This window comes from Nautilia lithotrophica, assembly GCF_054656815.1.
Map to the genome: position 1 here is coordinate 57,672 of NZ_BAAHXN010000001.1, position 230,686 is coordinate 288,357.

231 protein-coding genes, 1 tRNA gene and 4 pseudogenes (2 of these 236 only partly in view) are annotated in these 230,686 nt (G+C 32.3%); 146 read left to right on the forward strand and 90 right to left on the reverse strand.

What is annotated here, in order from left to right:
• Positions 1–336, forward strand: partial view of a polyprenyl synthetase family protein gene (locus ACYQ19_RS00275; protein WP_459977210.1) — the final stretch only. 528 nt of this gene lie to the left of the window's left edge; only the last 336 of its 864 coding nucleotides appear in the window; its start codon lies beyond the left edge, outside the window; the stop codon is at positions 334–336.
• On the forward strand, positions 336–797 hold the full coding sequence (locus ACYQ19_RS00280; RefSeq protein WP_459977211.1) for a nucleoside deaminase: 462 nt from the start codon (positions 336–338) through the stop codon (positions 795–797). The genes ACYQ19_RS00275 and ACYQ19_RS00280 overlap by 1 nt, the downstream gene beginning before the upstream one ends.
• On the opposite strand, the gene ACYQ19_RS00285 is transcribed toward ACYQ19_RS00280, so the two are convergent.
• Positions 794–1,456, reverse strand: a complete 663-nt coding sequence (locus tag ACYQ19_RS00285; protein ID WP_459977213.1) for a ParA family protein — start codon at positions 1,454–1,456, stop codon at positions 794–796. The two genes, ACYQ19_RS00280 and ACYQ19_RS00285, sit on opposite strands and share 4 nt — an antisense overlap.
• A 63-nt stretch (positions 1,457–1,519) precedes the next feature.
• Between ACYQ19_RS00285 and ppk2 (ACYQ19_RS00290) the strand changes: the two genes are divergently transcribed.
• Genes ppk2 (ACYQ19_RS00290) through ACYQ19_RS00310 form a run of 5 tightly spaced genes read left to right on the forward strand, consistent with a single transcriptional unit; the run spans position 1,520 to position 5,778 of the window.
• Positions 1,520–2,425, forward strand: a complete 906-nt coding sequence (ppk2, locus tag ACYQ19_RS00290; RefSeq protein WP_459977215.1) for a polyphosphate kinase 2 — start codon at positions 1,520–1,522, stop codon at positions 2,423–2,425.
• Positions 2,426–2,435: 10 nt separating this feature from the next.
• Positions 2,436–3,425 carry an anthranilate phosphoribosyltransferase gene (trpD, locus tag ACYQ19_RS00295; RefSeq protein WP_459977217.1) on the forward strand — a complete coding sequence of 330 codons (990 nt, stop codon included), beginning with the start codon at positions 2,436–2,438 and terminating at the stop codon, positions 3,423–3,425.
• A 3-nt stretch (positions 3,426–3,428) separates the two neighbouring features.
• Positions 3,429–3,839: a tRNA (adenosine(37)-N6)-threonylcarbamoyltransferase complex ATPase subunit type 1 TsaE gene (tsaE, locus tag ACYQ19_RS00300; RefSeq protein ID WP_459977219.1), complete on the forward strand. Its 411-nt coding sequence runs from the start codon at positions 3,429–3,431 to the stop codon at positions 3,837–3,839.
• A complete protein-coding gene (gene lptB / locus ACYQ19_RS00305; RefSeq protein WP_459977221.1) occupies positions 3,827–4,546 on the forward strand; it encodes an LPS export ABC transporter ATP-binding protein in 720 nt (239 codons plus the stop codon). The genes tsaE and lptB overlap by 13 nt, the downstream gene beginning before the upstream one ends.
• Positions 4,543–5,778 carry an RNA polymerase factor sigma-54 gene (locus ACYQ19_RS00310; RefSeq protein WP_459977223.1) on the forward strand — a complete coding sequence of 412 codons (1,236 nt, stop codon included), beginning with the start codon at positions 4,543–4,545 and terminating at the stop codon, positions 5,776–5,778. The genes lptB and ACYQ19_RS00310 overlap by 4 nt, the downstream gene beginning before the upstream one ends.
• Here the strand turns inward: ACYQ19_RS00310 and ACYQ19_RS00315 are convergent.
• Positions 5,765–6,091 carry a hypothetical protein gene (locus tag ACYQ19_RS00315; protein WP_459977225.1) on the reverse strand — a complete coding sequence of 109 codons (327 nt, stop codon included), beginning with the start codon at positions 6,089–6,091 and terminating at the stop codon, positions 5,765–5,767. The two genes, ACYQ19_RS00310 and ACYQ19_RS00315, sit on opposite strands and share 14 nt — an antisense overlap.
• Before the next feature lie 28 nt (positions 6,092–6,119).
• Positions 6,120–6,536 (reverse strand): rRNA maturation RNase YbeY, encoded by a 417-nt coding sequence (ybeY, locus tag ACYQ19_RS00320; protein ID WP_459977227.1) that lies wholly within the window; start codon positions 6,534–6,536, stop codon positions 6,120–6,122.
• A gap of 87 nt (positions 6,537–6,623) precedes the next feature.
• Between ybeY and queC the strand changes: the two genes are divergently transcribed.
• The 7 genes from queC (at position 6,624) to ACYQ19_RS00355 (ending at position 13,826) form a co-directional block, all read left to right on the forward strand.
• Positions 6,624–7,292, forward strand: a complete 669-nt coding sequence (queC, locus tag ACYQ19_RS00325; RefSeq protein WP_459977228.1) for a 7-cyano-7-deazaguanine synthase QueC — start codon at positions 6,624–6,626, stop codon at positions 7,290–7,292.
• A gap of 150 nt (positions 7,293–7,442) precedes the next feature.
• Complete coding sequence (argB, locus tag ACYQ19_RS00330) at positions 7,443–8,285, forward strand: acetylglutamate kinase (RefSeq protein WP_459977229.1); 843 nt, start codon at positions 7,443–7,445, stop codon at positions 8,283–8,285.
• A complete protein-coding gene (locus tag ACYQ19_RS00335; protein ID WP_459977231.1) occupies positions 8,285–9,490 on the forward strand; it encodes a cation:proton antiporter in 1,206 nt (401 codons plus the stop codon). Before argB ends, ACYQ19_RS00335 begins: the two co-directional genes overlap by 1 nt.
• Before the next feature lie 36 nt (positions 9,491–9,526).
• On the forward strand, positions 9,527–9,889 hold the full coding sequence (fliW, locus tag ACYQ19_RS00340; protein ID WP_459977233.1) for a flagellar assembly protein FliW: 363 nt from the start codon (positions 9,527–9,529) through the stop codon (positions 9,887–9,889).
• Positions 9,890–9,950: 61 nt separating this feature from the next.
• A complete protein-coding gene (locus ACYQ19_RS00345; protein WP_459977235.1) occupies positions 9,951–11,978 on the forward strand; it encodes an ATP-dependent helicase in 2,028 nt (675 codons plus the stop codon).
• 55 nt (positions 11,979–12,033) lie between these two features.
• Positions 12,034–13,242, forward strand: coding sequence for an MFS transporter (locus ACYQ19_RS00350; RefSeq protein ID WP_459977237.1), 1,209 nt, complete (start codon positions 12,034–12,036; stop codon positions 13,240–13,242).
• Positions 13,242–13,826: a DedA family protein gene (locus tag ACYQ19_RS00355; RefSeq protein WP_459977238.1), complete on the forward strand. Its 585-nt coding sequence runs from the start codon at positions 13,242–13,244 to the stop codon at positions 13,824–13,826. The genes ACYQ19_RS00350 and ACYQ19_RS00355 overlap by 1 nt, the downstream gene beginning before the upstream one ends.
• On the opposite strand, the gene ACYQ19_RS00360 is transcribed toward ACYQ19_RS00355, so the two are convergent.
• Positions 13,819–14,163, reverse strand: coding sequence for a NifB/NifX family molybdenum-iron cluster-binding protein (locus ACYQ19_RS00360; RefSeq protein ID WP_459977240.1), 345 nt, complete (start codon positions 14,161–14,163; stop codon positions 13,819–13,821). The genes ACYQ19_RS00355 and ACYQ19_RS00360 overlap by 8 nt on opposite strands.
• A gap of 169 nt (positions 14,164–14,332) precedes the next feature.
• On the opposite strand from ACYQ19_RS00360, the gene ACYQ19_RS00365 reads away from it, so the two are divergent.
• Positions 14,333–15,379, forward strand: a complete 1,047-nt coding sequence (locus ACYQ19_RS00365) for an SLAC1 anion channel family protein (RefSeq protein WP_459977242.1) — start codon at positions 14,333–14,335, stop codon at positions 15,377–15,379.
• Between the two features lie 88 nt (positions 15,380–15,467).
• Here ACYQ19_RS00365 and ACYQ19_RS00370 read toward each other — a convergent pair whose 3' ends face one another.
• The 5 genes from ACYQ19_RS00370 to ACYQ19_RS00390 all read right to left on the reverse strand — a co-directional run bounded on the left by ACYQ19_RS00370 (position 15,468) and on the right by ACYQ19_RS00390 (position 18,736).
• Positions 15,468–16,037 (reverse strand): NifB/NifX family molybdenum-iron cluster-binding protein, encoded by a 570-nt coding sequence (locus tag ACYQ19_RS00370; RefSeq protein WP_459977244.1) that lies wholly within the window; start codon positions 16,035–16,037, stop codon positions 15,468–15,470.
• A gap of 20 nt (positions 16,038–16,057) precedes the next feature.
• Positions 16,058–16,327: a DUF134 domain-containing protein gene (locus ACYQ19_RS00375; protein WP_459977246.1), complete on the reverse strand. Its 270-nt coding sequence runs from the start codon at positions 16,325–16,327 to the stop codon at positions 16,058–16,060.
• Positions 16,328–16,533: 206 nt separating this feature from the next.
• Positions 16,534–16,863, reverse strand: a complete 330-nt coding sequence (locus ACYQ19_RS00380; protein WP_459977247.1) for a NifB/NifX family molybdenum-iron cluster-binding protein — start codon at positions 16,861–16,863, stop codon at positions 16,534–16,536.
• The gene (locus ACYQ19_RS00385; protein WP_459977249.1) at positions 16,860–17,606 is read right to left on the reverse strand and encodes an NAD-dependent protein deacylase; all 747 of its coding nucleotides are present in this window, start codon (positions 17,604–17,606) and stop codon (positions 16,860–16,862) included. Before ACYQ19_RS00385 ends, ACYQ19_RS00380 begins: the two co-directional genes overlap by 4 nt.
• Positions 17,607–17,734: 128 nt before the next feature.
• The gene (locus ACYQ19_RS00390) at positions 17,735–18,736 is read right to left on the reverse strand and encodes an NAD(P)-binding domain-containing protein (RefSeq protein WP_459977251.1); all 1,002 of its coding nucleotides are present in this window, start codon (positions 18,734–18,736) and stop codon (positions 17,735–17,737) included.
• Positions 18,737–18,956: 220 nt separating this feature from the next.
• On the opposite strand from ACYQ19_RS00390, the gene ACYQ19_RS00395 reads away from it, so the two are divergent.
• The 10 genes from ACYQ19_RS00395 to ACYQ19_RS00440 all read left to right on the forward strand — a co-directional run bounded on the left by ACYQ19_RS00395 (position 18,957) and on the right by ACYQ19_RS00440 (position 32,402).
• Entirely contained in the window at positions 18,957–20,192 is a 1,236-nt protein-coding gene (locus tag ACYQ19_RS00395; RefSeq protein WP_459977253.1) for a glutamate-5-semialdehyde dehydrogenase, read from the forward strand.
• Positions 20,193–20,268: 76 nt separating this feature from the next.
• On the forward strand, positions 20,269–21,186 hold the full coding sequence (locus ACYQ19_RS00400; RefSeq protein ID WP_459977255.1) for a Ppx/GppA phosphatase family protein: 918 nt from the start codon (positions 20,269–20,271) through the stop codon (positions 21,184–21,186).
• An 81-nt stretch (positions 21,187–21,267) separates the two neighbouring features.
• Entirely contained in the window at positions 21,268–22,965 is a 1,698-nt protein-coding gene (locus ACYQ19_RS00405; protein ID WP_459977257.1) for an acetolactate synthase large subunit, read from the forward strand.
• Positions 22,962–23,423, forward strand: a complete 462-nt coding sequence (gene ilvN / locus ACYQ19_RS00410) for an acetolactate synthase small subunit (protein WP_015902265.1) — start codon at positions 22,962–22,964, stop codon at positions 23,421–23,423. The genes ACYQ19_RS00405 and ilvN overlap by 4 nt, the downstream gene beginning before the upstream one ends.
• A gap of 479 nt (positions 23,424–23,902) precedes the next feature.
• Positions 23,903–24,877, forward strand: a complete 975-nt coding sequence (gene lpxD, locus ACYQ19_RS00415) for a UDP-3-O-(3-hydroxymyristoyl)glucosamine N-acyltransferase (protein ID WP_459977259.1) — start codon at positions 23,903–23,905, stop codon at positions 24,875–24,877.
• A gap of 64 nt (positions 24,878–24,941) precedes the next feature.
• Positions 24,942–26,111, forward strand: a complete 1,170-nt coding sequence (locus ACYQ19_RS00420; protein WP_459977261.1) for a cysteine desulfurase family protein — start codon at positions 24,942–24,944, stop codon at positions 26,109–26,111.
• A gap of 103 nt (positions 26,112–26,214) precedes the next feature.
• A complete protein-coding gene (locus ACYQ19_RS00425) occupies positions 26,215–27,180 on the forward strand; it encodes an iron-sulfur cluster assembly scaffold protein (RefSeq protein ID WP_459977263.1) in 966 nt (321 codons plus the stop codon).
• A gap of 68 nt (positions 27,181–27,248) precedes the next feature.
• Positions 27,249–29,171 carry an EAL domain-containing protein gene (locus ACYQ19_RS00430; RefSeq protein WP_459977265.1) on the forward strand — a complete coding sequence of 641 codons (1,923 nt, stop codon included), beginning with the start codon at positions 27,249–27,251 and terminating at the stop codon, positions 29,169–29,171.
• 469 nt (positions 29,172–29,640) lie between these two features.
• Entirely contained in the window at positions 29,641–30,399 is a 759-nt protein-coding gene (locus tag ACYQ19_RS00435; RefSeq protein WP_459978225.1) for a methyl-accepting chemotaxis protein, read from the forward strand.
• Between the two features lie 8 nt (positions 30,400–30,407).
• Positions 30,408–32,402, forward strand: coding sequence for an EAL domain-containing protein (locus ACYQ19_RS00440; protein ID WP_459977267.1), 1,995 nt, complete (start codon positions 30,408–30,410; stop codon positions 32,400–32,402).
• On the opposite strand, the gene ACYQ19_RS00445 is transcribed toward ACYQ19_RS00440, so the two are convergent.
• A complete protein-coding gene (locus ACYQ19_RS00445; protein ID WP_459977268.1) occupies positions 32,399–33,946 on the reverse strand; it encodes an L-aspartate oxidase in 1,548 nt (515 codons plus the stop codon). The two genes, ACYQ19_RS00440 and ACYQ19_RS00445, sit on opposite strands and share 4 nt — an antisense overlap.
• A gap of 44 nt (positions 33,947–33,990) precedes the next feature.
• Here ACYQ19_RS00445 and ACYQ19_RS00450 point away from each other — a divergent pair, with 44 nt between their 5' ends.
• The 4 genes from ACYQ19_RS00450 to ACYQ19_RS00465 are packed head-to-tail and all read left to right on the forward strand — an operon-like array spanning position 33,991 to position 37,383.
• Complete coding sequence (locus tag ACYQ19_RS00450; RefSeq protein ID WP_459977270.1) at positions 33,991–34,614, forward strand: plasminogen-binding N-terminal domain-containing protein; 624 nt, start codon at positions 33,991–33,993, stop codon at positions 34,612–34,614.
• Position 34,615: 1 nt separating this feature from the next.
• Positions 34,616–35,998 (forward strand): FAD-binding oxidoreductase, encoded by a 1,383-nt coding sequence (locus ACYQ19_RS00455; RefSeq protein WP_459977272.1) that lies wholly within the window; start codon positions 34,616–34,618, stop codon positions 35,996–35,998.
• Positions 35,999–36,029: 31 nt separating this feature from the next.
• The gene (gene xth, locus ACYQ19_RS00460) at positions 36,030–36,782 is read left to right on the forward strand and encodes an exodeoxyribonuclease III (RefSeq protein ID WP_459977273.1); all 753 of its coding nucleotides are present in this window, start codon (positions 36,030–36,032) and stop codon (positions 36,780–36,782) included.
• A gap of 7 nt (positions 36,783–36,789) precedes the next feature.
• Entirely contained in the window at positions 36,790–37,383 is a 594-nt protein-coding gene (locus ACYQ19_RS00465) for a DedA family protein (protein WP_459977275.1), read from the forward strand.
• On the opposite strand, the gene ACYQ19_RS00470 is transcribed toward ACYQ19_RS00465, so the two are convergent.
• From ACYQ19_RS00470 to ACYQ19_RS00480, 3 genes are read right to left on the reverse strand one after another with little or no spacing between them, the layout of a single operon-like run.
• Positions 37,367–38,407, reverse strand: a complete 1,041-nt coding sequence (locus ACYQ19_RS00470) for a GGDEF domain-containing protein (protein ID WP_459977277.1) — start codon at positions 38,405–38,407, stop codon at positions 37,367–37,369. The two genes, ACYQ19_RS00465 and ACYQ19_RS00470, sit on opposite strands and share 17 nt — an antisense overlap.
• Before the next feature lie 3 nt (positions 38,408–38,410).
• A complete protein-coding gene (locus ACYQ19_RS00475) occupies positions 38,411–38,692 on the reverse strand; it encodes a Dabb family protein (RefSeq protein ID WP_459977279.1) in 282 nt (93 codons plus the stop codon).
• Complete coding sequence (locus tag ACYQ19_RS00480; RefSeq protein ID WP_459977281.1) at positions 38,689–39,855, reverse strand: pyridoxal phosphate-dependent aminotransferase; 1,167 nt, start codon at positions 39,853–39,855, stop codon at positions 38,689–38,691. The genes ACYQ19_RS00475 and ACYQ19_RS00480 overlap by 4 nt, the downstream gene beginning before the upstream one ends.
• Positions 39,856–39,940: 85 nt before the next feature.
• Between ACYQ19_RS00480 and ppk2 (ACYQ19_RS00485) the strand changes: the two genes are divergently transcribed.
• From ppk2 (ACYQ19_RS00485) to ACYQ19_RS00495, 3 genes and pseudogenes are all read left to right on the forward strand, one after another.
• Positions 39,941–40,849 (forward strand): polyphosphate kinase 2, encoded by a 909-nt coding sequence (gene ppk2 / locus ACYQ19_RS00485; protein ID WP_459977283.1) that lies wholly within the window; start codon positions 39,941–39,943, stop codon positions 40,847–40,849.
• Between the two features lie 206 nt (positions 40,850–41,055).
• A pseudogene (locus ACYQ19_RS00490) lies at positions 41,056–41,577 on the forward strand (nitrate- and nitrite sensing domain-containing protein); the annotation flags it as partial.
• Between the two features lie 1,266 nt (positions 41,578–42,843).
• A pseudogene (locus ACYQ19_RS00495) lies at positions 42,844–43,254 on the forward strand (methyl-accepting chemotaxis protein); the annotation flags it as partial.
• 2 nt (positions 43,255–43,256) lie between these two features.
• On the opposite strand, the gene cysE reads toward ACYQ19_RS00495, so the two are convergent.
• From cysE to ACYQ19_RS00535, 8 genes and pseudogenes are all read right to left on the reverse strand, one after another.
• Complete coding sequence (gene cysE / locus ACYQ19_RS00500) at positions 43,257–43,958, reverse strand: serine O-acetyltransferase (protein WP_459977285.1); 702 nt, start codon at positions 43,956–43,958, stop codon at positions 43,257–43,259.
• Positions 43,936–44,517: a dTMP kinase gene (tmk, locus tag ACYQ19_RS00505; RefSeq protein ID WP_459977287.1), complete on the reverse strand. Its 582-nt coding sequence runs from the start codon at positions 44,515–44,517 to the stop codon at positions 43,936–43,938. Before tmk ends, cysE begins: the two co-directional genes overlap by 23 nt.
• On the reverse strand, positions 44,517–44,981 hold the full coding sequence (coaD, locus tag ACYQ19_RS00510) for a pantetheine-phosphate adenylyltransferase (protein WP_459977288.1): 465 nt from the start codon (positions 44,979–44,981) through the stop codon (positions 44,517–44,519). The genes tmk and coaD overlap by 1 nt, the downstream gene beginning before the upstream one ends.
• A pseudogene (locus ACYQ19_RS00515) lies at positions 44,981–45,499 on the reverse strand (UbiX family flavin prenyltransferase); the annotation flags it as partial. The gene coaD and the pseudogene ACYQ19_RS00515, both read right to left, overlap by 1 nt.
• 10 nt (positions 45,500–45,509) lie before the next feature.
• Positions 45,510–46,106 carry a flagellar basal body P-ring formation chaperone FlgA gene (gene flgA, locus ACYQ19_RS00520; RefSeq protein ID WP_459977291.1) on the reverse strand — a complete coding sequence of 199 codons (597 nt, stop codon included), beginning with the start codon at positions 46,104–46,106 and terminating at the stop codon, positions 45,510–45,512.
• Positions 46,107–46,118: 12 nt separating this feature from the next.
• Complete coding sequence (lon, locus tag ACYQ19_RS00525) at positions 46,119–48,443, reverse strand: endopeptidase La (RefSeq protein ID WP_459977293.1); 2,325 nt, start codon at positions 48,441–48,443, stop codon at positions 46,119–46,121.
• A 9-nt stretch (positions 48,444–48,452) separates the two neighbouring features.
• Complete coding sequence (gene bamD / locus ACYQ19_RS00530; protein ID WP_459977295.1) at positions 48,453–49,079, reverse strand: outer membrane protein assembly factor BamD; 627 nt, start codon at positions 49,077–49,079, stop codon at positions 48,453–48,455.
• On the reverse strand, positions 49,072–51,648 hold the full coding sequence (locus ACYQ19_RS00535) for a valine--tRNA ligase (protein ID WP_459977297.1): 2,577 nt from the start codon (positions 51,646–51,648) through the stop codon (positions 49,072–49,074). Before ACYQ19_RS00535 ends, bamD begins: the two co-directional genes overlap by 8 nt.
• A gap of 149 nt (positions 51,649–51,797) precedes the next feature.
• Here ACYQ19_RS00535 and fliW (ACYQ19_RS00540) point away from each other — a divergent pair, with 149 nt between their 5' ends.
• From fliW (ACYQ19_RS00540) to ACYQ19_RS00600, 13 genes are all read left to right on the forward strand, one after another.
• Entirely contained in the window at positions 51,798–52,175 is a 378-nt protein-coding gene (gene fliW / locus ACYQ19_RS00540) for a flagellar assembly protein FliW (protein WP_459977299.1), read from the forward strand.
• The gene (gene proC, locus ACYQ19_RS00545; protein WP_459977301.1) at positions 52,172–52,909 is read left to right on the forward strand and encodes a pyrroline-5-carboxylate reductase; all 738 of its coding nucleotides are present in this window, start codon (positions 52,172–52,174) and stop codon (positions 52,907–52,909) included. Before fliW (ACYQ19_RS00540) ends, proC begins: the two co-directional genes overlap by 4 nt.
• Positions 52,887–53,561, forward strand: coding sequence for a prepilin-type N-terminal cleavage/methylation domain-containing protein (locus tag ACYQ19_RS00550; protein WP_459977303.1), 675 nt, complete (start codon positions 52,887–52,889; stop codon positions 53,559–53,561). Before proC ends, ACYQ19_RS00550 begins: the two co-directional genes overlap by 23 nt.
• The gene (locus tag ACYQ19_RS00555; RefSeq protein ID WP_459977305.1) at positions 53,558–54,559 is read left to right on the forward strand and encodes a type II secretion system protein; all 1,002 of its coding nucleotides are present in this window, start codon (positions 53,558–53,560) and stop codon (positions 54,557–54,559) included. The genes ACYQ19_RS00550 and ACYQ19_RS00555 overlap by 4 nt, the downstream gene beginning before the upstream one ends.
• Positions 54,556–54,978: a hypothetical protein gene (locus ACYQ19_RS00560; RefSeq protein WP_459977306.1), complete on the forward strand. Its 423-nt coding sequence runs from the start codon at positions 54,556–54,558 to the stop codon at positions 54,976–54,978. The genes ACYQ19_RS00555 and ACYQ19_RS00560 overlap by 4 nt, the downstream gene beginning before the upstream one ends.
• Positions 54,979–55,046: 68 nt before the next feature.
• Positions 55,047–55,547 (forward strand): ribosome hibernation-promoting factor, HPF/YfiA family, encoded by a 501-nt coding sequence (gene hpf, locus ACYQ19_RS00565; RefSeq protein ID WP_459977308.1) that lies wholly within the window; start codon positions 55,047–55,049, stop codon positions 55,545–55,547.
• 37 nt (positions 55,548–55,584) lie between these two features.
• Positions 55,585–55,719, forward strand: coding sequence for a 50S ribosomal protein L34 (rpmH, locus tag ACYQ19_RS00570; protein ID WP_015901741.1), 135 nt, complete (start codon positions 55,585–55,587; stop codon positions 55,717–55,719).
• A 17-nt stretch (positions 55,720–55,736) separates the two neighbouring features.
• Positions 55,737–56,006 carry a ribonuclease P protein component gene (gene rnpA / locus ACYQ19_RS00575; RefSeq protein WP_459978226.1) on the forward strand — a complete coding sequence of 90 codons (270 nt, stop codon included), beginning with the start codon at positions 55,737–55,739 and terminating at the stop codon, positions 56,004–56,006.
• Positions 55,987–56,301 carry a membrane protein insertion efficiency factor YidD gene (gene yidD, locus ACYQ19_RS00580; protein ID WP_459977310.1) on the forward strand — a complete coding sequence of 105 codons (315 nt, stop codon included), beginning with the start codon at positions 55,987–55,989 and terminating at the stop codon, positions 56,299–56,301. Before rnpA ends, yidD begins: the two co-directional genes overlap by 20 nt.
• A complete protein-coding gene (yidC, locus tag ACYQ19_RS00585; RefSeq protein ID WP_459977312.1) occupies positions 56,291–57,829 on the forward strand; it encodes a membrane protein insertase YidC in 1,539 nt (512 codons plus the stop codon). The genes yidD and yidC overlap by 11 nt, the downstream gene beginning before the upstream one ends.
• On the forward strand, positions 57,826–58,476 hold the full coding sequence (locus ACYQ19_RS00590) for a Jag N-terminal domain-containing protein (protein ID WP_459977314.1): 651 nt from the start codon (positions 57,826–57,828) through the stop codon (positions 58,474–58,476). Before yidC ends, ACYQ19_RS00590 begins: the two co-directional genes overlap by 4 nt.
• Positions 58,436–59,773, forward strand: coding sequence for a tRNA uridine-5-carboxymethylaminomethyl(34) synthesis GTPase MnmE (gene mnmE, locus ACYQ19_RS00595; RefSeq protein ID WP_459977316.1), 1,338 nt, complete (start codon positions 58,436–58,438; stop codon positions 59,771–59,773). Before ACYQ19_RS00590 ends, mnmE begins: the two co-directional genes overlap by 41 nt.
• An 18-nt stretch (positions 59,774–59,791) precedes the next feature.
• Entirely contained in the window at positions 59,792–60,184 is a 393-nt protein-coding gene (locus ACYQ19_RS00600) for a GatB/YqeY domain-containing protein (protein ID WP_459977318.1), read from the forward strand.
• On the opposite strand, the gene ACYQ19_RS00605 is transcribed toward ACYQ19_RS00600, so the two are convergent.
• The 4 genes from ACYQ19_RS00605 to ACYQ19_RS00620 all read right to left on the reverse strand — a co-directional run bounded on the left by ACYQ19_RS00605 (position 60,176) and on the right by ACYQ19_RS00620 (position 66,198).
• Positions 60,176–63,196: an NAD-glutamate dehydrogenase domain-containing protein gene (locus ACYQ19_RS00605; RefSeq protein WP_459977320.1), complete on the reverse strand. Its 3,021-nt coding sequence runs from the start codon at positions 63,194–63,196 to the stop codon at positions 60,176–60,178. The two genes, ACYQ19_RS00600 and ACYQ19_RS00605, sit on opposite strands and share 9 nt — an antisense overlap.
• Before the next feature lie 141 nt (positions 63,197–63,337).
• A complete protein-coding gene (amrB, locus tag ACYQ19_RS00610) occupies positions 63,338–64,129 on the reverse strand; it encodes an AmmeMemoRadiSam system protein B (RefSeq protein WP_459977322.1) in 792 nt (263 codons plus the stop codon).
• Entirely contained in the window at positions 64,126–65,127 is a 1,002-nt protein-coding gene (gene amrS, locus ACYQ19_RS00615; protein WP_459977324.1) for an AmmeMemoRadiSam system radical SAM enzyme, read from the reverse strand. Before amrS ends, amrB begins: the two co-directional genes overlap by 4 nt.
• Positions 65,128–65,211: 84 nt before the next feature.
• Entirely contained in the window at positions 65,212–66,198 is a 987-nt protein-coding gene (locus ACYQ19_RS00620; RefSeq protein ID WP_459977326.1) for an amidohydrolase family protein, read from the reverse strand.
• Between the two features lie 52 nt (positions 66,199–66,250).
• Here ACYQ19_RS00620 and ACYQ19_RS00625 point away from each other — a divergent pair, with 52 nt between their 5' ends.
• From ACYQ19_RS00625 to ACYQ19_RS00685, 13 genes are all read left to right on the forward strand, one after another.
• Positions 66,251–66,433, forward strand: a complete 183-nt coding sequence (locus ACYQ19_RS00625) for a hypothetical protein (RefSeq protein WP_459977328.1) — start codon at positions 66,251–66,253, stop codon at positions 66,431–66,433.
• A complete protein-coding gene (locus ACYQ19_RS00630; RefSeq protein WP_459977330.1) occupies positions 66,430–66,909 on the forward strand; it encodes a DUF2628 domain-containing protein in 480 nt (159 codons plus the stop codon). Before ACYQ19_RS00625 ends, ACYQ19_RS00630 begins: the two co-directional genes overlap by 4 nt.
• Before the next feature lie 33 nt (positions 66,910–66,942).
• Positions 66,943–68,199: a phosphoribosylamine--glycine ligase gene (purD, locus tag ACYQ19_RS00635; RefSeq protein ID WP_459977332.1), complete on the forward strand. Its 1,257-nt coding sequence runs from the start codon at positions 66,943–66,945 to the stop codon at positions 68,197–68,199.
• A gap of 70 nt (positions 68,200–68,269) precedes the next feature.
• Entirely contained in the window at positions 68,270–68,716 is a 447-nt protein-coding gene (locus ACYQ19_RS00640) for an RDD family protein (RefSeq protein ID WP_459977334.1), read from the forward strand.
• The gene (locus tag ACYQ19_RS00645) at positions 68,706–70,691 is read left to right on the forward strand and encodes an LPS-assembly protein LptD (protein ID WP_459977336.1); all 1,986 of its coding nucleotides are present in this window, start codon (positions 68,706–68,708) and stop codon (positions 70,689–70,691) included. Before ACYQ19_RS00640 ends, ACYQ19_RS00645 begins: the two co-directional genes overlap by 11 nt.
• Positions 70,688–72,091 (forward strand): MlaD family protein, encoded by a 1,404-nt coding sequence (locus ACYQ19_RS00650; RefSeq protein ID WP_459977338.1) that lies wholly within the window; start codon positions 70,688–70,690, stop codon positions 72,089–72,091. Before ACYQ19_RS00645 ends, ACYQ19_RS00650 begins: the two co-directional genes overlap by 4 nt.
• 23 nt (positions 72,092–72,114) lie before the next feature.
• Complete coding sequence (locus ACYQ19_RS00655) at positions 72,115–72,348, forward strand: J domain-containing protein (protein WP_459978227.1); 234 nt, start codon at positions 72,115–72,117, stop codon at positions 72,346–72,348.
• Positions 72,345–72,944: a phosphoribosyltransferase family protein gene (locus ACYQ19_RS00660; RefSeq protein ID WP_459977340.1), complete on the forward strand. Its 600-nt coding sequence runs from the start codon at positions 72,345–72,347 to the stop codon at positions 72,942–72,944. The genes ACYQ19_RS00655 and ACYQ19_RS00660 overlap by 4 nt, the downstream gene beginning before the upstream one ends.
• A complete protein-coding gene (locus ACYQ19_RS00665; protein WP_459977342.1) occupies positions 72,944–75,112 on the forward strand; it encodes a polyribonucleotide nucleotidyltransferase in 2,169 nt (722 codons plus the stop codon). The genes ACYQ19_RS00660 and ACYQ19_RS00665 overlap by 1 nt, the downstream gene beginning before the upstream one ends.
• Positions 75,105–76,208 carry a succinyldiaminopimelate transaminase gene (locus ACYQ19_RS00670; protein WP_459977344.1) on the forward strand — a complete coding sequence of 368 codons (1,104 nt, stop codon included), beginning with the start codon at positions 75,105–75,107 and terminating at the stop codon, positions 76,206–76,208. Before ACYQ19_RS00665 ends, ACYQ19_RS00670 begins: the two co-directional genes overlap by 8 nt.
• Entirely contained in the window at positions 76,205–76,666 is a 462-nt protein-coding gene (locus ACYQ19_RS00675) for a hypothetical protein (RefSeq protein WP_459977345.1), read from the forward strand. Before ACYQ19_RS00670 ends, ACYQ19_RS00675 begins: the two co-directional genes overlap by 4 nt.
• Entirely contained in the window at positions 76,663–77,967 is a 1,305-nt protein-coding gene (murC, locus tag ACYQ19_RS00680; RefSeq protein WP_459977347.1) for a UDP-N-acetylmuramate--L-alanine ligase, read from the forward strand. Before ACYQ19_RS00675 ends, murC begins: the two co-directional genes overlap by 4 nt.
• Positions 77,964–78,647, forward strand: a complete 684-nt coding sequence (locus tag ACYQ19_RS00685; RefSeq protein ID WP_459977348.1) for an aspartate/glutamate racemase family protein — start codon at positions 77,964–77,966, stop codon at positions 78,645–78,647. Before murC ends, ACYQ19_RS00685 begins: the two co-directional genes overlap by 4 nt.
• Here the strand turns inward: ACYQ19_RS00685 and ACYQ19_RS00690 are convergent.
• Together ACYQ19_RS00690 and ACYQ19_RS00695 are read right to left on the reverse strand one after the other, a co-directional pair.
• The gene (locus tag ACYQ19_RS00690; protein ID WP_459977350.1) at positions 78,644–79,288 is read right to left on the reverse strand and encodes a bacterio-opsin activator; all 645 of its coding nucleotides are present in this window, start codon (positions 79,286–79,288) and stop codon (positions 78,644–78,646) included. The genes ACYQ19_RS00685 and ACYQ19_RS00690 overlap by 4 nt on opposite strands.
• Positions 79,285–80,136 (reverse strand): KaiC domain-containing protein, encoded by an 852-nt coding sequence (locus ACYQ19_RS00695; protein WP_459977352.1) that lies wholly within the window; start codon positions 80,134–80,136, stop codon positions 79,285–79,287. Before ACYQ19_RS00695 ends, ACYQ19_RS00690 begins: the two co-directional genes overlap by 4 nt.
• Before the next feature lie 136 nt (positions 80,137–80,272).
• Between ACYQ19_RS00695 and ACYQ19_RS00700 the strand changes: the two genes are divergently transcribed.
• Positions 80,273–82,765: an LVIVD repeat-containing protein gene (locus tag ACYQ19_RS00700; protein WP_459977354.1), complete on the forward strand. Its 2,493-nt coding sequence runs from the start codon at positions 80,273–80,275 to the stop codon at positions 82,763–82,765.
• Positions 82,766–82,767: 2 nt separating this feature from the next.
• Here the strand turns inward: ACYQ19_RS00700 and recG are convergent, their stop codons facing one another.
• From recG to ACYQ19_RS00715, 3 genes are read right to left on the reverse strand one after another with little or no spacing between them, the layout of a single operon-like run.
• Positions 82,768–84,549, reverse strand: a complete 1,782-nt coding sequence (gene recG / locus ACYQ19_RS00705) for an ATP-dependent DNA helicase RecG (protein WP_459977357.1) — start codon at positions 84,547–84,549, stop codon at positions 82,768–82,770.
• Between the two features lies 1 nt (position 84,550).
• Positions 84,551–85,702: a M16 family metallopeptidase gene (locus tag ACYQ19_RS00710; protein WP_459977360.1), complete on the reverse strand. Its 1,152-nt coding sequence runs from the start codon at positions 85,700–85,702 to the stop codon at positions 84,551–84,553.
• Positions 85,703–85,730: 28 nt separating this feature from the next.
• Entirely contained in the window at positions 85,731–86,291 is a 561-nt protein-coding gene (locus tag ACYQ19_RS00715) for a class II aldolase/adducin family protein (protein WP_459977362.1), read from the reverse strand.
• A 56-nt stretch (positions 86,292–86,347) separates the two neighbouring features.
• Between ACYQ19_RS00715 and rsmH the strand changes: the two genes are divergently transcribed.
• The 8 genes from rsmH to ACYQ19_RS00755 all read left to right on the forward strand — a co-directional run bounded on the left by rsmH (position 86,348) and on the right by ACYQ19_RS00755 (position 96,207).
• On the forward strand, positions 86,348–87,268 hold the full coding sequence (gene rsmH / locus ACYQ19_RS00720) for a 16S rRNA (cytosine(1402)-N(4))-methyltransferase RsmH (RefSeq protein ID WP_459977364.1): 921 nt from the start codon (positions 86,348–86,350) through the stop codon (positions 87,266–87,268).
• A gap of 2 nt (positions 87,269–87,270) precedes the next feature.
• Positions 87,271–87,564, forward strand: a complete 294-nt coding sequence (locus ACYQ19_RS00725; RefSeq protein ID WP_459977366.1) for a hypothetical protein — start codon at positions 87,271–87,273, stop codon at positions 87,562–87,564.
• Positions 87,565–87,616: 52 nt separating this feature from the next.
• Complete coding sequence (locus ACYQ19_RS00730; RefSeq protein ID WP_459977368.1) at positions 87,617–90,739, forward strand: efflux RND transporter permease subunit; 3,123 nt, start codon at positions 87,617–87,619, stop codon at positions 90,737–90,739.
• A complete protein-coding gene (gene mtaB / locus ACYQ19_RS00735; protein ID WP_459977370.1) occupies positions 90,740–91,960 on the forward strand; it encodes a tRNA (N(6)-L-threonylcarbamoyladenosine(37)-C(2))-methylthiotransferase MtaB in 1,221 nt (406 codons plus the stop codon). It begins immediately after the preceding gene.
• Positions 91,944–93,428: an AAA family ATPase gene (locus ACYQ19_RS00740; protein WP_459977372.1), complete on the forward strand. Its 1,485-nt coding sequence runs from the start codon at positions 91,944–91,946 to the stop codon at positions 93,426–93,428. The genes mtaB and ACYQ19_RS00740 overlap by 17 nt, the downstream gene beginning before the upstream one ends.
• A complete protein-coding gene (gene bioV / locus ACYQ19_RS00745) occupies positions 93,415–93,900 on the forward strand; it encodes a pimelyl-ACP methyl ester esterase BioV (RefSeq protein ID WP_459977374.1) in 486 nt (161 codons plus the stop codon). Before ACYQ19_RS00740 ends, bioV begins: the two co-directional genes overlap by 14 nt.
• Position 93,901: 1 nt before the next feature.
• Positions 93,902–95,017 (forward strand): calcium:cation antiporter, encoded by a 1,116-nt coding sequence (locus ACYQ19_RS00750; RefSeq protein ID WP_459977376.1) that lies wholly within the window; start codon positions 93,902–93,904, stop codon positions 95,015–95,017.
• A gap of 104 nt (positions 95,018–95,121) precedes the next feature.
• The gene (locus ACYQ19_RS00755; protein WP_459977378.1) at positions 95,122–96,207 is read left to right on the forward strand and encodes a TRAP transporter substrate-binding protein; all 1,086 of its coding nucleotides are present in this window, start codon (positions 95,122–95,124) and stop codon (positions 96,205–96,207) included.
• 12 nt (positions 96,208–96,219) lie between these two features.
• Here ACYQ19_RS00755 and ACYQ19_RS00760 read toward each other — a convergent pair whose 3' ends face one another.
• From ACYQ19_RS00760 to surE, 3 genes are read right to left on the reverse strand one after another with little or no spacing between them, the layout of a single operon-like run.
• Positions 96,220–96,846 (reverse strand): tRNA threonylcarbamoyladenosine dehydratase, encoded by a 627-nt coding sequence (locus tag ACYQ19_RS00760; protein WP_459977380.1) that lies wholly within the window; start codon positions 96,844–96,846, stop codon positions 96,220–96,222.
• Positions 96,836–98,080, reverse strand: coding sequence for a YcaO-like family protein (locus tag ACYQ19_RS00765; protein WP_459977382.1), 1,245 nt, complete (start codon positions 98,078–98,080; stop codon positions 96,836–96,838). Before ACYQ19_RS00765 ends, ACYQ19_RS00760 begins: the two co-directional genes overlap by 11 nt.
• Positions 98,073–98,843: a 5'/3'-nucleotidase SurE gene (gene surE, locus ACYQ19_RS00770; protein WP_459977384.1), complete on the reverse strand. Its 771-nt coding sequence runs from the start codon at positions 98,841–98,843 to the stop codon at positions 98,073–98,075. The genes ACYQ19_RS00765 and surE overlap by 8 nt, the downstream gene beginning before the upstream one ends.
• Before the next feature lie 23 nt (positions 98,844–98,866).
• Here surE and ACYQ19_RS00775 point away from each other — a divergent pair, with 23 nt between their 5' ends.
• Both ACYQ19_RS00775 and gpmA read left to right on the forward strand, forming a co-directional pair.
• Entirely contained in the window at positions 98,867–99,373 is a 507-nt protein-coding gene (locus tag ACYQ19_RS00775; protein WP_459977386.1) for a stationary phase survival protein SurE, read from the forward strand.
• 19 nt (positions 99,374–99,392) lie between these two features.
• A complete protein-coding gene (gpmA, locus tag ACYQ19_RS00780) occupies positions 99,393–100,082 on the forward strand; it encodes a 2,3-diphosphoglycerate-dependent phosphoglycerate mutase (protein WP_459977388.1) in 690 nt (229 codons plus the stop codon).
• Positions 100,083–100,092: 10 nt separating this feature from the next.
• Here the strand turns inward: gpmA and ACYQ19_RS00785 are convergent, their stop codons facing one another.
• The gene (locus ACYQ19_RS00785; RefSeq protein ID WP_459977390.1) at positions 100,093–100,809 is read right to left on the reverse strand and encodes an ABC transporter permease; all 717 of its coding nucleotides are present in this window, start codon (positions 100,807–100,809) and stop codon (positions 100,093–100,095) included.
• A gap of 70 nt (positions 100,810–100,879) precedes the next feature.
• Between ACYQ19_RS00785 and hisD the strand changes: the two genes are divergently transcribed.
• The gene (gene hisD / locus ACYQ19_RS00790; protein WP_459977392.1) at positions 100,880–102,169 is read left to right on the forward strand and encodes a histidinol dehydrogenase; all 1,290 of its coding nucleotides are present in this window, start codon (positions 100,880–100,882) and stop codon (positions 102,167–102,169) included.
• Between the two features lie 33 nt (positions 102,170–102,202).
• The gene (locus ACYQ19_RS00795) at positions 102,203–102,616 is read left to right on the forward strand and encodes a hypothetical protein (protein WP_459977394.1); all 414 of its coding nucleotides are present in this window, start codon (positions 102,203–102,205) and stop codon (positions 102,614–102,616) included.
• 96 nt (positions 102,617–102,712) lie between these two features.
• On the opposite strand, the gene rpsO is transcribed toward ACYQ19_RS00795, so the two are convergent.
• On the reverse strand, positions 102,713–102,988 hold the full coding sequence (gene rpsO / locus ACYQ19_RS00800) for a 30S ribosomal protein S15 (protein WP_459977396.1): 276 nt from the start codon (positions 102,986–102,988) through the stop codon (positions 102,713–102,715).
• Between the two features lie 121 nt (positions 102,989–103,109).
• Between rpsO and ACYQ19_RS00805 the strand changes: the two genes are divergently transcribed.
• From ACYQ19_RS00805 to flhA, 3 genes are read left to right on the forward strand one after another with little or no spacing between them, the layout of a single operon-like run.
• Positions 103,110–104,966: a sensor histidine kinase gene (locus ACYQ19_RS00805; RefSeq protein ID WP_459977398.1), complete on the forward strand. Its 1,857-nt coding sequence runs from the start codon at positions 103,110–103,112 to the stop codon at positions 104,964–104,966.
• A 40-nt stretch (positions 104,967–105,006) separates the two neighbouring features.
• On the forward strand, positions 105,007–105,423 hold the full coding sequence (locus ACYQ19_RS00810; RefSeq protein WP_459977400.1) for an RrF2 family transcriptional regulator: 417 nt from the start codon (positions 105,007–105,009) through the stop codon (positions 105,421–105,423).
• A gap of 19 nt (positions 105,424–105,442) precedes the next feature.
• Entirely contained in the window at positions 105,443–107,605 is a 2,163-nt protein-coding gene (gene flhA, locus ACYQ19_RS00815) for a flagellar biosynthesis protein FlhA (protein WP_459978228.1), read from the forward strand.
• Position 107,606: 1 nt separating this feature from the next.
• Here flhA and cmoA read toward each other — a convergent pair whose 3' ends face one another.
• Complete coding sequence (gene cmoA, locus ACYQ19_RS00820; protein WP_459977402.1) at positions 107,607–108,311, reverse strand: carboxy-S-adenosyl-L-methionine synthase CmoA; 705 nt, start codon at positions 108,309–108,311, stop codon at positions 107,607–107,609.
• Positions 108,312–108,360: 49 nt separating this feature from the next.
• Here cmoA and ACYQ19_RS00825 point away from each other — a divergent pair, with 49 nt between their 5' ends.
• The 5 genes from ACYQ19_RS00825 (at position 108,361) to ACYQ19_RS00845 (ending at position 114,002) form a co-directional block, all read left to right on the forward strand.
• On the forward strand, positions 108,361–109,623 hold the full coding sequence (locus ACYQ19_RS00825; protein ID WP_459977404.1) for an O-acetylhomoserine aminocarboxypropyltransferase/cysteine synthase family protein: 1,263 nt from the start codon (positions 108,361–108,363) through the stop codon (positions 109,621–109,623).
• Positions 109,607–111,835 carry an EAL domain-containing protein gene (locus ACYQ19_RS00830; RefSeq protein ID WP_459977406.1) on the forward strand — a complete coding sequence of 743 codons (2,229 nt, stop codon included), beginning with the start codon at positions 109,607–109,609 and terminating at the stop codon, positions 111,833–111,835. Before ACYQ19_RS00825 ends, ACYQ19_RS00830 begins: the two co-directional genes overlap by 17 nt.
• 4 nt (positions 111,836–111,839) lie before the next feature.
• Positions 111,840–112,967 (forward strand): homoserine O-acetyltransferase MetX, encoded by a 1,128-nt coding sequence (gene metX, locus ACYQ19_RS00835; protein ID WP_459978229.1) that lies wholly within the window; start codon positions 111,840–111,842, stop codon positions 112,965–112,967.
• A 91-nt stretch (positions 112,968–113,058) separates the two neighbouring features.
• Complete coding sequence (gene xseB, locus ACYQ19_RS00840; RefSeq protein ID WP_459977408.1) at positions 113,059–113,232, forward strand: exodeoxyribonuclease VII small subunit; 174 nt, start codon at positions 113,059–113,061, stop codon at positions 113,230–113,232.
• The gene (locus ACYQ19_RS00845; RefSeq protein WP_459977410.1) at positions 113,229–114,002 is read left to right on the forward strand and encodes a carbon-nitrogen hydrolase family protein; all 774 of its coding nucleotides are present in this window, start codon (positions 113,229–113,231) and stop codon (positions 114,000–114,002) included. The genes xseB and ACYQ19_RS00845 overlap by 4 nt, the downstream gene beginning before the upstream one ends.
• Here ACYQ19_RS00845 and ACYQ19_RS00850 read toward each other — a convergent pair.
• On the reverse strand, positions 113,999–115,045 hold the full coding sequence (locus ACYQ19_RS00850; RefSeq protein ID WP_459977412.1) for a dehypoxanthine futalosine cyclase: 1,047 nt from the start codon (positions 115,043–115,045) through the stop codon (positions 113,999–114,001). The two genes, ACYQ19_RS00845 and ACYQ19_RS00850, sit on opposite strands and share 4 nt — an antisense overlap.
• A gap of 79 nt (positions 115,046–115,124) precedes the next feature.
• On the opposite strand from ACYQ19_RS00850, the gene ACYQ19_RS00855 reads away from it, so the two are divergent.
• Genes ACYQ19_RS00855 through ACYQ19_RS00895 form a run of 9 tightly spaced genes read left to right on the forward strand, consistent with a single transcriptional unit; the run spans position 115,125 to position 124,162 of the window.
• The gene (locus ACYQ19_RS00855; RefSeq protein WP_459977413.1) at positions 115,125–116,006 is read left to right on the forward strand and encodes a GGDEF domain-containing protein; all 882 of its coding nucleotides are present in this window, start codon (positions 115,125–115,127) and stop codon (positions 116,004–116,006) included.
• 1 nt (position 116,007) lies between these two features.
• Positions 116,008–116,559 (forward strand): CvpA family protein, encoded by a 552-nt coding sequence (locus ACYQ19_RS00860; protein WP_459977415.1) that lies wholly within the window; start codon positions 116,008–116,010, stop codon positions 116,557–116,559.
• Positions 116,552–118,060: a lysine--tRNA ligase gene (lysS, locus tag ACYQ19_RS00865; RefSeq protein WP_459977417.1), complete on the forward strand. Its 1,509-nt coding sequence runs from the start codon at positions 116,552–116,554 to the stop codon at positions 118,058–118,060. Before ACYQ19_RS00860 ends, lysS begins: the two co-directional genes overlap by 8 nt.
• A 14-nt stretch (positions 118,061–118,074) precedes the next feature.
• Positions 118,075–119,322 (forward strand): serine hydroxymethyltransferase, encoded by a 1,248-nt coding sequence (locus tag ACYQ19_RS00870; protein WP_459977419.1) that lies wholly within the window; start codon positions 118,075–118,077, stop codon positions 119,320–119,322.
• A 41-nt stretch (positions 119,323–119,363) separates the two neighbouring features.
• A complete protein-coding gene (locus ACYQ19_RS00875) occupies positions 119,364–119,912 on the forward strand; it encodes a DUF1882 domain-containing protein (RefSeq protein WP_459977421.1) in 549 nt (182 codons plus the stop codon).
• Positions 119,913–119,927: 15 nt separating this feature from the next.
• Positions 119,928–120,602: an SPOR domain-containing protein gene (locus ACYQ19_RS00880; RefSeq protein WP_459977423.1), complete on the forward strand. Its 675-nt coding sequence runs from the start codon at positions 119,928–119,930 to the stop codon at positions 120,600–120,602.
• Positions 120,602–121,999 (forward strand): anthranilate synthase component I family protein, encoded by a 1,398-nt coding sequence (locus ACYQ19_RS00885; RefSeq protein ID WP_459977425.1) that lies wholly within the window; start codon positions 120,602–120,604, stop codon positions 121,997–121,999. Before ACYQ19_RS00880 ends, ACYQ19_RS00885 begins: the two co-directional genes overlap by 1 nt.
• A gap of 9 nt (positions 122,000–122,008) precedes the next feature.
• Positions 122,009–123,385 carry a chemotaxis protein CheX gene (locus ACYQ19_RS00890; RefSeq protein ID WP_459977427.1) on the forward strand — a complete coding sequence of 459 codons (1,377 nt, stop codon included), beginning with the start codon at positions 122,009–122,011 and terminating at the stop codon, positions 123,383–123,385.
• Between the two features lie 9 nt (positions 123,386–123,394).
• A complete protein-coding gene (locus ACYQ19_RS00895; RefSeq protein WP_459977429.1) occupies positions 123,395–124,162 on the forward strand; it encodes a shikimate dehydrogenase in 768 nt (255 codons plus the stop codon).
• Here the strand turns inward: ACYQ19_RS00895 and murA are convergent.
• From murA to ACYQ19_RS00910, 3 genes are read right to left on the reverse strand one after another with little or no spacing between them, the layout of a single operon-like run.
• A complete protein-coding gene (murA, locus tag ACYQ19_RS00900; protein ID WP_459977430.1) occupies positions 124,154–125,422 on the reverse strand; it encodes a UDP-N-acetylglucosamine 1-carboxyvinyltransferase in 1,269 nt (422 codons plus the stop codon). The genes ACYQ19_RS00895 and murA overlap by 9 nt on opposite strands.
• The gene (gene nfo, locus ACYQ19_RS00905) at positions 125,415–126,260 is read right to left on the reverse strand and encodes a deoxyribonuclease IV (protein WP_459977432.1); all 846 of its coding nucleotides are present in this window, start codon (positions 126,258–126,260) and stop codon (positions 125,415–125,417) included. The genes murA and nfo overlap by 8 nt, the downstream gene beginning before the upstream one ends.
• Before the next feature lie 44 nt (positions 126,261–126,304).
• Positions 126,305–126,640, reverse strand: coding sequence for a histidine triad nucleotide-binding protein (locus ACYQ19_RS00910; RefSeq protein WP_459977434.1), 336 nt, complete (start codon positions 126,638–126,640; stop codon positions 126,305–126,307).
• A gap of 54 nt (positions 126,641–126,694) precedes the next feature.
• Here ACYQ19_RS00910 and pheS point away from each other — a divergent pair, with 54 nt between their 5' ends.
• From pheS to ACYQ19_RS01030, 24 genes are all read left to right on the forward strand, one after another.
• Complete coding sequence (gene pheS, locus ACYQ19_RS00915) at positions 126,695–127,681, forward strand: phenylalanine--tRNA ligase subunit alpha (protein WP_459978230.1); 987 nt, start codon at positions 126,695–126,697, stop codon at positions 127,679–127,681.
• The gene (gene ytpR / locus ACYQ19_RS00920; protein WP_459977436.1) at positions 127,678–129,927 is read left to right on the forward strand and encodes a YtpR family tRNA-binding protein; all 2,250 of its coding nucleotides are present in this window, start codon (positions 127,678–127,680) and stop codon (positions 129,925–129,927) included. The genes pheS and ytpR overlap by 4 nt, the downstream gene beginning before the upstream one ends.
• A complete protein-coding gene (gene aroA / locus ACYQ19_RS00925) occupies positions 129,924–131,219 on the forward strand; it encodes a 3-phosphoshikimate 1-carboxyvinyltransferase (protein WP_459977438.1) in 1,296 nt (431 codons plus the stop codon). Before ytpR ends, aroA begins: the two co-directional genes overlap by 4 nt.
• Positions 131,209–132,039 (forward strand): 4-hydroxy-3-methylbut-2-enyl diphosphate reductase, encoded by an 831-nt coding sequence (locus tag ACYQ19_RS00930; protein ID WP_459977440.1) that lies wholly within the window; start codon positions 131,209–131,211, stop codon positions 132,037–132,039. Before aroA ends, ACYQ19_RS00930 begins: the two co-directional genes overlap by 11 nt.
• Positions 132,036–133,196: a S1 RNA-binding domain-containing protein gene (locus ACYQ19_RS00935; protein WP_459977442.1), complete on the forward strand. Its 1,161-nt coding sequence runs from the start codon at positions 132,036–132,038 to the stop codon at positions 133,194–133,196. Before ACYQ19_RS00930 ends, ACYQ19_RS00935 begins: the two co-directional genes overlap by 4 nt.
• Positions 133,193–133,633 (forward strand): hypothetical protein, encoded by a 441-nt coding sequence (locus tag ACYQ19_RS00940; protein ID WP_459977444.1) that lies wholly within the window; start codon positions 133,193–133,195, stop codon positions 133,631–133,633. Before ACYQ19_RS00935 ends, ACYQ19_RS00940 begins: the two co-directional genes overlap by 4 nt.
• The gene (gene serA, locus ACYQ19_RS00945) at positions 133,634–135,202 is read left to right on the forward strand and encodes a phosphoglycerate dehydrogenase (protein WP_459977446.1); all 1,569 of its coding nucleotides are present in this window, start codon (positions 133,634–133,636) and stop codon (positions 135,200–135,202) included. It abuts the gene before it with no gap.
• An 82-nt stretch (positions 135,203–135,284) separates the two neighbouring features.
• Positions 135,285–135,848 carry an elongation factor P gene (gene efp / locus ACYQ19_RS00950; protein ID WP_459977448.1) on the forward strand — a complete coding sequence of 188 codons (564 nt, stop codon included), beginning with the start codon at positions 135,285–135,287 and terminating at the stop codon, positions 135,846–135,848.
• A gap of 48 nt (positions 135,849–135,896) precedes the next feature.
• Positions 135,897–136,427, forward strand: a complete 531-nt coding sequence (locus tag ACYQ19_RS00955; protein WP_459977450.1) for an adenine phosphoribosyltransferase — start codon at positions 135,897–135,899, stop codon at positions 136,425–136,427.
• 9 nt (positions 136,428–136,436) lie between these two features.
• Positions 136,437–137,636 (forward strand): tryptophan synthase subunit beta, encoded by a 1,200-nt coding sequence (gene trpB, locus ACYQ19_RS00960; protein ID WP_459977452.1) that lies wholly within the window; start codon positions 136,437–136,439, stop codon positions 137,634–137,636.
• A 2-nt stretch (positions 137,637–137,638) separates the two neighbouring features.
• Positions 137,639–138,307 (forward strand): DedA family protein, encoded by a 669-nt coding sequence (locus ACYQ19_RS00965; RefSeq protein WP_459977454.1) that lies wholly within the window; start codon positions 137,639–137,641, stop codon positions 138,305–138,307.
• Entirely contained in the window at positions 138,300–138,692 is a 393-nt protein-coding gene (locus ACYQ19_RS00970; protein ID WP_459977456.1) for a GNAT family N-acetyltransferase, read from the forward strand. Before ACYQ19_RS00965 ends, ACYQ19_RS00970 begins: the two co-directional genes overlap by 8 nt.
• A 60-nt stretch (positions 138,693–138,752) precedes the next feature.
• Positions 138,753–140,123, forward strand: a complete 1,371-nt coding sequence (locus tag ACYQ19_RS00975; protein WP_459977458.1) for a leucyl aminopeptidase — start codon at positions 138,753–138,755, stop codon at positions 140,121–140,123.
• A gap of 153 nt (positions 140,124–140,276) precedes the next feature.
• Positions 140,277–141,371, forward strand: coding sequence for a redox-regulated ATPase YchF (gene ychF / locus ACYQ19_RS00980; protein ID WP_459977460.1), 1,095 nt, complete (start codon positions 140,277–140,279; stop codon positions 141,369–141,371).
• Positions 141,368–142,198 (forward strand): CvfB family protein, encoded by an 831-nt coding sequence (locus ACYQ19_RS00985; RefSeq protein WP_459977462.1) that lies wholly within the window; start codon positions 141,368–141,370, stop codon positions 142,196–142,198. Before ychF ends, ACYQ19_RS00985 begins: the two co-directional genes overlap by 4 nt.
• A gap of 30 nt (positions 142,199–142,228) precedes the next feature.
• Complete coding sequence (locus ACYQ19_RS00990; RefSeq protein ID WP_459977464.1) at positions 142,229–142,513, forward strand: nucleotidyltransferase family protein; 285 nt, start codon at positions 142,229–142,231, stop codon at positions 142,511–142,513.
• The gene (locus ACYQ19_RS00995; RefSeq protein WP_459977466.1) at positions 142,506–142,658 is read left to right on the forward strand and encodes a hypothetical protein; all 153 of its coding nucleotides are present in this window, start codon (positions 142,506–142,508) and stop codon (positions 142,656–142,658) included. Before ACYQ19_RS00990 ends, ACYQ19_RS00995 begins: the two co-directional genes overlap by 8 nt.
• Positions 142,642–144,342: a molybdopterin-dependent oxidoreductase gene (locus tag ACYQ19_RS01000; protein WP_459977468.1), complete on the forward strand. Its 1,701-nt coding sequence runs from the start codon at positions 142,642–142,644 to the stop codon at positions 144,340–144,342. Before ACYQ19_RS00995 ends, ACYQ19_RS01000 begins: the two co-directional genes overlap by 17 nt.
• Positions 144,329–144,727 carry a YchJ family protein gene (locus ACYQ19_RS01005; RefSeq protein WP_459977470.1) on the forward strand — a complete coding sequence of 133 codons (399 nt, stop codon included), beginning with the start codon at positions 144,329–144,331 and terminating at the stop codon, positions 144,725–144,727. Before ACYQ19_RS01000 ends, ACYQ19_RS01005 begins: the two co-directional genes overlap by 14 nt.
• A gap of 20 nt (positions 144,728–144,747) precedes the next feature.
• Entirely contained in the window at positions 144,748–145,200 is a 453-nt protein-coding gene (locus ACYQ19_RS01010) for a hypothetical protein (protein WP_459977472.1), read from the forward strand.
• Positions 145,197–145,694, forward strand: coding sequence for an LOG family protein (locus ACYQ19_RS01015; protein ID WP_459977474.1), 498 nt, complete (start codon positions 145,197–145,199; stop codon positions 145,692–145,694). Before ACYQ19_RS01010 ends, ACYQ19_RS01015 begins: the two co-directional genes overlap by 4 nt.
• A gap of 51 nt (positions 145,695–145,745) precedes the next feature.
• A complete protein-coding gene (locus ACYQ19_RS01020) occupies positions 145,746–147,230 on the forward strand; it encodes a response regulator (RefSeq protein WP_459977476.1) in 1,485 nt (494 codons plus the stop codon).
• 37 nt (positions 147,231–147,267) lie between these two features.
• Positions 147,268–147,900 (forward strand): phosphoglycolate phosphatase, encoded by a 633-nt coding sequence (locus tag ACYQ19_RS01025; protein ID WP_459977478.1) that lies wholly within the window; start codon positions 147,268–147,270, stop codon positions 147,898–147,900.
• Positions 147,897–149,264 (forward strand): FAD-dependent oxidoreductase, encoded by a 1,368-nt coding sequence (locus ACYQ19_RS01030; protein ID WP_459977480.1) that lies wholly within the window; start codon positions 147,897–147,899, stop codon positions 149,262–149,264. The genes ACYQ19_RS01025 and ACYQ19_RS01030 overlap by 4 nt, the downstream gene beginning before the upstream one ends.
• On the opposite strand, the gene recR is transcribed toward ACYQ19_RS01030, so the two are convergent.
• The gene (gene recR, locus ACYQ19_RS01035) at positions 149,254–149,817 is read right to left on the reverse strand and encodes a recombination mediator RecR (protein WP_459977482.1); all 564 of its coding nucleotides are present in this window, start codon (positions 149,815–149,817) and stop codon (positions 149,254–149,256) included. The genes ACYQ19_RS01030 and recR overlap by 11 nt on opposite strands.
• Before the next feature lie 49 nt (positions 149,818–149,866).
• Here recR and msrB point away from each other — a divergent pair, with 49 nt between their 5' ends.
• Genes msrB through ACYQ19_RS01050 form a run of 3 tightly spaced genes read left to right on the forward strand, consistent with a single transcriptional unit; the run spans position 149,867 to position 151,476 of the window.
• Complete coding sequence (msrB, locus tag ACYQ19_RS01040) at positions 149,867–150,253, forward strand: peptide-methionine (R)-S-oxide reductase MsrB (protein ID WP_459977484.1); 387 nt, start codon at positions 149,867–149,869, stop codon at positions 150,251–150,253.
• Positions 150,243–150,977, forward strand: coding sequence for an EstV family lipase (locus ACYQ19_RS01045; protein WP_459977486.1), 735 nt, complete (start codon positions 150,243–150,245; stop codon positions 150,975–150,977). The genes msrB and ACYQ19_RS01045 overlap by 11 nt, the downstream gene beginning before the upstream one ends.
• Positions 150,970–151,476 carry a macro domain-containing protein gene (locus tag ACYQ19_RS01050; protein WP_459977488.1) on the forward strand — a complete coding sequence of 169 codons (507 nt, stop codon included), beginning with the start codon at positions 150,970–150,972 and terminating at the stop codon, positions 151,474–151,476. The genes ACYQ19_RS01045 and ACYQ19_RS01050 overlap by 8 nt, the downstream gene beginning before the upstream one ends.
• Here ACYQ19_RS01050 and ade read toward each other — a convergent pair.
• Positions 151,454–153,043: an adenine deaminase gene (ade, locus tag ACYQ19_RS01055; RefSeq protein WP_459977490.1), complete on the reverse strand. Its 1,590-nt coding sequence runs from the start codon at positions 153,041–153,043 to the stop codon at positions 151,454–151,456. The two genes, ACYQ19_RS01050 and ade, sit on opposite strands and share 23 nt — an antisense overlap.
• 54 nt (positions 153,044–153,097) lie before the next feature.
• Between ade and ACYQ19_RS01060 the strand changes: the two genes are divergently transcribed.
• From ACYQ19_RS01060 to ACYQ19_RS01070, 3 genes are all read left to right on the forward strand, one after another.
• On the forward strand, positions 153,098–153,412 hold the full coding sequence (locus tag ACYQ19_RS01060; protein ID WP_459977492.1) for an MTH1187 family thiamine-binding protein: 315 nt from the start codon (positions 153,098–153,100) through the stop codon (positions 153,410–153,412).
• A 72-nt stretch (positions 153,413–153,484) separates the two neighbouring features.
• Positions 153,485–153,844 (forward strand): DUF2089 family protein, encoded by a 360-nt coding sequence (locus ACYQ19_RS01065; RefSeq protein ID WP_459977494.1) that lies wholly within the window; start codon positions 153,485–153,487, stop codon positions 153,842–153,844.
• Positions 153,845–153,936: 92 nt separating this feature from the next.
• Entirely contained in the window at positions 153,937–154,422 is a 486-nt protein-coding gene (locus tag ACYQ19_RS01070) for an HIT family protein (protein WP_459977496.1), read from the forward strand.
• Positions 154,423–154,434: 12 nt separating this feature from the next.
• Here ACYQ19_RS01070 and ACYQ19_RS01075 read toward each other — a convergent pair whose 3' ends face one another.
• Complete coding sequence (locus ACYQ19_RS01075) at positions 154,435–154,965, reverse strand: PhnA domain-containing protein (RefSeq protein ID WP_459977498.1); 531 nt, start codon at positions 154,963–154,965, stop codon at positions 154,435–154,437.
• Positions 154,966–155,082: 117 nt separating this feature from the next.
• Between ACYQ19_RS01075 and ACYQ19_RS01080 the strand changes: the two genes are divergently transcribed.
• Positions 155,083–155,244 (forward strand): hypothetical protein, encoded by a 162-nt coding sequence (locus ACYQ19_RS01080; RefSeq protein ID WP_459977500.1) that lies wholly within the window; start codon positions 155,083–155,085, stop codon positions 155,242–155,244.
• Positions 155,245–155,307: 63 nt separating this feature from the next.
• Positions 155,308–155,769 carry a hypothetical protein gene (locus ACYQ19_RS01085; protein ID WP_459977502.1) on the forward strand — a complete coding sequence of 154 codons (462 nt, stop codon included), beginning with the start codon at positions 155,308–155,310 and terminating at the stop codon, positions 155,767–155,769.
• A gap of 128 nt (positions 155,770–155,897) precedes the next feature.
• On the opposite strand, the gene ACYQ19_RS01090 is transcribed toward ACYQ19_RS01085, so the two are convergent.
• From ACYQ19_RS01090 to ACYQ19_RS01130, 9 genes are read right to left on the reverse strand one after another with little or no spacing between them, the layout of a single operon-like run.
• Positions 155,898–156,602 (reverse strand): DUF72 domain-containing protein, encoded by a 705-nt coding sequence (locus ACYQ19_RS01090; protein ID WP_459977504.1) that lies wholly within the window; start codon positions 156,600–156,602, stop codon positions 155,898–155,900.
• Positions 156,602–157,894: a TRAP transporter large permease gene (locus ACYQ19_RS01095; protein WP_459977506.1), complete on the reverse strand. Its 1,293-nt coding sequence runs from the start codon at positions 157,892–157,894 to the stop codon at positions 156,602–156,604. The genes ACYQ19_RS01090 and ACYQ19_RS01095 overlap by 1 nt, the downstream gene beginning before the upstream one ends.
• On the reverse strand, positions 157,894–158,505 hold the full coding sequence (locus ACYQ19_RS01100) for a TRAP transporter small permease subunit (protein WP_459977508.1): 612 nt from the start codon (positions 158,503–158,505) through the stop codon (positions 157,894–157,896). Before ACYQ19_RS01100 ends, ACYQ19_RS01095 begins: the two co-directional genes overlap by 1 nt.
• Before the next feature lie 11 nt (positions 158,506–158,516).
• A complete protein-coding gene (locus ACYQ19_RS01105) occupies positions 158,517–159,929 on the reverse strand; it encodes a Mur ligase family protein (RefSeq protein ID WP_459977510.1) in 1,413 nt (470 codons plus the stop codon).
• Positions 159,930–159,931: 2 nt separating this feature from the next.
• Entirely contained in the window at positions 159,932–160,201 is a 270-nt protein-coding gene (locus ACYQ19_RS01110) for an acylphosphatase (protein WP_459977512.1), read from the reverse strand.
• Positions 160,202–161,236 (reverse strand): D-alanine--D-alanine ligase, encoded by a 1,035-nt coding sequence (locus ACYQ19_RS01115; protein ID WP_459977514.1) that lies wholly within the window; start codon positions 161,234–161,236, stop codon positions 160,202–160,204. It abuts the gene before it with no gap.
• Entirely contained in the window at positions 161,233–161,787 is a 555-nt protein-coding gene (ruvA, locus tag ACYQ19_RS01120) for a Holliday junction branch migration protein RuvA (protein WP_459977516.1), read from the reverse strand. Before ruvA ends, ACYQ19_RS01115 begins: the two co-directional genes overlap by 4 nt.
• Positions 161,765–163,648 (reverse strand): flagellar assembly protein A, encoded by a 1,884-nt coding sequence (locus ACYQ19_RS01125; RefSeq protein ID WP_459977518.1) that lies wholly within the window; start codon positions 163,646–163,648, stop codon positions 161,765–161,767. The genes ruvA and ACYQ19_RS01125 overlap by 23 nt, the downstream gene beginning before the upstream one ends.
• Positions 163,635–163,805, reverse strand: a complete 171-nt coding sequence (locus ACYQ19_RS01130; protein ID WP_459978240.1) for a hypothetical protein — start codon at positions 163,803–163,805, stop codon at positions 163,635–163,637. Before ACYQ19_RS01130 ends, ACYQ19_RS01125 begins: the two co-directional genes overlap by 14 nt.
• On the opposite strand from ACYQ19_RS01130, the gene murJ reads away from it, so the two are divergent.
• A complete protein-coding gene (gene murJ / locus ACYQ19_RS01135) occupies positions 163,735–165,063 on the forward strand; it encodes a murein biosynthesis integral membrane protein MurJ (protein WP_459978231.1) in 1,329 nt (442 codons plus the stop codon). The genes ACYQ19_RS01130 and murJ overlap by 71 nt on opposite strands.
• A gap of 9 nt (positions 165,064–165,072) precedes the next feature.
• Positions 165,073–166,470, forward strand: coding sequence for a cysteine--tRNA ligase (gene cysS / locus ACYQ19_RS01140; protein ID WP_459977520.1), 1,398 nt, complete (start codon positions 165,073–165,075; stop codon positions 166,468–166,470).
• On the opposite strand, the gene ACYQ19_RS01145 is transcribed toward cysS, so the two are convergent.
• Genes ACYQ19_RS01145 through ACYQ19_RS01155 form a run of 3 tightly spaced genes read right to left on the reverse strand, consistent with a single transcriptional unit; the run spans position 166,467 to position 167,591 of the window.
• Positions 166,467–167,009 (reverse strand): DUF996 domain-containing protein, encoded by a 543-nt coding sequence (locus ACYQ19_RS01145; RefSeq protein WP_459977522.1) that lies wholly within the window; start codon positions 167,007–167,009, stop codon positions 166,467–166,469. The two genes, cysS and ACYQ19_RS01145, sit on opposite strands and share 4 nt — an antisense overlap.
• A 1-nt stretch (position 167,010) precedes the next feature.
• Positions 167,011–167,385, reverse strand: coding sequence for a PIN domain-containing protein (locus ACYQ19_RS01150; protein ID WP_459977524.1), 375 nt, complete (start codon positions 167,383–167,385; stop codon positions 167,011–167,013).
• On the reverse strand, positions 167,382–167,591 hold the full coding sequence (locus ACYQ19_RS01155; RefSeq protein WP_459977526.1) for a hypothetical protein: 210 nt from the start codon (positions 167,589–167,591) through the stop codon (positions 167,382–167,384). The genes ACYQ19_RS01150 and ACYQ19_RS01155 overlap by 4 nt, the downstream gene beginning before the upstream one ends.
• 185 nt (positions 167,592–167,776) lie before the next feature.
• On the opposite strand from ACYQ19_RS01155, the gene ACYQ19_RS01160 reads away from it, so the two are divergent.
• The 4 genes from ACYQ19_RS01160 to pyrD all read left to right on the forward strand — a co-directional run bounded on the left by ACYQ19_RS01160 (position 167,777) and on the right by pyrD (position 171,918).
• A complete protein-coding gene (locus ACYQ19_RS01160; RefSeq protein ID WP_459977528.1) occupies positions 167,777–168,226 on the forward strand; it encodes an OmpA family protein in 450 nt (149 codons plus the stop codon).
• Between the two features lie 178 nt (positions 168,227–168,404).
• A complete protein-coding gene (locus ACYQ19_RS01165; RefSeq protein ID WP_459977530.1) occupies positions 168,405–169,487 on the forward strand; it encodes an OmpA family protein in 1,083 nt (360 codons plus the stop codon).
• A 50-nt stretch (positions 169,488–169,537) separates the two neighbouring features.
• Positions 169,538–170,782, forward strand: a complete 1,245-nt coding sequence (locus ACYQ19_RS01170) for a chloride channel protein (RefSeq protein ID WP_459977532.1) — start codon at positions 169,538–169,540, stop codon at positions 170,780–170,782.
• Positions 170,783–170,835: 53 nt separating this feature from the next.
• Positions 170,836–171,918 (forward strand): dihydroorotate dehydrogenase (quinone), encoded by a 1,083-nt coding sequence (gene pyrD, locus ACYQ19_RS01175; protein WP_459977534.1) that lies wholly within the window; start codon positions 170,836–170,838, stop codon positions 171,916–171,918.
• On the opposite strand, the gene ACYQ19_RS01180 is transcribed toward pyrD, so the two are convergent.
• Positions 171,915–173,219, reverse strand: a complete 1,305-nt coding sequence (locus ACYQ19_RS01180; RefSeq protein ID WP_459977536.1) for an FAD-dependent oxidoreductase — start codon at positions 173,217–173,219, stop codon at positions 171,915–171,917. The two genes, pyrD and ACYQ19_RS01180, sit on opposite strands and share 4 nt — an antisense overlap.
• A gap of 51 nt (positions 173,220–173,270) precedes the next feature.
• On the opposite strand from ACYQ19_RS01180, the gene ACYQ19_RS01185 reads away from it, so the two are divergent.
• The gene (locus ACYQ19_RS01185; protein WP_459977538.1) at positions 173,271–174,497 is read left to right on the forward strand and encodes a M16 family metallopeptidase; all 1,227 of its coding nucleotides are present in this window, start codon (positions 173,271–173,273) and stop codon (positions 174,495–174,497) included.
• Here ACYQ19_RS01185 and ACYQ19_RS01190 read toward each other — a convergent pair.
• The 8 genes from ACYQ19_RS01190 to secA form a co-directional block, all read right to left on the reverse strand.
• Positions 174,483–175,004, reverse strand: a complete 522-nt coding sequence (locus ACYQ19_RS01190) for a methyltransferase family protein (protein WP_459977540.1) — start codon at positions 175,002–175,004, stop codon at positions 174,483–174,485. The genes ACYQ19_RS01185 and ACYQ19_RS01190 overlap by 15 nt on opposite strands.
• The gene (locus ACYQ19_RS01195) at positions 175,001–175,660 is read right to left on the reverse strand and encodes a YggS family pyridoxal phosphate-dependent enzyme (RefSeq protein ID WP_459977542.1); all 660 of its coding nucleotides are present in this window, start codon (positions 175,658–175,660) and stop codon (positions 175,001–175,003) included. Before ACYQ19_RS01195 ends, ACYQ19_RS01190 begins: the two co-directional genes overlap by 4 nt.
• Before the next feature lies 1 nt (position 175,661).
• Complete coding sequence (gene rseP, locus ACYQ19_RS01200) at positions 175,662–176,705, reverse strand: RIP metalloprotease RseP (protein WP_459977544.1); 1,044 nt, start codon at positions 176,703–176,705, stop codon at positions 175,662–175,664.
• Positions 176,702–177,271, reverse strand: coding sequence for a CDP-diacylglycerol--glycerol-3-phosphate 3-phosphatidyltransferase (gene pgsA, locus ACYQ19_RS01205; RefSeq protein ID WP_459978232.1), 570 nt, complete (start codon positions 177,269–177,271; stop codon positions 176,702–176,704). Before pgsA ends, rseP begins: the two co-directional genes overlap by 4 nt.
• A 23-nt stretch (positions 177,272–177,294) precedes the next feature.
• On the reverse strand, positions 177,295–178,074 hold the full coding sequence (locus ACYQ19_RS01210; protein WP_459977546.1) for an enoyl-ACP reductase: 780 nt from the start codon (positions 178,072–178,074) through the stop codon (positions 177,295–177,297).
• Positions 178,075–178,083: 9 nt separating this feature from the next.
• The gene (gene dapA / locus ACYQ19_RS01215; RefSeq protein WP_459977548.1) at positions 178,084–178,950 is read right to left on the reverse strand and encodes a 4-hydroxy-tetrahydrodipicolinate synthase; all 867 of its coding nucleotides are present in this window, start codon (positions 178,948–178,950) and stop codon (positions 178,084–178,086) included.
• Positions 178,951–179,014: 64 nt separating this feature from the next.
• Complete coding sequence (locus ACYQ19_RS01220) at positions 179,015–180,208, reverse strand: FtsX-like permease family protein (protein ID WP_459977550.1); 1,194 nt, start codon at positions 180,206–180,208, stop codon at positions 179,015–179,017.
• 2 nt (positions 180,209–180,210) lie between these two features.
• Entirely contained in the window at positions 180,211–182,862 is a 2,652-nt protein-coding gene (gene secA, locus ACYQ19_RS01225) for a preprotein translocase subunit SecA (RefSeq protein ID WP_459977552.1), read from the reverse strand.
• 52 nt (positions 182,863–182,914) lie between these two features.
• On the opposite strand from secA, the gene lolA reads away from it, so the two are divergent.
• On the forward strand, positions 182,915–183,427 hold the full coding sequence (lolA, locus tag ACYQ19_RS01230) for a LolA-like outer membrane lipoprotein chaperone (protein ID WP_459977554.1): 513 nt from the start codon (positions 182,915–182,917) through the stop codon (positions 183,425–183,427).
• Here lolA and ACYQ19_RS01235 read toward each other — a convergent pair.
• The 4 genes from ACYQ19_RS01235 to ACYQ19_RS01250 form a co-directional block, all read right to left on the reverse strand.
• Positions 183,411–184,190: an inositol monophosphatase family protein gene (locus ACYQ19_RS01235; protein ID WP_459977556.1), complete on the reverse strand. Its 780-nt coding sequence runs from the start codon at positions 184,188–184,190 to the stop codon at positions 183,411–183,413. The genes lolA and ACYQ19_RS01235 overlap by 17 nt on opposite strands.
• 43 nt (positions 184,191–184,233) lie before the next feature.
• Positions 184,234–185,112 (reverse strand): protease HtpX, encoded by an 879-nt coding sequence (gene htpX / locus ACYQ19_RS01240; protein ID WP_459977558.1) that lies wholly within the window; start codon positions 185,110–185,112, stop codon positions 184,234–184,236.
• A 90-nt stretch (positions 185,113–185,202) separates the two neighbouring features.
• Entirely contained in the window at positions 185,203–186,717 is a 1,515-nt protein-coding gene (locus ACYQ19_RS01245) for an MFS transporter (protein WP_459977560.1), read from the reverse strand.
• Positions 186,718–186,849: 132 nt separating this feature from the next.
• Positions 186,850–188,175 (reverse strand): adenosylmethionine--8-amino-7-oxononanoate transaminase, encoded by a 1,326-nt coding sequence (locus tag ACYQ19_RS01250; protein WP_459977562.1) that lies wholly within the window; start codon positions 188,173–188,175, stop codon positions 186,850–186,852.
• Between the two features lie 163 nt (positions 188,176–188,338).
• Between ACYQ19_RS01250 and ACYQ19_RS01255 the strand changes: the two genes are divergently transcribed.
• The 3 genes from ACYQ19_RS01255 to ftsZ are packed head-to-tail and all read left to right on the forward strand — an operon-like array spanning position 188,339 to position 192,218.
• The gene (locus tag ACYQ19_RS01255) at positions 188,339–189,775 is read left to right on the forward strand and encodes a peptidylprolyl isomerase (RefSeq protein WP_459977564.1); all 1,437 of its coding nucleotides are present in this window, start codon (positions 188,339–188,341) and stop codon (positions 189,773–189,775) included.
• Between the two features lie 10 nt (positions 189,776–189,785).
• Positions 189,786–191,102: a cell division protein FtsA gene (ftsA, locus tag ACYQ19_RS01260; protein ID WP_459977566.1), complete on the forward strand. Its 1,317-nt coding sequence runs from the start codon at positions 189,786–189,788 to the stop codon at positions 191,100–191,102.
• A 9-nt stretch (positions 191,103–191,111) separates the two neighbouring features.
• A complete protein-coding gene (gene ftsZ / locus ACYQ19_RS01265) occupies positions 191,112–192,218 on the forward strand; it encodes a cell division protein FtsZ (RefSeq protein WP_459977568.1) in 1,107 nt (368 codons plus the stop codon).
• A 5-nt stretch (positions 192,219–192,223) separates the two neighbouring features.
• Here the strand turns inward: ftsZ and ACYQ19_RS01270 are convergent, their stop codons facing one another.
• Positions 192,224–193,003 (reverse strand): MlaE family ABC transporter permease, encoded by a 780-nt coding sequence (locus ACYQ19_RS01270; RefSeq protein WP_459977570.1) that lies wholly within the window; start codon positions 193,001–193,003, stop codon positions 192,224–192,226.
• 49 nt (positions 193,004–193,052) lie between these two features.
• On the opposite strand from ACYQ19_RS01270, the gene fliL reads away from it, so the two are divergent.
• The 5 genes from fliL to ACYQ19_RS01295 all read left to right on the forward strand — a co-directional run bounded on the left by fliL (position 193,053) and on the right by ACYQ19_RS01295 (position 196,465).
• Positions 193,053–193,577: a flagellar basal body-associated protein FliL gene (gene fliL, locus ACYQ19_RS01275; RefSeq protein ID WP_459977572.1), complete on the forward strand. Its 525-nt coding sequence runs from the start codon at positions 193,053–193,055 to the stop codon at positions 193,575–193,577.
• Complete coding sequence (gene acpS, locus ACYQ19_RS01280) at positions 193,577–193,933, forward strand: holo-ACP synthase (protein WP_459977574.1); 357 nt, start codon at positions 193,577–193,579, stop codon at positions 193,931–193,933. The genes fliL and acpS overlap by 1 nt, the downstream gene beginning before the upstream one ends.
• Positions 193,934–193,950: 17 nt before the next feature.
• Positions 193,951–194,027 (forward strand) — tRNA-Arg (locus ACYQ19_RS01285).
• 257 nt (positions 194,028–194,284) lie between these two features.
• Positions 194,285–194,956 carry a DNA/RNA non-specific endonuclease gene (locus ACYQ19_RS01290; RefSeq protein ID WP_459977576.1) on the forward strand — a complete coding sequence of 224 codons (672 nt, stop codon included), beginning with the start codon at positions 194,285–194,287 and terminating at the stop codon, positions 194,954–194,956.
• A gap of 48 nt (positions 194,957–195,004) precedes the next feature.
• A complete protein-coding gene (locus tag ACYQ19_RS01295; protein WP_459977578.1) occupies positions 195,005–196,465 on the forward strand; it encodes a hypothetical protein in 1,461 nt (486 codons plus the stop codon).
• Here the strand turns inward: ACYQ19_RS01295 and ACYQ19_RS01300 are convergent.
• From ACYQ19_RS01300 to ACYQ19_RS01325, 6 genes and pseudogenes are all read right to left on the reverse strand, one after another.
• Positions 196,458–197,507, reverse strand: a complete 1,050-nt coding sequence (locus ACYQ19_RS01300) for a DNA cytosine methyltransferase (protein WP_459977580.1) — start codon at positions 197,505–197,507, stop codon at positions 196,458–196,460. The two genes, ACYQ19_RS01295 and ACYQ19_RS01300, sit on opposite strands and share 8 nt — an antisense overlap.
• A gap of 4 nt (positions 197,508–197,511) precedes the next feature.
• Positions 197,512–197,952: a very short patch repair endonuclease gene (locus tag ACYQ19_RS01305; protein WP_459977582.1), complete on the reverse strand. Its 441-nt coding sequence runs from the start codon at positions 197,950–197,952 to the stop codon at positions 197,512–197,514.
• Between the two features lie 118 nt (positions 197,953–198,070).
• Positions 198,071–198,304, reverse strand: a pseudogene (locus ACYQ19_RS01310) (DUF1643 domain-containing protein); the annotation flags it as partial.
• A gap of 3 nt (positions 198,305–198,307) precedes the next feature.
• Positions 198,308–200,284, reverse strand: coding sequence for a RecB family exonuclease (locus ACYQ19_RS01315; RefSeq protein ID WP_459977584.1), 1,977 nt, complete (start codon positions 200,282–200,284; stop codon positions 198,308–198,310).
• The gene (locus ACYQ19_RS01320; protein ID WP_459977586.1) at positions 200,277–203,156 is read right to left on the reverse strand and encodes a UvrD-helicase domain-containing protein; all 2,880 of its coding nucleotides are present in this window, start codon (positions 203,154–203,156) and stop codon (positions 200,277–200,279) included. Before ACYQ19_RS01320 ends, ACYQ19_RS01315 begins: the two co-directional genes overlap by 8 nt.
• A gap of 54 nt (positions 203,157–203,210) precedes the next feature.
• Positions 203,211–204,815 carry an ATP-binding protein gene (locus tag ACYQ19_RS01325; protein ID WP_459977588.1) on the reverse strand — a complete coding sequence of 535 codons (1,605 nt, stop codon included), beginning with the start codon at positions 204,813–204,815 and terminating at the stop codon, positions 203,211–203,213.
• Positions 204,816–204,933: 118 nt separating this feature from the next.
• On the opposite strand from ACYQ19_RS01325, the gene ACYQ19_RS01330 reads away from it, so the two are divergent.
• The gene (locus ACYQ19_RS01330; RefSeq protein WP_459977590.1) at positions 204,934–205,257 is read left to right on the forward strand and encodes a UPF0175 family protein; all 324 of its coding nucleotides are present in this window, start codon (positions 204,934–204,936) and stop codon (positions 205,255–205,257) included.
• The gene (locus tag ACYQ19_RS01335; RefSeq protein WP_459977592.1) at positions 205,257–205,712 is read left to right on the forward strand and encodes a PIN domain-containing protein; all 456 of its coding nucleotides are present in this window, start codon (positions 205,257–205,259) and stop codon (positions 205,710–205,712) included. Before ACYQ19_RS01330 ends, ACYQ19_RS01335 begins: the two co-directional genes overlap by 1 nt.
• On the opposite strand, the gene ACYQ19_RS01340 is transcribed toward ACYQ19_RS01335, so the two are convergent.
• The 7 genes from ACYQ19_RS01340 to ACYQ19_RS01370 are packed head-to-tail and all read right to left on the reverse strand — an operon-like array spanning position 205,709 to position 210,574.
• Entirely contained in the window at positions 205,709–206,455 is a 747-nt protein-coding gene (locus ACYQ19_RS01340) for a hypothetical protein (protein WP_459977594.1), read from the reverse strand. The genes ACYQ19_RS01335 and ACYQ19_RS01340 overlap by 4 nt on opposite strands.
• Positions 206,452–207,042 carry a hypothetical protein gene (locus ACYQ19_RS01345; RefSeq protein WP_459977596.1) on the reverse strand — a complete coding sequence of 197 codons (591 nt, stop codon included), beginning with the start codon at positions 207,040–207,042 and terminating at the stop codon, positions 206,452–206,454. Before ACYQ19_RS01345 ends, ACYQ19_RS01340 begins: the two co-directional genes overlap by 4 nt.
• A gap of 43 nt (positions 207,043–207,085) precedes the next feature.
• Entirely contained in the window at positions 207,086–207,856 is a 771-nt protein-coding gene (locus ACYQ19_RS01350) for a hypothetical protein (RefSeq protein WP_459977598.1), read from the reverse strand.
• Positions 207,853–209,046, reverse strand: coding sequence for a PDDEXK-like family protein (locus ACYQ19_RS01355; RefSeq protein WP_459977600.1), 1,194 nt, complete (start codon positions 209,044–209,046; stop codon positions 207,853–207,855). The genes ACYQ19_RS01350 and ACYQ19_RS01355 overlap by 4 nt, the downstream gene beginning before the upstream one ends.
• A 30-nt stretch (positions 209,047–209,076) precedes the next feature.
• Complete coding sequence (locus ACYQ19_RS01360; RefSeq protein ID WP_459977602.1) at positions 209,077–209,775, reverse strand: PP2C family protein-serine/threonine phosphatase; 699 nt, start codon at positions 209,773–209,775, stop codon at positions 209,077–209,079.
• A complete protein-coding gene (locus ACYQ19_RS01365; protein WP_459977604.1) occupies positions 209,775–210,110 on the reverse strand; it encodes a hypothetical protein in 336 nt (111 codons plus the stop codon). The genes ACYQ19_RS01360 and ACYQ19_RS01365 overlap by 1 nt, the downstream gene beginning before the upstream one ends.
• A gap of 8 nt (positions 210,111–210,118) precedes the next feature.
• Positions 210,119–210,574 carry a hypothetical protein gene (locus ACYQ19_RS01370; protein WP_459977606.1) on the reverse strand — a complete coding sequence of 152 codons (456 nt, stop codon included), beginning with the start codon at positions 210,572–210,574 and terminating at the stop codon, positions 210,119–210,121.
• A gap of 80 nt (positions 210,575–210,654) precedes the next feature.
• On the opposite strand from ACYQ19_RS01370, the gene ACYQ19_RS01375 reads away from it, so the two are divergent.
• From ACYQ19_RS01375 to ACYQ19_RS01385, 3 genes are all read left to right on the forward strand, one after another.
• Positions 210,655–211,539, forward strand: coding sequence for a helix-turn-helix transcriptional regulator (locus tag ACYQ19_RS01375; protein WP_459977608.1), 885 nt, complete (start codon positions 210,655–210,657; stop codon positions 211,537–211,539).
• 550 nt (positions 211,540–212,089) lie between these two features.
• Complete coding sequence (locus tag ACYQ19_RS01380; RefSeq protein WP_459977610.1) at positions 212,090–213,601, forward strand: type IV secretory system conjugative DNA transfer family protein; 1,512 nt, start codon at positions 212,090–212,092, stop codon at positions 213,599–213,601.
• 10 nt (positions 213,602–213,611) lie between these two features.
• Positions 213,612–215,063 carry a type IV secretory system conjugative DNA transfer family protein gene (locus ACYQ19_RS01385; protein WP_459977612.1) on the forward strand — a complete coding sequence of 484 codons (1,452 nt, stop codon included), beginning with the start codon at positions 213,612–213,614 and terminating at the stop codon, positions 215,061–215,063.
• Between the two features lie 155 nt (positions 215,064–215,218).
• On the opposite strand, the gene ACYQ19_RS01390 is transcribed toward ACYQ19_RS01385, so the two are convergent.
• Complete coding sequence (locus tag ACYQ19_RS01390; protein WP_459977614.1) at positions 215,219–216,295, reverse strand: hypothetical protein; 1,077 nt, start codon at positions 216,293–216,295, stop codon at positions 215,219–215,221.
• Positions 216,296–216,336: 41 nt separating this feature from the next.
• The gene (locus ACYQ19_RS01395; protein WP_459977616.1) at positions 216,337–216,987 is read right to left on the reverse strand and encodes a hypothetical protein; all 651 of its coding nucleotides are present in this window, start codon (positions 216,985–216,987) and stop codon (positions 216,337–216,339) included.
• 108 nt (positions 216,988–217,095) lie between these two features.
• Here ACYQ19_RS01395 and ACYQ19_RS01400 point away from each other — a divergent pair, with 108 nt between their 5' ends.
• From ACYQ19_RS01400 to ACYQ19_RS01415, 4 genes are all read left to right on the forward strand, one after another.
• Entirely contained in the window at positions 217,096–217,329 is a 234-nt protein-coding gene (locus tag ACYQ19_RS01400; protein WP_459977618.1) for a hypothetical protein, read from the forward strand.
• Positions 217,330–217,466: 137 nt separating this feature from the next.
• On the forward strand, positions 217,467–218,804 hold the full coding sequence (locus ACYQ19_RS01405; RefSeq protein ID WP_459977620.1) for a deoxyguanosinetriphosphate triphosphohydrolase: 1,338 nt from the start codon (positions 217,467–217,469) through the stop codon (positions 218,802–218,804).
• A 58-nt stretch (positions 218,805–218,862) separates the two neighbouring features.
• Positions 218,863–219,834: a hypothetical protein gene (locus tag ACYQ19_RS01410; protein ID WP_459977622.1), complete on the forward strand. Its 972-nt coding sequence runs from the start codon at positions 218,863–218,865 to the stop codon at positions 219,832–219,834.
• A 34-nt stretch (positions 219,835–219,868) separates the two neighbouring features.
• Positions 219,869–221,191 carry a GIY-YIG nuclease family protein gene (locus tag ACYQ19_RS01415; RefSeq protein ID WP_459977624.1) on the forward strand — a complete coding sequence of 441 codons (1,323 nt, stop codon included), beginning with the start codon at positions 219,869–219,871 and terminating at the stop codon, positions 221,189–221,191.
• An 8-nt stretch (positions 221,192–221,199) separates the two neighbouring features.
• On the opposite strand, the gene ACYQ19_RS01420 is transcribed toward ACYQ19_RS01415, so the two are convergent.
• The 4 genes from ACYQ19_RS01420 to ACYQ19_RS01435 form a co-directional block, all read right to left on the reverse strand.
• On the reverse strand, positions 221,200–222,174 hold the full coding sequence (locus ACYQ19_RS01420; protein WP_459977626.1) for a DNA adenine methylase: 975 nt from the start codon (positions 222,172–222,174) through the stop codon (positions 221,200–221,202).
• A gap of 132 nt (positions 222,175–222,306) precedes the next feature.
• Positions 222,307–224,913: a DEAD/DEAH box helicase family protein gene (locus ACYQ19_RS01425; RefSeq protein ID WP_459977628.1), complete on the reverse strand. Its 2,607-nt coding sequence runs from the start codon at positions 224,911–224,913 to the stop codon at positions 222,307–222,309.
• Entirely contained in the window at positions 224,906–225,505 is a 600-nt protein-coding gene (locus tag ACYQ19_RS01430; protein ID WP_459977630.1) for a hypothetical protein, read from the reverse strand. The genes ACYQ19_RS01425 and ACYQ19_RS01430 overlap by 8 nt, the downstream gene beginning before the upstream one ends.
• Positions 225,495–227,462: a DNA methyltransferase gene (locus tag ACYQ19_RS01435; RefSeq protein WP_459977632.1), complete on the reverse strand. Its 1,968-nt coding sequence runs from the start codon at positions 227,460–227,462 to the stop codon at positions 225,495–225,497. Before ACYQ19_RS01435 ends, ACYQ19_RS01430 begins: the two co-directional genes overlap by 11 nt.
• 141 nt (positions 227,463–227,603) lie before the next feature.
• On the opposite strand from ACYQ19_RS01435, the gene ACYQ19_RS01440 reads away from it, so the two are divergent.
• Positions 227,604–228,194 carry an LPP20 family lipoprotein gene (locus ACYQ19_RS01440; RefSeq protein ID WP_459977633.1) on the forward strand — a complete coding sequence of 197 codons (591 nt, stop codon included), beginning with the start codon at positions 227,604–227,606 and terminating at the stop codon, positions 228,192–228,194.
• 315 nt (positions 228,195–228,509) lie between these two features.
• Here ACYQ19_RS01440 and ACYQ19_RS01445 read toward each other — a convergent pair whose 3' ends face one another.
• Together ACYQ19_RS01445 and guaA are read right to left on the reverse strand one after the other, a co-directional pair.
• Positions 228,510–229,151 (reverse strand): uroporphyrinogen-III synthase, encoded by a 642-nt coding sequence (locus ACYQ19_RS01445; RefSeq protein ID WP_459977635.1) that lies wholly within the window; start codon positions 229,149–229,151, stop codon positions 228,510–228,512.
• 19 nt (positions 229,152–229,170) lie between these two features.
• A protein-coding gene (gene guaA / locus ACYQ19_RS01450) for a glutamine-hydrolyzing GMP synthase (protein ID WP_459977637.1) crosses the window boundary here: on the reverse strand, positions 229,171–230,686 show its 3' portion. It continues 20 nt past the right edge of the window; only the last 1,516 of its 1,536 coding nucleotides appear in the window; its start codon lies beyond the right edge, outside the window; the stop codon is at positions 229,171–229,173.

The window sequence follows — 230,686 nt, forward strand, 5'->3', positions numbered from 1 at the left end:
ATAATAGACGATCTTTTAGATATAACTCAAGATGAAGAAACACTCGGTAAACCTTCAATGCATGATTACTATGAAGGCAAAACCACACTTCCATACATCTATCTGTTTGAAAAATTAAATGAAAAAGATAAAGAAAAATTAATGAAACTTTACAGAAAAAAACTTGAAAAAAACGAAAAAGAGTGGATAAGAAACAAAATGGATGAGTTTGGAATTATTGAGATATGTTATAACGAAGCCAAAGAGCTTGTAGAAAAAGCGAAAAACGCTATCAAAGAATATAATATTCCCGCTCTTGAAATTATTGCCAATAAAGTTGTTGATAGGAAATTCTGATGAAAGAGTTTATGCTTGAAGCGATCAAGGAAGCAAAAAAAGGTGTCCAAAAAGGTGATGGAGGACCTTTTGGGGCGGTAGTCGTTAAAGACGGAAAAATAATCGGAAGAGGGCATAATCAGGTTGTGGGATTAAAAGACCCGACCGCCCATGCGGAAATTCAGGCGATAAGGGATGCCGCTAAAAATTTAAACGATTTTTCTTTAAAAGGTTGCACTCTTTATGTTACCGCAGAGCCGTGTCCGATGTGTTTTGGTGCGATTCACTGGGCGAGAATAGATAAAGTGATTTACGGGGCTACAAGAGATGACGCTGCAAAAATAGGATTTGACGATTCTTTAATATACGACATAATCCAGGGTAAAACAAAAGACAATGTAGAGTTTATTCAAAAATACAGGGATGAATGCCTGAGGGTATTTAAAGAATGGTTTGAAAAGGAAGATAAAATATTATATTAGACAAGTTCGTTAAACATTTTCTCATAAATTTTAGCCTCACGGCTTTGCGGAAATCTTTCAACTACACTCATTTTTTCAAACGGCATGGATTCTATTAAATCGCTTTTTGGTATGTATGTTTTTAAATACTGGGATTTAGGTAGTTGCAAAATTGTTTGAATTATTTTTTTGTGGGCGGGTTTGTTTTCAAATCCGTTTACGAAAAGTTTGATGTTTTTGGCAAGTTTTGTTTTTAATATTTGATTGTATGTTCTTAAAGAAAGAATATTCGGAAGGACAGGGACAAGAATAATATCGGAATGCTTTAGCAAATCCCTTGTAAGGGGGTTAAGTGAAGCCGGTGCGTCCATAATTATAAAATCGTATCTTTCTTTTAAAACATCAAGAAGGTTTTTCATTTCATTTTTGTATTTTTCAAGTTTCGTATCCGCAGGGATTATGTCAATATTTTCGTATTGGGTTGATTTGATGATTTTTTCTATAGGTTTTTGAAAAATATATCTTTTTTTCGGTTTTTTGTTAAAAAAATAGCTACTTGCACCCTGAACATCCAAGTCCCAAAGAAGGGTTTTTCCTTTTTTTGAAGCAACGCTGACTAAATTAACGGATGTCGATGTTTTACCAACCCCGCCTTTTATGTTGTATAACGATATAATCATCAAATCTCCGTTTTTTAGCGTTCATTATTTTGATATAATAACAAAAAGAGTGCGGAGTTTCAAATGAAAGAGATTAATATAAACGAATTGCAAAATCCCGAGTATGTTTTGGTAGGCAATAAAAAAATGCCTTTAAACGATTTGATTAATGAATACATTGAATTAAAAAGAATTAATAAAAAGGCAGTAAGAAAATATCTTCAGGAACAAGAGCTCAAACCTTATCAGGCCGAGCTTATAAAAATGCAAAAATATCTTGAAGACAATCAAAAAAGAATGATAGTTTTATTTGAAGGTCGTGATGCCGCCGGTAAGGGCGGGACAATCAGAAGAATTGTCAGGTATATGAACGAAAAACACTACAGGGTCGTGGCACTCGGAAAACCAAGCGACGTCCAAAAAACTCAATGGTATTTCCAAAGATACGTAGAACAACTTCCTCACGGAGGTGAGGTTGTTCTTTTTGACAGAAGCTGGTATAACCGCGCAATGGTTGAGCCGGTTTTTGGTTTTTGCACACCTGAGCAGTATGAGACGTTTATGCAAGAAGTTCCTATGTTTGAAAAATCACTTGTAATGGAAGGGTCAATTCTTGTAAAAATTTATCTTTCAATTTCAAAAGAAGAACAGGCAAAAAGATTCGAAAAAAGAAGAAGAGACCCTTTGAGGCAGTGGAAACTAAGCGAAATAGACCTACAAGCACAAGATAAATGGGACGAATTTACCGAAATGAAATATAAAATGCTAAAAGCCACCCATACGCATTTTGCACCATGGACGGTTATCAGAAGTGATAATAAACATTTAGCAAGACTTAATGCAATGAAGGTAATTTTAAACGCGGTAGATTATCCGGACAGAAACGAAGAGCTTGATTATGTTCCGGATGAAGGAATAGTGGTAAGTGGGGCAAGAGAAATTGAAATAATGGAAGCAGATAGAATCAGAAGTGGAAAATTTGTAAGTTAAGGAGATATATATGACATATGCTGAAGCAAAAGAAAAATTTGAAAAACTTTTTAATAACGAAATGAGCGAAGTTGAAGCAAAAGAACTGCTTGTAAGTTTATATGAAAAAGGCGAAGAAGCTGCTGAAATTGCGGCCGCTGCTGATGTAATGAGAGAGCACAGCATTAAACTTCCTGTAAGTGAAGAATTAAGAGATAAGCTTATAGACATAGTCGGAACGGGCGGTGATAAAAGTCATAGTTTTAACATTTCTTCAACAACCGCTTTGCTTTTAGCAGCAGCAGGAAGCTATGTGGCAAAACACGGAAACAGAAGCATTACAAGCAAATCCGGAAGTGCGGATATGCTTGAAGCACTCGGAATCAATCTGAATTTGAGTCCTGAAAACCAGGTGAAAATGCTTGAGGAAACCGGTTTTACTTTTATATTTGCGATCAATCATCATCCGGCTATGAAATATATTATGCCGATTAGAAAATCACTTAGCCATAGGACGATATTCAATATTTTAGGACCTCTTACAAACCCGGCCGGGGCTAGAAAATATCTGCTTGGTGTGTTTTCTCCCGATTTTGTTGAAAAAATAGCAAGTGCGCTTGCACTTATGGATGTAAAAAGCGCAATGGTGGTAAGTTCGCTTGATGGGATGGATGAAATAAGCGTTGAAGCGCCTACGAAAGCCGTATATTTTAACGGAGTGAATCTTAAAGATTTGGAAATAAGGCCTGAAACGTTTGGGCTTAAAGGTAAAAAAGAAAATCTAATAGGCGGTGATGCAAAAGAAAACGCTGAAATTACAAGAGGAATACTAAGCGGTGAAATAAAAGACGATAAAAGAAACGCTGTTTTATTGAATGCCGGTGCTGCACTTTTTGTTGACGGAAAGGTTAATTCTATTGAAGAAGGGATAAAAATGGCGTCCGAGGTTATAGACAGTGGAAAAGCGATAAAACATCTTGAGAAAATTGTGCAAGTCAGCAATTCTTTAAATGAAAAGTGAAAAATGAAAAGTGAAAAGTTTGAAGTTTTAAGTATTGACGAGTTGAAAAAAGTTGCGGAATGTATAAAAAAGAGCGATAAAAATATAATTATTTTAAGCGGGACACTTGGAAGCGGGAAAACGACGCTTGTAAAGGAGTTTGTAAAAAGCCTCGGAATGAGTGATGAGGTAACTTCTCCGACTTTTGCTATACAAAACATTTATGCGGATAAAATATTTCATTACGATTTATACAATAAAGGCGTTGATGAATTTTTGGCACTCGGAATGCTTGAAGAGCTTGAAAAGGATGGGTTTCATTTTATCGAATGGGGTGAAGGTCTGGAAGAGATTTTAAAAACATACGGAATAGAATATTTGAAAATAAATATTATTTTGGATGGTGAAAAAAGGATATATGAATGTCAATATTAGCTGCAGAAAATTTAAAAAAAGCCTTTAAAAAAACACTGATTATCAAAGGAATATCTATTAATGTAAAAAGAGGGGAAGTTGTGGGACTTTTAGGGCCTAACGGGGCAGGGAAAACGACTTCTTTTTATCTTATATGCGGGCTGTTGCAGCCTGATGAAGGTAGTGTAACGCTGGATGGAAAAGATATCACAAAACTACCGCTTCACAAAAAAGCAAGACTTGGAATAGGGTATCTTCCGCAGGAGAGTTCGGTATTCAGGGATTTAAGCGTAGAAGACAACCTATACATTGTAGCCGAGCAGTATTACGACAAAAAAAAGCAAAACGAAATAGTTGAAGATTTGCTTGAAAAATTCAACATCGAGCCTATTCGTAAAAGAAAAGGTATCAATTTAAGCGGTGGGGAGAGAAGAAGGGTTGAGATTGCAAGGGCGCTTGTTCCGAGTCCTAAGTTTTTGTTTTTGGATGAGCCGTTTGCGGGTGTAGATCCTGTGAATGTAAATGATATTAAACATTTAGTAGAACTTCTTGCGAAAGAAAATATCGGTGTGATTATTACCGATCACAACGTAAGGGAAACTCTTTCAATCTGTCACAGGGCGTATGTGCTAAAAGAAGGTATGATACTAACAGAAGGTGATGCCGAGCATATTGTAAACCACCCTGAAGTTAAAAAATCATATCTCGGAGAAGATTTTAAGCTATGAAACTCAAAACAAAAGTTACAAACAAACTTTCAACGAAGCTTTTAGGGTTTTTGCCTATTTTAAAAGCCGGAGTTGACGAGCTTTTTGAAGAGATTAAAGAAATCAGTAAAGAAAATCCTTATATTGAAGTAAGAAACAAAAGGTTTGTAACGGTCAGTAACCTTAAAAACGCAAATGCGGATGAAATAGAAGCTCTAACACTGAGTGAAGAGACTCTTTATGAATCTCTTTTAAAACAGATTGAGGATTCGAATCTTTTTCCGACCAAGCGTTCTAAGGATATTGCGCTTGAAATTATCGAAGATATAAATAACGAAGGTTTTTTTGAAGGTGATGAAAAAGAAATTGCAAAAAGACTCGGGGTAGAAGAAGAAAAGGTAAAAAGGGTAAGAGAGAGGTTTATGTATCTAAATCCGGCAGGTGTAGGGGCAAAAGATCTGAAAGAATGTATGATATTCCAACTGCAAAACATTGATATGCCCGAAGATGTGTATAAACTTGCAAGTGAGATGATTACGTATCTTGAAAATATAGACAAATTCGTAAATGAACCGAAATATAAAGAGGCTATGAAAATAATAAAACAGCTGAATATCGTTCCGGCTGTCGAATATATAAAAGATGAAGAAATAATACCTGAAATTATAGTTTTAAATATTGACGGCGAACTTGAAATAAGAATAAACGACGAACACTACCCTGAAGTAAACGTAAAAGATCCGGAAAACAAAAACAGCTTTTCAAAAGAGAAATTCAAAGAGGCAAGAAACATCGTTGATGCACTTGAAATGAGAAAAGCGACTCTTAAAAAAATTGCGCTAATGATAGTGGAATTGCAGTATGAGTTTTTCCAGGGCGGCGTAATTAAACCTATGAAAATAAAAGACCTCGCAGACGAGCTTGAATATGCGCCTTCTACGATAAGCCGTGCAATTTCAAACAAATACCTGCTTTGCGATAGGGGTATAATTCCTCTTAAGAACTTCTTCTCAATCGCTCTTGATGAGGATACATCATCCAACCAGATAAAAGAAGAAATCAAAACACTGATTAAAAACGAAGACAAAAACAAACCTCTAAGCGATGATAAACTCACAGAAATTATTAATCAAAAATATAATCTTAACTTGGTTAGAAGAACCATCTCAAAATACCGAGACCAGCTCAAAATTCCTACAAGCAGGGAAAGAAAAAGAATTTATAAAGTGGGTGGTGAGATCAGTTTTTCATAATGAATTTTAAAAACTCTATTTCATATGTTTCAAACTGAGGCCATATCAGTGGTAAAAAAGCGATTAATGTGAAAATATAATAAAATATCAATACTGCTAAATGTTCTTTTTTTATTTTTTTAATTAGTATCTGTATAATTAAACCGACATCAATAATTATTGCAATTATCATAGCCGGAATCACGAAAAAAAATCCGTATCCAAGGACGGCACCCCCTACGGCTTCACCTTCAAACGTCCAGTTTGTAACCTCGCCAACGATAAAATAAAGACTCATCATTGTTAAATGTGCAAGTGAGCCGATTATAATCATAAAAAAGAGTGCATTATCGCTGATTTTGCTATTCATTTCTTATTATAAGACTTTCCGGTAAATTCAGTTTTTTGATAATTTCTTCCTCTTTTGCTCTCATTTCGCCGTTATCAGTTTCGTGGTCGTAGCCTAATAAATGCAAAAGCCCGTGCAAAAAAAGAAGTCTGATTTCGTCATCCACGCTGTGTCCGAACTCTTCCGCACCTTTTTTAGCGTTATCGATTGAAATAACTATACTTCCAAGCGGCATTCCGGGCATGGCTTCGAGCGGGAAACTCAACACGTCTGTGGCTTTGTCTTTGTTTCTAAACTGCTTGTTTATCTCTTTTATTTCTTTATCGTCGGTTAAAATAAGCTCTATGTCTTTATCTGTCAGTAGATTATAGATATCGTTTAGTTTGTTTATGTCAAATTCATAGTTCGTTCTGTTGTCGAAATCTATCATTAAGGAGCCTTTTTTAGTAAAATTATAATATATAAGTTGGGAAGTTGAGAAGTTAAGAAGTTGTGAAGTAAAAATGAAAGGTTTGTAATGAAAAAAGCGGTAGTAATATTAAGCGGAGGTATGGATTCCACAACCGCTGCATTTATAGCTAAAAGCGAAGGGTATGAAATAATACCAGTGCATTTTAATTATTCACAGAGAACTGAAAAAAGAGAGCTTAAAGCATTTAACGACATATGTGATTATTTGAATTTAGAGAGCAGATACATAATCGACATACCTTTTTTTAAGCAGATAGGTGCGAGCGCTCTCGTGGATGAAAACATCGATGTGCCTATTGACGGGGTTAAACCGGGTATTCCCGTAACATATGTGCCTTTTAGAAACGGAATATTCCTTTCAATTGCTGCTGCAATTGCCGAAAAAGAAGGAGCAGAGGCAATATTTATCGGTGTGGTTGAAGAGGATTCAAGCGGATATCCCGACTGCACGGAAGAATTCATCCAAAATATGCAAAAAGCCATAAATTCAGGAACAAAACCTGAAACTAAAATAGAAATTAAAACACCGCTTGTGCATCTTAAAAAAGAAGATATCGTAAAAACAGCCGTTAAATATAACGTGCCGCTTCACCTTACATGGAGCTGTTATAAAAACGATGATGAAGCATGCGGTGTGTGTGATAGCTGCAGGTTGAGGCTTAAAGGCTTTGAAAAAGCTGGCATTGAAGATAAAATCCAATATAAACAGAAATAATATTATGTTAATTTGAAAGAGTAAAATCTTTTTTTTAAAGAAATGAAAAAAATTTAAATTTAAAAATTATAAAAATAGTTTAAAACGGATGTTTTGTTAAAATTATAAAAGTAACAAAACTAATAAATCAATATATCAAAAAGGATTCATATGCAAAAGAAAATCGAAACGGTAAAAACACTTCTTGACTCGCTTCCTTTTATCAGAAAATTTTACGGAAAAACCATAGTAATAAAATACGGAGGGGCGGCACAGATTGATGAGAAACTTAAAGAGAGTTTTGCAATAGATATTTTAATGCTTTACATGGTAGGGATCAAACCCGTAATTGTTCACGGAGGCGGTAAAAGAATTACGGAAATTCTTACAGCACTCAATGTAAAAACGGAATTTAAAGACGGGGTTAGGGTAACTACAGCCGAATCCATTAAAATAGCCGAAATGGTTTTAAGCGGTGAAATTAACAAAGAAATAGTAAATATGTTAAATCAACACGGGGCTAAAGCTATCGGAATTAATGGAAAAGATATGAGTTTTATGAAAGCGAAATCACTTGTCGGATATACGGGAGAAATTACTTCAATCGACGGGGTGTTTGTAAATAAACTTTTAAGTGAAAATCTTATTCCGGTAATTGCACCTATTGCGGCGGGGGATAATGCTACACATCCGGGTTACAACATAAACGCTGATACGGCTGCAAGTGAAATAGCAGCGGCGATTGACGCTAAAAGGGTAATATTCCTGACAGATACACCTGGTGTGCTTGATAAAAACAAAAACCTAATTAGTTCTCTTACAAAAGATGAAATTGAAAAACTCAAAAACGACGGAACAATTGCCGGAGGAATGATCCCAAAAGTTGACGCCGCGTTAAGGGCTGTTGAAAGAGGTGTGGAAAAAGCGCATATTATCGACGGAAGAATTGAACATTCTATATTGCTTGAACTTTTAACAAGCGAAGGAATAGGCACAGAAATTAAGGAGAATTGATGCATTATATTTGGACTGAACTTTTTATATTGTTTCTAACGGTTTTTGCGGCTAAAATAACCGCTAAAAAAACAAATACGGTTGATGTGTTGTGGTTTATAATTTTTGGTGCCTTATTAGGTAATATTGGGCTTTTTAGCGGTGATCACAGGCTTGAATTTTTGGGAGAAATAGGAATTATTCTCGTAATGTTCGCACTTGGCTTTGAAGAGAATCTTTCAAATTTTTTAAAAGGCGTTAAAAAAGCGTGGGGTATTGCAATAATCGGTGCAATTTTTCCGTTTTTAGCAGGGTATTTCAGTGCGAAAATATTCGGATTTTCCACAACCTCTTCGCTCATCTGGGGGCTTACCATGACGGCAACCGCCGTATCTCTTACAATGGTTAGTCTAAAATCATTAGGACTTGAAAAAACCCCTGCCGCAACGGGAATAATGACAAGTGCGGTTGTGGATGATGTATTAAGCTTAATAGGTGTGGCGGTATTGCTTCCGATTATTTTAAGCGGCGGGGGTAAAGGTGAGCTTAATATCGATACTGCGAAACTTTTAAGAACTTTACTTGACGTAGTGTTATTTTTTGGTTTTGTTTTTTTAGTCGGAAAATTCATTGTCCCTCATAAAAGAGGTATAAGATATCTGTTTGTAGTGAATCAAGGACATTATGCAGTTCTTGGTGTGTTTATACTTGTATTTTTATTCGGAAGTGTTGCACATACTCTTGGGTTTCATCCGGCAATCGGTGCATATTTTGCGGGACTGATACTTAAAGCCGAATATTTTGGTGTTGGAAATCAAAACAGGGCAAAAGAAGTTGAAAAAATAACATCAGTTATGGCTTATACGGTTTTTGGTCCAGTATTTTTTATACTACTTGGCGGTAAAATTTTATTTGATTTAGGCGTTTTACAGCAAGTTATTTTACCTACGTTTGTTTTATTTTTGAGTGTATTGATACTGCAGATTATTTCTGCTGCGGGTGCGGCAAAATATACAGGGGGATATTCTGCCAAAGATTCGGTTTTAATAGGATTCGGAATGCTTGGAAGGGCTGAGCTCGCTTTTATCGTTATAAACATAGCGTTTGTTCAAAACCATCTTATAACTCAAGAAGAGTTTTATATACTGATGTTTACAACGTTTTTATTAAATATTTCAGTGCCGCTGCTTTTAAAATGGTATAAACCTATTTATCTAAAACAATAATATGTTAAAATAAAATAAATCTTTAAAGGAGAAAGAATGAAATTTGCCGTAAAGAAACCTATTCCCGGTTTTGAAAATGTAAACGAGGTGGAATTAAGTAAAGTTGACGAGTCTATTGCAGTATTAAAAGACAATGAGGGTAAAGTATTATTTTCACTGATAAATCCTTTTGTGTTAAAAGAATATTCTTTTGACGTTCCAGCAGATGTTAAAGCGCTTCTTGATATCAATGAAAATTCAAACATTGAAGTATATAACAATATCGTTATGAAAGATCCTGTAACGGAATCAATAGTAAATTTTAAAGCGCCGTTTTTATTTAATCTTGATAATAATACGTGTGCTCAGGTTATTTTGGATGATGAAAAATTTGCAAAACTCGGTGATTTTATTAAATAATTTCTTTTTTTTCTTTTTTCTTCGCTAAAATTGCACTTCAAAAATTTTCAAAGGAAAAGTGTTGCCTCTTTCAAAATTAAATAAAGAACAGCTTCAGGCCGCTACAGCGCCTCTTGGGCATAATCTGGTTATTGCAAGTGCAGGAACCGGTAAAACGTCCACCATCGTGGGCAGAATCGCATATCTTTTGGAAGAAGGCATAAAAGCGGAAGAGATACTTCTTCTTACATTTACCAATAAAGCCGCCCAGGAGATGAAAGAGCGTGTCGCAGGTGTGATTGAGAGTGCAAAAAACATTGAAGCCGGGACATTTCATGCGGTAAGTTACAGATGGCTTAAAAAACTAAATAAAAACATCGTTCTAAAGCAGCCCAAAGATTTAAAAATTCTTTTTAAATCAATATACGACAAAAGGGATTTCGTCCGTCTCAGAGGCGAGGAAAAACCTTACAGCGCAAATTATCTGTTTGATCTGTATTCTCTTTTTTTAAATTCAAATGTTTCTGATTTCGGGCAGTGGCTTATTAATAGGGCTCCGCTTCAGGAAGAGTATGTTTTGGTGTATGAAAGCATCTTTGATGAATACGAAGAAGTAAAAAGAGCACACGGGCTTGTTGATTTTAATTCCCTTCTTATCAGAATGATTGAAGAGTTAAAAAACGGAATCGAAGTTCCTTTTAAAGAGGTTTTGGTAGATGAATACCAGGATACAAACCCTCTTCAAAATGAACTGATAGAAAACATAAAACAGACTTCACTTTTTTGTGTTGGGGATTATGACCAGAGTATTTATGCGTTTAACGGGGCGGATATAAGTATTATTTCCACATTTGACAAACGATATCCGGATGCTAATGTTTTTACGCTTAAAAAAAACTATAGAAGCTATGGTGAAATACTCGAAATTGCAAACAAAGTAATAGCCAACAATCCGAGAATTTACCCTAAAAGCCTTGAAGTTACCAGGGGGTTTTCGGGTGAGTGGCCAAAAGTTTTGTATTACAACGATACGTTTGAAGAATACAGGGATGTGGCAAACAGAATATTAAACTCCCTAACTCCAAGAGACGAAATCGCAGTGCTTTTCAGGAACAATTCAAGTGCTGATGCCATTGAAGCAATGCTGAGGGAAAAGGGAATTGAATGCAGGAGAAAAGGAGGGGTCAGTTTTTTTGATTCAAAAGAGATTAAAATAACTTTGGATCTTTTGACGTTTATAATTAACCCAAAAGACATAATGGCTTTTATTCATATTTTTGAATATGCCAAAGGTGTGGGAAGCGCAATAGCCAATGAAATATTCGAAGCTTTAATGATATTGGGTGAGGGTGATCCTAAAAAAGGATTTTTAAATCCCGATACTTCTAAAAAAATCTTTACCAAGAAAAAAACTTCTTATCAGCTTGGTCTTTTTGATGATTTCACACAGCTTGGAAGTCTTCAGAAATTTAAGGACATAAATATAGATGATGAATTTTTGGCTAATCCTATACTGAAACATCCTAAATTATCAGTTGAAGGCGGGGAGTTTTTATTTAATTTTTACAAGCTTCTAAAAAGAGTAAACAAACTCAAAAACCCAATGTCTATATATAATGAAATAATTGAGAGTAAAACATTCAAACACATCATCTCAAACATTGCAAAAGAAAGAGCTAAAGACAAAAACGGCAAAATAGTGGAAGAGAGATACCATGAAGCGCTTGAAAAGATCGAAAACAAAGTAAAGGTTTTAGGTAATCTTTTAAAAAATTACAGCGATCTTGAAAAGTTTTTAAATGCGATGGTTTTGGGTGCAAATGAAATGAGTGAGGGCAGGGGTGTTAACTTATTGACCGTTCATGCAAGCAAGGGGCTTGAATTTAAAGAAGTGTATCTTGTGGATCTGATGGAAAAAAGGTTTCCTAATATCAAGCTTTCAAAACCGGCAGGCGGAATAGAAGAAGAGAGACGACTTTTTTACGTAGCGGTTACAAGGGCTAAAGACAGACTCTTTTTATGTCTTGCAAAAAACGATCGTATTAGAAATATGAGTTATGAACCAAGTAGGTTTTTAAGTGAGGCGGGATATAATATTGCAAATACTTAAATTTATAAAACAATTGACCAAATTGTGATAAAATTCGCTTCAAAAAAGGATTTTCTTGTCACCTAATTATAAAGAAAACAATATAAAAAACATTGTTCACGGCTTTTTTCTGGCTATTGCCATGGCTGTGGCTGAACCTAGCACAATTTTGCCTCTGATTGTTCATCATTTCAGTGAAAGCGTGATTCTTGTAGGGGTTTTTGCTTCACTTCTTAGAGGAGGGGCGATAGCCGTTCAGTTATTTGCAGCGTTTTATGCTCAGGGATATAAAAAAGTAATGCCTTATATGAGGAGAGTTTTTTTAGCAAGATTTATAAGCTGGTTTATGATTGGACTGGCGATACTTCTTATAGGTGATAAAAATCCTACTTTAACGCTTTGGGTATTTGGAATAGGGCTTTTTATTTTCAGTTTTTCCGCAGGGTTTGGGAGTATATATTTCAGTGAGATAATTGCCAAAATATTTAATAAGACTGAGCGTGGTAAATCAATGGCAAACAGGCAGTTTTTTGCTGCTATAGCTTCCATTATCAGTGGTGGGATAGCAGGATGGGTGTTGAACAATTTTGAGCCGCCTAAAAGCTATGCTTATCTTTTTATGATTAGTTCATTTTTACTGGGATTAGGTCTTTTGGCTTTTGCTACGATTAAAGAACCCGTAAAAGAAAAAGTCAGAGTAAAAGAAGAGAGCTTTTGGAAATTTTTAAAAAACGCTTTCAAATTTTTAAAAACTGACAAAGCTCTTCAGATACAGATTTTAACTATATTATTCAGTTATTCTTTTTTATTTGCTTTTCCTTTTGTTATTTTAAAAGCCAATCAGACTATTAATCTTACGGGTTGGCTTATCGGAGGGTTTGTTACAGTGCAGATGTTAGGTGCACTTATAGGGAATCTTGTATGGAAAAAACTGGCGCCGCAGTATAAAAAAATAATCATTTTTTCGTTTATGAGCGTAATATTTGCGTTTATTGTAGCTTTTTTTGCAAATAATGCAGTAATGTATGGGTTTGTGTTTTTTTTAATAGGCTTTGCGATGGACGGGTTTAAAATAAGCGGACTCAATCTTCTATTTGAAATTGCACCGGAAGATAAAAGACCTATTTATGTAGCACTTCAGAACAATCTTACATCAATTGGTCTTTTTTTTGCGATTCCTGGAGGATTTATACTTGAAAAGTTCGGTTATAATGTTTTATATATATTTACAATCATTATGCTTATGGTGGGACTTTTCTTTGCTACAAGGCTTAAAGCAGAATAATGCAGGAAATCATCAACTGGATAGTTCAGGTAGTAGGTGAACTCGGATATGTCGGAATATTTATTATGATGTTTCTTGAGAGCAGTTTTTTCCCTTTTCCGAGTGAAATAGTAATGGTTCCCGCCGGTTATCTTGCCAGTAAAGGTGAGATGAATCTTTTTATGGCGATATTCAGTGGTATTTTAGGCTCTATTACAGGGGCTTGGTTTAACTATCTGATTGCAAAGAGCGCAGGTAGGAAAGTAGTGCTTAAATTTTTAAAAGAACATCACCTTGAAAAAATTGAAAAATTTTTTGAAAATCATGGAGAAATATCCACTTTTAACGGAAGATTGATTCCAGGTGTTAGACAATATATTTCATTTCCTGCAGGGTTAGCAAAAATGCATCCTTTAAAATTTACAATTTATACGGCTTTAGGAGCCGGAATTTGGGTTGTGATTTTGACTTTGCTCGGATATTATATTGGAGAAAATCAAGAACTTGTCCATAAATATATTAAAGAAATCAGCATAATAATACTTTTAGTTTTATTAATAATAACATATATGTATTTAAAAAGAAAAAAACTAAAATTTAAATAAATTTTTTAATAAATTCATCAATTTCTTTTTCGTCAGTTACAAGTGTTTTAATTCCTACATACTCAAGATTCCCAAGCATACCTTCACCAAATTCTCTTGCCACGAAAAGATTTACGCCTAATTCCTTAAGCATAGGAGGAACGACTTTACCTGTTCCTAATCCGTGTTCTCCACAATCCCCGTTTAGTTTAATCTGTTTTTCTTGAATTTCTTTCATTACCGGATTTTCTATAAATGTTTTTTCATTTGTTTTGGTATCAATTATTAAAAAACCTTTTGATAGACCTATATGTTCTGCAATAGTTTTTTGATTATTTGTAGGGAAGGCTATTTTCATATAATCTCCTTATTTTAGACATAATGAACATATGTGCAGCGGATTATATATCTTTTTATTAGCATATGTCAAGAAAAAATTTGATATAAAATTTACTTATATTTGTTGAATGTTAATAAATTTCTGTTATACTTCCGCAAAAATTAAAATTAAATTAAAAGGAGTTAATATGGAAAGCAGATTAAAACACTTTCCAGCGCCTTTGTTTGCAGTTGTAATGGGTCTAACAGGTCTTGCAATTGCATATCAAAAGGCAGCACATTTTTTTGGATATCCTAAAATAATAGGAACATCTTTAACTTATTTCGCAATTGCGGTTTTCGTTGTTTTTGCGATTACATATTTATTGAAATTGATAAAATATCCGGATGCTGTAAAACATGAATTTTCACATCCTATAAGAATTAACTTTTTCCCGGCGATTTCAATCTGTTTATTATTGTTTTCGATTGCACTTCATAAAATGTCTCCAACTGCATCAAAAATATTATGGTATATTGGTGCGCCTTTGCATCTATTTTTTACACTTTATGTAATAAGATATTGGATTGTTAAGAACCTTGAAATTCATCATAGTAATCCTGCTTGGTTTATTCCTATTGTTGGTAACGTATTAGTTCCGATTACTGGGGTATATTATGGCGGGGTGGAAATTGCTCAGTTTTATTTTTCAATCGGTATATTTTTCTGGGTGATTTTATTTACCATAGTTTTATATAGAATTATTTTCCATCATCAGTTCCCTGCTAAATTTCTTCCAACTTTATTTATTTTTATAGCGCCTGCAGCAGTTGGTTTTATTTCTTACGTAAAAATTGCAGAAGGAATTGCGCATATTACAGGTGGTGCTGTGCATACTCAATATATTTTATTTGATTTCTTTGCACATTTTCTTTATGATGTAGGATTTTTCTTTACATTGTTGGTATTTTTTATGTTCAGATTATTTGTAAAAGTCCCTTATGCGATTACATGGTGGGCATACACATTCCCTATGGCAGCTATGACAATTGCTTCAATTTTAAATTATCATTTAAATAAAATTGCGATTGAAAAAAATATTATGAAAATTGATTATGTATTTGGAATTCAAAAAGATGTTTTATTTTATTATATTTCTAATTTGCTTTTATGGTTTACAACCGCACTTATCGTTTACGTGGCATATAAAACTATCATAGCAGCGTTAAACAGACAGATTTGTGTGCCAGAATAATTAAATTAAGAAGGCTTTTGCCTTCTTTTTATGTTATTTAAGGTGACAGACACTAAATTATTGAATTAAATATTTAAAATAGAGGGGATTAATCTTCCCATCCCCATCTATTTCCGAATCCTCCGCCAAATCCGAATCTTCTGCCTCTACCAAAACCTGCTCCTCTCCCATATCCTCTGCCGGGACCTCGTCCGAAGCCTTGTCCTCTTCCAAAACCATAACCATATCCTCTGCCTCTGCCAAATCCGGCTCCTCTTCCATATCCGTATCCTCTGGTGAATTCAGCAGTATTGTTTATTTGCATATTACCCTCCTTAATGTCTTCTAAAATTTCATCAATATTTTTTTTGTCAGTAATATAATAGGAAATACCTTCCATTTTTAAGTTTCTAACCATACCTTCGCCGAATTCATCGGCAACTAAAATATCAACCCCAGCTTCTGCAAGAAGCGGTGGAATAATTCTACCTGTTCCAAAACCTCTGTTTCCTTCAGGTAAATCTTTTAAATTAATATGTTCTTCCTGAATTTTTTCCATTACCGGATTTGTAATGTAAAATCTTTCATTTGTAATTGTATCCACAACTAAAAAACCTTTTGCCAATCCAATATGTGGTGATAAAGTTTTTTGGTTGTTTGTAGGAAATGCTATTCTCATTTTACCCTCCTTAAAAGTTTTTATATAAGTTCTATTGATTTTCCGTTGATTATAGCATCGGCTATTTTTGCTCTGGCTGAGTTTAATATCCTTCCGAATGTCGGACGGGATACTTCCATTTTATTGGCTGCATCTTCTTGATACAGGCCTTCTAGGTCCGCTAATCTTATGGCTTCCAGTTCATCTTTTGTAAGAGTAATTACTTCAAGAGAATGTCCCGGAACACCACAAGGTTTAAAGCAGATATTGTTAAATTTTCCTCTTATTCTTCTTCTTATACGCCTAGGCATTTAAACCTCCTTGAACATATGCTCAATAGAATTATACAACTTTTATGAACATATGTCAAGATAGTTTAATAGGACCGGCATTTGGAATGAATAATAATGTTCGTGATGATTTTTTATTATTAGATAAGAGGATATTGTAGTTTTTTTTTATAAAAGACACAAATAAGCGTAAATATAATTTTAATTGCAATACTATGTTTATAAACTTATAGAAAACTTTTTATTTCTTTTTCATCAGTCAGTTTATATTTTATATCGTAAATTTCGAGATTATCAAGCATTCCTTCACCAAGCTTTATTGCAATAAATAAATCAATATGATAATTTTTTAATAATGGTGGGATAATTTCACCAGTGTGAAGTCCGTTTTCACCGCAGTCTCTTTTTTTAATGTTTTTTTCCTTTACTATTTGGTATAAAGGATTGTCGATTATTTTTTTTTCTTTTGTTTCTGTGTCATAAATCAAAAAAAATTTACAAAACGGAATAAATTCACAAATAGTTTTTTCGTTCGAAGTAGGGAATGCAATTTTCATAATAATCCTTTTAACGCTTCAGATAATTTTTCTGAGGCAATCGTTGCTTTATCTTGCAAGAAAATATCGGTAATACTTCTAGTATAATTAGATTCTTCAATGTTTATTTCTATTATTTTAGCGCCGTTTTGTTTTGCAAGAATAGGTATCTGGCTTGCGGGTTGAATTTCACCTGTTGTGCCTATTACCAGCATCAGATCACATTCCTGGGCAAGTTGTAATGATTTTTCAAGTGCTTTTTTTGGAATCGGTTCTTTAAAAAAAACGAAATTAGGTTTAAGCAGTCCCCAGCATTTCGGACAGGCAGGCGGTAGGTCATTTAAGTCTATTTCGTCTTTATCATATTTTTTAAAGCAGTTCATACATACTAAATTTTTGGCGGTTCCGTGAAATTCAATTACATTTTTGCTTCCGGCTTCCTGGTGTAGGTTATCAATATTTTGAGTTATCACCGCTTCGAGAAGATTTTGTTTTTCAAGATCAGCCAGTAAATAATGCGCTTTGTTTGGTTTGATGTTTTGCATATAATCATAAAATATTTCTTTAATTTTTTCCCATGCGTCTTTTGGGTTAAGCGTAAAATAATCTATATCAAGAATTTTCGGGTCATATTTACTCCAAAGCCCTTCAGGTCCCCTAAAAGTTGGAATTCCGCTTTCTACTGAAATACCCGCACCTGTGAATGCAATTGTTTTTTTTGAGTTTTTAAAAAGATTTGCAGCTTCTTTATACAAATTGCTCATCTTCAACCTTTAATTTAAATATAGTAAATATTTACACATTATAATAAGAAATTCTATCAAAAAAAAGTAGAAATAAATAAGTGACTGACACTTAAAATGAAAAAATAAAAGAAAAGGAAAAAGAGAGTTTATTTTTTGTTTGCGATGTCTTTAATTGCAAGATAAGCGTGATTAAATGCAAGAGCAATACTTCCTGCACTTGTTACAACGTCACCTATAACATAAAGACCCTCAACATTACTTTCCATAGTTTCTTCGTTATAAGTAGGCTCACCCCATTCATTTAACTCAATTCCGCTGTTTTTAAGGAAATCTACTGGGCTTGTTCCACCAAGTGCATATACAACTCTATCAAATACTTCGCTTGTTCCGTCTTTGAAGTTTACTTTTACTCTTGGAGGAGTTACTCCATCTTCTTCATAAGGCTCAACACTTTCTACGTCAACACCAAGTTTAGATTTAAGTTTTCCTTCTTTAATATATCTTTCTACTATTTCTTTGTTAGTAGGATTCATTCTTGTAATTTCAGCTCTTCTGTAATTAAGAGTAACATCACATCCGATATCCATATCTACTAGTCCATAAGCATATTCACCGGCAGTATCACCACCACCAACAACCATTACTTTTTCACCAGGTTGAACTTTATCAAGGTTGAAATTTAGTCTTGGTCTGATTTTACCAGGGAATTTATATCCAGGTTTATTAGGTTTACCCATTCTACCGATTGCAATAATCACTTTTTTTGCTTGAATAACGCCAAGTTCATGATCTGCACCGATTTCAAAAAGTCCGTCTTTATTTTTTTCTACTGCATATACGTGATGGTTGTATTTAAATTTATCAGCAATACCTGCATCTTGGATTTTTTTCTCCATTTGCTCAAGATACTCTTCTTTAGAACACTCTTCAAAAGTTACATTTCCGATAAATTCAAATTTTTTTCCTTGCCAGTCTTTATCAACTCTTTTTCCGGGTTTGTAAAATTTTCTAATCATATCAGAATGATTATCTGCTTTTTCAAGAACAAGAAATTTTTCGATTCCTGCTAATTTTGCTTCAATCGCACTTGCAATTCCGCCAGGACCAGCTCCTATAATTGCAATGTCTAATACTTTATCTAAAGACATCAAAGCTCCTTTTTTATTTGTATTATAACGCAGCTTATTACTTAAAAAGTAAAAATAAAACTTATTAAAATTTCACTAAAACAAAAACGTGTAAAAATGTAACACAAAACAAAAAGTAATATAATTAAAATAGTATAAATGAATATACATTCACCATGAATACGATATTTTTGTTATTATTTCTTTTATTTGATAAAATAATATATAAAAAAGGAAGATTATGACTGGAGTGTTACAAAAAGTAAAAGAGGCTTCCAGAACAACTGCTACATTAACTGGTGAAATTAAAAGAAAAGTGTTAAAAGAGATGGCTGATGCTTTAGAAAAAAATTCTTTTAAAATAATTAGTGAAAATAAAAAAGATTTAGATTATGCAAAAAATAATAATCTTTCATCAGCACTTATAGATAGGCTCTATCTTGATGAAAAAAGAATTTCTTCAATGGCTGACGCACTTCGTGACATTGCGGCACTTAAAGATCCTGTGGGAAGAGTGATTGATGGATGGTTGCTTGATAACGGGCTTAGAATTGAAAAAGTAAAAATTCCTATAGGAGTAATAGGAATAATTTACGAAAGCAGGCCGAATGTAACAAGTGATGCTGCCGGGCTTTGTTTTATGAGCGGAAACGCCTGTATTTTAAAAGGCGGTAAAGAGGCTATGCATTCAAATATTGCAATTATAAATATTCTTCAGGAAGTTTTATTAAATAACAATCTTCCAAAAGAGGCCGTTTCACTTCTTCCTGATTATTCAAGAGAGGGGGTATATAAGCTGATTCAGGAAGATAAATATGTAGATTTGATAATTCCAAGAGGCGGAGAAAAACTTATAAAATTCGTAAGTGAAAACTCAAAAGTTCCGGTAGTTAAACATGATAAAGGGCTTTGTCATATTTACATACATAAAGACGCCGATATTGAAGAAGCCGTTAAGATAAGCGTAAATGCAAAAGTTCAGCGTCCAGGTGTTTGTAATGCAGTGGAAACGCTGCTTGTGGATAATGAAATTAAAGAAATAGTATTACCTAAATTAAAAACTGAAATGGAAAAAGAAGGGGTGGAACTCAGAGGATGTGAAGAGACTACCAAAATTATAGATATAAATAGAGCAAGTGAAGAGGATTGGAATACCGAGTATTTGGATAAAATTCTTTCTATAAAAGTGGTAAACGGATTAAACGATGCGATTGAACATATACAAAAATACGGGTCTGGACACAGCGATTCCATTATTACTGAAAATTATACTGCAAGTGAGGAATTTTTAAACAGAGTGGATAGTGCTTGCGTGTATGTAAACGCTTCTACCAGATTTACTGACGGAGGTGAATTTGGGTTTGGTGCGGAAGTCGGAATTTCAACCAATAAACTTCATGCAAGAGGACCGATGGGAATAGATGATCTTACAACTTATAAATATAAAATTTACGGAAACGGTCAAATAAGAAAATAAAGAACATGAGATTATTCCGGTTATTGTATAATAACGCCAATATTTTTAAAGATTTAAAAACAATTAAGGAGAATATGTGATAGCGATAGACTTAGGCAGTAATACTTTAAGGGCGATAAAATATGACTGCGCTACGAATACTAAACTTGATGAATTTGAAAGAATTGTCAGAACGGCTGACAAGCTCGTTAAAACCGAAGGCATAACCGATGAAGCAATAGATAGAATAATAAGTGCGATAAATGATATGAAACAGAGATTTAACATAACGGAAAACGAACCGATAAAAGCCATTGCAACTGAAGCCCTAAGAGCTGCAAAAAACAAAGATTTTGTTATAGAAAAGATCAAAAATGAAACCGGAATAGAATTTGAAGTGATATCTCCTGAAGAAGAAGCGAATTATACGGCTATTGCAGTTGAAAAATGTTTGGAGAAATGTGATTATGTTAACTATAATCATTTTTTACTGATTGATATCGGAGGTGGCAGCACCGAAGTTACAGTTAAAAATAAAGATAATGTTTTAAGTGAAAGTTTCAGGCTAGGTATTGTGACTATAACGCAAAGACATAAAACCCCTGAAGCAATTAAAATGGCGGTAAAGAAAAAAGCTAAAGATATAAAAAGTTTTTTGGACTTTGCCTTTAATACTTTAAGAAAACCGAAAATATTCGTAGCAAGCAGCGGAACACCTACCACAATTGCGGCTTTAAAACTTGGAATGAACTATTCCACATATGACGGAAGCAAAGTAAACGGAACAAAAATCACCATTGAGGATTTGGATTACTGGGCTGAAAAGCTTATGAAAATGGAGATGAAAAAAAGAGAAGAACTTGTAGGTGTCGGAAGAGGTGATCTGATCATAAGCGGAATATATATATTTAAGGAAATTTTCAAACTTTCAAAATATAAAGAGTGTATAGTTTGTGATGACGGATTAAGAGAAGGTGTGGCAATCAGTGAATGTGAGAAAATAAAAAATAATTAAAACCGATAAGAATTAATTATTTAATATTGTAAATTTAAAAGAAGTTACTATTTTGCTATAATTTCGACAAAAAGGTTTTTTATGAAATTGACCGGCGCTCAAATCGTAATCGAAAGTCTTATTAAAGAGAATGTTGAGGTTGTTTTCGGATATCCTGGTGGGGCTATAATGAATGTTTATGATGAAATTTATAAACAAAATGCTTTTAAGCATATTCTTGCTAAACATGAACAAGGTGCCGTTCATATGGCAGACGGATATGCAAGGGCAAGTGGAAAAGTCGGTGTTGCTATGGTTACAAGCGGTCCGGGACTTACAAACGCAGTAACGGGCATAGCCACTGCTTATACGGATTCTATACCTTTAGTTGTTATTTCAGGACAGGTGCCTACAACTGCAATCGGAACGGATGCCTTTCAGGAAGTTGACGCAGTAGGTGTTACAAGACCGATTACTAAACACAACTTTTTGGTAAAAGACGTAAAGGATCTGCCGTTTATTATGAAAGAAGCGTTTTATCTTGCAAGAAGTGGAAGACCGGGTCCCGTTCATATTGATATTCCAAAAGATGTAACGGTAGCCAAAACTAAATTCGAATATCCCGAAAAAATAGAGCTTATTACATATAAACCAACATATAAAGGTAACAAAAGAGCAATAAAAAGAGCCGTTGACGCTATAAAAAGGGCAAAAAGACCGGTATTGTATGTGGGTGGAGGTGCTGTTTTAAGCGGTGCTTACGAATTGGTAAGGGAAGTAGTTAAACTTACAAAAATCCCTACGGTTGAAACGCTAATGGCAAGGGGTGTTATAAGATATGACTGCCCGTATTTACTCGGAATGGTCGGAATGCATGGAACATATGCGGCAAATATGGCTATGAATGATGCAGATTTGATTGTTTCTCTCGGTGCGAGGTTTGACGATAGGGTTACAGGAAAGCTTGATGAATTTGCAAAACATGCGGATATTGTTCATATAGACATTGACCCAAGCCAGATCGGAAAGGTCGTTAAAACTAAATATCCGATAGTAGGGGATTTGAAAAATGTTCTTGAAGAAATGCTGCCGCTTTTAATTGAAGAGATTGAGCCGGAAAAATATGAGGAATGGAGAGAAATTTTAAACAGATACCAGGAACTTTATCCTCTTAAATACAATGATGACGATTCCGTAATTAAACCTCAGTGGGCTATTCAAAAAGCAGGGGAAATCGCACCTGAAGACGCGGTTATTTCAACTGATGTGGGACAGCATCAGATGTGGACCGCGCAATTTTATCCGTTTACATATCCAAGACAGCTTCTAACGAGCGGCGGTCTTGGAACCATGGGCTTTGGTTTCCCGGCAGCGCTTGGTGCCAAAAGGGCTGTTGGGGATAGGGTTGTTATAAACTTTACGGGTGATGGAAGCATAATGATGAATATTCAGGAAATCCTTACAGGATACAGATATAAACTTCCTGTAGTAAATATTATTTTAAACAACAACTACCTCGGAATGGTTAGACAATGGCAGACTATGTTTTATGATGACAGGTTAAGCGAAACCGATCTTAGCGACGTGCAGCCGGATTTTGTGAAATTAGCTGAAAGTATGGGTGGTATAGGGTTTAGAGTTAAAACAAAAGATGAATTTGAAAAAGCTTTAAAAGAAGCAATTGAAGCTAAAAAAGTGGCGTTTATAGATGTTCAGATAGACAGACGTGAAGATGTTTTACCTATGGTTCCGCCAAATTCACCACTGAAAAATATGCTTATATTTAAGGAAGACAAATGAAAAGAATAATATCAGTTATAGTGGAAAATGAACACGGGGTATTGGCAAGAATTGTAAATATGTTTGCAGGACGTGGGTATAACATTACGTCTTTAACCGTAGCACCTATACCAAACAGCGAATTTTCGAGAATGACAATAGTTAGTGAAGGTGATCCTAAAGTATTTGAACAGATCGTAAAACAGCTTCACAAACTTATTCCTGTATATAAAGTTATTGAAAGCGACGATTTTATAGAAAAAGAGATGGCGATGGTTAAATTCCCTATCGAAAATCATCTTGCCGACATAGACGCATTAGCCAGATGTTATAATGGCAGTATAAGCAATGTTGGTGAGAAACATGTAATAGTAAGCGTGGTTGACAGACCTGTAAGAATTGACAACTTTTTAAAAGCAATAAAAAAATATAAACCGATAGAAATCGTAAGAAGCGGGGCAAGCGTTATCGAAAGATAATGCTTTGCCTTTTTATAAATAAGGTGTCTGGCACTATATGTTTAAATTTGTAATGAAATAATTATTAGTAATAGAAGAAAAAAAGTTGGTGAAAAAGTAAGAGAAGATTTGGAAAAGAAAAGGTTGAAAATAAAACATTGTCAAATTCCGAGTATGCTTTTTGCTAAAAACCGGTGTCCCCGAAAAGTCGTCAGACTTTTTTGGCAAAAAAAGCGGGATTACAAAAAGTCGTAAAAATTAATTGGGTAAAAAAACAGAGATAATGTCAGACCAAGCATAATAATTTTTAAGTATCCACCATTAAGTATTTGACAAATCCGAGAACCAATACACAATTAACAAAACCAATCCTAACTTATTCTAACAACCACAATAACTCTAATTAACTTTAACAACCATAATAACCAATAACCCCAATCAATCTAAAAAGATCTTAACAACTTTGGTATAATTTTTAAAAAAGTCAAAGGCTATTTATTATGTGCGAAAGAAATATAAATAATAAAACATTTACTTTAAAAGAAATCTGTGATTATCTGGATATAAAATGTGACTATGACGATTTAATAACGGGTATCAACACTCTTCAAGACGCTAATGAGAATGAAATTAGCTTTTTGGAAAACCCGAAATACGAAAAATTTTTAAAAGACACAAAAGCAAAAGCCGTTTTAATAAGAAAAGAAGACGCTGATAAGCTTCCAGAGGGCGTAATTGCTTTAATTACTGACGAGCCGTATTTAAAACTTGCTTTTCTTACAAAACTTTTCGCAAAAGAGCCGTGGGAAGAGGGTGGATACCAAGCAGCTTTCAGTGCCAAAATACACCCTTCGGTTCAGCTGGGTAAAGGCGTAAGAATAGGTAAAAATTCTATAATAATGCCGGGATGTGTAATAGCACCGGATGTTGAAATAGGGGAAAACTGCGTTATTTATCCAAATGTAACGATTTACAGAGATACAAAAATAGGCAATAACGTTAAGATTCACGCAGGCAGCGTCATAGGAAGTGACGGATTCGGGTATGCACATACAAAAGACGGAAAACATATCAAAATCTATCATCTCGGGTTTGTTGAAATAGAAGACGATGTGGAAATAGGGGCAAATACTACTATTGACAGAGGTGTGTTTGGAAAAACCATCATAAAAAAAGGAACAATTATTGACAATCTTGTTCAAATCGCTCATAACTGCGAAGTAGGTGAAGGCTCTATCCTTGTTTCCCAGGTGGGACTTGCGGGAAGTTCAAAACTCGGTCATCACGTTGTAATGGGCGGACAGAGTGCTACTGCGGGACATCTTGAAATAGCTCCGATGACTACGATCGCCGCAAGAGGAGGAGTGAGTAAAAGTATTAAAAAACCAGGGGTTTACAGCGGTTTTCCATTAATGCCTCATAAGCAATGGCTTAAACTTCAGGGGCTTTTAAACAGACTTCTTAAAAAATCTTGATATAAATCAAAAAATTTTTCTTCTCTTTCGCTACAATAAGTAAAAATTATTATAAAGGCTGAATATGGTGTATTTGGATAACAATTCCACAACCCCGATGGATGAAAGGGTTAAAGAGGTATATTGCAAAACTACCGATCTTTTCGGTAACGTAAACGTAATATATCAGCTGGGTATTGACGCAAGAAAAGCGATGAATGAAGCTTATGATATTTTATATCCCGGCATCGGTGCGGCCGATGAGGATGATATTATAATAACCTCTTCAACAAGTGAAGGAAACAATACCGTTATAAAAACGTTTATTGACGCATTTCTCAAAGGAAGTGGTAAAAAGCATATAATAACCACGATAAGTGAACACTCTTCAATAAAAGCGCCCTGTGCTTATGCCAAAACGCTCGGAATGGAAGTAACATATCTTTATACAGATGAAAACGGAAGGATTGATCCAAATGAGCTTGAAAACGCTATAAGAGAAGATACGGCTTTAATTAGCGTTTTGTTTGCCAGCAACGAAAGCGGTGCAATTCAGCCTATAAAAGAGATAAATCAAATAGCCAGAAAACACAATATTCCATTCCACTGCGACGGCGCACAGGCTATAGGAAAAGTTAAATTAAATGTAAGAGATTTAGGCGTTGATTATTTTACATTCAGTGCCCATAAATTTCACGGACCAAAAGGCGTGGGTGGACTTTATGTAAGAGAGGGCGCACCTTATGTAAATCTGATACATGGCGGTAACCAGATGGGCGGCAAAAGAGGAGGTAGCGTATATCTAAATGGAATGCTGGCAATGGCTGAGGCTGTAAAACTTGCCAATGAACATCTTGATGAAATGCATACAAGGGTGGCAAAACTCAGAGATAAATTGGAAGAAGCGATTTTGCAAATCCCCGATACAAAAAGTTATGTAGATAAAAAATACAGACTACCTAATACGGTCGTTGCATCGTTTAAAGGGATTGAGGGTGAGTCTATGCTTTGGGATCTGAACGTTAACGGCATATACGCGGCAACGGGCAGCAGCTGTTCAAGTGAAAGACTTGAAGGAAGCGAAGTTCTTGAAGCTTTGGGAGAAGACCCTGAAATAGCACATACCGGAATTATATTTTCACTGAGCCGTTTTACGACTGAAGAAGATGTTGATTATGTAATAAAAAAACTTCCGGGAATAGTTGAGAGGCTAAGAGCCATATCAATGACATACGCAAAAGTGGCGCCTAAATAAATTGAGAATTGAGAATGTAGAATTGAGAATTAAAAATTATTCAATAATAACCAATACACAAATATACTAATATACAAATATACAAATTTACTAAGGAGATAAAATGGGAAGAAACGACCTGATAACTGGAAACGTGTGGGAGCAGTATTCAAACAAAGTAATTGAAAGAATGAACAACCCTAAATATTTAGGAGAATTTACCGAAGAAGACGCGAAAAAAAGGGGACTTAAGCTTGTAGTAGCCGATTTTGGAAGCGAAGCGTGCGGGGATGCCGTAAGGCTTTACTGGCTTGTTGATCCGAAAACCGATAAAATCGTAGATGCGAGATTTAAAAGTTTCGGATGCGGGACTGCGATAGCGTCTTCCGATATGATGACGGAACTCACTATCGGAAAAACGGTGGATGAAGCTATGAAAATTACAAACCTTGACGTTGAAAAGGCACTAAGAGACGACCCTAACACCCCTGCGTTTCCGCCTCAGAAAATGCACTGCAGCGTAATGGCTTATGATGTTATTATTGAAGCTGCAGCAAAATACAAAGGAAAAAACGCGGATGAACTCAGAGACAATGAAATAGTCTGCGAATGTGCAAGAGTAACGAGAAAAGAGATTGAAGATATTATAAGAGAGCATAACGTAAAAACGATTGAAGAACTTCAAAAATATACCGATGCCGGAAAATATTGCAAAAGCTGCGTAGCACCGGGCGGACATGAGGAAAGACCGGTTTATCTTGTTGATATAATTAAAGAGGTCCAGGAACAGATGAAAAAAGAAAACCTCAAAAACGCTACAGAAACGGAAGATTTTGAAAAAATGAGTTTGATTAAAAAGATTAAAGCTATTGAAGAGTTTTTGGATACGAAAATCAAACCGATGCTTGCGATGGACGGCGGAAGTTTGGAACTTCTCGATATAAGAGAAGAAGACGGAATTACAAAAGTATATATAAGATATATGGGTGCTTGTGCGACTTGTGCAAGTGGTGGGGTGACACTTCTTGCGATAGAAGACGAAATGAGAAGACATTTTAAAACGGACAAAATTAAAATCGAACAGATTTAATCTTCTCTTTTGTATTTATTCTTTAAAAGAGGTATAATACACTTAATTATATTAATTAGGTGTTAATTATGAATATAACAAAAATTTTGAAAAAGAAATTATTAAACGATGAAATAGTTAAAAACTCTTTTAATGAAAAAGAAATTGAAAAAATTTCTCAAATTTTAGAAAAATTTCTGTATTCAGAGACAATAGACGAAAAAGTATGTTACGATTTTTATAAAGAAATGGGACTTCCATATTCTATTGTTTATCGTTCATTTGGCTTAATAAAATCTGAAATTAGAGAAGAAAAAACAAGAAAAAAATTAAATGATTTGTTAAACATTACTGCTAAAGTTTACATTAAAAAAGAAATTTCCTCATTGAAAAAGCTACTATCACAAAAAAGAAAACACGATTTTTTACTTTTTAAAGCTCATGAAGAGTGGATTGATAATATTGTTTTAGCTATTAAAAACGATGATTTAAAACATTATCCTTTAATAGAGGCAAAAAACTGCAAATTTAAAAAATATCTCTCTTATCTTGAATCATTAATGATATGTTTAGATGTGAATTTATGTATTTATATTCATGATTTGCACAATTTAATTCATACATTGGCCAATTCTTTTTATATTTTTTATAAAAAAGGTCATTATGCGGACTCATATTTTGTGTTTAGGGATTTTAAAGAACAGATTTTGAGGTTTTATAACACACTTAATGAATTATATATATCCACATTTGCAAATATAGAAAAAAGCTTTTTTGATTTGATCGAAATACTTGTAAAAAGTAAAACGTTATATGTTGCAGTGATTGATTTGAAGAATTTAAAATCCATGAATAATTTAATAAACGAAAATATAGTTACAAGTGCAAAAGTTCAACTATACAGCAAACTTCATAATTTGTATAAAAATAAAAAAAACTTTTTAATAATACAGGCTTCAAGCAATGATTTTTATTTTATAGGAACGGATATAGATTTTAATACTTTTGAAGAAGAGATAGATAAAATATATAATAAAATTAACGAAACGATAATGATAAATAATGAAAAAATACATTTCGACGCATTTATTTTAGGAATAATGCTGGACAAATATTCGCAAATTGAAGTTAAAGATCTTATTAATTATTTCAGATTTTTAAAAAAAGAAGCAAAAAAAGAGCATAAAAGCATAATTTTGAATAACAAAAAAAACCATTTGGAAGAATGGATTAAAAATCAGGTTGACGTTAATTTTATTAAACAAAAAATAGAAAATAAAGAGATTGATATTATGTTTCAACCGATTTTTAAATCAGAAGACAACGAAATATTTTCATTGGAAGTATTGGGCAGAATCGTTGATAATAAAAAATTAATTCCGGCCGGAATGTTTATTGATCATGTATATTCGATGAATAAAATCGCAGAGTTTGACGCTTTGGTTTTAGATAAGATACTTGAAAAAGAAAATTTAATAAATCAGATTTCAAACAGGATATTTTTAAATATCTCTTTTGAAGCGTTAAAAAACAGAGAATATATTGAAAAACTAAAAGAGGTAATTCAAAAAATAAATGTCGATATTATTTTGGAATTAACAGAACAGAGATTTGTGGAGAACTTCGAACTTATCGAAAGTATTAATAAAAACACTAATACATATTTTGCCGTGGATGATTTTGGTAGCGGTTATTCTTCGATATTACTTGTTATTAATTTATTAAGAAAAAATATGATAAGGGTATTAAAAATTGACGGAACTTTGGTAAAAGGAATCAAAAACGACGAATTTTTAAAAAAAGCCATTAAAATAATAGTAGGGTTTAAAAGGGAATTTAACTTACATCTTGTTGCCGAATTTGTTGAAGATGAAGAAACTATGAGATTTTTAAAAGACATTGGTGTAGATTTGCTTCAGGGATATTATCTTTCAATGCCTAAAACAATCGAAGAACTTCTAATAGAAAAAGAAGAAAGATTAAGGGAAATTATTACTTCAAACGAAATATAAGTAATTGAATATACCTTCATACTAATTATTATTAGAAAATTTTATGAAAATGATAAAAATTATTAATTAAAAGTTATAATTGTATTGACAAGGGGGGGGTGAAGTGTTAAAATAGTTTCATACTTACTTAATGAAAGGTGTTGACATGTTTACTTCAAAAAAAGCTACACAGAAAATCGCTTCATTAGAAAAAGAAAATCAAGACTTATTAAAAAAAGTTGATGAACTCGAAAATGAAATTAACGAACTCTTAAAAGAAAACCAATCATTAAAACAACAATTAAATATGCAGTCAAAAGATAAAGATAAATTAAACCTTGCTTTTTCAATGATTGAACATAGTGAAAGCAATGTTACAGAAATTGCAGAAAACGCAGACGAAAACATAACTCAAATAAGAAGAATGGTAAATGCCAATAAAGAAGTAAAAGGTGAAATAGCTGAACTTAAAGATGTTTTTGATAAATTTATGGAAGAAATTCAGGCATTACTCTCTTTTGCCGCTACTGCAAAAGAAAATATTATTAATTTAAACGAAAGCGTCGAAAGTATAAGCAGCGTCATTAATCTGATAAAAGATATAGCAGATCAAACCAATCTTTTAGCACTGAATGCCGCAATAGAAGCGGCAAGAGCCGGGGAAGCCGGAAGAGGATTTGCGGTGGTTGCGGATGAAGTTAGAAAACTTGCCGAAAGGACTCAAAAAGCTACAAACGAGGTAGAAGTTACCATAAACGTTTTAAAACAAAACAGCTCTAATATGACAGAAGAGGGTGATAAACTTGATCATATTATAGGACTTATGGAAAACTTTATGGGTGAGTTTAAAGAAGGGTTTGATAAGTTATACGAAATAGACATAAAAATGTTTAATGAATTCGAATCTTTGGCAAACGCTTTAACGGCTTTACAGCAGAAAATAAACAATTTGCTATTTAAAATTAAAAATTATAGAGAAAAAATAATTGGAAAAAGCATATACCATGAAGACGTAGGTGTGCATAGTTTTGAAAAATGGCACTCAACCAGCGGTAAAGACGCTTTTGAACATACAGAATCTTACGGAAAAATTGGGCAGTCACAAAAAGACTTTGAAGACAATATGAAAAAAGCCATGAAAAGCAGTATGTTGGACTCTTTAGGAGACTTTAAAAACGCTGAAAAAGATACGAAAACTATGTATCAACAGCTCGATGATATGGTTCAGGAAAAAAACTCTTCAATATAGGATAAAAGATGGATTATTTAAGCACTATAAACAAGTATATTCCTTACATAATTGATGTTTTGAGAAAAGATATAGAAAATGATGAAACGATTTTCGAGTTTGTGGATAATAAGGAAGAATTAAAGCGATTGCTTGATATTCAGGAAAGTTTGATTTTAAAATACTTAAAAGATTTTAAAATAAATGAGCTTGATGAGAGTGTATGCTGGGATTTTTATAAAGATTTAAAAATCCCATATACTATAATTTATAGAAGTTTAAATAAACTTAAAAGCTTAATTATTAAATATCTTAACGATGAAGGAATAGAAAAAGAAACAATATTTGAATTTACACTTTATTTTCAGAAGTTTGCAGATTTAACGGCAAAAGTATATCTTAAGAAAGATATTTACGAATTAAGAAAAATTATGAATTCGCCTTTTAAAAAATATCTGATGTTTAATTTGCATGTTCATTGGGTAGATAAAATAATCGACAGCATACAAGAAGATGATATATCAAAATTCCCAATAATGAACGCCAATGAGTGTAAATTTAACGAAATACTATTTTATCCCGAATCTTTGATGGTTTGCATTGATAAAAATTTATGTATGTATCTTGATGATTTGCATAAACTTATACATAAAATAGCCAATTCTTTTTATCTGTTTTATATAAAAGGCAAATATTCAGAAGCCTATCTTATTTTTAAAGATTTAAAAGAACAGATTTTTAAATTTTCGCAGTTAATTACCGAGCTATATTTTGTTACGTATTCCGATCTTGAAAATAACTTTTTCAGACTAGTGGAACTTTTGCAAAAAGAAAACGATATGTATATATCGATGATAGACTTAAAGGGATTAAAAGGTCTAAATGCAATATATGGTGAAAACACCGTTACTACCGCAAAAAATATACTTGCTCAAAAAATGTTGGAATACTGCAGAAAAGACCAGGACAGGGTTTTGTTTATTAGAGGAAATACGAGTGATTTTTATTTATTGAATCTGAAATTTAACAAAGAAGAGTTTCTTGAGTATATAGAAAAACTTATGAACTTCACTCAAGAACCAGTAAAAGTTGATAATGTTGAAATTGAACTAACTTATACCATTGCCTCTTTTTATGTTGAAAAATATTCTGATTACAAAGATTATGAATTTATTAAAGTGTTAAATTCAATAAAAAAACAGGCAAAAAAAGATAAAGAAAGGATTTCTTTAATTACTGATAAATCTTTTGCGCTTGATATTATAAATGAAAAATACAATGAAAAATTCATTATAGAAAAACTAAGAGAAAAAATGGTTGATATCGTTTTTCAACCTATTTTTAATGTTAAGGACGAATCAATTTATACATTGGAAGTGCTGGGTCGAATTTTAGATAACAATAAATTAATTCCAGCCGGTATTTTTATAGATAAAATATATGAAATGAATTTGATTGAACATTTTGATATGCTCATTTTGGACAAAATAATGGAAAAAGAAAAACTGATTAAACAGGTAAGCGATAAAATTTTTATAAATATAAGTTTTCAATCACTGCTTAACGAAGAATATATGAAAAAATTAAAAAAATTATTAAATGAAATCAATATAGGGATAATATTGGAATTGACGGAACAAAAGTTTGTAGAGAATTTAGATTTAGTCGTAAATATACATAAAAAATATAATATTGAGTTTGCCGTTGATGATTTTGGAACCGGTTATTCGTCTTTAAAAACGGTAGTGGACCTGGTAAAAGAGGGAGTTCTTAAAATACTTAAAATAGATGGAAGTTTAATTAAAAACATTGAAAATGATGAATATATGAAAAAAATTGTCAAAATTATTTCAAGGCTCGGAAGCGAACTTGAATTAAAAACGGTTGCGGAATTTGTCGAAAATAAAGAAGTGTTTGAATTGTTGAAATTTTACAGAATTGATTTGGCTCAGGGGTATTTTCTCTCAAAGCCCAAATCAATTGAGGATTTGATAGCGGAGAAAGTCGGAATTCCCGCTTTTTAAAGTTTTGTATAAGTGTGTTTTAAAAACGCGTGGTCGCTTTCCGGGAAATCAAGTCTAAAATGAGCTCCTCTGCTTTCTTCCCTCTCAAGCGCTGCTTTTGCTATTGCAGTTGCTATGTCTATTCCGTTTATCAGTTCTATTTTTTCCTGTATTGAAGAATCTTTTTCGCTTTCGAGATTGTTTTTCATATCGTTTAATGTTTCGATTGCTTTTTTAAGCTGGTAGCCGTTTCTTATTATTCCCACTTTGTTAAAGAGCAGATCACCGAGTTTGTGTTTTAATTCTTTTGTGTCTATTTTTGTGCTATTTAGTCTGTTTAAAAGTTCTTTGTCTTTTTCAATCTGTTCGTTTGGAATATCAACGAAGGTTTTTTGTCTGTGTGAATATTTTACCGCCTGATACCCGGCTATTTTACCGAACACCGCACCTTCGCTAAGAGAATTCCCGCCGAGTCTGTTTGCCCCGTTTACGCCGTTGTTTCCGGCTTCTCCGGCATAAAAAAGTCCTTCGATGTCTGTAAAGCAGTATGTATCGGTTTTGATACCTCCCATGGTGTAATGTGCAAGAGGCGTAATCGGGATAGGGTCTTTTGCTATATCTATGCCTTTTAGGGATTTAACCCTTTTTTTAAGGTTGATAAGTTTTGTGTTTATAATCTCTTCCGGGATATCTGTTAAGTCAAGATACACTTTTTTGCCTCTTTGAAGCTGTTTGACTATTGCGCGTGTTACGAAATCCCTGGTATTGAGTTCATCAACGAATTCTTTCCCGTCGCTGTTTATAAGTTTTCCGCCTTCTCCCCTTGCGGCTTCGCTTATTAAATAGTTGCTGCCTTCAAGCCCTGTTGGGTGAAACTGAATAAATTCCATATCCATACCCTCTAAACCAGCTCTGAGTCCCATAGCAACCCCATCCCCCGTAGCGTCGTTTACGTTTGTAGTATAACCTTTGTAAAGTCCAGCATATCCACCGGTAGCAACGATTACGGCTTTTGCCTGAATTGTATTAAGTTCATTCGTTTTTTCATCCAAAAATGTAACGCCAGCGATTTTGCCGTCTTTAACCAACAGATTTATTGCTAAATGATTTTTTATTACATCTATTCCCAAATCTTTAAGCGCTTTGTTTAAAGCTTTCATAATTGCCGGACCCGTTGCGTCCGCTGCGTAAACGGTTCTTTTAAATTTCGTTCCGCCAAAAGGTCTTTGTGCAAGTTTTCCGTTTGGAAGGGTGTTAAAAGGGACTTTAAATCGTCTGTGAAGTTCCCTTACCACCTGAGGGGCCTGTTCGCAGAATATTCTGACTGCTTCTTCATCCGCAATTCCGACCCCGCCTTTTAAAGTATCCTGAATATGGTGTTCTATCGAATCCCCGTCTTCCATGTTGTTAAGAGCGGCGTTAATACCGCCCTTTGCCATAAAAGAATTATTTGCCATTGGGGATTTTTTGGTAACTATGGCGATGTTACTGCCAAGTTCTTTTGCTTCGATTGCGGCCATCATTCCTGCAATTCCGCTACCAATTACCAAAATATCATATTTCATTAATTTCCTTTTTGATATAATTGTATCAAAAAAGAGGTAAGCATATGAGATGGTTGTTTTTGGTTTTAGCAGCAGTTTTGTTAAATGGATACGAAGTTACAATAACAGGCATTAATGGTGATGTAGTTACATTGGATAAATATGTAAAAAAAGGCGTAAGCGGTGTAGTGTTATGCCCTTATGAAAATAAAAAAATAATTTGCGCGAAAGCCATAACTTTTGGGAAAAAAGCGAAACTTGAAGTTTATGATAATTTAAAAAATCAAGCTTTTGCCCTGCCTGTCGTGCTTCCTAAAAAGGGTGACAAAATTCTTCTGGCAAAAAATTATAACAGGATAATGATAATAGCCCCTAATCAATATCTGTATCTTAAAATAAAGGATAAATTCAAAAACGCAGTTATTATCAGTCCGGATATTTTTGCCAATTTTTTAGAAGATATTCCGACAAAAAATGAATTTATTAATTTTGCCAAAAAAATGGATATAGGAAGATATGTGTTTGTGCTTGATAAAGTGTATGAAGTCGATGCGGATAGTTTTTACGCAATTAAAAAATATGGTAAAAATACTCAAAAATTCAAAGAGATATTCTTTACAACATATCCTAAATTCGATATAAATGGCAAAAATATGATTGCATATTATAAAAGTCTTATAAAGGAATAAAATGATAGATTTAAAACATATAGAGGCTTTGAAAAAAATAGTAGGTGAAGAAGACGTCAAAATTGATAAACCGCATTTAAGAGCATACTCATACGATGCGACAAAAGAACATTACGAGCCTGATGCGGTTGTGTTTCCGGCTGACGAAGAAGAGGTGAGTAAAGTATTAAAATACTGCAACGACAATAAAATAGCAATAGTCCCAAGAGGCGCCGGAAGCGGATTTACGGGCGGGGCTCTTCCGGTAAACGGGGGAATTGTTCTTGCGCTTGAAAAATATATGAATAAAATTCTTGAAATAGACGAAAAAGACATGGTGGCCGTAGTGCAGCCGGGTGTAATTAACGCTGATTTGCAAAAGGCTGTTGAAGCAAAAGGACTTTTCTATCCGCCTGATCCTGCAAGTATGGATTATTCTACAATCGGCGGGAATGTAAGTGAAAACGCAGGTGGGATGAGAGCCGCGAAATACGGACTTACAAAAGATTACGTAATGAGTCTCAAAGCTGTATTGCCAAATGGGGACATTATAAGAGCCGGAAAAAGAACTATTAAGGATGTGGCCGGATACAATGTGGCGGGTATATTGATAGCAAGTGAAGGGACGCTTGCGGTTATTACAGAAATAACATTAAAACTTCTTCCAAAACCGAAACTTAAAAAAACATATATGGGTATCTTTGAAAACGTAGAGCAGGCAATGAATGCGGTTTATAAATCACTGGCCGGCGGCGCTATGCCTGTTGCAATGGAATTTATGGACGCTCTTGTGGTAAAGGCTCTGAGGGAAAAACTGGGCGTTAATCTGCCTGATTGGGCAGGTGCTTTGCTTGTAGGTGATGTTGACGGAAACGTGGAAGAAGAGATTGATTACCAACTTTCAATACTTGAGCGTAGTTTTAAAGAAGAGGGAGCAAAAGAATTTAGAATCGCTAAAAATGAAGAAGAGGCAAATGAAATCTGGTATGCGAGAAGAAACGCATCGCCTTCCATTACTATGTATGGAAGTAAAAAAATAAACGAAGACATATCCGTTCCAAGAAGTAAACTTCCGGAAGCTCTTAACGGAATTTATGCCATTGCGGAAAAATACAATGTATTGGCACCTTGTTTTGGCCATGCCGGGGATGGAAACATTCACGTAAACGTAATGGTGGACGGAAATAATGAGGATGAGTTGAAAAGGGGATATGAAGCGGTAGAAGAGATCTTTAAACTTGTAGTTGACCTTGGAGGAACGCTTAGCGGTGAGCATGGCATAGGTATTAGTAAAGCACCTTTTATGAAGCTGGCTTTTAGCGAAGCGGAACTAAATTTATTTAGAAAAATAAAACAGGCATTTGATCCCAACGGAATACTGAATCCCGGAAAAATGGGACTTTAGTAATGGAAAATGAAAAATGGAGAATTGAAAGTTGAGAATATGCACTTTTAATGTAAATTCAATAAGAAGCAGGCTCGAAATTGTTCAAAGTTTAGTGAAAGAGTATGAAATTGACATATTATGCATGCAGGAAATTAAGGTTGAAGAAGAAAAGTTTCCTAAAATAGATGATGAATTTGAGTGTGTAATTCACGGACAAAAAAAATTAAACGGCGTTGCTATATGTTCTAAGCTTCCTATTGAAAAATACCAAAAAGGTTTTGAAGGTGAACTTGAGGAAGCGAGATTTATTTATTCATTAATTGACGATATACATATCATAAACGTATATGTTCCTTTAGGTGATAATTATGGTGAAAGATTTGAATATAAAATCTATTTTTATAACAAGCTTTTTGAGTTTTTAAAGCAATTTGATATGAAGAATGATAAAGTTGTATTATGCGGGGATATGAACGTAGCTTACAGCGATTTGGATGTATGGGACCCTGAAATTTGGGAGGGCGAAGTTACTTTTCTTCCGGAAGAAAAGGCTATGATTAACAATATTTTAAGTATGGGATTTATAGATATTATAAGAGAATTCCATAAAAACGAAAGAGTTTATACATTTTACGATTACAGAGGTGCAAAAGTTTATAAAAATGAAGGAATGAGGCTTGATTATGTGTTTTTATCACCTCAATTGGCAAAAGAGGTAAAAAACGTTGAAATTTTAACCTCAATAAGAAGAAAAAGAAAGCCAACACCTTCGGATCATGTGCCGGTAATCGTAGAAATATGAGGTGAATATGTTTAATGAAGCAGTGCATTTTTTAGTTGATTTTTGTAATTCAATTGGTTATTTAGGTGTCTATTTTTACATGCTTTTAGTTGGAACTTTTATACCTGTTCCCAGTGAACTTGTTTTACTGCCGGCTGGTTATTTGGCAGCGGTAGGTGAAAAAAACTTGCTAATGTTATGGATTGCGGGTTCTTTAGGATCATTGACGGGTGCATTGATTAATTATTTCCTGGCAAAATATCTGGTAAACAGACTTTTGAAAGATAAGCCTATAATTGAAAAAGTAAATATTTTTTGGGCAAGACATGGAAAAATATCTGCATTCTTAGCGCCGCTGACACCCGGGCTTGGCCAGTATATATCAATACCTGCAGGACTTTCACATATGCCTCTTCGTTGGTTTATTCCTTTAACATACGCCGCTAATCTTATATGGGTCGGGTTTATGTTGATGATAGGATATATTTTCGGAGCAGGAGAGGATGCACATAAAGAGGTTGTTTATGGAAGTTTGATACTTTTTGGCGGTGTTATTGTTATAGCAAGTATATATGTATTTTTTGATTTAAAAAAGCAGAAAAAACTTACTGAGAAACAATAACTTTATCTTTACCTGTTCTTTTTGCTCTATATACTGCTTCATCAACTCTTTCTATAAATGAAAACAATCCTTCACCTTGATATGTTCCAACACCCATACTTACAGTTACAGGTTTGGATTTTATTTGTATTTTTTTCTTAATACTTTGTCTAAGTCTTTCGGCAATTTGAAATGCTTCGTAAAGTTCCGTTTCAGGTAATAAAATTACAATTTCTTCTCCTCCGTATCTAAAAGCAAGGTCAGTATTTCTTAACATATGCATAATATGTCTTGACAAATTGACAAGTATCTCATCACCTTTTTGATGTCCGTAAGTATCATTTATTTTTTTGAAATTATCAATGTCTAAAAATATAATGGAAAAGGGTCTTTTGTATCTTTCATATAAATCAATGAAATAATTAAAGTTTTCAATAAAATGGCGTCTATTGTATAATTTTGTAAGAGGATCAACGATTTTTTCTTTTTCTAGACCTTTTTTTATCATAAAATAAACAAAAAATATTATAGATAAAATTAAAATAGCGGTAATAAGAGTAATAACTGATACTTTTTTAAGAAGTTTATTATTTTTATATTCAGATACCTGTGCCGCAAAGTTTGTAAGCTTATCAGCTTCATCCCAGCATTCTTCACTTAATATGAGTATTGCATCGTGGCTATCTTCATTTTTTAATTGATTCCATGAAGTTTTAACTCTATTATATAAATATAAAAAATGAGATTGTTTTTCTTTAGGAAAATATCCTTTTTTTGATAATTCATCAATTATATTAAAATCATTTTCTATTTGGGCTTTGACGGAGTCAGCTGAAATGTTTTCAAGTTTAAGTTTTGCATATCTTTGGATAGAACCTCTTATTTGTCCTAGTTTATTCACTAAAAACGCATCTTTATAAATAGAAGTTTTTAAAGATTTTGTAAGTAAATACCCGTTGAATAAGGTAATACCCAATATCAGTAACAATAATACTAGTATTGGTGATGATACTGCTACGCCTTTTTTTCTTAATTTAATTAGCATTATTTATACCTTAAAGTCTACCACTTTCCTTTCAATAATATATGGTTTGATAAACGCAATTACATCCAAATGGTCTGGATGATTTGCGTATATTTCTAAGTCATTTAAATTTTTAACTTCCGTTATTACACAAAAATCGGAAGAAGTTGGATCAAAGTTAATATCCAAGCCAACTTCTATATGTTTAATTTCAGGAATTTTATTTTTTAAATTTTCAATTTTTTCTTTAAATGTTTCAAGTGGAGCGTTTTCTTTTGTTTTGAAAATTACAACGTGTTTGATCATTTAAGACCTTTTACAAATTCTTCTATTCTTTTAATTCCTTCTTTTATCGTTTCAAGATCTGTAGCAAAAGAGAATCTGAAATATCCTTCACTTCCAAAACCAATACCCGGAACAACAGCTACACCTTTTTCTTCAAGTAATGTTAAAGCAAATGCCATTGATTCAGCCATAATGTTTTTATGATTTACATAAATATAAAAAGCACCTTGCGGTTTTGCCGCACTGAGACCCGGAATGTTGTTAAATGCCTCATATACATAGTCTCTTCTTTTTTTAAATTCTTTTCTCATCATTTCTACGTCCGCATCAGCTTTTCCAAGAAGAGCAGGAATTGCTGCTTTTTGAGTGATAGAATTAATGTTTGAAGTCATTTGAGATTGCAACTTAATCATTGCTTTAATAAGTTCTTTGTTTTTGCTTGCGAGATATCCAAATCTCCATCCAGTCATTGCGTGTGATTTGCTAAGTCCATTTACAGTTATAGTTCTTTGAAGCATATCATCATTAATACTTGCAGTGGCACAAAATTCACCTTCGTAAATCAGTTTTTCATACATTTCGTCACTTACAACCCATATGTTTGTGTCTTTCAAAACTTCGGCAAGGGCTGTCAATTCTTCTTTTGAATAAACAGCGCCAGTTGGATTGCTTGGACTAGTAAGAATAATCATTTTTGTTTTTGATGTTATATATTTTTTAAGCATATCAGGAGTTAATTTAAAATTAGTCTCTTCAGTTGTTTCAATAGCAACCGGTTTTCCGTCATGATATTTTACAAGTTCCGGATATGTTACCCAATAAGGCGCAGGAATTATTACTTCATCACCTTCTTCTATTAAACAAGCCATGATATTAAATAGTGATTGTTTCGCACCATTACTTACAATTATTTCGTCTTTTGAATAGTCTAAATTATTATCTCTTTTTAATTTTATTCTAATAGCTTCCAAAACTTCAGGAATTCCAGCAACTGCGGTATATTTAGTAAAACCTTCGTTAATTGCTTTAATTGCTTCTTCTTTAATGATTTTAGGAGTATCAAAGTCCGGCTCACCAGCACTAAATGCTAAAATGTCTCTACCCGCTGCTTTAAGATCTCTTGCTTTTTGAGAAATTGCGATTGTTAAAGAGGGTGATAATTTTTCTATTCTTTTACTAAACATAATTATCCCTTATATTTTTATCATAATTATATAATATTTTTTAAAAATTGCCGATTTATTTATAAGAATAATACAAAGGAATTAAATGAAAACATTGTTTGAAACAATTAAAGAATTAAAAAATGAAATTAATAACGAAGAATTAATAAAAAAGCTTGATTTTTTGGAAGATGCGTTTAGAAAGTTGCGGACTAAAACGGGATTAAAAGGTTTGGTTAGGAAAAAGAAACTTAGGAAAGTTTTAAGGGATGTAGAATATGAAGAAGAGTTAATTAGACTTCAAATTGAACTTATTAAGCTTCAAAACTGGGTATTTGAAAATAAAAAAAGAGTAATGATTATTTACGAAGGTAGAGATGCTGCTGGAAAAGGTGGGGCTATTAAAAGGTTTACCGAACATCTTAATCCTAGAAAATATAGAGTTGTTGCACTTCCAAAACCCACAGAAGTAGAAACGGGTCAGTTTTATTTTCAAAGGTATTTTAAACATCTGCCTGATCCGGGAGAAATAGTTTTTTTTGACAGAAGCTGGTATAACAGGGCAATTGTTGAACCGGTATTTGGTTTTTGCACACCAGAACAATATGAAAAATTTATGATGGAAGTTCCGGAAATAGAACATGCATTAATTGATGACGGAATTATAATGATTAAATTTTGGTTTAGTATTTCTAAAGAAACACAAAGAAAAAGATTTGAAGAGAGAATGAAAAACCCACTTAAACAATGGAAGCTTTCCCCTGTGGATAAAAAAGCTCAGGAAATGTGGGATCAAATTACTTATTACAAAGAAGAGATGTTTAGCAGAACTCATACGAGTTATTCTCCTTGGATTATTGTTAATTCAAATGATAAAAAAACAGCTAGACTTGAAAGTATAAGATATGTGCTTTCACAAATTCCTTATGAAGGAAAAAAAGAAGCTAAAGTATCTCTTCATCCTGATCCAGATGTTGTTCAGAGATATCATAGAAAGAATTTACAATTAGATTAAAAAATATTTTTTTTATGATAATATTTTAATCAAAAAAGGGTAAGTTTATGTTTAAAAATTTGAGTATCAAAAAGAAATTACTTATTGCTGTAGGTGTGCCATTAGTTTTTATGATTTTATTTGCGAGCTATTTAATATATTCGCAATTTTCTATTTTAAATACACAAAAAACATATCAAAAAATAGTGAACTTAACTGTTAATTATATGTCCGATGCTTTGGTTGAGCTTCAAAAAGAAAGAGGTTTAAGCACTGCTTATATTGCCAATAATGGTAAAAAGTTTAAATCTGAGCTTCAATCACAAAGACTTTTAACAGATAAGAAAATTAAAAAATTAAAAGAGTTTATTAACAAAATTAATTTAAAAAAACTTGATAAACATATAAATAAAAATTATCAAGAAGCTTTTATGCTTGTAAACAAACTTCCGATAATAAGAAAGCAGGTTGACGATTTAAAAATTAATGTTTTGGATGAAATTAAATATTATTCAGATATAAATAAAAAAATGCTTGAAACAAAAGATGAAGTTACAAAATATTATGTAAATGAAAAATTAAGTGATGAACTGAATAAATTTTTTAAAATTTTACAACTAACAGAAAATGCAGGTAAAGAAAGAGCTTATATTGCATATATGTTAAGCACGGGAGATTTAAATCAAAATATATTGACTGCATGGAATTCTACAATAGTGAACCAGCAAAATCTTCTTGATGAATTATCTGATGTATCAAAAGAAACTGATTATTTAACACAAAAAGTTAATAAAATCAGAAAAGAGTTCCAGTTAATACCTTTAAAGCTTTCAATAATTTCTAAAATGAAAGATATTGTTGGTTACGGAGGTTTGATACATAATTTTAAAAACTATGTATTAAGAGGAAAAGAAAAATATGAAGCAAAAGTAAACAAATTTTACGATCAATTAATAAATGAAATCAATGAATACAAAAAGCTTAATATTTCAGATGAAGAAAAAGAGCAACTTCAAAAAATTTATGATGTGTTTACAAAATATCATAACGGGCTTCCAAAAGTTGTAGAAGCATATAATGAAGGAATGAGCATAAAAGAGCTTGATAAAATTGTAAAAGTAAACGATTCACCTGCTATTAATGCATTCAAAGTTTTAAGTAATAGCAAACATATAAATAAAATTACTGTTTCAGAATGGATAAAAATTTCGACAGAACGTATAAATAAATTTAAACAATTAGCTGACAGAATAGGAAAAGAACTTATAAACGACATAAATTCTGTAATTAAAAGCACTTATCAATTTATTGTAATAATAAGTGTTTTAACGTTGGTAATAGTGATTTTTGTTTTATTTTTAGGTATTTCTATTTCTAAAAACTTAGTTGATTCTGTAGAAACGCTTAAAAATGGATTATTAGAATTTTTCAATTTCTTAAATAGAAAAACGCAAGAAGCTAAAAAAATTGAAATTGAAAGCAATGATGAGTTAGGTGTTATGGCCAAATTGATTAATGAAAATATTTCAAAAATCGAAGAAAATCTTATTCAAGATGCTAATATGATTAATGGTTTGGTTAGAGAAGTTGAAAAAATGAAAAGAGGAGTTTTAGAAGGAAGAGTATTTGAAACTGCAGCAAATCCAGAATTAGAAAAAGTAAGAGTATTGTTTAATGAAATGCAAGACGCATTAGAAAAAATTGTGGGAGTTGATATTAATAAAACAGTTAATGTTTTAGATAGTGCTATGCATAAAGATTTTACAAAGAGAATACAAAATGCAATAGGTAAAGTTGAAGTAGCAGTAAATAGCGTAATAGATACTATTGCAGAAATTTTAAACATCAATAAAGAAAATGGTGAGTTATTAACTCTTAAATCAAATGAGTTAAAAGAAAAAATGAATTTACTTAAAGAAGTGGCTAAAACTTCTTCAGAAGAACTTGCAAATTTATCAAATGTTATGCAACATTTAAATAATGAAATAATTGATATTTCAAATCAAACAAAAGCCGTAGTCGATCAATCTCATGATATTAAAAATGTAGTTGGTATTATCCAGGAAATAGCAGATCAGACAAATTTATTGGCATTAAATGCAGCTATTGAAGCAGCTCGTGCAGGAGAACATGGAAGAGGTTTTGCGGTTGTTGCAGATGAAGTAAGAAAACTTGCAGAAAAAACGCAAAAATCATTAAGTGAAATTGATGCCAATATTAATATACTTACTCAGTCTATTACAAATATTGGTGAGGCAATAATCAAACAAACTGATTCAATTTCAAATGCGACTTCTAAAATAGAAGAAGTTAATAGAAAAACTCAAGAAATGGAAAGTTTAGTGAGTGATGTGGATGTTGTTGCTGAAGAAGTAGATGAAATGGCGGATAAAATGCTTAAAAATGTAGAACAAAATAAATTTTAAAGTTATCTATTTTTTAAAGCTTCCAAATAATCTCTATATTTTTTCTCTATTTCCTCGTCTTTTTCTATTATGTTTTTGTCATTGTTTATTACCGCATCTTCCAATACTTTGATTCTATCCATTAAATATTCAAAAAGTTCTTTTTCAATATCAGGCAGTTTATCATGGCCAAGAGGTGAATAATCTTTCCTTTTAATTACTTTTCCCGGAATACCAACAACGGTGGAATATGGAGGAACGTCTTTTACAACTACTGAATTCGCACCGATTTTACTGCCTTTTCCGATTGTAATGTTTCCGAGTATTTTTGCACCTGCACCTATCGTAACGTCATCTTCTATGGTCGGGTGTCTTTTGCCGGGATTTAGGCTAACCCCGCCAAGAGTTACGCCCTGGTAAATCGTTACGTTATTGCCTATTATTGCGGTTTCACCTATTACCACACCTATGCCGTGATCTATGAATACATTTTCGCCTATCGTAGCGCCTGGGTGTATATCCATATTGGTAATAAACTGATTAATTGACATTATAAATCTTGCTGTTCTTTTAAAGCCGGCTTTGTAAATTTTGTTTGCAATTCTGTAATTAACAAGTGCCCATATTCCTGGATATGCGTATAACAGCTCTATTTTGTTTTTAAACGCAGGGTCTCTGTCTTTAACGGCTGCAAAATCTTTTTTAATCAATTTCCATATACTCACCGATCACCTTTTTGATTCTGAAATTAATTTCTTCAATAGAATTTGAAGCGTCAAGCAGCAGATAAGGTATTTCAAGCCTGTTGCATACTTCGATCATATTGTCTTGAATGTTTAAAAGATAATCAATTCCTCTTTTTTCGATATTGTCGTTTGATTTTTGTGAAAGTCTGTAATTTAGGGTTGCTTTATCGAGTTTTAAAATGATCACATATTCCGGAAATATACTCTCAGTAGCAAATTTGTTTAAATTTACCAGCATATTGAAATCAAAAAATTCCATAGCATATGCAATGCCGCTTACAACGCTTCTGTCGGTCAAAATATTTTTATTAAGGTTTGGCTTTACAACTTTTTCTATTGTTTCGGCCCTGTCTGCAAGGAATAAAAAAAGTTCCGCTTTTTTTGAAATATCGTCATTAAAAATTATGTTTCTTATTTTCTGCCCGAAATCCGTAAAACCCGGCTCTTTAATAAACAAAATATCGTTAAATTCCTTTTTTAGCAGTTCAATCTGGGTTGATTTTCCGGCCGTGTCTATTCCTTCAATCGCAATATACATTATAAATCCTTAATTATTGTTTCCGGCACCAAATGAGATACATTGCCTTTGTATTTTAAAATACTTCTTACAACACTTGAAGATATAAAAGCATTTTCAAGATTTGGCATCAGATAAATGGTATCTATTTCGCTGTCTAAACTTTTATTCGCATACCCCATCTGAAGTTCGTATTCAAAATCACTGACAGCCCTTAAACCTCTTATTATTATTTTGCACTCTTTTTCCCTCGCAAAATCAACAAGCAGAGAATTGAAACTTTCTACTTCGATTTTTGGAAGGTCTTTTGTTGCTTTTTTCATAAATTCAACTCTTTTTTCAAGACTGAACATCGTTTTTTTGTCTTTATTGTCTGCTACCGCTACAATTATTTTATCAAACATTTTACAAGCTCTTTTTATTATGTCCAGATGTCCGTTTGTTACGGGATCAAAAGTTCCGGGATATATGGCTTTTGTATACACTATGTCCACCTTTTAAAAAGATTGTTTTCAATTCCGGCTAAATCAAACCATTTTCCGATTAAAAACATTTCAATCTCTTCTATGTTTTTCGGTTCATTATAATACCCGAATACCGGGGGTGCAATTATAACATTTTGCAGTTTTGATAATTTTAACATATGTTCTAAGTAAATTTCACTAAAAGGCATTTCCCTCGGGGCAATTATCAGCTTTTTTTTCTCTTTAATCGCCACCTGGGCGCTTCTTGTTATTAAATTGTCCGCAATACCCAAAGCTATTTTGGCAAGCGTATTCATACTGCAGGGCACAATAAATGTAACGTCAATACCAAAGCTTCCGCTCGCAGGCGGTGCGGATATGTCATCGTTAATAAAAATTTTTTCTTCTTTTTCAAAAACTATTTTTGCATTTTCGCTTAACACCAAAAACCTCTCATATTCGGCAGGAATCAGATTATAAAGTTTAAGTCCCAATTTTACGCCGCTTGCACCGCTTATACATACTAATATTTTCATTTCTTCCTTTCTTTTATTTAATAATCACTTCAGCGTTTTCATTTACTTTGCCTGTGTATGTTTTCGAATTAATTTTTACTTTAATCATCTCATTTATATTCGCATCGTTTAAAGCCGTGCCTTTTGAATAAATTTCTATGTTTTCATCTTTAAAAATCACACTGACGCTTTCTCCTTTTAATATCAACGGCTTTATTTTGGTGTTGGATTCATTAATAACGGCATTTTTTGAAATGATTTTGGAAGCTATTAAATTATCGGGGATGTTGGTTAATGGTTTGGAATAAAAACTTCTGAAATTTATTGATTTTTCTATTACATTGGGTTTAATTAATTCATTTACTCGGATTACTTTTTGAGCTATAAACACCTTTATTTTTGCATTAATGGTGTAAAAATAATATTTGCCGTCAATTATAAGAGTGGAAGAGGGGAGTTTGTAATTGGCCAGTTTGAAATCTATTTTTTTATAATGCTTCGGAAAAGGTTTGTTGGTTTTAATGGAAAAAATTTCAATGCTCGGGTAGTGCTTTTTGTAAAACTTTATTATTTCTTCATTTACCGAAGCAAAAAGAAAAAAAGGAAAGAAAATAATAAATAATTTTTTCATTTTTAACTTTCATTAAATTAATGCGTGATTTAATACATCTTCTATTCTTTTAACAGGAATTATTTCCAAACCTTTAATTACTTCTTCAGGTATATCGTCCAAATCTCTTTCGTAATTTTTCTGAGGGATAAGAACTTTTTTAATTTTTGCTTTATATGCCGCAATTAATTTTTCTTTTAATCCGCCTATCGGTAACACGTCTCCGCTTAAAGTAATTTCACCGGTCATTGCTACATCGGCTTTTACTTTTCTTTCGCTGAAAAGGCTTGCTATTGCCGTAGCCATCGTAATACCTGCACTCGGTCCGTCTTTTGGTATAGCGCCTTCAGGGACGTGTATGTGAACATTGTATTTTGCGTATACAGGTTCTTTTGAACGCTCTTTAATATTTATCTTTTTAGTGTCAATAAGAACTTTAATTAATGTGTAGGCAATGTGTGCACTCTCTTTCATAACGTCACCTAGCTGTCCGGTTAATATAACCTGACCTCTGCCTCTGTATTTTACGGCTTCGACTTTTAGCACGTCACCTCCTACAGGTGTCCATGCAAGGCCGTTTACTACGCCGATTTTATCTTTTTTTTCTATGCTTTCAATTCCGTAATAACCTTTTTCAAGAAAATCTTCAAGGTTTTTAATGCTGATTCTTACTTTTTCTTTACCTTTTATAATTTCAAGGGCGGCTTTTCTCATTATTTTAGCTATTACTCTTCTTAAATTTCTAACCCCCGCTTCTTTTGTGTATTTGTCTATTATTTCAATTAAAGCTTTGTCGGAAATGGAAACTTCACTTTTTTTAAGAGAGTGTTTTTTCATTTCCTGTGGGATCAAATATCTTTTTGCAATTTCAAATTTTTCCTGAGGCGTATAGCTTCCGACAAATATCATTTCCATTCTGTCTTTAAGAGGTGCGGGAATGGTGCTTGGGTCGTTTGCCGTTGCTATAAATAGCACTTTGCTTAAATCAAGGTCAAAATTCAGATATAAATCCCTGAATTCTTTATTTTGTTCAGGGTCGAGTATTTCAAGTAAAACAGCAGTCGGGTCGCCTCTGTATCTTGCAATTTTGTCTATTTCATCAAGAACCATTACAGGGTTCATCTCTTTTGCGTTTATTATTCCCTGTGCTATGCGTCCCGGCATCGCACCGATATATGTTCTTCTGTGACCTCTTAATTCATTTACGTCTTCAAGTCCGCCAAGAGCGATTCTTACTAGTTTTCTGTCGAGTGATTTTGCAATGGAATTTGCAAGGGATGTCTTTCCGACACCCGGAGGTCCTACAAAACAAAGTATCGCACCGCTGAATTCCTGGTTTCTTTTTTTAGCAAGTTCTTTTGCCGCAAAATATTCAACGATTCTCTCTTTTGGTTTTTTAAGTCCGTAATGGTCTTTGTCAAGTCTTTGTTGGAGTTCATCTATGCTGAACTCTTCTTTTGCGTATTTTCCAAAAGGTATCTCAAGTGCCCATTCTATATAGTTTTGTGTAGTAGTGGCTTCTGCGCTGTCTGGATGCATTCTTGAGAGTCTGTCTATTTGCTTTTTGATTTCTTTGTATGCATTTTCCGGCATATGAGGTTTGAGCTCTTCTAATTTTTCATAATATTCTTTGATTTCTTCTTCAAGCTCGTTTGTGATTCCAAGCTCTTGTTGAATAAGTTTTAACTGCTGTTTAAGAAGATGTTCTCTGTTTGCTTCCTGGACTTGTTCCATTACTTTTTTTGAAAGCTCGTTTTTGAGTTTAATGGCTTCGATCTCTTCCAAAATAAAGTGTATAAGTTTAATCAGTCTTTCATGTGTATCTGTTTCTTTAAAAAGCTCATATCCTTTTTCAACGGGCAGTTTCAATGAACTTGCTATTATGTCAATAATTCTGTCAGCATCTGAATTATTATCAATAATTTTTATAAAATCTTTTGGAAAAAACGGACTTAATTCGCTTAAGGTAATTATATGCTCTTTTAACGTTTCAAGAAGTGCGCTAATCTCTTTTTGATCCGCTTTTGTATGGGATTCCACTTTATCAATTAAAGCCAGGGTAGGGTTTTTGTCAGTGATTTCAAGTATTTTACCCCTTGCAAGCCCTTGAAATAAAATTTTCACCCTGCCTTCCGGAAGTGTTACTTTTCTGATTATTGTTCCTATTGTTCCGTATGTTCCGACTTCGTCGTTTATGGAAACAAAAAGTAAGGAATGGTCGTTAATTGCTTTTTGAACGGCAATAATATCGTTTTTATCTTCCAAAAATATAGGAATTATCATAAACGGATAAATTAATTCTTTTTCTTTAAGCACCGGAATGATGCTTGGCAACTCGCTGTAATTTTCTAATGTCAACTTTTCTCCTTACCAATAAAATAATTTTTTATACCATGGGATAACCGGTGGTTTAGAATTGTTTGGAATTTTTGTTTCATAAAGTTTTGAAGCTTTAGGTTTATCCAATTTTTTATATAGTTTACTTATTTTAGCATTTAAATATTTGTTTGTCAATTCCGCCTTTGCAAGGATAGTGGAAACCTCAGGTGCAAAATTTGAATTTGGGTATTTTTTAAGATAATTATCGCACATTGTGATTATGTTTAAAATCATTTTCTGATTTGTATAAGGATTATCATATTTTAGATAATTCATTTTAATTTTTTGATACTCAATCCATGGAATTTCATCTATTGAAGAAAATCTTTTTTCATATTCATTCAGATAAAACAGAGCCAAATCATACTCTTTATTTTGTTGATGAGCTAAAAAAAGGCTTAAAAGATCAGTTTTAACATAAATGGATGCTGGGTGTTCGGCTTCAAGGGAAATAAAATCCTCATCAGCCTGGTCAAGGTTTGAATTTTGAATGTCTTTATGGATTTTATAATGCCAGCTGAGCGCTGTGAGGTTTTCTGAATGAGTTACTTCGTTTTTGGACGAGCAACCCATAAAAATTATTAAAGGAATAAATAGTAGTGTTTTTTTAATCATTTAATTTCCTTAATTCATCTTCCACTTTTTGAAGTTTCTCTTTGTATTCATCAAGTTCTTTTCTGTTTTTTTCAACCACTTCCTGTGGTGCACGTTCTACAAAGTTTTTGTTTGATAGTTTTTTTTCAAGTTTTTCTATCTCTTTAGTCAGTTTGTCTTTTTGTTTTGTAAGTCTTTCAATAAGAGGTGTAATGTCCACTTCTTCTTTACTAACCATTGTTTCAAGGTTGTCGCTTATGTCTCTTATTGCGTTTGGAATCTGGGTTTTAACAAACTCCACGTCATTTACACGGGCCAATTTTTTAATAAATTCTTTTGAAAGTTCCGGAAGATTAGCCAAAACATACGCTTTTTTAATCTCTTTTGCACCTGTTAGAGCTTTGATTCTTCTAAGTGATATGATCGCCTCAATAATCAAATCAAAGTCTGCAGGTTTGTCCACTTCTTTAACCTCAGGGAAATCTTTTAACATAATAGAATTGTTTTCAACATCCGTAAGTGAGAGCTCCTGATATAAAAATTCCGTAATAAACGGCATAAACGGATGGAGAAGTTTCATAGCCTCTTTAAATATGCTTCCAAGTTCTGCAATTGAATCTTTGCTTACTTTGCTGAGCTCAATACCCCAGTCGCAGAAATCCTGCCACAAAAATCTGTAAAGCGTCATGGCAGCGTCGTTAAATCTGTATTCGTCAAGTTCGCGTCTAACATTGTTAATAGCATTATTTAATTTAAACAGCATCCATTTTCCAAGGTCTGTTTTAATGTCGATATTATCAAGGTCTTCAAATTTTTCCTGATGCATTTTTAAAAATCTTGCGGCATTGTATAGTTTATTTGTAAAGTTTCTGCTCTCAACAAGTTTTGCTTCGCTGAGTTTTATATCCCTTCCCTGAACGGCAAGTATCGCAAGGGTGAATCTTAACGCATCAGCCGAATATTTTTCGATCATTTCGAGCGGATCAATTACGTTTCCTTTTGATTTGGACATTTTTTGACCGTGTTCATCTCGAACCAAAGCATGAAGATAAACATCTCTAAACGGAACGTCTTTTAGGAAATGCGTTCCCATCATCATCATTCTCGCAACCCAGAAAAAGAGAATATCAAACCCTGTAATCAATAAATCATTTGGATAAAATCTTTCTAAATCTTCAGGGTTCCATTTTTCGCCTTTACCCCATTCGCCGTTTTCCCATCCAAGCGTTGAAAAAGGCCATAAAGCCGAGCTGAACCACGTATCAAGCACGTCAGGGTCCTGATGGAAATTTTTGCTTTTACATTTTGGACATTCTGTCGGTTCTTCCACACTTGCCCACTCATGCCCGCATTCGTCGCAGTAATATACAGGAATCTGATGACCCCACCAAAGCTGTCTTGAGATACACCAGTCTCTAAGTTCCCTCATCCATGCGTCATAATTATTTTTCCATTGTTTCGGATGAAACTTCACGTCTCCTCTGTTTGCCGCTTCAATTGCGGGGATTGCAACTTCCTTTTTCAAAAACCACTGAGTAGAAACATACGGCTCGATTACGCTTTTACATCTGTAGCAGTGTCCGACCTGATGGGTGTGCTCTTCGATTTTTTCGATGAATCCGTTTTCTTCTAATTTTTTGATAATCTCTTCTCTGGCTTCTATTCTGTCTTTTCCTTTAAATTCAAGCGCGTGCTCGTTTAAAATACCTTTTTCGTCGAATACTTTTATAAGTTCGAGATTGTGTCTAAGTCCAACTTCATAGTCGTTAGGGTCGTGTGCAGGTGTAACTTTTACGCATCCCGTTCCGAATTCCATATCTACGTATTCATCCGCAATAATAGGAATTTCCCTGTTTACAAGCGGAAGTATTACTTTTTTGCCTATTAAGTGTTTGTATCTTTCATCTTCCGGATTTACCATAACGGCAGTATCACCGAAATAAGTTTCCGGTCTTGTTGTTGCTACCACAACAAATTCATCGCTGTCTTTAATAGGGTATTTAATGTAAACAAGTTTTCCTTGATGCGTGTCGTATTCGACTTCTATATCACTGAGCGCCCCGTCTTTTGGACACCAGTTAACCATATAATTGCCTTTTACGATAAGGCCTTCATCATAAAGCTTTTTAAAAGCGACTCTTACGGCTCTTTGAAGCCCTTCATCCATCGTAAATCTCTCTCTGGACCATGCAGGTGAAGCACCGAGGTGTCTAAGCTGTTTTGTAATTGTTCCACCGCTGAATTCTTTCCATTCCCATACTCTTTTTAAAAACTCCTCACGCCCTAAATCTTCTTTAGTTTTTCCTTCTGCGAGTATCTGTTTTTCTACTACGTTTTGCGTTGCAATTCCGGCGTGATCCGTTCCCGGCTGCCAAAGTGTTGCATATCCGTCCATTCTTTTGTATCTGACCATTATGTCTTGAAGTGTAAATGTAAGAGCATGCCCGATATGTAAACTTCCTGTAACGTTAGGAGGCGGCATTACAATGCAGAAGTTTTTCTTTTTTGAATAATCTACCTCAAAAAAACCTTTATTTTCCCATAAATTATAATATTTCTGTTCTATTTCGTGAGGATTGTATTCTTTCATAAAAAAATCCTTTTTTCGTGCAATTATATCTAATTTAATAAATGGTGGGTAGGGTTATATCATTGAGTAAATTCTTATGACTAATAACATTTATTTTTTTGTGCTATAATTAGGAATATTAATTGCTTTATTAGGAAAAAAGGAAAAATATGACGTTTGAAGTTGTGCTGCCTATACTTGGTTTTGAAGATATAAAAGAGTTTGAATTGGAAAAAATAAATGACAATTTTTATACATTAAAACATGATAAAGTTACATTTACGTTGATCAACCCTTTTTTAATAAGAAACGATTACGATTTTGAAATTTCTGAGCAGGAACAGACTGCACTTAAGATAGATGAAAATACGAACTTTTTAGTTTTAAATATAATGATAGTAAATTCTCCTTTTATAGAATCAACCGTTAATTTTGCCGCACCTTTGATATTCAATATGGATGAAAAACTGATGGGTCAGGTAATCCTTGAAAAATATGGATACGGACTTACCGAACCGCTTAAAAATTTTATAAAGAGTGAAGAATGATATATATTATTGGTTACGGATCAATGGCAAAAGCCATCGCCTCAGGACTTAAAGGTAAAAAAGACTTTGCGGTTGTAGGAAGAAATATTGAAAAATTAAAAACTTTCTCAAAAGAGTTCGGATGTGAATATTTCGAGCTTGACGAGTTTGATATAACTGATAAAATAATTTTATTGACAATAAAACCTTACGCATTGCAGGAAGTTTCAATGAGAATAAAAGGTGAGGCGAAAATTTTGATTTCAATTCTTGCCGGAAAAAGTTTAATGGACCTTGAAAGAATAAAAGCCAAAGCTTATATAAGAGCTATGCCAAACGTTGCTGCAAAATACGGTGCGTCAACTACTGCGATAACAGGAGATATTAAAGCAAAAGATATTGCAATTGAAATTTTTTCAAATATCGGGTCTGTTATTTGGATGGAAAATGATGATGAAATAGACATGGCAACCGCAATAATCGGAAGCGGACCGGCTTATTTAGCGTTAATTGCAGAAGCGTTTAGTGACGGCGGTGTTTATATCGGTCTTAAAAGAGATAAAGTCGTTGAGCTTACAAAAGGACTTTTTAAAAGTTTTGCTGCAATTGACGATAATTATTCGTCAATAAAAGATTCGGTAATGTCACCGAAAGGAACAACGGCGGAGGGTATTTATACACTTGAAAACGAAGGAATTAGAGGAAAAATAATAAAGGCAGTAAAAAATACATATGAGAAATCAAAAAAAATATAGAGGTTTTACATTATTTGAAGTTTTAATATCAATAATTATTCTTGGTATTGTTATGACGTCATTTCCTATTATTTTTCAAACAATGACAAGTGCAAATAAACATATTTTGCGTGAAGAAATGTTTTTTCAGGAATTTACAATCTTGTCTTTAATCAATCAAAGATATTTTGACGAAAAAAACACTATAAGTGATAATTTTTATAAAGATTTAAATGCCACGGGAGGTGATACTGAACTTTTAAACAATGAAAGCTCTGCATTTGCAGGTTCAGTATGCAGAATTGGAAAAAAATATTTTAATAACAACATCTTAAGAAGCGGAAGCGGCGATACTACATCCGCAATAGGACTTGATACCGGGGAAAACGCATCAGATGTTTCTACATATGATGATATTGATGATTTTAACGGATATACTGAAAATTTTTTAGGAAATACTATTCATGTTAATGTCAAATATATCAATGATAATACCGATTATTCGGCATCTGATATAAACTTTTCACTTAATTATTCATCTACGGCAAATAACACCAATATTAAACTCATCACAATTTGGACGCAGCTTGGTGATACAAATTTAACATTAAGATATCCTACTTGTAATATAGGTGCAAGTAAATTTTTATCTTTAGAGGAAATTACAAGATGAAAAAAGCTTTTACTTTAGTTGAATTAATGATCGTAGTTGTTATTTTGGGAATACTTGGAACTATATCTATAGAAATCTTACAAAATACATTTCGTAACTACATTAAAACAAAAGAGTTAAATAAACTATCATTTAAAACTGATTTGACATTGAATATCATTGCTGCAAAACTTAAAAACAGAATTAAAAACAGCGTCATAGCGGTAGAATGTAATGCAACTTTGCCTTCAAGTAATTCACAAAGTTGTATTAATAATTCCAATAAAAATTTTATAACCGTAAGTAATTTAGATCCTTCAAACAGCTACAAATATCCGGTATTGGAATGGCTGTATGTTTCCGAATATTCAAAAAGAGGTATGTGGAGCGATTCTTTAAAACGCATTCAACCGGGTTGGAGCGGTTTTGTAGATTTGAAACTTACACAAGTCGGAACATCGGATGAATATAACATTACAAGCCCTGATAGTAATTTCAGTATAGCAAAACAGATAGACTTGGCATGGATTAATTCATGGGGTGTGCCAAATAGCGGTGATGTATTTACCGATAAATATGATGTTTTGGTATTTAGCGGTAGTGATGGAAGAGGTGATTTTGATGATATTAATGATTCTTACGGATATTACTCGCACAGCGCGACTAGAGTTTTTGAAATAAATGATACCAGCGATACTACGTTAAATATAAAAGCTATAACTGAATCAAACTCTACTACCGTATATGAAGGTTATTATCTGGTAAGAGGTGCAATGGCAATAGTTCCTGTGTATGATAATAATTCGCATGATTATAACTTAACTCTTAGATTTAATTATTTTCCTTGGAATGCTGAAATGTATATGGACGGAAATTCAAGTTTAATTGCCACACATGTAACGCAGTTTAAATTCAAAGAAGAGGGTGGGGTTATGAGAATTTATTTATGTATAACGTCACCAAATGTAAAACTTACTGATTTTAATCTTACAATATGTAAAGAAAAGGTTGTGTTTTGAGAAAATCGTTTAGTATGATAATTACAATCGTTTTTATTGTTGTAATGTCAATTATTGGAATAATGATCTTAAAATTTAGTTCCGCTTCCACTGCTCACACATCAAGAAGTTTTATGGATACAAGAGCTGAACTTATGCTAAGAAGTGCAACTGAATATGCAATATTAGCTTTGCAGGGACATGATTTCAATTCTTCTTGTTTAAATAAAATCAATTTGGATGATGAATTATTTGATATTAATATTACATATCACTATTTTATCGTAGGAAATTGTTCATCAAGTGTATGGAGTAACTGCTATTGTTCTGAGATAAATACTTCAGATACTAACGGAAGTGTATTGGTTTATGTTACTGTCGCATCTAAAAATCCAAATTTTCATATAAGAAAAGTCCGCTTTACTCTTCAAAATCCTTAATATATAAGTTATAATTTGATAATAAACGGCTAGTCCGTTTGTTATTTAAAAAGAAAGGAGTAAATGTTATGAACGTAACAATAGTTGGCAGAAACGTAGAGCTTACTGAAGCTATGAAAGATCATATTTCTAAAGTTGTAAGCGAAGTAGAAAAATATAATCTTGGAATTTTACACTCAATTGTAACTGTAGAAAAAGATAAAAGAGATTTCTTTACAGTAGAAATAATAATGAATATTCCTGAAAAAGGAACAGCCGTAGTGCATTATAAAGATAAAGATATGTATGCTGCACTAGATAAAGCAAAAGACAAACTTGAAAAACTTTTAAGAAGATATCATGATAAAATAACTGATCATCATAAAAAAGACAGAATTGAAGAATTAATAGTAGAAGAAGAACAAGATGATATCGTAGAAATGCCGCTTGATGTAGAGAAACCATTAAGTATTGAAGAGGCGAAAGAAGAATTTAAAAAATCAGGATTATACTTTATGGTATTTAAAGACTTAGAAGGTGAAAAAAGAGTTATTTATAGAAGAAAAGACGGAAAATTAGGATTATATTAAAATTTTTGTTAAAATTCCGTCCAAAAAAGGAGATTAAATGAAAAGAACATATCAACCAAGTAAAATCAGAAGAAAAAGAACTCATGGATTCAGAGCAAGACTAAAGACTAAAAACGGAAGAAAAGTTTTAGCGAGAAGAAGAGCTAAAGGTAGAAAAAGATTAGCGGTTTAAGTAAAAAAGAGATAGAAATAGTTTTTAAAAAAGGGAAGAGATATAATAGTGAAAATTTTCTTATGTTTCACTTCCCTTTAAATGAACTAAAAGTATCACCTGTCGTTTCAAAAAAAATATCCAAAAAAGCCGTAATCAGAAATAAAATAAAAAGACGCATAAGAAGTTTGGCTAACGATGTTTTAGAAAAAGGCGGCTTCGCAATCGTTGCAAAAAAAGACATATCGGAATATAATTTTGAAAAACTTAAAAACGAGTTTAAAAAACTTGCCAATAAAATTAATTAAGTTTTATCAGCTGTTTATAAGTCCGATGCTTGGCAATAATTGTAGATATTATCCAAGCTGTTCGGAATATACAAAAATAGAATTTGAAAATGATAATTTTTTAAGAGCCTTTTATAAATCTACGCTGCGTATTTTGACGTGTAACCAGCTATTTAAAGGCGGAATAGATTATCCTGTTGTTAAGAAAAAAATAAAAACTAACTTTTTTATTAAAAAGCCTGTTATTAAATATTGGCTTATACCTGTAAATAAAAAAGATGAATATATAATAATAAAGGCTGAAAATGGACAATAACGGACAATTAAGAAGAATATTAATTGCAACTGTGATATCGTTTGCTTTTTTCGTTGCATATGATTATTTCGTGTTAACACCACAACAAAAAGCTGCTTCCAAAATAATCGAACAGAATCAAACAACTAAAACTACAACAAATATCAATAATTCTACAAATAAAGTTTCAAACAAAATAACCAAAACAGAAATAACAACAATTGCTACTATAAGTGCTAAAAACTTTCAGATAAAAATAGATTCACTCGGAAGAATTAGTAGTTTTAAACTCAAACAGACAAAATTTAACACCGAAAACGGAAAACATTTAGAGCTTGTAAATGATAAACTTCCTAAACCTTTGGAAATCAGATTTGAAAACCAGGAACTTAATAAACTCGCTTTTTCCGTTCCGATAAAAGCAGATAAAAACGAAATAGTATTAAATGACAAACCTCAGACAATCACTTTAACACAAAACTTAAACAACAAAGAAGTGGTAACCAAAAAAATTACCTTTTATCCTGACGGACATTATGATGTAAAAGTAACTCTATCAAACCCTGCGATTTATTATATAACGCCTGGATACAGACCTAAAGTAGCTGTGGATAAGTTAACAATCCATGGTTTGGTTGTAAAAAAATCAGATGGGACTTTAAGTATAATTGAAGACGGGGATGCGGTAAACGAAACGATTGACAACGCAATAGTTACTGCGGAATTTGACAGATATTATACTACACTTTTATTTTCAAAAACACCATATAGCGTAGTAGTGGTGCCTGATGAAGAAGAAAACCCGACTGCATTTATTAAAGCCGATAGCAATAAAGAGTTTATAGGATACATTGGACCGAAATTCGTAGATACATTAAAAGCAATAGATCCTCAGCTTGTAGATGTTGTTCAGTATGGTGTTGGAACGTTTTTCGCGAAAAACCTTTTCTTTTTACTTGACTGGTTTTATAAATTAGCCGGAAACTGGGGTATAGCAATAATACTATTGGTTATCTTGGTAAGGCTTGTATTATTCCCTCTAACATATAAGGGAATGGTAAGCATGTATAAATTAAAAGAACTTGCCCCTAAAATGAAAGAAATTCAGCAAAAATATAAAAAAGACCCTCAAAAACTTCAAATGCATATGATGAAGCTCTATAAAGAACACGGGGCTAATCCTCTTGGCGGATGTCTGCCTCTTATTTTACAGATTCCTGTCTTTTATGGAATTTACAAACTTTTATTATACGCAATTGAACTTAAGGGTGCTTCATTTTTATGGATTAAAGATTTAAGCGTAATGGATCCTTATTTTATTTTACCTGTGCTTATGGGTGTAAGTATGTATATTCATCAAAAACTTACACCGACTAATTTTCAAGATCCAATGCAAGAAAAAATCTTCAAATTCCTGCCTCTTATTTTTACATTTATGATGGCTACGTTCCCTGCGGGGCTTGTATTGTATTGGACGGTTAACAATATCTTATCAATAGCTCAGCAGTGGTTGATTAACAGAATTATGGCTTCAAAGGCTAAACAATGAGAATAGAAGCTAAAACACTTGAGGATGCATATTACGAAGCTGCAAAAAAACTCAACTGCTCAGTTACGGATTTGGAAGTAACGATAATACAATATCCGAGCAGGGGACTTTTTGGGCTTTTTGCGAAAAATGCAATAATTGAAGTTTCCGAAAATATTGAAAGAGACATTGAAGACGTAATTCCGGAAATAAAAGAACATTTAGAGAATCTCTTTAAAAAATCATGCTTTAATCTTGATACGTTTGATGTAAGTAAATATGACGAAGAAACTATTTTTATTAAAATAGACGGCGAAGACGCCGCATTATTAATCGGAAAAGAAGGTTACAGATACAACGCCCTTAATTTTATGCTCTACAGCTGGATTAATCAAAAATACGGCTTTAAAGTAAGGCTTGAAATTGCCGAATTTTTAAAAACCCAGGAAGAGATGCTAAGAAGCTTTTTAGCACCTTTCATAGAAAAAGTAAAAGAAAGAGGATATGGCAAAACAAAACCTTTTGACGGGATTCTTGCTTTTATCGCTCTTGAAATTTTAAGAGAGGAATTTCCGGACAGATATGTGGCTATTAAAGAAAGAAATGGTGAAAAGTTCGTAGTCATAGGTGAAAAACATGGACACAATAGCAGCGATATCAACGCCTAACGGCGTTGGTGCCATTTCAATAGTCAGACTTTCAGGTGACGATGCTTATGAAATAGCAAAAAAACTTACAAAAAAAGACTTAACCCCAAGAATTGCCACACTTTGCAAACTTTATGATAAAAATGACGAATTGATAGATATAGGAATAGTTATCTATTTTAAATCGCCAAACTCTTTTACGGGCGAAGATATCGTTGAGTTTCAGTGTCACGGAGGTGTTGTAGTCAGCAGAATAGTGCTTGAAACTCTTCTTGATTACGGAGCGAGGGCGGCACTGCCAGGTGAATTTACTAAAAGAGCCTTTTTAAACGGCAAAATAGACGCCTCACAGGCTGAAGCGATAGCAAAACTCATAGAAACACGCTCTCGCGAAGGGGCGAAACTTCTTTCACGTCAGCTTGAAGGCGATCTTGGGAAATTTGTTGATGAAGTCAGGGAAAAACTGATAGAAATAATGGCTTATACCGAAGTGTTTATAGATTATGCGGAAGAAGATTTGCCCGAAACCCTTGGATACGAAATAGAAGAGAGGCTTAAAAAAATAGAATCCCTTCTTAACCATACACTTGATGTAAGCAAAAGAAGAGAGGGAATGCTTAAAGGGTATAAAATTGCCATTATCGGAAAGCCGAATGTAGGTAAAAGTTCTATTTTAAACGCGCTTTTAAACAAACAAAGGGCGATTGTAAGCGATATAGCCGGAACTACAAGAGATACGATAGAAGAAGATATCCAAATAGGCTCGCATTTAATAAGGATAATAGATACGGCGGGTATAAGGGCAGCTAAGGACGAAATAGAAAAAATAGGGGTTGAAAGAAGCAAAGAAGCCATAAAAGAAGCCGACATTGTCCTTTGTGTATTCGATGCAAACGAATTTACAAAAGAAGATGAGGAAATACTTGAAATCATAAAAAATTCTGACAAAGACATAATAATCGTAATTAATAAAATAGACAAAGGTATTAACATCGACTTGGAAAAATTCAAAAGTTATCCGATTGTAAAAATTTCCGCGAAAGAAGATATTTCACCCCTTATAGAGAGTCTGAAAAACATCCTTGATTCATATACAAGTGAAGACGAGCATATTTTAATTTCAACCCGCCAGATAAAAGCCGTCGAAAAAGCTCTGAATGCCATTAACGAATCAAAAGAGTTTTTAATAACTGGCGAGCTTGAACTTTTCAGCTATCAGATTCAGGACGCTATAAAGGCAATCAGTGAAATAACCAGGCCTTTTGAGTATGACGAAATGCTTGATAAGATGTTCGGAACCTTCTGTGTGGGGAAATAATTAATAAAAGGAGTTATTATGACAATACTTGAACTCAAAAAAATGATGATGAAAGCGAAAAAAGAGGATAAAACAAAAGCAAACGCGCTTATGATGCTGGTTGACAGCGCTCAGAAAATTGCAAAAGAAAAAGGTGAAGAAGTTAGCGAAAAAATTATCCAGGAAGCCGCAAAGAAACTCGCCAAAATGGCGAAAGAATCCATTGAAGCCGGAATGGAAGAAGCAAAAAAAGAGCTTGAAATATATGAAAGTTTTCTTCCTAAAATGCTCGGTGAAGAAGAAACCACTAAAATCATTAAAGATATAATTGATGAAATAGGCGGTAAGAATATGGGTGAGATTATGAAAAGGCTCAAAGCCAGAGGTGATGTAGATATGGCCCTTGCGAGTAAAATTATCAAATCACTTTAACAATTGAAGTATCAGCGAATTAGCTATATGCGATAAAAGAGTTAATGATTTTTTCTCTTTTTTCAGTTTTTTTATTTCTTCAATAATGTCTTCATATTCGTCGTGTTTTCTTTTTATGTATTCGTTAAACGATTTTTTAAGGTTTTGAGGTGAAAATTTTTCGGAATTTATAACTTCTTTTGCGAATGTGATTACGAAATATTCTATCAGTCTTTCGACTTCCTCTTTCAGGTTTTTGTCGAGTCTGTTTTTCGGTTTGATGTTTTTAATGGTTTTTAAGATCGTATTGATTTTGAATTTTGTAATTATCAATTTGAACAGATTGAAAATAGTATTAAGATCCAGATTGTATTCGTGTTTTATCATAAACATAGCAGGCAGGAATTTATAAAAATCTTTCCAGTTTTCATATGTTTCTATTTTATTCTGGTTTTGAATGATTTTGCTAAGTTCATCTTTGAAAGTTATAAAAAGCAGAGGTTTAACGTTGCTGTTTTCAAGTGTTTTAACCATCCATTTAACGGCAAATTTGATTGTTTGTTCTATATCAATCAGCATTTCGTATTGTTTGTTAGTGTCTTTGATGTTGCTGATTATTTCCGCTCTCAGTTCGTCGGCATTAATCAATTCGTTCATAATAAGATAACTTTCTATTTTGAATTTAAAAGATCTCTCATGAAAATCGCTTAAAAAACCTATTCCGTGCGCATTAATTATTTTATTTGCTATTTGGGTGGCGATTATTTCTTTTTTTAGAGGATGGTTGAATATTTCATGCTCAAATTTGTTGAAAAATCCTTTTGGAAAATACTCTTTTAAAAATTTGTCATAATAGTTTGATTCTAAAAGTCCCGAATTTAATATATATTTTTTTAAAAATATTTTGCTATAAAGCATTATAATCGCCAAGAGCGGTCTGATTGCATGGTTGTTTTGATATAAAATTTCTATTTCGCTGTTTTTGGGTATATGATAATTTTTTCTTTTGAAGTAATCTGTATTGTGTTCAAGAATTTCTATTATTTTAATCAGTTTTTCTTTGTATATTTTTCTTTCGTCAAGTGATAGAAGCAGGGCGTGTTCAAAGTTGTTTTGCAAGACTTTTTCGATAATTTCGTCCTGAATCTCTTTTAATATTTTTACTTTTTCTTTTTCGGTTAGTTTTTTTCTGTCAACAAGGGAATTTAATATTATTTTTAAATTTACCTCGTAATCGCTTATATTTACACCCGCGCTGTTGTCGATTGCGTCAAGATTTATTTTTCCGCCTTTGAGGGCATATTCGTATCTTCCCTGCATTGTAAGGGCGAGATTGGCTCCCTCACATATCGCATAAGCGTTTATTTCATTTGCGTTTACACGGATATCAGCGTTTTGTTTATCACTTATATGAAGATTCAGCTCTTCGGATGATTTGACATACGTTCCGATACCGCCGAAATAGAGAAGGTCAACTTTTAAACAGAGAAGTTTTTTGGCAAGTTCTTCTGCGCTTATTGTGTCTTTTTTGGTATTGATTAACGCTTTTATTTCGGGTGTCAGTTTTATTGATTTTTCATCTCTTTTAAATACACCGCCGCCTTTGCTGATTTTTGATATATCATACTGATCCCAGCTAAGTCCGTTTTCAAAAAGTCTTTTTCTCTCTTTATAAGCAATTTTAGGATCGGGATTAGGGTCAACAAAAATTTCGTTATGACTGATCGCGGCTAATAACAGGAAATTTTTATTCAGAAGCATTCCGTTTCCGAATACATCACCCCTCATACTTCCCACACCGACTACAGAGAGTCTGTCGGTATAAATATCCTGACCTTTTTCTATAAAAAATCTGTTTGCCGTATGTATTGCGCCTTTTGCTGTAATTCCTAGTTCTTTATGGGAATACCCGGTGCTTCCGCCGCTTGCAAACGCATCTTTTAAGAAATATCCCCTTTTTATCGCAATTTCGTTTGCGACGTCGCTCATTGATGATGTTCCTTTATCAGCGGCAACAACAAAATAGAAATCTTTATCGTCAAATTTAACTACATCTACATCACCCACATCTATTAAATCAAGAAGAGCGTCAATAAATAATGAATAATATTTTTTAAAATCTTTTTTTGAAATACCTGTTTTAAAAATAACAAATCCGCCTTTTGCGCCTTCGGGGATGATAAGGGCGTTTTTGGCTTCCTGGGTTATCATAAGGTCTTTAATCTCTTCTCTGAAATCGTGAAGCCTATCAGACCATCTTATACCGCCCCTGCTGATTTTACTCATTCTTAAATGTATCCCGTTAAAGTCGTTGTGATACACATAGCTTTCAATGTTTGGCTGCATTCCGAAAAGTATGTTTTTAAAGTTTTTCGTTTCCACTTTGAAAGAGATGGTTTCTTTATTTAAAAAGTAGTTGGTTCTTACTATGTTTTTTACTATTGTGTATAAAACCCTGAATATTTTGTCTTCATTAATATTTGAAATTTCTTTTAATTCTTTATCTATTGTTTGTTCGAGCGAGAGGTCTTTTTTTGAAAATTTAGCCTTGAAATAATCTATAATTGTTTTCGTTAATTTAGAATTATTCAGTAATGCGGAAATAATGAGATTTTCATTAAATTCGAAAAAAAGCTGGTTTTGATATTTGATAAGCGCCCTTAATAGGGAAATTTCTCTTATATTAAGCCCTTCCCACGCCATATAGTAGAGTTTACATAATGTGTAATATTCATTTAAAAGGGCTTTTTGAAGTATTTCTAAAAAAATCTCTTTGTTTTTAATAAATGTATCGATGTTTTTTATATCTGTTTTTATTTTATATACGAAAATAGTATCGTTTATGAAAGATACCGAGTCGAGTATCGAGATATCAAAGTTTTGCAGTATATTACTGATTGTGGTAATCGGAAGTTTTTCTTTGGAATATATATGGAAAGTTTTCGTGGATTTGTCAAATTTTATATATATTTTTTCAAATTCAGGTATTTGATAATCGTCCTGTGTAATTAATTGTTTGCATAAATCATTCATATAAGCTCATTTTCAAAAGAAAAAGAAGTTATTTAGTATATAAAACTCTTCTTCTTTTTCTTTTCATTTTAAATTTTCCTCTTGCCATATAACCTCCTTTTTTGTGGAAGTTAACGGATGTAATTATAACAAAAAATTATATTAAATAAAAACGGCACTCATATATCCTACTACCTGATTTTCATCACCGCTTACATCGGCACTTGTTCTGTAATCTACAAGTAAAGGCGTAAGGTTTAGCTCTTTGCTTGAGTGTATGAGTGCTTCAATACCTATTTTACCGCATGCCTCACATTTTTCAAGCTGTGTAACATCTTGATTGTTAACCGCTTCTAAGCAGTTATAATCAAGGGCATTTGCCGTTTTTAAATCATAATAGTGGCTTAAATCGCTGCTTATTACCACTAAAATATTGTTTTGAATAAGGAAATTGATAATTTCTTTTAATTTTAACGGTGAATAATTAGAATAAACCAGTTCAATAACTTTTATGTTTCCAAAGTAATGTTTAATAAAAGGCATTTGAACTTCCGTTGAATGTTCCACATGCACATATTCAAGGTTTTGCACACCGAAATTTTCAATTAAAGCCCTGGATGTTTCAAAATCTATCGGAAGATTGCCACAGGGCGTTTCGTATTCGTCTTCAAGTGTTACGCTTATGCCTTCAAAGGCAAATCTGTGAGAAGGGCCTATTACCGCCACCGCCTTTGGTGTTGAATTTTGTGCGATTCTGTATGCAAAATTTGCAGTAAATCCGCTGTAAACCCATCCGGCATGGGGAACGATAAGCGCTTTTGGTTTCAGAGAAAAAATTTCCGCAGCTTTTTTTTCATCTACGTTTTCGTCTATTATTTTATTAAAATGTGCAATATAACCTTCAACAGCCTCACAGCTGCCTCCATACCATTCTTTTACGACCGCTGCTCTCATTTCCAAACTCCTTTAATAGTTTCACCGCATTTAGGGCAGTGTGCTTTTCCGTTTTCATCAATTTTAAGTATGTTTTTTTCAACTCTGTAAATGCTTCTTACAATAAGTTCTTCGTTGCATTTAGGACAATATGTCACAACCGGAAGCGCTACGTTGCCTAAATAGATATATTTCAGTCCGGCTTTTTTTCCTATTTCGTATGCTTTAATCATTGTTGCCATAGGTGTAGGTTCTTTGTCCGTAACTTTATAATCTGGATGGAATCTGCTTATATGCCACGGAATGTCTTTATCCACGCTTGCGATAAATTCGGCAATTTGTGTAAGTTCTTCTTCGCTGTCGTTATCCCCCGGCACGATAAGGGTTGTGATTTCCTGCCAGATTCCAATATCATTCAATCTTTTAATCGTATCAAGGACGTCTTCAAGGTTTCCTTTTAAGACTTTTTTGTAATATTCGGGTTTAAAGCTTTTTAAATCGACATTGCATGCGTCAACCCAAAGTTTCATATCTTCAATTTCATAAATACTCTCAAACCCGTTGGTTACGAATACGTTTTTAAGCCCCTTTTCTTTTGCTAAAATTCCCACATCCCTCGCATAAGGGTAAAACACGCTCGGTTCGTTGTATGTATAGGCTATTGAATTGCAGTTATATTCGATTGCAAGTTTAACCATCTCTTCAGGCGATACATAAACCGAATCGTTTACTTTATTGGTATGTGCTATCTGCCAGTTCTGACAAAAAGGGCATTTAAAATTACACCCCACCGTTCCGAATGAAAGTATAGGGGTGCCCGGTAGAAAATGAAACAGAGGTTTCTTTTCTACAGGATCTACATTAATACTTGAAGGATGTCCGTAAACTAAATTTTTAAGCTCGCCCTTCTCATTCATGTTTATGCCGCAGATACCGACCTGTCCTTCTTTTAAGATGCAGTGGTGCCTGCACAAAAGGCATTTTATTTTATTGTTTTCCAGTGTTTCGTAATATTTCATCTTCCCCTCCTTAACTTTTATTTATTATATCAAAAAAAGAAGGGAAAGTAAATAGTTGATATTAAGATAGTTGATGATATCAGACTAAACTATTTGATATTGAAGGTTTTTATAAGGGCAGTTTTTACCTTTACTTTCGAATTTGTCCGTATCGATTTCATATTCTCCTTTTTGAAGTTTTATTGTCTGTGTGATTTTTATATTGAAAAGTTTTGCGGGATTTGTTGATATTAGTTTTGTAATTAAGTCTGTTTCAAGAGGAAGGGAATAGGCAAGCTGGGTGAAAATATCAAGTTTGCTAATTCCAAAATCCGCTTCTTCAAGAGGCACGTCTTTATAAGTTGCTGCGATATGGTTTGAAGATATAAAGTCAACTATTCCTTTTTTGCAGGCTTCAAGCAGTGCGTTTTTATCTTCATTTGAGCGTAGAGGTGGGAATGTTTTATATAAAGAATTGAAATCTTCCAAATCTTCATCACAGAAATAGAGATTGTCTATACATACATCCACATATATGTTTTCAGGTTTGTTTTTTAAAATTTCAATCGATTCTTTTGAAGTAACAGCCTGAAAAACCACTTTTGCCCTAAAGTGTGAGGCAAGTTCGTATATTTTTGCGACTTCCGCACTTTCTGCATAAGTCGGGATTCCGCTAACCCCCAGTGAATAGGCTATTTCGCTGTCGTGCATTACACCGCTACTTAAAGATTTGTTGTTGCAGTTTACGAATATAGGAATATCAAGAAATTCCGCATATTCAAAAACCCTTTTTAAAAGGTTCATATCTTCGTCAGAACTGATATATATGGCACTTGCGCCTTTGTCTTTAAGGATTGATATGTCGGTCAGTTTTCCCTCATGGATACCTTCTATTGCAACTAAAAGTTTAAATTTTGATTCGTTTGCCCTTTTTAAATTGTAAGCGAGATGTAGTTTGTCAAAAATCGGTTTGATTTTAGGTATCATTAAAACACTTTCAACTCCTCCGTTTTCGGAAGCTTTGGAAATTCTCTGGACACTTTCCGAGTTTGAAACGTTTAAATCGATACTTTTTGGCACTTCTATGGTCATTGCAAGCCTTTTTTATTATAATTTTACTAAATTTTTAAAAAAAAGGCTTTTTATGACGCTGTTTTATCTGGTTAATATAATAGTTTTATCAAGCGTGGTAGGGTATTTCGCATTTAGGCTTGGTAAAAATTTTTGGGTTTTCTTTATTATATCATTATTGCTCTCACCGGTTGTAGGAGGACTTTTTTTGGCTATTTATGATTATTACACAACATTTTTGAAAGGAAACAGATGAAAGAGAGATATTTAAAAATATTAAAGGAAATTTATCCCAATCTTAATGAAAGGGATGCTAAAATATTTGAAGAAATTATGAATGACGAAGGGCTTGGAAAATGCAGGCCGAAATTTAATCTTTGGGGATTTCTTTTTGGATGGTTTTATCTTTTATACAGACATGCGTATGTAGAGGCTGTTGCTGTTTTAATTGTTTCATTGATGGTCGGGTATTTTTATCTTCCGGGTATGGTTGTGGTCAATTCATTAATAGGCGGGTTTTGTTATTACTTTTTATATCTTAATAAATTTTCCATGGATGTGGACAGATGCGGCGGGGTTAGTTTTCCAGATATGGAATGTTTAAGAAAAAAAGCAAAAACAAGCGTTTGGGCGGTTGTAATAGCGGTGGTTTTAATTTTGATACTCATATGGCCGGTTGTTTATGCGATAGTAACGGGTCATCAGTTAAGAACACCTCAAAATCCGTATTAATCTTTGATATAATTTCGTAAAAAAGGGCATTGAATGAAAAAAGTTTTAATAATCGGAAGCGGCGGGAGAGAATATAGTATCGGGTATTTTATGAAAGACGAAGCTGAAATTTTTTACGCACCCGGAAACGGGGCCACTGAAGAGTTTGCCACAAATATAGATATTAATGATTTTGAAGAACTGGCAAAATGGGCAAAAGATAATAATATCGATTTAACGATTGTGGGTCCTGAAGATCCGCTTGTAAAAGGTATAGTGGATGTTTTTAAAAAACACAATTTGGTTATATTCGGACCTAGTGCTGCTGCGGCAAGATTAGAGGGCAGCAAAGTTTATATGAAAAATTTTCTTAAAAAATACAACATTCCTACGGCAAAATATATAGAAACATCAGATAAAGACAAAGCGTATGAATTTATAGACAGATGTGAAAAACTGCCGATTGTTGTAAAAGCTGACGGGCTTTGCGCCGGAAAAGGCGTTATCATTGCTGAAAGCAAAGAAGAAGCAAAAAAAACGGTTGAAGATATGCTTAGCGGAAAAGCATTTGGCGATGCAGGTAAAAAGGTAATTGTGGAAGAGTTTTTGGACGGATATGAGCTAAGTATGTTTGCAATTTGTGATGGTAAAGATTTCGTTTTATTACCGGCAGCGCAGGATCACAAAAGGCTTCTTGATGGAGATAAGGGACCTAATACCGGTGGAATGGGAGCTTATGCACCTACACCTCTTGTTAACGATGAACTATATGAAAAAGTAAAAACTAGAATTATAAAACCAACATTAAAAGGTATGCAAGAAGAGGGGGCTCCGTTTGAAGGTGTGCTTTTTATAGGACTGATGATTGTAAACAATGAGCCTTATGTTTTGGAATACAACGTAAGATTCGGGGATCCGGAATGTGAAGAGCTTATGGCGTTGATTGACAGCAGCGTTTATGATATGTTTTATAACGGAGCAACAAAACAGCTTGATAAAATCGACGTTAAAATAAAAGATATGGTGGCCGTAGGGGTTGTGTGCGCTTCTAAAAACTATCCTTATTCAAGCAGCGAACCTGCTGAAATTTCGGTTGATGATTTGAGGGAGTGCAATGGATATATATCATATGCTGGCGTTAAAAAAATTGACGGAAAATTAATGGCTACAGGCGGTAGAGTTCTCGTGTGCGTGGGATTTGGAAAAGATGTAAAAGAGGCAAGGGACGAAGCTTATAAAATAGTTGACAAGGTTCATTTTGAAGGAAAACAATACAGAAAAGACATTGCGTATCAGGCGATTGGCAAGTAGGTGAGTTGTGAAGTTGTGAAGTAGGTAAGTAGAGAAGTTGTGAAGGATAAAGAATTAAACAAGGAAACGTATGGAAGAAATTATAAACAAGCTTGAAAGAGAAGGCCTAAAACCAGCTTCGCTTACAAAAAGAGCAATCGCAATGACTATTGACGATTTGTTGATATCGCTTATTATCGTTTTTGCTTTTTCTTCTTCTTTTGCTTCTGCCAAAACATACGAACAGGTATTAATGCTTACAAACGAACTTTTTGGATATATTTTTGTGGCTTATACGCTTTATCATTGGATTTTTATTACAATATACGGCAAAACAATAGGAAAAATGATTACGAAAATAAGGGTAATAGACATTGAAACATTAGACAATCCTTCATGGATGAGGTCTTTAATAAGAAGTATAATGCGTAATTTTGATGAAATGTTTTTTTATTTGGGAATGGCGTATGCCATAGTTGACCCACTGAATAGGGCAATACATGATATAGTAGGAAAATCAGTTGCTGTTGAGGATTAGTTTTTTTATTCTTTTATTAATTTCATTTGTTTTTGGTGAAGTTAAAATATTCGCTACAAAAGCTGTTGATTCAAACGACACATTAATATTGAACAATCCTGTAATTATTTATAATAATTCCATTATACAGGCACAGAAAGGTTTTGTCACCAAAAAAAGAAAAATAATCTTAAAAGACAAAGTCTTCGTTTCATATCAAAATAAATCCGTAATATCAGCAAATAGCTTAATTGCATATAGTTCAAGAGACATTGAGATGTCTGATATTTTTTTCTATGACAAATCAATGGACGGATGGATAATTGCAAAAAAATCAACTTCCAAAGATAATGATATATATTTTAAAAAATTATATTTTTCAACATGTTGTATAAATGATCCTGACTGGTTTATGAAGGCAAGAAACGCTGTATATAATAGAAATAAAAAATCGTTAAAATTATATAATTTGACTCTTGTTATTAATAAAGTTCCTGTTTTTTATCTTCCTTATTTTTATGTAAATTTTGACAAAACAAGAAGAAGCGGATTATTAAGACCTTATATAGGATTTTCCCAGACTGAAGGGCTTCTTTATTCTCAACCGATTTATCTTGTAACTTCAGTAAATACCGATTTGGAAATAACGCCAACTATAAGAACAATGAGGGGTAAAGGGGTCTATTCTATATTTAGATTTGTAGATTCTCCTACTTCCAATGGTTATATTAAAGTCGGTATTTTTAAAGATGATAAGGATTATTATTTAAGATACAATTTGGCACATCAAAAACATTATGGATACAACATAAAATATGAAAGAAAAGATATTTTAACAGGCAGAGATTCTTTATATATGAATTTAAAATACGCAAATGATGTGGATTATTTTTATCTTGATGCTTATAATTATAAATTCAACGATTCATATCTTTCAGATAAGTTAATTACTTCCGAGTTAAATTATATTAATGTAACTGATGATAGTTTATACGGAGCTTATTTTAAATATTTTATAGACACCACGAAACTTAGCAACGATACAACTTGGCAGATTCTTCCGCAGTTAAATTATCACCACTTTTTAAATAAAAAATTCGGGATTATGAATCTTTTGGATGTAAATATTTATAATTATTACAGAAAAATCGGCTCTAATTTTGTTTTGGCTGATTTATTATTTCCAGTTTCTTTAAATTATTCGTTATTTAAAGATTATTTAAAATTTAAAATAACCGAAATATTAAGTTCAGGATATGGGTTTTATTATCAAAGGGCATCCAAAAAATCAAAATATACTAATTTATCCACTCAGATTAAATTGTATACTTCACTTACAAAAGCAGGTAATATTATTCATATAATTTCCCCATCATTAATATTAAATATTAAAAATTATTCAAAAGCCAATATTTATTCAGATTTAATGAACATTCCGGAAATTCAGAACTATTTAAGTTTTAATCTGTTTCAAATAATTGAAAACGATTATTTTAAACTGACTCATACTTTAAACAACACATATTATCTTTCATTAAAAAAATATTCTGATTTGGAAAATATATTTAGTTTGAAAATTGGGAATTTTACATTTGACGAAAACAATAAATATTCTGTTGAAAAAAAACAAGTTTCTTATAACAATTTTAAAATTAGTTATAATAATGAACCGGTTAGCGGTTTTATATCACATGTTTATCAAAAAAATGTTTCTGAATCCGTTACATTCGGTGCAGGCTATGACGTGAACTTATATAAAAAATTATATACAGAATATAGCTATGATCTGGAAAACAAATATATAAAATACTGGCTTTTGGGTGTAAAACTTGATAAAAAATGTTGGAAATACGATTTGAGTTTTAAGCAGTCCCGTATTCCTATTTTGGAAGAAAACGGAATTTCTTACAGAAAGGATAATATTGTAACTATTAATGTGGAACTTAAACCAATAGGGGGACTCAATCAAACTTTTGTATTTAAAGGAAACAAATGAGAAATGAAGTAAAAGTGGGGGTTTTTATATTTTTAGGTTTGTTGTCTTTAATATTTTTAACTCTTCAGGTTAATAGTCTGCAAGATTTTAATAAAAAAGGTTATACAATTTATGCATTACTTGGTGATGCCAGCGGGCTTGCAAAAAAAGCAAAGGTTAAAATGAGAGGGGTTGAAATAGGAAGTGTGGAAGATTTGGAACTTGAAAATTCAAATGTAAAACTTAAACTTTTTATAAAAAAAGGTATAAAAATTCCCCAAAATTCAGTTGTTACATTGGCACAGGACAATTTTTTGGGCGGAAAATATGTAAAAATAATTCCTTCTAAAAGTTATGTTTTTTATAAACCAAAAGATGTAATAACAAAATATGTTAACACCACTTCAATGGATGATGTAATGGCAAATATAAACACAGCCGTTGATGATATCAAAGTTTTGATTAAAAAACTAAACAAAACACTTGATGAAAAAACAATCGCAAACTTAAAAGAAACAATCGCAAACATTAAAAACTCTTCCGTAACATTAAAATCTGTGTTAAAAACCGCAGATGACAAACTTCCGGTATTATTAAATAATGCAAACGATCTCGTTTTGGAATATAAGAAGGCTGGTGTTACATTGAATGAAAAACTTCCGGGTATTTTAAATAAAACTGACTCATTATTGACTAAATTCAATAAAACCGGAGATACAATTAATGCAAAACTTGACAAATTAATGAATGAATATATTAAACTTGGCGAAAATGCCAACGGAATTTTAAACGATAATAAAAAAGGAATCAAAGAAGCCGTAGCAAGTGCCAAAGATTTTTTTGTTAGTGGCGGAGAGAGCTTTAAAAAAATTGATAATTATTTAAGTTCATTAAGCAAAAGTCAGATTTTGGTAGATATTCAAAGCAATTATATGGCAAGAGACGATTATTTTAAAACATCGGCATATATAGCTTACTTACCTGTTCCGACTAAATATTACATATTTGGCGTTACAAGTTCTAAAGATTATTCAGACCTATCAAAAATCAACCTAAATCACCAGGAAGATAAAATATACGTTAGTGCAGAATATGGAAAAAGATTTGATGATATCCTACTTAGGGGTGGTATTATAGAAAATACCGGCGGGATAGGGTTTGATTATTTTTTAAATCATGACAAAGTTAAAATAAGCGGGGATATATATGATTTTAATGCGGTAAATGATGTAAGAGGAAGCAATCCTCATTTGACTTTTAAAGGGACATATCTTTATTTAAAACATATTCAATTTATTGGCGGAATCGATAATATTCTAAATACAGATGCAAGAACGTTTTTTTTAGGCGTTGGTGTTAAATTTAAAGATAATGATTTAAAAACTATATTAAGTGGAGGTGCAACATCGTTTCTAAAATAGACGAAATCAAGTGGGCTTGTAAAATACTTAATGTTGCACCCCTTAGCAGTCTTGAAGACATTAACAAAAAATATAAAAAACTCGTTAAACAGCTCCATCCCGATATGAATAATCATAATGAAAATGATAAAATTATAGAAATAAACAGAGCTTATGAAATATTAAGAGATTATATAAGAAATTATAAATTCACATTTAGTGAAGATGAAATTTTAAGGCAATATCCAAGCGAATTTTTAAAAAAATTTAAGGTGTGAAATTGAAAAGATTTGAAAACAGAAACGAAGCTCTTGAAAAACTTCTATCTATCCTGGATATTAAAGCAGTGGATGATATGCTTGTAATCAGTATAAGTGAAAACGGAAATTTTTATGCCAGGGAAATAGCAATGAGAGGAGGGCTTCTTGAAGGTGATTTTCTATTTATTGAAGAGATAAAATCGCCGGAAAACAAAGAAACTTCCCTTGCAGCTATAAGTGAAACGAAGGATTATATCTTAATAGATGAGCTTATAGATGCATTTGAAATAACTGATGATTATGTTTTTAGCGAAGCAGAAAGGGTATATGAAGAGAAAATTTTACAAAATATATATAAATTTCGCGGTGGAGAGAGTATAATTTCATTACGCAATAGAAATGTTCTATTAGTAGATGAAGGAGCTAATACCGGCCTTACACTTTTATGTGCTATTAAAAGCTGTATATCCAAGCAAGCTGCGAGTATAAATGTTGCAGTTCCCGTAATTGCCAAAGAGACGGCAAGAGTTATCGAAAAACTTGTAGATAATACATATTTTGTTTACGAAATAGAAGACTTTGTTGATACTGATTTTTATTTTAAGGAGAAATAATGAGTTGTGTTGTAGAATTGAATGTTAATAACAGAAAACAGAAATTTGTTTTAAATAAAGTTGCAAAGCAGGCAAACGCTTCTGTATGGTTTGAAGACGGAAACACCGTAATGCTTGCTACATTAACATATAATCCGGATGAAATGGTTGAAGAGGACTTTGTTCCTTTGGTTGTTCAATATGTTGAAAAAGCGTATGCAGTAGGAAGAATACCTGCAGGGTTTGTAAAAAGAGAACAAAAACCAGGTGATTTTGAAACGCTTACCGCAAGAATTGTAGATAGAAGCCTCAGACCTCTTTTCCCGAAAGAATACGGATATAATACCGTTTTGACCATTATGACATTAAGTGCCGATGAAGACAGCGATTTACAAACTGCCGCAATGAATGCCGCGGCGGCTTGTATGTATTTAAGCGATCTGCCTTTTGCAAAAATGGTTTATGGCGTTAGGGCTACGAGAATTGACGGCGAACTTATTATAAACCCTACGCTTTCACAGCTTGAAAAAGGTGATTTTAACTTATTTGTTACAGGAACAAAAGACGAACTTTTAATGATAGAGTTTGCATCCCAGGGGCAGGAGGAAGTTGAAATTATCCCGGTTGATGATGTAATGCTTGACGGGGTGCCTGTTGAAAATACCCTTGTGAAATACAGAATTAACGAAATAAAAGAAGATGAACTTGTAGAAATCCTGCAGAAAGTTCAAGAAGCGATCAAAAAAGGCGCGGAAGCTTATGAGGAAGGTTTAAAATCATTTAAAAAAGAACCTATTAAATTTGAAGAAAGAAAAGAAGCGGATATAAGCGAATTTGTTGAGCTTATCAGAAGCAAATATTCAAATGAACTCAGAGATATAATTAAACACTTAAGCAAAAGCGAAAGAGACTATCTTCTTAAACAATTTGCAAGAAAAATATCATCCGCACTTGAAAAAGAAGAAGAGTTTGAAGATATTTTAAAAGCTGTAAAACAGGTAAAAAGAGAAATCGTAAGAAGTATGATTTTAGATGAGGGAATCAGGGCTGACGGCAGAAAACTTGACGAAATAAGACCTATTTCGATTGAGACTAACCTTCTTCCAAGAGCCCACGGAAGCTGTCTGTTTACAAGAGGGCAGACTCAGGCCTTGGCGGTTGCGACAAGAGGCGGTGATATGGATGCTCAGGTTTACGGAAACCTGACTGACAAAGAGGAAAAACTTGAAAAATTTATGCTTCATTACAACTTCCCGGCATTCAGTGTGGGAGAGGCCGAAAGATTAGGACCCCCAAGCAGAAGGGAGCTAGGACACGGAAATCTTGCAAAAAGAGCAATAGAGCCGCTTTTAGACCCGGAATTTGACGAAACGGTAAGAGTTGTTAGTGAAATACTTGAAAGCAACGGCTCATCGTCAATGGCAACCGTATGTGCCGCTTCACTTGCTATGAAAGCCGCAAAAGTTCCTCTTTTGAAAATGGCTGCGGGAATTGCTATGGGGCTTATAACAGAAGAAAACAGATACGCAATACTTACTGATATTATGGGACTTGAGGATCATGACGGAGATATGGACTTTAAAGTGGCCGGAACGTTTGACGGGATTACTGCAATGCAGATGGATATTAAACTTGGTGGAATATCGCTTGATATTTTAAAACAGGCTCTTTATCAGGCAAGAGACGCAAGAGCTTATATTTTAGAACTTATGGAAAACGCCGCAAAAGAGATTAAATACAATGAGGAAGTTCTTCCAAAAGCTTTAAGCTTTAAAGTAGAGCCTGATAAAATAATCGACATTATCGGAACTGCAGGTAAAACGGTAAAAGAGATAATTGCGAAATTCGGTGTGACGATAGACCTTGACAGAGATACAGGTAAAGTAAAAATATACGGGGAAGATCACGAATCGTTAAACGGAGCGAAAGATTATATATTAAACGTAATATGTAAAGACGACAAACCAAAAATTCCTGAATTTGAAATAGGCACCGTAATTGAGGGTGAAATTAAAAGAATTACCGATTTTGGAATGTTTGTAGAGCTTGTTCCAGGTGTTGAAGGACTGCTTCACAAATCCAAACTAAACGGAAGATCGCTTAATGATTTCACCGAAGGGACTAAAATAAAAGTAAAAGTCTTATCACAAAGCGGATTTAAAATCGAACTAGCACTAGCGGATGGGTAAAATGTTTGAAAAGTATCCTTTTGAAAAACTAAACGAATTATTAAAAGATATCGAACCTGAAACTGAAAAAAGATATATTTTAACAATAGGGGAGCCTCAGTTTGAAACCCCTGAATTTATACAAAATGAACTTTGTAAAAATACTAACTATTTAAACAAATATCCTAAAACTGCAGGTGAAGAGGATTTGAAAAAGGCACAGAGGGATTTTGTTAAAAGAAGATATCAACTTGAACTATCACCAGAGCAGCTTCTTCCGACATTCGGGACAAGGGAGGTTCTTTTTAACTTTCCGCTTTTTTTGAAACCAAAAAAGAGCGCATTTCCGAATCCTTTTTACCAGATATATGAAGGTGCGGCGATTGCTGCGGGAAGTGAAATAAAATATATGCCTCTTACAAAAGAAAACAACTTTAAAAACACTATTTCACAGCTTGACGGGGATGAGGATTTTATAATTTTAAACACACCCAATAACCCTACGGCAAGTGTAATGAGTCTTGACGAGCTTTGCGACTGGGTCGAATATGCGTTGAAAAAAGACGTTGTGATATTAAGCGATGAATGTTACAGCGAGCTTTATTTTGATGAAAAACCTGCTTCAATATTACAGGCCTGTGTTAAAGTCGGAAACAGAAATTTTAAAAACATTCTTGCGATAAATTCGATTTCCAAAAGAAGTTCGGCACCGGGACTTAGAAGCGGTTTTATAGCCGGGGATGGTGAAATATTAAAAAACTATCTTCAATTCAGGACGTATGTGGGATGTGCATCGCCGCTTCCTTTGCAGCTTGCCGCGGCGAAAGCCTGGAGTGAAGATTCGCATGTTGAAAAATTCAGGGAAGAATACAGAAAAAATTTTGAAATAGCCAAAGAGATTTTGAACGTTGAAATACCTAAAGCCACTTTTTATATATGGCTTGAGGTGGAAGATGATATCGAATTTACCAAAGAAGCATGGAAGAGGGGGGTAAAAGTTATGCCCGGGCGTTTTATGGGCAGAGTCGGTGCAGGTGAAGGGTATGTGAGAATAGCACTCGTATATTCCCCCGAGGAAACTAAAGAAGCATTAAAAATAATAAAGGAGCTGTTATGAGCATAGCAAAGCAGTATGAAATTTTGGAAGAGTTGATGAATAAAAACAAAGATGAAGAAATAAACGAAGTTTTCAGAAAAATACTTGAAGAAACGTTTAAACTTATAAACGAAAAAATTGAAAAGGAAAAAACCCTTGACGTAAATGACCCGGAAGAAGCCGCGGCAATCAGGGCTATGTTTGAATATATGCTTGAACTTTGGGACGAACAGGCAATAGAAGAAGCAAAAGCCGTGGGATATGATATGGTTTATCTTGTTGATGATAAAAAATTAAAAGAGATGTTCAGTATGTTTGTAATCGGAATGCTTGCAGGCCTTACTCTTGATGAATTTTTTGAAAAATATGTAAAAAGCGATAAAGTTTACAAAGATATGTTTTTTACCGAATTCGATGACAAAATAGATGATTTGGTTGTAAGATACAAAGATAAATTTAAAGAGGAGTTCAGCGCTTGAAAATCCATTTTGTAGGTATAGGCGGAATAGGTTTAAGCGGTCTTGCGAGATATATGAAGGCAAAAGGCCATATAATAAGCGGAAGTGATATAGCAGATACAAAACTTACAAAGCAGCTAAAAAGCGAAGGTATAAATATAAATATACCGCATTACGCAGAATCTATAAAAGACCAGGATATAATAGTGCATACTGCCGTTGCCAAACCTGACAATCCGGAACTTTTAGAGGCTAAAAAAAGAGGTATAAAGACACTCAGCAGAAGGGAGTTTCTGCCTTTTGTCGTAAATGATAAAAAAGTTTTGGCGGTATGCGGTGCTCACGGCAAAAGCACAACTTCCGCGATACTTGCTTCCATTCTTCCAAACACCAATGCAATTATAGGTGCGGAAAGTAAGGATTTCGGAAGCAATATGAGATATACCGGGAGCGAATACCTTGTATTTGAAGCAGATGAGAGTGACGGCAGTTTTATAGACTCTAATCCTTATATTGCTGTGGTGACGAACACCGAACCTGAGCATATGGAATATTACGACCATGATCTTGAGCGTTTTTACGGACATTACGAAATTTTTTTGAAAAAAGCGCATATCAGGATTGCAAACGGGGATGACGAATTTATAAAAAAGCTCTCTTTTCCGGTTAAGAAAGTATCCGTAAAAGAAGCAAAAAACATAAGATACGAATTAATAGAAAACAAACCGAAAACCGTATTTGAATATAAGGGATATGATTTTGAAGTTTACGGGTTTGGGGAACATTTGGTTATTGATGCGATTTTAGCGATTGAAGCTGCAAGTGAACTTATATCTTTTGAAGAAATTCAGCAAAATATAAAAAATTACCAGGGAATAAAAAAGAGGTTTGACATACTTCAAAAAAGTGATGATTTTATTTTAATAGACGATTACGGGCATCATCCTACAGAAATAAAAGCAACCCTTCATAGTGCCAGAATTTTTGCTAAACTAAACGGCATTGATAAAGTAACCGCAATATGGCAACCTCACAAATACAGCAGAACGATTGACAACCTCGATGCGTTTATAGAATGTTTCAACGAAGCGGACGAACTTGTGATACTTCCTGTATGGGAAGCGGGTGAAGAACCTGTTGATATTGATTTTCCGGGACTTTTTGCAAAGTATAATCCTATATTTGCAAATCGTTTAAAAGCTGATAGTAATATTATTATGTTAACTAATGAAGATGGGAAAACTATTAAAGAAATAAAAGAAGGTCTTGTTATAGGATTCGGGGCCGGGGATATAACGTATCAATTGAGAGGAGTAATATGAGAACTTGCGGGCTTATAGGGGGAATGAGCTGGGAGAGCAGTGCGGAATATTATAAAATTATAAACGAAGAAATTAATAAAAAACTCGGAAATTTACACAGCGGCAAAATCATTCTTTTCAGTGTGGATTTTGAAGAAATAGCCCAGCAGCAAAGAAAGGGAGACTGGAAGGGAAGTGCAAAAACCCTTTCAAAGGCTGCTATCTCTTTGGAAAGGGCCGGTGCTGATTTTATAATGATTACGACAAATACAATGCACAAGGTTGCGGATGATGTAAAAAATGCGGTAAATGTCCCTTTAGTAGATATAAGGGATGTCATTATAGAAAAGATAAAAAAAGAGAATTTAAATTCTGTTTTACTGCTTGGGACAAAGTTTACCATGGAAGATGATTTTTATTTGGATTATTTGAAAAACGGAGGAATCAATGTAATCGTCCCGAATAAAGATCACAGGGATTTGATTCACAAAGTTATATTTGATGAGCTGTGTCTTGGAATTATGAAAGACTCTTCCAAAAAAGAGTTTTTAAAAATTATCAGTTCATACAATACAGATGGCGTAATATTGGGATGCACGGAAATAGGAATGCTTGTAATGCAGGAAGATTTGAAAATCAAAGTTTTGGATACTACAATAATTCACGCCAAAAAGGCGGTTGAGCTGATGATAAAAGATTAAAATCCTTTCATCTGCAAATATTCTTTTATTTCTTTAAGAAGCATTGCCGGGTTTTTAAGAGGGTAGTGTATGTTTTGTAAAACTTCTTCTGCTTTAAATCCTTTTATTTCTATGTTTTTGAGTTTTTCTTTAAGTGTTTTTGAATCCGTTATAGGATATTTTATACCTTTTATGTTTTTCAATACCAGATATGCCCATGGTGCTTCGCATTGAGCTACGGCTTCTTGTGAGATGTATCTGCAGTATTCCATAACAGTTTGGGAATCTTCGCCTTCTTTTACAAGTTTATACGCAAGTTTTGCAATACCACCGGCTGTATGGACTCTTAATTCTTTTTTTTCTTCCTGTGTAAGTTCGTCAATGTGTTCTATTTTATACAGGGCAAGGTTCGGATCAGCTCTTAAAATTTGTCTTATGGTATTTCTTGTAAGACCTATAAATTCAGCGATTTCATCTTCTGTTTTAATGTATTCTTCCCTTAAAACTATTGCAAAAGCAGCGCGTGCGATACTCGGAAGCCATGTAAGGGTTCTGTATTGTGCAAGTTTGTCAAGACCGCCCAGTAAATCTATGCATTTAAAAAACACCCTTTCGGCAAGATATTTTATTTCATTTTCGTTTATGTTTATTTCAAGAATCATTTTTCACCTCCTATTGTGTTTCCTATTTTTACTATTCCCGTGTCTGTAATTTCAAGCAGTCTCACTTTTGTATCATGGCCGCATATTCTACACCCGTCGATTCTGAAAAGTCTTATTATTTCGCCTATCGGTTTGTTGTAAAGTCTGGCTTTGTAACTTGAATCTATAACTTCCTTACTTAAAACAATAGTGCCATCCACTATGTGTCCAACGGCGTAACCTCCCGCCGCTTCCGAACTTAATATATCATGACCGCTTCTTTTTTGGGAAATTAATATGCTCGTCTGATACCATTTTTTTAAAAAATTGTAAATCATTCTCACAATTGTCCTTGCCATCATTTCTTTATTTTCAAAAAATCCTGTTACCGAATCTATGACCACGTTTTTAATGTCGTATTCTTTTATTGCATAAGCCAGTGTGTTTAGAAAAGTCGGAATTTCGTCTCTTAATTTGTAATGAGATGTGGCGTCTATAAATATAATGTTTTCATCAATAACCTTATCGTCGATATTCATAGCTTTTGCTCTCATTTTCATGCCCGTAACCACAAAATTGGCAGGGGTTTCGAGTGTAACAAAACACACTTTTTCAAACTGGGCTCTGTGGATTGCAAATTGTTCCGCTATTAAACTTTTTCCGGTATCGTTAATTCCGGTTAAATTGCATACGCTGTATTTCGGCATTCCGCCAAGAGGTTTTTTAACGGGCTTTCCGTTTTGTATTTCAGCTGTAAAAAACAGCTCGTCAAGCCCTTCAATTCCGGTTGAAACGCCTTTAAGCTCCGGTGCTTTTTTTAACGCCTCTTTTGCGGTTATTATTGATTCACTAATTATTTCTTTATCCATACCGACCTCTTTTTTATAAATATTTTATCCTAAAAAAAATTGAATATCAAATAAATGTATTTAATAATAAGTTAATAAGCTATTAATTTTTGATTAATTTTATGTTATAATATATAAAGTGAAAAAGGAGGCTAAAATGAAAAAAATAAAATTTATTTTAATATTAATTAGCCTTATATTGGCAGCTTTTTTAATAAGTTGTGGAGGTGGAGGAAGTGGAACGTCAAATAATGAAACAAATTATTATTACGGCACAGCGAAGCTTGGGAATTTAGCAAATGCAAAAGTTGAAATATATGAAGTAGAAAATAATGGTAGTTTAAAATTAAAATGGATAGAGATAACTTCTAATGGAAATTCTTTAAATGATATAGGAAAGTTTAATTTACATTCTAATGAATTAAAACAAGATGTTTTTTATGTTTATAAAGTTAGTGGTGGTCATGATTGGGATGCTGATGATGATGGTGTTATGGATAATAACTACACTATTAATAAAGGAATAATAAGAGCTATCGCAAAAGGTGAAGACATTATAGAAGCAGGTAATGATTTCAAAGTTACTATGATAAGTGAAATAGTATATGAAAAAGTCGCAAAAACATTAAAATATAATTTTAATCAAAGCACTTTTGAAAAAATTTTAAATGAAAAGATAGCCAAAGTAATTAAAGATATTGATTCAAATGGAATAATTGATAATAAAGATTTAATAATTTTTGATCCTGTAGTTCATAAAAATTTTTTAACTGAATTTTACAAAATTAAAAAAAATGAAATAATAGAAAAAATTCATAATAACGAACAGCCTCTTAATTCAATATCTCATCAATTAAGTATTTATAAAACTTTAGGCAAAGCTATAAATGTAACAATTTCAGAGGATGGAAAAAAAGCATATATTATAAATGATAATGACGAATTAGAAGTAGTTGATATAAGTGATCCTTTGCATCCGAGATTTATTGATCGAACATATGATGGCACTGGCGATAATTTCAAAGACATTGTTATTAAAAATGGAATATCATATATTGCAAACGGGAGTGAAGGATTTTTAATTGCAGATATTAGCGACCCATCTAATATTATTACTTATTCAAGATTAAATATTAATGGAATAACAAAAAGAGTGATTTATTCTGAAAAAAATCCTTTTTACAATAGACCAATGGCATATTTAGCAAATAGTTCCAAAGGTTTTTTGATGGTAGAAATTGATGATTTTTTATCTATAGATAGTTCGTATAATGTTGCATATATAAATGATTTAGCTATATCAAGTGATGAATCTACAGCTTTGATTGTAACAGACTATGATGGTGGTTCAACTCTTAAAGGTTTTTATATTTTAGACATAAGTAATGTTGGACAAATTATTAAAAAATCTATATATGATACACAAGCAAACGCTTATGACGTAACAATTTCAAATGATAATAAAACAGCTTATATATTTGGAGATTGTGGATTAATTGCATTGGATATAAATAACACATCAAATCCGAAACTTTTAGATACTTATTCATTTAGAGGAAAGAGTATTGCATTGTCAAAAAATAATAAAAAAATATTTGCCGTAGATAATAAACTTGCTGTGTTTGACGTAAGTAATCCAAAACAAATACAAAAGTTAAGTGAATTGAATCTTTCGGATACAGCATATAAAATTGTTCTTTCAAGTGACGAATCAAAAGCTTATGTTGCAGTGGGCAATAGCGGTCTAGAAATTTTGGATATAAATGATACTACATTTTACAATTATGTTATTAGTTCTTATGATGCAAGTGTATATGAAATTTTGATATCAAAAGATAAGACAAAAGCTTTTGTCTTAAGCGATAAAGGATTTTTAATTTTAGATATCAGTAGTGTAAATGATATAAAATTATTGGGTTCATATAATATATACGGATATAATATTATACTTTCAAACGATGAATCGAAAGCATTTATTGTAAATAATGACGGCTTAGCAATACTTGATATAAGTGATCCAAAAAATCCAAATGTTTTAGGGGGTTATAATGCATCGGATCCAGTGATGGATGTAGTGTTATCAAAAAATGAAAATACGGCCTTTATATTAAGCGGGGAAAATATTATATCAATTGATATAAGTAATCCATCTCATCCAAATTTTATTTTTAAGTATTATTTAAATTCATATGGAGAAGGTATTGATATATCTAAAGATGGAAAAACTGCATTTATTGCGGCAGGTAATGATGGTTTAATGGAACTGAATGTTACTGATCCTTCAAATATAAGATTGATAAATACATATAGAACTAATACAAAAGCATATGATGTTTTAACTATGAATGATTCAATTATATATATTATATGTAAAGATGAAATAGAAGTAGTAGATATAAGTGATTTGAATAATCCTCAATATATCACCAGTATAATAAGTGGTGATATTAAAAAATCTGATGTAAATTCTAAAATTTACATTGCTTATAATAATTCAATTTATGCTTATGATATAAGCAATGTTTCTTATCCAAAAAAATTAAAAACCTATAAACCTTTTGTAAATTGTTATCATATTGGTATTGTTAATGAAAACAAAGAAATTTTTCTTTGTGATTTAAATATGGTAGATTTTACATTGTATAAATAGGTCTAAATTTGCATATATCTTTTTACATTTTCAAGAATATGTATGTCTCTAACCTCATCAAAATATTTAAAACTCTCCCCGCTTTGGGCCTTTCCGTCAAGCAGATCGCCGGATTTTCTGAATTCCAAATCAAGTTCCGCTATTTTAAAGCCGTCAAGCGTGTTTGCAAATGCTTGCAGTCGTTTGTTGTTTTTGTCGTTTGTGTATAAAAAGCAGTATCCTTTCTGTCCGTATCTGCCCACCCTTCCTCTTAACTGGTGAAGTGTGGCAAGTCCCAGCCTTTCGGCACCCACAATTACAATGGTGGTTAAGCGCGGCAGGGAAATTCCTACTTCAATTACCGTTGTTGTTATCAGTATGTTTCCTTTTTCCCGGAATTCTATAAGAATCTCTTCTTTGTTTTTGTCTTTTCCATGCGTAATATACACACCCTCAAAATATTTAAGCCAGAAATCTTTTCCTTCTTCTATGCTTTGATAATTGAAATTTTCCGATTCCTCTACAAGAGGATATACTATTACTATCTGATTTCCTGAAGCTATTTCGTTTTGGATGTGGGCTAAAAGGTGTTTAAAATCTTCTTTTGAAATTATTTTAGTATCTATGTCTTTTTTAAAAGGAAGCTCTTTTATAAGGCTTACATTTACAAAGCTGCTCATAATAAGGGCCTGCGTTCTCGGAATAGGGGTTGCACTGAACTGAAAATAATGGGGAACTTTTGCGCCCGATGAAGTCAGTTTTTCAAGTTTTGCTCTTTGGTTTGTTCCGAATCTGTGCTGTTCGTCAACCATTATCACATTTACCTGAGGAAGGTTTTGATACAAAAGGGCGTGGGTTCCTATTAAAAGGTTTGCGTTTTGTATATCTTCTTCGCTGAATTTACTCTTTTGTGTTACCAAAACTATCTTAAATTTTTCATTTTTCATTTTTAATTTTTCACTAATTAGGTATTTTTTGGCTTCTTCATATATCTGGTTTGCCAAAATGGAAGTCGGACACATAATAATGGATTTTTTTGCCATGTATGCGGTTGTGAGCATTACAATCGTTTTTCCGCTTCCGACATCTCCTATAACAACCCTTCTTGCCTGCAGAGGTTTTGAAATGTCTGTTTTTATGTCATTGATTACTTTTATCTGATCGTTTGTGAGTTTAAACGGAAGAGAATTAATAAAAGGCGTGGGATCAGCTTTTATAGTGAAAGAAGGCAGTTTTACTTTTTTGTTTTTGAGTCTGTTTAGATAATTGAAAATTTCTGCCCATTTCAGCGCATATGTTATTTTTTTCTCATCCGTATGTTCCGGGGTTTGCGGAAAATGCATAAAAAAAAGCGTTTTTGCTATTTTTTCGGGCAGGATTGAGAGGTTTTGAAGGGTTACATAACGTTTTATAAGCGCCCTGATGGTTCTTATATTCAGATTTGTTTTATATAAGGGTGTGATTTCATTGATTCTTGTGATCGGTTTTGGCTGGACAATCTGATGGTTTTTGACTTCGCCTCTTATATAAAGCGTGTTGCCGGGTTTAAATACGCTTTCGTGCCACTTTTTAAACTGAAAAAACACACCCCATATTATCTGGTTTATGTTTTTTAAATAAAATTTGACTCTTGTTACTTTTTGGGACTTTTTAATTTCAATTATCTCTGCTTCAAAAGCCTGGGAGGAGGGCAAAATATAAGGGTATAGATGGTTGTCTTCATATTCTTTCGGTTTTATAAGGGCAAGTTCGAGTGGTGATTTTACACCTATTTTTTTCAGTTTTTCCAGATCTTCTTTTGTCATTTTATTCTTTCGTAACGATTGAAAAAGTTATTTCTTTTATTTCCGGATGTTTTTTTATAAAATCGTTAATTTCGTCCAAAGAAGTGTTTTTGATCAGTTCAAGTTCTTTTTCATAATAATTCTCAGGCAGTTCAAGATAAAATTCATTAAATTTTTTAAGCAGTCTTTGATTTAACGTTTCGTTTCTTAAAGGTTCGCTTCCGATTAAAAACTGCTTGGCCTGAGTGAGCTCCTCTTCACTTATTCCGTTTGTTTGAAACTCTTCTATCATTTCTTTGACAAGGTTCAGAGCATCGTTGCTGTTTTCGAGTTTTGTCTGAAGGTATCCGCTTAGAAGTCTGTAGGTTTTTCTAAATGCATTGCTGGCGTATGCGGAATACGCATAACCTCTTTTTACCCGGATCTCTTCCATCATTCTGCTTCCAAAGCCGCCAGCGCCTAAAATAAATGTCGCTATTTTGGCAAGGTGAAGCTCTTTTTTGTAATCAACGTCAAAAGGGGCCGCAAAATGAATATAGCTCTGTTCCACATTTTTGTAATGGTATATGTTTTCATTCTTTTTAGGAATAAAAAAAGGAGTTTTTTCTTTTTCGGGGCTGAAAAGTTTAGTTATTTCTTCCAAATTCTGTTTTTTGCCTCCGTTAATGACAATATATTCTTTTTTAAATAAAGAATTGTAAAAATTTTCAATATCGTTTAGTGTTATATTTTGAACGTTTTCACCAATTACCGGATATTCTAACGGCGTATTTTTAAATATAGATTTAAAGAGGTTTTTACTTGCAAGATAATCATTGTCATTTTGTTTGTTTTGTATTTTTGCCCGGATTTCATTTTTTGATTTTTCAAAACTCTCTTTTGTAATGTTTGGGGAAGTAATTATTTCTTTTAAAAGGTTTAGGGCTTTATTCTGTTTATCGTTGAGGAATTTTATTGAAAAAGTAAAAAATTCCCTGTTTACGCTTGTATGAAACTCTATCGCGTCCTGGTCTGTTAATGAATAAAATTTTTCTTTTTTTAAAAGTGAGCCTTTGGTATTGAAAATATGGCTTAAAAAATAAGCCACACCTTCTTTTGCGAATATGCTTCCGGCATTTTTTACAACTATTTCTATTATACTTCTTCCAAGGTTATCCTGTTCAAAAATTATCAATTTCTCTCCTTTATTTTCTTTATTTCTTTTAATGAGGGCTGTTTAGCAGTATTGTGGCTGAATTTTCCAGAATAATCGCTTTTTTAATAGCTTCTTTTATATCCCTTGCAATAATATAAACGCCAAAACCTCTGATAATGACGATATTTTTATCTTTTAAGTTTTTAGAGATTATGAAATCCTTGTTTTCTTCCCATTTTTGGGCGTCGTCTATTTCTATTATTTTTACCTTATCAAGAATCTGCTGCCCCTGGTAGTCTATAGGTTTAAAGTATGTGTGTTCTAATGAATATGTGATAATGTTTAAAGGGAAAACGTTAAGAATAGTCTTTGCGTATGAGATGTCTTTATATATTCTTGCGTGGATATTTATATCCGATGATGTTTCTTTCCAGGAAAGGTCTTTTTTATTGATATGAACGATTTTACAGAAATCATCTTCATATATGGATTTGTTATGGTTGTTTATAATCATTTTATCGTTTTCAAGTTTTAAAGATATACTTCCTATTCCTAAATTCAACATATTTTTTTCATATAAAATTTTTGCAGTCAGTTTATATTCGTCAAGAATCGTTGAAACTACCAAGCTTAGCCTTTTTTGTTATAATTATACAATATTAATTGAGAATGGAGAATTGAAAATTGAGAATTGAAGAAATACCTCATATACCGGTTCTATTGAATGAAACTATAGGATTATATAAAGATATGCCAAAGAATGGTTATTTTATCGACTGCACTTTGGGGTTTGGGGGACACAGCGAAGCAATTTTAACCGCTTATCCGGATATAAAGCTTATAGGTATAGATCAAGACGCCGAAGCCATGGAATTTGCAAAAAAAAGACTTTCTAAATTCGGTGATAGGGTGCAGTTTATAAACAAAAGAGCATCATCTGCTTTAAAAGAGCTTCCTCAAGATTTGCCTGTTTCCGGAATACTTGCCGACATCGGGGTTAGCAGTTATCAGCTTGACAACCCCCAGAGGGGTTTTACTTTTGAGAGTGAAGAACTTGATATGAGAATGGATAAAACACAGGATTTCAGTGCAAGGGAAGTTTTGAATTTTTATTCCAGGGAAGATTTGGAAAAAATTATCAGAGATTATGGAGAATGCAGAAGATACAAAAAAGTGGTAAATACAATAATTTCAAAAAGACCTATTAAATCAAACAGAGAATTTGCCGATATATTAGGACAAGTTGGCCTTAAAGACAAAAAAGATCTGGCAAGAATATTTCAGGCCATTAGAATTGAAGTCAACAATGAATTAAACGAGCTTGAAAAAATATTGGAAAATTCCAAAAAACTGGCAAAAGCCGGAACTATTTTGGGTATAATAACTTTCCATTCGCTGGAAGACAGAATAGTAAAAAACACTTTTAAAGAATGGTCTAAAAAATGTATCTGTCCGCCTGAAGCAATAAGATGTGAATGCGGCGGAAATAACGAATTAGGGAAAATATTAACAAAAAAACCTCTAACAGCTTCAAAAGAGGAGATTAAAAACAATCCAAGAAGCAGAAGCGCAAAACTTAGGGGGTTTCAATTTAATAGGGGATAGGGATGAATGCAGAAATTCAAACTCATGAAAAAGCGGAACTTTTAGAAAATATAGAAGAATATATCGAACAAGAGTCTCTCTCAAAGACAATTGTAAGAAACCTTATATTAACGATTATATTTTCTTTAACAATACTTTTTCCAAAAATTTACATATCTTCTGAAATTTACATAAAATCTGTTCAAATAAATAAACTTTTAAATGAATACTATTCCCTAAAAGCTGAAAATTCACTTCTTGCTTCCAAAATTGAAAAAATTAAATTTAAAAACAGAATGGAAAAACTGACTTTTTAACTTCACTGCTATTTAACCAAAATTTGCTACAATTCCCTAAAAAAGAGGGTATATGAAAAGATTTATAGAGTTTTTCATTAAAAATGCCGTATTTACACATACACTTTTTATTATTGTTATAATTTCCGCGGTTATAGCATATAAAAACGTTGCAAAAGAGCTTTTTCCACCCGCGACGCTTGATAAGATTTTAATTCAGGGGGCGTATCCTGGTGCCAGTCCGAATACTTTGGATAAAATGGCCGTTACTCAAATAGAAGACGACCTGAAATCGTATCAGGAAGTTTCATCCATTGAAAGCGTAATAAGAAACGGAAGTTTTACCATAACCGTAAACCTTAAACCCAATTCAAATAAACTTGAACTTTTAAGTGAATTTAAAACTATTACTTCAAATTTAAAAAAAGACCTTCCAAGCGATATGAACGAACCAAGTGTTACAATAGCAAAAAAAGCCTTTCCTTTAATGTTTATATCTGTTGCAAGTGATGTATTAAATAAAGACCAGCTGTTAACACATGCGGATAATATAAAAAAAATACTCTCTCAAATCAAGGATTTAACAAGAATAGATATAAGGGGCGATAGCGATAAAAATATCTATTTTGAACTTAATAATAAAAAAATTGAAGCACTTGGAATAAATAAATCACAGCTTGTTAATGTCCTTTCTCAGGTATCTACCATTTTTCCTGTCGGTAAAATTGAAGGAACTACACATTATTTTATATCAATGTATTCAAAAGACGTGGACGATTTCAAAAATATGATAATACAAATCGGAAACAAAAAAATAAGATTAAAAGATATCGCCCAAATAAAAAAAGAATACGCAACCCCGACCCAGATCGGAAAATACAACGGAATTCCTAATATTACCATTGACGTTCGAAAAGGTGAAAGCGGTGATGCTATAGCTATCAGTAAAAAAATAAGAGAAATTCTTAAAAACTACCATAAAAAGCATCCTGAAATTACATTTGGTATTTCAACAGATACGAGTAAATGGGTAAGAAACAGATTTAATACCGTCGTTAGTAATATTGTTTTCGGACTGATTTTGGTGTTTTTCGTAATGTGGGTATTCTTGAACTGGAGAATTTCTTTAGTGGTTACTTTGGGGATTCCGACTTCCTTTGCGATTGCAATGATTGCCCTTGATTATTACAACTTTTCACTCAATCTTCTTTCAATGTTGGGGGCTCTTATTGCCCTTGGAATGATAGTTGATGAAGCGATTGTTGTTGGTGAGAACATATACCGCCATATGCAGATGGGCAAAAGTAAAACCCAGGCCGCTATTGACGGAACTACCGAAGTTTTTTGGCCGGTGGTGGCGGCTGCTATGACTACGGTGCTCGCATTTTTGCCTATGCTTTTGATAAAAGGCGAAATAGGTGTTTTTATAAAAATTCTGCCTGTTATGATTACAATTCTTATATTAAGTTCTCTTTTTGAAGCATTTGTGTTTTTACCGCTTCATTCAAAAGAGATCTTAAAACCCCAGGAAAGTTCAAAAGAGAGGTTTTGGGAAAAATTTTCATCCTTGTATAAAAAAATACTTACGTTTTTCTTTAAGTTTAGATATTTGGCTTTGGTTTTCTTTTTAGTTGTTATTCCTATTCTTATAGGAATAGGTATGAAGCATTCAAAATTTCAGCTGTTTCCTGATTTTGATGCGAGTCAGATATATGTAAACGGAAAATTTGAAAGTAATTTTACTATTACCCAGACTGCCGATGCGATTAAAAAAATAGAGGCGGATTTGAAAAAATATGTCGGAAGGGATGTAGAAGGATTTACGACCGTTGTAGGAATGCAGATGAACAACAAAGGCGAAGCGAATACGGGTGAGAATTATTTTCATATATTTGTGGATTTAAACGACAAAAAACCGACAGATTTCTACAATAAATACATAGCACCTATATTTCAGCCAATAAAAGTTGAAAACCAGATAAGAACACACACCGCCCAGCAGTTAGCATCGATGTTAAAAAAGGATTTTTCACATATAAAAATACCAGGAATGGTGGAACTGAACGTAATAGTTCCGCAAGCGGGTGTGGTTAAAAGTGATATTGTAATAAGCCTTGGTGGAAAATCGCAGAAAAAAATAATAGAGGCTATTAAAACTTTAGAAAAAGAGATGAAAAAAATAAAAGGCGTTTACAATATTTATGATGATGCGGAACTTGGAGCGGATGAGCTTAAACTCAAAATAAACCCATACGGGCAAAAACTCGGATTTACCCAGGTAGGGCTTTTTAACGAACTTAGAGGTTTTTTTGCAGAAGCTGAATTTGATAAAACATTTGACAAAGACGGAATAGTAAAAATAATACTCAAAGATAAAAACAAAGATTCATTTGAAGAGCTTAAAACTTTCAGGGTTACAATTCCTGGGACAGACCAGTATATCGAACTTGACAAAATATGTGATTTTATAATTACAAAAGCCTTTAAAAAAATACATAAATATGACGGAATTGCCGCCAAAACCGTATATGCCACCCTAAATAAAAAAATAATAACAACCGCTGATTTTTATCAAAAAGTCAATCCTTTATTAAAAAAATTTAAAAAAGAAGGTTTAATAGTTATAATAGGCGGTGCGGCAAAAACAAGTAAAGAATTTATTAAGGATTTAAAAGAAGCTCTCGTGGTAGCGGTGCTTTTAATATTTTTAATACTTGTGCTTATGTTTAATTCCGCCGTGCTTCCTTTTGTAATTATTTCCGTTATTCCGCTGTCATTTTTGGGTGTGATAATCGGAAATATGATAATGGATATGAATATGACAATGCTTGGAATGATAGGTATTGTGGGACTTGCCGGGGTGGTTGTAAATGACGGGATCGTTATGATAGATTTTATTAAAAAGGCTAAAAGTGTGGATGAGGTATTGGTTTATGCTTCTCACAGACTAAGACCTGTTTTATTAACTTCAATTACAACATTCTTTGGACTTTTAACGCTAATGTTTTTCCCAAGCGGTCAGTCGGCGATACTTCAGCCGCTTGCAATTGCTCTTGGGTTTGGTCTTGCATGGGGAACGATACTCAATCTCTTTTATCTTCCTATTTTTTATTATATATTAAGAAGAAAAAGACTCAAATGTGAAATGAGCAGTTTTTGTTATGATATGTTTACAAAAATATTCAAAAGGAAATGATTGAAAGTTTTTATTAAAACATTCGGATGCAGAAGCAATTTGTATGATAGTGAAATTATGAGAAATATTTTAAAAAACGAAATAGTCTCAGGTGAACAGGAAGCTGATATTATAATCGTAAATTCCTGCACGGTTACGAATTTTGCCGACAGGGATTTAAGGCAATATATAAACAAATGGCAAAGTAAAAATATTATGTTAACAGGTTGTGCTGCATATACACAAGGAGAAGAGCTTTTTAAAGAGGGAAAGGTTAAATCGGTTCTCGGGCATAAATACAAAGAGGAGGTTGATAAGTTTTTAAATTTTGAGGGCGTTAAACTTGGAAATTTTGATTTTGTCAATAAAAAAATTATTACTGAGTATTCAAAAACTAAAGCATTTGTAAAGATTCAGGAAGGCTGTGATTTTGAATGTGCATACTGCATTATTCCGAGTGTCAGGGGATATTCAAGATCCCTTCCGGAAAATATTATTTTAGATCAGATTAAAACACTCTCCCAAAACGGAATCAGCGAGTTTGTTTTAACGGGTATAAACATGGGAAGTTACGGCAAAGACACCAATACGTCATTGTCGGAACTTATTGAAAAAATTTCAAAAATAAGGGGTGTAAAAAGAATAAGGCTTGGGAGTTTAGAACCCAGTCAGCTTGATGAAAGGTTAATAGAACTTACCCAAGACGGAATACTTGAAAAACATCTTCATATAGCCCTGCAGCATACCAGTGACAATATGCTTAGAATTATGAAAAGGCGAAACAGGGTAAAACAGACACTGAATCTTTTTGAAAAACTGGCTGAGAAAGGTTTGGCTTTGGGGACCGATTTCATAGTGGGACATCCCGGAGAGAGTGAAGAAATATGGCAAGAAGCCCTTGAAAATTTTAAAAAATATCCTCTAACTCATATACATGTATTTAGATTCACCCCAAGAAGCGGGACCCATTCCGCAACGCTCAAACAGGATGTAAGAGGAGATATCGCCAAAAAACGTGCTAAAATTTTAGAAGAAATTGTGAAAAATAATAATTATAATTTCAGAATAAAAAACAGAGTTCCATTATCAGTTCATATAGAAAATTTCAAAAACGGCTTTTATGAAGGTTATGATGAATATTACAATAAAATGCTCATAAAATCCGAAAAAAACATTAAAGGGGCTTGGATGAAAATAAACGAATATGAAATAAAGGATGTAAATTATGCAAAAATCCAATAAAAACACACTGATCGTTTCCGTGCTTACGGGAATTTTAATTGCACTTTTACTTTTTGCGTCATTAAAAGGAGACGGACTTGATGCAAAAACGCTTATAAATCAGATAGTGGCCGTAATAATTGTTTTTGGTTTTTTTATATTGTTAATAGTTCTTTTAAGAAGGGCGGTTCCGAATGCACAGCAGCCTCCTCAGCAGGTGCAGGTTCAGATGGATACAGGGATTGAAAAGGATTTTATTATAAAACCGACCACTTCTAATGTTACGTTTGATGATGTGGCTGGTATAAGCGAAGTAAAAGAAGAACTGATAGAAATAGTAGATTTTTTAAAAAATCCTGACAAATACAGGGCTTTTGGAATAGAACTTCCAAAAGGCGTTCTTTTAGTGGGGCCTCCGGGTGTTGGAAAAACGCTTATAGCAAAAGCGCTTGCCGGTGAAGCCGGGGTTCCGTTTTTTTATCAAAGCGGCAGCAGCTTTGTGCAGATGTATGTGGGTGTAGGGGCAAAAAGGGTAAGAGATCTTTTTACAAAAGCAAAAGCCACAGCACCGAGCATTATATTTATAGACGAAATAGACGCAATCGGAAAGAGCAGAGGAAACTTGAGAAACGATGAAAGGGAAGCCACGCTTAATCAGCTGCTCACGGAAATGGACGGATTTGAAGGCAGCAGCGGCGTTATTGTAATAGGTGCCACAAACAAAGTGGAACTTTTGGATGAAGCGCTTCTTAGACCCGGAAGGTTTGATCGTAGAATATATGTCGAACTTCCGGGACTTAAAGACAGAATAGAAATATTAAAAGTGCATCTTAAAAACAAACCTTTTAAAGGAAATCTCGAAAATATTGCAAAAATGACGGTAGGATTCAGCGGTGCGGCACTTGCAAGCCTTGTAAACGAAGCGAGTATTTACGCACTTAAAAAAGGGAAACATTTTGTGGAAGAAGACGACTTTTACGCCGTTAAAGACAAAGTGCTTGTAGGTAAAAAAAGACTTCAGACATACAATCCCAAAGAAAAAGAGATTTTAAGTTATTATCAGGCATGTAAAGCCGTCATCGCCGAATGGCTGAGTGTTGATTTTGAAAGAATTTCACTTGTAAAAGACGATTTTAAAGAAGAAGATAAAGAAATTGTTTCAAAAACGGAGATGATGAATAAAATTCAAGTGTATCTTGCCGGGCGTGTCGGGGTTGAGGACAGATTTAACGAAAAATATTCAAACGCTCATTTGGATTTAAAAAAGGCAAGGGAACTTGCCGTAAAAATGGTAAAAGATTATGCAATGGGTGAGAGCATTGTATCGGATGAGAGCGAAATAGCCAATATTTTAAATGAAGCTTTAAGTGAGGTTAAAGTTCTTTATGCATCGAATCAGAAGATGATAGAGGCTGTATATCATATACTTTTGGAAAAAGAAGTGATACACAAAGAAGACTTTGAAAAACTGAAAAATGAAATATTTTAGCGGGTTTTGTTTAAAAAACGAAAAAGACCTTTTTAAAGAATATTTGGAAGAAGGTGAATTTGTTGTAGCAGGTTTTAGTTACGGCGCACAAAAAGCACTTGATTATGTTTTATCATGCAATGAAAGAGTGGATAAACTTCAGCTTCTCTCTCCGGCATTTTTTAATTATCCACAAAAAATTATCGATTTGAATATAAACGCCTTTAAATTAAACAAATATAAATATATAGAAAATTTCATGAAAAAAGCAGGATTTTTTAATGAAAATTATATTTGCGAATGCAATGAAAATGATTTATATGCTCTTTTTACTTTTGACTGGGAAAAAATAGACGCCCTTAAGAATGTTAAAATAGAGATTTTTCTCGGAGAATTTGATAAAATCATTGCTTTAAAATCCGCCTTTGGTTTTTTTAAACAATACGGCGATGTTTATTTAGTAAAAAAAGCTAATCATTTTTTAAGGAGTTAATTTGGACGAACCCAAGCATATTTTTAAAGAATATTGGGATATTTTTGTAGGTTTTTCTGCGCTTCCGCTTGCTGTAATTTTTCATCTTCAAGGATTCAGTGTATTAGCAACGCTATTTGCCGCAATAGGTATCGGTGCTTTGGCTGTTACAATCAGTGAAATTGCCGAAATACTTGCCGAAAGGTTCGGTGAGCCGTTTGGTAGTTTGATTCTTACATTCAGCGCCGTGTTAGTTGAAATTTTGATACTTTTTATGGTTGTTTTGGAAGCAAAAACCCATCCGGAAGTTGTCGAAACGGTTAAAAATGGTATTATAGCGACCGTTATTGTGGATTTAAACGCACTGCTTGGAATTGCGGTATTTGTAGGTGGGCTTAGTTTTAAAGAACAGGTTCATAATGAAGACACATCCGCAAGTTATACAACGATATTATTTGTTGCAGCTGCAATGCTTCTTGTGCCTACTACTATTTCTATACACTCTGATCATGATTCGTTGTTTAATGCAAGTTTGATTATTGCAACGCTTCTTGCAATTTATTATTTCTTTATTTTCAGGTTTCAAACCGATACACACGTGCATTTTTTCAAATTTAAAAAAAGAAGCAGGGTTAAAAAATACAAAAGAGATGACGAAGAGGATGAGGATTATTATTTTGATAAAAAATCAAACGTTTTTAACATAGGTTTTTTAGTGTTTTTACTTGTATTGATAGGTGTTCTTTCAGAAATTTTTGCTAATGACGGGGTGAATGTTTTTCAAAGTTTCGGTCTTACCGCCGGATTTGTAGGGATATTAATAGCATTTGTAACCGTGGCGCCCGAACTTTTCACGGCTATTAGGGCTGCTAAAAATGATGAAATGCAGCGTGTTGTAAATATTGCAATGGGTGCAAGCACTGTAAGTATTCTTTTAACGGTGCCTTCACTTATATTTTTATCTCTTCTTGTCGGTGTTGATTTGACGCTTGATTTTACACCTCTTCAGGTAGGTGCTTTGATCCTAACAATTTTACTTGTCTGGAAAACAACAGAAGACGGGGAAACAAATTACTTAGAAGGACTTTCACATTTAATGCTTTTCTTAAGCTATGCAGTTATAGCAATATTCTACTAATTTATTTCTTTTTTTCTCTTTTTTATAATTTTAAATTATAAAAATGTTAAATTTAAATCTAATTATGCTAAAATGAAACGTCAAAAATTAACAAAGGAGATTAAATGGATAGAAGAAAATTTCTAAAAACAGCAGGGGTTGGGGCTGTAGCTGCAACTACTTTTACGACAAATCTTTACGCAAAAAGCACTAAAACGTTAAAAATCTGTTTATCATGGCCTAAAACATTACCTATTATGGGTGAAGGAATTTTATGGTATGCAAAAAGAGTTAATGAATTAAGCGGCGGTAGCTTAAAAATAAAAGTATATGGTGCAAATGAACTTGTTCCTGCACTTGGCGTATTTGATGCATGTTCAAAAGGATTAATTGACGGATTCCATTCAGGACCATATTACTGGAAAGGTAAAAACCCGGCATTCAGTCTGTTTACGGCATATCCGTTTGGTATGGTTGCCGATGAAATGATGGCATGGTTTGATTTTGGCGGTGGAATGGATATTTGGAGAGAATTATATGCTAAATACAACCTTGTGCCGTTTAAAGGCGGAAATACCGGAAACCAAATGGGTGGATGGTTTAGAAAACCTATCAAGTCTTTAGCTGATCTTAAAGGTTTAAAAATGAGAATTCCGGGACTTGGTGGGGAAGTAATGGCCGCACTTGGTGTAAAACCTGTAAATATTCCTGGAGGAGAGTTATATACAGCGCTTGAGAGAGGTGTAATTGACGCTACTGAATGGGTAGGACCTGCTCTTGATACTAAGATGGGATTCTATAAAGTCGCTAAATACTACTATTCAGGATGGCATGAACCTGGAACTAACTTAGAACTTACATTTAATAAGAAAAAATTCGAAAGACTTTCAAAAGAACAACAGGCAATCCTTGAAGCTGCGGCAAACGAAATGAATGCAAGAATGCTTGCACAGTTCCAATACGAAAACGGCGTAGCGCTTAAAAAAATCATGGAAGGAAAATACGGCGTTCATTTAGGTCAGTTCCCTGATGATGTAAACGAAGCCGCAAAAAGAGCTATCAAAAAAATCCTTGAAGAAAATGCAAACAAAAACAAAGATTTCGCAAGGGTATATGAATCAATTCAAAAATTCTTCCCGACTACAAGAAAATGGACTGATGTAGGAATGAAAGCTTATCTTGATATGAGAGATACAGGATTTTTAGTATAACCCTTTTTCGGGTTATACGAAATCTTTTAATACTTCACTGCATAAAGCGAATCCGAATGCACCCGTAACTCCTACAAAACTTCCCATATCACACTTAATAGGTTTTTCTATTGAATATACGACTTTGAAATCGCCTTGAAAATTATCTTTTTTGAGTCTGTCGCGGACTTTTTTTGCAAGAGGGTCGGTGTTTGTTTTCCAGATACTATCTATTCTTATTTTTGTCGGGTCTATTCTTTTTGCAGCACCCATTGATGAAATTATTTTCGGATAAGCCGCTTTTATTAATTCTATTTTTGTGTTCAGATCGTCAATTGCGTCTATTACAATGTCATACTCTTTTAAATTCAGACTTTTAATGTTTTCAGGCGATAGTTTTAAATCAATCGGTATGATTCCAGGGTAAAGTCTTGAGAGGACTTCAACTTTTTTTTCACCAATATGTTCGCTTCCGATTTGTCTGTTTTGGTTTGTAATATCAAATATGTCAAAATCCACAATGGTTATGTTTTTTACCCCCGAGCGGTATAGACACTCAAGTGCATAACCCCCAACACCTCCTACACCGCATATTAAAACCCTTAAATCTTTCAAATGATCGAATTTAGAAAAAAGTTTCCTGCATCTGTCATATCTCATTAAGCTTCCTTGCGAGATTTAAAATATTTAAATATGTTTTTGAAAATTTCGGTTTTATATTGTTTTTGTAATAATATTCAAAATCATCTGCAAATACCGGTGTTTCAAACTTTACACCTATTAAAGCGCCGATTTCCGTTGCAAAAGAGTATTTAAGTTCGTCTATTATTTCGTATATTTCATCTTTTTGGTAGTTTTCATAATTTAGTATTTTATCCCTGTAATATAGTTTCCCCTGATTAATGTTATTATAAATCATATCTTCAATCGGATACACTTCACTGATACCCGGAATGATAACCTGAATGGCAACAAATGGATTTGCTTCATATACTTTTATGTATTCTTCTTTTGAAAAAACATCCAAATCTTCAAAATCCCACTTCGCTTCTTTAAAAAGAGGGGCTTTTAGGAAATTGGTATGAACATCACCGCTTAAATTTACAAAATGTCTGTAAAGATTAAATGAATTTTTGACTTCTTCTATATTTTCGTTAAACCTCCCTCTTTCTCTCATTTCACTTTGCCAAAGTTCAAGATACGCTTTTTTAATCGCTTTTTCTCTGTTTAAATCACATCCGAAAGAGAGGATGATTTCATCGTTTTCAATAAAACTTGCGGCCATAACCGGATATTTTCCGTTTAATGTGGCGTCGTATATCTGTATATTGGAAGAGTTTAGGGGGTGTTTTATTTTGGGAAGAGGAAGTCCGTAACGAATTACGTCGAATTTTACATATCTTTCGATTATCTCAGTTTTGGCATTGTAATAGGCTTCGTTTAAATCGTAATGAAAGGCCATTCCGTTGCTTGCATAAAGGTTTTGTAAAAGATTTATGGGAAAAAATACTTTTTTTGCGCTTGATTTTTCCAAAAAAGGAATCGAAAGTATTTCAAATCTGTCGGAATTAAAATCGATTAAGTCATAAGGCTCCATTTCATCTATCTTATAAAAAAGTTTCAGCTCTTCATTTAAAAAATCTCCTGTTTTCATATTTGGATATAAGTTGTTTATGTAATATTCTTCAAAAAAGTTTCTGTTTATTATCCTTTCACACATTTCCCCGTATGCACTTATCAGGGCTTCTTGTTCGGTTTCACCTTTACCAAAGCTCATAAAAGAGGTTTTAAAATCCGTAAGTTTTGCCAGATATACACCGGGTGCGGGATTTGTTAAGGTTGTTTTTAAATCCATTCCGAGTGCGGTTAAAAACGAATGCAGTTTTTTATCCATTAATATCCGTTTGTAAGTCATTTATTGTTTCATACGCAGTAATGTCCAGTTTTAAAGGCGTGATTGACACATATCCGTTTTTTATTGCGTTGAAATCGCTCGTTTTTTCTTCTTTGAATTTTAAAGGATGCAGTCCTATCCAGTAATATTCTTCGCCTCTCGGATTTAAATGCCTGTGTGCGTCAAATCCGTATAATCTGTAACCGAGCTTTGTTACTTTATAACCTTTTATCTCTTTTGTATTCGGAATGTTAATGTTTAAAATCTGTCTGTGGGGGATTTTAATTTTACCTTTTAAAACTTTATCGGTAATGTCGTTTACAACTTTTTTGGCATTATCCCAGTTTACTTCGCTTGGTGGTGTGTCGTAGCTTTTTAGCACCTGTGAAAAGGCAATTGAAGGAATTCCGTGAATTGCGCCTTCAAACGCACCGGCTGCCGTTCCGGAATAGTTTACATCTTCACCCATATTTGCCCCGTGGTTAATACCGCTGAGCACTATGTCCGGTTTGTCGTTTTTAAAAAGTTTATCCATTGATAGATACACACAATCAGCCGGAGTTCCGTCGTCGAGTTTATAAAAATTTTTGTCTATTTCAATAAAGCGCAAGGGTTTAGTAATTGTAAGAGAATGGGAACATGCGCTTTTATGGTGTGCCGGGGCTACTACATAAACTTCTCCCAAATCTTTAACGGCTTCAATTAAAACCTCAAGCCCTTTTGCTTCGAAAGAATCATCGTTTGTAATTAAAATTTTTGGCATAATTCTCCTTAAAAAGGTTGTTGATGTATAAAAAATATCTGCGTCCCGATATATCTTTTAAAATTTTATCAAATTACCCGTTTTATTCAGCCGATATCGAAGAGGATTTTGAAAAGTTTAAACAAAAACTTTCAGAATATGATGTGGGAGTTTTTGTAAATGGACAATGGAAAATGGAAAATGGAAAATTAAATGATGAAAATATTAAATTTTTCAATTCGTTAGGTGAAGAGCTTAGTTGGGAAGATTTAGTGCTAAATTATATGAAATCTTTAAATACGTTTATGAGAGAGCAGATAGGCGTGTGTATAAACAAAAACATACCAAGAACAATCGATAATGAACTTACATATTTAATAATCCAAAGAAAAGACAAAAAAGAGTTTAGCGATATGTTTTTTATTGCGATAGACGGGGAGGTTATTTTTCCTATGATTAATAAAGAGTTTGATATAAACCTGGCACTTATCAAACTGGCCGAATGGAAAAATAGGGCGAATTTGAAAAATTTGATAAAATTTCATAATTAATTCATCATAAAGGATTGAAATGGCAAAACTTGTATTAGTAAGACACGGAAAAAGCGAATGGAATAAGCAAAACAGATTTACAGGATGGGTAGATGTCGATTTGGCACCGGAAGGAATAAAAGAAGCTAAAAAAGCGGGACAAAAATTAAAAGAAGCCGGGTTTAGCTTTGATATATGTTTTTCTTCATACCTTAAAAGAGCTATTAAAACAGGAATTATAATCCTTGAAGAGCTTGATTTATTATTTATAGACCATCTTAAAGACTGGAGATTTAACGAAAGACACTATGGGGCTCTTACTGGGCTTAATAAAGATGAAGTAAAAGCTGAAGTAGGGGAAGAAAAATTTCTTCTTTACAGAAGAAGCTATGATGTTCCGCCTCCGCCATTAAGCGAAGACGATCCGAGACATCCGAGATTTGATCCTCACTATAAAAACTTTCCGGCTGAACTTCTGCCAAACACCGAAAGTTTAAAAGACAATCAGATAAGAGCTATGGCCGCTTTTCATGAAAGAGTGGCACCTTTACTTGTAGAAGGAAAAGACGTGCTTATTACGGCTCATGGAAATACAATAAGAGGAATGGTAAAAGAGCTTGACGGCATAAGTGATGAGGATATTCCGAAATTTGAAATCGCTACAGGAATACCGAGAGTATATGAATTTGATGAAGCACTGCATATTAAAAACGTGTATAATATAGACTAATCGCCAAAAATCATCTGATTTTTTGGCGTATGAAAAAATAACTTCCAAAAAGCGCACTGAATAGATTTATACTTACCAGCATATAAATAATGACAATTTGATAACTTACCGCTTCTAACGGATCGGCACCTGCTAAAAGCATTCCCGTGGTAATGCCTGGAATTGCAACCACACCGATAGTCTGAAGCATATTGTTTACGGGAATTAACGCAGCTTTTATAGCTTGACGCTGCATAATTTTAAACGCTTCTTTAATACCAGCACCAATTGCTACAAACGCTTCAATAAGTTCTTTTTGAAGTTCGAGTTCGCGCCTTATTCTTTCAATGGTAAGTGTGTATGTGTTTAAAGAGTTTCCGATAATCATTCCGGCTATTGGAATAAATTCGTTAGGTTTTAATGATATTATTTTTAACATTATAAGGGTTGTAAGAATAATAGTAGTGCTTAATGCAAGTGAATAAAAAGCCGCTTTAAAACTGAATTCACTTCTTTTTTGTGCGATATACGCGGAATATAAAAGCATAAGTAAAACTATTGGTATGTAAAATAGAGGATTTTCGATTTTAAAAATAAATCCAAGAACAAATCCAAGGGCGGTTAATTGTAAAAAAGCCCTGATGGAATTGAAAAAAAGCTCTTTTTCTATTCCTATTTTGTATTTATAAGATATTATAAGAGGAATTAACACCAATACGAAACTAAAACCTATTAAACTGAACTGCATCAATTTCCTTTTTTCGAATTTTAACATTTATGCAGTAATTTTGATACAATTTCTTAAAAAAAGGGAAGTTATGAAAATAATAAAAACCTCTTCTTCCGATTTTCAAAAAGAATTCAATGAAATACTTTCGCGTGGGAAAATGGATATCGAAAATGTTGAAGGCATTGTAAAAAACATAATTAATGAGGTAAAAAACGAAGGAAACGAAGCACTTTTCAGACATATATCAAAATTTGACAGATGGGAACCAAAAACTAATAATGATTTGGAAATTTCAAAAGAGGATATGAAAAAAGCGTATGAAAACCTTGATGAAAAACTAAAAAACGCACTTCATTTGGCATTTGACAGAATAAAAGCGTATCATGAAAAACAGCTTCCGAAAACCTGGCTGACATTTGAAGAAAATGGGACGATTTTAGGTCAGAAAGTTACCGCTGTAGAAAGTGCCGGCGTTTATGTGCCGGGAGGTAAAGCTTTTTATCCGAGCTCGCTTTTAATGAATGTAATTCCAGCTATTGTTGCCGGTGTAAAAGAAATAGTTGTAACAACGCCTGTAATTGAGAACAAACCAAACGAACTTTTGCTTGCGGCACTTTACATCTGCGGTATGCCAAAAACATTTAAAGTAGGGGGTGCAAGCGCTATTGCCGCTATGGCTTACGGGACTGAAAGCATTCCGAAAGTTGATGTTATAACCGGACCCGGAAACATATTCGTAGCAACAGCAAAAAAACTAGTTTACGGAGAAGTTAACATAGATATGATTGCAGGTCCAAGTGAAATAGGAATAATCGCAGACAATACGGCAAAACCAAATTATATGGCTATTGATCTGCTCTCTCAAGCAGAGCATGACGAAATGGCGAGTTCTATTATGATTACGGATTGTGAAGAGCTTGCAGTTAAAACAAAAGAAGAGGTTTACAGATTTTTAGAAGAGCTTGAAAGAAAAGAGATTGCCAAAAAATCGATTGAAGAAAGAGGTGCAATTATTGTTGCCGGTTCAATAGATGAGGCAATTGAACTTATGAATGAAATTGCCCCTGAACATCTTGAGATAGTAACCTCAAATCCGTTTGACCTTTTGCCTAAAATAAAACATGCGGGAGCAATATTCCTAGGTGAAAATACACCAGAACCTATAGGGGATTATATTGCGGGACCTAATCATACGCTTCCGACAGGCGGGACTGCAAAATTTTATTCACCTTTAAACGTTGAAATATTTATGAAAAAATCATCAATTATTTCATTCAGCAGGGAAGCCATTAAAGAAATGGGAGAAGAATGCGCAATTTTAGCTCATACCGAAGGGCTTACGGCACACGAAAAATCAGTTCTTGAAAGACTTAAATAATTGAGAGAAAAAATACTCTCGTTTTTCTCTTTTTTGAGTGATGAGATATGGGATTTTTCTCCTGATTCACCACTGACATTTGTAATTTATCTTTTATTAATCACAATTATATGCTTACTATTAATATTTTATTTTGCTAAAAAATCAAAAAAAACAAAAAAAGATTCTAAAAAACAAAAAAAAGAATTAACCTTAGATGATTTAATCGATATTGCCTCAAATCCAAAATCAAATTCTTCAGATTTATTAAGTGCACTTATGATGTATAACGATAAATTTGTAGTAGCACAGGATAAAGAAAAATCAATAAATTTTTTTGAAAAAGTATTAAATCATAAAAACAGAAATAAAAAAATGTTTGATTATTTTCATGGATCAATTTTGCCAAAAAACATAACATTTAAAGATGAATTAGATAAATTAGAAAAAAAAGCTCTTAACAAGTAATTTATAGACAAATTATTTACATAAAAAATAAATAAAAAAGAATAATATAAATTATAGTGCCAGACACCTATAATTAAAAGTAAAAAGAGAAAGAGATTAAACTCTGTCTCTTAAGTTTAATGCTGTAATCACTTCAAGATATTTGTCGTGATCTTTTCTTTTTAGGTATCTCATAAGTCTTTTTCTTTGACCTACAAGTTTTAACAGACCAAGTCTGCTTGAATGGTCGTGTTTGTGTTTTTGTAAATGTTCGTTGATTTCATTGATTCTTTCAGTCAAAAGCGCGATTTGAACCGCCGGACTTCCAGTATCTTTTTCATCATTTCCGAATTTAGCGATAATTTCTCTTTTTTTCGCCGAATCCAAAGCCATGTCAGCCTCCTGATTGGTAAATTTTCAATTTTCATTGAATTGAAATGAAAGTATATCTCTTTTTAGAAAAAAAAGCAAATTTATATATAATTATACGCTAACTTTAATTCAAAGGGTTTAAATGAGACTAAGAGTCATTTTATTTATATTGTTATTGCATATTTCATTATTTGCCAAAAATATTTTAATTTTAAATTCTTATTCAATACAGCTTGCATGGACCAAAGGTGAACTTGAAGGTATTTTAAATGTTTTGCAGGATAACAAAAATCTAAAAAAATATATTGAGTTTATGGATACTAAAATTTTCAGACCCACACCAATGAGGATGTATAATTATTATTATTATTTAAAAAATAAATATAAAGATATTAAGTTTGATGTAATAATTACAACAGATGACAACGCGTTAAATTTCGTTAGAAAATATAAAAATTATCCGCTTTTTAAAAATGCTAAAGTGTTTTTTTGCGGTGTTAATAATTTATCACTTGCCAATAAACTTGATAAAAAAATCTACACAGGCGTTTTTGAAAAAAAAGAACCAATGGAAAACCTGAAATTTGCAAAAAAAATAAAAAACAATCTTAAATATGTATATATAGTATCTGATGCTTCCACTTCAGGATCGCTTGTCGTAAAGCAGTATTTGGATGCTTTTAAAAATATAAAAGATATTAAGTTCATTGTAATAAATAAAAAAGACTTAAATGAAGTATTAACCAAATTAAAAGATTTTAAAAAAAATTCAGTTATGATGCTTTTAACCCCTTCAAGCTATTATTTGAATAACAAACATGTTAATTATATTATTGCAACTCAAATGATTTCAAATATTTATAATAATCCTATGATAGTTCATACAGATATTTTAGTAAATATACCAAAAACCAATATTGTTGGTGGGAAAGTTACAGATGCTCTTTCTCAAGGTGAAGAGGTTGGTAAAAAAGTTTTAAAATATTTAAAAGGAATACCGGTAGAAAAAATTCCATATACATTTGAAAAAGCAAATAAAATGTATCTTAATGTTAAAAATTTAGAAAAATTTGGAATAGATGCATATGAATTAGGATATAAAAATGCAATTTATGTAAATAAACCTACAACTTTCTGGGAATTATATAAAGAATGGATAGTATCTTTAAGTGCTGTTGTAGCAGTAATTTTAGTTTTTTTGGTGGTTTTAGCCTTTAAAAATAGAGAACTTAAAAATTATAACCAGAAAATAAAAGAGTTAAATCAGTCTTTGGAAGATAGGGTAAAAAAAGCGGTGGAAGAAATATCAAAAAAAGATCAGTTATTGGCACATCAGACAAGACTTGCTGCAATGGGTGAAATGATTGGTGCTATTGCTCATCAGTGGCGTCAACCTTTAAATACTTTAGCAATTAACATTCAACTGCTTCCCGAATATGTAGAAGAGCATGGATGTGATGAAGAAACACTTGAAAAATTTGTGGAAAAAAATATGGAAACAATATTTTTTATGAGCTCCACTATCGATGATTTTAGAAACTTTTTTAGAGATGATAATAGTAAAACTACATTCAAAGTAAAAGATGCTTTAAAAGACACATTAAAATTAATAGGCGCACAATTAAAAGCAAAAAAAATTGAGGTTGAAATTAGAGGAGATGATTTTGATGTATATGGAAGTAAAACGCAGTTTCAACAAGTTCTTCTAAATTTAATTTCTAATGCCAAAGATGCAATAGAAGAAAATAAAATAAAAAATGGCAAAATTATTATAAATATTGATTCAAAAAATAAAAAAATTTCTATAACAGATAATGGGGGTGGGATAGATGAAAAAATTATTTATAAAATTTTTGAGCCGTATTTTACAACAAAAGATACAAAGGGAAGCGGAATAGGGCTTTATATGTCAAAAACTATTATTGATAAATATTTTAATGGCAAACTTGAAGCAACAAATATAAAAAACGGAGCAAAATTTACAATTTCTTTTAAATAAAAAGGATAATTTGTGTATAATTTTACAAAAAGGATTTAAGTTGCTGTTTACAAAATCAACCGCTTATACATTACACGCTTTAGTTGAACTTTCAAAATTTGATAAACCTGTAGATGTTACACATTTAGCAGAAATAACCGAACTTCCTAAACCTTTTTTAGCAAAATTATTACAAACTCTTTCGAGGAAAGGTTTCGTAAAATCGTTTAAAGGTATCCATGGTGGATTTATACTTTCAAAAGAACCAAAAGAGATTAAAATAATAGATATTTTTAGGGTAATGGAAGATAAAAATTCACTTGTTTTTTATTGCTCAAGTGATCCAGATGATTGTATGAGAAATAGGGCGAGTATTTGTTCTATAAGACCATTTTTTGCATTTTTGGAAGATGAATTTTTAAAAATTGTTCAAAACTATACATTAGAAGACGTAATAAGGATGAAATCTGGTAAATAAAGTCAAAAATTCTTTAAAAATATTTAGCGAAGTTACCGATTTAGGGGTAGTTGCATTTGTTTTTGCGATACTCCTTATCATTATTGTTCCATTACCTAGCGGAATACTTGATTTTTTCTTAACAATTTCTTTATCTGTTGGGGTTTTAATACTTCTTTTAAGTTTATATATTCCAAAACCTACTGACTTTACTACTTTTCCAACCATTATTCTTATTGTGACGTTATACAGACTTTCATTAAACGTAGCTACTACAAGGATGATTTTAAGTAAAGGTTATGAAGGGCCTGATGCAGTATCACAGATTATTACCGCATTTGGTAATTTTGTAGTCGGTGGAAATTACGTAATAGGGATAATCGTATTTATTATATTGGTGATTATTAACTTTATGGTTATTACCCAAGGATCAACAAGAGTTGCGGAAGTTGCTGCAAGATTCACACTTGATGCGATGCCGGGTAAACAGATGGCGATTGATGCGGATTTAAATGCGGGCCTTATTGATGAAGCGGAAGCCAAAAGAAGAAGAGCTGAACTTATCCAAGAAGCCAATTTTTACGGGGCTATGGATGGGGCCAGTAAATTTGTAAAAGGGGACGCAATTGCCGGAATTATTATTACATTGGTTAATATCATTGCCGGATTTATGATAGGTGTGTTTCAGCAGGGAATGGATTTGGCAACCGCCGCTTCAACATATACGATTCTTACGGTCGGTGACGGACTTGTTGGACAGATTCCAGCTCTTATGGTTTCAACTGCTACAGGTATTATAATTACCCGTGCTACAAAAGATGAAACCAACTTTGCAGAAGGTGTTATTAAACAGCTTATTAGAGATTATAAAGTTGTATTAATAGTTGGGACTATTCTTTTCTTTATGGCTTTTATCCCAGGATTTCCTACAGGCAGTATGATTTTCGTGGGACTAGTTTTTTTGATTACCGGATATTTGATGATGGAAACCCAAAAAGGTGTAGATCCAATTCAGTCATTAATAGCTAAATTTAGAAAAAAACCGCCTAAGAAAACTTCGGAAACTAAAAAACAAACTGCAAAAGGTGAAGAAACTGAAGAGGAAAAACCTAAAAAAACACCTGAAGAACTTGCAAAAGAGGAAGAAAAAGTTCTTGAAGATATATTAAAAGTCGAACTTTTGGAACTGGATATAGGATATCAGTTAATTAAAATCGCTGATCCAAACCAGGGTGGGGATCTGCTTGATCGTATTAAAACAATGCGTAAAAAAATAGCTCAGGATTTCGGGTTTTTGGTGCCTCAGATTAGGATCAAGGATAATTTACACCTTAAACCTACCGAATATCAGATTTTGCTTAAAGGTGTAGAAGTAGCAAAAGGAGAAATTTTTCCTGATAAATATCTAGCTATGTCAAGCCCTATGGTAATAGAAGAAATAGAAGGTGAAAAGGTAAAAGAGCCGGCATTCGGAATAGAAGCAATATGGATTGACGAAGATAAAAAAGAAGAAGCACTTATGAACGGATATACCGTTGTTGACGCCTCAACGGTAATTGTCACTCATATAAGTGAAATAATTAAAAAATATGCAGAAGAACTTTTAACGCGTCAGGATGTTCAGGCTATGCTTGACAGGGTTAAAAAAGATTTCCCAGCCATTGTAGATGACGCTATGAAAGTTGCAAACGTAGGACTTGTTCAAAGGGTGTTAAAAGCCCTGTTGCATGAAAAAATACCAATTAAGGATATGATTACAATTCTTGAAACGATTGCAGACGTTGCGGAATATACCAAAAACATAGATGTAATAGTAGAGCATGTAAGAAGTTCCCTTAGCCGTGTTATTACCAAACTTTATGAAAGCGAGGACGGAACTCTTAAACTTATCACTTTCGATACCCAAACGGAACAATACTTAATGAATAAACTTCAGCAGCAAGGCGAACAAAAGCAGTTCTTACTCACCGTTGCAGAAATGAACAAGCTGGTAGAAGAAATCAGTAACGCAGCAGCCGAAATATTAAATAAAGGTATTGCACCGGTTGTATTGATAGTTGATCCTTTAATAAGAAAACCGCTTGCCGAAATTCTTGAAAGATTCGGTGTGGATGTTGTAGTTCTTTCCCATGCCGAAATAGACCCGAATGCGAAATTTGAGGTTCTTGGAAGTATAAGCATTAATTTTAATAATAATCAATAAATTATTTAAAAGCGATAAATGTAGCAAAATTATTCCATCTGAAAATTACTTCGATGTCTTTAAAGCCGGCGTTTTTTAGCATTTCAATATTTTCCTGCATGGTATATGGAATAAGAACATTTTCAAGAGCTTCTCTTTTTTGAGCAATTTCATATTCGCTATATCCCATTTTCTTTTTATATTTGTAATATATATCTATTGTAATTTTATTTAACTTTTTATTTTCCATAATAAGTTTTTCGCTCATTAAAAAAATTCCGTTGTTTTCCAGCGAATTATAGATTTTTTGTATGAGTTTTTCCCTTTTTAGAGGTCTTATAAACTGAACCGTGTAGTTTGCAATAACCGCTTTTGAACCAGAAAAGTCATAATTTAAAAAATCATCGTTAACAAACTCAACATCCACACCAAACGCTTTTGCTTTATTTTTTGCTCTTTTTATCATGGCTTCGGAATTATCGATTCCGATAAGTTTAAGTCCGTTCTTTTTTTTAGCAAGTTCTATTAAAAACGTTCCGGTTGAACTGCCAAGATCGACAACTTTGTCTTTTCCGGATAAGAAATTTTTTAATACATCAATTTGAAGATTTAAGTTTTCTTTATAAAACGGAACGCTTCTATTTAGCATATCGTCAAAAACACTGGCAACTTCTTCGTCAAATTCAAATTGTTTTTCAATAGGTTTACTGAAAACTTTATCTTCCATTTATATCCTTTGGTATAATTATAGTAATTTTATCAAAAAGGACCTTTTAATGAAAGACGCCACACTCGCATTACACTTTGGATATGAAAAAGACAAACAAAAAACAATGCAGGTTCCTATTTACATGACTACTGCATATGAATATGATGACACCGACCATGCGGCAAGACTTTTTGACCTGCAGGAAGAAGGAAATATTTATACAAGAATAGGTAACCCCACTACCAGAGTGTTTGAAAAAAGAATAGCGGCACTTGAGAGGGGAATTGACGCGCTTGCCACGGCAAGTGGAATGGCGGCTATATTTTACTCTATTTCAAATCTTGTAAAAAGCGGTGATAATGTAATTATTTCAGATAAACTTTACGGCGGCAGTATTACATTAAATACGCAAACGTTAAAGCAGTTTAACATAGAAGCCAAATATTTCAATGTTCATAATCCTGAAAAACTTGAAGAATTAATTGATGAAAAAACGAAACTTATATTAATCGAAAGCGTTGCAAATCCGGCTTTAAGCGTTCCTGAATTTGAAACGATAATTAATATAGCTAAAAAACACAATGTAATAGTGATTTGTGACAATACAATTGCCACGCCTTATGGGGTAAAACCGATAGAGTTAGGCGTGGATATTGTAGTTCATAGTGCGAGTAAATATATCGTAGGAAATGGAAGCGCAATTGCCGGATGTATAATTGAAGCCCCCTTTGCAAAAGAAAAACTTAAAACTAACAGATATCCTCAGTTTAACGAACCTGATGAAAGTTATCATGGTCTTATTTATAATGAAAAATTTGAAAATCCTTTTATTAGCAGGGCAAGACTTGCACTTTTAAGAGATTATGGCGCGGTAATTTCACCTTTTAATTCATGGCTTTTGCTGCAGGGTCTTGAACATTTGCATTTAAGAATAAAAGAGCATTCGAACAACGCTTTAAAAATTGCGGAGTTTTTGGAATCACATCCTAAAATAAAAAAAGTTAATTATCCGTTTTTAAAATCAGATGAAAATTACAAATACGCCAAAAAATATTTAAAATATGCAGGTGGAATTGTGAGTTTTGAAGTGGAAGACTATGAGAGTGCCAAAAATATAGTTAAAAATTTAAAAATTTTTTCTTTGGTTACGAATATTGGGGATAGCAAATCACTTGCAACCCATCCTGCAAGCACCACGCACCAGCAATTGAGTAAAGAAGAGCTGATTGCAGCAGGTGTCCCGGAAGGGCTTATCAGGCTTAGTATTGGTTTGGAAGATGTTGACGATTTAATCAACGATTTAAAGGAAGCTATTGAAAAAGCTAATTAATCAAATTTTTATTATTCCAATTCTTTTTATGATATTTGGACTTATAGCTTTTAGTGTTTTTTATGCTTTTTTTATTGAAGATTTAACGAAAAAAGAATTTAAAAAAGTAAATGACGCCGTATTAAAAAACGAAAAAAAAATATTAGAAAAAAATATAAAATCAATAGTAGATGCGGTAAATGGCATAAGAATTTCAAGTTTTAAAACTACACAAGAAGTTTTAAACGAAATGTTAAAAATTTTAAAAAAAGATTATTTAAATAGTAAAAAAAATAACAATTTAAAAAACTTTTTTAAAATACATCATTCAAACAATATGTTTTTTTACATTATTTCTAAACAATTAGTTTATCCAACTTTTTATCAATCATTTTTAAAAATCGGCTCACATAAATATTTAATCGTAAACTATAAAAAACAAAAATATTTGTCAGTTGAAAAAAAATTAGAAGATGGAAGTATTATAGGAATTGCTTATAGATTAAATAAAATTAATGAAATGATAAAAAAAGAGATTATAGATTTTATAAAGTCTATCAATGTATCTGCAGGATTAAATTATGTTGCAATAGGTGAAATCACTAATTGGTATGCAGAAAAAGGGGTCTTTGGAAAAATAATTTATCATCCTATTAAATTTTTAATAGGAAAAGAATTAAATTTAGACGATCCGGATGTAAAAGGTAATTTTTACAAAAAAGAGTATTTTAATTGTTTAAAAGAACACGATGGATGTTTTGTTACATATTATTTTAAAAACCCAATAACACATAAATTTGAACCAAAAATTTCATATTTTGCTATATATAGGCCTTATAATTACGTATTTGTTAAAGGATTTTATTATTCCCAAATTATAAAAGACATAGATACAATACAAAAAGACATTATTGAAGATGTAGAAGAATTACTTGGTGTTACTATCGCACTTCTTTTAATCTTTGTTTTGATCAGTTTTATCGTTTCTTATGTAATATCTAAAAGAATTATCAAACAAACTATAAAACAATACGATAAATTGAAAAACAATTACGAAAAATCTCAAAAAGAATTAATGAAAAGAGTATATTTTGATAAATTAACTAATCTACCTAACAGAAACAAATTAATTGAAGATATCGATTTGTATGACTCTTTATGTTTAGTGGATGTTGACGATTTTTCTGATTTGAATGATATTTTTGGCTATGAAATTGGTGATAAGATCTTAATTTTAATAGCAAATATATTAACAAAAAAATATAAACATGTTTACAGAATAGGAAGTGATGAATTTGCAATAGGTTTTAATTATCGTATTAAAGAAGATGATTTAAGAGAAATAGTGCATTTAGATATAAAATTCAATGATATTAAAATAAATTTATCAGTAGGCGCTAGTTTTATGAAAGGTAAACTTTTAGAAACAGCTGAAACTGCACTTAAACTTGCATATAAAGATAAAATATTAAAATATAAAATTTATGATGAAAAAATTCAACAATCTCAAAAAGAAAGATTAGAAAAATTACAGCAGTTATTAATAATTTTGGAAAATGAAGACATTGTTCCTTATTATCAATGCATAGTAAACAATGAACAAAAAATACTCAAATATGAAGCACTAATGAGAATAAAATATGAAAATAAAATACTATCACCTTTCGAATTTATGGAATTAATTAAAGAATTTAAATTATATAATGCATTTTCTAGAATTATGATAAAGAAAATTTTCGAAAATTTAAATAAATTTGACAATACTCCCGTTTCTATAAACTTGTCATACTTAGATATATCAAATGAAAAAACAAAAAAACTTATATATAGTTTATTAGATAAATATGAGAATGCAAACGTAGTTTTTGAGATATTGGAAACTGAAAATATCGAGCAGTTTGATCAAGTGGTAGAATTTATAACTCATATAAAAAGAAAAGGAATTAAGGTTGCAATTGACGATTTTGGAAGTGGTTATTCCAATTTAGTGAATATATTGTATTTAAAACCCGATTATCTTAAAATTGACGCATCTTTAATTAAAAATATAGACAATGTAATGTATTATGAAATTGTAAAGTTTATAGTAGATTTTGCGAAAAAATTCAATATCAAAACGATAGCGGAATTTGTGAGTGACAAAGAAAAATTTGAAATATTAAAAAATTTAGGAATTGACGAGTTTCAAGGGTTTTATTTTTGTAAACCTCGTCCTATTGATGAGTTAATATGATAAAATTACACGAAAAAAGGCAGTTATGAAGATTGAGACTAAAATAGCTAAATTTACAAAGCCTTTATATCTTGAAAGTGGACGGATTTTAGAACCTTGGCAGATAATATATGAAACATATGGCGAACTGAATGAAAAAAAAGACAATGTTATCCTTATAACACACGCTCTTTCAGGATCTCATCATGCTGCCGGAATGTATGAAGGTGACAGAAAACCGGGGTGGTGGGACGGACTTATAGGTGATGGAAAAGCTATTGATACTACCAAATATTTTGTAATTTCTACAAATGTAATAGGAAGCTGCTTTGGGTCCACATCGCCAATGTCGCCAATACATCCGGGAAGCAGTGAAAGATATAGGCTCAAATTTCCCGTAATTACAATAAAAGACATGGTTAAAGCCCAAAAAATACTTCTTGATTCTTTGGGAATCAGACATTTAAAGGCAATTGTTGGCGGAAGTATGGGTGGTATGCAGGCTTTAAGATTTGCCGTAGATTTTCCTGGATTTTGCGAAAACATCATACCTATTGCCACCACTTATCAGACAAAGCCTTATGTAATAGCAATTAATAAAACTATGATTGAAGCCGTAAGAGCCGATAGTGAGTTTAAAAACGGAAATTATGACCCTGAAATTATAAAAGAGAAAGGTTTAAAAGGATTAGCGGCTGCCAGAATGATAGGGTATCTTAATTATATTTCGCCTAAAACATTTGAGAGGAAATTCGGAAGAGAATATGTAAAAACAGACGGAATGTTCGAACTTTTTGGAAGATTCCAGGTTGAAAGTTACCTTGAATACAACGGGGCAATGTTTCCTAAATGGTTTGATCCGTTAAGTTACATTTATATATTAAAAGCAATATCCCTGTTTGATATCAGCAGAGGCTTTGTATCACTGGAAGAATCTTTTGCTCAAATAAAAGACAAACTTCATTTAATCTCATTTAGTGGTGATACTCTGTTTTTTCCTGAAGAGATGAGAGACATTAAAAACTATATGGACAAAGTAGGAGGGCAGTGTAACTATTTTGAAATAAATAGTGATTATGGACATGACAGCTTTTTGGTAGAACTTGATAAATTTGATTTTATAATAAGCGATATATTGAATGGGAATGTATAAAGCATAGAAAGTGAGAAAAAGTAAAAGAAGAAGGATAGAAAAATCTCTTCGTTCTTACTTTAGACATTTGGTATTTTAAAGGAGAAAATAAATGCAGGATTTTGAAAAAAAATTAAATGAAGCAAAAAAACTGCTTGAAAAGTTAAACGACCCTGAAATAACCCTTCACGAAGCTATGGAATATTATAAAAAAGGTGTGAAACTTCTTGAAGAAGCGACTAAAATGATTGAAGAAGCCAAACTTCAATTTCAAGAGATAAAATGAAAATAGCCCTTCTTCAAAGTGCAGAACTTCCTTTTGACAAAGCAAAATTGAATTATTACTTAAATATTGCAAAAAGTGAAGGTGTTAAACTTTTTGTTTTGCCCGAATATGTGTTAAACAGATTTTTTAAAGATATTGAAAAAACGCCTATTAATTTTATAAAAGAACAATCAAATCATCAGCTTAAATTATTAAAAAAACTATCACTTGTTTATAATATTACGATTTTGGCGCCTTTGGTAGTTATAAAAGGACAGAATAAATACAAAGCCCTTGTAAGATTTCAAAAAGGTAAAGCAAGATTTTATTATCAACAAATTTTTATGCCTTATTCCCACTGGAATGAAGATGCTTTTTTTGATAAAAAAGATTCAAAACCCCTGATTTTTTCAATAGGTAATATCAGAATAGGCGCAATGTTCGGTTTTGAATCTCATTTTTGTAAATTTTGGGATTATTTTGCCGAAAAAAAAGTAGATTTGGTTGTAATTCCGAGTGTAGGAACATTCAATTCAAAAAAAAGATGGTTTGAACTTTTAAAAACATTTGCTTTTATAAAAAATATGTATGTTGCCCGAGTAAACAGGGTAGGTGAATGGAATGAGTGGAATTTTTACGGGAACAGCTTTGTGGTAAATCCTGATGGGGAACTTGTGGACTCGTTAGGTTCAAAAGAAGAGCTTTTAATAACTGATATCAATAAAAACTTAATAAAAGAAGCAAGAAAAGAGTGGAAATTTAATAAACTTGCAAATGAAGTAAATCTTTAATTAAAAATTTCCAGTATTTCATATGCGGTGTTTCTTTTTGCAGGAATTTCCCCTACATCTTTTATAAGTTCAATCATTTCCTGCTGATTCATGGCATTTTGTGCACCTGCGCTTCTGACAACGTTCTCTTCCATCATTGTAGATCCAAGATCATTCGCACCGTAAAGGAGTGCAAGTTGTCCGATATAACTTCCCTGAGTTACCCAGCTTGATTGAATATTTTTAAAATTATCCAAAAAAAGTCTTGCAACGGCTAAATATCTCAAATATCTGTTTGAAGAAGTTTTTTGTGTAACAATTCCTTCTTTGTAAAGGGCGGTATTATATGGTTGGAAACTCCACATGATAAATGCCCTAAAGCCACCCGTTTCATCCTGCAGGCGCCTTATCAAATCCCAATGTTCCACTATCTCTTCTATGGTTTCCACCGTTCCAAACATCATAGTAGCTGTAGTTTTCATTCCAATTTCATGTGCTGTTTTATGAATTTCAAGCCAGCGTGAAGTATCAATTTTTCTCGGTGCAATAATATCCCTGACCCTGTCGCTTAAAATTTCCGCACCCGCACCTGGAATAGAGCTTAATCCTTTTTCTTTTAATCTTTCTAAAACTTCTTTTATTGATATTTTTGAAACTTTTGCAATATAATCAATTTCCGGTGCAGAAAATCCGTGAATTGTAATTTCGGGATATTTTTTATGAATATGTTCTACTAAATTTTCATAAAAATCTATTTTCAGATTAGGATGAACACCGCCTTGGAACAAAATCTGCGTTCCACCAATTTCAATAAGTTCATCGATTTTTTTATCTATTTCTTCAAAACTCAAAATATAAGCGTCTTCATCTCTTTTATGTCTGTAAAAAGCGCAAAACTTGCAATCAATACAACAAATATTAGTATAGTTTATGTTTCTGTCAACGATAAATGTGGTAATTTTTTTAGGATGTAGTTCTCTTTTTTTTGCTAATGCCATTTCACCCAATGTGATTAAATTTTCATTTTTTATTAAATCTATCGCTTTTTCTTTAGTAAGCCTCAAATTTACTCCTTTTTTTACAATAATTTTGTATAATTCATTATATTTGGGTTTTTCCGATAATAACAAAAAAGGCAACAAAATGGAAGAAATGATTATAAAAATTTCCGAGAAAGTGTTAGATGAGTTGAAAAAAGCGCACAAGCCTCCTTTTCCACTTTATTATAAGAATGTTTTTAATTCTTTGGTGAAACAAGAGGGGATATATGAGGATTTGAATCCAAAACTCTTATGTGTAGAGCCTGATTTAAACGAAGCAATACTTACAAAAACGGTTAGAACGATAAAAGAAGTAAATAATGTTTCAAAAGAAATAAAGCAGGAATCCGAAAATTTAATTGAAGAAGTGGCACCTCTTCAAATTGATGAGATTAAAGAAACTATTATGCAATTTAGTGCTGGTCTTATTCAAAAAATAAATAGATTAGAAGAAACTGTGCATTCTTTAGAGGTTGAACTAGACAAAGCTTATAAAGAATTATTAATTGATCCTTTAACAAAAGTGTATAATAGAAAAGCTTTAAATAATGACTTAAATGAAATTTTAGAAAAAGGAAAAGAAAAGGATTTAGATTTAGTAATTGCAATAGTAGATTTAGATATGTTTAAAGAAATAAATGATAAATACGGACATTTAGTTGGCGATTTTGTATTAATAAAAATAGCTGACATTATCAAGAAACTGATCAGAAAAGAAAACAGAATATATAGATATGGTGGGGATGAGTTTATAATTATTTTTAACAGAATGACACTTTCTCAGGTTAGACCGATTATTCAAAGAATTGTTAAAAAAATAGAAAGCACCCTTTTAAAATATAAAAACGATTTAATAAAAGTAACTGTATCAATTGGGCTAACTCAACATAAAAAAGGCGATACATTTGAAGAAATTATAAAAAGAGCTGATCATGCGTTATATCAAGCAAAAATAAACCGCAACGGATTTGAAGTAAAGGAATAAAATGAGCATTTTTGATGGTATTGTAATTGCAATAACATTAATATTGGCAATTAAAGGTTATTTTAACGGAATAATTAAAGAGCTTGCAGGATTAATAGGAATTATAGGAGGACTTTTTTTAGCTTCTAAATTTTTTCATCAAACAGGGGTATATATCAACAATCATCTTTTTAACATACCAAATAAATCAGCTGTTGATTTGGTAGGTTTTATTGTTGTGTTTGTAGGGTTTTGGGTTTTGTCTGTTTTTGTAGGTTTTTTGCTTGGGAAAATTTTAAAGTTAAGTGCTCTTGGTGCTTTAGATAGAATATTGGGATTTGTTTTTTCAGGTGCGAAATTTTTTCTACTGGTAAGCATTATTATTGCAATGCTATGGCAGGTTGCATTTATAAGAGAAAAAATGCAAAATATTGGAAAAAATAGTTTTATGCTACCTGTTTTGGTTAAAATTGGTAAAAAAATCATAAATATAACCCCTCAGGATTTAGAAAAATTAGGGAAAAATGTTAAAATTTCATACTTAAAACAGACAAAGGACTTAGTGTATGTTTAGTAACGAATATGTAAAACTTAGAATGCAAAAAGCTGAAAAATTAAAAGAAGCGGGTATAAATCCTTACGGACACAATGCCAAAAGAGATACTAAAATAATTGAATTTTTGGAAAAAAACAAAGATATAGAATCTCTTGAAAATAGACGTGATGAAACTAGAAAGTTTACTGTAGCAGGCCGTGTTAAGTTTTTAAGACTTATGGGTAAAGCTGCATTTTTTAAAATTGAAGATATGACAGGTATCTTACAAGTATATATGTCTAAAAACGAACTTGGAGATAAATTCAATCTTTTAAAGAAAAACCTCGAAGTTGGTGATATAGTAGAAGTTACCGGATATCCTTTTGTTACGAAAACAGGCGAACTTAGTATTCATGCCGATGATGTCAATATCTTAACAAAAGCGATACATCCGCTTCCGGAAAAATTCCACGGACTTCAAGACGTAGAAACAAGATACAGACAAAGATATCTTGATATGATTATGAATAAGGATGTTAGAGATACATTTCTTTTAAGAAGTAAAATTGTTTCTTTAGTTAGAGAGTTTTTCTTAAAACATGGATTTTTGGAAGTTGAAACTCCTATGCTTCATACGGTAGTGGGTGGTGCAAACGCAAGACCATTTATGACACATCATAACGCTCTTGATATTGATATGAATCTTAGAATTGCACCTGAACTTTTCCTAAAAAGACTAATTGTTGGTGGATTCGAAGCTGTGTTTGAACTAAACAGAAACTTCAGAAATGAAGGTATAGATCATACGCACAATCCTGAATTTACAATGATAGAGTTTTACTGGGCATATCATACAAAAGAAGATTTAATGAAACTGACAAAAGAACTTTTTGACTTTTTATTTGAAAAATTAAATCTACCTAAAAAGCTTCAATACGGAGATATGGTAATAGATTTTGATAATTGGACTACAATAACATACAAAGATTCTCTAATTAAAATCGGAAATGTGCCTGAAGATATACTTGAAGATATAGATGCAATGAAAAAATATCTAAAAGAGCATGGTGTTGAGCTTGAAGAACATATAGATTCCAAAGGTAAACTCTGGGCGGAACTTTTTGACGAATTTGTTGAAAGTAAACTTATTGATCCTACATTCGTAACTGATTTTCCAATAGAAATTTCACCACTTGCAAGAAGAAGCGATGAAAATCCCGAAATTGCTGAAAGATTTGAGCTTTTCATAGCAGGACGTGAAATTGCAAATGGATTTAACGAGCTTAACGATCCTTTAGATCAATATGAAAGATTCAAAGCTCAGCTTGAAGCAAAGGCCAAGGGTGATGAAGAAGGTATGGAAATGGATGAAGACTACATAAGGGCACTTCAATACGGAATGCCTCCTACAGCCGGTGAAGGTATAGGTATTGACAGACTTGTGATGCTTTTAACGAATTCACACTCTATAAAAGATGTGATTCTATTCCCAACTATGAAACCTAAAAAAGAAATTCAAAACGAAGACGACGTAAAATAAAAAAGGAGATATAAATGAGTTTAAGAGATTACGATATTGACGTATATTCAATAATTGAAAAAGAGCTTGAAAGACAAACAAACCACCTCGAAATGATAGCGAGTGAAAACTTTACTCTTCCAGAAGTTATGGAAGCAATGGGTAGTGTATTTACAAACAAATACGCTGAAGGTTATCCATATAAAAGATATTATGGTGGATGTGAGTATGCGGATTTAGTTGAGCAGCTTGCAATTGACAGGGCAAAAGAGCTTTTCGGATGTGAGTTTGCAAATGTTCAGCCACATTCAGGAAGCCAAGCTAACGGAGCTGTATATGTTGCACTTTTAAAACCTCTTGATAAACTACTTGGAATGGATTTAAGCAATGGTGGACATTTAACTCATGGTGCGAAAGTTAACTTTTCAGGTAAACATTATCATAGCTTTTCTTACGGAATTGACGAAAAAACAGGAAGAATCGATTACGACAGGGTAAGAGACATTGCAAAAATCACTAAACCAAAAATGATCGTTTGCGGTGCTAGTGCGTATCCTAGAGAAATAGATTTTGCTAAATTTAAAGAAATCGCAGATGAAGTTGGTGCTATTTTAATGGCTGACATTGCGCATATTGCAGGTCTTGTTGTTGCAGGTGAGCATCCTCATCCATTCCCTCATTGTGATGTAGTAACTACTACAACTCATAAAACGTTAAGAGGTCCAAGAGGTGGTTTAATCCTTACTAATAACGAAGAATACGCTAAAAAAATTAACAGCGCTATTTTCCCTGGAATTCAAGGAGGCCCTCTTGTTCACGTAATTGCTGCTAAAGCCGTAGGATTTAAAATGAATTTACAGCCGAGCTGGAAAGAATACGCAAAACAGGTAAAAGCCAATGCAAAAGTTCTCGCGGAAGTTCTGCTTGAAAGAGGTTACGATATCGTCAGCGGAGGAACCGACAACCACTTAGTTCTTGTAAGTTTCCTAAACAAAGAATTCAGCGGTAAAGAAGCTGAAGAGGCACTTGGAAGAGCCGGAATTACCGTAAATAAAAATACAGTTCCTGGTGAAAAAAGAAGTCCGTTCGTAACTTCAGGTATCAGAATCGGAAGCCCGGCACTTACTGCAAGAGGAATGAAAGAAGAAGAATTTAGAATAATATCTACAAGAATCGCTGATGTTCTTGATGATATTTATAATCTTGAACTTCAAGAAAAAGTAGCGGCAGAACTTAAAGAACTTGCAAGTAAATTCGTAATTTACGAAAGACCGACATATTAATTAATAAACGGGGTTTTTCCCCGCAATTAAAAGGAGAAAATTTGGCTTATACAGTTGATATTTCTTTAATAAAAATGAATAAATCATATTATTATGAATATAAAGGTTCAATTGTCAAAAAAATAGTTTATAAAGGTAGAACTTTTTTTGACAAATATGAAAAAGTAAACAAACCTTTAACTCTGCAAATCATGAACGAACATGCCGAAAGAAAAATTATAGTAGCACATGATCTAATTAATAGACAAAGAAATATAGTTGAAAACATTGTATTTGATTATAACGGAAGAGATCCGGAAAGGTTTTGGAATAGGGCAAGTTTGCTTTTAAGAGAAGAAGGATTTTTAAATTTTACAGCTTATCATTCAAAAACTCCTGGACATTTGCACCTTTATATTCATAAAGGACACACAACTTTAACAGAAGCCATTCAGCTTGGAAAGTCTCTATCATTAAAATTAGCTACTAAGCTACCGAAGCAGTGGAGAGTATTTCCTACAGATGAGTTGCCAAGTGAATTTAATATTTTAAATTTACCTTATGAACTTTACAAAAAAGAACGTGGTGCTGCATGGTCTAAACACATGTAGCAAAAAGGAGATACCATGCCAAATAAAGACGATTTATTAAATTTAAACAATAAAAAAAATTTGAAAAAACCTTTAATATACGGAGCAATTGCTTTTTTGGTGTTTATTATTGCTATTTTAGGGTTTGCAATTTACAATAATACTGCTTCCAAACAGGACAATGTTGTTCTACCTCCACAAATCCAAGAAGAAAAACAAGACACAATGTTTAAAGAAGTTCCAATTGAAGAATCAGCAGTGGTTAAAGAAAAAAAAGAAAATCTTGCCGATAAATTAATAAAAAAAGAAGCTGATGAAAAAGTAAACACGGCTGAGACTGAACAAAACAATACTACTAAACAAACAAAAAATGAAGTAGAAGAAAAAAAAGCAAACATTAAACCTGAAACTAAAAAAACTGAAACAAAACCAGCGGTAAAAAAACAAACTGCTGTTTCTAAAGGAAAATACTACGTTCAAGTTGCTGCATTAATGAAATATAAAAAACCAAATCAAAAATTTTTAAATTTAATAAAAAAAGAAGGTTATAATTACAGGCTGTATGAAACATATTATGTAAAAAACGGCAAAAAAATTGAAGTTATTAAAATATTGATAGGTCCTTTTAGCACTAAAACCATGGCAAAAAAAGAGCTTAAAAGAATTAAAGAAACTATTACACAAAATGCGTTTATTTATAAGGTTAAATAATGGTTTATGACAAATTTTTAGTTGATGAGTTTTCACCGATAGCAATATACAATCAAATAAAACATCTTTTTCCAAAGGAAAGGCTTTTTTTATTTGAAAGTGTAATAAATAATACGGATGGAAACTATACTTTTTTGTTTATTGGAGAAAGAGAAACAATAAAATACCAATACGAAAAAACTTTTTACTACAATGGTAATACTACTGAAATATTTGATACCGATCCTTTTACTTTTATGAAAGAATATTATAAAAAAATCGATTTTGAACATTACAAAAAACTTTCCCACGAATTACAAATAGGTTTTATTGATGGATTCGTAGGCTATATCGGATATGATATGGTTAAAGTTTTTGAACCTGTTCTTAAAAAAAGTATGGATAATTTGATAGATGAAACTAATATTCCTGATTTTTATATGATTAGACCAAAAATGGTAATCGGTTTTTCGCATAAATCTTCAGAATTGACAATTGTTATTAACGATGAAAATTATAAAAATTATCTTTATATAATAAAAGATATAATTAATTCAACCTATAAACACATACCGCTTCAAAAAGCAGAAATTTTAGAAGAACCAAAATTTGTTTTTTCCAAAGAAAAATTTTACTCAATGGTGGAAACAGCAAAAGAACATATTAAAGCCGGTGATATTTTTCAAATAGTTTTATCAAACAGACTTAAAGTGAAGGCAAAAATAGACAGACTTTCATTTTACAGAAAATTGAGAAGTAAAAATCCTTCGCCTTATCTATATTTTATAGATATCGATGATTTTGCAATTATCGGAAGTTCACCTGAAGTAATGGTAAGACTTAATGAAGGAATGATTTTATTAAGGCCAATAGCCGGCACAAGAAAAAGAGGCGAAACATTAAAAAAAGATATTGAAATGGAACATGATATGTTAAACGATCCTAAAGAAGTTGCAGAACATATTATGCTTGTAGATCTTGGACGAAACGATGTGGGACGCGTTGCAAAACCCGGAAGTGTGGAAGTCGAAGAGCTTATGAGAGTTGAGAGATATTCGCATGTAATGCATATGGTAAGTGACGTTGTAGCTGAAATTGACTCCAAATATGATATGTTTGATCTTTTTAAAGCAACATTTACAGCCGGGACTATGACAGGTGCCCCTAAAATCAAAGCAATGGAACTTATCGCAAAGTATGAAGGCATCAAAAGGGGATATTACGCAGGAAGTGTAGGATATTTTGGATTTGACGGAAATATGGATACAGCAATTACCATAAGAACAGCCCTTGTTAAAAATGACGAAGTTATTTTTCAAGCGGGTGCAGGAGTAGTAGCCGATAGTAAACCGGAACTGGAATATAAAGAAGTAAACAATAAACTTGGAGCTTTGGTGGCTACACTTAAAGAATTATAAAGGATGAAAATGGGGGTTGTTAAAAGTTTTTTAGGCTCAAAGGTCTATTACAGGCCTCAGGGTTTTTTAGATGCAAGCAATGCTTCACTTATTATTACTCCAAATGATATAAAATCTTTTGAAAATAGAAAAATTAAATATGTCAGTATAGATTTTGCAAAAGTAATAAGCGCCAATATAAATGCAATTAGATTCTTAAATGACATTTTTGAAACCCTTTACAAAAAAGATATAGAATGTAGTTTTTTTAATGTCAACAAAAGTGTTTATAATTTGGTAATGAAAATTGATAATAGATTTTTCAATTTATATGAATCGGAAGACGTCGAAAAACTTTTTACAAGTGATGAAATAATTGATAAAGATATATACTTATGCTGTATAAATAACGATGAAAATAAAAATTTAATTATCTACCACTTGGTAAAAAAGGGTTATATGCCAATTGCAGTAAATGCTGAGTCTGAAATAAAAAACAAAGAAAATTCTATTATTATTAAAAATAGTATAATCTCAAAGTTTTCTAACAGAGTAAGTGCTATTGTTAAAAATAATATAGTTCATTTTTATTTTGACGGCTTTTTGGACACAAGTCTTTCTCAAAAGTTTGATATTGATTATTTTAGAAGAAGTTTAAGTATAGGGTTTAGGGTTTTTGTATTTAATATGAATAATGTAAAAGGATTAAATATACACGCAGTAAGCTTCCTTTCAAAACTCGGTGTAGAGAGTGCTGAATATGGTGCATTAATGGCAATAGTTGGACTAAATGCAAAAAACATTCAACCAAAAATGCTTACTGATTTGGAAGTCGTGGGGTATTTGTTTTTTGCCAATGAAGATGAACTTATGAATTCGGAAGCATTAGCAGAAGCAAAAAAACATATGGATGTAATCTACAAAAAACAGAAAAAAATCACAAAAGAACTTGTAAATCTACTTCCTTATTTTGTAAATTCTACTATTGACACGGTTCAATTAATGACCGGTATTGAGGCTAAAAAAGAAAAACCGGAACTAACTAAAATGGAACTTGACTTAAGCAATGAAAACTATGTCGCGAGTTCTTTGGGGTTTTATGGCGATATAGACGGAATGGTGGTTTTGATTTTCAGTGAAAAATTGACAAAAAACATTTCAAGAATATTATTGGGAGAAGAAGCAAAGAGTAAAGAAGAGCTTCATGATATCGTAGCCGAATTTGCAAACATTATTGTTGGGAATACAAAAACCGAATTTGCGAAACATGATGTGGAAATACATATGACATTGCCGAAAGTCTTTGATGATTTGGAAAGTTTAAAAACTCTGGTTGCCGAAAAAAAAGCAATAGAAGTTAAGTTTTATTTTGATGACGACGAATTTTATTTTTATTTGACACGATAAAGGAATTAAATGTTTTTAATATTCGGAAATCCTGTAAGTCATTCAAAATCACCATTGATGCATAACTATTTTTTTAAAAAAAAGAGTATTAATGAGTGTTATGGACGTTATAAATTGGAAAACGGAAAAGAAATTATCAACAAATTTAAAGAATTAAAAATAAAAGGTGCAAATGTAACCGTCCCGCATAAAGAATACGCTTTTAACCTTGCAGACGAAGTAAGAGGAATTGCCAAAGAAATAGGAGCGGTAAACACGCTTGTTTTAGAAAATGATAGAGTTGTAGGCTATAATACCGATGCGCCAGGGTTTTTAGAAGCAATTAAAGAATTCGATTATAAAAGTGTATTAATAATCGGAGCAGGGGGAACTGCAAAAGCTTTAAGCCTGGTTCTTCCAAACGCACATATTTTAAACAGAAGTGAAAAGAGATTAGAATATTTCAAAGAAAAAAACAAAACTTGTTTTACCTGGGATGAAGTTCAAGAAACTTATTATGATTTGGTAATTAACACAACCAGTGCAGGACTAAATGATGAAAATTTACCAGCACCTGAAAAGTTACTGAACCAGATTTTTGAAAATGCGAAATACGCCGTGGATGTAATTTATGGAAAAGAAACGCCGTTTTTAAAACTTGCGAAAAAGCATAATCTAAAAACCAAAACAGGTCTTGATATGCTTGTATATCAGGGTGTATTGGCAATGGAGCTTTTTTTAGGGAAAAAGCTTGACAGAAAAGAGACTGCGGAAATTTATTTTGAAATATTAAGGTAAAGGCTCATCTCTTAACTCTACTTTAGCACCTAAAGCTTTGAATTTTTCTGTCAGTTTTTCGTATCCTCTGAAAAGATGGTAAATTCTGTGAACATTTGTCTCACCTTTGGCTATGAGTCCAGCTAAAACCAATGCAGATGAAGCTCTTAAGTCTGTTGCCATTACATCTGCTCCTACCAATGGTGTTGGACCTTGAATTGTTGCTATTTTACTCTGAATTTTAATATTAGCACCAAGCCTGTTTAGTTCCGGGACATGCATAAATCTATTTTCAAAAAGTCTCTCTTCAATAATACTTACACCTTCAGCCTGAGTAGCTATTGCCATAAATTGTGCCTGCATATCAGTCGGAAAGCCCGGAAATTCAGTCGTTGAAATGTTTGTAGGTGAAATTCTTTCTGCTGGAAAAATAGTTATTTCATTTTCGGTTGCTTCAAGCTTAAATCCCATTTCACTAAATTTTACAAGAACGCTTTCAAGATGTGCCGGAATAACGTTTTTAAGTGTAATTTGAGAATTTGTTATAGCACCCGCTGCGAGGTATGTTCCAGCTTCAATTCTGTCAGGAATGATTCTTTCTTCTTTAAAGTTTAAAAGTTCCCCATCCGTTCCATGTATGATTATTTCGTTGGTTCCGATTCCTTCAATTTCCACCCCGGCATTTTGCAATATTTCACAAAGCTGAATAACCTCCGGCTCTTTTGCGGCATTTATTATTCTTGTTTTATCTTTTGCAAGTGCCGCAGCCATTACAATATTTTCTGTGCCTGTAACGGTTATTTTGTCAAAAATTATATCGGCACCTTTTAATCTACCGGTGGCATGGATATATCCACCTTCAATCTTAATTTCGGCACCCATAGCTTCAAGTGCTTTAAGGTGTAAATCCACTGGCCTTGCTCCAATTGCACAACCCCCCGGAAGGGACACTTTACATTCACCAAATCTTGCAAGTAGCGGACCCAAAACAAGTATTGATGCCCTCATTGTTTTTACGATTTCATAAACGGCTGTAGTATTGTTGATATTATTGGTATTAATATTTAAATTGTTATTATTAAATTCATATTCCGCACCAAGTAATTTAAAAAGCTTTAAAAGGGTCTTAACATCTGCAACTTCAGGGACATTTGAAAATTTTACTTCGTTTTTTGCAAGTATAGTTGAAGCAATTATTGGTAAAGCGGCGTTTTTTGCACCGCTTATTTCAATACTTCCGCTTAGTTTTGGAGTTTGTTTGATATTTAAATATTTATACATTTTCAAAACTCTTTAATAATTTTATTTCATCAGCCCAGATTTCAGGCTCAATTGTTTCAAGAACCAAAGGAATATTATCTATTCTTTGATCCTGCATTATAAATTTAAATGCATCAATTCCTATTTCACCTTTTCCTAATGAATGATGCCTGTCAACACGGCTTGCGAATTTGGCTTTTGAATCATTTATGTGCATACCTTTTAAATACTTAAAACCGATGATTTCATCAAATTCTTTCATCGTATTCTCATATGCTTCTTTTGTTCTTATATCATATCCGGCTGCAAAAATATGAGCCGTATCTATACATACTCCGATTCTTTCTTTGTCGGTAACTTTATCAATGATATAGGCAAGGTGTTCAAATTTATAGCCCAAATTGCTTCCCTGACCGGCTGTGGTTTCTAAAACCAATACAGCATATTCCGTATCTTTTATTGCTCTATTGATATTTTCACTGATTAAATCCAGACACTCTTCTTCGCTTATTTTTTTAAGATGACTTCCGGGATGAAAGTTTAAATATTTTAATCCAAGCTGTTCAACACGTCTGATTTCATCCACAAACGCATTGTATGATTTTTCTCTTTTGTCTTCTTCCGGATGACCAAGATTTATAAGATAGCTATCATGAGGCAATACTGCATCAGCATTAAATCCATGTTCTTCCATCAGCTCTTTAAACTTATTAACAGACTTTTCACTCAATGGCTTTGCAACCCATTGTCTCTGGTTTTTTGTAAAAAGAGCAAAACCGGAAGCACCGATATTAACAGCGTTTTTTACCGCATTTTCCACACCTCCGCTTGCACTCACATGTGCACCAACATATTTCATTAAGACCCTTTTTGTCGGAATTTTATCAAAAAAAAGTAAAAAGCTTAAGAAAGCTTAGGCCAGAGAAGTTTACCTTTAGGATTTGCCACCATATGTATATGAAGATGGAAAACTTCCTGTCCGGCGTTGCTTCCGTTGTTTGTTATTAATCTGTAATCTGTAATATCAAGCTCTTTTGCCACGCTTTTTATAAATTCGGCCATTTCAGGCATTAATTCTGCCGGAGTTTCATCAAATTTAGGAAAATGCTCTTTTGGTATTATCAAAACATGAACAGGCGCTATAGGGTTAATATCATGAAAAGCTAAAAATTTATCGTTTTCCAAAACTTTATTTGAAGGAATTTTACCTTTTACTATTTTACAGAAGATACAATCCATTGAAAGGCTCCTTTTTTTTTGGTAGTATTATACCTAAAAAACAAAAGGATAGTTTTGGTGGATTTATCAGAAATCAGCAAAGTTTTGGACCTTGACGAACTTGAAAAAATCAGGGTAAAACTTCTTGGAAAAAACGGAATAATAACTCAAAAATTTAAGGAATTAAAAAATATAGCACCTGAAAAGAAAAAAGAGGTAGCAAAAGAACTTAATGAATTAAAAGAAAAAGCGGTAAATCTTATAGCAGAAAAGAAAAAAGAACTTGAAGAAAAATTACTTGAAGAACAACTTAAAAAAGAACGAATTGATGTTACTCAGTTTGTTCCTAAAACAAGCGGTGCGATACATCCTATTACCGAAACCATGAACAAAATTATAGATTTTTTTACAAAACTAAATTTCAGCGTAGAAACAGGACCTCTTGTTGAAGATGATTTTCATAACTTTGAAGCGTTAAACCTTCCAAAATACCACCCTGCAAGGGATATGCAAGACACATTTTATTTTAAAGACGGCACGCTTCTAAGAACACATACTTCACCCGTTCAGATCAGAACGATGCAAAAACAAAAACCACCAATTAGGATGATAAGTCCTGGAGCGGTATTTAGAAGGGATTACGATTTGACACACACACCGATGTTTCACCAGGTGGAAGGTTTAGTTGTTGATGAAGCCGGTAAAGTCAGTTTTGCTAATTTGAAATTTATACTTGAGAGTTTCTTAATTCATATGTTCGGAGATGTTAAAGTTAGATTCAGACCTTCGTTTTTCCCATTTACGGAACCGAGTGCAGAAGTAGACATAAGCTGTATATTCTGTGAAGGTAAAGGCTGCAGAGTGTGTTCACAAACAGGCTGGCTGGAAGTTTTAGGATGTGGTGTTGTTGATCCTAATGTATTTAAAGCCGTTGGATATGAAAATGTAAGTGGATATGCATTTGGTCTTGGTGTTGAAAGATTTGCAATGTTATTGCACAGAATCAACGATTTAAGAAGTATGTATGAAGGAGATATTAGACTTATGGAGCAGTTTAAATGATAGTAACAAGAAGATGGCTTGAGGAATTTATTAATTTAGAAAATATTTCAACTCAGGAAATAATAGATACATTAAATAGAATCGGGCAGGAAGTTGAAGGTTATAAAAAATATGAAATTCCTCAAAACGTGGTGATAGGAAAAGTTATTGAATGTGAAAAACATCCAAATGCTGATAAACTAAACGTATGTAAAGTGGATGTTGGTGATGAAATATTACAAATTGTATGCGGCGCAAGCAACGTCGTAAATGCAGAATATGTTGTAGTGTCAAAAGTGGGTGCAGTTCTTCCTGGTGATTTTAAAATCAAAAAAGCAAAACTAAGAGGTGTTGAAAGCCACGGTATGATTTGTGCCGCAAGGGAAATAGGCCTTCCTGATTTTCATGAAGGTATTATGATTATGGATGATTCTTTAGGTGAGCTTAAAATAGGTGAATATGTCGGAAAATATTTAAATGATGAAATAATTGAACTAGGCGTAACGGCAAACAGGGGTGATTGTTTCAGTATTTACGGAATTGCAAGGGAACTCAGTGCTGGATTAAACATTGATTTAAAAAACACTGAATACAATTATGAAGAACTTCAAGAAGGCATAGGCAGGGTTGTAAATGTTACAAAAAGTGAAGTTAAACACTCTTCTCATCTCTTAAAAGCTATCAGTGGAAATTTAAAATCAAATATTAAAATTGATCTTAGACTTGCTTTATGTGAAGTGGATTATAAAAACGAGCAGGATAAAATTATTAAATATTCTATGCATGCGACAGGTGTATTGTTGGTGTTGAGCAATGTTGGAGAAGTTTCTTTTATCAGTGAAAAAGGAATTGACAAATATATAACTCAAAACGGAGAATATATTGTAGGCGTTAAAAACGATATAGAATTAAACGAAAACAACTCGTATATAATTAACGCAAATTATATCGATCCAGAATATGTAAGCGAAATTGTTTTTATTAACGGGCTTAAAACAGATGAATATTTCTTTAAAGCAAGCAGGGGAAGTGAACCTGATTTGGAATTCGGGATTAATTATTTTATAAATGAAGCCAAACTTCCTGTATATACTGGTAATATTGATTTAATCAACGAACTTCCATCAAGATATATTAATCTTAATATAGAAGAAATCAGAAATATTATAGGTGCAGATATTGAGGAAAAAGAAGTTGTTGAAATACTAAAAAAATTAGGCTTCGAAGTAGAAGTTCTTAATGAAGAAAATATGAAAATAAAAGTTCCGGTTTTCAGAAGTGATATTAAAAACATTCAAGACGTAGCTGAAGAGATTTTAAGGATATATGGAATTGATAAAATTGATTCAAAACCTTTAAACTTTGAAGAAACAAATAGAATAAACGAAATTATCGAATTTCATGAATTTATAAACAAATTAAAACATAAGGCTGTTTCTCAAGGTTTTTATGAAACGCTTCATTTTGTATTTGACGATAAAGAAAGACTTCAAAAATATGGATTTAGTGTTGTTGATGATCATTTGGATTTAATCAATCCTATCGTAAAAGAACTTGACACTTTAAGAAGCACTTTACTTCTTCAATTATTAGAAGATATCTCTAGAAACAAAGCAAATGGATATAAAAGAATTTATCTATTTACAACAGGAAGCGTTTATAACAGAAAAAGAGAAGAAACACAAAAAATAGCATTCGTAATAAACGGATATGAAGATTACGAAAACCCGGCAAATCATGGTAAACCTAAAAATGTTGACTTTAAAACAATGGTTGATAAACTGGCTCAGATTATAGGCGAATTTGAACTTGTTGAAAATGATGCCCATCCTATTGCACATCCTTATCAAAATGCAAAAATTATACAAAACGACATAGTCGTAGGTGTCATTGCAAAACTTCATCCAAAAGTTGCAAAAGAGTTTGATATCGATGATACATATTTCGCTGAAATCGATCTTTCTAAACTTAAAAATGAAATGAAACTTGCAACGGATATAAATAAATTTCCTAAAGTTACAAGAGATTTAAGTCTTGTGGTTGATAAAGAAATGCCATACAAAGAAATATTTAAAATAATTGACTCTTTAAATATACCAGAACTTAAAGATTTCTATCCGATAGATATATATGACCTGGGTGAAAACAACTCACTCACTATAAGATTTGTAATTCAAGGCGAAAAAACGCTGACAGATTCAGAAATTAATGCTATAATGGAAAAAATTTTAAAAGAGTTCGAAAGTAAAGGAATTAAGCTTAGATGATTTTAGAAGTAGTTGGTGGTAGAAAGTTTGAAGAAGAATTTGTCGTAGATGCTGATAAATCCATTTCGCACAGGTGTGCGATTTTTTCTCTTTTAACAGATGGTAAAAATATAATAAGAAATTATCTCCGTGCCGAAGATACGATGAATTCTCTTGAAATAGCAAAAGCTTTGGGTGCAAAAATTCAAGACGATGGTGAAACAATTATCATTCACGCACCCGAAAAACTTCAAGAAGCCGATGACGTTTTATACTGCGGAAATTCAGGAACTACCATAAGAATTTATATGGGACTATTAGCCGGAATTGACGGATTTTTTGTATTGACGGGTGATCAGTATTTAAGACGCCGTCCTATGAAAAGGGTTGCAGACCCGTTAAGAAGCATAGGCGCAAAAATTGATGGAAGAAAAAACGGCGATTTGGCACCTTTAGCCGTAAGAGGTGGAAAACTTAAATCGTTTGCTTATACAAGTAAAATCGCTTCGGCGCAAGTTAAATCCGCTATGATTTTGGCAGCACTTAATGCCGACAAACCTTCATATTACGAAGAACCAATGCTTAGCCGTGACCATACGGAAAGAATGCTCAAAGGCATGGGTGCTAAACTTGAATGTAAAATGGAAAACGGAAAATGGAATGTAAAAATAAATCCGCTTGAAAATAGACTTGAACCTTTAAATATTGAAGTTCCCAATGATCCAAGCAGTGCATTTTTCTTTGCCGTAGCAGCAGCTATTACCGATTCAACGGCAATTATTAAAAACGTGACACTAAACCCTACAAGAATTGAAGCTTACAAAGCGCTTGAGAAAATGGGGGCAAAAATTGAATATATTTTAAAAGAAGACAAATACGAACCTATCGGCGATATCATCGTAAAAGGCGCAAAATTAAAAGCTATAGAAGTAAGTGAAAATATCCCTTGGCTTATTGACGAACTACCGGCTCTTGCAATGGCCATGGCTGTAGCGGAAGGCAAAAGTGTCGTAAAAAACGCCAAAGAACTCAGAGTCAAAGAATCAGATAGGATTTCCACCGTAGTAAACGGACTTAAAGCCTGCGGTATTGAAACAAAAGAGTTTGAAGACGGGTATGAAATTATAGGCGGTATTCCAAAAACAGCAAAAATTGATTCGCATGGTGATCACAGGATTGCTATGAGTTTTGCGGTGCTAGGGCTTCTTTGCGGAATGGAAATTGAAAAAGCTGAAAGTATCAATACGTCATTTCCAAATTTTTTTAAACTTTTTGAAAAAATAGCTGATTTTAAGGTTAATTATGAAAATTGAAAAAGCCAAAAGTTACGGGTTTTGTTTTGGTGTAAAAAGAGCTGTCGAAATTGCGGAAGAATCAAAAAACGCCGTAACACTTGGTCCCCTTATTCATAATCCTCTTGAAATTAATAGACTCGCAAAAAACTATAATGTAAAATATATTGAAAGCATTGATGATATTGATAATGATGTAAAACGAGTAATTGTAAGAACACACGGGATTCCGAAAGATAAACTTCAAAAACTTAAAGAAAAAAATGTTGAAATTATAGACGCAACCTGTCCATTTGTAAAAAAACCTCAGGAAATCGTAGAAGAGATGAGCAAACTAGGATATGATATAGTTATATTCGGCGATAAAAATCACCCTGAAATACAAGGTGTTATGAGCTATTCTGTTCATGATAGGGTATATGTTGTATTAGATCCGAAAGAACTTGAAAAAATCAGATTAAAAGAACATATTGCAACTGTTGCACAAACAACAAGAAAAATAAATGACTATCTTAAAATAACAAATTATTTGATACAAAATTATAAAGAAGTAAGAGTTTTTAATACAATATGCAATGCAACGTTTGAAAATCAAGATGCAGTAAGAGAACTTGCTAAAAAAGCTGACATAATGATAATTATCGGCGGTAAAAACTCATCAAATACAAAACAATTATATAATATAGCAAAAGAGTTTTGCACCGCATATTTGGTTGAAAGTGAAGAAGAGTTAAAAAAAGAGTGGTTTGAAGGTAAAAAGCACTGCGGAATAAGCGCCGGTGCTTCTACCCCGGAATGGTTGGTTGAAAAAATAATCTCAAGAATAAAGGAATTAGCATGAGTGAAATAAAAGTAGGTGATGTGGTAGAGTTTAAAATCGAAAAATTAATCAAAGGTGGATTTGTAGGATATGTGGACGGACAGGAAATTTTCCTTCCTAAAAGCCTCAGTGGCCTAAAAGAAGACGAAAGTGTTATCGGTAAAACCGTAAAAGCATATGTAAAAGAATTCAAACAAAACTCTGTCGTAGTTGATAGAAAAGCATACCTGAATGATATAAAAGAAAAGCTTGAAAGCAAGGCGGATGAAATAATCAATGCCGTGGTTACGAAAGTTAAACCTAAAGGTATCGTAATTGATGTAGATGGAATTAGTGGATTTGTTCCAAAAGAAGAAATTTTTTATAAAAAAATAGATCACCGCCAATACATAAGTGAAGGTGATGAAGTTCAGGTTAAACTGATTGATCCTGTAAGAAGAATTTTTTCAATTAAAAAAACACTTCCAAATCCTTGGGAAGAAGTAAAAGAACTCAATATCGGTGATGTAGTGAAAGTTAGTGTTTCTCATATCACAGATTATGGTGCATTTGTTGACCTTGGCAACGGCGTTGAAGGTTTCTTACATATCAGTGAAATAAACTGGGACGGAATTAATGATTTAACTTTAGGCGATGAAATAGAAGTTGAAATTGTTGAAATCAATCCTGAAGAAGAAAAATTAAGAGTTTCAAGAAAAAATCTTCTTACAAAACCTGCTGTTATATTTGCAGAAAAATATAATGTAGGTGATGTAGTTGAGGGTGTGATTACAAAATTTATAAATGTTGGTGCTTTTGTGGAAATAGACGGAATTAGCACACTTCTTCCAAATAAATTCGCCTCATTCAAAAAAGGTGAAAAAGCAAATGAAATATTCAACATTGGCGATAAACTTGAGTTCAAAATAATTACTATATCTCCTGAAGAAAATAAAGTAATCGTATCCAGAAAAGACGCTATGCCAAATCCTTATGACACATTTGCCCAAAATCATCAGATCGGGCATGAAGTTGAAGGAAAAGTTAAATATATTACAGATTTCGGTATGTTTATAGATTTGGGCGATATTGAAGCTCTTGTAAGAAAAGAAGATTACAATAATGAATATAATATAGGTGACGCATTTAAAGGTAAAATAATAGAAATTAACGGTGAGAGAGTAAAACTTGCTGAATGAAAATAGTAATTTTTATTTTAACGGCAGTTATTACAGCAATATTGTTTGTGACTTATGATAAAATTTCACAGCCGGATATTGAGAGAATTCAACCAACCGAGCAAAATATAACCAAAATAAAAACTGAGGGTGATGTTTTAAACCTCTCTTTTAATTCCTTTACATTTCCGGCAAGAGAACTTTTTATGAAAATTGATTTTAAAGAGTATAAGAACATTATACTCTATAAAGTTGTAATTAACGCAAACGACGAATACGCTATATTCAATATAAAAGCAATACTTGAAAATGAGGGTATAGCATATTCGATGCTTGAAAAGAAAAAGACGGAAATTTTTATTTTATTTAAATCATTACAACAAGCTGAAAAAATAATTAAACTATTTAAAAGTTATAATTTCAAAATCAAAATAGAAAAAATAATAAAAAGGATATAAATGAAAGTAGTAGTTTGTGACCCGATTCATCCTGCTGGATTTGAAATATTAAAAAAAGCCAAAGACATTGAACTTGTAGATGCCAGCAGAACACCAAAAGACGAACTATTAAAAGTAATAGAAGACGCTGATGGGGTAATTACAAGAAGTCCTACGCCTGTGGATGAAAAATTCCTCTCTCATGCAAAAAAATTAAAAGCCGTAGTAAGAGCCGGTGTCGGTGTTGACAATGTTGATATGGAAGCGGCAAGTAAAAGAGGTGTTATTATTATGAACGTGCCTACCGCAAATACACTCGCGGCGGTTGAACTTACGATGGCACATCTTTTGACGGCTGCAAGAAGTTTCACAAATGCCGTATGGAATTTGAAAAAAGAACACGAATGGAACAGGGAAAAATGGCTAGGAATCGAACTTGCCGGTAAAAAACTAGGAATTATTGGTTTTGGTAACATCGGAAGCCGTGTAGGTATAAGAGCCAAAGCGCTTGAAATGGACGTAATTGCATATGACCCTTATATCGATCCGAGCAAAGCAACTGATCTTGGATGTAAATATACGACTGATTTTGAAGAAATTCTTAAATGTGATTTTATAACAATCCACACACCTAAAACAAAAGAAACTATCAATATGATAACTAAAAAAGAAATTGAAAAAATGAAAGACGGGGTTGTTTTAATCAACTGCGCAAGGGGTGGATTATATAATGAAAAAGACGTAGCAGAAGCACTTAAATCAGGAAAAATCGCATGGCTTGGAATTGACGTATTTGAAAAAGAACCTTTAACGGAGCATCCTTTCTTTGAGCTTGAAAACACATCAGTTACACCACATATAGGTGCAAATACGAAAGAATCACAAGAAAGAATAGCAATCCAGGCGGCTGAAGGAATTATCGAAGCACTTAGAGGCAGCAGCTACCCTAATGCGCTTAATTTACCTATTAATACTGCAAACACGCCTGAATGGGTCATCAAATATCTTGAACTTTCTCAAAAAATGGGATATATCTTATCACAAGTAATCAATAAATCAATCAAAAAAGTAAAAGTAAACCTAAGCGGAAACATTTCAAAAGAAGACAAATCAGTTCTTACTTTTGCACTTGTAGGACTTCTTCAAAACATTACTGAAAATGTTAATTATGTAAACGCTGAATTTTTAGCAACTGAAAAAGGAATAGTAACCGAAACGAAAGAAATTAAAAACGACACTTACAAAAACCTTGTAAATATCAAAGTAATTACGGACGACGGGGAATATTCAATAAGCGGAACAATGTTGGAAGAACATCCGAGAATTGTTGAATTTAAAGGTTTTGATTTAGAATTTGAGCCTAAAGGCAAAATGATATTCTTTAAAAACACCGACGTCCCTGGTGTAATAGGTGAAGTCGGAATGACACTTGCAAAACACAATATTAATATCGCAGACTTCAGACTCGGAAGAAACAAAGAAGGTCAGGCTATGGCCGTAATTATTGTGGATAATGAAGTTAACGAAGAGGTTTTAAACGAACTAAGAAACCTAAAAGCGGCGTTAAGCGTCGGATATGCGGAAATATAATTAAGTGGATAAGTAGTTAAGTTGTGAAGTAGTTAAGTAGATAAGTAGTTAAGGTAAAAGTTAAATTATAAAAGGAGATAAAATGGCATATAGTATGAGTGATTTAAAAAAATATCTTAATATTGAACTTGACGGAATTCCATATAAAATTGTTGAATATCATCACGTAAAACCTGGAAAAGGTGCTGCTTTTGTTAGAACAAAACTTAAAAACCTGATTGACGGAAGGGTAATTGAAAAAACTTTCCACGCGGGTGATAAAGCGGATGAACCTAATCTTGAAAGAAGAAAATATCAATATTCTTACAATGAAGGTGATTTATATTACTTTATGGATAACGAAACGTTTGAAATGATTCCTATTGATGTAAAAGTATTTGAAGAGAGCAAAGGCTTTTTACTAGAAGGTATGAACGTGGATGTATTATTCCACAACGGAAAAGTAATCGGTGTAGAACTTCCTATAACAGTTGAACTTGAAGTTGTTGAAACACAGCCTGTCAGCAACAGAGACAGAAGTGGGGCATGCAGAAAACCTGCAACTGTTGAAACCGGTGCGGTTGTAACAGTTCCTTGTCACATAGTTGAAGGTGATAAAATTAAAGTAGATACGAGAACCGGGGATTATCTGGAAAAAGTTAAGTAATAAGTTAAAAAATCTTCGGATTTTTTAACGTAAACCCAAGGAGAAACAATGACACTTGCCGAAAAAGTTAAACAAGCTATCAGAGATATTCCTGACTATCCTCAAAAAGGTATTATTTTTAAAGATATAACAACTCTGTTAAACAACGGAGAGCTTTTTAGTGAAGTAATTGATTACTTTAGTGAAAAGTATAAAAACGTAGACTTTGTCTGCGGTATTGAGAGCAGAGGGTTTATTTTCGGTGCGGCTATAGCTGCTAAAATAAAAAAAGGTTTCGTTCCCCTTAGAAAAAAAGGCAAACTTCCATATACAACTGTTGCTGAAAAATATGCTCTTGAATACGGATTTGACGAAATTGAAATTCACATAGACGCTTTTAAAGGTGTTCAAAATCCTAAAATTTTATTAATCGATGATTTAATCGCTACTGGCGGAACAGCCGAAGCCGCTGTAAAACTTATCGAAAAAGTAGGCGGTAAAATTGAAGCGGCGGCGTTTTTGATAGAACTTACTTTTCTTGATGGTGCCAAAAAGATAAAAAACCTTGGCGTAGAAGTGGATAGTTTAGTTAAATATTAAAGGATTATGATGTATATACCAAAACCTATATTCGACCCTGATGAAAGAGGGCATTTTGATAAATTCGGCGGACGTTATGTGCCTGAAACACTGATGCCCGTATTACTTGAACTGGAAGAATTCTATAATAGTGTTCGTTTTGATGAAAATTTCTGGAAAGAGATGGATTATTATTTTAAAGAGTATATAGGCCGCCCATCACCTCTTTATTATGCGGAAAATTTAAGCAAGGAATTAAATGCAAAAATTTATCTGAAAAGAGAAGACTTAAATCATACGGGAGCACACAAGGTAAACAATACAATTGCCCAGGTGCTGCTTGCAAAAAAAATGGGTAAAAAAAGGGTAATCGCAGAAACCGGTGCGGGCCAACACGGAGTTGCCACTGCAACGGCCGCAGCACTTTTCGGACTTGAATGTGAAGTTTTTATGGGTGAAAAAGACGTAAAAAGACAGGAACTTAACGTTTTTAGAATGAAACTTTTAGGTGCTAAAGTGCATGCCGTAAAGAGTGGAAGCAGAACACTTAAAGACGCTATGAATGAGGCTATAAGATACTGGGTTACGAATGCAAGAGATACTTTTTATGTAATCGGAACCGTGGCCGGTCCCCATCCGTATCCTATGATGGTTAGGGATTTTCAGGCTATTATCGGATATGAAGCTAAAGCACAGATACTCAAAAAAGAAAACCGCCTTCCCGATTATGTAATAGCATGTATCGGTGGCGGAAGCAACGCTATGGGTATATTTTCTCATTTTCTTGAAGAAGAGGATGTTCAGTGTATAGGTATTGAAGCCGGTGGTATGGGAGTTGAAACCGATAAGCACGGCGCAAGCCTTTTAAAAGGTGCACCTGGGGTGCTTCATGGGCAGATGAGCTATCTGCTCCAAAATGAAGACGGGCAGATAAAAGAAGCTTATTCAATTTCTGCAGGACTTGATTATCCGGGAATAGGTCCGGAACACGCCTTTCATTTTGAAAGCGGCAGGGTAAAATACGACTATATCACAGATAAAGAAGCGCTTGATGCGTTTGTTTGGCTTTCTCAAAAAGAAGGGATAATTCCAGCTTTTGAAAGTTCTCACGCAATAGCCTACCTTAAAAAAATAAAAGACATTGAAAACAAACTTGTAATTGTTAACCTTTCCGGAAGAGGCGACAAAGATATGATTCAAGCTAAAAACATTTTACATTTTGAGGATTAATTATGAAAAAATACCTGATTTTAATCCTCATTTTTGTTACTTTTCTTTACGGATTTGATTTTCAGTCAATTAAAGAATTTTTCAGCGAAGAAAATCTTATAAATTTATTGAAAGAATACGGATATATTATTCTTTTCTTCTGGTCTATTGCCGAAGGTGAAACAGGGCTTGTAATGGCCGGGGTTTTATCGCATACAGGGGATATGAACGTAGTAAAATCCATTATAGTTGCCGCACTTGGCGGATTTGTAGGGGATCAAATTTATTTTTATCTCGGCAAATGGAATAAAAAATGGGTTTTGGAAGAACTTAACGCTCACAGGACCAAATTCGCAAGGGCCAGACTTCTTTTAAGAAAATACGGCGGATGGGTTATATTTATCCAAAGATTTATATACGGAATGAGAACGATTATTCCTATGGCTATAGGTATCAGCGGTTATGACCCGAGAAAATACGCAATTATAAATTTTATCAGTGCATTTGTTTGGGCAAGCGTTACGATTATCCCAAGTTATATTTTCGGTGAACATATTATAAATCTTCTAAAATGGGTAAAACAACACTGGTATTTCGGTATTGCGTTTGCCGTTATGATGCTTGCGCTGCTTTGGTATATAAACCACAGGGAAGATCAAAAAAGAGAACTTAAAAAAGCACAAAATGATTGAATACAAAATAAATCCTGAAATATCCGTTCATAATTTTATCGATATTTTAAACCGATCAGGTTTAGGGGAAAGAAGACCCGTTGACAATATTGAAGTTATTACGGGTATGATTAAAAATGCAGTTATTATAGTTACTGCTTACGATAATGATAAAATAGTAGGAATCGCAAGAGCCGTTACGGATTTCCATTATTGCTGTTATCTCTCTGATTTGGCTGTGGATAAAGAGTATCAGCATAGGGGAATAGGAAAAACTCTTATTTCCAAACTGAAAAATTCTCTTCATAAAAACTGCAAAATCATCCTGCTTTCAGCTCCCACCGCCACAGAATATTATCCGAAAATCGGATTTGAAAAACATAATTCCGCCTGGGTTTTGAGGTAATTAATACAAATTTATCCCATTTTTACTATAATTACGCAAATAATAATATAAGGAGCGTATATGGAATTTACAAAAGGAAAAGGCGAAGTTAAAGCCGAGATTGTAATAAACGGGGCTAAAAAATTTGAAGATTACGGATTTGAAGGAAAAGACGGGGAAGTTTTAATTCTTCCTGAAAAGAAAAGAATTTACGTAGGAATCGAATCACTAAATCCGGAAAACATCAAAACCGCAACCGCTACAATAATCAAATCACTTAAAAAATATAAATTTGAAAGTGTGGAAATTACACCGCCTAATACAAAAAATGAAGATATTTTAATTGCTTTTTTTGAAGGCTTTATGCTTGGGGATTATGAGTTTGACAAATACAAAAGCAAAAAAGCAAAACACCCTGTTAAAAAAATAGCAATCAATTCAAAAAGGGATTTTGACAAAATTATAAAAGAAGCAAAAGTAAGAGCAGAGGCTGTTAATTTCGTCAGAGATATAATAAATTCAGTCCCGGATGAGCTGACACCTGCAAAACTTGCAAGCATTGCCGAAGATGTAGCTAAAACAAACAAACTCGAATGCAATATTTACGATGAAAACTATCTGTTTGAAAACGGATATCATGCATTCTACAGCGTTGCAAAAGCAAGCAACAATCCTCCAAGACTAATTCACCTTGCATATAAACCAAAAAACGCCAAAAGAAAAATCGTTTTAGTCGGAAAAGGTCTATGCTACGACAGCGGTGGACTTAGCCTTAAACCAAGCGACTTTATGGTTACAATGAAAAGCGACAAATCAGGTGCGGTAACGGTATTAGGGATTATAAAAGCAATCAGTGAGCTGGGCTTAAACGTGGAAGTTCATGCAATACTCGGTGCGGCTGAGAATATGATCGGCGGAAACGCTTACAAACCTGACGACGTTCTTAAAGCCAAAAACGGAAAAACAATTGAAGTCAGAAACACAGATGCCGAAGGAAGGCTTGTTTTGGCTGATTGTCTGTGCTACGCTCAGGAAAACATTAAAGATTTTGATGAAATTTATGACTTTGCAACACTTACGGGTGCTTGCGTTGTAGGTGTTGGTGAATATACGTGCGGTGTTATGGGCTTTGAAAAAGAAAAAATCGAAAAAATAATAAATACAGGGGAAAAAACTGGGGAGCATTTCGCATACCTGCCGTTTAACAAATACCTCCCAAAACTTCTAAAAAGTGAAATCGCGGATATATGCAACATAGCATCAAGCAGATACGGAGGAGCGCTTACTGCAGGACTTTTCCTAAGCGAATTTATAGAAGAAGAAAACAAAGAAAAATGGACTCACCTTGATATCGCAGGACCTGCGTTTGTTGAAAAACCTTGGGGGTTTAATCCACACGGCGCAAGCGGTTTTGGGGTTGATACGTTTGTAACACTTCTTAAATCTCTTTGATTTCTAAGTTTTTAAAGTTATTTAGGTTATTAAGGTTAAGTAATATACTATAAAACCTTAATAACCTTAACAACCCTGCAAACATAACTTCCTTTAACATTTCCATATAATTACTGCCTTATTTAGATATAATTTCACCAAAAAAGGATTTTAATGAAAGTTGGTATTGTCGGACTTCCGAATGTCGGAAAATCTACTACTTTTAACGCACTTACAAAAACACAAAACGCAGAAGCGCAAAACTATCCGTTTTGCACAATCGAACCAAATAAAGCGATTGTTCCGGTTCCGGATGAGAGAATTGAAGAGCTTGCAAAAATCGTAAATCCTGAGAGGATTCAATATTCTACTATAGAATTCGTTGATATTGCGGGACTTGTAAAGGGTGCGAGCAAAGGTGAGGGGCTTGGAAACCAGTTTTTGGCCAATATCAGGGAAACAGATATTATTTTACATATGGTTAGATGTTTTGAAGATCCGAACGTAATTCACGTAGAAAACAGCGTAGATCCGATCAGAGACGTTGAAATTATTGAACAGGAACTTTTATATGCGGATATGCAAACCCTTGAAAAAAGAATAGCAAAACTTCAAAAACAAGCAAAAGGAAGTAAAGACGCAAAAGCTCAGCTTGAACTGGCAGAAGAACTTATGGAATGGATCAGTGAAGGCAACCCTGTAAAAACATTCCCTAAAAAAGATGAAGAAGCGTTTAAAGTGCTAGAAAAAGAACTTAACTTCCTTACAAACAAAGAGATTTTTTACGGAGCGAACGTTGATGAGGAGGGCTTAGCGGAAGATAACGAATACGTAAAAGCATTAAAAGAATATGCAGCAAAACATAACAGAGAAGTTATTAAACTTTGCGCAAAACTTGAAGAAGAGATGGTAGATATGAGTGATGAGGAAAGACATGAATTTTTAGAAAGTCTAGGAGCAAAAGAGAGCGGACTTGATCAGATAATCAGAAAAGCGTATGAAAAACTTGATTTAATAAGCTACTTTACAGCAGGAAAAATCGAAGTTAGAAGCTGGACTATTAAAAGAGGAACAAAAGCTCCCCAGGCTGCAGGCGTAATTCACACTGACTTTGAAAAAGGTTTCATTAGAGCAGAAGTTATAAGTTATGAAGATTTTATCAAATACGGAGGTGAGCAAGGTGCCAAAGAAGCGGGTGCTATGAGACTGGAAGGTAAAGATTACGTGGTTCAGGATGGCGACGTAATGCATTTCAGGTTTAACGTATGATTGAAGAATACCTTAAACTCGGCTCACTAAATAAACTCAAAATTTCTAAAAAAACGCCTCAGGGGCTATACCTATCAGTTCTTGACGGCGACAGCGTTTTACTTCCTAACAGATATGTAAGTGATGATATGAATATAGGCGATGAAATAGAGGTGTTTATTTATAACGACTCGGAAGACAGATATGTAGCAACCACCGATAAACCGAAATATGAATACGGAGAATTCGGGGTATTCAGGATCGTGGACGTAACAAAATTCGGTGTATTTGTTGAGTGGGGAATGCCAAAAGATCTTTTCATGCCGCTTGGAAATATGAAAAAAAAGTTGCGTAAAGACGACAGCGTAATAGGCAAAATCGTATATGACGAAAAAACTGACAGACTTCTTCTTGATTCCAAACTTTCCCGCCACATTAAAAAAGCAAAAAACTATGATGTTAACGACGAAGTAAAAATAATAGTAATAGCAAAAACGCCTCTTGGATACAAATGTATAGTGGATAATATGTATGAGGGAATGCTTTTTGATAATGAAATATTCGAAGATGTTAGAGTAGGGCAGAAGAAAAAAGCATTTGTCAAAAACGTAAGAGAGGACGGAAAACTTGACCTTTCACTTCAGAAAATCGGTTCACGTGATGATGTTAAAGATAAAGTCTATAAAACTCTAAAAGAGTGGGGTGAAATGAAAATAACCACCAAATCAGACCCCGAAGAGATTAAAAAATACTTCAAAGTCAGTAAAAAAGCCTTCAAATCGGCCGTTAATGAATTAATTAAAGAAGACAAAATTATTCAGGAAAATGGTAAAATAAGAATAAAATAAATATGCTATAATTTATAAAAAAGGCATTTTATGACAAAAAGAGAAATATTAAATTTTTTAACACAAAATAAAAATCTTTTAAAAAATCGTTTCGGTGTTAAAAAAATAGCTCTTTTTGGCTCATATGCAAGAGACGAAGCAAATGAAAAAAGTGATATTGATTTAATTATTGAAATGCCGAGTTCTTTTCAAAAGTATTTTGAACTTAAATATTTTTTAGAAGAACATCTTGGAAAAAAAGTTGATTTAGGAATGTCTCATAAAGTAAGAGCATACATTAAAAACAAAATCCAAAAAGATTTAATATATGTTTAGAGATATTGAATTTTATAATGAATTATTGGATATATCAAAAAATAATGATTTAAATCTTGCCATACAAAAAGCTATTGAAGAAAATAAACATAATAAAAAAGTAATAAGCTTTTTAAAAGAGTTGCAAAATGTTCTGTCCGCTTGACTGCTGGGACGCATGTCAATGTAAAATGGAAAATGGAAAATGGAGAATTAAAAAAGGTTCTCCTAAAAAATCGTCAGATTTTTTGGGGCGTATTGTAGGTGAAGGGATTACTCCGTATCTTTGCTGGAAGCTGAACAATTACTTCAAATTTCCTTCCGAAACCACCCCAAAATACAATAGTAAAAATATTATGTTAAATGAGGCTTTGGAAAAGTTAACTGAAATATTGAAAAATACTGATCCAAAAAGAGTGCTTTTTGTAAAAGGCTCCGGTAATATGGGGATTATGCAAAATGTGACAAAGTTATTTTTTGAAAGATACGGGGCCACATTTGCCACGGGGTCCACTTGTGACGGCCTTGGGGAAGAGGGGATAATAAAAGGCAGAGGAAAATCCCTCATACTTCCCACATGGATAATTAAAAACGCTAAAAACATAATAGTTTGGGGTAGAAACCCGTATGTTACAAACATTCATTTAATACCTATGATAAAAGACAAATTTACCATTACTATTGATGCTATTGAAACGAAAACTGCTAAAAATTCAGATCTTTTTATACAGATAAAACCAAACAGCGATTTTTATCTTGCTATCTTACTTGCTCAGATGGTAATTGAGAGTGGGGAATATAAAGTAAGCGATAATTTTGATGAGTATAAACAAATAGTCTTTTCATATAGCAAAAAAGAACTAATGAAAAAATGTGAAAATAATAATGAAAAATTAATGAAATTTTTCGAAATCATAAAGCAGGGTGCCGTAGTCCTTACCGGACTGGGAACTGCCAAATGTAAAGAATGCTGGAAAACAACGTGGGCAATTGATTCGCTTTTTTATATGCTCGAATATTTTGGAAAAGACAATAGAGGCGTGGCATTTCTTGGCAGCAGCGGATATGGAATAAACAACCCTTTCAGTATCACACACAAAAACAGCGTGCCGCTGTGGGATGTAAATCTTGATGATTATGATGTTGTGTTTATTCAAGGGGCAAATCCGCTTGTCAGTTTTCCAAACAGGAATGAATGGGAAAAACTTAAAAATAAAACAACTATAGTGTTTGGAAAATATATGGATGAAACTGCTCAAATTTCTACGCTTTTTATTCCTACGAAAGATTTTTTTGAGAAAAAGGATGTGAGGGGAAGTTATTTTCACGAGTTTGTAATCGATCAAAAATCTAATCAATTTTTGAGTAGAGGGGAGAAAATATCAGAATATGAACTGACTGAATATTTAATGGATAAATTCGGGTATGAAGGATTGAAAAGTGAAGATAATTATATTGATGAAATTTTAAATGCCGATTTAGAAAAAACAGGGGATGACTTATACCGCAAAAGAGTATTTGATAAGCCTCCATACAGCGAAGGATTTTTTACTGATAACGGAAATTTTAAATTTTTAACTGAAAATTTTGAATATAAAGAAAAACCTTTTGAAATTGTAACTGCAAAACATGACAAAGCACTAAATTCTCAGTTTCAAAGAGATGAAAAAATATATATAAATCCGAAAAGTAATAATATTATGTTAAATTGGATAACAAAAAACATTGCCCAAAAAAGGGTAGTGTTTACAAAAAATATTCCGGAAAATATCATATACGCCAAAGGAGGAAGTATTATAAACGAATTTATTAACTGCAAAGGGGAAAACGCTTATTATGAAATTCACTAAAAACTCACCATGCTCATGCGGCAGCGGTAAGAAATATAAAGAATGTTGTTTTAAATGGCATAAAATTGGAAGCGCACCAAACGCATTACTGCTTATGAAGAGCAGATACTCCGCTTATGCTATAGGAAATGCGGATTATATTGTAAAAACAACGCATCCTGATTCACCTCATTTTGAAAAAGATATTGATGAATGGAAAAAGTCAATTAAAGATTTTTCTAAAAGCGAATTTAAAAAACTGGAAATTATTGAATTTATTGATGGTGAAAAAGAAGCATTCGTTGAATTTAAGGCTTATATTGAAAATTATATAATGCATGAAAAAAGTCGTTTTGTAAAAGAAGGAAAATGGTTTTATATTGATGGCATACAAAAAAATGTATAATAATATAAAAAGGATATGCCATGAAAATAAATCGTTTTCCTAAAATGGCCGCACTGCAAAAATTCAGAGCTTTGAAACTCGGGTTTGACAATTTGACTGCAGAAGCTATAGGAATAGCCGAGGCTACAAAATACGCAATATTCAAAAACTTATCTCATAAAAAAAGAATAGCGCAAGAAAAAGAAGAAATAAAAAAACAATATATGGGTAAAAAAACATTAGACGAAGAAACTTTTGCCGTATTTAAACTTCAGGCACTTGACGGACTGCCTTACGTGGGAGGTAAAATTTATACAACTGAAGACTATAAAAAAGCGTTATTTTTAAGATTTGGTGAAAAAATCGGCTCTCAAATAGAAGAATGGGCTAAAAATATAATACATAACTGCGATGAAAAAACTTTAAAAAGTGAAAACAGGTTTTTTAACGAATGCTGGAAACCTCATCGTGATGAATTGCAGGAGGTAAAATGAAAATAGCAGCTACTTTTGGTGCTAGCAAAGTATCTGATCCGAAACTTTATGAAGAAGGGATTGAGCTTGGCAGATTTCTGGCAGAAAAAGGTTACAAAGTAAAATGCGGCGGATACGGCGGACTTATGGAAGCTGTAAGTAAAGGTGTAAAACAAGTCGGTGGAGAAGTTATCGGAATTACTCTTGAATATTTTGATGAAATAAGACCTAAAAATCCTTACCTAACAGATAGAATACCTACAAAAAATCTTTTTGAAAGATTAAAAAAATTGATTGATGGCAGTGATATATTTATTGCTCAGAGAGGCAGCATTGGAACACTTAATGAAATTTTTATGGTTTGGGCTTTAAAATACGGACTAGGGCTAGATTACAGGATTTGCTTAATAGGTAACATATACGAAGAATTTAAAAAATGTGCTTTTATACCCAAAGAAAGATTAAACGATATTGAAATATATAAAAATTTAGAAGAATTTAAAAAGAATTTGTGAAATCTCGTCTAATTTGATAGAATCTATAATTATAAGGATGAAAGGGGGTTAATGAACATATTAATAATTGAAGACTCCAAAATGTTAAATAATCTTTTAAAAAAAGAACTTGTTAGTTTAGGATTTAGTATTAAACAATCTTATTCTATAAAAGAAAGCAGAAATTTTTTAGAAAATGATAATTTTGAACTAATCATATTAGATCTACATTTACCTGACGGAGAAGGGATTGAACTTTTAGATGAAATTCACTCTATATCAAATGCAAAAGTCGTAGTTCTTTCTTCGATTGATGATAAATATTTAAGAGAAGAACTTTTTAGATATGGGATACTTGATTATATTATTAAAGATAAAAACCTTAAATTTTCTTTACTTGAACTAATTAAAATTATCAAATTCGCTTCCGAGGAAAATAAAGGTAACATATTAATAATAGATGATTCAAAATTTTTAAACAAACAATTACAAAATATTTTATTACCAAGGAATTATAATGTTCAAAGTGCTTATAATTTTAAAGATGGCATGAATTATTTAAAAAAAAACAAATATGATTTGCTGATACTTGATTTAAATCTTCCTGATGGATATGGTGTAGATATTTTAGAAAAAGTAAGAGAAAACATTAACACAGTGGATTTACCAGTAATCGTATTATCAGGTGAAGCAAATCCCGATTTAATAAGAGAAGTTTTAAAAAAAGGTGCAAATGATTATTTATCAAAACCATTTGTATTTGAAGAATTTATATTGAGAGTTGATTTATGGATTGATTATTATAAAAATAAAAAAGAACTTAAAAATATAAATAAAAACTTACAAAAAATTGTTCAACAAGAAGTTGAAAAAAATAGACAGAAAGATAAAATATTAATGCTTCAGTCTAGACATGCTCAAATGGGAGAACTTCTATCAATAATTTCGCATGAGTGGATTCAACCTATAAGTGCAATTTCTTCAATTGCAGCAATGATTCAGTTGAATATTTTTAAAAAAGGTATCAATGATGAATTTTGTGAAGAAATGGCTATAAAAATTAAAAGTTATGTAAATTCGTTAAACGAAATAATGAACAATTTTAAAAATTTTTTTAAACCACACACAGAAAAACATATAACAAATTTTGAAAAAATAATTCAATATTCATTATCTTTACTTGAAAGTTATATTCATAAAACCAAAACTAAAATTAATATTAACATTAAAAACTTAGAAGATTTTGAAACTTTTGAAAATGAAGTTGTCCAAGCTGTAGTAAATATATTAAAAAATGCTATTGAAGCTTATCAAAACGAAACAGAAAGAATTATTGAAATCATAATAGAAGGTAAAAAATTAATAATACAAGATTTTGCAGGAGGAATATCTGAAGAAAATTTAAATAAAATTTTTGATCAGTATTTTTCCACAAAAGGTGAAAAAGGAACGGGAATAGGGCTGTATATTTCTAAAATTATTATTGAAGACCATTGTAACGGAAAAATTTTTGTTGAAAATAAAAACGGAGGGGCACAATTCACTATACAGGTATAATATAATTTGATATTATTGCAGACAAAAAAGGTCTGATTTGAAACTTTTAATTTTTGATTTGGACGGAACGCTAATTGATTCGGTTCCTGATTTGACTGATGCTATTAACAAAACATTTGATGAGCTTGGTATTGAAAAAGTAACGGAAAATGAAGTTAGAAACTATCTCGGTAACGGAGCAAAAACCCTGATTGAAAGGGCTTTAAAAAATAAAAACGACCGGGATTTGCTTCAAAAAGCCTTAAAAACATTCAAAAACCATTATAAAAATAACGTCTGCGTAAAAACATCCCTTTATCCCGGAGTTAAAGAAACTCTTGAGAAACTGCCATATAAAAAAGCGATTGTTACAAACAAACCCTATGAATTTGTAGGAGAGATATTAAAAACTCTCGGAATTGATGAGCATTTTGAAATGTATATAGGCGGGGAAAGTCTTCCGGAAAAAAAACCTTCACCCCTTCCACTTTTGTATGTATGCGAAAAAATGGGGTTTAATCCGAAAAACAGCATTATGATAGGTGATTCCAAAAACGATATTATTGCCGCAAAAAAGGCAAAAATCAAATCCATTGCCGTAAACTATGGATACAATTATGGCGAAGATATCGGAATTTTTGAACCTGATATAATAATTGATGATTTTACTAAACTTTTGGAGGTTTTATGAAAGTTGCAATTATAGGCGGAGGAATCACGGGCAGTAGTATTGCTATGTATCTTGACAATTTAAATGTTGACGTAAAACTTTTTGAGAAAAACGATCTTGTAAGCGGACCTCCGATTTGCCACTTGCATGCAGGAGGGAATTTATATAGAGAAATAACGCTAAAAGAAAAAATCGCTCTTTTAAAAGAATCTATCGATTTTATAAGACTTTATCCTCATGCAATTGATTACAGACCTACAATAATAGTCGTTCCCAAAAGTGATGCAGGTGACCCTAAAGATTTGATAGAAACGCTTGAAATTTTAAAAAACGAATACAAAAAACTCATAAGCGAAGATCCAAAAAACAAAGTTTTGGGTGATCCTGATGAATATTACAGACTTTATTATAAAGAAGATATATTGAAATTAAAAAGTAAAGATCTAATCAAAAACCCTAAAACACCAGACAAATGGCTTATACCATTTGCAAAATACGTTGATCTTGAGAGTATTAAATACCCTGTTGTTTTAGTTCAGGAATACGGAGTAAACGTCTTCAGGCTTGCGGCTATTGCTAAACTAATCCTTGAAAAAAAAGGTATCGTAAAATATGAAGAGGCAAAAGTTGAAAAAAAAGGCGACAAATGGATTGTAAATGATGAAGAATTTGATTATTTAATAAACGCAGCCGGTTACAGAAGCGGTGAGATTGACGACGCACTTAATTTCAAACGAGACAGACTAACCGAATTTAAAGCGGCATATGTAGTAAAAAACGATAATTTTAATTTCACGTGGCCTGAGATAATTTTCCACGGAAAAAGAGGAACCCCAAAGGGAATGGCCCAGTTTACGCCTTATCCTAACGGATATTTTCAACTTCATGGTATGACAAAAAATATCACACTATTTGAAGACGGGCTTGTAAGTTCGGATGAAAAAAGTTCATTCCCAAAACTGCCTGAGCATTTCATCGAAAAAATAGAAAAAGGCTGGAAAAAAGAAGAAGCCTCAAAAAGAGCTAAAAGAGCGGTTGAACATATGAGCCGGTATATCCCTAAATTCAATTCAAGCGAGATTACTTACGTGCCTTTATACGGAGCGCAGCAGATTCCGGGTTGCGATGCAGAATTAAGGGCAGTTGAGATAAGTTTTGAAGATAATTACGCAAGGTGTGAAGTTGTAAAAGCGTCAACCGTTACGTCAATGGCTGATTCAATTGTAAAAGATTTAAGTAAAAAATTCAGAATACCATATAAAAAACAGATCGAGATAGACGAAATAAAACAGCTCAGTGATAAATTGGTGACTGAAAAATCTCAAGAAATCGCACAAAAAAGAGGATATCCAAAAGATATGGGTAAAAGATGTTTTAAAGCTTGAATCTAAGCTTTATAGCTTTAGCAAGAGAGTTTACATCCACATTTTCAAAATGCACGCCTGTAGGAACCCCTTGTGCTATTTGCGTGAATTCTATATCCAAATCTTTTAGTTTATCTTCAATATATAGGCTTCTTGCTTCCGACTCCACCGAAGGCGGAAAAGCAAATATAACTTCTTGAATTTTTCTATCTTTAATAATTTCCCTTAATTTCTGTATAACCTCATCATCAATATGAGTTAAAACAAAATAATATCCGTGATAACTTCCACTCTCTTCTATAATCATAATGTCTTTTGAATTTTCAACAATTGCAAGTGTTTTGTCCCTGTTTTCATCCGCACATATATCGCATATCTCATGCTCACTGAAATTACCGCATATTTCACATTCTTTAATATTTGCAACCACATCTTCTATGGCGTTAATTAGTTTTAAGGCTTTGAATTTGTCTTTTGCAATGGAAAGGGCAAGTCTTGTTGCCGATTTTTTCCCAATACTCGGCAGTTCTTCAAACGCTTCAATAAGTCTGTTAATTGATTGCAAGTCTTTCATTTGACTCCTATTTTGGATAAAATTTTCAAAATTATATCAAAGGTTTCATATGTGCGAATGTAAAAACACTCTTACCGATTTTCAAAAATACGTAATTTGTGACAAAGGAACCGAACCGCCCTTCAATAACGAATACTGGGATAATAAAACTCCCGGAATCTACAAATGCAGATGCTGTGGGATAGAACTTTTCAGCAGCGAGCATAAATTCGACAGCGGCACAGGCTGGCCGAGTTTTTATATATCAATCGGCCCGGTGCTTGAACAGGCCGACTTTACAGGCTCAATGACAAGAATAGAGGCAATGTGCGGAAACTGCAAGGGACACCTCGGACATATTTTCGGCGACGGACCGGCACCCACTGGAATAAGATACTGCATAAATTCTGCAAGTTTGAAATTTATTCCGAAGTATGGAGAAAAAAGTGGCTCTTAGAAAAATTGAAATTGATGGCAGAGTATTTGATATTTCATACGAAATAATAAACCCTTCACAAAAACAAAACGTTATTTTCCTGCATGGATGGGGCAGTAATAAAGAAATAATGAAATGTTTTAAAAATTATTTTAAAGATTTCAGGCACATTTATATAGATATGCCGGGATTCGGAAAATCAAGTAATGAGTATGTTTTAATAACAAATGATTATGCAAAAATTATTGAAAAATTATTAAATGAGTTAAATATTTCAAAAGATATAATAATAGGGCATAGTTTTGGAGGTAAAGTTGCAACTCTTTTAAAACCTAAATTACTAGTTTTACTTGCAAGCTCAGGTATCATAATGCCAAAACCTTTAAATGTTAAAATTAAAATCAAAATATACAAAACATTAAAAACTATCGGGCTTTCCGGTCTAAGAAAGTATTTTGTAAGCGGCGATGCAAAGGGCATGAGTGAAAATATGTATGAAACTTTTAAAAACGTGGTTGATGAAGATTTCAGCAAATATTTTGCCGAATATAACGGCAGTGTGCTGATATTCGGCGGAAAAGAAGATACCGCGGTGCCCGAAAAAGCAATAAAAAAACAGGCCGATCTTTTAAAAAGTAAAAATATTATGTTAAATGGTGATCACTACTTTTTCTTTAATTCTAAAGAAGCGGAAAAAAACAGAAAAATTATAGAAAACGAAATTTTAAAGGCATGGAATGTATAAAATCTCAATAAAGCAGGGGGATATTTTTTCTGAAAACGGGGCTGATTTTATAGTTAATCCTTCAAATACGGATCTTTTCTTGGGAAGCGGTGTAAGTGCTGCGTTTAGAAGAAACTGCGGAAACGAACTTCAAACCGAAATGAAAAAACACGCACCTATAAAACAGGGCGATGTAATAGTTACATCCTGTCCGAGAAATACGTCATTTAAAAACGCTTTACATGCAGCAGTAATGGATTATTCAAAACCAAATCCCTCACCTTCTTATGAAACGATAAAAAAAGCTCTTGAAAACATTGAAAAAATAATAAAAACAAAAACACCCTGTAAAATTGTCTTGCCTTTGATGGGCGTCGGGGTAGGGGGTCTTGATAAAGAAAAGGTTATTCGGATATATAAAGAATTTTTTTCAAGAAATGTGGATTTTGAGTGCGAAGTAGTTATTTACGGACATAAAAAAGAAGATTTTGATCTTCTTAAGAAATACATAAATCCGTAAACTCAAATTTAACGCCGTCAAAAAGCCCCATATCTGAAAGTTTAAGCTCCGGAATCACAAGCAAAGCCATAAAAGAGAGCGTCATAAAAGGTGAACGAAGGCGGCTTCCGAGTTTTTTGGCAAAATTTTGAACATTTTTATATTTCTCGGCTACTTCAAATCCGTTTTGAGAACTCATAAGACCCGCTATATCAAGTTTTAAAGATACGGCTTCTTCATCTTTTACGGCACAGATGCCGCCTTTCATTTCTATAATCATATTAACTGCTTTGATCAAATCTTTTTTATTAGTGCCTACGGCTACTATATTGTGAGAATCATGCGCCACGCTTGATGCTATGGCGCCGTCTTTAAGCCCGAAACCTTTTATAAGCGCCACCGAAGGTTTTGCCGGTTTATACCTGTTTACCACACACATCAAAAGTATATCTTCATCAATATCAGGAATGACACCGCTATAGGTGGATTTTTTAGTAATCAGTTCCCCGTCAATAGCTTCAATTACGTTATATTCCGTGCACTTCGGAAATTCTATATTTTCTAATTTTTCAGCGTTAAAGTTGTTTATGGTATTGATTTTTTCAAATTTTAACTCAACACCTTTTTCATATACTTTTTCGCCGTTTATATAGGTTTTTAATACATTAAAACTTTCTAAATCATCAACAATTATAAAATCGGCGTTATCTCCGGCTCTCAGCATTCCCACATCAAGTCCGTAATGAAGCACAGGATTTATACACGCTATTTTCAAAACATCAAACAGATCATATCCGAGCTTAACGGAGCGTTTTACAAGAAGATTAACATCTCCCTTTATCAAATCATCGGGATGTCTGTCATCCGAACAGAACATTAACATATCCGGATATTTTGCAATTAAAGGATGTAAAGCTTCATAATTTTTAGCCGCGCTTCCTTCCCTTATGATTATTTTCATACCTTTTTTGATTTTTTCTTCCGCTTCATCATAAGAAAAAGCCTCATGGTCGGTTTCTATTCCGGCGCTTATGTATCTGCTTAAACCATCACCCCTTAAACCCGGGCAGTGGCCGTCTATATGTTTGTGATATTTTTTTGCAAGGTTTATTTTATTCAACATATCTTCATCCCCGTTAATTACACCCGGAAAATTCATAACTTCACTGAGATATAAAACATCATCCCTTTTTAAAAGCTCTTCAATCTCTTCAACGCCGAGTTTCGCGCCGCTTGTTTCAAAAGGTGTGGCTGGAACGCAGGGACTTGCCCCAAAATAGATTTTAAAAGGCGTTTTTTGGGCATTTTCCATCATCCAGTAAACGCCCTTAAGACCCAACACATTTGCGATTTCGTGAGGATCACTTACACTCGCCGTGTGTCCGTGCATTAACATTATTTCACCAAAAGTTGAGGGCGCAAGCATTGAGCTTTCGACGTGTATATGGGCGTCTATAAATCCCGGCAATATGTAATTTTCAGCTTTATCAATCTCTTCAACCGATTGAATTTTTCCGTTTTTTATGGTAAGTTTAGCGGGAAATATTTTTCTGTTGAAAATATCAACGTAATTTGCTGTTATAACCATAATAAAACCTTTTTATTTAATTATAGCTCTTAAAACTTAAAAAAAGGAGAAAAAATGAGTGTTTTGGTTGAATTTGCTATGTTTCCGACTGATAAGGGTGAGAGTGTAAGCGAATATGTGAGCAGAATTATTAAAATGTTTAAAGAAAGTGATGTTAATTATCAACTAACGCCTATGGGAACAATATTTGAAGTGGAAAGTATGGAAAAAGCCACGGAAGTTATCAATAACGCTTATAAACAACTTGAACCAGACTGCAACAGGATTTACACTACAATCAAAATGGATATAAGAAAAAACAGATCTCAAAGAATGAAACAAAAAATAAAATCCATTGAAAAGAAAATAGGCAAGGTTTCAAAAAGTTAAAATTTTTAGTTAAAAATTTGAATTATTTTAAAAATTAGCCTATAATTTTTTAATAAAATTAAAAGGCTAAAAATGACTAAATGTTTTGTATGCAAATCTAACCTTCAAATTAAAAAATTGAAATGCAACTATTGCAACACTATATTTGAAGGTGATTTTTCTTTCCCTCTTTTAGCAAAATTATCCTTAAACTCCCAAAAACTCGCGCTTGAACTGATACTTGCCGGAGGAAATTTAAAAGATTTGGCTGAAAAGTTAGGTATTACATATCCGACATTAAAAAAAAGAATACACGATTTGCAAAGTGAACTTATTATGTTAATAAAAGAGAGAGATGACGAAATTACATATATAAAAAACAAAATAAAAAACAACGAAATATCAAAAGAAGAGGGTGAAAAAATAATAAACGAACTTCTGGGAAATTTTTAATTATAAACTTTAAAATCATAATAACTGCAAAAACATATAAAACCATTGGATTTATAATTGTTTTTAATATAAAATTATAAAAAAGGCTGTTGATGGAAAGACTTTATGCACCATGGAGAAGGGAATATCATGTAAAAAAACAAACAGGCTGTGTTTTTTGCGATATTGCCAAAACACCTGAAAAAGACACCGAAAACCAGGTTTTTTACAGGGATGAGATATGTTTTTTCGTAATGAACAGGTTTCCTTACAATCCTGGACATTTTATGATTATTCCGATAAGACACGTATCAAATTACGAAGAATTAAACGAAAAAGAAGTATGCCACATTGCAAAAATGGCTCAAACAGGCTGTAAAATCTTAAAAGAATTTGGAGCGGACGGCATAAATATGGGCTGGAATTTAGGATTTGACGCAGGTGCGGGAATACCCGATCATATTCATTTGCAAATGGTTCCCAGATTCAAACGTGATACCAATCTTATGACTACGATATTTGATACAAGAGTTTACAGCGCAGATTTTGACAAAATATATGAAGAAATTAAAAATATAGCTGAAAAATATCTGAAATAGGGAAAAGCCCTATTAAATTTTTTTAAGAAATTCTGTTTTTAGATAAACCTGACCAATTCCATCGACTTTACATGATACATGCCCATCAACATCACACATTCTTATGTTTTTAACCACCGTTCCTCTTTTGATTGTTTTACCCGCACCTTTTACTTCAAGGTCTTTTATCACACTAACGCTATCGCCGGCTTTAAGAATATTCCCATTTGAATCTTTTATTACTTCTTCTTTTTTGTTTGCAATTGCCATTTCTTCATCAGTAAGATACATCATATCTGTCATATCGCTTCTACCAAGCGCCTGCCATATTTTATAACTTAAAATCTTAACAGCCGGAACTTCGCTCCACATTGAACTATTTAAACAATTAAAATGATTTTCATCATAATTTTGAGATTCTATCTGGCTTATGCATGTTTCGCAAAGTAGGGCATATCCATCGTTATTATCACTTTTATATACCTCATAAATTGAAAGGTTATCTTCACTTTCACAAAGTTCACATTTGTTGTTTGCTCTATCAAATATTTCTTTTTCGTTCATTTAATACCTTTTTTTGGTGAAAGTATAGCAAAAAAGCCAAAAATTAAATAAAATAACATAACTATAAATATTAATGAAATAATAATGAAAGTCTAATGATTTATTAAAGGAATAATAATGATTGAAATGAAAAACGCAAATTTTAAAGTTGAAAAGTCAAAATGGGAAGCTTTTAAAAAAATTGCAAAGCTGAAACATTCTGATTCAAGCAAGGAACTTAGAAAATTAATAGACAAATATCTTGAAGAAAATAAAGAATTATTAAATAAATTATTTTAATATTAACACTTTATTAACTCCTTAAATTTATAATTGTATATAACAAAAATTAAGGAGTTCAAAATGAAAAAAGTAGCAAAAGTTTTAAGTATAGCTTTATTAAGTGGTTCAATGTTATTTGCATTTGGTGGAATGGGTGGATCATTCGAAGGATCAGCCAATATGGGTGGTGCTAGCGGATCAGCTTCAGGGTCAGGAAGTTATGGCGGTATGACACCGGAAATGATAACAGGTGGGCCTGATTCAAGTTCAATGCATAAATCACAAAAAAGAAATCAAGTAAAAACACAAACCAAAGCAAGAATTCAAGCAAGAGTTAGGGAAATGAAACAAAATATGCAGTCAATGAGTAAAACAATGACTCAATTAAGAAAACAAATAAGAGAAATGAAACAAGAAATGAGACAGACAAATAAAAAAGTTTATTTAGATGTTGTAACTATGGAAAATCAACTCAAACAAATGGAATATAATTACAGAAAAATGAATAAAATAATGCAAAGATTAGAACAAGAAGCTCAATAAACGGCTTTTTGTTCTATATATTAAATTAAACTACGAATTCTTATCTTATAGCTTTACATACAATAAATAGTAAATATAAAAATTTATTAATAAATTATTTAGTTAACATAATGTATATTCTCTAAATTTTATTTTTCAAATACGTCTTTTAGTCTTAACGCGTCTTTAAATGCGCTGTTGTCATCCGTATTGTTAAAATAAATATAGCTTTCATTGTCTTTTATCCTGTTTTTAAGTTCAAGCATAAATTCATTGCTATAGTTTCCTTTATATTTTCCCTGCGTTCCGTGCAGTCTTACATATATAAAGTCGGCTGTCTGTGTAAAATCGATCTCCTGATTGTAATCGTGCCATACTACAGCAATGTTTTTATCTTTAAGGTGCGTGTATGTTTCGAGCCTATACCACGAGCTGTTTCTAAACTCTATCGCATATTTCAAATCATCATCAAGTGCACGCGTAAAATTTATAAGAAGTCCTATGTCATATTTTAAAGACGGAGGAAGCTGAAATAAAACCGCACCGAGATAAATATCCAGATTTTTTATTACTGACAAAAACTCTCTTAATTCATCCAAATTTTTTAATCTGGCCTTATGTGTAATTTCTCTGTTTGCTTTGATTGAAATTTTAAAGTTTTCAAAATGTTTAAGTCTGTATTTCCATGATTTAATTGTGGTTACTTTAGGAAATCTGTAAAATGTGGAGTTAAGTTCCAAAGAGTTAAAATTCTTTGCGTAATAATCAAAAAACTGATGAGTTTTAAGTGCGACAGGGTAAAAATCCCCTACCCAGTTTTTATAAAAATACCCGCTTGTTCCTATATAAACCATCAGTTAACTAAAATATAAACGAGTTTAGGTATAAAAATAACTATTAAAAGCGTTAATATCTGTATCAAAATAAACGGAATAATACCTATATACAGATCTTTTGTCTGTATTTTATCACCCGCGGCACCTTTTAAATAAAACAGACTAAACCCAAAAGGCGGCGTTAAAAATGAAGTTTGAAGGTTTATTGCTATTAAAAGCGCAAACCATAAAGGATCTATTCCGAATTCCTGAACAATCGGAAGCAGTATAGGAATTACAATAAATGTAATTTCGATAAAATCAATAAAGAATCCCAAAATAAAAATTAAAACCATTGTGATGGCTATAAATACATACCGATTTGAAATGGAATCGGTAAAGAAGGTAGTAACAATATCCCCTGCCCCCGATTCGTTAAATACAAGCGAAAAAGCCGTAGCACCGATTAAAATCATAAATATCATGGCAGTAATTTTTACCGTTTCAACGGTAGCGTATCTTAAAAGTTCCATATTAAACGTTCTGTAAAAAAATGTAAGAATAATCGAACCGAGTGCGCCTATTGCGGCTGATTCCGTAGGTGTTGCAAACCCTGCAAAAATACTTCCTAAAACAATAGCAATAAGTATAAAAGGAGCAACAAGGGATTTTAAAGCCTGAAAAAGTATTTTGGAATATGGTTTGTCGGTTTTAATTGCAGGTGCAACTTCCGGCTTTAAAAATGAAACTATCAAAATATAGATAATATAAAGTCCTACTATTATAAGTCCCGGAATTATAGCGGCTTTAAACAGATCCCCCACACTTATATTCATTACCGCACCCAAAATAATTAAAACGATACTTGGTGGAATAAGCTGCCCAAGCGTCCCACTTGCAGCAATTACACCGCCGGCAAGTCTTGGGGAATAGCCGTGTTTAAGCATAATCGGCAGTGAAATAATAGTCATCATAACCACACTCGCCCCCACTATTCCGGTAGATGCGGCCAAAATGGCACCGACTATCACTATGGCAATCGCAAGACCGCCTCTTACTGGTCCGAAAAGTTCGCCTATTGATTCAAGCATATTTTCGGCAATTTTACTTTTTTCAAGTATAAATCCCATAAATATAAAAAGGGGAACTGCCATCAGCGTAAAGTTTTGCATAATTCCATAAACCCTGTATGGCAGAAGCCCGAATACGTCAAGCCCAAGATTCGGATCTATCAAAGCGGCAAAAATAGCGCTTGCACCAAAAGCAAATGCAACCGGAATCCCAACCATTAATAATATAAACGCAACAATAAATAAAATTATCCCTGTCATTAATTACCTTTTGAGTGTTTTAATTTATAATACGCTTTTTTAAGCTCTGATACGGACTGCAGAAGAACAACAAAAAAACCGAACATCATCGCACTTTTTATAATCCATCTGCAGCAAAGCCCACCCGGATCACCGGATTGTTCATGCATGGAATAACTCATTTGAATAAAAGGTATCGCTTCTGCAACGATTAAAGTGGCAAGCGGAATTACGAAAAAGAGAATAGTAATTATCTGAATAACGGCTTTTGTTTTTACTGAAAACCTGTCATAAAAAATATCAACCCTTACGTGTTTATCATGGCTTAAAGTGTAAGCAATTGCAAATAGAAACGTCAAATCAAAAAGATGCCATTCAAGCTCCTGAAGTGCTATGCTTCCCCCGTGAAAAAGCTTTCTGACAATTACGTCGTAACTTACAATCAAAGTCAAAACAATAAGTGAAATAACTGCCAAAATCATAAAAAATTTGGTAATTTTTTCAACTATTAAATCGGTTTTGGGTATAAAAGAGAGCACCAATACGATTATTGCCGTAGCAATTATCGTATAATCAATATGCTCGCTAAGCGGCATTGTCAGATTAAAAAAGGCATTCATAAAACTATCCATTTTCTTTCTCCTTACAGATATTCCGGAGCATCATTGCTAAACAGAATCAGATCACCCGCTTTTGTATTTTCCGCCAGAATTTTTTCCAGGTCTTTTTTATTGTTTAATATGATTTTATCAGTATTTATTATATTTTCACATAAAATTTTTTTATTTACATTTCCTGTTAAAATCACCAAATCAAATACTTCGTCAATTTTTTTTGCAAGTTTTATGTTTTGTTCGTCCGTTGCTTCGACAATTCCCGGTGTTACCAGTATTTTTCTGCCCTGATATTCTTTTACCAAGTCATATGAAGCAATCATTCCTTCCAGATTTCCGTTAAAACTATCATCAATTATGATTTTACCCCCTACTTCAATCTTTTGAAGTCTGTGAGGAATCGATTCCAATTTTAGCACTTTTTGCTGCAGTTCTTCAATACTAAGTCCAAATTCCAACGCCTGAAAAACGGCAAGTGTTACGTTTACGGCATTAAATCCGCCCAAAAGTTTACATTCAAACGGATATGATTTATTCTCTATTTCAATTTCCCACTTTATTCCCTCAAGTGAAGCTTTTATGTTTTTTATTTTATCTTTGATAACTTCCACTTTTTCGTTATAAGGCACTTCGTAAGAGAAACCTTTTTTAAGTTTAGGCGTTTTAAATATTTCAAGTTTTGTGTTTTTGATGTTTTCGAGCGTTTTAAAATATTCGATATGCTGCGGGCCAATTTTTCCTAAAATCGAATATTCGTTTTCTAAAAATTCCACAATTTCGAGAATATCACCCTTCTCTCTCGCGCCCGCCTCCGCAATGTATATTTCAATATTTTCTGGCAAATCTACATTTATATCTTTAACTATACCTTTTAACGTATTGACGCTTCTTGGGGTTTTGTAAACCCTGAAATTATCTTTTAACAACTGATATAAAAAGTTTTTTATGGATGTTTTTCCGTAACTGGCGGTAATGGCGACGATTTTGGGATTGATTTTTTTAAGTCTATTTTTGGCGAGATTTTTGTATTTGACAAATAAAATATATTCCGTTATTTCAGACGCCAAAACGGCTGCGATTATTACAAACAAAACCCCTATTCCCGGGTTGTAATGATATTTGTTTAACAACAAAAGATTCAGCGTTTCAAAAAGCCCCACATAAACAAAAAACCTTTTTACCCTGTCCGTTACGACAAGAGCTTTTACCCTTTTTACCCATAAAAACAGAGAAGGAATCAGCCCGAAAAACAGATATATCCAAAAAAACCTATATGCGGCGATATAAGTGACTACAGGCACCACGAAATACAGAAGATGCCAAAGAGGTTTATGGAAATGAAAAAGTATCCTATTAATTTTATAATTATACCATTGTAATGCGGTTATAATATAGTAACCTAAAACATATGCTGTAATAAAATTAACAACCAAATCAAACATACTTAATACCTTATTTCAAAATCATTAAATTTCATATCTTCTATCTGTTCAAACTCTATATTTTTCACATCGCTGTATGATGAGCCTTTTTTTAAAATTTCCAAAAATTCTTTTAATTTTTCTTCATTTTCTATTTCAGCAACTGCTTCGACCCTTGTATCGGGCAAATTTCTTACATATCCCTTAAAACCAGCTTTTTTCGCATTTTCACTTACAAATTTTCTATACCAAACCCCTTGCACTTTTCCGCTTATTATAAATCTGTAAGTCATTTATTTTCCCTTAGCCATTTGAATTTTATTGATGTATTCGAAGTTTACAGGTATGAGTTTTTCATTTTCGACACTTTCGGCAAGTTTTTCAAGAATCTGATCAAAATCATCAAAAAGATAATTCGCAAGGCTTCCAGGAACGGGATTTATTTCGTTCAAATACACTACCCCATCTTTTACAAAAAAATCACATCTAATCAGTGCGTTTTTAAACATATTTCCGTATATTTTTTTAAACGTTTCTTGTAATTTTATTTTCAAACTCTCTTCAATTTCAGGAAATTTTGTCTCTTTCCTGCTGAAATCCATATATTTTTTTTCAAAATCCAAAAACTCTTTTTTCTCAACTTTTTCTATTTTACTAAATGTAAACCCTTCTTTTGAGCAAAATCCGGCAAGGTTGTATTCTTCTATCCCTTCAATAAAAGGTTCTACAATTATCAAATCATCAAATTCTCTCGCCACGTCAAAAGCGTAATCAAATTCATCCTGGTTTCTTGCAACACTCACACCTATACTGCTGCCGAGCCTTGCAGGCTTTACAATAACCGGAAAATCAAATTTTGTTTTTGCTTCGGTTATGATTTCATATTCAACTATATCTATGCCTGTTTCTTTGGCATACATTTTAGTCAGAACTTTATTGTAACTTATAACACTTGCTTCCACATTGGGTGTTATTGCATTTATCGAATAAAACTCGAGTAATCCCGGCAGTTTTCCGTCTTCCCCGTCTTTGCCGTGGATCAGGTTGATTGCCACATCAAAGTTAACATAATATTCTTTCTTTAAGAACCCTTTAACATATTTAAAGCCGTTTTTTACAAATTCGATTTTTTGCGAATTTTTATATTCTCCGCTCGCAAAATATCTGCTTTTCATATTCTTTTTTTCAATTAAATACATATTTCTGAACTGGTCGATATATATAAACGAAAGATTATGTTTTTTGATTTTTTCTTTTAATGTAATCGCACTTACTATGGATATCTCATGCTCGAAACTATTACCACCAAATATTAAAGCAAATGTCATTTTACATCCTTACTCAATTTTTTTAATGCAAGTTTTATCGTCTCTTCAAGATTATTACTCTCTATTCCGTTTAATGCTTTCACAATATCGTTTTTATTAAATCCTAAACTCTCAAGCGCGCTTAATGCCTGGTTGAATACAGGGTTTTGCTCTTCAAACACAACTTCAAATTCACCCATTTCCATTAAAATCCTCTTAGCACTTTTCGGCCCTATCCCCGGTATTTTTTTAAGGGCGTTAATATCATGATTTGCAATTATTTCCATAAAAGTCTGAGGGGTATATGTGGAACATATTGCAAGTGCGACTTTCGGACCCACTCCGTTTAATTTAATTAAAGAATCAAAAAGTTTTTTTTCGTTTTTATCGGTAAATCCGTATAAAGTGTATTCGTTTTCTTTAATTATTTCCGTAATATAAAAAAGCCCTTTTTCATTTACGGAAGAAAACGTAATCATACTGACATTCAGTTCGTAAATTACGTCATTTACATCAAGCAGAATTTTACCGCTTTCCTTTTCAAATATTTTACCCTTCAGTGCCGCTATCATCTTTTACCTTTATTTTTACGATTTTAAACGCATCGCCGTAATCTTTTAATTTAAACCCACATACACCTTCGTTTCCTTTAGTATCATAAGTAAGTTTTACCGGCGGTTCCACCATATCAAACTCAATTCTGTTATATGCCGTCCATGGTGAATAGGAAATAATTTTTGCATTAAATATTGCCGTTTGGAAGTTTTGCAATGTTTCGTGTAATTCTTGTAAATCTTTTTGCAATAAGAAAATTTCATTTTTAAGTTCAAGAGTTTTATCTTTAAATTCATTAAATTCTTTTATTTTTTTGAGTATTACCGCTGAAGTTTTTACACCTTTTTTCTTGTTTTCTTTGTATGTCTGCATGAATTTTTCAATAGTCGGTTTGTTTTTTAAAAGTATCTCTTTTCTTTTGTTATATTCTTTAGTTTTTATTTGAATATTTCTGTTGATTTCTTCAATTTCTTTTTCGAGTTTATCTGCATCAGCATTTAAGCCCAAAACTTCAAGAGGTGAAATTATTAGTTTATTTTCACTGCCTTTTAATTTCTTTATTTTAATTTCTTTTAAAGCATACACTTCTACATGTGAACCCATAATTTCAAACTCAACTTCTTCAGCTATTACTTTTCCGCCTATTGCTTGATTGATTTTAACTTTTTTACCTTTTACAATTCCGCTTTCAAGTCTATTTATTTCTATCTCTTTTCCTTCAATATACCCTTTATGCACGTTTATAAAAGCTTTATCCGCATAAATTTTGGCTTTTTGATGGGTCTGACCTTCAATTGTTAATTCCTGCGCGTTTATTTTTGCTGATTTTCCGACATTACCTCGAACTATAAGGATTGTCGTTTCAACTATCATATTATCTGCTATTGCTTCTTTTAATGCATCGCTTTCTTTAACATCAAGTTTTACGTGTGCGTCTTTGGCACCGCTTACATTTCCGGTTTGCAAGTTTATCTGTTTTACTTCCATTTCATCTTTAATTGTATATGAGTCACCCTCTTTATAAATATATCCGTCTTTTAGTGCAATGTATACGATTTTTTTATCATCTTCTTCTTTTTTAATTTCCTGTGGATTTACACTGATGGAAGGAACATTGAACTCCGCAACGTTTGGTATTTTGATAATTTTCCCTCTGCAGTCCCTTCCGTTTCTTCCTTGTTGAGGTTTAATTATCTCTATTAAAACATCACCCTTTTTTACTGGGAAAATCAGTTCGTTTTTTATGTTTTCTCTTTTTTTGAGATAATGATAAATGACTTTACCCTCAATATTTTCAATCGGGTCAATACCTTTACATAGTTCTATTTCTTCATTTTCTTCCAGTTGCCCCAACACTCTAATTTTTGCAACTACTTTTTCAATATCTTGATTCATTTTTTCATCAAAAAGCTCTATTAGCATTGAATTTCTAATTTTCTTCTTATTTAGTTCATTTTTAATTTTTTTTTCAATTCCTGGTTTATAGACGATAAGTGATTCGGGTTTTACGATATATACGGCATGAGTTAAAAACCTATTAACTTTTACTTCACCAATTAATTCAAAATCATCGCTAAAATCTGCTCTTTTTATTTCCACTTCATAAACTTGCTTGATTTCATTTTCTTCGTTTATCAGAAAATCTTCCATTTGAACAAGTTCTCTACTCTCTTCATCAAGTTCAACAAATTCACTATTTCCTATTTTTATATATGTAGTAAAATCTAATATTTCAAAATCAAGAGAAGACAGAGGTATATTGTTACTTGCGGAAATCTTTAAAAGGGCTTCATTAACGTTTTCAGTTCTTACTATTAACGGCAGTGTTTCTTTTTTTTGAGTTTTTTCTTCTTTTTTTAAAAAATCAAATAGTCCCAATCTCTTCCTTTTGGTAAAATACGCTTATGTTTAAATCAATAATTATTAATTTTTTAGGAATTTTTAATTCCAGAATCCTTGGATTCATACGTGATTTGTTAAGTGCTTCTATACTTGGCGCAAATGTATATTCGGATATTTTTTTCGTTGCATTCAAATTTCCAAACCTTTTTAGGCGAATCTTCGCCGAAGGTGCCTTTACACAAAGCTTTTTGCCAAGTTTTGCAAAAGCGAAATACAAACCGCGTTTTACATGGCTTGTATTTAAAAAGTTATTTATAATTATACTTATTTTCTCGCTATTTGTAACCCTCTTTTCCAATTTGGTAACAAATATACTTGCTTCCGGATTTAGTGAAGAAGCGAAAAAAATCGCTTCGCCACTCATAGCTCTAAATTTTTGGTATTTGGATTTAATATTTATAGTTACTTTTTTAGCCAGTCTTCTTCAATACAAAAAACATTTTGCAACTACTGCATTCTCTACTGCTCTTTTAAACATATCCTTAATAATTACGTTACTTATTTCCATGAACCTGCCAAAAGAAAAAATAATCTGGTATTTAAGTTTTGGTGTAATTATAGGAGGGATTGCTCAGGTTGTCGCCCATTTGATAGCCGCTAAAAAATATAAAATTCTCAAACTTTTATGTGTTGGTGCGAAGAGCAATAAAAAAGCTGATATTTCAACTTTCAAAAAGCACTTTTTACCATCAATCCTGGGAAATTCAACGGCACAAATTAGCGCTTTTATTGATACTTGGCTTGCGACTTTCTTAATGAGCGGAAGTATAAGTTATCTATACTATGCAAACAGACTTTTTCAACTTCCTTTCGCACTTTTTGCAATAGCCACTTCAACGGTTCTGTTTCCTAAAATTACAAAAAATCTGAATGAAGGAAAAGAAAAAGAAGCCTTTGAAAGCATGAAAAAAATTTTTTGGGTGCTGTTTTATCTGTTAATTATTGCAACTATTGTAGCTGTAATTGCAAGTAAAGAGATTATTAAATTACTTTTTGAACACGGCGCTTTTACTGCTAAAGACACAAATTATACTTCAATTGTTCTGATAATGTATATGATAGGTCTTATTCCTTACGGATTAAACAAGTTGTTTTCAAGTTATCTTTATGCCACCCATAAACATCTTAAAGCTGCGAAAATTTCAGCTATATCCCTTTTTATAAACATCATATTTTCCGTAGCTTTAATTTTTCCGCTAAAAGTTTATGGACTCGCCCTTGCAAGCAGTATTGGGGGTATGGTTTTATTTTTTCTTACATTAAAAGAGTTTGGTTTTAGCGAATTTGTTAAATTTTTTGAAAAAAAGTATATTTTTTATATGATTTTGGTTATATTAATAAGTATAATTTTGGCAGTTATTTTCAAACAAATAATATTTTTTATAATATAAAGGAGTCCTATGACTATTTATGATTCACATTTAAAGAAAAAGGTTGAATTTCAGCCAATTAAGGAAGGCGAGGCAAGAATCTATGTATGCGGACCTACCGTATATGATGATGCACATCTTGGACACGCAAGAAGTTCAATAAGCTTCGATTTGTTAAGACGCACGCTTGAAAAGCTTGGATACAAAGTGACTTTTGTTAAAAATTTCACTGATATTGATGATAAAATCATAAACAAAATGAATCAAACGGGCAAAAGCCTAAAAGAAATAACCGAATATTACATTGATTCGTATTTAAGGGATATGGATGCACTTAACGTAAAAAGGGCCGATATCGAACCAAAAGCGACCGAATCGCTTGAGGCTATGTTTGATCTAATCCAAAACCTGCTTGATAAAGGGTATGCTTATCAATTACCAAACGGCGATATCTATTTTGACGTAAGCAAAGATAATGAGTATTGTCATCTTTCAAATAAATGTCAGGACGATGAGGTCGTTCACAGGGTGGATACGGAAGGGAAAAGAAACCCGGCGGACTTTGCCCTTTGGAAAGCATGTAAAGGTGAAGAAGACGTATGTTTTGACTCGCCTTTTGGACCCGGAAGACCCGGATGGCATATAGAATGTAGTGCAATGATTAAAAAACATATCGCTTACGATAACAGCGAATACGAAATAGATATTCATGGAGGCGGGGCGGATCTCTTTTTCCCTCATCACGAAAATGAAGAAGCCCAGACTTACTGCGCATACGGAGAGCACTTGGCAAAATATTGGATGCATAACGGGTTCGTTCAGATAAACGGCGAAAAAATGAGTAAATCACTTGGAAACAGCTTTTTTATAAAAGACGCACTTAAACACTATCCGGGCGAGGTTTTAAGATTTTATTTAATGAGCACACACTATAGAGCTCCTCTTAATTTCAGTGAAGAAGATCTTATTGCAAGTAAAAAAAGGCTTGATAAATTATATAGACTAAAAAAAAGAATTTACGGGTTAACCAAAAAACAAAAAGACCCTGAATTTGAAAGCAAACTGCTTGAGGCTATGAGTGACGATTTAAATATTTCAAAAGCCCTTGCCGTAGTTGACGAGTTTGTAAAAGAAGTAAACGAAGCACTTGACAAAAACCCAAAAGACAAAGTTTTAAAACAGAAAATTTTAAGCAATATTGAATTTATAGACGAACTTTTAGGTATCGGCGGAAGTGACGCATACGAATATTTCCAGGCAGGAATAGATGAAGAAACAAAAGCAAAAATAAACGAACTTATTGAAAAAAGAAGCGAAGCCAAAAAAGAGAAAAACTTCGAACTTGCCGATAAAATAAGAGACGAACTTACTTCAATGGGAATTCAAATCCAGGACACCCCAAACGGAACTGTATGGGAAAAAGTTTAATTTTCCAGCAGTTTTTCCTCTTCTATTATTTCAGCTTCAACAATCTCTTCAAGAGTAAAAAATCCCAAAAAAATTAAAAGCCATCCTACCACCCATAAAAAAAGCCCTATAAAAAATATATTCAATACCGCACCGGCAATCAAAAAGTTACCGCCAGTTTTTAAATATTTGTTGTTATATTTTTCCCCTAAAACGTAAAAGCTATTTTTAAAATACATGGCACCAACAATCTGTAAAACATAATAAACTAAAAAATAAATGAAAATACTAAAACCAATCGGAACAACAGGATTATTTGAAAACAAACCAATAACTATACTCGTCATAACCGCAACTATTTTGAAATAAAAAAGCATAGAACTTATGAAAGTAATTATTGAAGCAATCAAAAAATAATTAAAAGATTTGCTTTCATCCAACAAACTTAATCCCAAACCTAAACAAATCAGTCCCATTATTGTAAAAAGAATCGAAATGCTGGGTATAAAGGAAAGACTCAAAAATGCCGCCCCCGCAATCCCCCATAATTTTGCAGTCAATTCAGTCCTTTAATAGTTTTATTTTTTTAATTTTTTCATATATGCTGTTATATGTAAAAAAAGGTAAAGAATTTGTTTGTATTATTGATGCTTTCATTAAAATTATATCATCAATATCAGGGTAATCGATTTTAAGTTTGGCGTATGCCATAGCTTCTTTTTTTTCGAAATACAAAATTTCCATATTTTGTTTGATGAATTCTTTTACAATATAAAGATTATGATTTATATTTTGCGTTTTATAAACACCTGCAATTAATAAAGAATAATCAAATATTGTTACAAAAAGTTCTTCGGCAAGTTTAAATTTCGAAACCACCTTGTCTTTACCAATCAAAAAATCGAGCACCACAGCTGCATCAACAATCATTTTCATAACAAAGCCTTAATTTTTTTTACATCGTTCTTATCGATTTTACCTAAAAATTTAAGCAAATCTTTATTATGAAATTTTTTAAAATTAGCATAAGTTTTTACTGCGTTTTCAACTATATGCACTTTTGTAGTTTCATATTCTTTCGCAAGCTCTTCAATTAGCACAACCACATCTTCATTCATTCTGAAAGTTATCATTTTTTTCATAATCCCTCCTTGTATAACTACGGAATATTAAACAATAATTATTTTTTTGTAAATATATAACATTGCTCATAATTGCCTAAAATAAAGGAAAAAAAACAAAATTTTAAGAAAAATTATTTATTTTACATTAAATGCTGTTTTATAAAAATACAATTACATTCTAAAATTAAAAATAAGGAGAATTTATGAAAAAATTACTTATTTCCTTTGTTGCTGTAGGAATATTATTTGCGACAAATAATACTGCTACAAAATCTCATATTGAAATCAAAAAACAACACACTTTTCATCACAAATTTGAAACATTTAATTTTAATATTATTTTTAAATCCGGAAGTGCCACTTTACAAAAAAAATATATACCAAAAATAAAAACTTTTGCAGATTATTTAAAAAAACATCCAAAATATAAAGCTACTATTATCGGTTTCACTGATAATAAAGGCAATAAAAAATATAATCTTAAATTATCCGAAAAAAGAGCTAAAATAGTTTATCAAGAATTAATCAAGCTGGGTATTGACAAAAAAAGATTAAGTTACAAAGGTGAAAGTGGAACACATCCTATTGCTTCAAATAAAACCGCAAAAGGTAGAATGAAAAACAGAAGGGTTATTGCAGTTATTATTAAATAAGCCTTTTTGTTATTACAAAATGAAAATATAATGATAAATATTGTAATTACTAAAACTCTTCATTTAATCCCATGAAATCATTGTTCCAAAAAAAAAATAAAAAATTTTTTTTTATTTTTAAAATTTTTTTTACAAAAGAATCATAATTCTATTCCAAAAAAAATTTAAGGAGTTTAACATGAAAAAAACACTAATCGGACTGTCGATTGCGGCATCAATCTTAGCAGCTGCTAATTATCAAATAGGTATAGCTGGAGGTAGAACACACGTTAACAAATCAAATATGTTGGATAATTATGATTTTGCAAATTTCAGATTAGGTAAATATTTAAACGAAAACAGTTTAATAAGATTTGAATATGAAAAGAGCGGCAGAATATTAAATGATAAAAATTTAAAAAGAGCCCTGTTAAATTATGAATACAATTTTAATTCACATTCAAAGTTAAACCCGTATTATTTTATAGGAGCAGGATACCAGTGGGTGAAAGGAAATTATAAAAACGCTTATATTGCGGATTTGGGTATCGGATTAAAATATAAATTTACCAATCAACTTAATTTATTTACAGAATTAAGGGGAGTCAGAGATTTTAGAAATATCAACACACATTACAGTGCAATGATTGGATTTTTATTTAACTTTGGAACAAACGAAAACGAACCAATTAAAAGTGAACCTCAAAACACTCAAAAACAATTGTCTGAACCGATTAAAAACAAATATCAGGCAAAACCCGTCGTAACAGACAGTGATCATGACGGAGTTCCAAATAGCATAGATAAATGCCCAAATACGCCTTCAGGTGTAAAAGTAGATAAAAACGGATGTCCTTTAGATAGCGATCATGACGGTATTCCTGATTTTATGGACAAATGTCCTGATACGCCTTCAGGAATTAAGGTTAATAAATACGGATGTCCCGTTAGCTTTAATTTTGAAATTGAATTTGATTTGAATAGTGCGGTAATTAAACCAGAATATATGCCTAAAATTAAAAAATTTGCGGAATTTTTAAAAGAAAACCCTGCTTATAAAGCACAGATTCAGGGATATACAGACAATACTGGAAACAAAATATACAATATCGTTCTTTCACAAAAAAGAGCAAAAGCAGTATATGAAGCTTTAATAAACTTAGGTATAGATAAAAACAGACTTTCATGGGAAGGATTCGGTGACGCCAATCCGATAGCTCCGAACACCACACCTGAAGGAAGAGCTAAAAACAGAAGAGTTATAGCAAAACTTTATTTTTAATAATCGGCTTTTTTGCCGATTGTAATTTATATTAATTTAGAAGGATAAATATGATTAAAAATCTTTTAATTGGATCATTTTTAACTGGTATTATTACTGGAATATTTATATTAATATATGCATTCTTTACAAAATATTTATCATTTATTTTATTTTTTGGTGATCCAATACAAAATATCCAATTTTTACCAATTTGGTATATATATTTAGTTCCTTTTATATCAATATTAATTATTAATTATTTGATTTCCAAAAATGATAAAGTTAAAGAATATGGAGTTGCTGAAATTGCAAAAGCAGTTGAAGAAAACAAAATAACATTTACAATAAAAGATTTGTTTTTAAAAATATTTGCTTCATCACTTTCAATTGCAAGCGGATTTGCAGTTGGTAACGAAGGTCCTTCAGCGGCTATTGGTGCAATGATAGCTCACAAATTTCATAATTTACTTAACATTCCTAAAAATTTATTAAAAGTCTCTTTAAGTGTAGGTGCAAGTAGTGGAATAGCTGCAATTTTTGTATCTCCTATTACAGGTATAATGTTTGCGATAGAAAATTTAGCATATGAGTTTGTAAAAAATTTTGCTGGATATCTTATATTAAGTAGTGTATTATCATTTAGTATTTCATGGTATTTTTTAGAACCACTTATTTTTAACTATTCAATTGGTAAATTTTTAGAATATAGATATATCTTTTCAACAATATTATTTATTCCAGTAATAACAATGTTCATATATTTATATTTATCTTTGAAAGATATAGTTTTAAAATTTTTAAAAGAAAAACTTCCAAATTCAAATAAAAATTTAGTCATGGCAATAATTGGCAGTTTAATAATAGGCACAATTTTAATTATTTCTCCTTATGCAGCTTTTAGCGGACACGAAGTAGTGAAAATATTAATTAATGATTCTAATCATTTTCCATTATATATGATTTTCGTTTTGATCGTTTTAAGAATTTTAGCAACAAGCGTTTCATTATATGCAAATGCAGTAGGCGGTGTTTTTATTGCATTAATGAGTATTGGTGCATTAGTTGGATACGGGTTTGGAGAAATTTTAAATATTTTTAATATTAATGTAGAACCTTTTTATTTTGCTGCAATTGGTGCAGCAGTTTTTATGGGTGTAAATATGAGATTACCTTTAACAGCAGTTGTTTTAGCATTAGAAACAACTTATGATTATAATGTTATAATTCCTACAGGAATTTGTGTAGTAATAGTTACATATCTTACAACATTAAAATTTGACTTGAAAAAACTTTCAATGTTTATAAAAAAATAAATTTATTAAAAGAGTTTATTTTTTGAGTATAATTTTAACAAAAAAGGCTTTTTATGAGTTTTTTTGAACTGATTAAACCTCTTATATATAAAACAGATCCCGAACTTGCCCATGATTTAGTGGATATGGCATTAAGAACCGCCAGAAGATGCCCTCTTTTTTTCAATCCTTTGGTAAAAGCCAATTTTGTAGATGACCCTATGCTTAATCAAAAAATCTGGGGTCTTGATTTTAAAAACCCTGTAGGCGTAGCCGCGGGATTTGATAAACATGCGACTATGATATACGGATGGCCGGCTTTAGGATTCGGATGGGGAGAAATCGGGGCTGTAACACCAAAGCCTCAACCCGGAAACGAAAAACCAAGAGCATGGAGACACATAGAATACGAAGCGGTCCAAAACGCTTACGGATTTAACAACGAAGGCGTTCAGGTCATTAAAAAAAGACTTAAAAAAGTCTATCCTTTTATTCTTCCAATAGGTGCAAACATAGGTAAAAACAAAACAACGCCGGAAAATAAGGCGATTGACGATTATAAAATCCTTGTAAACGAATTAAAAGACGTTGTGGACTTTTTCGTAGTTAACATTTCTTCACCAAACACACCGGGATTAAGAGACCTTTTAAATGCAGAGTTTATCTCAAATCTCTTTGGTGAGCTTAAAAACCTCACAAAAAAACCTATCCTTATAAAATTCTCACCCGATATGGAAGACGAACTGATTATAAACCTTGCAAATTATTCCGTTTTGGCAGGTGCAGATGGAATTATAGTCACAAATACAACAGTTAATTACGACCTTGTAAAAAGCGAAATTAAAAGGGGCGGAATTTCCGGAAAACCCCTTGCAAAAAGAAGTTATGAAGTTTTAAGAATCGTAGCTTCCGAAGTGTTCGGAAAAGTTCCTATTATAAGTGTCGGCGGAATAGACAGCGCCGAAGAGGCATATAAAAGAATAAAAGCCGGCGCTTCACTTCTTCAGGTTTACACGGCTATAATATATAAAGGTCCGGGAATTATCGGAGAAATAAACCGAGGTTTAATTGAACTTCTAAAAAAAGACGGCTTTAACCACATTAGTGAGGCGATAGGAACGGAAATCCCTAAAAAACTTGAAAACAAATCCTCTTAATTTTCTTTTAACGCTTCTGCCGCCGTTGCCGAAATTGGATAAAACGTCGGCGGAGGCGTCAAAATAGGATGCGTTCCTATCTGCATCGTATATAAATCCGTTGCAGTTGCACTTTTTTGGATAGCAAGACTTAAAATATTGATTATTTCCGCGCTGTTTAAACCGCCGCTTAACTGAGCCCCCAAAAGATACAGGTCTTTTTTTGAAAAAATCAGTTTTAATGTCACTTCGGTTGAATGCGTAAATTTCGGCGGATGCGTTGAATGAGTCGTGCTTTTTGCAACAACTACTTCAAACCCCTGCTCTTTTGCCATTTTTTCGGTAATCCCGACAGCCGCAAACATCCTGCCGTCTATTATTGTGGAATAGATATTTAAAGCGTCTTTATTATGTCTGATAATCCTTAAATTATAAAGATTGGCAGCCGCAACCCTTGCGTCAAACGCTGCCGTTGAAGCAAGCATCAAAGGCGTGGGGTTTGAAGTAAAAAATTCCTTATGTTCCACGCAGTCACCTACAGCAAACACATCTTTACAAACCCTGAAATAGTCATCTACCCTAATAAAACCTTTTTCATTCAAAGGTAAAACTTTATTGAATATTTCCGTATTCGGTCTAAAACCGGTCGCCACAAAGGTTAAGTCGCTTTTTACTGATTTTCCGTTTACAACCACTTCATTTTTAGTAATTTTTGTAACTTTTGAATTTAATAATACATTAACTTTTTTTGAAACCAGTTCTTTTACAACGTCTGAAAAATCACTATCAAATGAATTAGGAAGAAGAGTTTCCATAGCTTCGATTAATGTAATGCTTTTATTTTTTGAAAGCTCATCGGCAAGTTCGAGTCCTATAAACCCGCCGCCTATAATAGTAATATTTTCAGCGTCTTTTACTTTTTTTACCAGATTGTTTAAATAATTATATTCCTTTTTTACAAAATATGCGTTTTCTATACCTTCAATGGACGGAACAACGGGTTTGGAACCCATTGCAATTATCAATTTGTCAAACTTTAGTTTTTTATCTGAACTATTTAACATAATATTTTTACTATTTATATCAATTGATGCCACTTCCGCTTTTATTAACTCTATGCCGAATTTTTCAAGTTTTTTATCAAGCTGCATTAAATCATCGTCTATTGTATATGTGTTAAAAATATACGGAATTCCGCAGGGTATTAATTTTTTGGGATTTTTTTCGATTAAGGCAACTTTTTTTGAAGGGTAAAACCTTTTGGCGTTTACAGCAGCCACAAACCCTGAAACTCCTCCTCCTATTACTACTATATCATACATACTTCTACCTTAAAAATTTTTATGATATGATAACACAAAAAAAGGCTTTGAATGCTTCATAAATTTTATACTCACAAACTAAAAAACAACCTTGAAGTAATCGCAATACCTATGAACAGAGGCTCTAACGTAATCACGAGCAATATTTACTACAAAGTCGGAAGCAGAAACGAAATAATGGGCAAAAGCGGAATTGCCCATATGCTTGAACATATGAACTTCAAATCCACAAAAAACCTCGCTGAAGGGGAATTTGACAAAATAGTAAAAAGCCTCGGAGGAGTAGACAACGCATCCACCGGATTTGACTATACGCACTATTACATTAAAACTTCAAGTGTGTATCTTGATAAAACGTTTGAGCTTTTCAGTGAAGTTATGGAAAACCTGAATCTAAATGACGATGAGTTTCAACGTGAAAGAAAAGTAGTATATGAGGAAAGACTCTGGAGAACGGATAACAATCCTATCGGATATCTTTATTTCAGACTTTTTAACAACACCTATCTTTACCATCCGTATCACTGGACGCCTATCGGATTTAAAGAAGATATTTTAAACTGGAGTATCGAAGATATCCGCTCATTTCATAAAACGTTTTACCAGCCGAAAAACGCGTTTTTACTCGTTGCAGGGGATATAAACCCGGAAGATGTATTCAGTTCTGCGGAAAAATATTTCTCACACATTAAAAACAGAAAAAAAATACCGAAAGTCCATATGAAAGAGCCTGAACTTGATGGGGACAGACATGTAATCCTAAAAAGAGACACTGAAGTCGATATAGTAGCCGTTGCTTACAGAATTCCCGACTTCAGACATGAAGACCAGTTTGCACTCAGTGCATACAGCGAGATACTCAGCGGTGGAAAAAGCGGTGTTTTGCGTGAGAAACTTATAAACAAAAAGGCCCTTGTAAGTGAAGTGTATGCGTATAATATGGAATTAATCGACCCGGGCGTGTTTTTGGCTCTTGCAATATGTAACCCGGGAGTAAGTCCTGATTTGGTGGAAAAAGAACTTAAAAAAGAACTCTTAAATACAAAAATTACCAAAAAAGCATTAAATAAAGTTAAAAACCAGACCAAAATGGACTTTTTAACTCAGCTTGAAAGCAGCTCGGGAGTTAGCAACATTTACGGAGATTATTTTGCAAAAGGCGATATTGCGCCGCTTCTTGAATATGAAGAAAAAATCAACGCTTTAACACCTGAGAAGGTAGAAGATATAAAAAAATATTTTGATAAAAGTGTAACAGTAAAATTAATCAAAAAATAATTTTTTAAAACACTCTTTTGTTTTTGGAAAAAGGGGTGTTTTTTCTTTATATTTCAGATAATCTTCTCCAAATTTCATATATGCTTCTTTTTCTTCAAGCGTAATTACCATAATAAATATAAAAAACGCTTCAAGCGGAGCAATAAAGAGTATAAAACTCGGAAGGCCCAAAAAAAGCGCAATCCCAAAAGGCAGAAGCACAAGTCCGAAAAGCATCGGATGCCTGGTGCATTCATATATTCCTGACGTAACCAGTTTATTGGTCTCAAGCCTTGGAATATCACCTTCGCGTCCATATCTGTTTAATTCTCTGCCGCCTACCGCTGCGGCATGAAAAGCAAATTTAAGGACAAAATACCCAATAATTAATGTGATTATATGAAAAAGAGGATTAAAAAGAAGAGATTTAAAATATTTAAAATCAAAATAAAGAGAAAGGGCAATACCCCCGAGTATTAAAACCAGCCATATAAAAATCCTGATTATTACCGAAGGTGTTGTTTTCATAGGTATGAATTTAAAAGGGCGCTTCCGACTCTAATCATATTACTGCCCTCTTCTATCGCAATTTCAAAATCACCGCTCATACCCATCGAGCATATTTTTGCCCCGTAAGGTTTTAGTTTTTCAAATATATCGTATGTGAGTCTGAAACTTTTTCTAATTTCCGCTTCATCATCCACATGCGCACCTATGGTCATTACACCCTGCAAGTTGATATTTGGCAGATTTTCTTTGATTTTCAAATATGTTTCAACCGCAAGTTCCGGAGCCAGACCATGTTTTGTAGGCTCTTTTGCAGAGTTAATTTCCAAAAGACACCTTACAGGTTTATCGGCTCTTTTATTGATAGCCTCCGCTAATTCATAAGAATTGATTGACTGAATCATGAAAGGATTTAGTTTAAGAAGCTTATTAATTTTGTTTTTTTGGAGGTTTCCTATAAAATGCCACTCAATCGGAAGATCGCTAAGTGCGTTTACCTTATCTTCCATATCCTGAACCCTATTTTCGCCAAAAGCTCTTTGGCCTTCCGCATAAAGTTTTCTAAGAGGTTCGGTGTCTTTTGTATATTTAGTAACGGCAACGATTTGAACAATTAAATGTTCGCTTCTTCTAAGTCTTGCGGCTTCCACTCTTTGTATTAATTCATCTAAAGTCATTTTACCCTCCTATGAGTCTGTGTAAGTCGTTGTATATTCCTATAAGCATCAAGCTTCCGAGTATTATCCATCCTCCTATTGTGAGTTTTACCATTATCTCTTCGCTGACTTCCCTTTTAAAAACCGCTTCGTAAAGGTTAAACATAATATGCCCGCCGTCAAGCGCCGGAATCGGAAGAAGGTTTAAAACACCCAAGTTTACGCTTAAAAGTGCTGCCAATAGTAAAAGAGGCTGCCATCCGTAATCTGCTACTTTTGCCGTAATATCCACAATTCCTATAGGTCCGCTTAGTGTATTAAGCCCTACGGCCCCAGTTATAAGTTTCTGAACGCCCTTAATTATAAGCATCGAATCATAAACAAACTTATCCCATGCTACTTTTACGGCTTCAAATGGCGAATAGTGAACTTTTACTATATCACCGCTCGGGATGATTCCGACTATTTTTCTTTTAATTTCTTCGTTGAAAATATTTTTTTGGAGTTCGATTTTAGGTTTTAGATCAATACTCAAATATCTGTTATTTCTCTCAATAAGCAGATGTAATATGTCAGATTTCTGGATTATTGGTGAAATTTCATCCCATGATTTAATTTCAATCCCGTTTATTTTTACAATTTTGTCACCAGGTTTAAGCACTTTTGCCGCAGGGGTGTCGGGTATTGTTTTACCTATTACGGGTGCAAGTTTCGTCCATCCTGTAAACGCTATAAAAAGATAAATCAAAAATGCAAGCAAAAAGTTAAACCCGGGACCGCCTAAAAGGATTAATATTCTCTGCCAAGGTGTTTTAGAATTATATGAATCCGGATCGCTATTTTTAAGATAAGGATTTGTATCGTCCTGTCCTTTCATTTGAACATATCCGCCAAGAGGTATGGCACTGAGACACCAGTTTGTATCCCCGAACTTTTTACATATCAGCTTTTTACCAAATCCTATTGAAAAAACTTCTACTTTAACGCCGACAAGTTTTGCCATAAGAAAATGCCCAAGCTCATGAAAAAAAATCAAAAAAGAAAGTATTATAATAGCACTGATCATCTTTGAGCTTTCACATATACTTTTACGTAGTCATATCCGCTGTAAAGCGTAAGAATTACGGCTATCCACAATAAGCAATTAGCGCAAGGCCAGTTCATTAGCAAAAACCCTATGGCTCCCATTTGAGAGACGGTTTTAACTTTCCCCGCAAACGAAGCCTTTACGCTTAATCCCTCCTGAACCATCGCGATTCTAAGGGCGGTTATAAAAAACTCCCTAACTAATATAAGATAAATTGCCCAGGCATTTGCCCTATGCAGATATAAAAGCCCCAAAAAAGCCCCGAGTATCAACATTTTATCGGCAAGAGGGTCTAAAATTTCCCCTAATTTGCTGCTTGCTTCAAAATTTCTGGCAATATATCCGTCAAAAAAATCGGTCACACTTGCAATTACAAAAATCAAAGCGGCAAAGTAATCAAGCCAGCTTTCATGAATTCCGGAAAAAAAATCTCTGTTTACTAAAAAAAGATACATCAAAAATGCCATAAATACTCTGATAAAAGCTAAAATATTAGGTATGTTTTTAAGCCGTTTTTTCCATTCTTCGTATTTATAAAGCTTCATTCCATCTTCAGTGATTATAGACATTAACCAATCTTTCCTCCAAATGTCGTTCCACCATCAACAACTATCGTCTGTCCGGTAATCCAGCTTGCTTCATCCGTGCATAAAAAGTATGTAATTCCTGCAAGGTCTTCCGGCACTCCCATTCTGTTAAGAGGGCTTCTTTTTTCAACTTCAGCTTTTACTTCTTCATAGTTTGGAAACGCTTTAAGCGCATCGGTATCTATCGGCCCGCCGCTTACCGCATTAACTCTTATACCCCATTCACCAAGTTCTGCAGCTGCATATTTAACCATAGTTTCAACAGCAGCTTTGCTTGAACCGTGTCCTGCGTAGTTTGGTGTATATACAAGATTACCTGTGGAGCTTAGTGAAATTATACTTCCACCCCCTATTTTTTGCATTCTTTTGGCAGCTTCCTGGGCACCAACCACAAAAGCATTAACTGTTGCAGTAAAAATATTACAGATTCCTTTAGGCTTTAATCTCATAAAAGGACCGAATCCACCTACGACCGCTCTACCGCTGATTATTGCGTTTGAGACGAAAAAGTCAACTCTGTCAAAATCTTCATCTATAAGCTTAAAAAGATCTTTGTATGTTTCAGGTTCTAAAATATTGAGTTTGTATGCTTTTGCTTTAATGCCGTATTTTTCTTCCCACTCTTTTGCAAGATTGTTTGCAATTTCTTCGTTTGAATTATATGTAAAAGCTATATTGATTCCCTCTTTTGCAAATCTTTCGGCAATTGCTTTTCCGATACCTCTTGTTGCACCGCTTATTACTAACGTTTTACCTTTCATCAACTTCCTTTATAAATATTTTTTTAAAATTTCTTTGATTTTTGCTTTGTTATCATCACTAGGTTCGCAAAGTGGCAGTCTGTATTCAAGTGACGGAATAAGTCCTGCTTCATACATAGCGAATTTGATAGGGATCGGATTACTTTCAATAAATAAAATTTTATTAAGATCATAAAGCTCTTCATTTATCGCTCTGCTGGTATCAAAATCACCTTTTAAAGCGCTGTGGATCAAATCTGCTATTCTGTTTGGCAGAAGGTTTGAAGTAACGGAAATACATCCTTTCCCACCACTTGCCATAATTGGATAATTTATGGCGTCATCACCGCTTATCACACTTATATTGCTGTTTGCACAAAGTGCCACTACGTTTTCTATTTTTCCCGTTGCTTCTTTTATCGCTACTATATTCTCGACGTCATTAAATAGCCTTATTGCTGTTTCCACTTCAATGTTACTACATGTTCTTCCAGGCACATTATATAACACCACAGGAATATCTATTGCATTTGCCAATGCTTTGTAATGTTCATATAGCCCTCTTTGTGTAGGCTTATTGTAATATGGCGATACGCTTAAAACCGCATCGGCACCTTTGGATTGGGCAAATTTAGCCAGGTCTATACTTTCATGTGTGGAATTACTTCCGGCACCTGCCAAAACTTTCGTATTTGTGCCTTTACATACTTCTACGGCTATTTCTATGCATCTTTTATGTTCGTCATGAGTTAAAGTGGCACTCTCACCTGTTGTTCCAACCGGCACTACCCAGTCAATTCCGTTATCAATCTGTCTTTGGATAAGGTTAGCATACGTTTCTTCATCTACTTTTCCGTTTCTAAACGGGGTTATAAGAGCGGTCATAGCACCTTGCATAAAACGTCCTTTTTTACGAAATTATATCACAATTCAAAATGTTTCATTTTTATTTTCATTCTCTTTATTCATATCTCAGTGTTTCAAGCACATCCGTTTTGCTGGCTTTAATCGCCGGATAAATGCTTGAAAGTATAACGATTACAAAAGCACCGAATATTATCAGTCCGAAATCCACAAGGCTCAGGTCTATTGGCAGTCTGCTCACGCCATAAACGTCGGCCGGTAGTTTTATAATGTCAAACGTTTTTAAAACCCATATTCCAATACCGCCTAGCAAAGCACCAAATGTAATACCTAAAACACCGATGAAAGTTCCGAGTTTTAAAAAAATGGATTTCACTTCTTTAGGACTCGCCCCAAGAGAAAGCATCAATGCTATCTCTTTTCTTTTACTCATTATCATCATAAGAAGTGAACTTATAATATTAAGTGCGGCAACTATAATTATGAGCATCAACACCAAAAAAAGTGCTCTTTTTTCCATTTTAAGAGCTGCAAAAAAATTTCCGTTTTGCTGCCACCAGCCAATTACTCCCACACCTGGGGGGACAATTTGTTTAATTTTATCAATGTCTTTAAAGGGATTTGGACTCCAAATATGAATTCCGCTGTAGTTTTTCTGATGTAAAATTCTTTTAAGACCTTCTATATTCATATATGCTATACCTTTATCGTATGCGATAAGGCCGCTGTTAAACACTCCCGCAATTTTTACTTTTTTAAGTATAGGCGATATACCAAACCCCATAGGTGATAGTTTTGAAAAAATCATAATTACCTTTTCACCCTTTGCAATTCCAAGATCTGAAAAAAGTCTGCTTCCGATTACCACATCAAAAAGCCCTGGCTTTTTAATATCTTTAACCGCATTTTTAAAAATATAATTTATTTTTGCCTCTTTTTTAAAATCAACACCATAAAGCATAACGCCGTTTAAAGAGTTTTTTTGAATAACTGCACTGCTTTCTATGTATGGGGAATATTTGAAATCGGGAAATTTTTTTTGAAGTTTGGCAAGCAGTTTATCATCAACTTCCACAAGGGAAGAATAGATTGTTATTGGATAATTCATAACTTTAAGTTTTTTTTCGAATTCTTTATCCATCCCGTTCATTATGCCCATGGCTATCATAAGCGTGGCAACACCGGTCATAATGCCAAGAAAGGCCAAAATAAAACTTATGTAAATAAAAGGATGTTTTTTATCAAACCTTAGATATCTTTTAATTATAAAATTAACGAACTTTTTATTCATTTTTAAAATTTAGGGCTTTTCCCGCAGCAGTCTTTATATTTTTTACCGCTGCCGCACGGGCACGGATCATTTCTTTTTACTCTTTTTTTTTGCTGTTTTGCTTCAAATTCCGCTTTTAACGCTTCAGTCTGGGCTTCTAGCTGTTTCATTATTTCATCTACGTCGGCATTTTCCATATCTTCCGGCACTTCCGGAATGGCATTTAGAATATCATCAATATTTTTACCCTTAATAGCATCCATAAATTCCGCAATATCAGGGTCAATTTCCGGCTGCTGGTATTCTATTTGCAAATTATGAAGTATTTTCATACTTTCTATTTTAATTCTTTGAATAAGCTCTTGGAAGAGATTAAAACTCTCTTTTTTATACTCAACAAGAGGGTCTTTTTGATTATATCCTCTAAGTCCGATACCGGTTTTTAAAATATCCATCATATAAAGATGATCTCTCCAGCTCTCATCAAGAACCTGAAGCATAACCTGTCTTTGAATTCTGTTTTTATCTTCAGGTGACGCTTCTTCGAATTTTTTCTCATACTCTTCTTTTAATCTGTTTACGAGATATTCTTTAAGAGCTTCATAGTCTTTTCCGCTAAGTTCATCTTTAGTAAATTCAACCCCGGTATATTCTTTAAGATGAGCTATTAAGTTCTCAAGGTCAAAATCTTCTTCAAGCGAATGTGGGAAAATATCAGCTTCACTTAAAATATACTCTACAAATTCGTTTCTTATTTCATTTATTTTAGCTTCTATGTCGTAATTAGGATCAAGCAGCTGATCACGGAATGCATAAATAACTTTTCTCTGCTCATTAGCAACATCATCGTATTTTAAGATATGTTTTCTGGCCTCAAAATGCATTGTTTCAACTTTTTTCTGAGCATTTTCAATCGCACGGCTTACTATTTTGGAATCTATATGTTCACCTCTTTCGATACCGAGTCTGTCCATAATGTTTTTGATTCTGTCACTTCCGAAAATTCTTAAAAGATCGTCTTCCAAAGAAAGATAAAACTGACTCTCACCCGGATCACCCTGACGTCCCGAACGACCTCTTAGCTGATTGTCGATTCTTCTACTCTCATGTCTCTCAGTTCCGATAATATAAAGTCCGCCAAGTTCTCTTACTTCATCGTCTATTTTAATATCAACACCCCTACCAGCCATGTTTGTGGCAACTGTTACCGCACCTTTTTTACCGGCCTGTGCAATAATCTGGGCTTCTTTTTCGTGGTTTTTCGCATTTAAAACAGTATGAGGAATCTTTTCTTTTTTCAATAAATGGCTTAAATATTCACTTTTTTCAACGCTTGTAGTCCCTACTAAAACCGGCTGCCCTTTTTTGTGAAGCTCTTTTATTTTTTTAACAACCGCTTCAAATTTTTCTTCTTCCGTTTTATATACGAGGTCGTTTTTATCTTTTCTGATTACCGGTTTATTAGTAGGAATTGAAATAACTTCAAGTCCGTAAATTTCAATAAACTCCGTCGCTTCGGTCTGTGCTGTTCCTGTCATACCGGCAAGTTTTTTGTAAAGTCTGAAATAGTTCTGATATGTTGTTTCGGCAAAAGTCTGGGATTCTTCTTGAATTTCAACACCCTCTTTTGCTTCAAGCGCCTGGTGAAGACCTTCACTGAATCTTCTACCTTCTGCAATTCTTCCCGTAAACTCGTCAACTATTAAAACCTCACCTTTTCGGACAATATAATCTTTACCTTCCTGGAAAAGATAATTTGCTTTAAGTGCCTGGTCAAGATGATGAGCAAGAATAGCGTTTTCGGGTGTATATAAATTATCCACACCAAAGAGTTTTTCAGCTTCTTTAATCCCCTCTTCCGTTAATAAAACCACTTTATCTTTTTCATCAACTTTAAAATGCTCATCTTTTACAAGTTTTTTGGCAACTTCGTCGGCTCGGACGTAATCTTCCACTCTTTTATTGGCGGGTCCTGATATAATAAGAGGTGTTCTCGCCTCATCAATTAAAATTGAGTCAACTTCATCCACTATTGCGTAATAATGCCCTCTTTGAACTTTGTCGTTTATGTCAAACACCATGTTGTCTCTAAGATAATCAAACCCGAATTCGGTATTGGTCCCGTATGTAATGTCTTTGGCATAAGCTTCTTTTCTTTCGTAATCTTCCATTCCGCCAACTACACATCCGGTAGAAAAACCAAAAAATTCATAAAGTTTGCCCATTTCACTTGCATCTCTTTGGGCAAGATAATCGTTAACTGTTACAACGTGCACGCCTTTTCCGAGTATGGCATTTAATACTACCGGCAGTGTCGCTACAAGGGTTTTACCCTCACCAGTTTTCATTTCGGCGATTTTACCTTCGTGCAGAACCATACCACCGACTAATTGAACATCAAAATGTCTCATATTAAGAACTCTTTTGCTGGCTTCTCTTACCATTGCAAAAACATCATTGAGATATTTATTTAACGTTTCCTGTTCGTCCGCTCCGTTTTTTACTTCTTCAAGAATCTGATTTTTTATTTTATTGAACTCTTCTTTTATTTCTTCGTCGCTCATTTTTGAGTATTTATCTTCAAGAGCATTTATCTCTTTTACCCTGGCAAAATATTTTTTAAGTTCTCTGTCGTTTTTTGTTCCAAAAATTTTTCTAAATACGTGTTTTACCATCAAAAAAGCCTTTGCAAAGTTTTTTGTTATAATAACATAAAATGAATTGATAATGGAGAATGGAAAATTGAGAATTATCGTATTTAACTTATTACTGATGTTTAATCTGTTTGCTTTAAACCTGCCTGAATATTTCTCCGCAGATTTTATACAAAAAATTTATTCGGAAAACAATGTCTTAACATATAAAGGAAAAATTTATACCGATTCAAAAAAAGTTTTTTGGAAATATTCTTATCCGAATGAAAAGTATATCTGGATTAACAAAAAAGTAATTATTTATGAGCCTGATTTACTGCAGGTAACTATTTCAAAAAAACCGAAATTCAATCTTTTCGATGCGATTAAAAATGCCAAAAAAACAAAAAACAACGAATACATAGCAACTATAGACAACAAAAAAGTTAATTTTATATATGACAAATACCTTGAAAAAGCATGGTATATTGATGATGTAGGGAACAAAGTAGTAATAACATTTAAAAATCAGTCAACAAAAAATGTTGACCAATCATTATTTATGCCTAAATATCCAAAAGATGTGGATATTATTTATCAGAATTAAGAAGTTCTATTAATTTATTATGTATAAGGCCGTTTGATGCTACGATACATTTATCATTGAACATATCAAACTCTTCGCCTCTGTCGTTTGATATTTCACCACCCGCCTCTTTTACAATAAGCATTCCGGCGCTAACATCCCAAGGCTTTAAATTAATTTCATAAAACCCCTCGTATTTTCCTTCCGCCACATAACATAAATCCAGTGCGGCGCTTCCGAGCCTTCTTATATCCTGACATTTCGGAAGTATTTTATGAAGTCTGTTTATTACCAAATCCAAATCATCGGTATTATCGGCACTTGAATACGGAAAGCCTGTAGCTATCAAAGCTCTTTGGAAATAATCATTTTTGCTTATTTCAATTCTTTTATCGTTTTTATAGGCACCCTCACCTGAAATTGCCGTATAAAACTCATTAAGGATAGGATTATAAACAAAAGCAAATTTTGGCATTTTGTTCTCATATACTCCTACACTTATCGCACAATGCGGTATCTGATGGGCAAAATTGGTAGTCCCGTCAATCGGATCGATAATAATTGAATTGTCAAATTTGTCTTTTACCGATTCTTCGGCAATTATTGAATAATCAAATTTTTTAAACTCTTTTTTCAAAAATTCTTCGATTTTTACATCATATTCCGTCACCAGGTCTTTTTTACCTTTGAGGGTAATTTCTTTAGAGGAGTAAAACCCCTCTTTAAATATCTCCCCCGCCTTTAAAATTATCTCTTTAAATTCTTTAAATTTTTCATTTTCCACTTCTTTTTTCCTTCACAACTTAATTGCTTCACAACTTCACTACTTAAACATTATACCCCATCTCTCTTGCAACTTTTTTAATATTTTCAAGTCTTTTTTCAATCGGCGGATGTGAGCTGAAAAGATCCAAAAGGCCAACTATACCAAACGCTTTCATGTCACTCGGAAGAGCAACCTGCTCTTTTGGAATTTGACCGAGTTTTGCAAGAGCATAATAAATACCCTGCGGTCCGTCAAGTTTCACGGCACCCGCATCCGCCTTGTATTCTCTGTATCTGCTAAACCACATTGCAAGCATTGTAGCAAATATGCTAAGTAACATTTCAAGCGCGAAACTTATAGCCATATACGCAAAAGGACTTACGTTTCCTTCTTCGTCTTTAGGTGCGACAATCTGTGCAATAAGGCGTGAAATGAAAAATACAAACGTATTTAAAACACCCTGTAATAATGTCATCGTAATCATATCGCCGTGTTTGATATGACTAATTTCATGAGCAAGCACCCCTTCGATTTCGTCAAGTTCCATTAAATCAAAAAGACTCGTAGAAACCGCTACAAGTGCGTCGTTTCTGTTCCATCCCGTTGCAAATGCATTAGGCGGCCCGTCAAACACACCGACTTCCGGCATTCCGATACCGGCTTCTTTGGCAAGTTTTGCAACCGTATTTACAAGCCAGGCTTCAGCTTCATTGCTCGGGGATTCAATCACTCTGACACCCGCACTCATTTTTGCAAGCCATTTAGACATGAAAAGTGATATTAAAGCACCGCTGAAACCTACAATAAACGATAAAATCAAAAGTCCGCTAATCGTCCCCTGGTCTAATCTAATTCCAAAAAACGCTTCAATCAAAAATATCGTAAGATATATTGAAGCCATTACGGCAACATTCATTAAAATCAACATTACTATCGCCATACTTTATTCTCCTTTACTCAAGTTTTTTTAGTATTATAACTAAAACTTATATATTAGTCAACAATTTATCAAGTTTTATTTAAATTATTGTTAATTTCTTTTTACCACCATCAGATAATATATTGTAACAATCGGTATAGTAACATTAAGAACCGTAACTATTATCATTAGCAAACCCAAATTAGAATAATCCTGAGGAATGACAACCACGCCGTTTTCAACCACTTTTCTACTTACTACAAATATTTCGTTAAGATACTTAGTAAATAATCCTCCGGCCGTAAGTGCCAAATTCATAAGACTAGCCATTAAGGCAAACCAGGTAGCCCTTTTTCCTTCCGGCGCATAAATTGCTATTAATGTAAGCAAAGGTATCATACTAAGCTGCGCAAAAGGTGATTCAAGGGCAGTGTCTATAATCGCAACGGTTCTTGGATGAATACCTAAACTTTGAGGTATGTTGTAATATAAGCCTATTATAGGCAAAAACAAAATTGTTGTAATGATTGTAAGCCAAATAAGTGTATAATGCACCGGTTTTTTAGCTATAAAATCACTAAACAGCCACATTCCGAGAATTGAGAGAATAGCACCTATTTGTGAAAGTGTTCCGAAAAAAGCCTTATCAAAATGTAAAACATCTATTTCCCACCACTGAAGCCCGGGACCGACACTCGGCATCGCCCGGTAAACGAAAATAATAATTGCGGTTTTGATAATAAAACTTTTGGTTTTAGGATCTATATCATTTAAAAGAAGACTTAACATATAAGCAATAACACTAAAACTTACCAAAAACACAATTTCCTGGGAATATTTAAACACAAATGCCAATATTTGGTTATGCCACTGCTGATACTGCCCATACCCCATTAATACGACAAATACGGCAAACGCAAGCCCACCGCATAGTATTTTGCAATTTACAGGGCTCGGTTTTGCCACATCAAGTTTAACTATCGTTACACCAATTACTGATATCACGGGAATTATTAGTGAAATTTTAAAAATGGTCTCATACGAATATATCTGTGCAAGCCATCCGCTAAGCCCCGCTACCATTACACCGGCAAGAGATATAGCAAGGCGCCCTAAAATCTGCACGTAAGCAAGTTCTTCTTGAACTATTTCTTCAGGCTGGTTTCGATCAACCACTTCCGTGCTCATCGTATCCGCCACAACGTCCTGGAGCACAAACCCTATTACACTCAAAAGTGCAGATATTATATACACATTTTCTTTACTAGCAAATTTAGCCCACGGGTAATCCCCTGCAAGTCCAATTAAAAGTATGGTTCCGAGTGCTATAAGAGAAGCACCTATATATACATATACCCTTCTTTGTGATCCCAAAATCGGAACGCTGTCAACAAGTTGTCCAAAAACCATTTTAATAGTCCAGGGGATACTAAGCCAAACCCCCAAACTCACCAGTGCAGTCGCAGAAAGTTTAAGCTCTTCTTTAACCCAAAACGTCTCCGCAACTCCGCTTATACCGCTGGCCCCGTATGCAAAATATATCATCAAAAGCGGCAGATAACGCAGCTTAAAATGCCTGATAGGATTTAAAAGCGAATTTTTAATAGCTTCTTTAACATTTACCATTATTAATTCTCCATTTTTAAAATTATTTTAGTTTTAAGATTGAAGATTTCAAAATAAAATACCTAAATCTAAATTCTATCATTTTTACTTGCTACCTAAAACTCATGCTTCCTTATCCATTTCACAACTTAACTACTTACCTACTTTTTTTATTCCCTCATATGCCACATCAATCATTTTATCTATTTCATCATACTCGATAACATACGGCGGCATAAAATATATAACGTTACCAAGAGGTCTTAAAAGCACGCCGTTTTTAAGCCCGTATTCGTAAACTTTAAGCCCCCTTCTTTCCTGCCACGGATAATCAATCATTTCTATTGCCGTAATCATTCCTGTTTGGCGTATCTCTTTTACGTTTGGTAAATCTTTAAATTTTTGAATATTATCCCAAATATATTTTGATAATTTTTTGTTTCTTTCCAATACCGAATACCATTTTCCGTTTTCCATCTTCCATTGTTTCGTTTCAAAAATATCAAGCACTGCGTTTGCAGCCGCAATCCCAAGAGGGTTTGCAGTATATGAATGAGAATGTAAAAATGCTTTTAGTTCCTCATAATCGCAATAAAACGCCATATATATTTCATCCGTTGTAAGAACTACACTTAAAGGCAAATATCCACCGGTTAAACCTTTGCTAAGACACATAAAATCGGGTTTTATTCCAGCCTGTTCGCATGCGAACATAGTGCCGGTTCTGCCAAATCCCACAGCTATCTCATCTGCAATCATTAAAATATCATATTTATTACACAAATCTCTAAGCCCTTTAACAAACAAAGGCGAATGCATTTTCATATATCCGGCACACTGCACTAACGGTTCTATTATCAGTGATGATATTTTTTTATGATGTTTTTCAAAAATTTTTTCTGCTTCTTTTAGTGCTTTGTTTGCTTCTTCTTCACTTTGGTTTTTGGGAATCGGAATAGTTACGTTTTTAATTAAAATTTCTTTATATGTATCTTTATAAAGCCCGACATCACCTACACTCAAAGCCCCTATTGTTTCTCCATGATAAGAGTTTTTAAGACTTAAAAAAAGCTCCCTCACCTCCCCTTTGTTTTTCCAGTAATGAAACGCCATTTTTATTGCAACTTCCACGGCACTACTGCCGTTATCTGCGTAAAAAACTTTATCAAATCCGGTCAATTTACATAGTCTTTCACTAAGTTTAATTGCTCCTTCATGTGTAAATCCGGCAAAAATAACGTGTTCAAGAGTATTTAGCTGTTTATTTATTTTTTGATTTATATACTCGTTTGAATGTCCTAATATATTAACCCACCAGCTGCTAATAGCATCTATATATCTGTTTCCTTCAAAATCTTCAAGCCAAACCCCTTTAGCTTTTTTAATGGGAATTATTGGTAAAAATTCATGATCTTTCATTTGTGTGCATGGGTGCCAGTTAAATTTTAGGTCTTTTTGCATAATTTCTTGATTTTTCATTGAAAATCCCTTTTTTCAGGCGTTTTTTTTTATTATAATATCATAAAAAGTGGTGAAGCTACTAAGTAGATAAGTTGTGAAGTAAATGAAAAATGTAATACTTTAATAAAAACTTCACAACTTCACCACTTCACAACTTAATTACTAATTTAAAAGGAAAAATATGATTGAATGGATGCAGACGCATAGAAAATGGCTTGTAATTACTATATGGATTGCTACGATTGCTTTTATCGGTGCAGGATTTGTAGGATGGGGTCAGTTTCAGTTCGGAAGAAAAAGCTCAACCGTTGCAAAAATCAAAGACACAGAAGTAAGTATTCAGGACGTTCAGGAAGTTTATAATAATTTATTTCAGGAAAAAAACAGACAATTAGGCGGAACTTTAGACGATGCGACAGCTGAAAAAATGGGACTTAAAAAACAGGCATTTGATATGGCTATTCAGCAGGGAATTTTAAGACAATACGCCAAAGATTTAGGCATGTATGTAACGGATGAAGAAGTAGCAAAACAAGTTCTTCAATATTTCAAAGACAAAAAAACATATATTCAGTATTTAACTCAAACAGGCCAAAAAGCCAAAGATTTTGAAGAAAAACTGAAAAAACAGCTTTTAATTCAAAAACTATTAACTGCATTACACATCAAACCTTCAAAAACCCTTCAGTTAACGTTTGCAAGTGCTCTTTATAACAGCGACAATCTGGAAATAAAAATAATCAACAAATCATCGGTAAAAGTTAATCTTAGCGAAGACGAAATAAAAGCTTTCTGGGAACAAAACAAAGACAAATACCAATCACCGACAATGTATAAAATCGCTATCGTAAAAACCCCTATTAAAGGTGTGGCGACTGAAAATGATTTAAAAGCTTACTATAACGACAACAAAACAAACTACAGAAACGACAAAGGTGAAATTTTAACTTACGAAGAAGCAAAAAATCAGGTTAAAAAAGACTATCTTGCAAAAATATCTAAAAAAGACGCAATAATCGCATACAAAAAGCTCAAAGAAGGTGCCGAAAATTATGAACTATTAACACTTACTATTAACAATAAAATAATACCGGCTGAAAAAATGCAAAAACTGATTCAAACAGGGTATTTAAAACCTTTCGTTGACAAAGATGAATATATCAGCGCTAAACTTGTAGAAGAAATCAAACCAAAACCTCTTCCGTATGAAAAAGCAAAAGCATTGGTTACAAAAGATTTATTGCATATTAAAACACTGGCTGCACTTGAAAACAAAGCAAAAGAAACACTTAATAACTTTTCAGGACTGAAAACAGGATTTGTTACAAAATATGACGCAAATAAAATTAAAGGTTTAACACCTGAAGAAGCAACAGAATTTTTATTTACGGAATTCAGTCTTGAAAAAAACAAAAATTACCTTTTAATTCCGGCTTTAAATCCTCAAAAAGCCGTTGTTTACAAAGTTTTGGAACAGAAGTTGCTGGATAAAGCTAAATTTGAAAAAAACAAAGACCAAATTGCTGCAATGGCCGATGCTACTTTAAATGCAGCGTTACTTGACGATTTAATTAAAGATTTAATGGCAAAATACAATATTGTAAGTTATGTAAAATAAAGGAAGAACATTGAAATCAATTTTAGCTATTGATGTAGGTAGTTATAAAACCATCGCAATAATTGCCAACGTTGATGACGAACTATCTATAAGCGGGGTGGGAATAGCAAAAAGCAAAGGCATTAAAAAAGGTGCCATTACAAATATAGATGAAGCAGCAAAATCCATCAAACAAGCTGTAAGTGACGCTAAAAGAATAGCGGGAATTGAAATAAACAAAGCCATCGTTTCAATATCTTCAACATATACACAAAGTATAAAAAGTAATGGTATTGTTAATATTCCTGGCAATGAAGTTACCTTAAAAGAAATCAATAGAGCAATACAAACCGCTTTATATAATGCGACAATTCCAAATGATTACGTTGTTCTTCAGGCAATACCTTATGATTTCAAAGTGGATGAATTAAGTGAAATAGAAGACCCTCAGGGAATGAGCGGGAGCAGACTTGAAGTTTCTTTACATATAATAATAGCCCAAAAATCCGGTATGGAAAACCTTAAAAAAACATTCAAACAAGCAGGCATTGAAATAGCAAATATCGTAAACGCCGGATATGCGAGTGCCCTTGCCGTTTTAAACGAAGATGAGAAGGATTTAGGAGTAGCCGTAATTGATATCGGTGCAACCACTTCCGATTTAGCTATATATTTAAATAAAGCGTTAAGATATACAGACTTTTTAGCAGTCGGAAGCCATCATATTACAAGTGACCTGTCAATGGCGCTGCACACTACTCCGAGCGAAGCTGAGTATATAAAAACTCACTTTGAAGAGTTAATTAAAACTGATGAAGATTTAATTGAAATTTCGGTTATCGGAAACGAAAACGAAAAACAAAAAGCTTCTTTAACAACAATTACTCAGGTAATCAGCGCAAGAGTTGAAGAAACGTTTTTACTTCTGAACAAAGAAATCGAAAGAAGCGGACTTAAAAATAAACTCGGTGCCGGAATCGTTTTAACCGGCGGTTTTACAAATTTTTACAACGTAAAAGAAATAGCGTCTCAGTTTTTTGACGGACATCCGGTAAGAGTCGGAAAGCCGAAAGTCATAAACGGACTTGTAGAAAATCTGCAGGCCCCAGAATATGCCACTGTCATAGGATTATTATTATACGGAAACGGAGAAAACAACAAATACGAAAAAGATTCAAATCAGCAGTTTAAATCTGAACATGTTTTTGACATTCAGTTTGAAGAAGAATCAAATACTGAAACTAAACAAATGGATGAAAAGGAGGAACTAGCAAATATAGCATCTCAAAAATCTCAAAAAGTCAATCCATTCAAAAAACTAATAACATGGTTAAATAATTTATTTTAAGGGGAGAACATGAACGAACTATTCAAAATTAATGAAACAATAGACGGACCGGTAATAAAAGTAATTGGTGTTGGCGGCGGTGGAAACAATATGATTAATTATATTGCAACACAGGGAATTAAAGGCGTTGAATTAATAGCAGCCAATACCGACATTCAAGCGCTTAAAACAAGCAAAGCACATAAAAAAATCCAACTTGGATCTCGCCTTACAAACGGGCTTGGTGCCGGAATGAAACCGGAAATAGGAATGAAGGCTGCAGAAGAGACATATGAAGAAATCAAAGAAGCTCTCCAGGGGGCTGATCTTGTATTTATTTCAGCCGGAATGGGCGGTGGAACCGGAACGGGTGCAGCACCCGTAATAGCAAGAGCGGCTAAAGAAGTCGGAGCTCTAACGATCGGTGTAGTAACAAAACCTTTTCCATTTGAAGGTCCAAAAAGAAGAAAACTTGCCGAATCAGGAACTACCGAACTAAAACATGAAGCAAATTCCATAGTGGTAATACCTAATGAAAAACTGCTTACTATTATTGACAGAAAAGTAGGAAGAAGAGAAGCATTCGCACTTGTTGATGATGTTTTATATCAGGCTGTAGGCGGTATTTCAAATATGGTTATCAGTTATGGTGAAAACGATATCAATGTTGACTTTAACGACTTAAGAACCGTCATGTCACATCAGGGTCTTGCTCTTATGGGTATGGGACAAGATCAAGGTGAAAACGCGGCGTTTAATGCAATCAAAAAAGCAATAGAATCACCACTTCTTGACAATTTATCTATCGATGGTGCTATGGGTGTGCTTGTTCATTTTACACTTCATGACGATTATCCACTTGCGGAAATTGACGAAGGTATGAATATCGTATATGAAAAAGCTGACGAAGACGCTGATATTATATTCGGAACAACAACAGACAACAGCTTGGCGCCTGACGAAATAAAAGTCACAATCGTAGCTACAGGATTTGAAAAAAGCAAAGAAATGAAAAAACCTGTAAATGACATAAAAGAAGAAATTATGCAATCATTTACAAAAAAAGTAGTCGGTGGTATAGAGCTTGACAGCGACGCGCTTGATATTCCGGCATACTTAAGAAGAATGAAGGATTAATTCCTTCAAAAGATTAAATATAAAGCAGAAACTATATAATCCGCTACAAAAATTAAAATTGAAGAAATCACAACGGCTTTTGTGGTGCTAATTCCGACACCTTTCGCCCCTCCCCTTGTATTGTATCCTATATATGTCCCTACCGCACTGATTAAGTATCCAAATACAACACCTTTAACTATACCTTCTGTAAAATCATCAAATTCACCAAACTGCTTAATATTTTCAACATATGTATATCCGTTTACATCAAGCGTATATACTGAAATCAAATAAGCCCCGATATTAGCCACAGCATCAAAAAAAAGTATTAAAAGAGGCAAAGATATGATGGTGCCTAAAATTCTTGGAATTATAAGATATTGTTTTGAATCCACCGCCATTACGTCTAAAGCGTCTATCTGCTCCGTTACTCTCATACTTCCAAGTTCTGCCGCATAAGCACTTATTCCCCTACTCACCACCATCAGTGCTGCAAAAACGGGTCCTAATTCTTTACATATGGATATAAAGATCGTATATCCCATAAAATCTTCAACACCAAACTTATGAAAGCCGTTATATAACTGCACCGCTTCAACAAGTCCGGTAAAAAACGAAGTTAAAAATATAACGCCCAAGCTACCAAATCCCATAAAATTTATCTGTTCTAAAATCTGCTTGATTCTAAAAGGCGGTTTTATAAAAAGCGGCAATAGTTTCAATTGAAATATCGTAAATTTACCCAGCCCCTCTATAAAATCAATTGCACTTTTACCGATTATATAAAAGAAGTCGCTTATCAAAATAAACCTTTTTTGCTAAAATTATAACAAACTAATTCAAAGGATGAAAATGGCTGAAGAAAAAGAAAACCAAGAAGTTCAGGAAGAAAAAAAAGAAGGCGGAAGCAGTAAATTATTATTGATAGTAATAATTGTCCTTTTACTGATATTATTAATCGTAGGTGGTTTAGTGGCATATTTTCTATTAAGCGGGGGTGATGAAGAACAAGCCAACCAGCCTCAAGAGCCTCAAAAAATAGAGAAAAAGAAAAAAGTAGAAAATATGACTGAAATAGGTCCTATATATCCGCTCGACCAATTTATAGTAAATCTTGTATCAAATAATTCAAGCAGATATTTAAAATGTAAAATTGACCTTGAACTTGATTCGCCTGAATTACAACAAGAAGTTGACAAAAAACTTCCTGCAATAAGAGATTTAATCATTAGAATTCTTTCAAGCAAAACCGTAGAAGAGATTCAAACGGCAAAAGGTAAAGAAAAATTAAAAGAAGAAATAAAAAGAAAAATAAATGAAATTCTTACAACCGGTGAAATAAGACACGTTTACTTTACGGAGTTTGTAATTCAATAATGATAGGTATTGATATTGTTTCTATTCCAAGAATTGAAAAAATGATAAACAAATTCGGAAACAGGGCTTTAAAAAAATTTTTAAACGAATCGGAAATAAACCTTATAAAATCCCCGCAGACAGCGGCCGGTTTCTGGGCTGCCAAAGAAGCAATATCAAAAGCTTTAGGATGCGGAATAGGCTCTGAGCTTTCTTTTCACGACATAAACATATCAAAGACATCTAAAGGAAAACCAATAGCCTTTTTGACAAAAGAAAAATATAAATACTTTAATATCGAAAAAATCGATATTTCCATCACTCACGAAAAAGAATTCGCAATAGCAGCCGCCATTGTTTTAAAAAACCAATTTTGATATAATTCCATTCGTTTGTCCCCGTAGCTCAGTTGGATAGAGCACCACCCTGCGGAGGTGGGGGTCGTGCGTTCGAATCGCGCCGGGGACGCCAAGCCTACATTTACATATCCCCTAAAATTCGGTAATTTCTGCGATAATCTAATTCAAAAAGTAAACTTAAAAAGTAAACCTGAGGCATATGCGGAATCCGAAAAAACAAATCGATTAAAATTTTAATTAGTACAAAAAACTATTAGTTTTCATTCATATACGTCCCGGGAGGAAAACGGAAGGATTTATTTGCTAAAATTTCTTTTTAAATACTGAACCGATAAATAACAATAACTGAAGTTTAAAAGGAATCCGCAAATGTTTAAAAAACTATTAGTTTTAATACCCGCCCTGCTTTTAGCTTTTCAGTCGAAATTTACGCCTCACCTAAATAAATATTTTGAAGACCACAAATGCGACATCGTTTTACACAAAAAAGCTTTCGACATTTGTTACAGCTGCGGTAAAAAAGAACCCGATTTTGTAGCCTATACTCTTTATGGAAATTTAGTTAATCAGAACAATTATTCGAAAAAACATATTAGTTTTAAACCAGATTACGAACTGCCGAGAAAATGCCGCTCGTATTCTAACGATTATACGCATTCAGGATACGACCGGGAACATAATGCTCCGAATGCGAGCTTTGATTATGAGAGGGGAATCCAAAAAGAAACGTTTTTGATGAGCAACATAAGTCCGCAAGCAAAATGGTTAAACCGCAAATATTGGGCAAAAGTGGAGAGATTCGCGAGATTTGAAGCGGTCAAATATGGAAAGGTAGAAGTAATTACGGGAAGCTGTGGAAGCATAGGAAAGTTAAAGAACAACGTTAATATTCCTAAGTGGTGGTTTAAAATTATTTATGTACCTAAAATAAATAAAACTATTAGTTTTTTAGTCCCGAATACCAGTAAAGGTATGAAAAAAGCAAAGTTAAAAGAGTATTTAAGTAATATAAAGAAAATAAAAGAAATCTGCGATTATTAGGTTTTAATTTGGTTATAATTATTCATTAATAAAAATAAAGGGAGAAAAATGGGGCTATTATGTAATGTGGACGAATTTACTAATTCATTAGGACAAATGGTAGAATTATTGGAAGACGAATATATTGAAAAAAAAGGCTTAAAACCAACCGAAATACCAAAATTAAACGAATTTAGAAATTTCGTAAAATATATTTACGAAAAATTTAAAAACGCGGAAATTAAGTCGTATGAAGAACTCGTGGAAAAATTAAACAATTTTGAGGCGACCAATTTTAAAAATTGTCAAATTAAAGCCGAAGATGTAAAAAATATAGTTAATTATATGGGACTACTTTTGGACGCAGTGCAAATTTTAAAGGAATCCACGGATAGGTATCAAAAAATAAAGGGAATGTTGGAAAAATCTCTCGAAAGAACTGGGCATACTTTTATTTTGAATGAATTAAACGAAGAAGAATTAAATTTCATTTTGTCCGAAATTAGAAAAACGACGGCGTTATTAATTATGCTTGAAATTATGATGAGAATCAGTGGAACAAAAATCAACCCTTTGGCTAATTTAAGAAGAAGTATGAGCGATAGATATCCCGAAGAATATTTTGCTAATTTAATGGCGGGATGGGTTGCGGAAATATCTTTTAAAGAAAAAATTTTGGAATTACCTTTACAAAGAACCGGTGTAGACCAGAATTATAACTTATTTCTTGAAAGACCTAAAGATATGGGAGTCGCAGATTTTCTTTACGATGGAAAACGAATAGAATTACAAAGAACTTCTCCAGATAAATTCAAAATCAAAAAAAACAATGATTTTTATATTATAGACACTCCTTTAAAATTACATAAAATTACAAACTCAGACATTATTGTTTTGTGGATTGGTGGAATAAACGAAATAGAAAATATTATTAAATGTGATAACGATAAAAAAGGAATATTATATTTAATTCGATTGAATCCTTTGCTAAAGATTCTTACGATAAAAATTAAAACGAGCGTCTTATCCGTACCAAAACCAACAAAAAAAGGAAGTAATGAATATAAAGAGGCTTTCGAAAAAATTAAAAAAATTACAAAAGACTTAAATAATATTAAAAACTTGTTATCGCCAAAATCAAATGGAAATCTACTGTGGAGTTTCATTAATTTTAAGAATTTTCTTAAACAAAGTGGAAAATTAGAATTGATTAATCGAATTTTAGAATATACCCAAAAAGTAAAGTCTGAAATTGTATTTTTAAAAAAAGAATTAAGCCTTCTTGACAAACCTCAAGAGAAAAGGGATTTTATCGTTAAGCATATCGATTCAATAAAAAATTTAAAAGAAAAAACGGAATTTTTATCTTCGATTTTAAATGAGTTTAACAAGGAAGTCGAAAATAGCAATGTACCAATAGACGAGAAAATTACTTATGTTTCTAATAGTGGGAACGAAAAAGTAGTAATTGAAACGAAGAATCCAGAAATATATTGTAGCGATACGATTATAGAGAAAATATTTAATTAAAACTTTTTAAAATTTGTTCTGCGATAGCTTTACCAAGAAGGGGCGGAACCGCGTTTCCCACTTGGATTCTTTTATCCGTATCGCTTCCGTAAAATACGAAATCGTCCGGAAAGCTTTGGATTCTTGCCGCTTCTCTTAAAGTAAGAGCCCTGTTATATTGAGGATGGATACAATTACTGCTTGATGGCACGCAATAGTTTCTGGTAATGGTTGGCGCCGGCTCATCCCATTTTATTCTTTTATAAGTATTTTTATACCCGGAAGTAGGTCTCAATTCTTCCGGCATATTCAAAAATACTTCGTGAGCCGATTTTCCTTCGGGTATAAATTTCATCATTTCCAGTAATTTATTGGAATGATTTTTTGCTTCGTGTTCGGTTAAAACTTCTGGAGATTTTCTTCTATAATACCTTTGTAAATCGTTTTGGGGTTCGGTTAAATATCTTTCCGCTTTTTCTCCAGCGTGAATTTCCGGTAAATCCGAAGTCGCGTCCCTAAAAGACCATTCAAAATTCAAAGGCTCCGGAAATTCTATTTTCTTATCCAAGGCCCCTATTATAATAAATCTTTCTCTGTTTTGAGGGACTCCGTAATCTTTTGCGTTTAGTACCCCAAAAGTCAATTCGTAGCCCAACGAGTCAAAAAGGTCCAATATTTCTCTTAAAAGGATTCCTTTCGCAAAACTCGGAAATCCTTTAACGTTTTCAAAAACGAATACTTGCGGTTTCACTTCTTTTATGATTCTCGCATATTCCTTTACGAGTAACGCCCTTTTATCGTCCAAAGCCCTTTTACCTACGGTAGAAAATGCTTGACAAGGAGGTCCGCCTAATATAACGTCTATTTGACTAAAGATTTCGTTTAATCTTTTTCCTTTAAATTCAAAAATGTCTTCCATTAAAACTTCGGAATAATCGTGATTTTCTTTAAAACTTCTTAAAGCGGGTTCCCATACGTCAATTCCATATTTAACTTTCAATCCCGCTAACTCAAAGCCAAAACTAAAACCTCCGGCTCCACAAAACAAATCAACTACGTTCATTATATTAACCCTTTATTTTTTTATTTTCGTTTTTCTTGTTTTCTAAAACTTCTTTTATTTTATTTACTACCTCTTCCGTATTTTTGATTATTTCGTTTCCCCAAAACCTTAAAACGGTCCAGCCTTCTTCTTTTAGAATCTGATTAACTTTTTTGTCTCTTTCTATGTTTCTCAAAATTTTGGATTCCCAAAAATCCTTATTTCTTTTAAACTTCTCACCTTCTAAAAATTTTTTGCCGTGCCAAAATTCGCTGTCACAAAAAACGGCAATTTTATATTTTTTAAAACAAATATCCGGTTTGCCAAAGACGTCTTTACAATTAATCCTATATCTTATTCCTTCGTTCCATAAAGCTTTTCTAAGAATTATTTCTATTTTCGTATTTTTGGATTTGATTTTTTTCATTCTTTCGGAAGTCTTTTTGTCGGTAACGAGTTTTTTCAATTAGAAAATCCTTTTATCAAACCTCTTTGAGAGAAATTTTACTTAAAAAGAAGCATTAAAACAAGGTAAGAAATTTTGAAACTTTACAAAGAAATTTTAAAAACTAAGAATTTTCTATCATTTTTCCTGGCTCTGTGGCCCTGTAAGCAAACAAATTCAACATATAAAATCCTACATATCCCCATTTTTTAGCATAAGCTATACATTTCCTAACAGTTGGGTCATCTATAGTTTCATCAGCAGTGGAAGGATTTAATCCAATAAACACTATTTTTTCTTTTGTATCGTCCCATATTCTCGATAATACATATCTATATTTCCTGTTTTTTGAAAAAATTGCATTTTTTTGCATTATTTACCTTTTACAAATCTTCTCATAATCACAATACTCACAATCAGGCTCATTAATATAATTAAACTCACCTTTTTTTATTTTAGCGACTGTATCAAAAATATGATTTTTAAGTGTTTTTTCATATTCCTGGTTGTAACAGATATATCCTTTTTCTTTATCACACTCTTTCATTTTTACAAATTGATTAAATCCTTTTTTAAAGGTAACTAATTTCGCGTTTACAAGTTTGTCAAATTTACGTTTTGCCCAATATGAATAAAGTCCGAGCTGAATGTCTTTTATTTTCCCTTCTTTAATTTCAAAATCGCTTTTTTTCTTGCTGTCTGACGACTTATAATCAATAATCTCAATTTCTTCATTTACGTCAAGCCTATCAATGACACCCTTAAAAAAATAATTCTCAGGATCTTTTTGTTGATGATTTTCTTCATCTATTATTTCTAAATTATTATCAAGAAAAATTTTATATTCAGCTTTCGAATTTTTTATGTTTATATCCTGAATATATTCAAGAAAATGCTTTAATATTTTTCTAAGTTCCACTTTATAAAGTTCTTCATATATGCTGCCTGTTAACTTTTTTTTAATTTTTTCATCTTCATATGCTTTTTTTATTAACACTTCTATATCGCTAATATCTTCTCTAACAGCTATTTCAAAAGCTTTATGCATTATTTCACCCTTAAGCATTATATCCATTTCTTCTATTTCTTCCTGAGGAGCTTTTAGACCTAACACATATTTAAAAAAATATTGTTTCGGGCATTTAGTATATGTGTTTATCTGTGAAACACTACATTTTTTAAGTTCATACGGCACATTTTCATATGGTTTTGAAACTTCTTCTTTTTTTGAGTTAAATTCAAACGTTTTATTCAAAGGATTTTCATTGATTAATATTGAAAGATTGCCTTTTTGATGGGTTGCTGTAATGTTTTTTGCTATTTTTTGCATTCTGTTTAAAATTGACAAAGAGGATTTATAAAGACTGTTTTTGTAAAAAATTTTTTCATAATCTTTAACATAAAAGATGTTTTTATCCCTGCTTGGCGGGAAACTTTCAATATTTGCACCCACTAAAAAAAGATGTTTGATATTTTTATATAAATAAATCTGATTGGTTTCGGTTATTTCAATTCCGTTTTTTACCAAAAATCTCTCGTTTAAAATATTTTTTTCAATATCTTTTATATTTACGTTAATCCCTAAATTTTGAAGTTTCTTTTGAAGGTGTTTTGCTTTTTGTTTTGCGTATACTCTTCCTTTTGAGTATCTTTTAACTTCAAGTCCTTTGGTTGAATATACCGGTATTTTATATTCATAGGCCAAAGCTTCAAATATTTTAAAATATTTATCGATATCGGTTGCAAAAATTTTTATATTTTCGATGTTTTCACCATTATCAATCAATTCTCTTATAAGCTTAAACACCTTAACCACCTCATCAAACTCATCAAAACATTCAAGAGTTTTAATTTCTGTGTTGTTATCTGGCAACGTTTCTTTTAAAACTTCACCTTTTATTTTTTCTAAAATCTTTTTTTGCAGCATGGAATCAAAAAAATGTATATGCTCGTTTTCAAACTCATCAATCTCGTGTTTTTCGTCTATGTTTTCTAATACAAATTTTTCTATATCTGCGATATCCGCTAAATTTTTTTCTTTCAAAAACTCATTATAAGCATTTAAAATTATTTTCAATTCCTCTTTTTTAATCTTTTCAAAATCAAGCTCGTCAATATCCACATCGTTTCTTTTAACTTCAATCAAAAATCCGACAATTTCATCATACTCATCTAAATAATCGAAATGCTTTAAATTTAAGTTTTTAATAATATTTTGAATAATAAAATTTGCTTCTAAAAAAGAAATTTCTCTTTTTAAGGAATGTTTTTGGTGAAATTCGTATATTAAAGAGCTTAGTGTCTTAGATTTTTTACCGAATATTCTGCCTCTGAGTTTCGAGTAACTAACCATTGTTTTCTCCTAAAAAAAGTAACACGCCTTCAATTTCTTTAAACCCATGCTTTTCAAGGGCTTTTTTATATCTTTCAAGCTGTTTTGAATAATCCCATTCTTTTCCTGTTTTAAAATCCACAACCTTACACACTCCACCAATCTCATACCACAAATCTATCCTACCAAATCCTTCCTCATCCTCAAACTCCCACTCAAACTCTTTGTATTTAGCTCTTTTTAGCTCTTTATACACTTCACTTTTTTGAAATTTTTCTATCATTTTTTTCACTTCGTCAAACTCAACCGCATATACGTCACATATCTTTCGTATTTTTTCATTACTTAAATCATCATGGTAAAGTTCTATTATTTTATGGACAGCAGTTCCTAAATTAGCCTTTTCGTTAAATGAAGGTATTTCGATGTTTTCTATAAATTCTCCTTCAAAACAATCTATTAAAATAATTTCTTCTTTTTTATCCGAATCCGAATTGATTAATTTCACTTCTTTTAATTTATCAACATCAAGCCATTTTGCGTAGCTGTTCTCAGGTGGTTTTTTTGCAGTTGAAATAACGATATTGTGTTTTGCTCTTGTAAGTGCCACGTAAAGAAGTCTTTTTTTCTCTTCATAGAATTTCAGTCTATCTATAAAATCCGAAATCCTGTAAGCAAGAGGTTTATATTCGTCAATCTTAAACCCTATTAAATACTTTTCTTTCCCGTCAATGGAATATTTCGTATCTATTACTCCGTCTTGTCTGTTCGGTTTTAAGTTTTTATGAGCTTGGGCGAGTATTATAATAGGATAATCAAGACCTTTGGTGTAATGAATAGATGAGAGCTCAACGGAGTTGGCTATTTCGCTGTCATACTTTGCTATCCTTTTATCGGCGTTAAAAAAGTTTTTTTCCAAAATTTCAAGTATCGCTCTTTCGTCATAATTGTATTTTTCCTCCAAATTGATAACTTCCTTAATCAATTCTTCAATATTGGCTTTTGCCGCATTTGGATTATCGTATCTTTTATAAGCACCGCTACTTATAAAAATTTTTCTTATAAATTTATGCAATACCTCCTCGTCAAATTTAAAAATTTCTTTTAATTTTTCTTCATTATTTAAAAGCTCTTTAATTTCCTTATCCGTTTTATTATAAATCTTTCCGTTTAAAGCACCGGTTATAAAAAATTTATCGGTGTTGATTAATTCATCTTTATTTATTATTTGTCTAACTTTCAAAACAGCCATAATATCTTTAATCTCTTCTTCATCCCAAAATTCTTCAACTCCATTGATTTTTGCGGGAATACCTAATTTTTCAAGTTCGGTTTTTAAATAGTGCATATGAGTCTTTGAATCATATATAACGCCTATTGCCTTTTCGCCTTTATCGATATATTTTTCTTTTATATGTGGATAAACATTTCCGTTTACTACCAATTGAATAAATTTTGCAATATTTTCAGCTTCAATTTGAACTTCGTTTTCATTTTTTTCCGCTTCGGTAAACAATACGGCTATTTCTCCATCTTCTTCACTGACGGCTTCAAGCGATTCATAACTTGCACAAAAATCATTATCAACAATCAAATCTTTTTTTTCAAAAAGTTTATTGAATTTCTCGTTTACAAACTCGATGATTTTTTTATCGCTTCTTCTGTTTTCACTTAAAGGCTCTATAATTTTAAGCTCATCTTTAGCTCTTTTAAATACTTCAATCTCCCCACCCTGAAATGCGTAAATAGCCTGCTTCTCATCCCCTACGATAAAGAGATTTTTTGATATTTTTTTTGCTATTTCGTATTGAATTGTATTACTGTCCTGAAATTCGTCAACCATAACGTATTTGAGTTTTATATCCTTAACTTCGAGTAATTTGTGGAGGTTTTGTATTATTTTATTAAAATCAAGTTTGTTACCTAAATTTTTATGGTAATTGTCATATACACTTTGAAGAAATTTTTTAAGATTATTTATATGAATTAAAAATTTCTGTTCGTATTCTTCGTTAACAGGTTCAATGTCTTTTCTTAATTTTTTAGTAGTTTTGTCTGCAATTTCTTTTTCGTTTTCATCAAAAAAATCTTTGCTTTTAATATTAATAGATTTAAGATATTGTAAAAATGTAATATTATTTCCGCTCGCAAGCTCATCAATATAATCCATATATTCTTGTTTTTTTAATATTTTCTTTATATTGTCTTTATGCAAGTCAATATAAAGTTTATGCAAGTCTTTTATATCTTCAAAATTATCAATACCCTCTTTAAATTTAGGGTTAAAAACATATTTTTTGCTGTAAGTGGTTATTTTATAAAGAGATAAATCTTCCAAAATATCAGCAATAAGATCTTTGTTTTCTTTTAAAGATTCATTAAAACTTTTAAAAAACAGCTCTTCTTGTTCAAGCTCGTCAATAATATCTTCGATATTAATCTTCAGGTAATCGGCATATCTTTTTATCATCATTAAAGAAAAGCCGTGAATCGTAGTGATTATCGCATCGTTTATTTGAGTGAGTCCCTCTTTTAGTCTTGATTTTATGTAATTTTTTTCATCATTACTCAACTTATCGATAAACTCAAGTTGATTTTTCTTTTTTTCTTTTTCATTTCCTTCAATTGTCGAAACTATACTTTTCATAAGAGAAAAAATTCTCTCTTTCATTTCACTTGCCGCAGCATTAGTGAAAGTCATAGTTACTATTTCATCTATTTCGGCTGCAAATTTGTCTTTTTCACTAAATTCAACTTCTGCTTTTTCATTATCTGATACAAAAAAATCATATCCCAAATATGCGTTTATATATCTTCTTGAAAGCGTATAAGTTTTACCGCTTCCAGCTCCCGCACTTATAGCAAATGATTTTTTAATAGTAAACTTATTCATCCTCTCTCCATTTTTTATTATACGAATAATTATAGCTAATAATTATTTTCAACACTAAACTTTAAACCCTAAATTCATATTTTTTTCAGATTTAAATCCAACCTCTTCTTCAATAAGATTTTTAATATCTGTTACTTTTATCTCTTTTTGATTAAGAATAGAATCAAGAAGTGCTTTTCTTGCAACATTTTCTATCTGTCCACCTGTTAACTCATAATCAATTATATCATCAATAAATTTTTCACTTTGAGGAAGTCTGCTTAACCATATACTTTTTCTGACATTTGGTGAAGGCTTTTTGTATTCGATTTTGTATAAAAATCTTCTGTTAAACGCATCGTCCATATTTTCAATCAGATTCGTAGTTGCTATAAAAATACCTTCAAACTTTTCAAGTTCTTCAAGCAAGATATTTTGCATTGCGTTATTCATTACATCCACGCTATTTGAAGTATTCATTCTTTTTCCTATAAGTGAATCCGCTTCGTTAAAGAGTAAAATAGGCTCATTCTTTAATTCTTCTTTTGCTCTTTCGTATTCTTTAAATATTGCTTTTAACCTTTTTTCACTCTCACCCACGTATTTATCTCTTATATTTGAAATATCAACCTGTAAAACATCCCTTTTTGATACTTTTGATAAGTAATAAGCCGTAGCTGTTTTACCAGTTCCCGGATATCCGTAAAAAAGTGCGACTATTCCGCTTGAGAGGTTGTATTGTTTAAGCTCTTTTGTAATATTTTTATAATTTTTCTTATCAATTGTTTTGGCTATTAAATCTATGTCTTTTTTAATATTTTCATCCAAAAATATAGTCTGGTTTATTTTTTTATAAGGTAAATATTTTACTAAAGTGGAAGTAAATTCTTTTTTTTGTTTTTTTACTTTAAAAAGTTTAAAATAAAAAGTCTTATTTACCTCCATTTCCGGATCGTTCATAAATCTTCCGTCTTCTTTTATTTCAATTATTTTATCTTTCATAATAGAAAATTCGTTTTGATAAATCTTTTGCATAAATTTTGAAATTTGAGACACAGAATCATATATATCCTCCGCTATTGTAGAAGCGTAAATTCCGCTTTTACCCTGCACTTCTTCAAGCAATACCTTAAAAAACAGTGCAAGCTCATCATTGCTGTATTTTGTTAAAAAACTGAAATCTTTTGATTTTTGACTAACAGTTCTAATAAGTTTAAAAAACTTCGTTAATGATACGGTGTCGTTGCCTCTTCTTTCAAACAGCTTATCAAAATAATCCAAAACACTGTGCAAATCGTTATAATCAATCTCATCCATCTCGTTTTTGTTTTCAAGTAGTATATTTAAAACATTCTCATCTATGTTTATATCGTCTCTGAATCTTTTTCCGTCCTGAAAAACTATCACATCTTTTTTAGCAAGATGTCTTAAAAGTTTGATAAGCTCGATATGTTCTTTTGAAGCAGCGTCGATATTGAGCGATTCCATTAAATCCTCAACATCAAGTCCTCTGAATCTTTTCCTTTCAAAAAACAATTTAAGTATTACGCTGAAAAGCACGGCTTCTTTATATTCAAGCTCAAATTCTTTTTGTAAAAAATCTATCTCTTTTATGTTTTTAGGATGTTTGTAAAAGTTTTCTATTGAAGTGATTTTATTAAGCAGTGAATGTAGTACCATTTGAGCTCCTTAATTGGATTTATAAAATTTTATACTTTTAAGTTGCCATATTATGACGTATTTGAAAATTGAATCTTTTATTTTAGAATACTTATTAATATAAGTATAAGGATAAATAATGAAAGCTATAGGAATAAGAGAACTTCAAAAAAATCCGTCATTAATAACAAAATGGCTAGAAAACAAAGAATACACAATCATCACAAAAAGAAACAAACCGATAGGAATAACCATATCGTTTGATGATAAAATCATAACCGAAGGACTTAAAACATCCTTTTTAATAGACGCATATCAAAACTCTCTTATAGGTCTTGGTGAACTTGCGAAATCTTTGAATATGAATAAAAAAGAAGCTATGAAGTTTTTATCTTCATTAGGTATCGATGTAATCGATTATGATTTTGAAGATGATTTGAAAACGGCAAAAAAGTTTTTGTAATGATAATAAGCGACAGCACAACCCTTATAATTTTAAGTGATTTAAAAAGACTTGATTTACTTACTGTTTTTGAAAAAGTTTTTATTCCACAAAAAGTTTACGAAGAAGTTATCTTTAAAAATGATATTGATTTGCCGGAATTTATAGAAATTATTGAATCTCCAGAAAACGAACTTTTAAGCAACATCAAAAGAATTTTAGATGATGGAGAAAGCGAAGCAATTACCCTTGCAGTTGAAAAAAAACTTCCTCTTATAATAGATGAGAAAAAAGGCAGGAAAATCGCCAAAAACCTCGGTATTGAAATTATCGGACTTCTCGGTATTTTATATTTTAATTACAAAAAAAGCCGCTTTTCCAAAAATGAAATTGAGGAATTTTCGAATATTGCCCTTCCAAACGGATACCGGATATCCGATAGACTTTTAAAGCAGTTTTTTGAAAGTATTGATTAGTTTAATTTCAAATGCTCACTTGTAAATCCAAAAAAATTCAAAAATTTAATTTTTTCACATTTTTCTTTAAGTTTTTGTTTTATGTTTTCAAATCTTTTTTCGTGTTCTTTACGCAAAATAAAAACCATTGCAACATTTGATGAATAAATAATTCCAATAAATGGTTTGGTTATATCTTTTAACTCATCAAAAAGTCTGAAAATTATTCCGGACATTAAAACTTTATGATCAACCATTAAAAAATGCTGATATATTATTAATGATTTTCCCATTTTCCAAAGTTCTTTAATTTCAGATAATTTAATATGTTTATTAGAATTTTCATTGTTAAATTTTATACCATTGTCCGGATCCGCAAAAACAATATTAAAATTTTGAGCTTTCTTTTTTAATTCTGCAAACCATTTTTCCCTATTTCCGTAATTGTCCAAATTTTTATTAAAAAAATCTATATTATTTGAAATCATTTTTTTATTTTGTTCAATTATTTTTAAATTTTTATCTTTATGATGTTGTATTAAAAACTCAAAAAGCTCTTTATTGCATACACTTATATTTTTATTTTTTTCAAATTCAATATTTTCTTTTTCTAAATATTTTCTTTTATTGCCATCCTTAATTTTTTTGTCATCATTAGTTAAATACCAGGCTACTAAAAGTTTATCATTACCATTTTCCATAAACCAATTTAATAATGTGTATTTTTTAAAATCATGAATGTCCCCAAAATATTGATTTTTCATTTTTCCTCCTTTATTTTTATTTCTTTACCATTAATAAACATTATCGCTTTTGAAGGATTAAATTCATCCATTTGATTTATCACATTACCGTCTTTATCGATTACCAAATATTTATTAAACCTATCGCTTTTATAGATGTAGTTTTGAATATTACCCCAAAGTTTCAATTTCCCGTTGTTTTCTTTATAATGTTTTTTTACATAATTTCTAATATATGCCAGTTCCTCTTCTTTATTTTCAAAACTCGTCCTGTCAATTGAAATATTTCTAAGTCCTTCCATAAACGCCAAAACAAATATCGGCTGAGAAATTCTTTTAAAATTTGTATTCACAAATAAATGTCCGGATTTTCTGCTTAATTTTTCTCTTATTTTTTCAAAAATTTTCATATCCTTATCATCTCCGCACAATTCAATAACTTTTTTCAAAAACAACTCACTGCCTAATACAAAATCATATTTGAAATTAGTTTTTAAAAACGCTTCGATTCCGTTTTTCTCCAAAAATTCAAGTTTTTCCAGACACGGTTTTAATTTGTTATAGCCGAGTTTTTTACATAGAGATTTTTTATCTTTAAAACTAATCATAGGAAGCCTTTGAAGTTTTAAATAATTATAAAAGATTGAAGAGCTATATTGTGTCGTATTTTAAGATATTAAATTCAACCAAATCTTTATCGAGTTCAAACTGTTTGATAATTCTATATTTTAATAAATCGCTTTTTAAAATATTCTCGTTTGCGTTAATAATATAACTTCCGGTTTGTTCGTTATAAACAACTTCACCTCTTGGAAGTTCATAATATTCAAAACAATCAAACAGATAATTTTCATTTTTTAATTTTTCCCATGATTTTTTAAAGAAAGAATTTATTTTATAAATATCATTTATTTTTACCGCTTTTTCAATCTCTTCTTTTATTTCATAAACTTTATTATCATAAATCCAAAAATGCCTCACAAACTTTTGCATATACTCCCATAAAATTCGTTTTCTCCCTTTTATTTCATAAATTTCCGTTTCTTCGTAACTGTTTTCAACTATTCCGTTTTTTACTTCCAAAATAAGGACTTTTCTTTTTCTTTGTGGGAAAATATGAGGCTCTTTTGAAATAAAAAGTTTCAAATCTTCATTTACCCAATCTGCAAATAATTTATTTTGGATAACTTCTTTTGTAATATCTCTGCTTTCATTTATCAAATAAATTTTACATAAATAAAGTTTATTGTTTTTTACCTTCCACACGAAATCCCTTGCAACCCAAGGCGCAGAACAGGAACCTTTCTTTACTTGATTATATTTTTTTATTATTTCATCATTTACAGGATTGTTAAACATCCTGTAAATTTTGTTTTGATATTTTATACTCGCCCAAGTAGTTTCGTTATCTGGAAAGCTCATTTTTCCAACTTTTGTAATATATTATCTTTTAAGTCAATTAATTCTTGAGATAAATTTTTTACTATACGGTTAAATCTATCTTTATCAAAAATTTCAAATGATAAATTTTCATTTGGATAAAGTCTTAATTGAGTTTTACAATAATTCCAATATGTTTTTTCTTCATAAGGTTTATAATCATTCAATTTTATATTTTCAGCAAAATACCACTTTTCAATATTTTTAACTCTATTTTCATAAATTAAACCAACAATTATTTTATTACTACCAAAATATTTTTTAAATAAAATTTGTCTAAAACTTTTATTCTTAATATTATCCGCAATTTTTTTTACATCCTTACATAATTCTAAATTTCCATTATAAACCAAAATATTTTCAAATTCTTCATCATTAAATTCCCAACCTTTAAAAGAGCTTTCTAATTCATTTATTAAACTTAACCAAAACTTTGCTTCTCTTTCATACCAAACATCAGGATAGTTTCTGACAATTTCATCTGCAGCTTTTACACTTTCAACATCTTTTCCGATTATTTCTTTCACTTCTTTCTCCTTTTGAGTGTTTTTATTTGTCAGTTTTTCAAGCAACAATTTATATTGATAAAGCCCTTCTCTGATAATTGGAACATCACTCACTTCTTTTATACACTCATTTAACCAGTTATAAATTTCGTCTTCAAAAGATAATAGAAATACATCTTCATCAATTTTTAAATCTTGTAAACTTTTATCATCTGGCAAGTGTCTATCCAATGTAAGATAATATAATTTAAATTCTTTTTTATTTTTGTTCTTTAGGAACTCAAAATAATCTTTTAATTGTTTATTTCCATCATTCGCATAAACTTTTGCTTCAATTCCGATTATAAAATCCTCATCTTCAATTAAAACATCAATTCTTCTGTTGTTATCAATTACATATTCCGCATAACTTTTGAGATTAGTTAATTTCAATTTTTTTAATCCAATTGTTTCTAAAAATAATCTTAAGAATTTATCTTTTTGATTATGACTCCCATCTGGTGAAAGCAACTCTGCAATTAATTGAGTATGAAAAGTTTCAAGATGTCCTATATTTCCTGCTTCAAAAACATTAAAATTTCTACCTGTAATTTTGTTTATTTCATCATATTTTTTGTAAATTGTTTCTACTTGTTTTAATAATGATTCAATTTTTATTTTTTCCATAATATCCCCCTTTGCATTTTTATATACTTTTTATACCTCAATCCCAATAAATGAAAAATTATCTATCTTTTCATCTAAACAGCTTTTGAAAATGATTTCATATTTGTTTTTTTTACTAAAAACATCGGATAAATCCACACTTTCATATACCCCGTCCGTGCATACAAAAAACACATCGTTTTTTTGAACTTTTATTATTTTTGTTTCAAGTAAAAAATCACTTTTTTCCACAATATCACAGACAAAATACCCTTCAAGCATATTGTAAATGGATGAAAGGTTTTCTCTTCCTTCAAAAAAGCAGTTTTTAACATTATGATCTTTTGTTAGTAAGGTTAATTTATTATCTCTAAACAAATAAACCCTGCTGTCGCCTAAATGAAATATTTTCGCATAATCTTCAAAAAAATACACACCGGCTAACGTTGAAGCCACTCCGGTTAGTTCCCGATTATGTAGTCTTAAAATTTCAAGTTCTTCCTGAATTGAGTAAAATCTGAAATTATTTATATTTTTATTTTTCAATAACTCTAAAACTTTACATGAAATTATTCCGCTGTCTTTATGAATACTCAAACCGTCGGCAACAGCAAATAAGTTTTTATCTATATTTTCACTTTTCACTTCATTGAACGAAACATTACAAAATATTTTATCTCCGATTAAAACAGAATCCTGATTTGAAGAGAACTTTTCATTTCCTATATTGGTCGTGTAAAATACTTTCATTATTTCAATCCACCCCATAAATAGCTGTAAAATTTATCGCTTTGAAGTTTTCTTACTTTTGTTTTGTCAATATTTAGTAATTTAAACATTTTATTCAAAATATTAAAATAATCTTCATTCATATTGCCAAAATAAAACATTTTATTTCTCATTCCCATTGCTCCCCAGACACCGGGAAAAGGATAAATATACGAAATTTCTTTGTTAAAAGGTTTCAATATTTGAATTTTAAATAACTCTTTATGAAAAAAATGAGTCGCCTTTCCTTCATTATAAAACAATAATAATTCATAATTTTCATTTTCATAAACAAATGTTATTCTTGCTCTTTTCATTGAAACTCTTAAATATATCCTTCATCTAAAAACACTTCACTTACATTCAAAATTGCATCAAAAACAAACACCCTTATATCATAAGAAAATATTTCATTTTTCTTTATTTCAATCATGTCAGAATATTTGGTTAAATTTTTATCTTTTGTATAGTTAGCCATTTTTCTTAAAACCGATTTGTCTTTATCAATAAACACTTTTAGCGCTCTTAAACTTTGATTTTTTAATTCTACTACTATTCCGATAAAACCACTTTTTTTTATTTTTGTATTTTTCATATACAACCAAAGGATTTCGTTTTCAATGAAAGAAGTGTTGTATAATTCAACATAATTGATAAATCTTTTTATAATTTTAAAAATCATAGTTTGAGTTTTATTTTCTATTGATTTATTAATATTGATGGTTATTTTCCAGTTTTTATATTTTTTTGTAATTACCATATTTGAAGATAAAGTTTTCATTTATTTTCCTTTTTAGAAATTATATAATTCACCATATTCATATTGTGTCGTTTTTGATACAATTATCAAAAAGGCTTTAAATGAAAGCAAAAGAATACACCAAGACCCTCTCAATACTGCTTGATTTGATAAACAGGTTTTATGCGGGTGAGAGTTTAAGCACTGCGGATATTGAAAATATATATGGAATTTCAAAACGCTCCGCCCAAAGATATATAAATTATCTCAAAGACGCAGGCTTTAACATAAAAAGCAAAAACCGAAAATATTATCTTGAAAATATAATTGACGAAGAAAAAGAAATGATATTTGAAGCAATAGAATCCCTTGCTAAAAACGCTGGAATTGAAAAAGAACTTTTGCCACTACTTAAACAACTCAAACTGATAAGCGAAGAAAACGTCTTTTATTCAAAACTCGACATTGAAAAAATAGAGCCTTTTACTTTCAGAAAAATAGAAGAAGCCATAAAAAATAAAAAAATTCTTAAAATCAAATACTTAATGGATAGAGAAATTTACGATTTTGAAATAAAACCCCTTAAAATTTCAAACTTTGAAGGATATTGGTATGTAAATGCCTTAAATCATGAAAACAAATATAGAACCTACCACATCAAAAGTATCAAACATCTTGTAATTACGGATGAATCTTTTGAAGTTGAAAAAGATATCCTAAAAAATCTCGATAAAGCCGTAAACATCTGGTATGATCCAACCACAAAGCCATTTAGAGTGGAACTATTCGCCGATGAATACGCCACGAAATATCTTGAAAGAATACCTATTTCAAAAACACAAAAAATCATTAAAAACTCTGACGGAACTTCAACAATTTACCTGGAAATAACTCATGAAAATGAAATTATCCGTAAACTTCTAATGTGGATACCAAATCTTAAAGTTATCAGTCCTAAATGGTTGAAAGAGGAAGTAGATAAACATATAACAAACTATATCAATTAATTTAATTAATTTTTTCAACATAATACTTCTAAAAAACTTTTTTTAAGCTTTCTTAAATAAATAATATATTTGGAAAAAAGATTTAAAAAAAAATTTATTTTTCTATTCTTAAACAGAATTTTGTCGTTAATTCCTTTTTTATTTTTTTCATTTCTATAACATGACAAAATTTAAAACAAGAATAAAAAATAAATAAAATGAGAATAATACAAGAAATAAATCAATTACTTAAGTTATTAAAAAAATATTAAAATTAAAAATGCAAAATTAAGAGCTGAAACTATAGAAAAAAATACATGCTATGATTAATATAATTAAAACTTTTGATGTAATTCCTATCTATAAAACTAAAAATTTGAAACTATTTTTTGAAATTTTCACATAACAAAAAAATAAATGAGTATAAAATGGATAAAAATCAGCAAGAATCATTGGAAATAATAAAAAAATTAATATAAAGTAAAAAATGATTAAAAAATCAAAAAAAGTAAATCCAAATTTTTCATAAAACTTTGTATTTTTTTTATGAATGTTTTTAACTCATAAAAATATGTTAATCTTGATTATTTATATTTTAATTATTCATTCATTAAAGGGAAATATTTTTCCCCCTCCTTGGCTTATAATTCAAACGAAAAAAACTAAGGAGGGGAAAATGATCGGTTTCATAAAAGAAGAAAAAAGTAAAACTAATGCACAAAAATACATAAATCTGCCTTGCGACTTTACACACATTTTGATACTCGGTGAAACAGGAAGTGGAAAAACCACAGGAGTAATTAATCCGATTTTACATGAAAGAATAAAACTTGAACACGGAATAATCCTTTACGACTTTAAAGGACACTATCACAAAACTGTCAAATATTTCGCAAAAAAAGAAAGAAGATTAAAAGACGTAGTAGTTATAGGTCCTAAGTGGGGAGAAAATACGAATCTCCTTTCATATTTTAATGAAAACTCTTTAAACGCTTTTTTACACGTACTCATAAAACATAGCGAACAAAATAAATTTTGGGAAGATGCCGCCATAAATCTCGCAACCGGAATAATCAACATTATTGAAGTAATCGGAAACAAATTACAATACGATAAATCACTTCGAACATTGTTAAAATTGGCTTCATCAAAAAGTGAAATTAAAAATCTATTAAAACAAAGCGAACAACACCTGATTGATTATATGCAAAAAAACATAGAAAACTTACAAACAAATCCTTTAATAACCGACAAACTCTTTCAACTAAAAAAAGGCATAGAACAAATAAAATTCGTTATAGGAGACAATTTAAAAATTGAAACCGGAGAAAGAACCACGCTTGATTCGATAATACCTTCTCTTACCGCACCATTAAGTAATATAGCTACAAAAGAGTTCTTAAATAAAGGGGAGTTTGATATTCTTGATGAAGCAAACAAAGGCAAAATTATTTGTATAGACGTAAGTTCTTTTAGCGAAAACGAAATAGCCGCTCTTAATTTAGCCGTATTCGCAAACGTTAAAAAAAGATTCATTATTGAAAAAAGACCTGTATCAATATTTATAGACGAAGCACAAAAAATTTTAAACGAAAAATTCGAACTTCCCGTAGACATATTAAGAGAAAGTCAAATAGACGTAATTTTAGCCACTCAAAGTATAAGCAACATCAAAAAAGCAATAGGACACATTCAAACCGAAACACTGTTAGCAAATCTGACAACAAAAGTTTATTTAAAAGGAATAGACAAACCCGAACTCTCAAAAGGCGAATATATGATCAACGACAAAAAAGGAAAATTGAAAAATTTATTCGTAAATAACAATGAGCTTGAGGAAATCGAAGAAGAGTATCAAAAGAAAATAGTCAAAATATACAAAAAATTGGGAGTGTTATTAAAAAAAGGACAGTATTTAATTAATTCCGATGATGAAAATTATCTGTTTTATTACGATTACTTTACCAAATCATACGGAAAAACCGAAATAAAAAAAGTAGACCCTAAAAAAATTGAAGAATTATATAAATATGTTGAAAATATACAAGATGAAAAAAAAGAACAACCGAAAATTTCATTTTAAAGGATAAAAAATGGGAACTATAGGCTTTATTAAAAACGAAAATTCATATCATAAAAAACAAAACAAAGAAAAATATATAATAGAAGAAAATTTTACACATGCTTTAATTTTAGGAGAAACCGGAAGCGGAAAAACTACGGGTATTATAAACCCGAATCTTTATTACAGAATGAAAAAAAATCACGGAATACTTGTATATGATTTTAAAGGCAATTACCATTTCAGTGTCAAATATATGGCATACAAATGTAAAAGACTTAACGATGTATTGGAATTGGGCAAACCGTGGGGAATTTCTATTAATCTTTTAGAAGTTTTCAATGAAGTTGAATTTAGCGATTTTCTAACCGTTATGTTAAAGCACCATCCAAAAGACAAATTTTGGGAACAAAGTGCTATTAATCTTGGTATGGGAATTTATCTGGCTTTAAAAGCATTAAAAAATTTTGATTCCTCAATTGAATTTACATTAAAAAATTTAATAGACATTGCTTCATCATATGAAAAAATAGAAAAACTGAAAATAAAACTCTTAACAAATATTCTTATGTATTATCAGGATGAAGATGAAAACACCAAAAGAAATATTTTAAAATTAAAAAAAGCATATGAAACTATAGACAGAATCGCAAAAGATGAAGATCTTGAAAATTCAAAAAGCGAAAAGACGGTGCTTACCAGTGTCGTTATGTCTTTAATAGCTCCGATATCCAATCTTGCCGGTATTGAATATTTGAACGATGAAAAAGGAGTGAATATTTTAAACGAGCTTTCAAACGGCAAAATAATTATTTTACACGTTCCTTCATTTAGACAAAACGAAATTAATGCTTTAACAAACGCTTTTTTTTCCAATTTTCAGGAAAGAAACGATAACAAAGAAACGCCTATTACCGTTTTTATCGATGAAGCACAAAAAGTTTTAAACTCGGAAACACACTTACCAGTTGATATATTAAGAGAAGCGAAAATTGAAATCATACTTGCGACGCAAAGCGTAAACAACCTAATCGGAGCAATGGGAGAATCTAAAACATACGAACTTTTAGAAAACCTCGTTACCAAAATAGAACTCAAAAACAAACATAACGATCTGAAAAAAGGATTTTATCAGGTAAACGAAAAAGTTTTTAAACTGAAACCTCTTTATTTTTCCCAAAACGCACTTAATAAAGTAGAATCTTATTATCAGAAAAAAATAATCAATCTTGATAAAAAATTGTATATTAATTTCAATTATCAGAAAAAAGAAGGGTTCTTTATTTATTATCCGGGAAAAGATTACCTGATATTTAACAATTACGTTAAAAACAAAAAAATAAAAGTAGAGTATTCTTACAGACTGAACGATAATTATTTAAAAACAATAGAAAATTTTCTGGTGCAATTCTTTGGTCAAGCAGCACAGGAAATGAGCGATGAAGAAATGGAAACATTGGATGAAATTGTGGTAATACACTAAACTATGAAAACTAGTAACAATTTAATCTAACAACAAAACAAGACATAAAGTCTGATTATATTCCCTCTAAGATAACTATTTTTCTTTGAGGGTATGTTTGATAAAGTATTATCAATTATTTTGAAATAAGTTCATGAAATATCTATTAAGTAATTTTAAATTTTTATATATTTATACGCTTCGTTAAATAACTCGTCTATAACTTTTTCATATTTTTTATTCACCATCAATCCTATAAAATTATCTAAATTTCTCATTTTCCAATAATGCAGTTTATTTAACGATAACACTTTTGTAACTATTGTTTCATTTAAATGAGTTTGACTAACCGGTGAATATAATACTGAGCATATTTTTTCTTTTTCGTTTCCGAAACTTAAATAATATAAAACATCTTTTACTTGTTCTTTAGGCATTATGCTTAATGCTTTTAACATTGAAAACATTTGATTAAATTTTTCTTTGCATTGAAAGTTTTTAATATAGAATAATTTAATTATTTCTTTAAAAAGTAAAAAATTAAATAATGCATAAGGATTAATATTGTATTTTTTTGATAAAAACATTAATTTTGTAGCATTTATTTTTACTAAAAAATTGCTGCTACTTGCTATTTCTTCCATTTCATTATTGATTTTAACACCAACTTCTAAAGCAAAAAATTTAAACTCACCTAATCTGTTTAAAATATCTTTTTTATCTATTTCAAAATCAACATTCAACTTGTCAATTTCATTTATATTCCTAATATAATCAGTATAATTAAAGTCTTTTTCAATTTCAATCATTTTAATTAAAACATTAATAAATTTAAGCAAACCTATCGGTTCATTTTCCCGTAAAGAACCTAACATTGAAACATTTGTTAAATTAAACATATGTATTTGAGGAATTTCTTTTTCGGGTTCTTCTTCAATAAATGGAAATAAAGCAAACAAATCTCCTTGTTTAATACTTAAAACTATTGATATCACTTCATCAAAACTATAACTTTCTTGTATGCATTCATAAGCTTTTTCTGTGAATTTATACTTTCCGTTTTCTATTTCTATTAAACCATAATCTATTGGTGGTTTTAAAAGTTTTTTTATATATTTTTTTAATTCATTATCATCCTGTTTAAATTCTTTAATTTCGTTAAGTTCATTTAATAATTCTTCTATAGTGACATTTTCTTTTTCGTATATTATTCTAATTAATTCCAATGCTAAAATTACACTTCTTATTTTCATTTTAAGCCTTTTTAAAACAAAATCTTTATATTGTTTTTAACTTATCTATCATATCTAATTTTTACTTTATGTCTATGCGTTAATCTTAACAAATCAAAACAATAGACTTTCTCAATCGGAACCTTAAAGTTTTCCGCGTCCATTGCTTTTTTATAATTTATAAACACTTTTTTATTAATGTTCCAATTATATACAATTTCTTCAAAAATTTCATTATATAACGAATTTACGATTATAATTTTATGTTCCGACGTTAATTTGCGTTTAAGAGCTTTTTCTACCAAATCAAGTAACCTATCGGGATTTATATCTTTTATTTTTATAAACATTTTAGTGTTTATGTCTAAGATATTGTAAAAATTATTCCAAAAATAATTAAAAGCAAAAAAACTGCTTTCAAAAACAATATTTTCCACTTTTACAATTCTTTCAGGATTTTTATTGAACAATAAAGATATTTTTGCGTCATCGGGTATGTTTTTTAATATCAGTTTATTTATTTTAAACAAGCCAAAATCGTTAGGACAAGCGAAAACTTCCAATACTTTTGTTTTATTTTTTAAATCTATTTCAAGTTCATTTATATTATTCGAGCCTTTAATAGTTAAAAAAAACTGTGCTCTTTTCTCTTTCAAAACAAACTTTAAACTGTTTTCTCCGATATTTTCGATAATTACTTTAAGTTGTTCCATTTTAAACTCCTTTTTTTTAATTTTTAAAAATATACAACATAAAGGGGGGAAAACTTTTTCCCCTTTTAAGATTTATAATACGATTGAAAAAAAATTAAGGAGGAAAAAATGAACAATTCATTTAAAGATTTAGGGAAATGCGTAGCAATGTTGGAAAAAATGGGACTTGTTTCGTTGAATGAAAAAACTTTGAAAAAAATCAGGGAATTAATTTTAAATACATACAAAAAAGAAAAATACACAAAAACACATTATGAATTAATAATAAAAAACGCTTTACTGGACTTTTTTGAAAATTATAAAACTCAACAAAACATACAAACCAATCAGATTCCTATTTAATTATTTACGTCTATCAGTTAAAATAAATTTAAATAAACATAGAAAGGAAAAAAATATTAATATAAAATTATAAAAAACAGGTTTAGTTTATAATTAAAACTGAAAAAACGATTAACTTAATCAAATAAAGGCACCCTATGAAAAAAAGATGGCATAAACTTTTAAGCACCAAAAGACACGGAGAGAAAGAAAACCTTTCAATCGAAGATATAAGAAGCGATTTTCAAAAAGATTACGACAGAATAATATTCTCAAATTCTTTCAGAAGACTCGGTAACAAAACACAGGTTCACCCTCTTTCAAAAAACGACCATGTTCATACAAGACTTACACATTCATTGGAAGTAAGCTCGGTGGGAAGAAGTCTCGGACTTATGGTCGGAGAATTTTTAAAAAACAGAGGCGATTTACCAAACGGTTACGACTCGAACGACATAGCTTCCGTCGTTCAGGTCGCGTGTCTGGCTCACGATATAGGCAATCCACCGTTCGGACATGCAGGCGAGTTCGCTATAAGACACTGGTTTGAAAGCGAAGGTGAGAGATATCTGCAAAATCTTTCGAATGAAAAACAAGACTTTTTAAAATTTGAAGGCAACGCACAGGGTTTTAGAATACTCACTAAACTTGAGGAAAAATATATGAATGGAGGTATGAGACTTACATACGCAAGTCTTGCGAGTGTGGTCAAATATCCCTGGACTTCCGACTCTCCAAAAGCCGTTAAGAAATTTAACGTTTTTCAGTCTGAAAAAAAAGTCTTTGAGGAAATATTCACTTATCTGGAATTAAAAAACAACGAAGAATATATTAGACACCCTCTTTCATATCTGATGGAAGCGGCGGACGATATATGCTACAGCATACTTGACCTTGAGGATGCTGTGGAACTTTCGATAATCTCATACAACGAAGCAAAAGAAATACTATGCGATATTATCGAACTAAAAAACGAAAACGGTTCTTACCTTAAAGAAATAGAAAAAATCCCGAATAAAAGAAAACGTGTATCCCGTCTGCGGGCAAAAGCGATAGATTCTCTTATCAAAATGATATTTGAGGAATTTGAAAACAATTATTTCAATATTATGAAAGGTAATTACAAAGGTTCTCTTATCGACAACCTTAACAACAAAAAACTAAACAAAATATTCGATACGATAAAAAAAATAAATTTCGAAAACATTTTCGTCCAAAAAAGGGTTGTGGAAATAGAAATAGGTGCTTACGAAATAATCAGTATCATCATGAACAATCTCGTTGAAACGGTATACCTACTCGACAAAGTCAAACAAATAAAAAACCTGTCTTTCAAACACCAAAGGCTTCTTGATATTATTTCCGTTGACGAAAGACCAAAGGAAAACTCCTCATATTACGAAAACCTCTTAAAAATAACTGACTACGTTTCCGGAATGACTGACAATTACGCTATGTATATAGCCAACCAGTTCAGCGGAAAATTCAATGTTTAAGGACGGGGAAATGTTTTTCCCCATGTAAGGTATATAATGCTCTCAAAAAGGAGAGCAAATGAAAACTAATCTAATAAAACAGATCGCTTTTTATGTAATAATCGGAATATTTATCGGTGAAGGCGTAAATTTTTACATTTTCAGTAAACAAGCCGTTTCTCACGAGCAAAAAATTATCGGTAAACTTATCGACAGTTCCGGATCAACACCCGGATATATTAAAAAAGACATTCAAAATGTTTATACCGAAGTCTTAAACGATTTACAAAAAGAACTGATAAAAGAAAATTTTTACATAGGACTAAATCTTCTCAAATCACATCCGAAATTAATCGTTATAAAAGATAGCAACCAGTCGTATTTTAGCTGCAGCTATTTCGACAACGGACTACTTACAAACCTTGTGAACAGACGGCTAAACGGATATATCGTTCTAAATTATCCCGGAGAATATATAAACAAAAAAGAAAAAAAGGAATTCGACAAATTGATATATAACGCCTTGCTTCACGAACTTTCGCATTTTATCGGATACAGACTCAGACTCAACGGATGGAAAAATGCGGGTAGCGAATACGTACCGCCGTTGATTGTTTACGCATTGGGTAAAAACCTAAACACCTCAAACCCTTATTATTCAAGAGTTTCAAAACATCATCTTATTGTTGATATCCCTTCTTACAAAGAAATCAACGAAACTATTCATATAAGTAAAAAAACCTATTCTAAAACCCTCCCGAAAGTTATTAAATCCTGCTCGGCAAATAACAAATATAGCTTATTTTATCCCTATTTCAAAAACAGAATCCTATACAAACACCCGTGTTTTGAGTATTATCTAATCGTTTTAGCTCAAAAGGACTTATCACAAAATAAACGAAATTTCCTTAAAGCTCCTATCAGGGAAGCGTTTGTAATGGAACAAAAAAGGATAAAAAAAATCAGACGTATACATAATAAAAAAGTAGATTCATTTTCACTATATCTATTCGCTAAACATTTGGGGTTTAAATATTTGAGTAATTTTTAAAAATATAATATTATATTTTTAAAAAGGAGAAAGTATGAAAATAAATGTAGTTAAAAATGCTGAAAAAGTTGGAAAATTTGAAAAAAATGATAAAAATAATAATCTTATTAAGTTTAAAAAACTTAACGATTTTTCAGAACAAAAATACATTGAGGATATACCAAGAGTATATTTATTTGTAGTTAATAATGAAATAAAAAAAATAGGAGGATCAGCCTCAAAAGGAGGCATAAAAACAACTATTGCTTTTTATGAAAACGCTAAGCAAGGAAGTCCTGGACCAGTAAGATTTATTATACATGAACTAATAGCAGAAGAATTAAATAATAAAAAAAATGTAGAAGTTTATATGATAACATCTCCTAAAGTTAAAGCAAATGTTAATGGTTTATTTGATACTGAAGAAATAGAAATCGCAAGTTTTAAAGAAATGGAAGATAAATGTAAATTAGATTATTTACTTTATCAAATGGAAACATTATATAATTACTATAAATATATTACTTGTCTATCTATAAAAGAATTTAAAAAAGAAGTTCCAGAAAAATTTCGTGAATATTTAACCATTTTAAAAGAAAATAATTTAATGAATTTAATAAACGATGATTTAGAAAGAATTTATGAAACATTAGAAAATTATAATCATCTAAAAGAAGATTATTCAAAAATTAAAGAAAACTTAGAAGAATTACAAAATGAAAATGTTGAAGAAATAAAAAAAATAATCAACAATAATAAAAATAAATTAATAAATATACAAGTAAAAAAAGATGATACAATTGAAAACATTATTAATAAAATAGAAAAAAAATACATTGAAGCGATACAAAATCCAAAAAAATATTTTATAAATGAAATTACAAATATTAACAATATATATTTAAGTTATACATACAAAGATGAGATTAATGATTTAATTAAAAAAATCCTAGGAATTGAAAAAATCGACATTACAAATATTCTTGATGAAAGCGATGAAAATAATATTAAAAGTCTTAAAGAAAACTTAGAGAAATTAATAGAAAAATTTAATACTTTAAATAAAGAAAACGAAAAAAAGATAAAAAAGAAATTAGAGTCTATAAAAAAAGAAATAAAAAAAATTAATAATATAAATACGACTAATATAAAAAAGAAACTATTCAATTATTTTTTAGAAATAATTGAAATTTATAAAGAGCTTTTAATTCAACAAAATGAAGATAATAAAGATAAAATAGAGACTATAGAAAAAATTATAAGTAATAAAATATTATTATACCCTGATTGGAACTTTCAAGAGAACAATCAATCATATCCTGCAGTAAATTATCAAAATTATTTAAATTACCATAAAAAAAGAACAGGAAATAAATAACATTATTTTTATTGTTTTGGAGGACAATATATTAAAATTTCATGACTTTCTTTTATATTAGTATTACATTCTCTTTCTTTCCTATATTTTCCTATTCTTTTTTCTCCTTGTCCCATTGTATATTGCCAAGATGGAAAATATTGTTCGAAATCGTTGTAATACTCTCTAATAGTAGGACAATCATTATAGCTTAATACAAATCCTCCTTTGTGTTCTTTTAACATATCTCTTAATACTTCATGAGGAAATCCATTATGATGAACTGGAAAATTTCTCATTGGATAAATACCTTTAAACATTTTACTATCTTCTCCTATATAATAAGGAGGATCTAAATATAAGAAGTCATTTTGATGTTTTTTTAATACATCTCTAAAATCAGAGCAATATACTTCCAGTTTATCATTTTCAAAACTCTTTAATTTTTCCAACAATGTAAAATATCTTTTTTCATTTAAATACACTGAACTTGGCCATCCTAAAAATCCTGGACCATAGCTTAAATTATAATTAAAATAATAATATGCTGCGAGTTTTACTTTGTCTTGGATTAAATTATCTTCCGAACCTTTTTTGTATTGGCTCCATTGCCAGTGTTTTTTTAATTCTTCTTTTACTTTGTGGTAAGTTTCTCTATTTGGTGTTAGTTCATATAAAATATTTAACATTTTTTCTTTTAAATCTGGATTTAATAACACTTGCCAAAAATTAACTAATATATCGAATATATCATATCCAATTACAGGAATTTCTAATTCTTTACTTATTGCAATTTCTACACTACCACCACCAATAAAAGGACTTATAACTTTTTCTACATTAGATGGTAACAATTCTAATATATAACCTACTGCTAAACTTTTACCACCTGGATATCTTATAGGTGCTCCTCCATATCTTTTATATTTGTTTTTAGTAGAATTTTTACTTCTTAATGAAGTAAGAAAAAAATCTTTTTTTGTTTCTATATCATTGAATAACATTTATTCACACCTTTTATTTTTATAATATTATTTTTCAACTTTTTTATTTATTTTAATTAGTATTTTTCTTATTTTATGTTTTGTGAATTATACAAATTTAATCTTATATAAGCCTTAGCATTTTTAGTTTAATTAACACAACTCTTTAAACTTCTTCTCAAATTTAATTCGCAAATCTTCATTAAAAAACGGCATACCAATTAAAATATAATCATCACTTTCCTCAAACAAATCAACATTTGGTTTTATTTTGTATTCTTTTTCTATTCTCAGTAAAAGATCTTCTTTCCATTTATCCGTATTAATTAGATGTTTGCCTTTTGGTTCTATAAAAACTTGAAGTGTTTTATTTTTGTTTTTCCCTTTCAAAAACAAAACAAAATCGGGTTCAAATGCTTTTCCGTCGTTAAAATTGTAGATTTTAAACATTTTTTCATTTCTTAAAAGATATACTTTTTCATATCTGTTTTTTAGTTTATCATAAACATCGTCAATAAATTTAATAAACGCTTTTTCCTCAAAAGTTCCGTAATTTTCTTCAAAAAGATACCATTCTTTATCTTTTAAGTTTAATACCAATTCCTGATGTTTTGATTCAGACATCGAAATGCCTGTTTCGCGTTCACCTCTCTCATCCGAAGAGACTTTTATTTTTTTGTCTTTTAAAATATTTTTGATTTTTACAGGTATAAATTCTTTTGAGCCGATATAGTCCGTATTATTGCTGATAATTTCCTTTTCGAGTTCTTTTAAAACTTTTATGCAAATATCCAGTTTTTCATCTGGTGTTAGGTTATTTAACTTTTCTTTGGAGCCGTTTATCTCTATTTTTATATCTTTTAACGAATCGATAAATTCCAAAGAAGATTTTAATGCCGGAAAATATTTTTTTAAATTATCAAATGTATAAAAATCCAACTTCGCCATTGCTTTTCTTATAACAGCAATGCCAAAATAACTCATATCGGTTTTTAAAGTTGAATTTTCTATATAAGTATTTGAAGATATTTCTTTCAAAATCGCAATTTCTGTATTGATACCGGTTTGAAGCTTTAATTTAAAAATTTTGTTTATATTAATGTCTTTAAGGTTTTTTATCTTCTTTTTATCCGTTTTAATTCTTCTATTTACAAAAACGACACCTTTTTTATAAAAGTCACTTTTTTTAATATCTTCTTTGACTTTTATGAGAATCTCTTTTTCGTTACTTGGCATTATTCCATAATCTATTAATGCATTAGTAAGTTCTTTTATGTATCTTGGATTATGAGTGCTGTGATAATAAAGTTCTTCTATGATACGGAGTTCGTGGTTTAGTTGATTGTCAAATTTTCTTTTATACGGGTCTTCATCGTTGAATTTAAAAGGATAATATCTAGCGCCCCTACCTATTAGCTGCCTTTCCGATATGGTTGTATTTCCGGGTATATATTTACCATCCTTTGTCCATTTGCCGTCCCTTGTGTCATAAAGTCTAACGATATCAAAAAGATTTAATACATCCCATCCTTCATCCAACATTTTGACGGTAAAAATAGCTCTTATTTCATTGTTTGGATCTTCTAAAGTATTTAATTTTATCTGTTTATCTTTATCTATGTTTTCCGAATCCATTAAAACACATTTATTTTCCGAAAAATCCTCTTTTATTTCATATATAAAATTATCAATCGAGATATCGTTTTTTTCCAGATAATCAAAAATGGTTTGATATATCGTATCGGAAGAATGTGCCTTTATATCCAAAATATCTTTTTTTGAAAGCATTTCAATGGTGTGTCTAAATAATTCATAATTTTCTTTTGAATCTTTAATGCTTTTAGATTTGAATAGAATTACTGGTTTTAGTCTTATTTTATACTTTTCTGCTATTTTTCTTCTGTATTGGCTTAAAATTACCGCCTGAAGCATCCTCTGATTCTTGTTTAAATCCGCCTGTAATACTTTAACCTCTTTAGAATATCCATCTGCCCGGAAATTTTTCAAGTCATATTTATAAATAAGTTTGTTTTTATATTTTTCGTATATTGCTATGTTTTCCAAATCAATGGTAGCGGTATATTCAAGTAAAATATTTTCTTTATTTAAGTGTAAAATTTTATTGACGGTATGTTCCCATGAATTTTGCAGCTCTTCTTCTTTTTTCGTCAATTTGTTTTTGGTAAACGAATTAATATGATGAGCTTCATCAGATATTAATACAACCTTAAACTCCTTAAAATCCTCAAGGGTGATCGAATTTTCTCTAATTATATTTAATTGAGAATGAAGTCCTTGAATCGTCGTAAATATTATGTTTATCTCTTCTGCGTTTGCTTCGTAAAAGTTAGATACTTCTTTTATTTTAACTTCTTTATTTTGAAACTTTATTTTTTCGTTAAATAAATATTTTGGGGATAAAGGATTTAAAAAATTGTCTTTTGTTTTTTCTATAATATTAGTGCTGTTAACAAAAAAAATAAAATTTCTATAACCCCTTTCATACAAATACAATATGTTTGCAGCCATTAAAAGAGTTTTACCGGCCCCCGTAGCCATATTAAATAAAAGCTGTATTGGTTTAATTTTGTTAGGGTTTTCATTTAAATAATGTATAAACCTTGCCAGTGCCTCTTTTTGGTAATACCTTAAATTGAATTTAGGATTTAAATTATCTACTACACATTCAGGAATTTCTCTTTTTAAATAACCAAATTCTGATAAAATATCATACTGCTGACTTAACAACTCGCTATTCATTAATAAAACCTTTTTCTAAAACGATGCTGTTGGGATTTAATGCATATATTTGATCAATTTTTAATGCAATAAACTCGGAAGAGCCGTCATGATTTGTCAAAACTGGTGCAATAATTTTGCCTTTTCTAATCTCTGAAACTTTTTTATTTAAATTTTTATCTATTTCTATCAGGTTACTATCCAACATATTTTTGATTATATCCATATTAATTACCGCAAATTTTAAAAAATCATCACATTGTCTCATGCTTTGATTGTTTTCGCAGTTTGTTATGCCATATACAAAAAAATCCGCCTCAATTTTAAAAAATTCGGACTTTCTTCTGCTTATATTTTGGTTTTTTTCTCTGGTGTATCGTATTGTAAAATCATTAAAATAAAAATATTTTTTGGTTCTAAACCGCTCTTGAACCGTTACAATATCATTTTGGGGCGTTTTAAATATTCTGTCAATCCCCTTATTTATGTCAAGCAATTCTGCGGCATTTATATCGATGTTTACTTTTTCCCACCCAAGATTATTATAAATTTTTTCAAGAGCGATATTTTTATGAACATATTCCGTAAAACTTCTATCTTCTTTATAGTTCATTAATTTTTTCCTTTTTATAAAAAGAATAATTTAACTTTTTGTCAATTTCATCAATGTTATATATTTTATCTTCTATTTCGCTGTAATTAACATACAGCTCGTTATAATCCAATAGATCCAAAAGAATATTTTTTTGTTCGTTTAAATCAAGCTTTTTAAATTCTTCCATATTTTTATCAAACTGAAGAATGTCCACTTTATAGCTTAAAAAAGAGTGTGTTTTCATCTCATCCCATATTTTAAGTATATCATTTAGTGATAATGCATTTTGTATTTTGTCGATAAACTCTTGATTGTTTTTCATAAGTTCCATATAAACGAAATCTCCTCCGCCTTTCCAGTTTAAATCTTTCGAAACACCGGTTTTGTCACCATTTATTACGTTTTTTAATCTCTCAACAGCACTATTTTTACCATAATCCAACTGCTCTATACCGATATATCGTCTATTCATCTTATGAGCAACCGCACAGGTTGTGCCGCTTCCCATAAAAAAATCCAAAACGATGTCATATTCATTAGTGGTTAATTCCAATATTCTTTTTAAAAGTTTCTCCGGTTTTTTTCCGCTTGGAAGACTTACACCACCTTCGGTTTTATTCGTTTGGAATATCTCATCATCCCACAAATCGGAAATCAGTGTCCCAAAATAATTAATATTGTTCTCTTTTACAATTCTTTCTTTTAAAGGAATAAACACTCCGCCTTTATAAATTAAAACTTTCTCGCCTTTTGTATTTATATATTCAATAACTTCATCCGTCTCTTTTGATTTTGCAATTATCTGCTTAACCTTTTCGCCCGCTTTTTTATTGTTTTTTTCAAGCGAATATATGTTTTCATAATTTTTTAAGGCATATTCTTCAAGTTTTTTTAAATCATTAAACTCTTTTTTCAAATCTTTTACATGATATTTTCCATTTTCTAAAATAACTTCATATCTGTAATTTGGATTAAAACTACTTTTAATATATAAAGGTTTAAATCTAAATGTAGGTTTTTTAGAATAAAACAGAATATATTCCTTAACCTTAAACAACCTCTCACCTCTTTTAACATTTACTGCATTTACACCGCTTGGTGTGCTTGTTTTAACCACAATGCTTTCTTTAAAATTTTCTCTTCCGAACACTTCATCCATCAATACTTTTAAATATGCATGTTCGTTATCATCCAGCTGCACAAATATGGCACCATCTTCACTTAACAGCTCTTTGGCTACTTCCAAGCGGTTTTTCATAAATGTAAGCCATGTAGAATGATTAAAGCTGTCATTGTAATTAAACTCATCATTTCCTGTATTATAAGGCGGATCTATGTATATAAGTTTTATTTTACCCCTAAACTCTTTTAACAAAGAATGCAACACCAAAAGATTGTTTCCTTTTATTATTAAATTGTCTGTAATGGTGTTTTTAGGTAAATTTCTTTTAATATTTATTTCGATGTCTCTTTTAAAATTTTCAAATATATTTTCGCCGTTTTTATCTATTTTTTTGAAATTTGTAAATACTTTTGGTTCCAATAACCTATCTATCTCATCCGGCGCAAGTATTACGTTATGAAAAATCTCTTTTCTTTTTTCATCAGCTTTTTCCTGGCCTCCTTCAAGAATACAATCTTTATAAGGCCATACCAGCACAATCTCTTTGTTTTTGGAAATAAAATGCCCTTTTTCATCTGTAAGCCCTATTTTATTTTTAAAAGATGTGTAAGAATTAGGTAAAAATTCCTTATTATCTATAAATTTTATAAATTTATCTTTATCAAACAATAAAATATCATCAATTCTTTTAAAAAAATGATTTTTTATTTTTTCATTTTTAATAAGCAGCTTTATTAGATTATCATCTAATTTCAGTGAAGATTCCATTATTTTATTTTTTAAAATATTTCCTTCTTCATCAATAAATTCGCTGTTTTGCAAAATTTTTATCAACTCTTCAAACAATGTCATACGATTTCTCCATGTGATAAATTTAGAAGACAGATAGATAATTTGATATTTCTTCAATTTAAAAATTATATCAAAGTTACATTTTTATCACTATAGTTTAATATATCCGTTTTTTGCTATAATTATCAAAAAAGGCTTAAAATGAAACTAAAAACGGCATTAATAATCTGTGCAGGTTTAATTTTTATAGGTTGTTCGTCTAAAGAAGCTCCAAAACCTCAAACTTCACCTCAGGTAAGCGGTGAATGTATAATACAAGACACTCAAGCACCAAAATGGGTGTGCACGGGTGGTGATATCAAAGATTATATAACAGCGGTAGGAAGTGCAAAACCTACACCTCTTGGTTTTAGTTTTCAAAGAAGCGAAGCTATTGCAATAGCAAGAGATGAAATAGCTAAGCAGTTACAAACCAAAGTCAAAAATATGTTTAAAAACTACATGGCAACAACAGGAGCAAACATTGACTCTGTAGAAAAAGTAACCGAATATGTTTCAAAACAATTAACAAAACAGACACTTACAGGTTCTAAACAGCTTAATATGTGGATAGCGCCCGATAAAACTCTTTTTGTGTTAGTAGGTGTGCCTCTTAATGCCACAAAAGTTAAAGAAGTAATTAAATCTTCGCTAAGAAATCAAGAAGCACTATGGCAGAAATTTCAATCGGAAAAAGCACAAAAAGAACTGGAAGAGTCTATTGATAAAGAGTTCGGAAACGAATATTATTAATCTCTTTTTTCTTTTGTTTTTAATCAATTAGAGTGTCTGTCACTAATATCAAAAAAACATCATTAAAGACCCGGGAGGGCGTTCACGCAGTGACTTTGGGCTCCGCCAAGTCACAAAGTGAGGATAGGAGGGCCGGTTTAGGGGCAGCATAAGCCGCCGCACACCCCGACCCTACCATCTCCTCTATAAGAATGGTTGTAGGGCCCCAAAATGTGCGGGTAGCGACACCTCCCAGGTTGAGCGAAATTTTATCAGATTCTTTGAGTAAAATCAAGAAGATATTGAAGTTTTCAATCAACTTTTATTAATTTAATTTTATCGTAATTTTAGGGATTTTGCAAGTTTTACACATTCATTGATTGAAGGTGTTGAAGGCATAAATATTTCTGTAGTATGTTTGGAAAGTTCTTTTTTTGTTTTATTGCCAATTGCCACGGCTTTAATGTTTTTAAAATCATTTAATTTAGAAAAACACCTGACAGTTGAAGGTGATGTAAAAATCACTACTGATGGCTTAATAAACTCTTTTTGTGGATTATTACAATTTGTTTCATATATAATCACTTCTTTTAAGGTATTGTTTACAAACTCTTTTTGAATATTTGACACGAGTTTTTTAGCTCTGAAAAAAAGGAATGTTTTGTTATTATAAGTTTGATTAATCTCTTTTGCGAACTCATCCCCATAAGCGGATTTTGCAATATACTCAACCCTGCCGCCAAGTTTTTCTATTTCGTTTGCCGTTGCTTTACCTATAGCCAAAGAAGGATATTTTTTCCATTCGTCTGTAAGGTAATTAACAGCCCTTACGCCGTTTTTTGAAGTAAAAATTAGATAGTCGATATTTTCAAAAGTAAAAGAAGGAGAAAGAAAATTTATTTTTATGACGGGATAGTTTAATACTCCTTCAACTTTTTGATCAGTTAATAAATAAACCGGTATTTCTGCATTCTCCATTCGCAATTCTCAATTAAAATTATTCCCACTCAATAGTTGCAGGCGGTTTGCTTGAAATATCGTAAACAACCCTGTTAATTCCATCAACTTCGTTAATTATTCTGGTTGATACCCTCTCAAGAAACTCATGCGGCAGATGACTGAATGTTGCAGTCATACCATCAGTTGAACTTACACATCTGATTGCCACGGTATTGTCATAAGTTCTGTTATCACCCATAACACCAACACTTCGGACATTAAGAAGAACTGCAAAAGCCTGCCATACGTCGTTGTATAATCCCCAAGCTTTAAGTTCCTGAATTAAAATAGCATCGGCTTCTCTTAAAATATTAAGATCCTCTTCATTAACCTCACCCATTATTCTAATAGCAAGTCCAGGTCCAGGGAACGGATGGCGGTATACAAGTTCGCTCGGAAGACCAAGTTCAATTCCGAGTTTTCTAACTTCATCTTTAAAAAGTTCTCTTAAAGGTTCAATCAGTTCAAATTTCATCCACTCAGGCAAACCACCTACATTATGGTGAGATTTGATTGTTTTAGAAGGCCCTTTTACGCTTACGCTTTCAATTACGTCAGGATATAATGTTCCTTGAGCCAGGAATTTTGCGTCTTTGTGTTTTTTTGCTTCTTCGTCAAATACCTCTATAAATGTATGTCCGATAATTTTTCTTTTCTCTTCCGGATCTACAACGCCTTTTAGTTTGCTTAAAAATCTCTCTCTCGCATCAACCGTAATTAACGGAACGTGTAAAACGTTTTTAAACGCATGTTCTACCTGCTCTCTTTCATTTTTTCTAAGAAGTCCTGTATCAACGAAAATAGGAACAAGCTTATCACCGATTGCTTCATGTAAAAGTGCCGCAGTAACAGAGCTGTCAACACCGCCGCTAAGAGCACAGATTACTTTATTGTCACCTACTTGTTCTCTTATTTTTTTAATCTGTTCTTTTGCGAAATGTGCCATATCCCACTTGCTTGTTACACCACAAACATTTCTTGCAAAGTTTCTTAAAATTTTCTGACCTTCAACGCTATGAGTAACTTCAGGATGAAACTGAATTGCGTATATTTCTTTTTCTTCATTTACAATTGCCGCATAAGGTGCGTTTGTCGTATGTGCTATTCTTTTAAATCCGGGTGCAAGTTTTTCAACCCTGTCACCATGACTCATCCAAACAACCGTAGGATTGCTTACATCATCAAACAATTTGTGAGGTTCATCTATAAAAAGCTCCGCTTTTCCGTATTCATGATGGTCAGCCCTTACGACTTCCCCGCCGAAATCAACCGTAATAAGCTGCATACCATAACAAATTCCAAGTATTGGAAGTCCCAATTCATATATTTCTTTATCAACTCTGTATGCATCTTTTTCATAAACACTTGCGGGACCACCACTAAAAATAATACCTTTAGGCTTTTTTTCTTTTGCAGCTTTTAAACCGTCAAAATAAGGCACTATTTCACTATAAACACCTTCTTCTCTAAGTCTTCTTGCTATTAATTGCGTATATTGACTACCAAAATCAAGT

Bases quoted from the DNA above. Each gene is read 5' to 3' on its own strand.
- ACYQ19_RS00280 (WP_459977211.1), top strand. From the start codon at position 336: ATGAAAGAGTTTATGCTTGAAGCGATCAAGGAAGCAAAAAAAGGTGTC.
- ACYQ19_RS00285 (WP_459977213.1), bottom strand. From the start codon at position 1,456: ATGATTATATCGTTATACAACATAAAAGGCGGGGTTGGTAAAACATCG.
- ppk2 (WP_459977215.1), top strand. From the start codon at position 1,520: ATGAAAGAGATTAATATAAACGAATTGCAAAATCCCGAGTATGTTTTG.
- trpD (WP_459977217.1), top strand. From the start codon at position 2,436: ATGACATATGCTGAAGCAAAAGAAAAATTTGAAAAACTTTTTAATAAC.
- tsaE (WP_459977219.1), top strand. From the start codon at position 3,429: ATGAAAAGTGAAAAGTTTGAAGTTTTAAGTATTGACGAGTTGAAAAAA.
- lptB (WP_459977221.1), top strand. From the start codon at position 3,827: ATGTCAATATTAGCTGCAGAAAATTTAAAAAAAGCCTTTAAAAAAACA.
- ACYQ19_RS00310 (WP_459977223.1), top strand. From the start codon at position 4,543: ATGAAACTCAAAACAAAAGTTACAAACAAACTTTCAACGAAGCTTTTA.
- ACYQ19_RS00315 (WP_459977225.1), bottom strand. From the start codon at position 6,091: ATGATTATAATCGGCTCACTTGCACATTTAACAATGATGAGTCTTTAT.
- ybeY (WP_459977227.1), bottom strand. From the start codon at position 6,536: ATGATAGATTTCGACAACAGAACGAACTATGAATTTGACATAAACAAA.
- queC (WP_459977228.1), top strand. From the start codon at position 6,624: ATGAAAAAAGCGGTAGTAATATTAAGCGGAGGTATGGATTCCACAACC.
- argB (WP_459977229.1), top strand. From the start codon at position 7,443: ATGCAAAAGAAAATCGAAACGGTAAAAACACTTCTTGACTCGCTTCCT.
- ACYQ19_RS00335 (WP_459977231.1), top strand. From the start codon at position 8,285: ATGCATTATATTTGGACTGAACTTTTTATATTGTTTCTAACGGTTTTT.
- fliW (WP_459977233.1), top strand. From the start codon at position 9,527: ATGAAATTTGCCGTAAAGAAACCTATTCCCGGTTTTGAAAATGTAAAC.
- ACYQ19_RS00355 (WP_459977238.1), top strand. From the start codon at position 13,242: ATGCAGGAAATCATCAACTGGATAGTTCAGGTAGTAGGTGAACTCGGA.
- ACYQ19_RS00360 (WP_459977240.1), bottom strand. From the start codon at position 14,163: ATGAAAATAGCCTTCCCTACAAATAATCAAAAAACTATTGCAGAACAT.
- ACYQ19_RS00365 (WP_459977242.1), top strand. From the start codon at position 14,333: ATGGAAAGCAGATTAAAACACTTTCCAGCGCCTTTGTTTGCAGTTGTA.
- ACYQ19_RS00370 (WP_459977244.1), bottom strand. From the start codon at position 16,037: ATGAGAATAGCATTTCCTACAAACAACCAAAAAACTTTATCACCACAT.
- ACYQ19_RS00375 (WP_459977246.1), bottom strand. From the start codon at position 16,327: ATGCCTAGGCGTATAAGAAGAAGAATAAGAGGAAAATTTAACAATATC.
- ACYQ19_RS00380 (WP_459977247.1), bottom strand. From the start codon at position 16,863: ATGAAAATTGCATTCCCTACTTCGAACGAAAAAACTATTTGTGAATTT.
- ACYQ19_RS00385 (WP_459977249.1), bottom strand. From the start codon at position 17,606: ATGAGCAATTTGTATAAAGAAGCTGCAAATCTTTTTAAAAACTCAAAA.
- ACYQ19_RS00390 (WP_459977251.1), bottom strand. From the start codon at position 18,736: ATGTCTTTAGATAAAGTATTAGACATTGCAATTATAGGAGCTGGTCCT.
- ACYQ19_RS00395 (WP_459977253.1), top strand. From the start codon at position 18,957: ATGACTGGAGTGTTACAAAAAGTAAAAGAGGCTTCCAGAACAACTGCT.
- ACYQ19_RS00405 (WP_459977257.1), top strand. From the start codon at position 21,268: ATGAAATTGACCGGCGCTCAAATCGTAATCGAAAGTCTTATTAAAGAG.
- ilvN (WP_015902265.1), top strand. From the start codon at position 22,962: ATGAAAAGAATAATATCAGTTATAGTGGAAAATGAACACGGGGTATTG.
- lpxD (WP_459977259.1), top strand. From the start codon at position 23,903: ATGTGCGAAAGAAATATAAATAATAAAACATTTACTTTAAAAGAAATC.
- ACYQ19_RS00420 (WP_459977261.1), top strand. From the start codon at position 24,942: ATGGTGTATTTGGATAACAATTCCACAACCCCGATGGATGAAAGGGTT.
- ACYQ19_RS00425 (WP_459977263.1), top strand. From the start codon at position 26,215: ATGGGAAGAAACGACCTGATAACTGGAAACGTGTGGGAGCAGTATTCA.
- ACYQ19_RS00430 (WP_459977265.1), top strand. From the start codon at position 27,249: ATGAATATAACAAAAATTTTGAAAAAGAAATTATTAAACGATGAAATA.
- ACYQ19_RS00435 (WP_459978225.1), top strand. From the start codon at position 29,641: ATGGAAGAAATTCAGGCATTACTCTCTTTTGCCGCTACTGCAAAAGAA.
- ACYQ19_RS00440 (WP_459977267.1), top strand. From the start codon at position 30,408: ATGGATTATTTAAGCACTATAAACAAGTATATTCCTTACATAATTGAT.
- ACYQ19_RS00445 (WP_459977268.1), bottom strand. From the start codon at position 33,946: ATGAAATATGATATTTTGGTAATTGGTAGCGGAATTGCAGGAATGATG.
- ACYQ19_RS00450 (WP_459977270.1), top strand. From the start codon at position 33,991: ATGAGATGGTTGTTTTTGGTTTTAGCAGCAGTTTTGTTAAATGGATAC.
- ACYQ19_RS00455 (WP_459977272.1), top strand. From the start codon at position 34,616: ATGATAGATTTAAAACATATAGAGGCTTTGAAAAAAATAGTAGGTGAA.
- ACYQ19_RS00465 (WP_459977275.1), top strand. From the start codon at position 36,790: ATGTTTAATGAAGCAGTGCATTTTTTAGTTGATTTTTGTAATTCAATT.
- ACYQ19_RS00470 (WP_459977277.1), bottom strand. From the start codon at position 38,407: ATGCTAATTAAATTAAGAAAAAAAGGCGTAGCAGTATCATCACCAATA.
- ACYQ19_RS00475 (WP_459977279.1), bottom strand. From the start codon at position 38,692: ATGATCAAACACGTTGTAATTTTCAAAACAAAAGAAAACGCTCCACTT.
- ACYQ19_RS00480 (WP_459977281.1), bottom strand. From the start codon at position 39,855: ATGTTTAGTAAAAGAATAGAAAAATTATCACCCTCTTTAACAATCGCA.
- ppk2 (WP_459977283.1), top strand. From the start codon at position 39,941: ATGAAAACATTGTTTGAAACAATTAAAGAATTAAAAAATGAAATTAAT.
- tmk (WP_459977287.1), bottom strand. From the start codon at position 44,517: ATGTATATTGCGATTGAAGGAATAGACACGGCCGGAAAATCAACCCAG.
- flgA (WP_459977291.1), bottom strand. From the start codon at position 46,106: ATGAAAAAATTATTTATTATTTTCTTTCCTTTTTTTCTTTTTGCTTCG.
- bamD (WP_459977295.1), bottom strand. From the start codon at position 49,079: ATGATTAAAAAAACACTACTATTTATTCCTTTAATAATTTTTATGGGT.
- ACYQ19_RS00535 (WP_459977297.1), bottom strand. From the start codon at position 51,648: ATGAAAGAATACAATCCTCACGAAATAGAACAGAAATATTATAATTTA.
- fliW (WP_459977299.1), top strand. From the start codon at position 51,798: ATGACGTTTGAAGTTGTGCTGCCTATACTTGGTTTTGAAGATATAAAA.
- proC (WP_459977301.1), top strand. From the start codon at position 52,172: ATGATATATATTATTGGTTACGGATCAATGGCAAAAGCCATCGCCTCA.
- ACYQ19_RS00550 (WP_459977303.1), top strand. From the start codon at position 52,887: ATGAGAAATCAAAAAAAATATAGAGGTTTTACATTATTTGAAGTTTTA.
- ACYQ19_RS00555 (WP_459977305.1), top strand. From the start codon at position 53,558: ATGAAAAAAGCTTTTACTTTAGTTGAATTAATGATCGTAGTTGTTATT.
- hpf (WP_459977308.1), top strand. From the start codon at position 55,047: ATGAACGTAACAATAGTTGGCAGAAACGTAGAGCTTACTGAAGCTATG.
- rpmH (WP_015901741.1), top strand. From the start codon at position 55,585: ATGAAAAGAACATATCAACCAAGTAAAATCAGAAGAAAAAGAACTCAT.
- yidC (WP_459977312.1), top strand. From the start codon at position 56,291: ATGGACAATAACGGACAATTAAGAAGAATATTAATTGCAACTGTGATA.
- ACYQ19_RS00590 (WP_459977314.1), top strand. From the start codon at position 57,826: ATGAGAATAGAAGCTAAAACACTTGAGGATGCATATTACGAAGCTGCA.
- ACYQ19_RS00600 (WP_459977318.1), top strand. From the start codon at position 59,792: ATGACAATACTTGAACTCAAAAAAATGATGATGAAAGCGAAAAAAGAG.
- ACYQ19_RS00605 (WP_459977320.1), bottom strand. From the start codon at position 63,196: ATGAATGATTTATGCAAACAATTAATTACACAGGACGATTATCAAATA.
- amrB (WP_459977322.1), bottom strand. From the start codon at position 64,129: ATGAGAGCAGCGGTCGTAAAAGAATGGTATGGAGGCAGCTGTGAGGCT.
- amrS (WP_459977324.1), bottom strand. From the start codon at position 65,127: ATGAAATATTACGAAACACTGGAAAACAATAAAATAAAATGCCTTTTG.
- ACYQ19_RS00620 (WP_459977326.1), bottom strand. From the start codon at position 66,198: ATGACCATAGAAGTGCCAAAAAGTATCGATTTAAACGTTTCAAACTCG.
- ACYQ19_RS00625 (WP_459977328.1), top strand. From the start codon at position 66,251: ATGACGCTGTTTTATCTGGTTAATATAATAGTTTTATCAAGCGTGGTA.
- ACYQ19_RS00630 (WP_459977330.1), top strand. From the start codon at position 66,430: ATGAAAGAGAGATATTTAAAAATATTAAAGGAAATTTATCCCAATCTT.
- purD (WP_459977332.1), top strand. From the start codon at position 66,943: ATGAAAAAAGTTTTAATAATCGGAAGCGGCGGGAGAGAATATAGTATC.
- ACYQ19_RS00640 (WP_459977334.1), top strand. From the start codon at position 68,270: ATGGAAGAAATTATAAACAAGCTTGAAAGAGAAGGCCTAAAACCAGCT.
- ACYQ19_RS00650 (WP_459977338.1), top strand. From the start codon at position 70,688: ATGAGAAATGAAGTAAAAGTGGGGGTTTTTATATTTTTAGGTTTGTTG.
- ACYQ19_RS00665 (WP_459977342.1), top strand. From the start codon at position 72,944: ATGAGTTGTGTTGTAGAATTGAATGTTAATAACAGAAAACAGAAATTT.
- ACYQ19_RS00670 (WP_459977344.1), top strand. From the start codon at position 75,105: ATGGGTAAAATGTTTGAAAAGTATCCTTTTGAAAAACTAAACGAATTA.
- ACYQ19_RS00675 (WP_459977345.1), top strand. From the start codon at position 76,205: ATGAGCATAGCAAAGCAGTATGAAATTTTGGAAGAGTTGATGAATAAA.
- ACYQ19_RS00685 (WP_459977348.1), top strand. From the start codon at position 77,964: ATGAGAACTTGCGGGCTTATAGGGGGAATGAGCTGGGAGAGCAGTGCG.
- ACYQ19_RS00690 (WP_459977350.1), bottom strand. From the start codon at position 79,288: ATGATTCTTGAAATAAACATAAACGAAAATGAAATAAAATATCTTGCC.
- ACYQ19_RS00695 (WP_459977352.1), bottom strand. From the start codon at position 80,136: ATGGATAAAGAAATAATTAGTGAATCAATAATAACCGCAAAAGAGGCG.
- ACYQ19_RS00700 (WP_459977354.1), top strand. From the start codon at position 80,273: ATGAAAAAAATAAAATTTATTTTAATATTAATTAGCCTTATATTGGCA.
- recG (WP_459977357.1), bottom strand. From the start codon at position 84,549: ATGACAAAAGAAGATCTGGAAAAACTGAAAAAAATAGGTGTAAAATCA.
- ACYQ19_RS00725 (WP_459977366.1), top strand. From the start codon at position 87,271: ATGAATGCAGAAATTCAAACTCATGAAAAAGCGGAACTTTTAGAAAAT.
- ACYQ19_RS00730 (WP_459977368.1), top strand. From the start codon at position 87,617: ATGAAAAGATTTATAGAGTTTTTCATTAAAAATGCCGTATTTACACAT.
- ACYQ19_RS00740 (WP_459977372.1), top strand. From the start codon at position 91,944: ATGCAAAAATCCAATAAAAACACACTGATCGTTTCCGTGCTTACGGGA.
- bioV (WP_459977374.1), top strand. From the start codon at position 93,415: ATGAAATATTTTAGCGGGTTTTGTTTAAAAAACGAAAAAGACCTTTTT.
- ACYQ19_RS00755 (WP_459977378.1), top strand. From the start codon at position 95,122: ATGGATAGAAGAAAATTTCTAAAAACAGCAGGGGTTGGGGCTGTAGCT.
- ACYQ19_RS00760 (WP_459977380.1), bottom strand. From the start codon at position 96,846: ATGAGATATGACAGATGCAGGAAACTTTTTTCTAAATTCGATCATTTG.
- ACYQ19_RS00765 (WP_459977382.1), bottom strand. From the start codon at position 98,080: ATGGATAAAAAACTGCATTCGTTTTTAACCGCACTCGGAATGGATTTA.
- surE (WP_459977384.1), bottom strand. From the start codon at position 98,843: ATGCCAAAAATTTTAATTACAAACGATGATTCTTTCGAAGCAAAAGGG.
- ACYQ19_RS00775 (WP_459977386.1), top strand. From the start codon at position 98,867: ATGTATAAAAAATATCTGCGTCCCGATATATCTTTTAAAATTTTATCA.
- gpmA (WP_459977388.1), top strand. From the start codon at position 99,393: ATGGCAAAACTTGTATTAGTAAGACACGGAAAAAGCGAATGGAATAAG.
- ACYQ19_RS00785 (WP_459977390.1), bottom strand. From the start codon at position 100,809: ATGCAGTTCAGTTTAATAGGTTTTAGTTTCGTATTGGTGTTAATTCCT.
- hisD (WP_459977392.1), top strand. From the start codon at position 100,880: ATGAAAATAATAAAAACCTCTTCTTCCGATTTTCAAAAAGAATTCAAT.
- rpsO (WP_459977396.1), bottom strand. From the start codon at position 102,988: ATGGCTTTGGATTCGGCGAAAAAAAGAGAAATTATCGCTAAATTCGGA.
- ACYQ19_RS00805 (WP_459977398.1), top strand. From the start codon at position 103,110: ATGAGACTAAGAGTCATTTTATTTATATTGTTATTGCATATTTCATTA.
- cmoA (WP_459977402.1), bottom strand. From the start codon at position 108,311: ATGGAAGATAAAGTTTTCAGTAAACCTATTGAAAAACAATTTGAATTT.
- ACYQ19_RS00825 (WP_459977404.1), top strand. From the start codon at position 108,361: ATGAAAGACGCCACACTCGCATTACACTTTGGATATGAAAAAGACAAA.
- xseB (WP_459977408.1), top strand. From the start codon at position 113,059: ATGCAGGATTTTGAAAAAAAATTAAATGAAGCAAAAAAACTGCTTGAA.
- ACYQ19_RS00845 (WP_459977410.1), top strand. From the start codon at position 113,229: ATGAAAATAGCCCTTCTTCAAAGTGCAGAACTTCCTTTTGACAAAGCA.
- ACYQ19_RS00855 (WP_459977413.1), top strand. From the start codon at position 115,125: ATGGAAGAAATGATTATAAAAATTTCCGAGAAAGTGTTAGATGAGTTG.
- ACYQ19_RS00860 (WP_459977415.1), top strand. From the start codon at position 116,008: ATGAGCATTTTTGATGGTATTGTAATTGCAATAACATTAATATTGGCA.
- lysS (WP_459977417.1), top strand. From the start codon at position 116,552: ATGTTTAGTAACGAATATGTAAAACTTAGAATGCAAAAAGCTGAAAAA.
- ACYQ19_RS00870 (WP_459977419.1), top strand. From the start codon at position 118,075: ATGAGTTTAAGAGATTACGATATTGACGTATATTCAATAATTGAAAAA.
- ACYQ19_RS00880 (WP_459977423.1), top strand. From the start codon at position 119,928: ATGCCAAATAAAGACGATTTATTAAATTTAAACAATAAAAAAAATTTG.
- ACYQ19_RS00885 (WP_459977425.1), top strand. From the start codon at position 120,602: ATGGTTTATGACAAATTTTTAGTTGATGAGTTTTCACCGATAGCAATA.
- ACYQ19_RS00890 (WP_459977427.1), top strand. From the start codon at position 122,009: ATGGGGGTTGTTAAAAGTTTTTTAGGCTCAAAGGTCTATTACAGGCCT.
- ACYQ19_RS00895 (WP_459977429.1), top strand. From the start codon at position 123,395: ATGTTTTTAATATTCGGAAATCCTGTAAGTCATTCAAAATCACCATTG.
- murA (WP_459977430.1), bottom strand. From the start codon at position 125,422: ATGTATAAATATTTAAATATCAAACAAACTCCAAAACTAAGCGGAAGT.
- nfo (WP_459977432.1), bottom strand. From the start codon at position 126,260: ATGAAATATGTTGGTGCACATGTGAGTGCAAGCGGAGGTGTGGAAAAT.
- ACYQ19_RS00910 (WP_459977434.1), bottom strand. From the start codon at position 126,640: ATGGATTGTATCTTCTGTAAAATAGTAAAAGGTAAAATTCCTTCAAAT.
- ytpR (WP_459977436.1), top strand. From the start codon at position 127,678: ATGATAGTAACAAGAAGATGGCTTGAGGAATTTATTAATTTAGAAAAT.
- aroA (WP_459977438.1), top strand. From the start codon at position 129,924: ATGATTTTAGAAGTAGTTGGTGGTAGAAAGTTTGAAGAAGAATTTGTC.
- ACYQ19_RS00930 (WP_459977440.1), top strand. From the start codon at position 131,209: ATGAAAATTGAAAAAGCCAAAAGTTACGGGTTTTGTTTTGGTGTAAAA.
- ACYQ19_RS00935 (WP_459977442.1), top strand. From the start codon at position 132,036: ATGAGTGAAATAAAAGTAGGTGATGTGGTAGAGTTTAAAATCGAAAAA.
- ACYQ19_RS00940 (WP_459977444.1), top strand. From the start codon at position 133,193: ATGAAAATAGTAATTTTTATTTTAACGGCAGTTATTACAGCAATATTG.
- serA (WP_459977446.1), top strand. From the start codon at position 133,634: ATGAAAGTAGTAGTTTGTGACCCGATTCATCCTGCTGGATTTGAAATA.
- efp (WP_459977448.1), top strand. From the start codon at position 135,285: ATGGCATATAGTATGAGTGATTTAAAAAAATATCTTAATATTGAACTT.
- ACYQ19_RS00955 (WP_459977450.1), top strand. From the start codon at position 135,897: ATGACACTTGCCGAAAAAGTTAAACAAGCTATCAGAGATATTCCTGAC.
- trpB (WP_459977452.1), top strand. From the start codon at position 136,437: ATGTATATACCAAAACCTATATTCGACCCTGATGAAAGAGGGCATTTT.
- ACYQ19_RS00965 (WP_459977454.1), top strand. From the start codon at position 137,639: ATGAAAAAATACCTGATTTTAATCCTCATTTTTGTTACTTTTCTTTAC.
- ACYQ19_RS00970 (WP_459977456.1), top strand. From the start codon at position 138,300: ATGATTGAATACAAAATAAATCCTGAAATATCCGTTCATAATTTTATC.
- ACYQ19_RS00975 (WP_459977458.1), top strand. From the start codon at position 138,753: ATGGAATTTACAAAAGGAAAAGGCGAAGTTAAAGCCGAGATTGTAATA.
- ychF (WP_459977460.1), top strand. From the start codon at position 140,277: ATGAAAGTTGGTATTGTCGGACTTCCGAATGTCGGAAAATCTACTACT.
- ACYQ19_RS00985 (WP_459977462.1), top strand. From the start codon at position 141,368: ATGATTGAAGAATACCTTAAACTCGGCTCACTAAATAAACTCAAAATT.
- ACYQ19_RS00990 (WP_459977464.1), top strand. From the start codon at position 142,229: ATGACAAAAAGAGAAATATTAAATTTTTTAACACAAAATAAAAATCTT.
- ACYQ19_RS00995 (WP_459977466.1), top strand. From the start codon at position 142,506: ATGTTTAGAGATATTGAATTTTATAATGAATTATTGGATATATCAAAA.
- ACYQ19_RS01000 (WP_459977468.1), top strand. From the start codon at position 142,642: ATGTTCTGTCCGCTTGACTGCTGGGACGCATGTCAATGTAAAATGGAA.
- ACYQ19_RS01005 (WP_459977470.1), top strand. From the start codon at position 144,329: ATGAAATTCACTAAAAACTCACCATGCTCATGCGGCAGCGGTAAGAAA.
- ACYQ19_RS01010 (WP_459977472.1), top strand. From the start codon at position 144,748: ATGAAAATAAATCGTTTTCCTAAAATGGCCGCACTGCAAAAATTCAGA.
- ACYQ19_RS01015 (WP_459977474.1), top strand. From the start codon at position 145,197: ATGAAAATAGCAGCTACTTTTGGTGCTAGCAAAGTATCTGATCCGAAA.
- ACYQ19_RS01020 (WP_459977476.1), top strand. From the start codon at position 145,746: ATGAACATATTAATAATTGAAGACTCCAAAATGTTAAATAATCTTTTA.
- ACYQ19_RS01030 (WP_459977480.1), top strand. From the start codon at position 147,897: ATGAAAGTTGCAATTATAGGCGGAGGAATCACGGGCAGTAGTATTGCT.
- recR (WP_459977482.1), bottom strand. From the start codon at position 149,817: ATGAAAGACTTGCAATCAATTAACAGACTTATTGAAGCGTTTGAAGAA.
- msrB (WP_459977484.1), top strand. From the start codon at position 149,867: ATGTGCGAATGTAAAAACACTCTTACCGATTTTCAAAAATACGTAATT.
- ACYQ19_RS01050 (WP_459977488.1), top strand. From the start codon at position 150,970: ATGTATAAAATCTCAATAAAGCAGGGGGATATTTTTTCTGAAAACGGG.
- ade (WP_459977490.1), bottom strand. From the start codon at position 153,043: ATGGTTATAACAGCAAATTACGTTGATATTTTCAACAGAAAAATATTT.
- ACYQ19_RS01060 (WP_459977492.1), top strand. From the start codon at position 153,098: ATGAGTGTTTTGGTTGAATTTGCTATGTTTCCGACTGATAAGGGTGAG.
- ACYQ19_RS01065 (WP_459977494.1), top strand. From the start codon at position 153,485: ATGACTAAATGTTTTGTATGCAAATCTAACCTTCAAATTAAAAAATTG.
- ACYQ19_RS01070 (WP_459977496.1), top strand. From the start codon at position 153,937: ATGGAAAGACTTTATGCACCATGGAGAAGGGAATATCATGTAAAAAAA.
- ACYQ19_RS01075 (WP_459977498.1), bottom strand. From the start codon at position 154,965: ATGAACGAAAAAGAAATATTTGATAGAGCAAACAACAAATGTGAACTT.
- ACYQ19_RS01080 (WP_459977500.1), top strand. From the start codon at position 155,083: ATGATTGAAATGAAAAACGCAAATTTTAAAGTTGAAAAGTCAAAATGG.
- ACYQ19_RS01085 (WP_459977502.1), top strand. From the start codon at position 155,308: ATGAAAAAAGTAGCAAAAGTTTTAAGTATAGCTTTATTAAGTGGTTCA.
- ACYQ19_RS01090 (WP_459977504.1), bottom strand. From the start codon at position 156,602: ATGGTTTATATAGGAACAAGCGGGTATTTTTATAAAAACTGGGTAGGG.
- ACYQ19_RS01095 (WP_459977506.1), bottom strand. From the start codon at position 157,894: ATGACAGGGATAATTTTATTTATTGTTGCGTTTATATTATTAATGGTT.
- ACYQ19_RS01100 (WP_459977508.1), bottom strand. From the start codon at position 158,505: ATGGATAGTTTTATGAATGCCTTTTTTAATCTGACAATGCCGCTTAGC.
- ACYQ19_RS01105 (WP_459977510.1), bottom strand. From the start codon at position 159,929: ATGTTTGATTTGGTTGTTAATTTTATTACAGCATATGTTTTAGGTTAC.
- ACYQ19_RS01110 (WP_459977512.1), bottom strand. From the start codon at position 160,201: ATGACTTACAGATTTATAATAAGCGGAAAAGTGCAAGGGGTTTGGTAT.
- ACYQ19_RS01115 (WP_459977514.1), bottom strand. From the start codon at position 161,236: ATGACATTTGCTTTAATATTTGGTGGTAATAGTTTCGAGCATGAGATA.
- ruvA (WP_459977516.1), bottom strand. From the start codon at position 161,787: ATGATAGCGGCACTGAAGGGTAAAATATTTGAAAAGGAAAGCGGTAAA.
- cysS (WP_459977520.1), top strand. From the start codon at position 165,073: ATGACTATTTATGATTCACATTTAAAGAAAAAGGTTGAATTTCAGCCA.
- ACYQ19_RS01150 (WP_459977524.1), bottom strand. From the start codon at position 167,385: ATGAAAATGATTGTTGATGCAGCTGTGGTGCTCGATTTTTTGATTGGT.
- ACYQ19_RS01155 (WP_459977526.1), bottom strand. From the start codon at position 167,591: ATGAAAAAAATGATAACTTTCAGAATGAATGAAGATGTGGTTGTGCTA.
- ACYQ19_RS01160 (WP_459977528.1), top strand. From the start codon at position 167,777: ATGAAAAAATTACTTATTTCCTTTGTTGCTGTAGGAATATTATTTGCG.
- ACYQ19_RS01165 (WP_459977530.1), top strand. From the start codon at position 168,405: ATGAAAAAAACACTAATCGGACTGTCGATTGCGGCATCAATCTTAGCA.
- ACYQ19_RS01170 (WP_459977532.1), top strand. From the start codon at position 169,538: ATGATTAAAAATCTTTTAATTGGATCATTTTTAACTGGTATTATTACT.
- pyrD (WP_459977534.1), top strand. From the start codon at position 170,836: ATGAGTTTTTTTGAACTGATTAAACCTCTTATATATAAAACAGATCCC.
- ACYQ19_RS01180 (WP_459977536.1), bottom strand. From the start codon at position 173,219: ATGTATGATATAGTAGTAATAGGAGGAGGAGTTTCAGGGTTTGTGGCT.
- ACYQ19_RS01185 (WP_459977538.1), top strand. From the start codon at position 173,271: ATGCTTCATAAATTTTATACTCACAAACTAAAAAACAACCTTGAAGTA.
- ACYQ19_RS01190 (WP_459977540.1), bottom strand. From the start codon at position 175,004: ATGAAAACAACACCTTCGGTAATAATCAGGATTTTTATATGGCTGGTT.
- ACYQ19_RS01195 (WP_459977542.1), bottom strand. From the start codon at position 175,660: ATGACTTTAGATGAATTAATACAAAGAGTGGAAGCCGCAAGACTTAGA.
- rseP (WP_459977544.1), bottom strand. From the start codon at position 176,705: ATGATCAGTGCTATTATAATACTTTCTTTTTTGATTTTTTTTCATGAG.
- pgsA (WP_459978232.1), bottom strand. From the start codon at position 177,271: ATGAAGCTTTATAAATACGAAGAATGGAAAAAACGGCTTAAAAACATA.
- ACYQ19_RS01210 (WP_459977546.1), bottom strand. From the start codon at position 178,074: ATGAAAGGTAAAACGTTAGTAATAAGCGGTGCAACAAGAGGTATCGGA.
- dapA (WP_459977548.1), bottom strand. From the start codon at position 178,950: ATGCAAGGTGCTATGACCGCTCTTATAACCCCGTTTAGAAACGGAAAA.
- ACYQ19_RS01220 (WP_459977550.1), bottom strand. From the start codon at position 180,208: ATGAATAAAAAGTTCGTTAATTTTATAATTAAAAGATATCTAAGGTTT.
- secA (WP_459977552.1), bottom strand. From the start codon at position 182,862: ATGGTAAAACACGTATTTAGAAAAATTTTTGGAACAAAAAACGACAGA.
- lolA (WP_459977554.1), top strand. From the start codon at position 182,915: ATGGAGAATGGAAAATTGAGAATTATCGTATTTAACTTATTACTGATG.
- htpX (WP_459977558.1), bottom strand. From the start codon at position 185,112: ATGGCGATAGTAATGTTGATTTTAATGAATGTTGCCGTAATGGCTTCA.
- ACYQ19_RS01245 (WP_459977560.1), bottom strand. From the start codon at position 186,717: ATGGTAAATGTTAAAGAAGCTATTAAAAATTCGCTTTTAAATCCTATC.
- ACYQ19_RS01250 (WP_459977562.1), bottom strand. From the start codon at position 188,175: ATGAAAAATCAAGAAATTATGCAAAAAGACCTAAAATTTAACTGGCAC.
- ACYQ19_RS01255 (WP_459977564.1), top strand. From the start codon at position 188,339: ATGATTGAATGGATGCAGACGCATAGAAAATGGCTTGTAATTACTATA.
- ftsZ (WP_459977568.1), top strand. From the start codon at position 191,112: ATGAACGAACTATTCAAAATTAATGAAACAATAGACGGACCGGTAATA.
- fliL (WP_459977572.1), top strand. From the start codon at position 193,053: ATGGCTGAAGAAAAAGAAAACCAAGAAGTTCAGGAAGAAAAAAAAGAA.
- acpS (WP_459977574.1), top strand. From the start codon at position 193,577: ATGATAGGTATTGATATTGTTTCTATTCCAAGAATTGAAAAAATGATA.
- ACYQ19_RS01290 (WP_459977576.1), top strand. From the start codon at position 194,285: ATGTTTAAAAAACTATTAGTTTTAATACCCGCCCTGCTTTTAGCTTTT.
- ACYQ19_RS01295 (WP_459977578.1), top strand. From the start codon at position 195,005: ATGGGGCTATTATGTAATGTGGACGAATTTACTAATTCATTAGGACAA.
- ACYQ19_RS01300 (WP_459977580.1), bottom strand. From the start codon at position 197,507: ATGAACGTAGTTGATTTGTTTTGTGGAGCCGGAGGTTTTAGTTTTGGC.
- ACYQ19_RS01315 (WP_459977584.1), bottom strand. From the start codon at position 200,284: ATGGTTAGTTACTCGAAACTCAGAGGCAGAATATTCGGTAAAAAATCT.
- ACYQ19_RS01320 (WP_459977586.1), bottom strand. From the start codon at position 203,156: ATGAATAAGTTTACTATTAAAAAATCATTTGCTATAAGTGCGGGAGCT.
- ACYQ19_RS01325 (WP_459977588.1), bottom strand. From the start codon at position 204,815: ATGGTACTACATTCACTGCTTAATAAAATCACTTCAATAGAAAACTTT.
- ACYQ19_RS01330 (WP_459977590.1), top strand. From the start codon at position 204,934: ATGAAAGCTATAGGAATAAGAGAACTTCAAAAAAATCCGTCATTAATA.
- ACYQ19_RS01335 (WP_459977592.1), top strand. From the start codon at position 205,257: ATGATAATAAGCGACAGCACAACCCTTATAATTTTAAGTGATTTAAAA.
- ACYQ19_RS01340 (WP_459977594.1), bottom strand. From the start codon at position 206,455: ATGAAAAATCAATATTTTGGGGACATTCATGATTTTAAAAAATACACA.
- ACYQ19_RS01345 (WP_459977596.1), bottom strand. From the start codon at position 207,042: ATGATTAGTTTTAAAGATAAAAAATCTCTATGTAAAAAACTCGGCTAT.
- ACYQ19_RS01350 (WP_459977598.1), bottom strand. From the start codon at position 207,856: ATGAGCTTTCCAGATAACGAAACTACTTGGGCGAGTATAAAATATCAA.
- ACYQ19_RS01355 (WP_459977600.1), bottom strand. From the start codon at position 209,046: ATGGAAAAAATAAAAATTGAATCATTATTAAAACAAGTAGAAACAATT.
- ACYQ19_RS01360 (WP_459977602.1), bottom strand. From the start codon at position 209,775: ATGAAAGTATTTTACACGACCAATATAGGAAATGAAAAGTTCTCTTCA.
- ACYQ19_RS01365 (WP_459977604.1), bottom strand. From the start codon at position 210,110: ATGAAAAGAGCAAGAATAACATTTGTTTATGAAAATGAAAATTATGAA.
- ACYQ19_RS01370 (WP_459977606.1), bottom strand. From the start codon at position 210,574: ATGAAAACTTTATCTTCAAATATGGTAATTACAAAAAAATATAAAAAC.
- ACYQ19_RS01375 (WP_459977608.1), top strand. From the start codon at position 210,655: ATGAAAGCAAAAGAATACACCAAGACCCTCTCAATACTGCTTGATTTG.
- ACYQ19_RS01380 (WP_459977610.1), top strand. From the start codon at position 212,090: ATGTTAATCTTGATTATTTATATTTTAATTATTCATTCATTAAAGGGA.
- ACYQ19_RS01385 (WP_459977612.1), top strand. From the start codon at position 213,612: ATGGGAACTATAGGCTTTATTAAAAACGAAAATTCATATCATAAAAAA.
- ACYQ19_RS01390 (WP_459977614.1), bottom strand. From the start codon at position 216,295: ATGAAAATAAGAAGTGTAATTTTAGCATTGGAATTAATTAGAATAATA.
- ACYQ19_RS01395 (WP_459977616.1), bottom strand. From the start codon at position 216,987: ATGGAACAACTTAAAGTAATTATCGAAAATATCGGAGAAAACAGTTTA.
- ACYQ19_RS01400 (WP_459977618.1), top strand. From the start codon at position 217,096: ATGAACAATTCATTTAAAGATTTAGGGAAATGCGTAGCAATGTTGGAA.
- ACYQ19_RS01405 (WP_459977620.1), top strand. From the start codon at position 217,467: ATGAAAAAAAGATGGCATAAACTTTTAAGCACCAAAAGACACGGAGAG.
- ACYQ19_RS01410 (WP_459977622.1), top strand. From the start codon at position 218,863: ATGAAAACTAATCTAATAAAACAGATCGCTTTTTATGTAATAATCGGA.
- ACYQ19_RS01415 (WP_459977624.1), top strand. From the start codon at position 219,869: ATGAAAATAAATGTAGTTAAAAATGCTGAAAAAGTTGGAAAATTTGAA.
- ACYQ19_RS01420 (WP_459977626.1), bottom strand. From the start codon at position 222,174: ATGTTATTCAATGATATAGAAACAAAAAAAGATTTTTTTCTTACTTCA.
- ACYQ19_RS01425 (WP_459977628.1), bottom strand. From the start codon at position 224,913: ATGAATAGCGAGTTGTTAAGTCAGCAGTATGATATTTTATCAGAATTT.
- ACYQ19_RS01430 (WP_459977630.1), bottom strand. From the start codon at position 225,505: ATGAACTATAAAGAAGATAGAAGTTTTACGGAATATGTTCATAAAAAT.
- ACYQ19_RS01435 (WP_459977632.1), bottom strand. From the start codon at position 227,462: ATGACATTGTTTGAAGAGTTGATAAAAATTTTGCAAAACAGCGAATTT.
- ACYQ19_RS01440 (WP_459977633.1), top strand. From the start codon at position 227,604: ATGAAACTAAAAACGGCATTAATAATCTGTGCAGGTTTAATTTTTATA.
- ACYQ19_RS01445 (WP_459977635.1), bottom strand. From the start codon at position 229,151: ATGGAGAATGCAGAAATACCGGTTTATTTATTAACTGATCAAAAAGTT.